This is a genomic window from Rhizobium sp. R711 (assembly GCF_002211365.1).
Classification (GTDB): Bacteria; Pseudomonadota; Alphaproteobacteria; order Rhizobiales; family Rhizobiaceae; genus Rhizobium.
Map to the genome: position 1 here is coordinate 54,925 of NZ_LOKZ01000035.1, position 198,610 is coordinate 253,534.

At 60.4% G+C, this 198,610-nt stretch carries 179 protein-coding genes, 2 tRNA genes and 3 pseudogenes; 74 read left to right on the plus strand and 110 right to left on the minus strand.

Annotated elements, in window-relative coordinates; genetic code table 11:
• Positions 1–235: 235 nt before the first annotated feature.
• From ATY80_RS22545 to ATY80_RS22555, 3 genes are all read left to right on the plus strand, one after another.
• Positions 236–1,405, plus strand: coding sequence for a DnaJ C-terminal domain-containing protein (locus ATY80_RS22545; RefSeq protein WP_088694541.1), 1,170 nt, complete (start codon positions 236–238; stop codon positions 1,403–1,405).
• A gap of 123 nt (positions 1,406–1,528) precedes the next feature.
• Positions 1,529–2,347 carry an enoyl-ACP reductase FabI gene (fabI, locus tag ATY80_RS22550; protein WP_007793163.1) on the plus strand — a complete coding sequence of 273 codons (819 nt, stop codon included), beginning with the start codon at positions 1,529–1,531 and terminating at the stop codon, positions 2,345–2,347.
• A gap of 84 nt (positions 2,348–2,431) precedes the next feature.
• The gene (locus ATY80_RS22555; RefSeq protein ID WP_088694542.1) at positions 2,432–3,022 is read left to right on the plus strand and encodes a histidine phosphatase family protein; all 591 of its coding nucleotides are present in this window, start codon (positions 2,432–2,434) and stop codon (positions 3,020–3,022) included.
• 24 nt (positions 3,023–3,046) lie between these two features.
• Here ATY80_RS22555 and ATY80_RS22560 read toward each other — a convergent pair whose 3' ends face one another.
• The gene (locus ATY80_RS22560) at positions 3,047–4,825 is read right to left on the minus strand and encodes an autotransporter outer membrane beta-barrel domain-containing protein (protein WP_189637241.1); all 1,779 of its coding nucleotides are present in this window, start codon (positions 4,823–4,825) and stop codon (positions 3,047–3,049) included.
• Between the two features lie 524 nt (positions 4,826–5,349).
• Positions 5,350–5,610, minus strand: coding sequence for a DUF1344 domain-containing protein (locus tag ATY80_RS22565; RefSeq protein ID WP_024314249.1), 261 nt, complete (start codon positions 5,608–5,610; stop codon positions 5,350–5,352).
• A gap of 246 nt (positions 5,611–5,856) precedes the next feature.
• On the opposite strand from ATY80_RS22565, the gene ATY80_RS22570 reads away from it, so the two are divergent.
• The 3 genes from ATY80_RS22570 to ribB all read left to right on the plus strand — a co-directional run bounded on the left by ATY80_RS22570 (position 5,857) and on the right by ribB (position 11,401).
• Positions 5,857–9,027 (plus strand): EAL domain-containing protein, encoded by a 3,171-nt coding sequence (locus ATY80_RS22570; protein ID WP_088694544.1) that lies wholly within the window; start codon positions 5,857–5,859, stop codon positions 9,025–9,027.
• 162 nt (positions 9,028–9,189) lie between these two features.
• Positions 9,190–10,287 carry a chorismate synthase gene (gene aroC / locus ATY80_RS22575; RefSeq protein ID WP_088694545.1) on the plus strand — a complete coding sequence of 366 codons (1,098 nt, stop codon included), beginning with the start codon at positions 9,190–9,192 and terminating at the stop codon, positions 10,285–10,287.
• Between the two features lie 10 nt (positions 10,288–10,297).
• Positions 10,298–11,401, plus strand: a complete 1,104-nt coding sequence (ribB, locus tag ATY80_RS22580) for a 3,4-dihydroxy-2-butanone-4-phosphate synthase (RefSeq protein WP_088694546.1) — start codon at positions 10,298–10,300, stop codon at positions 11,399–11,401.
• 7 nt (positions 11,402–11,408) lie between these two features.
• On the opposite strand, the gene ATY80_RS22585 is transcribed toward ribB, so the two are convergent.
• Positions 11,409–11,978: a hypothetical protein gene (locus ATY80_RS22585; RefSeq protein WP_088694547.1), complete on the minus strand. Its 570-nt coding sequence runs from the start codon at positions 11,976–11,978 to the stop codon at positions 11,409–11,411.
• 20 nt (positions 11,979–11,998) lie between these two features.
• Positions 11,999–13,195, minus strand: coding sequence for a winged helix-turn-helix domain-containing protein (locus ATY80_RS22590; RefSeq protein ID WP_088694548.1), 1,197 nt, complete (start codon positions 13,193–13,195; stop codon positions 11,999–12,001).
• Positions 13,196–13,344: 149 nt separating this feature from the next.
• On the opposite strand from ATY80_RS22590, the gene ATY80_RS22595 reads away from it, so the two are divergent.
• From ATY80_RS22595 to ATY80_RS22605, 3 genes are read left to right on the plus strand one after another with little or no spacing between them, the layout of a single operon-like run.
• Positions 13,345–14,022, plus strand: a complete 678-nt coding sequence (locus tag ATY80_RS22595; protein WP_088694549.1) for an ABC transporter ATP-binding protein — start codon at positions 13,345–13,347, stop codon at positions 14,020–14,022.
• Positions 14,019–14,627, plus strand: a complete 609-nt coding sequence (locus ATY80_RS22600; RefSeq protein ID WP_088694550.1) for a CbiQ family ECF transporter T component — start codon at positions 14,019–14,021, stop codon at positions 14,625–14,627. The genes ATY80_RS22595 and ATY80_RS22600 overlap by 4 nt, the downstream gene beginning before the upstream one ends.
• 23 nt (positions 14,628–14,650) lie before the next feature.
• Complete coding sequence (locus tag ATY80_RS22605) at positions 14,651–15,214, plus strand: biotin transporter BioY (protein WP_088694551.1); 564 nt, start codon at positions 14,651–14,653, stop codon at positions 15,212–15,214.
• Here the strand turns inward: ATY80_RS22605 and ATY80_RS22610 are convergent.
• On the minus strand, positions 15,211–15,606 hold the full coding sequence (locus ATY80_RS22610) for a hotdog domain-containing protein (RefSeq protein WP_088694552.1): 396 nt from the start codon (positions 15,604–15,606) through the stop codon (positions 15,211–15,213). The genes ATY80_RS22605 and ATY80_RS22610 overlap by 4 nt on opposite strands.
• A gap of 161 nt (positions 15,607–15,767) precedes the next feature.
• Here ATY80_RS22610 and ATY80_RS22615 point away from each other — a divergent pair, with 161 nt between their 5' ends.
• From ATY80_RS22615 to dxs, 4 genes are all read left to right on the plus strand, one after another.
• The gene (locus ATY80_RS22615; RefSeq protein ID WP_088694553.1) at positions 15,768–16,703 is read left to right on the plus strand and encodes a histone deacetylase family protein; all 936 of its coding nucleotides are present in this window, start codon (positions 15,768–15,770) and stop codon (positions 16,701–16,703) included.
• A 2-nt stretch (positions 16,704–16,705) separates the two neighbouring features.
• Entirely contained in the window at positions 16,706–16,957 is a 252-nt protein-coding gene (locus ATY80_RS22620) for an exodeoxyribonuclease VII small subunit (RefSeq protein ID WP_025582353.1), read from the plus strand.
• Positions 16,958–17,078: 121 nt separating this feature from the next.
• Entirely contained in the window at positions 17,079–18,002 is a 924-nt protein-coding gene (locus tag ATY80_RS22625; RefSeq protein WP_088694554.1) for a pirin family protein, read from the plus strand.
• A gap of 106 nt (positions 18,003–18,108) precedes the next feature.
• A complete protein-coding gene (gene dxs, locus ATY80_RS22630) occupies positions 18,109–20,031 on the plus strand; it encodes a 1-deoxy-D-xylulose-5-phosphate synthase (RefSeq protein ID WP_088694555.1) in 1,923 nt (640 codons plus the stop codon).
• Positions 20,032–20,094: 63 nt separating this feature from the next.
• Here dxs and ATY80_RS22635 read toward each other — a convergent pair whose 3' ends face one another.
• Together ATY80_RS22635 and ATY80_RS22640 are read right to left on the minus strand one after the other, a co-directional pair.
• A complete protein-coding gene (locus ATY80_RS22635) occupies positions 20,095–20,493 on the minus strand; it encodes a VOC family protein (RefSeq protein WP_088694556.1) in 399 nt (132 codons plus the stop codon).
• A gap of 208 nt (positions 20,494–20,701) precedes the next feature.
• A complete protein-coding gene (locus ATY80_RS22640; protein WP_088694557.1) occupies positions 20,702–22,642 on the minus strand; it encodes a methyl-accepting chemotaxis protein in 1,941 nt (646 codons plus the stop codon).
• 275 nt (positions 22,643–22,917) lie between these two features.
• Here ATY80_RS22640 and ATY80_RS22645 point away from each other — a divergent pair, with 275 nt between their 5' ends.
• From ATY80_RS22645 to ATY80_RS22655, 3 genes are read left to right on the plus strand one after another with little or no spacing between them, the layout of a single operon-like run.
• Positions 22,918–23,664, plus strand: a complete 747-nt coding sequence (locus ATY80_RS22645) for a TlyA family RNA methyltransferase (protein WP_088694704.1) — start codon at positions 22,918–22,920, stop codon at positions 23,662–23,664.
• A complete protein-coding gene (locus ATY80_RS22650) occupies positions 23,661–24,911 on the plus strand; it encodes a class I SAM-dependent RNA methyltransferase (RefSeq protein WP_088694558.1) in 1,251 nt (416 codons plus the stop codon). The genes ATY80_RS22645 and ATY80_RS22650 overlap by 4 nt, the downstream gene beginning before the upstream one ends.
• 56 nt (positions 24,912–24,967) lie before the next feature.
• On the plus strand, positions 24,968–25,369 hold the full coding sequence (locus tag ATY80_RS22655) for a VOC family protein (protein WP_088694559.1): 402 nt from the start codon (positions 24,968–24,970) through the stop codon (positions 25,367–25,369).
• Positions 25,370–25,502: 133 nt separating this feature from the next.
• On the opposite strand, the gene ATY80_RS22660 is transcribed toward ATY80_RS22655, so the two are convergent.
• From ATY80_RS22660 to ATY80_RS22670, 3 genes are all read right to left on the minus strand, one after another.
• The gene (locus ATY80_RS22660; protein WP_088694560.1) at positions 25,503–27,323 is read right to left on the minus strand and encodes a HAMP domain-containing methyl-accepting chemotaxis protein; all 1,821 of its coding nucleotides are present in this window, start codon (positions 27,321–27,323) and stop codon (positions 25,503–25,505) included.
• Between the two features lie 276 nt (positions 27,324–27,599).
• On the minus strand, positions 27,600–28,352 hold the full coding sequence (locus tag ATY80_RS22665; RefSeq protein WP_088694561.1) for a crotonase/enoyl-CoA hydratase family protein: 753 nt from the start codon (positions 28,350–28,352) through the stop codon (positions 27,600–27,602).
• 9 nt (positions 28,353–28,361) lie between these two features.
• Positions 28,362–30,140 (minus strand): acyl-CoA dehydrogenase, encoded by a 1,779-nt coding sequence (locus ATY80_RS22670; RefSeq protein ID WP_088694562.1) that lies wholly within the window; start codon positions 30,138–30,140, stop codon positions 28,362–28,364.
• Positions 30,141–30,360: 220 nt separating this feature from the next.
• Here ATY80_RS22670 and ATY80_RS22675 point away from each other — a divergent pair, with 220 nt between their 5' ends.
• Positions 30,361–31,356, plus strand: coding sequence for a transporter (locus ATY80_RS22675; RefSeq protein WP_088694563.1), 996 nt, complete (start codon positions 30,361–30,363; stop codon positions 31,354–31,356).
• Between the two features lie 53 nt (positions 31,357–31,409).
• Here ATY80_RS22675 and ATY80_RS22680 read toward each other — a convergent pair whose 3' ends face one another.
• The gene (locus ATY80_RS22680; RefSeq protein ID WP_088694564.1) at positions 31,410–31,931 is read right to left on the minus strand and encodes a BA14K family protein; all 522 of its coding nucleotides are present in this window, start codon (positions 31,929–31,931) and stop codon (positions 31,410–31,412) included.
• 155 nt (positions 31,932–32,086) lie between these two features.
• On the opposite strand from ATY80_RS22680, the gene ATY80_RS22685 reads away from it, so the two are divergent.
• Complete coding sequence (locus ATY80_RS22685; protein WP_088694565.1) at positions 32,087–33,082, plus strand: GH25 family lysozyme; 996 nt, start codon at positions 32,087–32,089, stop codon at positions 33,080–33,082.
• A 70-nt stretch (positions 33,083–33,152) separates the two neighbouring features.
• Here ATY80_RS22685 and ATY80_RS22690 read toward each other — a convergent pair whose 3' ends face one another.
• The gene (locus tag ATY80_RS22690; RefSeq protein WP_088694566.1) at positions 33,153–34,397 is read right to left on the minus strand and encodes an aromatic ring-hydroxylating dioxygenase subunit alpha; all 1,245 of its coding nucleotides are present in this window, start codon (positions 34,395–34,397) and stop codon (positions 33,153–33,155) included.
• A gap of 416 nt (positions 34,398–34,813) precedes the next feature.
• Between ATY80_RS22690 and ATY80_RS22695 the strand changes: the two genes are divergently transcribed.
• The 3 genes from ATY80_RS22695 to ATY80_RS22705 all read left to right on the plus strand — a co-directional run bounded on the left by ATY80_RS22695 (position 34,814) and on the right by ATY80_RS22705 (position 37,944).
• Positions 34,814–35,419 (plus strand): DUF6656 family protein, encoded by a 606-nt coding sequence (locus tag ATY80_RS22695; RefSeq protein WP_088694705.1) that lies wholly within the window; start codon positions 34,814–34,816, stop codon positions 35,417–35,419.
• A gap of 102 nt (positions 35,420–35,521) precedes the next feature.
• Positions 35,522–36,496 carry an L-threonylcarbamoyladenylate synthase gene (locus ATY80_RS22700; protein WP_088694567.1) on the plus strand — a complete coding sequence of 325 codons (975 nt, stop codon included), beginning with the start codon at positions 35,522–35,524 and terminating at the stop codon, positions 36,494–36,496.
• Positions 36,497–36,516: 20 nt separating this feature from the next.
• Positions 36,517–37,944 carry an FAD-binding oxidoreductase gene (locus ATY80_RS22705; RefSeq protein WP_088694568.1) on the plus strand — a complete coding sequence of 476 codons (1,428 nt, stop codon included), beginning with the start codon at positions 36,517–36,519 and terminating at the stop codon, positions 37,942–37,944.
• Positions 37,945–37,959: 15 nt separating this feature from the next.
• Here the strand turns inward: ATY80_RS22705 and ATY80_RS22710 are convergent, their stop codons facing one another.
• The gene (locus ATY80_RS22710) at positions 37,960–40,680 is read right to left on the minus strand and encodes a DUF1217 domain-containing protein (RefSeq protein WP_088694569.1); all 2,721 of its coding nucleotides are present in this window, start codon (positions 40,678–40,680) and stop codon (positions 37,960–37,962) included.
• A gap of 299 nt (positions 40,681–40,979) precedes the next feature.
• On the opposite strand from ATY80_RS22710, the gene ATY80_RS22715 reads away from it, so the two are divergent.
• A complete protein-coding gene (locus tag ATY80_RS22715) occupies positions 40,980–41,546 on the plus strand; it encodes a DUF6101 family protein (protein WP_088694706.1) in 567 nt (188 codons plus the stop codon).
• A 61-nt stretch (positions 41,547–41,607) separates the two neighbouring features.
• Here the strand turns inward: ATY80_RS22715 and ubiA are convergent, their stop codons facing one another.
• The 5 genes from ubiA to ATY80_RS22740 all read right to left on the minus strand — a co-directional run bounded on the left by ubiA (position 41,608) and on the right by ATY80_RS22740 (position 47,739).
• On the minus strand, positions 41,608–42,567 hold the full coding sequence (gene ubiA / locus ATY80_RS22720) for a 4-hydroxybenzoate octaprenyltransferase (protein WP_088694570.1): 960 nt from the start codon (positions 42,565–42,567) through the stop codon (positions 41,608–41,610).
• A 39-nt stretch (positions 42,568–42,606) separates the two neighbouring features.
• Positions 42,607–43,326: a hypothetical protein gene (locus ATY80_RS22725; RefSeq protein WP_088694571.1), complete on the minus strand. Its 720-nt coding sequence runs from the start codon at positions 43,324–43,326 to the stop codon at positions 42,607–42,609.
• A gap of 69 nt (positions 43,327–43,395) precedes the next feature.
• Positions 43,396–43,977, minus strand: coding sequence for a histidine phosphatase family protein (locus ATY80_RS22730; protein WP_088694572.1), 582 nt, complete (start codon positions 43,975–43,977; stop codon positions 43,396–43,398).
• Between the two features lie 57 nt (positions 43,978–44,034).
• On the minus strand, positions 44,035–45,294 hold the full coding sequence (locus ATY80_RS22735) for a cyclopropane-fatty-acyl-phospholipid synthase family protein (RefSeq protein ID WP_088694573.1): 1,260 nt from the start codon (positions 45,292–45,294) through the stop codon (positions 44,035–44,037).
• Between the two features lie 135 nt (positions 45,295–45,429).
• A complete protein-coding gene (locus ATY80_RS22740; protein WP_088694574.1) occupies positions 45,430–47,739 on the minus strand; it encodes a Tex family protein in 2,310 nt (769 codons plus the stop codon).
• Between the two features lie 204 nt (positions 47,740–47,943).
• Here ATY80_RS22740 and glyS point away from each other — a divergent pair, with 204 nt between their 5' ends.
• Entirely contained in the window at positions 47,944–50,172 is a 2,229-nt protein-coding gene (gene glyS / locus ATY80_RS22745) for a glycine--tRNA ligase subunit beta (protein WP_088694575.1), read from the plus strand.
• A gap of 114 nt (positions 50,173–50,286) precedes the next feature.
• Here glyS and ATY80_RS22750 read toward each other — a convergent pair whose 3' ends face one another.
• Positions 50,287–50,727, minus strand: coding sequence for a YqaA family protein (locus ATY80_RS22750; protein ID WP_088694576.1), 441 nt, complete (start codon positions 50,725–50,727; stop codon positions 50,287–50,289).
• 96 nt (positions 50,728–50,823) lie between these two features.
• Between ATY80_RS22750 and ATY80_RS22755 the strand changes: the two genes are divergently transcribed.
• On the plus strand, positions 50,824–51,330 hold the full coding sequence (locus ATY80_RS22755; protein ID WP_088694707.1) for a DUF523 domain-containing protein: 507 nt from the start codon (positions 50,824–50,826) through the stop codon (positions 51,328–51,330).
• Between the two features lie 76 nt (positions 51,331–51,406).
• Here ATY80_RS22755 and ATY80_RS22760 read toward each other — a convergent pair whose 3' ends face one another.
• Positions 51,407–53,224, minus strand: coding sequence for a methyl-accepting chemotaxis protein (locus ATY80_RS22760; protein ID WP_088694577.1), 1,818 nt, complete (start codon positions 53,222–53,224; stop codon positions 51,407–51,409).
• Positions 53,225–53,602: 378 nt separating this feature from the next.
• On the opposite strand from ATY80_RS22760, the gene ATY80_RS22765 reads away from it, so the two are divergent.
• Both ATY80_RS22765 and ATY80_RS22770 read left to right on the plus strand, forming a co-directional pair.
• The gene (locus ATY80_RS22765; RefSeq protein ID WP_088694708.1) at positions 53,603–55,138 is read left to right on the plus strand and encodes a winged helix-turn-helix domain-containing tetratricopeptide repeat protein; all 1,536 of its coding nucleotides are present in this window, start codon (positions 53,603–53,605) and stop codon (positions 55,136–55,138) included.
• Positions 55,139–55,239: 101 nt separating this feature from the next.
• Positions 55,240–55,473, plus strand: a complete 234-nt coding sequence (locus ATY80_RS22770) for a hypothetical protein (protein WP_088694578.1) — start codon at positions 55,240–55,242, stop codon at positions 55,471–55,473.
• A 105-nt stretch (positions 55,474–55,578) separates the two neighbouring features.
• On the opposite strand, the gene ATY80_RS22775 is transcribed toward ATY80_RS22770, so the two are convergent.
• The 8 genes from ATY80_RS22775 to ATY80_RS22810 form a co-directional block, all read right to left on the minus strand.
• The gene (locus tag ATY80_RS22775; RefSeq protein ID WP_088694579.1) at positions 55,579–56,043 is read right to left on the minus strand and encodes a plant virulence effector HPE1-like domain-containing protein; all 465 of its coding nucleotides are present in this window, start codon (positions 56,041–56,043) and stop codon (positions 55,579–55,581) included.
• Between the two features lie 103 nt (positions 56,044–56,146).
• A complete protein-coding gene (gene purD / locus ATY80_RS22780) occupies positions 56,147–57,418 on the minus strand; it encodes a phosphoribosylamine--glycine ligase (protein ID WP_088694580.1) in 1,272 nt (423 codons plus the stop codon).
• A gap of 79 nt (positions 57,419–57,497) precedes the next feature.
• Positions 57,498–59,438: a DUF2207 domain-containing protein gene (locus tag ATY80_RS22785; RefSeq protein WP_088694709.1), complete on the minus strand. Its 1,941-nt coding sequence runs from the start codon at positions 59,436–59,438 to the stop codon at positions 57,498–57,500.
• Between the two features lie 40 nt (positions 59,439–59,478).
• Positions 59,479–60,738 carry a 3-phosphoshikimate 1-carboxyvinyltransferase gene (aroA, locus tag ATY80_RS22790; protein WP_088694581.1) on the minus strand — a complete coding sequence of 420 codons (1,260 nt, stop codon included), beginning with the start codon at positions 60,736–60,738 and terminating at the stop codon, positions 59,479–59,481.
• 93 nt (positions 60,739–60,831) lie between these two features.
• Positions 60,832–61,383 carry a LemA family protein gene (locus ATY80_RS22795; RefSeq protein WP_088694582.1) on the minus strand — a complete coding sequence of 184 codons (552 nt, stop codon included), beginning with the start codon at positions 61,381–61,383 and terminating at the stop codon, positions 60,832–60,834.
• A 94-nt stretch (positions 61,384–61,477) separates the two neighbouring features.
• Positions 61,478–62,437 (minus strand): glycine--tRNA ligase subunit alpha, encoded by a 960-nt coding sequence (locus tag ATY80_RS22800; RefSeq protein WP_088694583.1) that lies wholly within the window; start codon positions 62,435–62,437, stop codon positions 61,478–61,480.
• Positions 62,438–62,515: 78 nt separating this feature from the next.
• Complete coding sequence (locus tag ATY80_RS22805; protein WP_088694584.1) at positions 62,516–62,710, minus strand: hypothetical protein; 195 nt, start codon at positions 62,708–62,710, stop codon at positions 62,516–62,518.
• A gap of 19 nt (positions 62,711–62,729) precedes the next feature.
• Positions 62,730–63,590 (minus strand): S49 family peptidase, encoded by an 861-nt coding sequence (locus tag ATY80_RS22810; RefSeq protein ID WP_088694585.1) that lies wholly within the window; start codon positions 63,588–63,590, stop codon positions 62,730–62,732.
• A gap of 167 nt (positions 63,591–63,757) precedes the next feature.
• Here ATY80_RS22810 and ATY80_RS22815 point away from each other — a divergent pair, with 167 nt between their 5' ends.
• Positions 63,758–65,098 (plus strand): Nramp family divalent metal transporter, encoded by a 1,341-nt coding sequence (locus ATY80_RS22815; RefSeq protein WP_088694586.1) that lies wholly within the window; start codon positions 63,758–63,760, stop codon positions 65,096–65,098.
• Here the strand turns inward: ATY80_RS22815 and ATY80_RS22820 are convergent.
• Together ATY80_RS22820 and ATY80_RS22825 are read right to left on the minus strand one after the other, a co-directional pair.
• Complete coding sequence (locus ATY80_RS22820; protein ID WP_088694587.1) at positions 65,095–65,871, minus strand: methyltransferase; 777 nt, start codon at positions 65,869–65,871, stop codon at positions 65,095–65,097. The genes ATY80_RS22815 and ATY80_RS22820 overlap by 4 nt on opposite strands.
• Before the next feature lie 7 nt (positions 65,872–65,878).
• A complete protein-coding gene (locus ATY80_RS22825) occupies positions 65,879–66,106 on the minus strand; it encodes a DUF2007 domain-containing protein (RefSeq protein ID WP_088694588.1) in 228 nt (75 codons plus the stop codon).
• A gap of 108 nt (positions 66,107–66,214) precedes the next feature.
• Between ATY80_RS22825 and ATY80_RS22830 the strand changes: the two genes are divergently transcribed.
• From ATY80_RS22830 to moaB, 4 genes are all read left to right on the plus strand, one after another.
• On the plus strand, positions 66,215–67,231 hold the full coding sequence (locus ATY80_RS22830; RefSeq protein ID WP_088694589.1) for a polyprenyl synthetase family protein: 1,017 nt from the start codon (positions 66,215–66,217) through the stop codon (positions 67,229–67,231).
• Positions 67,232–67,361: 130 nt separating this feature from the next.
• Positions 67,362–69,191 carry a tetratricopeptide repeat protein gene (locus ATY80_RS22835; RefSeq protein WP_088694590.1) on the plus strand — a complete coding sequence of 610 codons (1,830 nt, stop codon included), beginning with the start codon at positions 67,362–67,364 and terminating at the stop codon, positions 69,189–69,191.
• A 6-nt stretch (positions 69,192–69,197) separates the two neighbouring features.
• On the plus strand, positions 69,198–70,106 hold the full coding sequence (locus tag ATY80_RS22840) for a 4-(cytidine 5'-diphospho)-2-C-methyl-D-erythritol kinase (protein ID WP_088694591.1): 909 nt from the start codon (positions 69,198–69,200) through the stop codon (positions 70,104–70,106).
• Entirely contained in the window at positions 70,090–70,641 is a 552-nt protein-coding gene (gene moaB, locus ATY80_RS22845) for a molybdenum cofactor biosynthesis protein B (protein ID WP_088694592.1), read from the plus strand. The genes ATY80_RS22840 and moaB overlap by 17 nt, the downstream gene beginning before the upstream one ends.
• Before the next feature lie 29 nt (positions 70,642–70,670).
• Here the strand turns inward: moaB and ATY80_RS22850 are convergent, their stop codons facing one another.
• Entirely contained in the window at positions 70,671–70,988 is a 318-nt protein-coding gene (locus ATY80_RS22850; RefSeq protein WP_088694593.1) for a hypothetical protein, read from the minus strand.
• A gap of 185 nt (positions 70,989–71,173) precedes the next feature.
• Positions 71,174–71,692 carry a glycosyl transferase gene (locus tag ATY80_RS22855; RefSeq protein ID WP_088694594.1) on the minus strand — a complete coding sequence of 173 codons (519 nt, stop codon included), beginning with the start codon at positions 71,690–71,692 and terminating at the stop codon, positions 71,174–71,176.
• Between the two features lie 137 nt (positions 71,693–71,829).
• Here ATY80_RS22855 and ATY80_RS22860 point away from each other — a divergent pair, with 137 nt between their 5' ends.
• Together ATY80_RS22860 and ATY80_RS22865 are read left to right on the plus strand one after the other, a co-directional pair.
• Entirely contained in the window at positions 71,830–72,987 is a 1,158-nt protein-coding gene (locus ATY80_RS22860; RefSeq protein WP_088694595.1) for a PA0069 family radical SAM protein, read from the plus strand.
• 110 nt (positions 72,988–73,097) lie between these two features.
• Positions 73,098–73,772 (plus strand): ribonuclease HII, encoded by a 675-nt coding sequence (locus ATY80_RS22865; RefSeq protein ID WP_088694596.1) that lies wholly within the window; start codon positions 73,098–73,100, stop codon positions 73,770–73,772.
• Positions 73,773–73,851: 79 nt separating this feature from the next.
• On the opposite strand, the gene ATY80_RS22870 is transcribed toward ATY80_RS22865, so the two are convergent.
• From ATY80_RS22870 to ATY80_RS22905, 8 genes are all read right to left on the minus strand, one after another.
• Positions 73,852–74,343: a F0F1 ATP synthase subunit B gene (locus ATY80_RS22870; protein ID WP_088694597.1), complete on the minus strand. Its 492-nt coding sequence runs from the start codon at positions 74,341–74,343 to the stop codon at positions 73,852–73,854.
• Positions 74,344–74,346: 3 nt separating this feature from the next.
• Positions 74,347–74,985, minus strand: coding sequence for a F0F1 ATP synthase subunit B (locus ATY80_RS22875; RefSeq protein WP_088694598.1), 639 nt, complete (start codon positions 74,983–74,985; stop codon positions 74,347–74,349).
• A 78-nt stretch (positions 74,986–75,063) separates the two neighbouring features.
• Positions 75,064–75,291, minus strand: a complete 228-nt coding sequence (locus ATY80_RS22880; protein ID WP_003588243.1) for a F0F1 ATP synthase subunit C — start codon at positions 75,289–75,291, stop codon at positions 75,064–75,066.
• Positions 75,292–75,363: 72 nt separating this feature from the next.
• The gene (locus tag ATY80_RS22885; protein ID WP_088694599.1) at positions 75,364–76,116 is read right to left on the minus strand and encodes a F0F1 ATP synthase subunit A; all 753 of its coding nucleotides are present in this window, start codon (positions 76,114–76,116) and stop codon (positions 75,364–75,366) included.
• Positions 76,117–76,189: 73 nt separating this feature from the next.
• Positions 76,190–76,534, minus strand: a complete 345-nt coding sequence (locus ATY80_RS22890; RefSeq protein ID WP_007530461.1) for a F0F1 ATP synthase assembly protein — start codon at positions 76,532–76,534, stop codon at positions 76,190–76,192.
• A 282-nt stretch (positions 76,535–76,816) separates the two neighbouring features.
• Complete coding sequence (locus ATY80_RS22895; protein WP_088694600.1) at positions 76,817–77,995, minus strand: cell wall hydrolase; 1,179 nt, start codon at positions 77,993–77,995, stop codon at positions 76,817–76,819.
• Between the two features lie 158 nt (positions 77,996–78,153).
• Positions 78,154–80,052, minus strand: coding sequence for a potassium transporter Kup (locus ATY80_RS22900; protein WP_088694601.1), 1,899 nt, complete (start codon positions 80,050–80,052; stop codon positions 78,154–78,156).
• A gap of 18 nt (positions 80,053–80,070) precedes the next feature.
• Positions 80,071–81,045, minus strand: a complete 975-nt coding sequence (locus ATY80_RS22905) for a magnesium transporter CorA family protein (RefSeq protein ID WP_088694710.1) — start codon at positions 81,043–81,045, stop codon at positions 80,071–80,073.
• 135 nt (positions 81,046–81,180) lie between these two features.
• Between ATY80_RS22905 and ATY80_RS22910 the strand changes: the two genes are divergently transcribed.
• Positions 81,181–81,393: a hypothetical protein gene (locus tag ATY80_RS22910; protein ID WP_088694602.1), complete on the plus strand. Its 213-nt coding sequence runs from the start codon at positions 81,181–81,183 to the stop codon at positions 81,391–81,393.
• A 14-nt stretch (positions 81,394–81,407) separates the two neighbouring features.
• Here the strand turns inward: ATY80_RS22910 and apbC are convergent, their stop codons facing one another.
• The 3 genes from apbC to ATY80_RS22925 all read right to left on the minus strand — a co-directional run bounded on the left by apbC (position 81,408) and on the right by ATY80_RS22925 (position 84,797).
• Positions 81,408–82,562, minus strand: a complete 1,155-nt coding sequence (gene apbC, locus ATY80_RS22915; protein ID WP_088694603.1) for an iron-sulfur cluster carrier protein ApbC — start codon at positions 82,560–82,562, stop codon at positions 81,408–81,410.
• Positions 82,563–83,078: 516 nt separating this feature from the next.
• Entirely contained in the window at positions 83,079–83,810 is a 732-nt protein-coding gene (locus ATY80_RS22920; protein ID WP_088694604.1) for a LuxR family transcriptional regulator, read from the minus strand.
• A 192-nt stretch (positions 83,811–84,002) separates the two neighbouring features.
• Entirely contained in the window at positions 84,003–84,797 is a 795-nt protein-coding gene (locus ATY80_RS22925; protein WP_088694711.1) for an IclR family transcriptional regulator, read from the minus strand.
• A 104-nt stretch (positions 84,798–84,901) separates the two neighbouring features.
• Here ATY80_RS22925 and ATY80_RS22930 point away from each other — a divergent pair, with 104 nt between their 5' ends.
• The 5 genes from ATY80_RS22930 to ATY80_RS22950 all read left to right on the plus strand — a co-directional run bounded on the left by ATY80_RS22930 (position 84,902) and on the right by ATY80_RS22950 (position 88,998).
• The gene (locus ATY80_RS22930; protein ID WP_088694605.1) at positions 84,902–85,672 is read left to right on the plus strand and encodes an SDR family oxidoreductase; all 771 of its coding nucleotides are present in this window, start codon (positions 84,902–84,904) and stop codon (positions 85,670–85,672) included.
• Entirely contained in the window at positions 85,672–86,589 is a 918-nt protein-coding gene (locus tag ATY80_RS22935) for a 2-dehydro-3-deoxygalactonokinase (RefSeq protein ID WP_088694606.1), read from the plus strand. Before ATY80_RS22930 ends, ATY80_RS22935 begins: the two co-directional genes overlap by 1 nt.
• Before the next feature lie 15 nt (positions 86,590–86,604).
• A complete protein-coding gene (locus ATY80_RS22940; RefSeq protein ID WP_088694607.1) occupies positions 86,605–87,237 on the plus strand; it encodes a 2-dehydro-3-deoxy-6-phosphogalactonate aldolase in 633 nt (210 codons plus the stop codon).
• A 5-nt stretch (positions 87,238–87,242) separates the two neighbouring features.
• On the plus strand, positions 87,243–88,130 hold the full coding sequence (locus tag ATY80_RS22945; protein WP_088694608.1) for an SMP-30/gluconolactonase/LRE family protein: 888 nt from the start codon (positions 87,243–87,245) through the stop codon (positions 88,128–88,130).
• Positions 88,131–88,380: 250 nt separating this feature from the next.
• A complete protein-coding gene (locus tag ATY80_RS22950) occupies positions 88,381–88,998 on the plus strand; it encodes a PRC-barrel domain-containing protein (RefSeq protein WP_088694609.1) in 618 nt (205 codons plus the stop codon).
• Between the two features lie 59 nt (positions 88,999–89,057).
• Here the strand turns inward: ATY80_RS22950 and ATY80_RS22955 are convergent, their stop codons facing one another.
• Entirely contained in the window at positions 89,058–90,416 is a 1,359-nt protein-coding gene (locus ATY80_RS22955) for an EAL domain-containing protein (protein WP_088694610.1), read from the minus strand.
• Positions 90,417–90,539: 123 nt separating this feature from the next.
• Complete coding sequence (locus ATY80_RS22960) at positions 90,540–92,255, minus strand: response regulator (protein WP_088694611.1); 1,716 nt, start codon at positions 92,253–92,255, stop codon at positions 90,540–90,542.
• Positions 92,256–92,431: 176 nt separating this feature from the next.
• Here ATY80_RS22960 and mutL point away from each other — a divergent pair, with 176 nt between their 5' ends.
• Both mutL and ATY80_RS22970 read left to right on the plus strand, forming a co-directional pair.
• Positions 92,432–94,243, plus strand: a complete 1,812-nt coding sequence (gene mutL / locus ATY80_RS22965; RefSeq protein WP_088694612.1) for a DNA mismatch repair endonuclease MutL — start codon at positions 92,432–92,434, stop codon at positions 94,241–94,243.
• Between the two features lie 68 nt (positions 94,244–94,311).
• Positions 94,312–94,542 carry a DUF2093 domain-containing protein gene (locus ATY80_RS22970; protein WP_088694613.1) on the plus strand — a complete coding sequence of 77 codons (231 nt, stop codon included), beginning with the start codon at positions 94,312–94,314 and terminating at the stop codon, positions 94,540–94,542.
• A gap of 10 nt (positions 94,543–94,552) precedes the next feature.
• On the opposite strand, the gene lpxK is transcribed toward ATY80_RS22970, so the two are convergent.
• The 6 genes from lpxK to ATY80_RS23000 form a co-directional block, all read right to left on the minus strand.
• On the minus strand, positions 94,553–95,608 hold the full coding sequence (gene lpxK / locus ATY80_RS22975; RefSeq protein WP_088694614.1) for a tetraacyldisaccharide 4'-kinase: 1,056 nt from the start codon (positions 95,606–95,608) through the stop codon (positions 94,553–94,555).
• A 106-nt stretch (positions 95,609–95,714) separates the two neighbouring features.
• Positions 95,715–96,428, minus strand: a complete 714-nt coding sequence (locus ATY80_RS22980; RefSeq protein ID WP_088694615.1) for an HAD family hydrolase — start codon at positions 96,426–96,428, stop codon at positions 95,715–95,717.
• A gap of 14 nt (positions 96,429–96,442) precedes the next feature.
• Positions 96,443–97,762: a lipid IV(A) 3-deoxy-D-manno-octulosonic acid transferase gene (gene waaA / locus ATY80_RS22985; protein ID WP_088694616.1), complete on the minus strand. Its 1,320-nt coding sequence runs from the start codon at positions 97,760–97,762 to the stop codon at positions 96,443–96,445.
• A 148-nt stretch (positions 97,763–97,910) separates the two neighbouring features.
• A complete protein-coding gene (locus ATY80_RS22990) occupies positions 97,911–98,156 on the minus strand; it encodes a DUF4170 domain-containing protein (protein ID WP_088694617.1) in 246 nt (81 codons plus the stop codon).
• Between the two features lie 61 nt (positions 98,157–98,217).
• Positions 98,218–99,027, minus strand: coding sequence for a 3'(2'),5'-bisphosphate nucleotidase CysQ (locus ATY80_RS22995; RefSeq protein WP_088694618.1), 810 nt, complete (start codon positions 99,025–99,027; stop codon positions 98,218–98,220).
• 18 nt (positions 99,028–99,045) lie between these two features.
• Entirely contained in the window at positions 99,046–100,392 is a 1,347-nt protein-coding gene (locus tag ATY80_RS23000; RefSeq protein ID WP_088694619.1) for a TldD/PmbA family protein, read from the minus strand.
• A 118-nt stretch (positions 100,393–100,510) separates the two neighbouring features.
• Here ATY80_RS23000 and ATY80_RS23005 point away from each other — a divergent pair, with 118 nt between their 5' ends.
• Complete coding sequence (locus ATY80_RS23005; RefSeq protein ID WP_088694712.1) at positions 100,511–102,319, plus strand: monovalent cation:proton antiporter-2 (CPA2) family protein; 1,809 nt, start codon at positions 100,511–100,513, stop codon at positions 102,317–102,319.
• A 473-nt stretch (positions 102,320–102,792) separates the two neighbouring features.
• Here ATY80_RS23005 and ATY80_RS23015 read toward each other — a convergent pair whose 3' ends face one another.
• The 3 genes from ATY80_RS23015 to ATY80_RS23025 are packed head-to-tail and all read right to left on the minus strand — an operon-like array spanning position 102,793 to position 106,239.
• Positions 102,793–103,689: a patatin-like phospholipase family protein gene (locus tag ATY80_RS23015; protein ID WP_088694621.1), complete on the minus strand. Its 897-nt coding sequence runs from the start codon at positions 103,687–103,689 to the stop codon at positions 102,793–102,795.
• Positions 103,690–103,712: 23 nt separating this feature from the next.
• The gene (rsmD, locus tag ATY80_RS23020; protein ID WP_088694622.1) at positions 103,713–104,273 is read right to left on the minus strand and encodes a 16S rRNA (guanine(966)-N(2))-methyltransferase RsmD; all 561 of its coding nucleotides are present in this window, start codon (positions 104,271–104,273) and stop codon (positions 103,713–103,715) included.
• Positions 104,254–106,239: a pseudouridine synthase gene (locus tag ATY80_RS23025; RefSeq protein WP_088694623.1), complete on the minus strand. Its 1,986-nt coding sequence runs from the start codon at positions 106,237–106,239 to the stop codon at positions 104,254–104,256. The genes rsmD and ATY80_RS23025 overlap by 20 nt, the downstream gene beginning before the upstream one ends.
• A 72-nt stretch (positions 106,240–106,311) precedes the next feature.
• On the opposite strand from ATY80_RS23025, the gene ATY80_RS23030 reads away from it, so the two are divergent.
• The gene (locus tag ATY80_RS23030) at positions 106,312–106,767 is read left to right on the plus strand and encodes a nucleoside deaminase (protein WP_189637242.1); all 456 of its coding nucleotides are present in this window, start codon (positions 106,312–106,314) and stop codon (positions 106,765–106,767) included.
• Between the two features lie 109 nt (positions 106,768–106,876).
• Here ATY80_RS23030 and ATY80_RS23035 read toward each other — a convergent pair whose 3' ends face one another.
• The 5 genes from ATY80_RS23035 to chrA form a co-directional block, all read right to left on the minus strand.
• Positions 106,877–107,503 (minus strand): hypothetical protein, encoded by a 627-nt coding sequence (locus ATY80_RS23035; protein ID WP_088694624.1) that lies wholly within the window; start codon positions 107,501–107,503, stop codon positions 106,877–106,879.
• Positions 107,504–107,636: 133 nt separating this feature from the next.
• Entirely contained in the window at positions 107,637–110,543 is a 2,907-nt protein-coding gene (gene ileS, locus ATY80_RS23040; protein ID WP_088694625.1) for an isoleucine--tRNA ligase, read from the minus strand.
• A 271-nt stretch (positions 110,544–110,814) separates the two neighbouring features.
• Complete coding sequence (locus ATY80_RS23050) at positions 110,815–111,798, minus strand: bifunctional riboflavin kinase/FAD synthetase (RefSeq protein WP_088694627.1); 984 nt, start codon at positions 111,796–111,798, stop codon at positions 110,815–110,817.
• Positions 111,799–111,825: 27 nt separating this feature from the next.
• A complete protein-coding gene (locus ATY80_RS23055) occupies positions 111,826–112,674 on the minus strand; it encodes a TIGR01459 family HAD-type hydrolase (RefSeq protein ID WP_088694628.1) in 849 nt (282 codons plus the stop codon).
• A gap of 103 nt (positions 112,675–112,777) precedes the next feature.
• Positions 112,778–114,190 (minus strand): chromate efflux transporter, encoded by a 1,413-nt coding sequence (gene chrA / locus ATY80_RS23060; RefSeq protein WP_088694629.1) that lies wholly within the window; start codon positions 114,188–114,190, stop codon positions 112,778–112,780.
• 324 nt (positions 114,191–114,514) lie between these two features.
• On the opposite strand from chrA, the gene groES reads away from it, so the two are divergent.
• The 3 genes from groES (at position 114,515) to ATY80_RS23075 (ending at position 117,782) form a co-directional block, all read left to right on the plus strand.
• Positions 114,515–114,811 (plus strand): co-chaperone GroES, encoded by a 297-nt coding sequence (gene groES, locus ATY80_RS23065; RefSeq protein ID WP_007530391.1) that lies wholly within the window; start codon positions 114,515–114,517, stop codon positions 114,809–114,811.
• 73 nt (positions 114,812–114,884) lie between these two features.
• The gene (gene groL, locus ATY80_RS23070; RefSeq protein ID WP_088694630.1) at positions 114,885–116,525 is read left to right on the plus strand and encodes a chaperonin GroEL; all 1,641 of its coding nucleotides are present in this window, start codon (positions 114,885–114,887) and stop codon (positions 116,523–116,525) included.
• Between the two features lie 810 nt (positions 116,526–117,335).
• A complete protein-coding gene (locus ATY80_RS23075; RefSeq protein WP_189637243.1) occupies positions 117,336–117,782 on the plus strand; it encodes a hypothetical protein in 447 nt (148 codons plus the stop codon).
• A 64-nt stretch (positions 117,783–117,846) separates the two neighbouring features.
• Here the strand turns inward: ATY80_RS23075 and ATY80_RS23080 are convergent, their stop codons facing one another.
• On the minus strand, positions 117,847–118,557 hold the full coding sequence (locus ATY80_RS23080) for a glutathione binding-like protein (RefSeq protein ID WP_088694632.1): 711 nt from the start codon (positions 118,555–118,557) through the stop codon (positions 117,847–117,849).
• Between the two features lie 215 nt (positions 118,558–118,772).
• On the opposite strand from ATY80_RS23080, the gene ATY80_RS23085 reads away from it, so the two are divergent.
• A complete protein-coding gene (locus ATY80_RS23085) occupies positions 118,773–119,195 on the plus strand; it encodes a DoxX family protein (RefSeq protein ID WP_088694633.1) in 423 nt (140 codons plus the stop codon).
• 81 nt (positions 119,196–119,276) lie between these two features.
• On the opposite strand, the gene hisG is transcribed toward ATY80_RS23085, so the two are convergent.
• From hisG to hisS, 3 genes are read right to left on the minus strand one after another with little or no spacing between them, the layout of a single operon-like run.
• Positions 119,277–119,972: an ATP phosphoribosyltransferase gene (hisG, locus tag ATY80_RS23090; RefSeq protein WP_088694634.1), complete on the minus strand. Its 696-nt coding sequence runs from the start codon at positions 119,970–119,972 to the stop codon at positions 119,277–119,279.
• Complete coding sequence (locus ATY80_RS23095) at positions 119,972–121,090, minus strand: ATP phosphoribosyltransferase regulatory subunit (RefSeq protein ID WP_088694635.1); 1,119 nt, start codon at positions 121,088–121,090, stop codon at positions 119,972–119,974. Before ATY80_RS23095 ends, hisG begins: the two co-directional genes overlap by 1 nt.
• A gap of 1 nt (position 121,091) precedes the next feature.
• Positions 121,092–122,606: a histidine--tRNA ligase gene (gene hisS / locus ATY80_RS23100; protein ID WP_088694636.1), complete on the minus strand. Its 1,515-nt coding sequence runs from the start codon at positions 122,604–122,606 to the stop codon at positions 121,092–121,094.
• 138 nt (positions 122,607–122,744) lie between these two features.
• Between hisS and ATY80_RS23105 the strand changes: the two genes are divergently transcribed.
• On the plus strand, positions 122,745–123,503 hold the full coding sequence (locus tag ATY80_RS23105) for a hypothetical protein (RefSeq protein WP_088694637.1): 759 nt from the start codon (positions 122,745–122,747) through the stop codon (positions 123,501–123,503).
• A gap of 34 nt (positions 123,504–123,537) precedes the next feature.
• Here ATY80_RS23105 and ATY80_RS23110 read toward each other — a convergent pair whose 3' ends face one another.
• A complete protein-coding gene (locus ATY80_RS23110) occupies positions 123,538–125,529 on the minus strand; it encodes an ABC transporter ATP-binding protein/permease (protein ID WP_088694638.1) in 1,992 nt (663 codons plus the stop codon).
• A gap of 226 nt (positions 125,530–125,755) precedes the next feature.
• Between ATY80_RS23110 and ATY80_RS23115 the strand changes: the two genes are divergently transcribed.
• Together ATY80_RS23115 and ATY80_RS23120 are read left to right on the plus strand one after the other, a co-directional pair.
• A complete protein-coding gene (locus ATY80_RS23115) occupies positions 125,756–126,097 on the plus strand; it encodes a hypothetical protein (RefSeq protein ID WP_245306920.1) in 342 nt (113 codons plus the stop codon).
• A gap of 71 nt (positions 126,098–126,168) precedes the next feature.
• Entirely contained in the window at positions 126,169–126,528 is a 360-nt protein-coding gene (locus ATY80_RS23120; protein WP_088694639.1) for a DUF305 domain-containing protein, read from the plus strand.
• Between the two features lie 53 nt (positions 126,529–126,581).
• Here ATY80_RS23120 and ATY80_RS23125 read toward each other — a convergent pair whose 3' ends face one another.
• Positions 126,582–127,631: an aldo/keto reductase gene (locus ATY80_RS23125; RefSeq protein ID WP_088694640.1), complete on the minus strand. Its 1,050-nt coding sequence runs from the start codon at positions 127,629–127,631 to the stop codon at positions 126,582–126,584.
• Between the two features lie 238 nt (positions 127,632–127,869).
• Here ATY80_RS23125 and ATY80_RS23130 point away from each other — a divergent pair, with 238 nt between their 5' ends.
• Positions 127,870–128,574, plus strand: a complete 705-nt coding sequence (locus ATY80_RS23130; protein ID WP_088694641.1) for an HAD family hydrolase — start codon at positions 127,870–127,872, stop codon at positions 128,572–128,574.
• Positions 128,575–128,581: 7 nt separating this feature from the next.
• Here ATY80_RS23130 and ATY80_RS23135 read toward each other — a convergent pair whose 3' ends face one another.
• Positions 128,582–129,064, minus strand: coding sequence for a hypothetical protein (locus tag ATY80_RS23135; protein WP_088694642.1), 483 nt, complete (start codon positions 129,062–129,064; stop codon positions 128,582–128,584).
• Positions 129,061–129,690: a DNA-3-methyladenine glycosylase I gene (locus tag ATY80_RS23140; RefSeq protein WP_088694643.1), complete on the minus strand. Its 630-nt coding sequence runs from the start codon at positions 129,688–129,690 to the stop codon at positions 129,061–129,063. The genes ATY80_RS23135 and ATY80_RS23140 overlap by 4 nt, the downstream gene beginning before the upstream one ends.
• A 209-nt stretch (positions 129,691–129,899) precedes the next feature.
• Between ATY80_RS23140 and ATY80_RS23145 the strand changes: the two genes are divergently transcribed.
• The gene (locus ATY80_RS23145) at positions 129,900–130,640 is read left to right on the plus strand and encodes a L,D-transpeptidase (RefSeq protein ID WP_088694644.1); all 741 of its coding nucleotides are present in this window, start codon (positions 129,900–129,902) and stop codon (positions 130,638–130,640) included.
• A 134-nt stretch (positions 130,641–130,774) separates the two neighbouring features.
• Entirely contained in the window at positions 130,775–131,455 is a 681-nt protein-coding gene (locus ATY80_RS23150) for a L,D-transpeptidase (RefSeq protein WP_088694645.1), read from the plus strand.
• Positions 131,456–131,488: 33 nt separating this feature from the next.
• Here ATY80_RS23150 and ATY80_RS23155 read toward each other — a convergent pair whose 3' ends face one another.
• From ATY80_RS23155 to ATY80_RS23170, 4 genes are read right to left on the minus strand one after another with little or no spacing between them, the layout of a single operon-like run.
• Positions 131,489–131,929: a hypothetical protein gene (locus ATY80_RS23155; protein WP_088694646.1), complete on the minus strand. Its 441-nt coding sequence runs from the start codon at positions 131,927–131,929 to the stop codon at positions 131,489–131,491.
• 38 nt (positions 131,930–131,967) lie between these two features.
• Entirely contained in the window at positions 131,968–133,281 is a 1,314-nt protein-coding gene (glcF, locus tag ATY80_RS23160; protein ID WP_088694647.1) for a glycolate oxidase subunit GlcF, read from the minus strand.
• Between the two features lie 4 nt (positions 133,282–133,285).
• Entirely contained in the window at positions 133,286–134,491 is a 1,206-nt protein-coding gene (locus tag ATY80_RS23165; protein ID WP_088694648.1) for an FAD-binding protein, read from the minus strand.
• Positions 134,488–135,927 carry an FAD-linked oxidase C-terminal domain-containing protein gene (locus ATY80_RS23170; protein ID WP_088694649.1) on the minus strand — a complete coding sequence of 480 codons (1,440 nt, stop codon included), beginning with the start codon at positions 135,925–135,927 and terminating at the stop codon, positions 134,488–134,490. Before ATY80_RS23170 ends, ATY80_RS23165 begins: the two co-directional genes overlap by 4 nt.
• 135 nt (positions 135,928–136,062) lie before the next feature.
• Here ATY80_RS23170 and ATY80_RS23175 point away from each other — a divergent pair, with 135 nt between their 5' ends.
• Positions 136,063–136,959, plus strand: coding sequence for a LysR family transcriptional regulator (locus ATY80_RS23175; protein ID WP_088694650.1), 897 nt, complete (start codon positions 136,063–136,065; stop codon positions 136,957–136,959).
• Between the two features lie 19 nt (positions 136,960–136,978).
• On the opposite strand, the pseudogene ATY80_RS23180 reads toward ATY80_RS23175, so the two are convergent.
• A pseudogene (locus ATY80_RS23180) lies at positions 136,979–137,548 on the minus strand (substrate-binding domain-containing protein); the annotation flags it as partial.
• 41 nt (positions 137,549–137,589) lie between these two features.
• Between ATY80_RS23180 and ATY80_RS23185 the strand changes: the two are divergent.
• Positions 137,590–138,587 (plus strand): annotated as a pseudogene (locus tag ATY80_RS23185) (zinc-dependent alcohol dehydrogenase family protein).
• A 40-nt stretch (positions 138,588–138,627) separates the two neighbouring features.
• Here ATY80_RS23185 and ATY80_RS23190 read toward each other — a convergent pair.
• Both ATY80_RS23190 and ATY80_RS23195 read right to left on the minus strand, forming a co-directional pair.
• A complete protein-coding gene (locus tag ATY80_RS23190) occupies positions 138,628–139,785 on the minus strand; it encodes an adenosylhomocysteinase (RefSeq protein ID WP_088694651.1) in 1,158 nt (385 codons plus the stop codon).
• Positions 139,786–139,878: 93 nt separating this feature from the next.
• Positions 139,879–140,760, minus strand: coding sequence for a LysR substrate-binding domain-containing protein (locus tag ATY80_RS23195; RefSeq protein ID WP_189637244.1), 882 nt, complete (start codon positions 140,758–140,760; stop codon positions 139,879–139,881).
• 266 nt (positions 140,761–141,026) lie between these two features.
• Between ATY80_RS23195 and ATY80_RS23200 the strand changes: the two genes are divergently transcribed.
• The 5 genes from ATY80_RS23200 to ATY80_RS23220 all read left to right on the plus strand — a co-directional run bounded on the left by ATY80_RS23200 (position 141,027) and on the right by ATY80_RS23220 (position 146,325).
• Positions 141,027–141,539, plus strand: coding sequence for an NUDIX hydrolase (locus tag ATY80_RS23200; RefSeq protein ID WP_088694653.1), 513 nt, complete (start codon positions 141,027–141,029; stop codon positions 141,537–141,539).
• A gap of 62 nt (positions 141,540–141,601) precedes the next feature.
• Complete coding sequence (locus tag ATY80_RS23205; protein WP_088694654.1) at positions 141,602–143,101, plus strand: inorganic phosphate transporter; 1,500 nt, start codon at positions 141,602–141,604, stop codon at positions 143,099–143,101.
• A gap of 13 nt (positions 143,102–143,114) precedes the next feature.
• Entirely contained in the window at positions 143,115–143,852 is a 738-nt protein-coding gene (locus ATY80_RS23210) for a 16S rRNA (uracil(1498)-N(3))-methyltransferase (RefSeq protein ID WP_088694655.1), read from the plus strand.
• Between the two features lie 150 nt (positions 143,853–144,002).
• Positions 144,003–145,376 carry a glutamate--cysteine ligase gene (locus tag ATY80_RS23215; protein WP_088694656.1) on the plus strand — a complete coding sequence of 458 codons (1,374 nt, stop codon included), beginning with the start codon at positions 144,003–144,005 and terminating at the stop codon, positions 145,374–145,376.
• Between the two features lie 85 nt (positions 145,377–145,461).
• Positions 145,462–146,325, plus strand: coding sequence for a DUF937 domain-containing protein (locus ATY80_RS23220; RefSeq protein ID WP_088694657.1), 864 nt, complete (start codon positions 145,462–145,464; stop codon positions 146,323–146,325).
• 88 nt (positions 146,326–146,413) lie between these two features.
• On the opposite strand, the gene ATY80_RS23225 is transcribed toward ATY80_RS23220, so the two are convergent.
• The gene (locus tag ATY80_RS23225; protein WP_088694658.1) at positions 146,414–146,713 is read right to left on the minus strand and encodes a DUF1127 domain-containing protein; all 300 of its coding nucleotides are present in this window, start codon (positions 146,711–146,713) and stop codon (positions 146,414–146,416) included.
• Between the two features lie 201 nt (positions 146,714–146,914).
• On the opposite strand from ATY80_RS23225, the gene ATY80_RS23230 reads away from it, so the two are divergent.
• Complete coding sequence (locus ATY80_RS23230; protein WP_088694659.1) at positions 146,915–147,871, plus strand: LysR substrate-binding domain-containing protein; 957 nt, start codon at positions 146,915–146,917, stop codon at positions 147,869–147,871.
• A 3-nt stretch (positions 147,872–147,874) separates the two neighbouring features.
• On the opposite strand, the gene ATY80_RS23235 is transcribed toward ATY80_RS23230, so the two are convergent.
• Positions 147,875–148,507 carry a TetR family transcriptional regulator gene (locus ATY80_RS23235; RefSeq protein ID WP_088694660.1) on the minus strand — a complete coding sequence of 211 codons (633 nt, stop codon included), beginning with the start codon at positions 148,505–148,507 and terminating at the stop codon, positions 147,875–147,877.
• A gap of 408 nt (positions 148,508–148,915) precedes the next feature.
• Between ATY80_RS23235 and ATY80_RS23240 the strand changes: the two genes are divergently transcribed.
• Positions 148,916–149,821, plus strand: a complete 906-nt coding sequence (locus ATY80_RS23240; RefSeq protein ID WP_088694661.1) for a hydrogen peroxide-inducible genes activator — start codon at positions 148,916–148,918, stop codon at positions 149,819–149,821.
• Here the strand turns inward: ATY80_RS23240 and ATY80_RS23245 are convergent, their stop codons facing one another.
• The 5 genes and pseudogenes from ATY80_RS23245 to ATY80_RS23265 all read right to left on the minus strand — a co-directional run.
• Positions 149,822–150,697, minus strand: coding sequence for a dienelactone hydrolase family protein (locus ATY80_RS23245; RefSeq protein ID WP_088694662.1), 876 nt, complete (start codon positions 150,695–150,697; stop codon positions 149,822–149,824).
• A gap of 106 nt (positions 150,698–150,803) precedes the next feature.
• A complete protein-coding gene (locus ATY80_RS23250) occupies positions 150,804–151,226 on the minus strand; it encodes an MAPEG family protein (RefSeq protein WP_088694663.1) in 423 nt (140 codons plus the stop codon).
• A gap of 139 nt (positions 151,227–151,365) precedes the next feature.
• Positions 151,366–151,926 (minus strand): hypothetical protein, encoded by a 561-nt coding sequence (locus ATY80_RS23255; RefSeq protein WP_088694664.1) that lies wholly within the window; start codon positions 151,924–151,926, stop codon positions 151,366–151,368.
• A gap of 2 nt (positions 151,927–151,928) precedes the next feature.
• Entirely contained in the window at positions 151,929–153,413 is a 1,485-nt protein-coding gene (gene guaB, locus ATY80_RS23260) for an IMP dehydrogenase (protein WP_088694665.1), read from the minus strand.
• A 178-nt stretch (positions 153,414–153,591) separates the two neighbouring features.
• A pseudogene (locus tag ATY80_RS23265) lies at positions 153,592–153,782 on the minus strand (MBL fold metallo-hydrolase); the annotation flags it as partial.
• 275 nt (positions 153,783–154,057) lie between these two features.
• Between ATY80_RS23265 and ATY80_RS23270 the strand changes: the two are divergent.
• Positions 154,058–155,482: an MFS transporter gene (locus ATY80_RS23270; RefSeq protein WP_088694666.1), complete on the plus strand. Its 1,425-nt coding sequence runs from the start codon at positions 154,058–154,060 to the stop codon at positions 155,480–155,482.
• A gap of 3 nt (positions 155,483–155,485) precedes the next feature.
• Here ATY80_RS23270 and ATY80_RS23275 read toward each other — a convergent pair whose 3' ends face one another.
• Genes ATY80_RS23275 through ATY80_RS23285 form a run of 3 tightly spaced genes read right to left on the minus strand, consistent with a single transcriptional unit; the run spans position 155,486 to position 158,191 of the window.
• A complete protein-coding gene (locus ATY80_RS23275; protein ID WP_088694715.1) occupies positions 155,486–155,869 on the minus strand; it encodes a VOC family protein in 384 nt (127 codons plus the stop codon).
• A 57-nt stretch (positions 155,870–155,926) separates the two neighbouring features.
• Complete coding sequence (locus ATY80_RS23280) at positions 155,927–156,646, minus strand: RlmE family RNA methyltransferase (RefSeq protein WP_088694667.1); 720 nt, start codon at positions 156,644–156,646, stop codon at positions 155,927–155,929.
• Positions 156,647–156,655: 9 nt separating this feature from the next.
• Positions 156,656–158,191 carry a Ppx/GppA phosphatase family protein gene (locus tag ATY80_RS23285; protein ID WP_088694668.1) on the minus strand — a complete coding sequence of 512 codons (1,536 nt, stop codon included), beginning with the start codon at positions 158,189–158,191 and terminating at the stop codon, positions 156,656–156,658.
• Positions 158,192–158,444: 253 nt separating this feature from the next.
• Here ATY80_RS23285 and ATY80_RS23290 point away from each other — a divergent pair.
• Positions 158,445–158,518: transfer RNA gene (locus tag ATY80_RS23290), tRNA-Gln, on the plus strand.
• A gap of 84 nt (positions 158,519–158,602) precedes the next feature.
• Here the strand turns inward: ATY80_RS23290 and ATY80_RS23295 are convergent.
• From ATY80_RS23295 to ATY80_RS23315, 5 genes are all read right to left on the minus strand, one after another.
• Complete coding sequence (locus tag ATY80_RS23295; RefSeq protein WP_088694669.1) at positions 158,603–159,235, minus strand: hypothetical protein; 633 nt, start codon at positions 159,233–159,235, stop codon at positions 158,603–158,605.
• Positions 159,236–159,263: 28 nt separating this feature from the next.
• Positions 159,264–160,658 carry a selenium-binding family protein gene (locus tag ATY80_RS23300; RefSeq protein ID WP_088694670.1) on the minus strand — a complete coding sequence of 465 codons (1,395 nt, stop codon included), beginning with the start codon at positions 160,656–160,658 and terminating at the stop codon, positions 159,264–159,266.
• Between the two features lie 227 nt (positions 160,659–160,885).
• Entirely contained in the window at positions 160,886–161,677 is a 792-nt protein-coding gene (locus tag ATY80_RS23305) for a Fis family transcriptional regulator (RefSeq protein WP_088694671.1), read from the minus strand.
• The gene (locus ATY80_RS23310; protein ID WP_088694672.1) at positions 161,674–162,279 is read right to left on the minus strand and encodes a sigma-70 family RNA polymerase sigma factor; all 606 of its coding nucleotides are present in this window, start codon (positions 162,277–162,279) and stop codon (positions 161,674–161,676) included. Before ATY80_RS23310 ends, ATY80_RS23305 begins: the two co-directional genes overlap by 4 nt.
• A gap of 59 nt (positions 162,280–162,338) precedes the next feature.
• Positions 162,339–162,941: a tetratricopeptide repeat protein gene (locus ATY80_RS23315; RefSeq protein WP_088694673.1), complete on the minus strand. Its 603-nt coding sequence runs from the start codon at positions 162,939–162,941 to the stop codon at positions 162,339–162,341.
• A 165-nt stretch (positions 162,942–163,106) separates the two neighbouring features.
• On the opposite strand from ATY80_RS23315, the gene ATY80_RS23320 reads away from it, so the two are divergent.
• The 3 genes from ATY80_RS23320 to ATY80_RS23330 all read left to right on the plus strand — a co-directional run bounded on the left by ATY80_RS23320 (position 163,107) and on the right by ATY80_RS23330 (position 165,978).
• Positions 163,107–164,159, plus strand: a complete 1,053-nt coding sequence (locus ATY80_RS23320; RefSeq protein ID WP_088694674.1) for a type III polyketide synthase — start codon at positions 163,107–163,109, stop codon at positions 164,157–164,159.
• A complete protein-coding gene (locus tag ATY80_RS23325; RefSeq protein ID WP_088694675.1) occupies positions 164,156–164,659 on the plus strand; it encodes an isoprenylcysteine carboxylmethyltransferase family protein in 504 nt (167 codons plus the stop codon). The genes ATY80_RS23320 and ATY80_RS23325 overlap by 4 nt, the downstream gene beginning before the upstream one ends.
• Before the next feature lie 74 nt (positions 164,660–164,733).
• Complete coding sequence (locus tag ATY80_RS23330; protein ID WP_088694676.1) at positions 164,734–165,978, plus strand: FAD-binding oxidoreductase; 1,245 nt, start codon at positions 164,734–164,736, stop codon at positions 165,976–165,978.
• A gap of 1 nt (position 165,979) precedes the next feature.
• On the opposite strand, the gene ATY80_RS23335 is transcribed toward ATY80_RS23330, so the two are convergent.
• The 8 genes from ATY80_RS23335 to ATY80_RS23370 all read right to left on the minus strand — a co-directional run bounded on the left by ATY80_RS23335 (position 165,980) and on the right by ATY80_RS23370 (position 174,382).
• The gene (locus ATY80_RS23335) at positions 165,980–166,513 is read right to left on the minus strand and encodes a gluconokinase (RefSeq protein ID WP_088694677.1); all 534 of its coding nucleotides are present in this window, start codon (positions 166,511–166,513) and stop codon (positions 165,980–165,982) included.
• 51 nt (positions 166,514–166,564) lie between these two features.
• The gene (locus ATY80_RS23340; RefSeq protein WP_088694678.1) at positions 166,565–167,404 is read right to left on the minus strand and encodes a dipeptide ABC transporter ATP-binding protein; all 840 of its coding nucleotides are present in this window, start codon (positions 167,402–167,404) and stop codon (positions 166,565–166,567) included.
• On the minus strand, positions 167,401–168,237 hold the full coding sequence (locus tag ATY80_RS23345) for an ABC transporter ATP-binding protein (RefSeq protein WP_088694679.1): 837 nt from the start codon (positions 168,235–168,237) through the stop codon (positions 167,401–167,403). The genes ATY80_RS23340 and ATY80_RS23345 overlap by 4 nt, the downstream gene beginning before the upstream one ends.
• 1 nt (position 168,238) lies before the next feature.
• Complete coding sequence (locus ATY80_RS23350) at positions 168,239–169,129, minus strand: ABC transporter permease subunit (RefSeq protein ID WP_088694680.1); 891 nt, start codon at positions 169,127–169,129, stop codon at positions 168,239–168,241.
• Positions 169,130–169,138: 9 nt separating this feature from the next.
• On the minus strand, positions 169,139–170,143 hold the full coding sequence (locus tag ATY80_RS23355; RefSeq protein ID WP_088694681.1) for an ABC transporter permease subunit: 1,005 nt from the start codon (positions 170,141–170,143) through the stop codon (positions 169,139–169,141).
• 90 nt (positions 170,144–170,233) lie between these two features.
• Positions 170,234–171,829: an ABC transporter substrate-binding protein gene (locus ATY80_RS23360; RefSeq protein ID WP_088694716.1), complete on the minus strand. Its 1,596-nt coding sequence runs from the start codon at positions 171,827–171,829 to the stop codon at positions 170,234–170,236.
• A 334-nt stretch (positions 171,830–172,163) separates the two neighbouring features.
• Positions 172,164–172,646: an iron-responsive transcriptional regulator RirA gene (gene rirA, locus ATY80_RS23365; protein ID WP_088694682.1), complete on the minus strand. Its 483-nt coding sequence runs from the start codon at positions 172,644–172,646 to the stop codon at positions 172,164–172,166.
• Positions 172,647–172,885: 239 nt separating this feature from the next.
• A complete protein-coding gene (locus ATY80_RS23370) occupies positions 172,886–174,382 on the minus strand; it encodes a CoA-acylating methylmalonate-semialdehyde dehydrogenase (protein WP_088694683.1) in 1,497 nt (498 codons plus the stop codon).
• 188 nt (positions 174,383–174,570) lie between these two features.
• On the opposite strand from ATY80_RS23370, the gene ATY80_RS23375 reads away from it, so the two are divergent.
• Together ATY80_RS23375 and ATY80_RS23380 are read left to right on the plus strand one after the other, a co-directional pair.
• On the plus strand, positions 174,571–174,885 hold the full coding sequence (locus ATY80_RS23375) for a putative quinol monooxygenase (RefSeq protein ID WP_088694684.1): 315 nt from the start codon (positions 174,571–174,573) through the stop codon (positions 174,883–174,885).
• Positions 174,882–175,763: a LysR family transcriptional regulator gene (locus ATY80_RS23380; RefSeq protein ID WP_088694685.1), complete on the plus strand. Its 882-nt coding sequence runs from the start codon at positions 174,882–174,884 to the stop codon at positions 175,761–175,763. The genes ATY80_RS23375 and ATY80_RS23380 overlap by 4 nt, the downstream gene beginning before the upstream one ends.
• An 18-nt stretch (positions 175,764–175,781) precedes the next feature.
• On the opposite strand, the gene ATY80_RS23385 is transcribed toward ATY80_RS23380, so the two are convergent.
• The 3 genes from ATY80_RS23385 to ATY80_RS23395 form a co-directional block, all read right to left on the minus strand.
• The gene (locus ATY80_RS23385; protein ID WP_088694686.1) at positions 175,782–176,252 is read right to left on the minus strand and encodes a DUF4174 domain-containing protein; all 471 of its coding nucleotides are present in this window, start codon (positions 176,250–176,252) and stop codon (positions 175,782–175,784) included.
• A gap of 64 nt (positions 176,253–176,316) precedes the next feature.
• The gene (locus tag ATY80_RS23390) at positions 176,317–176,781 is read right to left on the minus strand and encodes a hypothetical protein (protein ID WP_088694687.1); all 465 of its coding nucleotides are present in this window, start codon (positions 176,779–176,781) and stop codon (positions 176,317–176,319) included.
• Between the two features lie 241 nt (positions 176,782–177,022).
• Complete coding sequence (locus tag ATY80_RS23395; RefSeq protein WP_007796787.1) at positions 177,023–177,268, minus strand: helix-turn-helix domain-containing protein; 246 nt, start codon at positions 177,266–177,268, stop codon at positions 177,023–177,025.
• Positions 177,269–178,112: 844 nt separating this feature from the next.
• On the opposite strand from ATY80_RS23395, the gene ppk2 reads away from it, so the two are divergent.
• A complete protein-coding gene (gene ppk2 / locus ATY80_RS23400) occupies positions 178,113–179,030 on the plus strand; it encodes a polyphosphate kinase 2 (RefSeq protein WP_088694688.1) in 918 nt (305 codons plus the stop codon).
• Between the two features lie 154 nt (positions 179,031–179,184).
• Here ppk2 and ATY80_RS23405 read toward each other — a convergent pair.
• Positions 179,185–179,261, minus strand: a tRNA-His gene (locus ATY80_RS23405).
• A gap of 126 nt (positions 179,262–179,387) precedes the next feature.
• Positions 179,388–179,837, minus strand: a complete 450-nt coding sequence (locus tag ATY80_RS23410) for a phasin (protein ID WP_088694689.1) — start codon at positions 179,835–179,837, stop codon at positions 179,388–179,390.
• A 215-nt stretch (positions 179,838–180,052) separates the two neighbouring features.
• Between ATY80_RS23410 and ATY80_RS23415 the strand changes: the two genes are divergently transcribed.
• A complete protein-coding gene (locus tag ATY80_RS23415) occupies positions 180,053–183,751 on the plus strand; it encodes an ATP-binding protein (RefSeq protein WP_088694717.1) in 3,699 nt (1,232 codons plus the stop codon).
• Positions 183,752–183,972: 221 nt separating this feature from the next.
• Here ATY80_RS23415 and ATY80_RS23420 read toward each other — a convergent pair whose 3' ends face one another.
• Complete coding sequence (locus ATY80_RS23420) at positions 183,973–185,925, minus strand: acetoacetate--CoA ligase (RefSeq protein ID WP_088694690.1); 1,953 nt, start codon at positions 185,923–185,925, stop codon at positions 183,973–183,975.
• A gap of 163 nt (positions 185,926–186,088) precedes the next feature.
• Between ATY80_RS23420 and ATY80_RS23425 the strand changes: the two genes are divergently transcribed.
• The gene (locus ATY80_RS23425) at positions 186,089–187,969 is read left to right on the plus strand and encodes an AsmA-like C-terminal region-containing protein (RefSeq protein WP_088694691.1); all 1,881 of its coding nucleotides are present in this window, start codon (positions 186,089–186,091) and stop codon (positions 187,967–187,969) included.
• Here ATY80_RS23425 and ATY80_RS23430 read toward each other — a convergent pair whose 3' ends face one another.
• From ATY80_RS23430 to ATY80_RS23450, 5 genes are all read right to left on the minus strand, one after another.
• A complete protein-coding gene (locus ATY80_RS23430) occupies positions 187,970–188,788 on the minus strand; it encodes an ABC transporter permease subunit (protein WP_088694692.1) in 819 nt (272 codons plus the stop codon).
• Between the two features lie 2 nt (positions 188,789–188,790).
• Entirely contained in the window at positions 188,791–189,702 is a 912-nt protein-coding gene (locus ATY80_RS23435) for an ABC transporter permease subunit (protein ID WP_088694693.1), read from the minus strand.
• A gap of 3 nt (positions 189,703–189,705) precedes the next feature.
• The gene (locus ATY80_RS23440) at positions 189,706–190,848 is read right to left on the minus strand and encodes an ABC transporter ATP-binding protein (RefSeq protein ID WP_088694718.1); all 1,143 of its coding nucleotides are present in this window, start codon (positions 190,846–190,848) and stop codon (positions 189,706–189,708) included.
• Between the two features lie 94 nt (positions 190,849–190,942).
• Positions 190,943–192,043, minus strand: a complete 1,101-nt coding sequence (locus ATY80_RS23445; protein WP_088694694.1) for a polyamine ABC transporter substrate-binding protein — start codon at positions 192,041–192,043, stop codon at positions 190,943–190,945.
• Between the two features lie 131 nt (positions 192,044–192,174).
• Positions 192,175–193,587: a short-chain fatty acyl-CoA regulator family protein gene (locus ATY80_RS23450; protein ID WP_088694695.1), complete on the minus strand. Its 1,413-nt coding sequence runs from the start codon at positions 193,585–193,587 to the stop codon at positions 192,175–192,177.
• A gap of 194 nt (positions 193,588–193,781) precedes the next feature.
• Between ATY80_RS23450 and aceA the strand changes: the two genes are divergently transcribed.
• Entirely contained in the window at positions 193,782–195,071 is a 1,290-nt protein-coding gene (aceA, locus tag ATY80_RS23455; RefSeq protein ID WP_088694696.1) for an isocitrate lyase, read from the plus strand.
• A 22-nt stretch (positions 195,072–195,093) separates the two neighbouring features.
• The gene (locus ATY80_RS23460; RefSeq protein WP_088694697.1) at positions 195,094–195,330 is read left to right on the plus strand and encodes a hypothetical protein; all 237 of its coding nucleotides are present in this window, start codon (positions 195,094–195,096) and stop codon (positions 195,328–195,330) included.
• Between the two features lie 13 nt (positions 195,331–195,343).
• Here ATY80_RS23460 and ATY80_RS23465 read toward each other — a convergent pair whose 3' ends face one another.
• Both ATY80_RS23465 and ATY80_RS23470 read right to left on the minus strand, forming a co-directional pair.
• Complete coding sequence (locus ATY80_RS23465; protein ID WP_088694698.1) at positions 195,344–196,213, minus strand: LysR family transcriptional regulator; 870 nt, start codon at positions 196,211–196,213, stop codon at positions 195,344–195,346.
• 290 nt (positions 196,214–196,503) lie between these two features.
• Entirely contained in the window at positions 196,504–198,345 is a 1,842-nt protein-coding gene (locus ATY80_RS23470) for a methyl-accepting chemotaxis protein (RefSeq protein ID WP_088694699.1), read from the minus strand.
• Positions 198,346–198,610 lie beyond the last annotated feature (265 nt).

Sequence of the window (198,610 nt, forward strand, 5' to 3'; positions counted from 1 at the left end):
GCACGCTTAACGCACACGCCGTTCTCTTTTGATGTTTAGCAAAAGGCTAACCATTCGGCACAAAAGCGAGACGTCTCCCACGTCGAATAAGAACTGATTAGCAACTTCTCCCCACAATCCGCCCTCAAATGCGCTCGGTTTCCTCCTTAAGATGAACTCGGGCGCCGAATGAGAGGCTTCGGGGTGCTAGGCAGAGGAACAAGCACACCGCATCGGAACACCGGCGGTTTGGGACATGCGCGATCCTTATAAGATTTTGGGCGTCAAGCGGGACGCGGGGCAGGACGAAATCAAGGCAGCTTGGCGCAACATGGCCAAGGCGGTTCACCCTGATCACAATCAGGGCGACCCGACGGCCAGCGCCCGCTTTGCGGAGATCGGCCGCGCCTATGAAACGTTGAAGGATCCGAAGAAACGGAGCCTCTTCGATAATGCCGCCCGCATGGCCGAAGCCAAGGCCAACGAAGGTACGATCATGCAGCAGCGCCAGGCGGCTCGCGAAGCCGCCGTGCGTGCCAAAGCAGCGCAAGCCAATGCAGAGCGCGTGATGGAAGAGCTTGCCCGCGCCGCCGCGCAAAAGGCTGCGGCCGATGCCGCCAAGCAGCAGAAGACCGGCGCGGCCGAGCCGCCGGAAGAAATGATCGAACGCATATTCGGCACGCAGGCGCGCACCGCGGCCGGCGGCGGACGCGCCCAGGGCTTTGCCGCCGGCGCTCCGAAGCGGCCGGAAGCGGAGGCTGCGACCGCGGACAAACAGCCGGATGCCGGCAAAGCCGAGGCTGAACAGCAGCAGGCCGCGGAGGAGGCCGCCGCGCAGGCTTCTGCGGTCATGCAACCACTTAGCTTGCTGACTTCGCTCGTTCGCCGCTTTACCGGCGGCAGCGCTGCCGTGCCTGAAAAGGCGCCGGATCAATTCGTGACAAAGACCGTCACCGTCGACGAGGTCATCAAGGGCGGATGGGTCACAGTCGACCTCGGTGAAGGTCGCGACATCGGATTCGCGCTGGCGACAGGCACGACGGAAGGCCATCAGGTGCGGCTCAAGGGCCAGGGACACAAGCTCACCGGCATGCAACGCGGCGACGCCGTCATCAACATCCACATTGCTCCCGATGAACGGTTTACGGTCAACGGTTTCGATCTGCATACGGTTTTGCCGGTGACGATCGAAAACGCCGTCCTGGGAAGCGAGGCACGCATCGATGGCCCCAATGGTTCGGTCACCGTCACGGTTCCCGCCTGGTCTGGCTCTGACAAGACAATCCGGATTCCGGGTCAGGGGCTGACAAACGCCGAGGGCGGCAAGGGCGATCTCGTCGTCGAGCTGCGCATTATGTTGTGGGAAAAACCCGACGACAAAGTCACCGATCTGATGCGAAGCATGAAGAACGGGCTGTTTCTGTGAAATTTTGGTGACAAGCGCACCCTTTGTTACGATCCCTAACAGTTGATGATTGCTGCCAATCTTGAACCGATTAGCAGCCTATGCCATAGGCAGGACCGATCAGAATTCCTTAGGGGGCGAAATATGGCTCAGGCAACAGGCCTCATGTCAGGCAAGCGCGGCGTCATCATGGGCGTTGCCAACAATCGTTCGATTGCGTGGGGTATTGCCAAGGCTATTCATGCACAGGGCGGCGAGATCGCATTTACCTACCAGGGCGATGCGCTGAAGAAGCGCGTGGAGCCGCTGGTTGCAGAGGTAAACGGCGTTCTTGCCGGACATTGCGACGTCAGCGACGAGTCGACCATCGATGCGGTCTTCGACCACGTCGAAAAGCTGTGGGGCAAGATCGACTTCATCGTTCATGCGATCGGCTTTTCGGACAAGGACGAACTGACGGGCCGCTATGTCGATACGTCGGCCGACAACTTCGCCAAGACGATGCAGATCTCCGTCTATTCCTTCACCTCGGTTGCGCGTCGCGCCGAGAAGCTGATGACGGACGGCGGCTCGATGCTGACGCTTACCTATTATGGCGCCGAAAAGGTCATGCCGAACTACAACGTCATGGGCGTTGCCAAGGCTGCACTCGAAGCCAGCGTCAAATACCTGGCAGTCGACCTCGGGCCGAAGAACATTCGTGTCAACGCCGTCTCCGCCGGCCCGATCAAGACGCTTGCAGCTTCCGGCATCGGCGACTTCCGCTACATCCTGAAGTGGAACGAATACAATGCGCCGCTGCGTCGAACGGTGACGATCGAAGAGGTCGGCGATGTCGGCCTGTACCTGCTCTCGGACCTCTCGCGTTCGGTTACGGGCGAAGTCCACCATGCTGATAGCGGTTACCACGTCATCGGCATGAAGGCGGTAGACGCGCCCGACATTTCCGTCATAAAGGACTGATCGCACTCTTTGCTGCGTCGCGCTCGCGACCCCTTTCCTCGCGACAGCGATTAAGGGGTTGCGTGCCCTAAACGGAGCCGATCATTGCTTATCTACGTCGTCAGACACGGCCAGACCGACTGGAACGCAGAACGTCGCCTGCAAGGCCAGAAGGACATCCCGCTTAATGCCATCGGCAGAGCGCAGGCCTGGCAGAACGGTATCGACCTCGCCGAGATCCTCAAGGTCGAGGCAATCCCCTTCGAATTCGTCGCAAGCCCGCTGGCGCGCACCCGTGCCACCATGGAGATCATGCGCGAAGCGATGGGTCTCCCATCAAAAGACTACCGAACGGACGAGCGCCTGGTCGAGGTTTCCTTCGGCGATTGGGAAGGCTTCACGATCAAGGAACTGAAGGCCACAGCCCGCGACCGCGTCACCGAACGCAATCTCAACAAATGGGATTTCATTCCGCCGGGAGACGACGCGGAAAGCTATGAAATCATGTCCTGGCGCGTGGCATCCTGGCTGAATTCTGTCGACAAACCAACGGTTTGCGTCACGCATGGCGGCGTCATCCGCGCCCTTTTCAGAACAATTGCCTCCTGGCCCAAGGAAGAGGCTGCCGAGGGCGAAATTCCGCAGGATCGCATCCTGAAGATCGATCGGGACAACGGACTGATCGGCTGGATCTAGTTCCGTTTGACGTGGCGGACGCCATCACCAGCGCATTTTCAGGCCGATCTCACCGCCGATCGATTGGCCGAGATCGTCAAATTCGATCTGATAGTCCACATTGGCATAAAGCGAGACATTTTCGCGGAGACTTGTGTCGAGACCAGCATTCAGTATCACAGAGGGACCGGAAAAATCGGATTTGAACGGTTGTGACTCCCCGTCCGCCGAGAATCCGATCGTCGGTGTCTCTAGAAACTGATAGGCAAAACTTGCGCGCAACCACGCGGTCAATGGCAGAGGATTTACCTCCTCCGGCTTGAGATCCCAGATCCTGACGAGGCGCCCGCCCGCCCGGCCGAGCAAGCTGTCTACGTCAGAGAAACTGACGGTCGCAGCAGAGTCGCTCGCATCATCGATGGAAATGTGTTGGTAGCTGACCTGAGCTTGCGGCTCGATAATCCATCCGTCCTCAAGATGAAGTGGATAGCCTACCTCGATAGAGGCGCCAAAGCCGAGACCATTTGGCGAAATCGAATACGGTCGATCAGAATCGGCGTTGATATCATACGATGTACCCTGCAGTAGGCCATCCAGATACCAGCCGTCCTTGCCGTAATGCGTCCAATAGCCGCCGAGCGTGTAGGCATTCAACCTGTTGGAACCAACCGATGCCCCGAACAGACTACTGTCGCCGTGGCCCTTGCCGACGACAGCATAAATGCCCGCCATCTCACTCGCACCATTTGCACCTTCAGCACTGTAGAGATCGATGCCGCCCTGAAAGGCGAACAGATTGTAATCCAGCTGCTTGCCGCGATTGACCGCGCAACGCTCATAGCCGTGCCTGCCGATTGTGCGGCCCCAGACATACGGTGGACCAGAGGCGTTCAACATGCCGCTGCCTGCCGCCTTGTCGTCGCCCTTGCGTTGGTGGAGCGTGTCAAGAAGCATCGAACCGTATCTCAGAGCGAGTTGCGGGCTGCTGGTATACAGTCCGACTTCGGGTCGAAACGCCCCCTCGTGACCGATTGTCTCGCCACTACCGCCACCGCCATTGCCACTACCGCCACCACCGCCGTCGCCGCCATTGCCGCCGCCGTCGCCGTCACTGTCACCGCTGCCGTCCTCCGGTTCACAGGGGGCCTCGCTTCCTCCCTCCGTACGCAGATACCAATTGTCGAGGCCGCTGCCGTCCTTGCTTGAGCGGAAAAGGTTGTATTCGAAAGCCCCCTTGGCGACAGGGCCATCAAGGACGAACGCCCCGCCAGCGGTGGTGCCGCCGTTAATTGCCTCCACGACCAATATACCGTTCCCGGTTGTCGCTTTGCCGCCGCCGCCGGCGTCCACGATGTGGAGCTTGGTGCTGCCCGAAGCGTTTCCGCCGTCGATCACGAGCTTGTCCGATGCTGCTCCGTCGCCTTTCAGTTCGGTATTAAGAGACAGGCTGCTGCCGACACCGCCAATGTAGTCGCCCTGAATGACAAAGACGTCCTTTGCGGAATTGTCGGTTCCGACCAAGCTGATGGTTCCGAAGTTGGTAACTGTGACCCCCGTGCCGTCAAACGACAGAACCGCCGCGTTTCGACCGCCAGCAAATACTGTGCTGCCCACACCGATGACGAGCTCGCCGGTCCCGGTACCCGCATCGCCGAGCGTCAGAATGCCATCGACTTGATTGTGGGGCGCCATGGTGAGCGTTGCGTTCTCCAGAACAATCCGTTCCCAGTTCACGAATCGGTTGGCGTCCAGCACTGCCACGCCCTGCAGCGTCAATGTGTCGTTACCAAGCTGACCGTTGACGGTAGAACTTGCAGTGGCCACCTGCGGGCTCTGCAATACAAGGACGTCATCTCCATTCGTGCAGATGACATTAATGCCGCTGACGGTGCAATCCGCTCTGGCTATCTCCGGAAACCACCAAATGGACCCCGCAAGAAACGTCAATGCGGTTGTGGTTGCTCGCATCCGGAACGAACGCCCGACGGTATAGCCTCTTGCCCCGCAGCGAAGATCGCTGCGATCGCCAGTGTCGCGATATGTTTTGCTTTCTTTATGATCGCGAGTCGTCGATCGCCGTGGGCCCATCCGTCGTCGTGATGGCCACTGCCTGCGGATAGCCTCGGTCCTCAACAAGACACGTAGCGCCTCCCCGTCACCGGTTCCCCAGCAACAATATTCCGAGCAGGCCGAGACTTGTCAACCAATGGTTAAGAGAGAGACGATTTCCGCTGCTTTACTATCTTTCAGGTTGTATGCGCGGGAGTTCGTGGCGAGGCGCTGGCGAAAAGCAGAGCAAGCGGAAATCGCGGCTACGGCGAGTGCGGCGCGATGATTCCCAGTTTGGCTTATTGGACGATATCGAGATCGTTGATGACACGTTTGCCATCGACCTCGGTGTAGAAGACGATAACCTTCACGCCCGCCTTCAGTCCCTCGAAATTGAATTCTTCCGGTGCCTGGTAGGTCTTTCCGTCATCCAGCGTGAGGCTGAGGTTAGTCATATCGACCTTCTTGATCGTCGCCTCGACGTCCGCGCTCTCCGCAAATCCGCTGATCGGCGACAAGAAACTGGCTGTGGCCAAAAGCGTAGCGACTACGAAGCGCATGACAGCATTCCCTCGAAAACACGACTCAATAATCCAACTGCGCACAGATAACCTCCCGAATATGGCGAAATTTGCCCTGAAGAATGACCTGCCGCGTCAAATTGGTGAAGAGTATTTTAACAATAACGGCATCGGTTCGTAAGTTGCATTTCCAGTACGTTTCCACATTCGGCAAAGGGTATTGGTCGGGCAATCGTAAATTAACTGCTTCTATCTACAGTCGTCCCGAACATGGGAGACTGGGTTTTGCTATTCCGCCTTAAAGACAGCAACACATTGCGGCGCGTCTTCAGGAATACCCGTCTCGCCCTCCTGGTTTCCGGCCTCGTTGCTATTGTTGTGGTCATCGTCGGCTTCGGGCTGGACCGTGCCAATACTGCCGCTCATCGGCGTGAAGTGACGATACGGACAGAAAACGAAGTAGGTTTGATCCGGGCGCGGATGACTGCGCAGATCAACATGGACATCACCGTCGTACGCGACCTGGCCAACATGGTGGCGGTCAGTTCGAGCGTGAATACCGAGGAGATGGAGCGGCAGATCAACTGGCTGCTCATCCAGAACCCCCACTTCCTGAATATTGCCGTCGCACCGGATTTCATCGTCGGCGCCGTCTATCCGCCACAGGCCGGGAAAGGACGAATCGGGAAAGACGTCCGCGACATTCTTGCCGCGCGTCAGTCGGTGATGCGCACGACCGGCGACCAGCAGGCGCGCTTCTATGGACCGATCGCCGCCGGCGATGGTGCGGAGGCCTTCGCGATCTTCTTTCCCGTTTTCATTAAAGAGAATGGGCAGCGGCGGGTCTGGGGAGCAGTCGAAGTCACGATCGATGCGGACATGTTCTATCAGAACACCGGCTTGCAGCCGGCGCGCAACAGCGAGAATCAGGAGAAGTATCCGCACCTCGATCACCTCTCGATCGCGGTGCGCGACCTCTCCATGGCAGACTCGGCCACGCCCTTTTTCGGCGCACAGGATCTGCGCGAAAAGCAACCGATAACGCGAAAGGTCGCTTTTGCCGGCGGGCGCTGGCAGATTGCGGCGGTCCCGAAGACGGGCTGGAACGCCGTTCCCGAGAACCAGTCAACGCTTCGCCTGATCATCGCGGCCGCCGCCTGTATCACGATCATCCCGGTCTTCTTTGCGACCTTGCTGCTCGGCGAGCGCAATCGCAATATTGCCCAGCTCAAGGTGCGCGAGGCGACGCTGCTGAAGCTGTCGCAGCGCCTCAATCTGGCATTGGAATCGTCGAATATCGGGATATGGGAGCTGCACGAGCACGGCCACACCCTGTTCTGGGACGCCCGGGCCTCAGCACTGCACGGCAAACCCGCGGAAGACGGCAGTCATTCGCTGGAAGACTGGCTTGCTGCGATCGTCGCCGAAGACCGGCACATCGCGGAAGTCCACTTTTTCAACTACAACGTCGCCGGCTCCGCCTACGAAACACAATACCGGGTCACAGCCGAGGGCGGCACTGTCCGGCACCTGCGCTCCATCGGCTCCTTCTACACGGACGCGGCAGGCGACGAAAAGACTATCGGCATCGTCTGGGACGTCACAGCCGACGCGGAAGCGGCCGAAATCCTACGCAAGGCAAAGGATGTCAGCGACATCAAGAATGCCGAGCTGGAGATGGCGCTGGACGAACTGTCACGACGCGAGGCCGAGCTTTCCGAGCTCTCCGGCAAGCTCGATCTGGCGCTCGACTCCTATCAATGCGGGATCTGGGAAGCGACGCTCGACGACGAGGGCTCCATCTGGGACGAGCGAATGCACGAGCTTTACGGGCTGACGCCAAGAGCCGGTTTCATGACCGAACCGGTCTGGCTTTCCTGCATTCTGCCTGAAGATCGCGACTTGGCCCTCGAAAGCGCCCGCCATTTCAAGCAGGTCGGTGACACTCATACCCTGATCTGTCGCGTTCCGACCGAGGACGGCTCGATCCGCTACGTTCGCTCGACGGGTAAAGTTCACCAAACCCCGAGCGGTCACCAGAAGATCATCGGCGTTGCATTCGATGTTACCGAGGATGCGCTGATGACAGCGCAGCTCAAGGCTGCCAAGGACGAGGCGATCGCCAAGAATATCGAGCTCGAGCTTGCCAAGAACCGCATCGAGCACAACTCGCTGCACGACCCGCTGACGGCGCTCGCCAACCGCCGCAAACTTGATATCGCACTTGAGAACCTGACGCTCGACGGCCGGAGCGAGCGGCAGAAATTCGCAATCCTCCACATCGACCTCGACAGGTTCAAGGAGATCAACGACACACTCGGTCATGCCGCCGGCGATGCGATGCTGATCCATGCGTCGCGCGTGCTGTCGAGGAACCTGCGCGGAGATGACCTCGTAGCGCGCATCGGTGGCGATGAGTTCGTGATCCTGGCACACAACGCCAGCGATGCGGTTATGTCTGCCCTTGCCGGCCGGATCATCGAGCAGATGCGCCAGCCGATCGACTTCGAGGGATTCGCCTGCCGTTGCGGCGTCTCCATCGGAATCGCGCTTGCGAATGGCGTGCACGTCGATGCTCGCAAGGTGCTGATCAATGCCGACATCGCCCTCTACCGCGCCAAGAGCCAGGGGCGGAACCGCTACGAATTCTTCAATCACAATCTCCAGGCCGACATCATCAACAACAAGCGCCTGGCCGACGAGATTCTTGCCGGCATCGAGAACGGCGAGTTCACCGCCTGGTATCAGCCGCAGTTCTCAGCACGCACGATGCAACTCACCGGCGTCGAAGCCCTGGTTCGTTGGCAGCATCCGTCCCGGGGACTGCTGACGCCGGACAAATTCCTGAAGATCGCCGACGAGATCAACGTCGTCCAAACGCTTGACCGTATCGTTCTCGACACCGCGCTGAAGGACAAGATGCGCTGGACGGCAAGGGGCATTTCCGTTCCGAAGATCTCGGTCAACGTTTCGGCACGACGGCTGCATGACGAAACCCTCGCAGAGTCACTGCGCGGCCTGCAGATCCGCCCCGGTGAGCTGTCCTTCGAGCTGGTCGAATCGATCTTTCTCGACGAGAGCGAGGATGTGGCCGCTCATAACCTCGATCAGATCAAGGCGCTTGGGATCGACATCGAGATTGATGATTTCGGGACCGGTCATACCTCGATCGTCAGCCTCCTCAAGCTCAAGCCGAAGCGGCTCAAGATCGACCGGCAGCTGGTTCAACCGGTGATGAATTCGCCGCAGGAGCGCGCGCTGGTCAGCTCGATCATCGACATCGCCCGCTCGCTTGGTGTCGAAACGGTGGCGGAAGGCGTCGAAACGGCGTCGCATGCCGCCCTCCTCAACGAGCTCGGCTGTGACCTGTTGCAGGGCTACGCATTCTCCCGCCCGCTTTCTTTCGAGGACTTCGCGCAAATGGCGGCCGGAAGTTCCTGGCGTATCGCCTCCTGACACCATCGTTTACAATCAGCGGAAACACCATTTCCTTTCGTTGACGGTTTCGAGCAAAGAAAGGCTTTTGCCGCTGCGTTTTTTTGGCCTATGAGTGTCGCGCATTTTTCAGATGAAGGACGCCGCCGGTGACGACCGGTTGGCGCGATCCGGTCGGGACACATGTCGCATAACACATTCGGTCATCTCTTCCGTGTAACCACCTGGGGCGAAAGCCACGGGCCGGCGCTTGGCTGCGTCGTCGACGGCTGCCCACCCGGTCTGCTCTTCAAGCTCGAGGACATTCAGATCTGGCTCGACAAGCGAAAGCCCGGCCAGTCGCGCTTTGTGACGCAGCGTCGCGAGGCTGATCTGGTCAAGGTGCTGTCCGGCGTCATGCTGGACGCCGACGGCGAGACGATGATCACGACTGGCACGCCGATCTCGATGATGATCGAGAACACCGACCAGCGCTCCAAGGATTACGGCGAGATCGCACGACAGTACCGGCCTGGCCATGCCGACTACACCTACGATGTAAAGTACGGCATTCGCGACTATCGCGGCGGCGGCCGCTCGTCGGCCCGCGAAACGGCGGCGCGCGTAGCAGCAGGCGGCATTGCTCGTCTTGTTGTGCCCGGGGTCAAGGTGCGCGGCGCTCTGGTGCAGATCGGCAAACACAAGATCAACCGCCAGAACTGGGATTGGGATCAGGTCGACCAGAATCCCTTCTTCGCGCCGGATGCCGCGATCGTTCCCGTGTGGGAAGAATATCTCGATGGCATCCGCAAGAACGGCTCTTCGATCGGCGCTGTCGTCGAGGTAGTGGCCGAAGGCGTGCCGGTAGGTCTCGGCGCCCCGATCTATGGCAAGCTCGACCAAGACATCGCCTCGCTGCTGATGTCGATCAACGCCGTCAAGGGCGTCGAAATCGGCAACGGCTTCGAAGCCGCTGAGATCACCGGCGAGGAAAACGCCGATGAGATGCGCATGGGCAATGACGGCAAGCCATTGTTCCTGTCGAACAAGGCCGGCGGCATCCTCGGCGGCATCTCGACCGGTCAGCCTCTTATCGCGCGTTTTGCCATCAAGCCGACGTCATCGATCCTGACCGAGCGCCGGTCGATCGATGCCGATGGGAACAATGTCGATATTCGCACCAAGGGGCGGCACGATCCGTGCGTCGGCATTCGCGCCGTGCCGATCGGCGAAGCGATGGTCGCCTGCGCCGTCGCCGACCATTACCTCCGTGACCGCGGCCAGACCGGCCGACTGAAATAGGAACACTGACATGCCTTATGATCAAAAGCGCGTCGTCGATGCCATCCGAGCCTTCGAGGCCGGCGAAATCGTCGTGGTGATGGATGACGACGACCGCGAGAACGAAGGCGACCTGATCGTTGCGGCTGTTCACTGCACCGCGGAGAAGATGGCTTTTATCGTGCGTCACACCTCCGGCATCGTCTGCACGCCGATGCCCAAGGAGGAGGCCCGCCGGCTCAACCTGAATGCGATGGTTGCCGAAAACGATTCGGCCCATACGACCGCCTTCACCGTTTCGGTCGATTTCAAGCATGGCACGACGACGGGCATTTCCGCCGACGACCGCACGCTGACGGTCCGCAATCTGGCGAACCCCAATGTCGGCCCGGCAGATTTCGTCCGTCCCGGCCACATCTTCCCGCTCGTCGCTCGCGAGGGCGGCGTGCTGATGCGCTCCGGCCATACGGAAGCCGCGGTTGATCTCTGCAAGCTTGCCGGGCTGCCGCCGGTCGGCGTGATCTGCGAGCTTGTCAATGACGACGGCACCGTCACGCGTGGCCCGCAGGTGGTCGACTTCGCCGCAAAACACGGGCTGAAGCTCGTCTCGGTCGCCGATCTCATTGCCTATCGCCAGCGCAAGGAAACCTTGATCGAACTCGGCGCCAGCTTCGACATCGAAACGCCTTTCGGCAAGGCCAAGGCCCATACCTACTCGCTCCCCTGGGATCCGATGCAGCACCTCGCCGTCGTCTTTGGCGACATTCGCGACGGCATCGATATTCCAGTCCGCCTGCACCCTGAAAATGTCGCGGAGGACCTCTTCGGCAAGCGCAGCCCGGTCGATCACTACATGCAGAAGATCGCCGAGGAAGGCCGCGGTATCATCGTCTATCTCCGCGAAGGTTCCGTCGGCGTCGGCCATTACGACAACGGGCGCAAGACGCGCAGCCAGGGCCGCGAATCCCACGCCGAAGCCAAGAGCCGCGAAAGCGAATGGCTGGAGATCGGTCTCGGTGCGCAAATCCTCAAGGACCTCGGCGTCAGCTCCATCAAGCTGCTCACCAGCCGCGAGCGTCACTACGTCGGCCTCGAGGGCTTCGGGATCAAAATCACCACAACGGAGATTTGCTGAGTTTCAGCTAGATAGTATTGGCAAAGATCTCAATATGGACAAGACGATCGTTGCGATAGGTTATCGAGAAGTCGTACGCATAAGGCTGCAGAATGTAATACCAGCGCTGCCACTGCGCTATAAGGCTGCTACAGCTCTCGGTATGTTCAGTGCATCCAAAGCTGAGCGTGCGATCGGAACCGTTTGGTAGAATGCGCGTGTTATCGTTGTACTTCAGATGCTGCGCGCTCAGCCAAGCGGCCCCTTGCTCCGGACCTCCCAAAGTATCCAGCATCCGGAATAGACAGATTTGCGCATCCCACTCCGTACGGAAACGGCTCCAATCGATCTCGAAGGAGTCCTGCTGCGCACAGCTTTCAGCATCCGGCCATCTTTCGAGGGCGCGCAGTAACCCAAGTGCGATATCGTAATGCGGATCGCGCAGCATCCGATAGTTTCCCAGAGAAACAATACCGTCGGGGCTGATCGAGGTGATGTGGCTCTTGAGATATGCGACGTAGGCCGCAGCGCATCCGGCCAGCGCGACGACCACTGAAAGAAATCGAAGAATACGGCGAACCTTGACGGAAGCGAGCATCGCTGTGTCCAGCCTTTCATCTAGCTCTTCGTGTACCACGCATCCAGCAGCACGACCTTCGCCAGTCCCGCAAACTTTGCCACGCGCTCCAGTTCGGCATGCAGCCTTTCCAGTCGCCCGACCGCAGCCTTTACGCCCGGCTCCAACCATAGCCGCTTGACGTCCAGCGTTCCGCCTTTGCGATCTGCCTTCATGTCGATGCGGCCGATCAGCTTGTCACCTTCCAGAAGCGGGAAAACGTAGTAGCCGTATTCGCGCTTCGGCTCTGGCACGAATACTTCAATGCGATAAAAGAAGCCGAAGAGGCGTTCAGTGCGATTACGGTCGCGGATCATCGGATCGAAGGGGCTGAGCACACGCACGCGCGGGGGCGCCTCGGGATAGTCCTGAAGGCTCGTGAGCAGATCCGGGAAGGCCCAGGATGGGCGCGACTTGCCACCAAGCGCCGGCTCGATCAGCACCTCGGTCAACTCGTCGCGATGCGCGTTGACCCAGGTTTTCGCTTCATCGGGCGACAGCAGATCCCAGAAAGCGGCAATCTCGCCATGCGTGGCAAAGCCCAACCGCGTCAGCGCACTGCGGCAGGCCCAGTCGACAAACTCCTCACGGCTGACCTGAGGCTCGCGATATTCCGCCGGGATGACGCGCTCGACCAGATCATAGATCTTCTGGAAATTTGAGCGGCCGGCGATCGCGAACTTACCTGTATGCCAGAAATACTCCAGCGCCGTCTTGTTCGGGTGCCAGTTCCACCAGCCGCCGGAAACATGCCCATCCGCCTTGATCTCACGCGCCATGATCGCGCCGTCGCGGACGACCCGCTCATAGGTTTCATCGAAGGCATGCTCGAAGCCCTCGCCGCGCCATTTGCGCCAGCGCTCGATGATGGCTTCTTCCTCGTGACGGAACTTGTGCTTCCAATATTTGAAGAATGCGCTCGGCAGGATGGAGGCGTCATGCGTCCAGTGCTCGAAGAGCGAGCCCTCTTTCTCCAGCAGTGCCGTCAGGTGCTCGCGCTTGTAGGTCTGGTTGCGGGAAAACAGGATCTGGTGATGCGCCCGCTCCACCGTCTGGATGCTGTCCACCTGCACGAAACCGAGTTCGTGGATAAGCTCCAGCAGGCCGGCTTTCGTCAGCGCCTTGTTCGGCGGCGCGCTCAGGCCCTGCTTGGCGAGGAATATGCGGCGGGCATCGGAATTCGAAACGAGATTCGTCATAGCGCATCATAGGCCGGAAAATGTTCCTAGCCACCCGATAAGTTTGAGGGGACCAGTCAGGAAGGAGCAACCAACATTCATTGCGAGATTTTGAGCTTTCAAAGTGCGAAATTCGTTATAGAACGGCCTCTCAATTCACGAGGAACCAGGTGGATATCCGTTTCGAAGGAGCAGGGGTCAGCTATGGTGCACGTGTCGCGCTGGCGCCCGTGACGCTGCAACTCAACGAAAAGCGCATCGGCATCATCGGCCTCAACGGCTCGGGCAAGACGACCTTTGCGCGCCTCATCAACGGCCTGACCAAGCCGAGTGTCGGACGCGTGATCGTCAACGGCCGCGATACGGCCGACGCCAAGGCCGTTCTCACCGATGTCGGCTTCATCTTCCAGTCTCCGCAAAACCAGATCATTCTGCCCATCGTGCGTGATGACATCGCCTTCGGGCTGAAGAGCCGCGGCTACAAGCCGGCGGAAATAGAGGCTAAGGTGGAGGCGGTCCTGCAGCGTTTCAGCGCCGCCCATCTAGCTGAGCGCCGGGCGCACGAGCTTTCGGGCGGAGAACTCCAACTTGCCGCCCTGTGTTCCGTGCTGGTCACCGGTCCAGACATTCTCATTTTGGACGAGCCGACCAACCAACTGGACCTCAAGAACCGCGGTCTCGTGCAGAGGCTGGTGGAAAGCCTTCCCGAGAACGCGATCGTCATCAGCCACGATCTGGAGTTGGTCGCCGACTACGAGCGGGTGCTGGTTTTCCATGAGGGCAATCTCGTTGCCGACGCGCCTGCTGGAGAAGCGATCCGTTGCTACAGGGAGATCGCCAGCCGATGAAGTCGCTTTTCGTCGAAGGCAACAGCGCCATGCATCGGGTTTCGGCTCGCGCCAAGCTGCTTGCGCTTGCCGCCCTCGGCGTCGTGCTCTTCCTTTCGACGAATCTCCTGCTGCTTGCCTTGGCGGTGGTCGCCACGGCCGCGATCTACTTCAGCATCGGCCTTCCGGGACGATCCGCGCTTGCGCGGCTGAAGCCGGTCTTCCTGACGATCGTCATTGTGGCGTTGTTCAGTCTGGCCTTCAATCCCTGGCATGTCGCAATCGTCGCCCTGCTGCGCCTGACCGCATTGATGCTGTTTGCTGCCGCCGTGACAGCAACGACCACAATTGCGCAATTCATTGATGAGATTACACTTCTGGCACGACCGCTGGAGCGCCTCGGACTTCTCCGGGCCAACGATGTCGGCCTTGCTGTCGGGCTCGTCGTCCGTTTTGTACCCGAAATCCTCGATCGTTACAGTGCCATCCGCGAGGCGCACGCGGCTCGTGGCATCAAGGTACGACCAACGACCGTGCTCGTGCCGCTGGTCATTCTGACGCTGAGGGATGCGGATAACATTGCGGCGGCAATTGACGCGCGCGGCGTTCGGCGGCATCTCAATTGAGAACTCGCTAACAGGAGCCCTGCATGAGCACTCGCGACCTCGTTCTCTCCGCCCTCTTCGCGGCCATCATCGTCGCGCTCGGCATTCTGCCGCCGATCACGCTCGGCTTCATTCCGGTGCCGATCACGGCGCAGTCGCTCGGCGTGATGATGGCGGGTGTCGTGCTCGGCGCGCGCCGCAGTACGATTGCCGTCCTCATCGTCCTCGTGCTTGTTGCAATCGGCCTTCCCGTGCTTTCCGGCGGTCGTGGCGGGCTGGCAGCCTTCGCCGCACCGACCACCGGCTTTCTGATCGGCTGGGTATTGGCGGCTTTCGTCACCGGTTATCTCAGCGAGCGGCTGGTCAAGTCAGAGCAATCGGCGCTGGTACAGACGGTCGGCTTCTTCCTTGCTGCGATGATCGGTGGCATCGTCGTTCTCTATGCCTGCGGCATCTTCTATCTGGCGTTCGCCGCCCAGCTTGGCCTCTCCAAGGCCTTCCTTGGCTCAATGGCGTTTATCCCCGGTGACGTCATCAAGGCGCTCGTTGCAGCGCTTGTCGGCCGTGCCGTCATGGTCGGCTATCCCTTGCTGCCGGTGCGCAGCTAATCGACGAAACCATAAAGCCAGTCGCGCGTGACTTCGGGAAGCGGGACTGGCGAACGATCTTCGCGTGAGCGCGCCTGCCAGATGATCTCGACCTCGGCAGAGCGCTCATCGCCAATGTCGGCTGCAATGATGAAGCCAACCGAACGCACACCGATCTTGTCCACCGACGCAGTGAACACGACCCGCTCATCGTAATGCAGCGGCCGATGGAGAATGCAGGTCACCTTGCTGGCGATGTAAAGCGGTTCGTCCTGCAACCGTGGCCTCGACGACCAGAAGGTCGCCAGCACGGACTCGGCATAGGAAATATAGGAGCCCAAAAATACCTGGCCGTTCATGTCGACATCGCGGAACGGCACATTCATCTCAACGGTGCGCGTGACCTCGTTCATTGATCTTTCTACCAATTTCCCCCTCCCCTCAGACTAGCCGCGAGGCCGACCGAAGTAAACGGGAGGACCGGTGCGAGGAGCAACGCGCGCGCTTGTTGAAATCGGCGCATCGAGCCCCATCTGCTGTGGATCATGACGGGAGGGAAAGATAGAGTGATCCCATGAGCACCCGCCTTTACGAGCACCCGATTTTCCTGGAACACGTAACGCCCGCCGGCCATCCCGAGCGGTCCGACCGCCTGCGGGCGATCAACGTGGCGCTGGAGCATCCGAACTTTGCGGGGCTTGATCGCAAGCGCGCTCCGCAGGCCGCCGAAGAAGCCGTGCTGCTTGCGCATCCCGAGGAGCACCTGCTTTCGGTGCTGCGCCAGGTGCCGGAAGAGGATGGCGAGATCAATCAGCTCGACGCCGATACCTATGCCAGCAGAAAGAGCTTCGAAGCGGCGCTGACAGGGATCGGCGGCGCGATGGCCGCTGTCGATGACGTCTTCACCGGCAAGGCGGACAACGTCTTCGTTGCGGCCCGGCCGCCCGGCCACCATGCCGAAAAAACAACGGCGATGGGGTTCTGCTTCTTCAACAATGCCGCCATTGCCGCCCGCCATGCGCAGAAGGTGCATGGCGCGGAGCGCGTGGCAATCGTCGACTGGGACGTGCACCACGGCAATGGCACCCAGGATATTTTCTGGGACGATCCTTCCGTGCTCTTCTGCTCAACGCACCAGATGCCGCTTTACCCCGGGACCGGCGCGAAAGAGGAGAGCGGCAAGCACGGCACCATCGTCAACGCGCCCTTATCGCCGAATGTCGGCAGCGATCAGTTCCGTGAGGCGTTCAAATCGCGGGTGTTGCCGGCACTCTTCGACTTCCGCCCGGACCTGATCATCATCTCCGCCGGTTTCGATGCGCATCACCGCGATCCGCTGGCGCAGATTAATCTGGTCGGCGAGGATTTCGACTGGGCGACCGGGCGATTGCTCGAGGTGGCCGACAAAAGTGCCGCAAACCGGGTCGTCAGCCTGCTGGAAGGCGGCTATGATCTCGAAGGCCTCGCCGAGTCGGCTGGCCTGCATATTCTCAGAATGATGAAGGGTTGAGTATGACTGACAGCGCCAAGCCGGAGGTTTCCGGTCTTTCCTTCGAGAAGGCCGTCGCCGAACTCGAAAGCATCGTGGCCCGCCTCGAACGCGGGGACGTGGCGCTGGACGAATCGATCGAGATCTACGAGCGCGGCGAAGCGCTGAAGAAGCATTGCGAAACACTGCTTTCGGCCGCCGAAAACCGCATCGAGAAGATCCGCCTCGACCGATCAGGCAAACCCCAGGGCGTCGAGCCGCTGGACGGCGCATAAGCAAACCTCCAGCGAAATCGTCATCATCCTGAACAGAGCGTCGCCGTTCGGGCGATAAGTTTTCCTAGTCCGCCATCATCAATCGGGCTAGCGTAGAACCCGTGCTCATCGGAGATCTGCGATGTCCTTCTTCCCCGGTAAAGACCCCCTGCCCGGCGACGCTTTCAGCTGCGACGCGATCGAAAATCTCATCATACCGCGCACCAGCGATCTCGGTGGCTTCCAGGTGCGGCGCGCGCTACCGACCCGGGAGCGGCGGCTCGTCGGACCGTTCATCTTCTTCGACCGCATGGGGCCGGCGATCCTGAAGCCGAACGAGGCGCTCGACGTGCGGCCGCACCCGCATATCGGGCTTTCGACGGTGACCTACCTCTTCGACGGCGAGATCCGGCACCTCGACAGCCTCGGCACCGAGAAGGTCATTCGCCCCGGCGACATCAACCTGATGACGGCTGGACGCGGCATCGTCCATTCCGAGCGCACGCCTGATAATCTGCGTGGACACCCGCTGTTGATGTCGGGCCTGCAGACCTGGCTGGCGCTGCCCGACGACAAGGAGGAGATCGATCCCTCTTTTGCGCATACCGAAAAGAGCGACATGCCAGTCATCGCCGAACGCGGGGTGCGCGGGCGCGTCGTCATCGGATCGTTCGAGGGAATGTCCTCGCCGGTGAAGGTGTTTTCGGATACGCTCTATGCCGATATCAGTCTGGAACCCGGTGTGAAGTTCCCCTTCGCCGCGGGACATGAAGAGCGGGCGGCCTACGTGCTATCAGGCGAAGTCGTTATATCCGGCGACAGATTTGCCGCCGATCAGCTGCTGGTCTTCCGCCCCGGCGACCAGATCACGCTCGAAGCCGGCAGAGAGGGCTGTCATCTGATGCTGTTCGGCGGAGCGGCGCTGAACTCGAAACGCTACATCTGGTGGAACTTCGTTTCCTCCTCGAAAGAGCGCATCGAAAAGGCAAAGGAAGAGTGGCGAACGGGCAAATTTGACATTGTTCCGGGGGACGAAGAAGAATTCATACCTTTGCCGGAAGGCTGATCTCCTTTAGAGAGGAGTTTCAGCCGTTCTTGAAATCGACTTTTTTCACCGCAATTTATGGCTTAAAGGCATCCTGCCCAAGAAAGACAAGAAAGAGTGCCCGCCCGTGACACAACCGCCGAAGACGCCGCTGCTGGACAAGGTTGCCTATCCAGCCGACCTCCGAAAGCTGGAGGATCGCGACCTGCCGCAGCTTGCGCGCGAGGTCCGCGACGAGATGATCGATGCGGTATCCAAGACCGGCGGGCATCTGGGCGCCGGCCTCGGCGTCGTGGAATTGACGATCGCCATCCACAACGTGTTCAACACGCCTGACGACCGACTGATCTTCGATGTCGGGCATCAGTGCTACCCGCACAAGATCCTCACCGGTCGTCGCGACCGTATCCGCACGCTGCGCCAGGAGGACGGCCTTTCCGGCTTCACGCGTCGCGCCGAAAGCGAATACGACCCCTTCGGCGCCGCTCACTCCTCGACGTCGATTTCCGCTGGCCTCGGCATGGCGGTGGCCTCCGATCTCGACAAGACCGACCGCCGCGTGATCGCCGTGATCGGCGACGGCGCGATGTCGGCCGGCATGGCTTATGAGGCGCTCAACAATGCCGGCGCACTCGACGCCCGGCTGATCGTCATCCTCAACGACAACGACATGTCGATTGCGCCGCCGACCGGCGCGATGAGCGCCTATCTTGCGCGCCTCGCGTCCGGGCGCACCTACATGGGCTTCCGCGATTTCGGCAAGAAGCTGACGGCATATCTCGGCAAGAACGTCGACCGCGCCATCACCCGCGCCGTCGAGCATGCGCGGGGCTACGTGACCGGCGGGACCATGTTCGAGGAGATGGGTTTTTACCACATCGGCCCGATCGACGGTCACTCCTTCGAACACCTGCTGCCCGTGCTGCGCAATGTCCGGGACAATGCGAACGGCCCGGTGCTGATCCATGTCGTGACGCAGAAGGGCAAGGGCTATGCGCCAGCCGAAGCAGCGGCCGACAAGTATCACGGCGTCAACAAGTTCGACGTCATCACCGGCGCGCAGGCGAAGGTGAAGCCGAACGCACCGAGCTACACGAGCGTATTCGCCGAAGCCCTGGTGCAGGAAGCCGAGCTCGATGACAAGATCGTCGGTATCACCGCCGCCATGCCGAACGGGACCGGCCTCGACAAGCTCGCAAGCGTCTTCCCGGCCCGCTGTTTCGATGTCGGCATCGCCGAGCAGCATGCGGTGACGTTTGCGGCCGGTCTCGCTGCCGAAGGTTTCAAGCCGTTTGCCGCGCTTTACTCAACCTTCCTGCAGCGCGCCTACGACCAGGTGGTGCACGACGTCGCGATCCAGGGCCTGCCGGTTCGCTTCCCGATCGATCGCGCCGGCTTCGTCGGCGCCGACGGACCGACCCATGCCGGCTCGTTCGATACGACGTTCCTGGCGACCCTGCCGGGCTTCGTGGTCATGGCAGCGGCCGATGAGGCCGAACTGAAACACATGGTGCGAACGGCGGCGGCCTATGACGCCGGTCCGATCTCGTTCCGCTATCCGCGTGGCGAAGGCGTCGGCATCGAGATGCCGGTGCGCGGCGAGATTCTGAAGATCGGCAAGGGCCGCATTGTCAAGGAAGGCGCGAAGGTGGCACTGCTCTCCTTCGGGACCCGCCTGGCCGACTGTCTGCTTGCGGCCGAGGACCTGGATGCGGCCGGCCTTTCAACGACGGTTGCCGATGCGCGCTTTGCCAAACCGCTGGATCACGATCTGATCCGCCAGCTCGCCCGCCACCACGAGATTCTGATCACTGTCGAGGAAGGCGCAATCGGCGGCTTCGGCAGCCAGGTCATGCAGTTCCTGGCGATGGACGGTCTCCTCGACAACGGCCTGAAGATCCGCTCGCTTGTCATGCCCGACCTGTGGATGGAACAGGCAAAGCCTGAGGTGATGAACGCCCATGCCGGTCTCGACCGCGCCGGGATCGTCTCGACCGTCTTCCGGGTGCTTGGACGCCCGGCAGCCTTCGGTGTCGGCGCCGCTGGCTAGTCCGGCGTCGTCATCAACCGGAGAAGCGCGAAGCTCCCACTGCCACGTTGACTTTTCTTGCGACTAGTCGGGAGAATTGAAAACGGCTTCAATATGGTGACCATCTGGGTCGACCACGAAGGCCGCGAAGTAATGTGGTCCGTAGTGAGCACGAAGACCAGGCGACCCGTTATCAATGCCTCCGTGTGCGATGGCCGCCTCATGAAAGTTGGCGACCGCTCGTCTACTCGTGGAGACGAAGGCTAGATGAAAGCCGGGACCCGGGGCGCGCTGGCCCTCTGGGCATAATTTGATCGCAAACTTATCGCCGCCACCAGCAATTCCGTAGCCGACAGCCTGATCAGCTTCTCCGGGCCTCAGATCCTCCCAAACACGAGTAAAACCGAGGGGAGCAAGAGCGGCGTCATAGAACGCCGCCGAGCGTTCGATGTTTGAGACGCCAAAAGAGATATGATGAAGCATGCGTTCACAATCTCCTATTTCCTATGATTCTCCGTCACACCCTAGAACAAGCTTCTGCTTAAACATAGGAAATATCTTCGGAAAACGAAACCGCTCGCAGCGGCTTGCTGCGAGCGTTTCTCGTTTCTCATAGGTACAGATTTTCACATTTAAGTAAGTGGCCGACCGAAAAACGGGGCTTTTCTTTTATGGTTACGTGCCTTTCAGCTCAGAATTCCGTCCAGTCCTCCTGAACGGCAGCAGCCGTTGCAGCCCTGCCGCCACCGAAGGCCTTGGCCACCGTGCGGGTCCGCGCGCGGGCCGGCGAAGCGACGGGGCGTGACGCGGGGCTGGCGACGGCCGCCCTCGGCGCGTCAGCATGGGCATGGCCGAGATTGAACTGACCGAGCAGATCGTCCAGAGCTGCTGCCTGTTGCGCGAGTGAGTGGCTGGCCGCCGTCTGCTCTTCGACCATGGCCGCATTCTGCTGCGTGCCCTGATCCATGTTGTTGACGGCCGTGTTGATCTCCTGCAGGCCAATCGACTGCTCGCGCGTTGCGGTGACAATCGCGCCGACGTGCTTGTTGATCTCCTGGACAGCGCCGACAATCTCTGCAAGCGCCTTGCCGGTTTCGTCGACGAGCGAGACGCCGGCATTGACCTGCGTGCCCGACGTGTTGATCAGCGCCTTGATCTCCTTGGCGGCGTTCGCGGAGCGCTGAGCCAGTTCGCGGACTTCCTGCGCTACGACAGCAAAACCCTTGCCCGCTTCACCCGCACGTGCCGCTTCGACACCTGCGTTTAGCGCCAATAGGTTGGTCTGGAAGGCGATGTCGTCGATCACACCGATGATGTTGCTGATCTCACCGGACGATTTCTCGATTTCCTGCATCGCAGAGACGGCCTTGCGGACGACGTCGCCGGACTTTTCGGCGCCGAGACGCGTGCGCTCGACGAGCTGACCGACATCCTCGGCGCGCTTGGCGGAGTCGCGAACGGTCGTGGTGACCTCTTCGAGCGCTGCCGCGGTTTCCTCGACGGCCGCAGCCTGCTGTTCGGTGCGGCGAGCAAGGTCGTCGGCAGCCGAGCGGATTTCACCGGCGCCGGCATTGATCGCGGATGCATTGCGGCCGACCGACTGAAGAGCGCCCTGCAGCTTCTCGACGGCGTTGTTGAAGTCGTTGCGCAGGCGATCGAATTGCGATGCGAACGGCGTCGTGATGCGAACGGCGACATTGCCGTTGGCGAGATCCGACAGACCGCCGGCAAGGCCTTCGATCGCGAAGCGAAGTTCCGCTTCCTCACGCGCCTTCTGTTCGTCGCTCACCTGGCGCTGACGCTCGGCATCGCTGCGCATGCGATCCGTTTCGCCGGAGAGGCGAAGCTTCTCGATGGCCGCATCCTTGAAGACCAGAACTGATTGAGCCATGCGGCCGACTTCGTCCTGCCGGTCCAGGGCCGGAACGTCGATATTGTTCTCGCCGCCCGCAAGGCGTCCCATCGCCGAGGTCATGCCAACGATCGGCCGGACGATGCTGCGCGACAGCATCCAGGCAAGCAGGACGGCAGCAAGGCCAGCGGCGACACCGCCGACAAGCAGCGTAGTGCTGAGATCGCTGCTGGCGTCGGCCTGAATGGCGGCAAGGGCGTCCGATTCTTCGCGGGCAGCAGCCTTGATCTTGGCCGATGCCTGACGGAAACCGTCGAGCTGGCCCTTGGTTTCGTTGACACCGATCTTGACGACCTGGTCGACCGGCATGTCGGTTTCCTTGCGAGCCTTGGATTGCGGCTCGGCAAGCTCATGGAAATAGAGATCGGCCGCCTTCTGCATGCCGTCGATCTGCTGGATGAAATCGCTCTTGCCTGCCGCCGTTTCGCGTGCCGCAGCGATCGCCTTCAGCATGCGCTCGCGGTTGGCAAAGATGTCGCCATAGGTGCTGTCGCTGCGGAAAAGCAGGAAGCCGCGCAGGTTTACCGCCTGTTCGAGCATGGCCTGCAGCGCGTCATCGATCTGGTTGACCAGACGCTCGGATTTCTTCTGCTGCTCGGAAGCGGCCGCAACGGCGCCTGCTTTCGAGTAGACAAAGGCGGAAACGGACAGAAAGATAAGGATCAGCATGGCGAATGTCGCGGCGAGCTTACCATTCAAGGACATGTTTCTAGCAAACATCAGTCAATCTCTCCTGACGGCCTGCGGCCATGGGGAAACGGCACGCCAAGGCATGCCCGAAAAATTCGGGGGATGGGAACATGATCGGCAAATTGGGAGGAAGCCATCATGGCGGGAGGCAGCTTCACGAGCCGCCGCAATCCACCCGACCCTATGACGGCAGACTTTAAATTTGCTTAAGTTTGTGCGACGCGGCAAACGTCGCGAGCGAGACACGGAAGCGTTTTCGGAACAAAAGGCTTGCAAGGCTTGACTTTGCCCTGCATGGACAGCGCATGTCAGATCAGAACACGCAACGCCTCGACCAGCTTCTTGTCAGCCTTGGCCTGTTCGCCAGTCGCTCTCGCGCGCGTGATGCCGTGCAGCGCGGCACCGTGAAGGTTGGCGGCAAGGTGGTGACGAAGGCCGGCGCGCTGTTTGGCGAAGACTCCACCATCGAAATCGATGATCCGGCGCAGGACTATGTCTCGCGCGCCGCGTTGAAGCTCACCGCTGCCCTGGATCATTTCAAGCTCAACCCATCAGGACAGCACTGTCTCGACGTCGGCGCATCAACAGGCGGCTTCACGGAAGTCTTGCTGGCGCACGGTGCCGCACATGTCACTGCGATTGATGTCGGGCATGGCCAGATGCATCCTCGTATATCGAACGATGCTCGCGTGACCAACATCGAAGGCCTGAACGCTCGCAACCTCACGGCCGAAGACGTCGGGCACCCGGTCACCTTCGTCGTGTCGGACGTCTCCTTCATCTCGCTGAAGCTGGCATTGGCCCCTGCCCTCAATCTTGCGGAAGCGGGAGCCGTCGCTGCTCTCCTCGTCAAGCCGCAGTTTGAAGCCGGGCGCGATGCGATCGGTAAAGGCGGGCTTCTCAAGGACCCGTCTTCGGCGTCTGATGTCGCAGCAGAACTCGAGCGTTGGTTCGTCGAGGACATGGGCTGGAACAGCCTTGGCCTCATCCCCTCCCCGATCGCCGGTGGCGACGGGAACCAGGAATTTCTACTCGCAGGAACGAAACCGTGAGCACGCAAACAGTTACGATCGAAAAGCTCGGCGCCCAAGGCGACGGGATCGTGCATGCAGACGGCGGGCCGATCTACGTGCCCTTCACCCTACCGGGTGAAACTGTCGCCATCGCACGCGTCAAAAACCACGGCACATTGATGTCCATCGCGACTCCATCGGACGATCGTCAGGACCCGCCGTGCCGCCATTTCGGCCCGGACGGCGTGAACGGCACCTGCGGCGGCTGCAGCCTGCAGCACATGAACGATGCGGCCTACCGCCGCTTCAAGCGGCAGCTCGTCGTCGATGCGTTGAAAACGAAGGGGCTGACGCCTGACGTCGCCGACCTAGTCGCCGCTCATCCCGGCGAGCGCCGCCGCGTCGTCTTCGCCGCGCGGCGGACCGAGAAGGACATGCTTGTTGGATTCAATCAGGCGGAAAGCCACCATATCGTCGCCATTGAGGAATGTCCCATCTCGTCGGCTGGCATCATGGCCAGGCTGCCGGCGATCAAGGCGATTGGGGCAGCACTTGCCAATAACGCCGAAGCGTTCCGCATTGCCGTATTGGAGACCCTGTCGGGCCTCGATCTTGCAGTCGACGGCATCAAGAAGCTCACGGACCAGCAGCGCCGCAAGGCAATCGAGACCGTGCTTTCCCTTCGGGGTATCGCCCGCGTCTCGCTCAACGACGAAATCCTCGTTGAACCGTCCAAGCCGATCGTCGATTTCGGCAGCGTCAACGTCGTTCCGCCGCCCGGCAGCTTCACGCAGGCAACCAAGCCGGCGGAGGATGCAATGGCAGAGCTGGTTCTGGCGCATGTCGGCAAGGCGAAACGCATCGCCGATCTCTTCGCCGGCGCCGGCACATTCTCGCTCCGCCTTGCCCGCGTCGGTCGCGTGCATGCGGTCGAGAGCGAGGACAAGCCGCTGGCAGCACTCGATCATGCCGCCCGCAACACGCAGGGCCTCAAGCCGGTCAGTGTCGAGAAACGGGACCTTTTCCGGCGACCGCTGATGACCTCGGAACTGAAGGTCTACGACGCCGTAGTCTTTGATCCGCCACGCGCCGGCGCCGAGTTTCAGTGCAAGGAGTTGGCGCGCTCGAACGTGAAGAAAGTCGTGGCGGTCAGCTGCAATCCGCTGACGCTCGCTCGCGATCTCGCTCTGCTCGTCGACGGAGGCTATCGTATCACCGGTGTAACGCCGATCGACCAGTTCCTGTGGACGCCGCATGTCGAGGTCGTGGCGACGCTGGAGAAGTAGAGAGCGCCCCGCGAGCAAGGCCGATCTCAGCGGTCTTGGATCACGAAAGGAATTCGATGCGTTTTATCAATCCCATCCCATTCGTTCGCGACATAGATCGCTCCAGGGAATTCTACCGCAAGACACTTGGCCTGCAGATTTTGGAGGACTTTGGAAACTTCGTCCTTTTCGAGACTGGCTTTGCAATTCACGACGGAACGTCCCTTGAACAAACGATCTGGCGGCAATCGTTTTTCGCTGAAGAACCCTATGGGCGAAGAAATCTGCTTTTGTATTTTGAACATGAGGATGTCGATGTGGCCTTCGAAAACATCGCACCGCATGTCGAGCTGATCCATCCCGTCGAACGGCAGGCATGGGGTCAGAGGGTGTTCCGTTTTTATGACCCTGACAGGCATGCGATCGAGATCGGGGAGCCTCAAAATCCTGGACCTCCGAGCCATTCGCAGAAGTCGTGATCTTCGCGACAAGATCGCCAGCTCTGGAAACTCCCGGCGATCCCTGTCGCGAGCCGCCTGATTGGGGATATTCCAGAATCCGTCAAAGGCCCGCATTTCGTACGGGCCTTTTTTGTTCTGAGCTCGATGCGCCTCAGGCAGCGCGATGGCTGTACGCGGCAGCCTGGGATGCGGCCTGCAGATTGAACTGGCTCAGCAACTGCATCAGCTTCGCCGCCTCCTGCGCCAACCCATGGCTCGCTGCAGTCTGTTCTTCAACCATGGCGGCATTCTGTTGCGTGCCCTGGTCCATCGTGTTGACGGCCGTGTTGATCTCGGCGAGTCCGGTCGATTGCTCGCGGGTCGCGGTGACGATCGCATCGACATGACGGCTGATCTCCTGGACCTGGCCGACGATCGCTTCCAACGCCTTTCCGGTGTCGCCAACGAGCGTGACGCCCGAGCGGACCTGATCGTTGGAGGCGCTGATCAGGCCCTCGATTTCCTTCGCGGCCTTAGCCGAACGCTGCGCCAATTCGCGTACTTCCTGAGCGACGACGGCAAAGCCCTTGCCGGCTTCACCGGCACGGGCAGCCTCCACGCCAGCGTTCAGCGCCAGCAGATTGGTCTGGAAGGCGATGTCGTCGATCACGCCGATAATATTGGCGATCTTCTGCGACGACTGCGCAATTTCGGTCATCGCGGAAACCGCCTTGCGAACGATGTTGCCGGACTCTTCCGCGCCGGAGCGTGTACGAGTGACCAGCGTGCCGGCTTCTTCCGCGCGACGCGCCGTGTCCTTGACGGTCGTCGTGATCTCTTCGAGTGCTGCAGCCGTTTCCTCGATGGAGGCGGCCTGCTGCTCGGTGCGGCGCGCAAGACCGTCCGCGGCCGTGCGGATTTCTCCGGCGCCTGCATCGATCGCATGAGCATTGTCACCGACCTCCTGAAGGACCGCCCGCAGCTTGGCGATGGAAGTATTGAAATCGCTGCGCAGCCTATCGAGGTGATCAGCGAAAGGTGTCTCGATCGTCCGCGTAAGATTGCCGTCGGAGAGCGCGCCCAGCGCCTCCGCGAGCGCACTGACGGCATGCTGGATTTCCGCGGCTTCACGAGCCTTCGAGGCTTCATTGCGCGAGCGCTCCTGCTGCGCCTGTTCGCGGGTATGCTCGGCGCTGCGTTCGAGGTCGAGGCGTGCGAAGGAGTTGTCGCGGAAGACTGCAACGGCGGCCGCCATGTCGCCGATCTCGTCCTTGCGCCCGACATAGGGAACGGCCGCGTCGAGATCGCCGTCTGCCAGACGGGCCATGCGGGTGGCGATCGTCGAGATCGGCTGTGAAATACGCTTCCAGGCGAGGAACGCGGCAGCCACAGCGACGGCCAGCGCGACGGCGAGGCCACCGACGATCGACAGGACGCCCGCGCTGTAGTTGCCGGCTGCGGCGGCGAGCGCCGCATCGGTCGACTGCCGATCCTTTGCCAGCATTCCGTCAACGAGGGTCTGAATGTTGTTGGCGGACATCGAGAGTTCGCCACGATAGAGAATGTTCGCCTGGCTGCGCTTATTATCAAGCGCGAGGGCAACGATCTTGTCGGCAAGTGCGGCATCGTTGGCGAGCGCCTTCTGCAACCGGCCGAAATTCTGGCTCATGTAGTCGCTCTTCGGCTGCTTTTCGAACGCGTCGATCGCGGTGGCGAGACGCTGGCGGCGGGCCTTCAGCGTCGTCTCGGCGTTGCGGAAGTCCGTCTTGCCGGTGGCCAGGAGATAGTCGGCGTAGCTGCGGCGAACGTCGTTCAGCGTCGTGACGATCGCATGAAGCCGCTCGCTGTTCGGAATGTTCTGTGCGCCGATCTGCCGGGTGTTGGCTTCCAGATTGGTCAGCGAGAAGGCCGCGATCGCACCCTGTACCAAGGCAATGAAAACAAGAGACAGGAAGAGAAGTGGAAGGAGCGTTTTTATCTTCAGTTTGGACATGGGGCGGTCTCATGCGGCCAAAGTGACAAGGCCCAACCGATCTGGATCGATCGCCTGGGCGCCACTCGCCTTGGTGATATCGGAAAACAATACGGACGATATCCGTCATGCGTCATGCATTGGATCTCACTAGAGACCAAGATCCGTAAGATTTGATTAAAAGTAATATGATTCGAGCGTGTTCGCCGCGTGGCGGAGTCGGTAGCCGCATGTAAACAGAAATGCCCGCGACAAGCGGGCATCCGATCAGGCTCTTGACGTTCAAACTTTCCGGCGTCAGCGGTGCATGAAAGCTTCGAACGCGGCCCTTGCTTCGGCGCTGTGGAGACGCTCGAAGAAATGGCGTGCCTCATCATCGATGCGGGCGATGATCTCCTCGCGGTCGCCGCGGATCAGGTTGCGAGCGATCTTGAGCGCTTCCGGCGGCTTGGCTGCGAGCTTGGCAGCGGTTGCGAGCGTCGTGGCTTCGACCGCATCGGGTGCTGAGACCTTCCAGACAAGTCCCGCTTCCCGTGCTTCCTCGCCCGAGAAACCCTCGCCAAGAGCCAGAAGCGCGAAGGCGCGCTGATGCCCCATGATACGCGGCGCAAGGAGGCTGGACGCCGCTTCCGGAACGAGGGCGAGATCGACGAACGGAGTGCGGAACTGGCTGCGTGCGGAGGCGATGGTCAGATCGCAATGCATGTGCATCGTGGTTCCGATACCGATTGCCAGCCCGTCGACGCCCGAGACGATCGGCTTCTCGGAGCGGACCATGGCATAGAGGAATTCGACGATCTCTCGAGGCATCGCGCCGCCCATCGCAGCAGCAAGGAAATCACCGAGATCGTTGCCGGCGGAGAAGCAGCCCTCGGTGCCGAGAACGGCCGTCGCCTTGATCGCCGCATCGGCATTGGCGGCAATCAAGGCGTCAGCCATTTTCCGATACATCGCGCGGGTGATGGCGTTCTTCTTTTCCGGCCTGTTGAACCGGATGATCTGGATGCCGGGGTGGGCGGCATTCTGCTCGACGATGACCTGCTCTGTCATGATGGTTCCTTAGGCGAGAACGACTTTTGCGGCCGCAAGGCTTGCAGCACCGTTGACGACGCAGTCTTTCAGCGCCGTTACTTCCGAAAGAAGATTTTCTGCAGCAAAGCGGCAGAGCGCGATGCGCCCTTCGGCCCCACCGTCCGGCGCCTGAGCGAACCCGCCCTTTGCCAGGTAGCAACCGGTCAGAACAAGGCCGAACATCCGTTGATAGGGCGTCGCGCCGGCCAGCGCCTCTGTCACCTTACCCTCACGAACCTGCGCCAGCAGCCAATCCGTCGCTTCACCAAGGTCCGTTATGGCGGCATCGAGCCGATTTGCCGTCGCGCCGAAGCCGTCCAGGTTGGAATGGCGAACCTCATCGGCGATCTGCTTCAAATCGGCGATGAAGGCGTGCACCTGCTCGCCGTTCGAGAGCGTCAATTTGCGGGTGACGAGATCGATTGCCTGAATGCCATTCGTGCCCTCGTAGATCGGCGCAATGCGCGCATCGCGCAGGTAGCGCGCGGCCCCCGTCTCCTCGATGAAGCCCATGCCGCCATGGACCTGAATGCCGAGCGAGGCAACGTCGACGCCGACATCGGTGGAAAAGGACTTGGCGATCGGAGTCAGCAGGGCAGCGCGCTCCTGCCAATGCTGTTTGCGGTCCGAAGCACGATGCGACATGTCGATGGCGTGGGCGCAGGCGTAGGAAATCGCGCGCGCCCCCTGAGTCAGCGCCTTCATCGTCAGGAGCATCCGAGTAACATCGGGGTGTTCGATGATCGGGCTCATGCCGCCGCCCGTCCAGCCCGGTGCCTTCCCCTGGGTACGCTCTTTCGCATAGGCGGTCGCCTTCTGCGTCGCCGCCTCGGCAACGGCAACGCCCTGCATACCGACGGCAAGGCGAGCATTGTTCATCATCGTGAACATGCAGGCGAGGCCCTTGTTCTCTTCGCCGACCAGCCAGCCGATCGCGCCCTTCTCGGAGCCGAACCTGCCGTCGCCATAGATCATCGTGCAGGTCGGCGAGCCGTGGATGCCGAGCTTGTGCTCCAGCGAATGCGCAAAGAGATCGTTGCGAGCGCCGAGCGATCCGTCGGGATTGACGAGAAACTTCGGCACGAGAAACAGGGAGATGCCGCGTGTTCCGGCCGGCGCATCCGGCAGACGGGCGAGAACCAGGTGAACGATGTTGTCTGCGGCGTCATGCTCGCCCCAGGTGATGAAGATCTTCTGGCCGAAGATGCGGTAGCTGCCGTCATCCCGGCGTTCGGCCCGCGTCTTGAGCACACCGAGGTCGGAGCCGGCGTGTGGCTCGGTCAGGTTCATCGTACCTGTCCATTCACCGGAGACAAGCTTCGAGAGGTAGGTATTCTTGAGGTGGTCGGAGGCGTGATTGTTGATGGCTTCGATTGCCCCCATGGTCAGCGTCGGGCAGAGCGCGAACGCCATCGATCCGGAGTTCCACATTTCGAGCGCCGCGACGTTCAGCATGTACGGCAGCCCCTGCCCGCCGAACTCCTCTGGTGCCGTCAGGCCGTTCCAGCCGCCAGCGATCCAGTTCTGATAGAGATCCCGCCAACCATCCGGCGTCACCACCTTACCATCAACGAGGCGCGAACCCTGACGGTCGCCAGTCTCGGCAAGCGGCGCCACTTCATCCGTGGCAAATCGCCCCGCTTCATGAAGGATGGCATCGACGAGATCCTCGCCGAGATCGCCCAACAAGCCGGCCTCTATTGCACTCCCCAAGCCGGCAACATGCTTCAGGGTGAACACAATCTCCTCGACGGGCGCCTTGTACATAGCTGATCTCCTCGCATCGCAGGCCGTCGAGCGATAACGCCCTCCGGCACCTCCACGGGCAGAGCTAATTGATTTTTACGTAAACGTCAATTTCAAACTTTCCGACGTAAAATGCACCGGACAGTAACGCATGCCTTGCATTATCGCGCACTTGCACAAACAACCGTCATAGAGAATCTCTATGGACACTGACCGCCATCGCAAGAGGACCGGCGCACCAATGGATACTTTGCCCGCCAACATTCCCGGACTCGTGTGGGCCTACCGCTTTCCGCCAGAGGGCGGCAAGGCAATACGCCTCCCAAACAGCGCGCCGCAGGCTGAGCTGACCAACGGTGGCGGCTTCTACTGGCTGCATCTGAACCTTGCCGATGCCCGCGTTCCCGGCCTGCTCGACAGCATCGAGGGCTTGAACGACGATGCCAAGGCAGCCTTGATCACCCGTGACACGCATGCGGTGATGACCGTCGACGAACAGATGCTCTACGGCACGCTTGTCGATTGCCAGCGGGAGTTCGATCACGAGACTGCCGATCTCGGCTGGCTGCACTTTGCGATATCGGATCGCTTCATCATCACGACGCGGCTACAGCCGCTCCGCAGCATCGAACGCGCTCGCGCACTTGTGGAGAAGAACCCGGCAAAATTCGAACGACCCGTCGACCTGTTCGAGATCCTGGTAATCGAATTCCAGCGCACGCTGATCTCTATCGTCATGGAAATGACGGATGAGCTCAACGTTATCGAGGATTTCGTTTACGACAACTCGCCACGCGACGAACGCCGGCGGCTGGCGCCGGTGCGACGCACGGTCGTCAGGCTGCACCGGCACCTGAGAACCGTGCTGGCCCTGATGCGTCGCGCTGCCGCCTCGCATGATGACGAAATGCCCTTCGGCTTCGATGATGTTGCGACGCGACTGACGAGCCGCCTCGAAACCGTCGATCACGATATTTATGCACTGCAGGATCGAGCGCGCTTGCTGCATGAAGAGATCGACTCGAAGCTGTCTTCCGAGACGAACCGCCACCTCTACATCCTGTCAATCATGACAGCCTTCCTGCTGCCGCCCACCTTGGTAACGGGTTTCTTCGGCATGAACACCACCAACCTGCCTTTTGCTGAAGGCAGCGGCGGCACGGAATATGCCGTGGCCCTCATCATCGCTTCTATCCTGCTGGCATGGTGGCTATTGAGGCGCGTTCGCATTCTCTGAATGCAGAAGACCCGGCATTGCTGCCGGGCCTGAAACGTAAGCGCCTGCGTCACTCAATAGTAGGGTGAAACGCACTGCTGACGTGGGCCATTGTACGGCTGAAAGGTATTGTCGTAGACCCGATAGGAGCGGTAACGAGCTTGGCACCATGCCACGTGACCCGACGCGAGCGGAGCCACGGGCGGTGCGACATAGGTCGGCTGCGAAGCGATTGCACCACCGATCACCGCACCGGCGCCAAACGCAGCAAGCGGGAACCAGTATCCGTTGTAGTAGCGGTAACCGTTGCGATAGTAGGGATAGCCGCGATAGCCACCGTACCAGCCGGGACGATAGGCTGGGCGATACCCTGGATAATAACCAGGCCGATTGCCGGGATAGTAACCCGACCGGTATCCAGGGCGATAACCGGGGCGGCAATACGGGCCACGGCAATACTGGACGTTCTCTACGGCACCAGACTTTTCGACCTGCGGCAAGGCTGGCATCTGCATCGCCTGCGAGGACGCATAGCCACTTGCCAGCGTGACGAAGGAAACGGCGGCAATCGCTATCTTCTTAAAAAATCCAGTCATGGAATCTCCATTCCCAGGTTGGAATATGCGCGCATAATAACGCCAAGGCTATGAAAACGTTCCAATGACCGGTTTTCATGCCGTTGTTGCAACTTTCCGTTTTTAAGCGATCGCGGATTAACTGGACATTAACCGCCTTTCACCACGCTCACTCCATGAAGCAATCCTGGAGAAATCTTCTGCTTCGCTTGCTGGTTCCGGCGTTTGTCGTCGGGACTCCGTTTCAGGCTGTGGCCGCTGACACCCTTCCCTGGAAGAACCCCGATAACGCCCTCGTCGTCGACGCGTACGAACTGAATACCATCGATTGGGGTTCATTGCTTTCCGACAAACGCATCGCCGCCTTCATCTCAAAGGCCTCCGACGGACTTCCCGAGAGCTTCTCATGCACCGGCGATCATGCCGGAGACACGGTCGCGCATTGCAAGACCATGTGGCGCAAATATGCGGTGAGCCGCGAGCTCTTTCAGACGCGGCGGCTCGTTGCTCGGGCCGCCGGTCTACTATGGGGCTCCTATCACCTTGCACGCCCCGGCAACCCGGTCGACCAGGCCAACCATTACCTCGATTACGCCGATCCCAAGAACGACGAGATGATGATCCTCGACCTCGAGGGCATCGATCCTCAGAAGTTCATGTCGCTGGAGGACGCGCAGATATTCGTGGGCCACATCAGGGCAAGAACCGGACGTTACCCGGTTCTCTACACCAACCATAACACCGCTCGCTACATCGCCGCCTACCACAACGACTATCCGGTACTGGCCCGGCTGCCGATCTGGTATGCGCGATACAAACCCGATGTGAAGGGCGTGTTCCCGATGGGAAACTGGGACAACTACCTGATGTGGCAGTTCTCGTCAGGACTGAATTGCAGCAAGCGCCACTGCCCTTACCGTGTTCCGGGCACCTTGACAGATATCGATGTCAATGTCGCGCCGATGAACCGAACCGAGCTTGCAAAGCTATGGGCCCGGGGCAACCTTCTGCCAGCGCGCGAGCCCGACCCGCCACTCATCCTTGCCAAGATCGAGATGGAGCCACGCGGAAAACCTGCCCAAGGCTTGGCCGCCGCACCGGTAGCATCGGACCCTATCGTCACCTCTTCGATACCCCCGGGCGAAGTCGCTCGTACCCGTCGCGACTTCTGAGGAGCTCTCTTCCAAAAAAAGACCCCGCCTCTCAGAGAGCGGGGTCACTTGGGAGGGAGCCTTTTTGGGATCAGGCGACGACGGATAGCTTCGCCTGATCACCCTGGAGCCGATTGACCATGAAGTTTGAGTACCATTCGAGGAACTGCATGACGCCGCCTTCGTGCAGCATCGAATAGGGGCCGGGCTCGTATGCCGGCGAGTGGATCCCGAACGCGTTCTCTTCAACGATGCGGCGATCCTGATCGTTGGTTTCGGTCCAGACGTGCGTGAGGTCGGCGAGATCGTAATCGACGCCCTCGACGGCATCCTTGTGCACCAGCCATTTCGTCGTGACCGCAGTTTCGTTGGCACTGAGCGGCAGCACGCGGAAGGAGATCGCATGGTCGCCGAGAATGTGATTCCAGGTCGTCGGATAGTGGAAGAGCAGCATCGTGCCGATGCGATCGATCGTCACGTCGTCAGACAACGGCCGCTTGACAGCACGCTTGCCAGACATGGTGTAGCTCTCGGCATCCTCGATCAGAGGCATGCGAGCCGCGCGGAACTGACCATCGGGAGAAATCTGGAATTTGCTCGGCAGTCCGGCCGCCTCGCAACGCGCCCAGTGACCTGATATCTCCGGATCATCGGCGCCGCCATCCGTGCCCGTAACGCTCGGTGCTTCGGGGTAAGTGCGGCAAAGTTCGGGGTGGTTGGCCGCGCAGTGATAGCACTCGCGGTTGTTTTCCCAGACGAGCTTCCAGTTGCCCTTCTCAATGATGGTGCTCTGGAAAGCCACCTTCGCATCGCTCAAGTGATGGGGCAGCATGTAGGGAGCCACCATGTCGCGTACCGGCTGGAAATCCGGCGCGTTCTGGGCGAGACAGATGAAGATATAGCCGCCGAAGCTCTCGCAATGCACCGGCTTCAGGCCGTAGCCGCTCTTGTCGAAATCGTCGCCCATGTGGCGGGCAAAAGCGAGTTTGCCGTCGAGGTCGTAGGCCCACTGGTGATAGGGGCAGACGAGGCGAACCGAGGCGCCGTGGTCCTTGGTGCAGACACGCGAACCGCGATGACGACAGCTGTTGTGGAAGGCGCGGACGACATTGTCGCGGCCGCGAACGATGACGACCGGATACTCGCCGATCTGAACGGTGAAATAGGCGCCCGGCTTCGGCAACTCGCAGTCATGGCCCATGAATAGCCAGTCGCGATAGTAGATCATTTCCATATCGAGCTTGAAGTAGTCCTCGTCGATATAGAAGGGCTGCTCGAGACTGAAGCCTTCCCGGCGAGTCTTGAGTTGCCGCAATGCGTTGCTGCGAATATCCATCTGCATATCCTCGTATAATGGGACCGCCGCTTGATAGAAGGCGAAACTCGCCGAAAGCTGCGCTCCCTTTCCGTCAGGAGACTTTCTTGAAAGACATTTAAGCACCGCTGGGGCGCGGCGTTTGGTTGTAAAGCGACATCGGCTTCGAAAATGACGACAGGCGACAAAGGAGTGCGGAATCGAACACGGCTCCAACCTCCAAATGCTTCGTTCTCGGCAAGTAAGGCCAATTACGACATCGACGCAACCCAATTCACGTTTGGACTTTCGGCACGACATCGCCGCGACTATCGTATTTGCGACATGCCGATCTTGAGTCAGGTCCCACCAAGGCCCTGACTCGCGGTCACGTTTAATCGACCATTAAGCATGATCGCCTATCCTTGCCGGCATCAGACATGCATGCGGATATCCACATGGCGAAGCTTCGCTATTTCGACACCAGCAACAGCAATGCGCGCAACGCGGCACCGGTCGCCTCGCATTCCGAATTTCTGCGCACCGGAAAGATCACTCGCACCCGGGCGCACTGGCTCGCCGAGGAACGGCGCTACCTCACGCATGACGAAGTGGCCGAGAGAACCGGCCACAAGCTGGAGACGGCCGGCGCCAAGACGCATCAGCATATCAACGGCTTTCACCGCTCGATCCAGTTTCCGAAGATGCTGTTTCATCGGACGTTGGAGGACAGCCCGCATCTTGGCTACTGCCATGTGACCGCGTCGCGGACAAAATTCGCCCGCTACGAGGAAGTCAGCTGGGCCTTCTACATTGCAAACTTCTACGCCGACATCGGCGACAACGACAATTTCTTCCAGAAGATCGATGTGAAGTATTCGCGCATGTACTTCGCGGTCGCCATCAAGCCGGGCGAGCATACGCCAGAGAAGATGACGATCGACCGCTCGGTGCGGGGCAACGGAGTGCTCTTCCGCACGGACGATCCACAAATCGCCATCAAGAATGTGCTGCTGCTTGGCGCACGCAACGAGCAGCTGCGCGAGATCATCCGCCAACTCTGATCGTGATCATTCGCGAACTCTGATCGGCATCATCGACCGCTCTGATATTGATCCGATCGCCCGGAAGGCATAAGGACTGCCGGACAGCAATCCGGGCAGCGCATGGCACGATCGATCGACATCACGAAGGACAGGCAGCAGGCTATCGAAGCCGGTTGCGCAGTGCTTGGCGAGGGCTTCCCGATCGCGATCCCGACGGAGACTGTCTACGGGCTCGCTGCCGATGCGACCAACCCGATTGCGATCGCCCGTATTTACGAAACCAAAGGCCGCCCCCGCTTTAATCCGCTGATCTGCCATATGGCTGATCTTGCTATGGCCGAGCGGCACGCCGCGTTCGACCCTATTTCGCGCGCACTGGCCGAAGCCTTCTGGCCCGGCCCGCTCACACTCGTCCTGCCGCTGAAGCCGGAGAGCGCCATTCATTCGCTGGCGACCGCAGGGCTTGATACTGTCGGCATCCGTGTTCCGAAGGGCTTTGCAGGTGAACTGATCCGCGCCTTCGGTCGACCGCTCGCCGCGCCCAGCGCCAATACGTCGGGCAAGATCAGTGCGACGAGCGCGGATCATGTCGACGCTGATCTCGGCGAGCGCATCAGGCTGATCCTCGATGCCGGCGCCAGCGCGGTCGGTGTCGAGTCCACCATCGTCAAGGTCGAGGACGGCAAAGTCAGGCTCCTCAGGCCAGGTGGGCTGCCCGCCTCCGAGATCGAACGCGTGACCGGTCAGAAGCTTCTGCGAGCCAGGAAGGCGTCTGCGGCCATCGAGGCTCCGGGAATGTTGGCGTCCCACTACGCACCTGGTGCCACTGTTCGATTGGACGCAACGCATGTCGATGCCGGCGAGGCGTTGATTGCCTTCGGCAGCACCTCCGTCGCCGGGGTCGATGATGCCAGGATCGTCCTCAATCTCAGCCAGGACGGCGATCTTGCCGAGGCGGCGGCCAACCTGTTCGACTATATGAAGAGAGCCGACGCCAGCGGTGCCTCGACGATCGCCTTTTCGGCCATTCCCGACGAGGGACTCGGCGAGGCAATCAACGATCGGCTCCGCCGGGCCGCTGCACCACGCGAATAAGCAAGAAGGACCAAGGTTCGATGAGCGCAGTTTCCACCGAACTTCTAGACCGTTTCGCCACCATCGTCGGTGAGAAACATGCGCTCCGCAGCGAAGCGGATCTCGCGCCGCATCTGATCGAAAACCGCGGCCTTTACCATGGCTCCTCGCCTCTCCTTCTGAAGCCCGGCTCCGTCGAAGAAGTGTCGGCGATCCTGAAGCTCGCGACTGAGACCGGAACTGCCGTCGTGCCGCAAACAGGCAATACGGGTCTCGTCGGCGGCCAGACGCCGCGCGAGGGCAAGTCCGACATCATCATTTCGCTCGAACGCATGAACAAGGTTCGCGACGTCGATCCGATTGCCAATGTCTTGGTTGCCGACGGCGGCGCGATCCTCGCGGACGTGCAGAAGGCGGCCGAGACACACGGCAGGCTGTTTCCGCTGTCCCTTGGCTCGGAGGGCTCCTGCCGGATCGGCGGCAATCTCTCGACGAACGCCGGCGGTACCGCCGTGCTTGCCTATGGCAACATGCGCCAGCTCTGCCTCGGTCTTGAGGTCGTGCTACCCACCGGTGAAATCTTGAACGGGCTGCGTCGTTTGAAGAAGGACAATACCGGATACGACCTGCGAGACCTCTTCATCGGCGCAGAGGGCACACTCGGCATTATCACCGGCGCGGTGCTGAAGCTCTTTCCGCAGCCGCTTGGAAAGCAGGTTGCGTTCGCGGGCCTTAACTCGGTCGAGGATGCGCTTGCGTTCTTCAATCTCGCGTCCAGCCTTTGCGGCACGTCGCTGACCGGCTTCGAGCTCATGCCGCGCTTCGGCGTCGAAATTACCGCCCGCAATATCGAGGGCGTACGCGATCCGCTGGAATCGGTACATCCCTGGTACGTCCTGGTCGATATCTCCACATCCGATTCCGCCGAAACCGCCGAGCGCATGATGACGGCGCTGCTTGAGCAGGGCTTCGAGGCAGGGCTGGTTCAGGACGCGGCGATCGCCTCCTCAGTCGCGCAGCAGAAGGCGCTCTGGCACATGCGCGAGAGCATGTCGGACGCTCAGAAGCCGGAAGGCGGATCGATCAAGCACGACGTTTCCGTGCCGGTTTCGGCTATCCCGGCCTTTATGCACGAAGCCGGCGAAGCGGTCATGGCCGCGATGCCCGGCGCCCGCATATGCGCCTTCGGTCACATGGGCGACGGCAATATTCACTACAACATTTCCCAGCCGGTCGGCGCCGACAAACAGGCCTTCCTGGCGTGCTGGCGCGAAATGAACCACATCGTTCATGGCTTCGTACTGGCACACGGCGGATCGATTTCCGCCGAGCACGGGATCGGCCAGCTGAAGCGCGATGAACTGGCCTCGATCCGTCCGGAGATCGAAATGGACCTGATGCGCAGGATCAAGCGCGCTTTCGACCCTGCCGGCATCATGAACCCCGGCAAAGTCGTCAGCGTCGACTAGAAATATTCGAGATCGTCAGCTTGACTTGCCGCCGGTCAAAATCGTCAATGCGGGCGAGTTGCTGGAGCTGTTCTTCAGATCGTACATGGCGGTGAACCGCTTCAATAGCTTGTCGACCTTCTTCGAATCTTGGAGATCGTCGAGATTGACGAACTTTTTCAAAACATCGACCTGCTTGTCGACGTCCATGCTCGAGATGCCGCTTGGCAGGCTGTAGGTTGTCGTGATGACCTGGAACAAGGCCTTGTCGCCGAGGATCGTGTAGAGCGAGGTGATGTCGGGCGCTTTGCGGGCAAAGTACAATGCAAGACGTACGCCGTCATTGCTTTCACCCTGCTGCGTTTCGAGCGTCTGCTGAAGATAGTTCTGCTGCGTGCGATCCTCGGCGCCGGTATTCTGGACGGCCCCGATCTTGGCGCGCGTCAGGTCGCCCTCGGTGTCGAAGTTGAAGTCGGTGACGATTTCCTTGAATTTCGAATCCGCCTTCGTGTTCAGATAGCTCTTCGGATCAGAAGGATCGGACGTGAAGATCTTTCTCAAGGTCTCCTCGTTGTATTTCTTGGGATCGAGGCCATTCGCCTTCAGCACGAAGCTGGTCAGCTTGTCGTTCTTCAGGAAATCGTCGAGCGATTTCACCTCGGCCATGCCCTTGGCGAACTCGTTGACCGCCGTGGTTGCATCCTTGGCGGCTTTGTCCTTGATAGGGCCATCGTTCATTCCCATGGTGGCGCGCGATTTGTAGTTTGTCGCATATTTGGCCATAACGGCCGATGGCAACGCTTGGAGCTCCGACGCGATCTTGCCGTTGCTGCCAAAATTGAAGGCACGGACAAGGTTCGTGATACGCTCGTCCTTGAATGAGGCGACGTAGCCCTTGGGATCGTAGGGATCGCTTTTCAACAACTTGCGCATCGTCGACCGCGGTACCTCCTGCTCCGTCAAACCGTAAGCACGGAGCGCCATCTCGTAGGGGTCTGGCAGGCTGTCATTCTTCTTGCTCAGATCCGCTGCCGCATTGGAGCGAAGGAAATCGTCCACGCTCTTAACGTTGTCGTCGCTCATTCGCTCCTTGTAGTTGGCGACCGCCGCGTCGATCTCATCCTGCTGAGCGTCATCATAGCGAGCGTTGTAATTTCTGGTGGTATATTGCAGCTGCACGCTGCTTTGCGGACCGGACGCAGCTGCTGCCGAACCGTCCGAGGCAAAGTTGAACGCCGCGTTGACGTTGCTGAAGCCCTGGGCGGAGGCAAAACTCGAATCGGTGAGAATGCTCTTCAGGTCCGCATCGCTGGTATCGGTAGGCATCCGATAGACCGACTTAATAAGACTTGTGAGCTTCTGATCCGCGATCAGCTGATCCACGTTGGAGATGGAGCCTATCTTGCTTTGGAAATAGCTGAGATTGGCGTTGGCACTGGAACTTGTGGAGCGCGCCTGTGCAGTCGTCTGCGCAACGCCTTTGTCCGACGACACAGTGCCATCGGTGAGAAAGTTAAAGGCCGCATGGACGTTGTCGTAGCCGAGCGTCGAGGCATAGGTCGAGTCCGTGAGCACGCTCTTCAGATCGGCATCGCTCAGGGTTTGCGGCATGCCGTAGGCATCCTTGATGAAGCGCGTCAACCTTGGATCGGCTACCAGATCGTCGACGTTCGTAATTGTGACGATCTTGGACTGGTAGTAGCTTGACGCTGCTGACGCCATGTTGGCCATGGCATCGATCTGATCGGAGGTTTGCGCCGCATAGGAGGCAGCGCTGGAATCGATCGTACCGTCCAGGTTAAAATTGAAAGCGCTGTTGGCTTCGCCATAGCCCAAGGTATTCGCATAGTTGGCATCGGTCAGCACCAGTTTCAGGGCGGCATTACTGATGTCCCCCATGCTGAATGCTGTCTTGATGTAGGACGCCAGCCGGCTGTCGCCGACCAGGTCACTGACATTCGTGATCGTTCCGATCTTGGACAGGTAGTAAGCCTTGTTATAGTCGGCTGCCGCTTGCGTCACTGTCGACGGGACCATCAGGTTGTACTGTTCCATGACGGTGCTTTTCTGCGTAGCCGTTTGCGCCGCGCCGTTCACCGTGCCATCCGCGTTGAAACTGAACTGTGCAGCGAGCGCTTTGTACTTGTCGTTGCCGTTGACGTTCACAAAGCTGTTCGGGTCGTTGACGTCGCTCGTCAGGACCTGCGTCAGGAAATCTTTCGACACGTAGGTTGGGTCAATGCCGTAGGCTTTCAGCACATAGGTACGGGCGCGGCTATTGCCGACCAGATCCGAGACGTTTTGCACGTTGTCGATGACGTTGCTGTAATAGTTCGTCTCGCTGGCCGCCGTCTTGCTCTCATCCGCAAAGGACTGCGTGTAGAGACCGATCAGATCGTCTTCCTGTGCATCGCTCTGCGCGTCCGCAGCGGGCGACTTGAAATTGAACGCCGCCGCGAACTCCTTGTATCGAGTGTCAGTGAGCTTGTTGGCGAAGCTGTTCGGGTCCGTCAGATCGCTTTCCAGGACCTTCTTCATGAAGGCCTTGGCGTAGGTCATATCATCCAGACCATAAGCCGTCATCGCGTAGCTGTAGAGTCGATAGTTGCCGAGGAAATCGTCGACGTCTTTGATCTTGTTGATATTGTCCTTGTAATACTCGGCGTCGCGCTTGACCGTTCCCTGGGCGGCAACGCGATCCAGGCTCTGCTTCATGTTTCCCGACAATATGTTGTAGGCCATCGAAGCAGAGATCATAACGCGCCCTTTTCCGGCAAAGTCTTCAAAGTATGACAGATTGGTTCTGGGTCATTTTGCTATAAAAAGCTTACCCGAGACTTACCCCTGCCGCGTTGCAATATGGCACACCGCCCGTTCACCCTCCGGAAACCTTGCCGGCTTCGGTTTTGATAACCATCCAGGGAGGCAAAGTTTTCTTAACCGCGATTTTTAAGCTGTCCGGAACAGGCGGCGCCTATTGTCGAGCCATAGAGGGCGAAAAGCCCCAAGGAGAAGACCGGAAACCGGCTCTCAGGTAAGACAAGGGTAGAATGAATATGAACAACACCGTTATGAAGCCCGTATGGGCTGGAACGACACTGCGTCTCGATCCGTCTCGCTTTCCCCAGCAGGTCAGCTACGCCATCCACGACTCCTCAAGTGACGTCAGCATAACGATCGACGAACGTGGCGCCATCCTGCGCAAGGTTCTCCCCTCAAGCGGCCTGCCGCTTTCGATCGCCCTTCCCAAGCGCGCCTTCAAGGGCGTTGCCGCCCGCGCCATCGACCATGGCGACGGCGAAGTCACCGTAACCCTGGAGCTTCATCACGAAGATCCCGAACTTTGCGTGCCGCTGCTGGTCGCTCACGACCTGGCGGATATTGCTGCCGATTGGCGCAACTGGTCAGAAGCCTTCCGCATTCCGATGCTGATGGTCGAGGCCGATGGCGTTGCACGACCGCTGGAAGAGCATCTCGGCGACCTGCGTACCAGCGCATTGAAGCCGCGTCGCCGTCATTCCTACTTCGCCAATCGCCGCCCGCGTTTCCTCGTGCGCCGCACGACCGGCAAACTCGGCGTCGCCATGAAGATCGAAGGCAAGGAAATCATCGCCCGCAGCTAATCGGTGCGGCGTTTCAGACCATCAATGCCCGGCCCTTGTGCCGGGCATTGTCGTTTCCGCTTCAGGGCAGGGTGAAGAGAAGCGACAGAAAGAGGCCGAGGAAGATGATTAGGCCGACGCGATTGTTCGACTTGAACAGAGCAAGGCACTGATCACCATCGGTGATATCCAGCGTCACGATCTGCCACGCGAACATGCCGGCCGCAATGAGCAGACCGAGATAGGCGAACAGACCGACGCCTGCGACCAGGAAGGCGCAGAAGGCGAGCACGAGGGTCAGGCCATAGAGGCTGACGAGCCACTGTTTCGTCTTGTCGCCGAACAACCGCGCGGTCGAACGAACGCCGATCAGCTCATCGTCTTCCTTGTCCTGGTGGGCGTAGATCGTGTCGTAGCCGATCGTCCAGACAACAGAGGCGACGTAGAGGAGAACCGGGGCAAGCGAAAGGCTGCCAAAGATCGCTGCCCATCCCATCAAGGCGCCCCAGGAGAAGGCAAGGCCAAGGAAGAATTGCGGCCAGTCCGTGAAGCGTTTGGCAAAAGGATAAAGCGCCACGATGGCAAGTGAAACGATACCGAGGATAACCGAGAACCAGTTCAGCTGCAGAAGGACCAGCAGCCCGACCAGCGCCTGGAGGACAATGAACACCTTGGCCTGCGTTCGCGTCACCCGACCGGATGGCAACGGGCGCGAGCGGGTGCGCGCCACTTCCATATCAATCTTGTGGTCGACGAGATCGTTGTATGTGCACCCTGCCCCCCGCATCGCGACAGAGCCGATGAAATAGAGCACGAGATGGAACATCAGCTGGCCGCCGGAAAACTGGCCGAGATAGGCAGCCACATTGGCAGCCATCGTAGCCGACCAGAAGCAGGGCCACATCAGCAGCTGCCAGCCGATCGGCCGATCCCAGCGCGCAAGCTGCGCATAGGGCCAGAGCCACGGAGGCAGCATCCGGTAAACCCAGTTGTTCGAGGGCGCATCCGCAACGCGCCCGTTTATTCCGCCGATCTGTTGCATGTCGCCATCTAGCGATCGGCCAAGGCGCGGGTCAAGCTGTCATGCGGCCGCAGCACCAAACTTCGCAGAACCTTGCTCCCCGGCAAGATAAACGCGGGCAAGGACAACCGCGGCATAGCTCACGCCCAGCGACTGAAGAAACGCGGCAATCGCCAAGACCGCAAGCATGAGAATATTCGGCCTTCCATCAACCAACAGCAAGGGCGAGCTTGCGACCTGGGACGCCATGACGAAAATCAGCATCGACACGACCAAGGGCAGAATGATCCCCGCGATGAGGCGGGCGAACGTTGGAAAAAATCGCGCAACGCCGCGCCGGAATGCATCAAAGAGCGATGTCCCACGACCAGTGACGCTCGATACGGGCCAAGTTCCCACAAGCGACAGTAGTAGCACGTAAACGATCATTGCGGCGGAGGTGAAGACCAGCACGGTTGCCGACACACCTAGCTCCGAGGGCAGTAACGTGAAGATCGGTAACGAGATCACAAGCGCAGCGATGAAAAGCGCTGCCGTCTTGAGGAAGTAAGGGAAGGTTTTTCCGAAGCCCGCGCACTTTCCAACCTGGGTAAAGGATCCAGAGTAGATCACCGCACCCTGAACGCACATCGCAAGATAGCCCCACATGAAGCTCGTCGCTCCACTGGACGTCGTTTTGCCCGAGAGTTCGTCAAATATCGAAAGCGCCATCGTACCAACGACGACAACTGCGTACATGGACCAGTTTCTGCCGATAATGCTGAAAGTCTCGCGTAGCATCCCGCCCTCCCCTCGTGCGTCTATGCACGCACTCAATCTGAGTCGGGACTGCTCGTCAAAGTCGTATTTCTAAGTTCCATTCCATCTCCGGATGACCGGTTCTGTCACATCGTGCTCGTAGCCAAGAACGCTGATGCTTGTTGTGTCCAGGATGAAGCGCGCGCCGTCCGTCGGCGGCAGGCCAACCCAGCGGGCGCCGAGAACGCGCAGGAAATGCGAACTGGAGAAGATCAGGATCGGGGCATTGGCCCGGCGCAACTCCGATATGATCCGGTCTGCCCGAGCACCGACATCGCCCGCCGCCTCTCCGTTCGGGCAGCCGTCGCGAAACAGCTGCCAGCCGGGTCGGCTCGTATGGATTTCCTTGGTGGTGATGCCCTCGTAGGCGCCGTAGTCCCACTCCGCTAAGTCGTCCTTGACGATCGCGCCGGTGCCGAAACCCGAGAGTTCGCAGGTGTTTCGGGCACGCTGCGACGGGCTGGACCACACGGCAGCGAAGCTCCTGCCCGCAAGGCGCGGACCGATCTGGCGCGCCGCCGCTTCACCATTTTCGGTCAAAGGAAGATCGCTGCGGCCGGTGTGCCGGCCGGACAGGCTCCACTCGGTTTCGCCGTGGCGCACGAGGCAGATCTCGGGAAGGGTGCTTGCCATTGCAATCAAGCTCCGAATTTGAAAGGACGCGGTCCTTGCCGCGCCCTGTGATCTGGGTCAGAGAATGACTTTTTCGAGCGGTGCCCGCGTCGCCTCGAACTCTGTCAGCTTCGTCTCCGCCGCAGAAATGTAGTCGCGGTTGTCAGGTGTCGAATACTGGTTCTTCGAAATCTGAACCTGCATGATGAAGAGCTCGTCCCAGCGGAAGCCCATTTCCGAGCCGGCCAAATAGAATTCCCACATACGGAAGAAGCGTTCGTCATAGAGCGCAACGGCCGCGGCCTTGTTCGCCACGAAACGCTCGCGCCAGTGACGGAGCGTATACGCGTAGTGCAGCGGCAGGACTTCGACATCCCGGACCAGCAGGCCCGCCTTCTCGATCGGCGGCAGCGTCTCTCCGATCGAAGGAATGTAGCCCTGGGGGAAGATGTACTTTTCGATGAAGGCATTGGTCGCAAAACTCGGCTTCGGTCGGGCAATGGAATGCAGAACCATGACGCCGTCATCGGCAAGCAGTTCGTGCACCTTCTTGAAGTACTTGTCGAAGTTGCCGATGCCGACGTGCTCGAACATGCCCACGGAGACGATGCGATCGAACTTCTGACCGGTCATCGTCCGGTAGTCCTGCAGCTCGAAGCGGACACGATCGGCCAATCCCCGCTGTTTCGCGCGCTCGCGCGAGATCTTCAGCTGCTCCTCGCTGAGCGTAATGCCCGTGAGATCGAGGCCGGGTGTCGCTTCAGCAAGGTACATGCCCATACCACCCCAGCCGGAGCCGATTTCAAGAACGCGCTGGTTCGGCTGCAAAAGTAACTTAGCGGCGATGTGCCGCTTCTTGGCAACCTGTGCCTCCTCAAGGCTGATGCCCGGCGGATTGTAGTAGGCACAGGAATATTGCCAGTCCTCGTCGAGGAACAGCTCGAACAGACGTTCCGACAAATCGTAGTGGTGGGCGACGTTGCGCTTGTTGCGATTGACCGGAAGGCGGCTCTTCAGCTGCTGAAGGGCAATACGGCCGATCAGAAGAGCGGCCATTGGGATATCGAAGATCTCATTGGTGGTGTTTTGCTTCACCATCGCCAGGAAATCATAGATGTTGCCGTGTTCGAGAATGAACCGGCCGTCCATGTACATTTCGCCGAGCTTGAGGGTCGGGTCGCGGCGGATCAGCCTTTCCGCTTCCTCGTCGGCAACGCGGACGACAACCAGTTCACCGCTGCCGTCCCCAACCATATGCGTCTCGCCATTGGCGAGAGTGAGTTTCAGATTACCCGTACGGACGATTTTTTTGACAATCGATAAGAAAGCCGACGCCATAAGTTAGGCCTCGCAATGTGACAGGATAGTCCGATCAACTTAGTATCTCTCATCCGCCTTACAAGCGCCATAATTCGCACGCCGGCGACATGGCCGCCGAAGTGTGACATTTTTGCAAATGCGATTGCTAAGCGCTTATTTTCGCTTCATGGCCTCTGCCAATGCAGCTCCAAAGGCACCCTGGCTCTCCGGTTTTGAAGACGCCGAACGGCGGTCGTTCTGACCGCGAACCGGCTGGTTTCCGCGCGACTCGCCACGCGGCGCGGACGGCTGCGAACCGTCGTCCTTTCGCATCGACAGACCGATGCGTTTACGCTTCGCATCGACCTCCACAACCCGAACCTTGACGACGTCACCGGCTTTCACAACTTCATGAGGATCTTTGACGAAGCGATCGGCGAGCTGGGAAACGTGAACCAATCCGTCCTGATGGACGCCTATGTCGACAAAAGCCCCAAAGGCGGCAACGTTGGTGACCGTGCCCTCCAGCACCATGCCTGGCTTGAGATCCGAGATCTCATGGACGCCCTCGGCGAAGGTCGCGGTCTTGAAGCTGGGGCGCGGGTCGCGGCCGGGCTTTTCCAACTCGGCCAGAATGTCCTTCACCGTCGGCAAGCCGAATTTCTCATCGATGAACTGACGCGGATCGACGGCCTTCAACACCGCGCTGTCGCCCATGAGCGAACGCAGGTCGCGACCGCAGGCGGCCACAATCTTCTTGGCGACGCCATAGGCTTCGGGATGAACCGAGGAAGCGTCGAGCGGCTCCTTGCCATCGCGAATGCGCAGGAAGCCGGCGCACTGCTCGAAGGTCCGCTGGCCGAGGCGGGCAACCTTCAACAGGTCACGGCGAGTCTCGAAGCGGCCTTCGCTGTCACGATGCTTGACAATCGCGTCGGCGATCGAGGCGCCCAGACCGGAGACGCGCGAGAGCAGCGGCGCGGAGGCGGTGTTGAGATCGACACCAACGGCGTTCACAGCGTCTTCGACAACGGCGTCGAGCGAACGTGACAGCTTCTGCTGGTCGACATCGTGCTGGTACTGGCCAACGCCGATCGACTTCGGCTCGATCTTGACGAGCTCTGCAAGCGGATCCTGCAGGCGGCGCGCGATGGAGACGGCGCCGCGCAGAGAGACGTCGAGGTTGGGGAACTCAAGGGCGGCGGTCTCCGAGGCGGAATAAACCGACGCCCCGGCTTCCGAGACGATGACCTTGGTCGGCTTCGGCGCAGGCAAGTCGGCGAGCATGTCGGCGACCAGCTTTTCGGTCTCGCGGCTGCCGGTTCCGTTGCCGATCGAGATCAGTTCGACATTGTGCTTGCGAATCAGTGAAGCAAGCTCGAGCTGTGCGCCGCGCACGTCGTTTCGCGGCTGGAAGGGATAAACAGTGGAGGTCGCGACCACCTTGCCGGTCGCATCGGTGACGGCGACCTTGACGCCAGTGCGGATGCCCGGATCAAGCCCCATCGTCGGGCGCGAACCGGCCGGCGCTGCAAGCAACAAATCCTTGAGGTTGCGGGCGAACACTTGGATCGCCTCCTCTTCGGCGCGTTCGCGAAGCTCGCGCATCAGGTCGAGCGACAGCGACATGGAGAGCTTGACGCGCCAGGTCCAGCTTGCGACCTCCATCAGCCACCGGTCGCCGGGACGGCTCGCGCCGATCTCGTAGGCGGCGGCGATCATGCGCTCGACCGGCTTGTTCGGAGAGGCGGTCTCGGCATCGGCCTCGATGGTCAGTGTCAGCACTTCTTCGTTCCAGCCGCGCAGCATCGCCAGCGCGCGATGGCCCGGCGCGGTTGCCCAGCGCTCGGAATGATCGAAATAGTCGGAGAACTTCTCGCCCGCTGCCTGCTTGCCGTCGACCACCTTGGCCTTCAGCAGAGCTGCGCTGCGCATATGGGCGCGCAGCTTGCCGAGGAGGTCGGCATTTTCCGAGATGCCTTCGGCGACGATGTCGCGTGCACCTTCAAGCGCCGTCTTCACGTCGGGCACATCGACGGTGATGTAGCTTTCCGCCAGGGCCGCCGGCTCCTTCGAGCGATCGGCAAGGACGGCCTCTGCCAGCGGCCCAAGGCCACGCTCGCGGGCGATCTCGGCGCGGGTACGGCGCTTCGGCTTGTAGGGGAGATAGAGATCCTCAAGCTCGGCCTTGGTGGCGGCACCGGCGATCTTGCCAAGCAGTTCGTCGGTCATCTTGCCCTGGCCGTTGATGGACTCGACGATCGTATCGCGGCGGGCTTCCAGTTCACGCAGATAGACCAGCCGCTCCGCGAGATTGCGCAGCTGCGTATCGTCCAAGCCGCCGGTCACTTCCTTGCGGTAGCGGGCGATGAAGGGCACGGTCGCCCCCTCGTCCAACAGCTCGATCGCGGCCTTGGCCTGATCCGGCCGGGCGTTGATTTCGGAGGAGATGACAGCGGCGAGCGAGCGGAGGTCAGCGGCCATGAGAATTCCTGCGTTTCACAAAAGTCGCGGGACAATAGCGGCGGAAAACGGCAAGGCAATGCCTGCCGTGCCTATCCACAGCAACATAGCACGGCTGGCAGCCGTTTTTGCGGTTGTGCAGATGCGGCATTCTTTGCTAGCAGAGGCGACCGTTTTTAGCCCCGCCGTTGTGGCGCCTTCCCCAGCGAAGGCAAGGAAAGTGACATGCCAGATCTGCTCCTAGAACTCCGCTCCGAAGAGATCCCGGCCCGCCTGCAGCGCAAGGCTGCCGGCGACCTGAAGAAGTTCGTGACCGATGCGCTTGTCGAGGCAGGACTTTCCTATGAGGGTGCGCGCGAATACTGGACGCCGCGCCGATTGACGCTCGACATCCGCGGCTTGACTGCGCGCTCCGCCGATGTGCGCGAAGAGAAGAAGGGCCCCCGCACCGACGCCAACGAAAAGGCGATCGAAGGCTTCCTGCGCGGTGCCGGCCTGTCCTCCATTTCCGAGGCGCAGATCCAGAGCGACCCGAAGAAGGGCGATTTCTACATCGCCATCATCTCCAGACCGGGCCGCGCGGCCGAAGAGATCATCAGCGATGTGATACCCGGCATCATCCGCGATTTCCCCTGGCCGAAGCCGATGCGCTGGGGTGCGGCCTCCGCCCAGCCCGGCTCGTTGCGCTGGGTCCGCCCGCTGCAGTCGATCGTCTGCACGTTCGGCACCGAGCATGAAGAGACTGTCGTCATTCCATTCTCGATCGACGGCATCATCGCCTCCAACGTGACCTACGGCCATCGTTTCCACGCGCCCGGCGCCATCACCGTCAAGCGCTTCGACGACTACGTCGCGAACCTCGAAAAGGCCAAGGTGATCCTCGAAGGCGAACGCCGCAAGGACATCATCCTCCACGATGCCCGTGACATCGCCTTTGCAAACGGCCTGGAGCTGATCGAGGACGAAGGCCTGCTCGAAGAAGTCTCCGGCCTCGTCGAATGGCCGCAGGTGCTGATGGGCAGCTTCGAGGAGGATTACCTCTCTATTCCGGCTGAGATCATCCGCCTGACGATCAAGACGAACCAGAAGTGTTTCGTGACGCGCCCGGTTGGCGGCGACACGCTATCCAACAAGTTCATCCTCGTCTCGAACATCCAGGCCAGCGATGGCGGCAAGGAAATCATCCACGGCAACGGCAAGGTCGTGCGTGCGCGCCTGTCCGACGCGCTGCACTTCTGGAAGCGCGACCAGGGCGATCTTCCGGATCTGGAGACGCTGCAGGCTTCGGCCGCAAAGTTCAACCTCGACCTCAAGAAGCCGCTCGACCAGCGTATGGCGAAGCTTGATGCGCTTGATGTGACGTTCCATGCCAAGCTCGGCACACAGGGCGCGCGCGTAGAACGCATTCGCGCACTGGCGGCCAAGCTCGTGATGCAGATCGGCGCTGACTACAAGCTGGTCGACCGGGCGGCGGTGCTTGCCAAGGCAGATCTTCGTACTGAGGCCGTCGGCGAGTTTCCGGAACTTCAGGGCCTGATGGGCCGTCGCTATGCGGCGCTCCAGGGCGAGGATCCGTCGGTCGCCGCAGCGATTGAGGACCACTGGAAGCCGATGGGTCCGACCGACCGCGTTCCGGAGGACAAGGTTGCGATCACTGTCGCACTCGCCGACAAGCTCGACACGCTGACCGGTTTCTGGGCCATCGACGAGAAGCCGACCGGCTCGAAGGATCCCTTCGCGCTTCGCCGCGCAGCACTAGGCGTTATCCGTATCTTGCTCGAGTGCAAGGTCCGCATCCCGCTGCTGACGCCAATTGCGTCGCATATTGCGCGGATTGATAGCGACCTCGGCGTGAAGAAAGCCTCGAACGCAGAGCTCCAGAATGGGGACGATCTCATCTCGCTCGGTGCTGTTGAAAGCAAGTCGTCACGCGAACTCGACCTCCTTTCCTTCTTCCATGACCGCCTGAAGGTCTATCTGCGTGATCAGGGCGCGCGTTACGATCTGATCGACGCCGTAGTTACACCCGAAGCCGACGACCTCCTGATGATTACCCGTCGCGTCGAGGCGCTGACCGCCTTCATCACCTCGGAAGACGGCAAGAATCTGCTGGTCGGCACCAAGCGCGCCACGCAGATCCTGGCTGCCGAGGAGAAAAAGGGCACCGTCATCGCTGATGGCGTTTCGGAGAATCTATTCCGGCTCTCCGCCGAAAAAGAGCTCTTCGCCGCGATCAACAAGGCCTCAGCCGAGGCTTCGGCGGCCGTCGACAAGGAAGACTTCCGCTCAGCGATGGAAGCGCTCTCCAGGCTGCGCGCGCCCGTTGACCGCTTCTTCGACGACGTGCTGGTCAACGACGAGGACGCCGCCATTCGCGCCAACCGACTGGCGCTCCTGCGTCTGATCCGCGAGGCAACCGGTACGGTCGCCGACTTCTCGAAGATCTCCGGCTAAAGTTAGAGTGCCCCGCCGCGGATTTGATGTGCAGACGGCGCCTTAACATCTGAGATTCTCTACAGAATTCCATTCTTGTTCAGATCTTGATTCAAGGATGGAGTTTTGCCTCCGTCAACTGATCACGCCGAGGGTTGCGGCGGCAAGGACCGCGTAACGCGTGGTCTTGGCGATCGTCACCAGCAGCAGGAACATCGGAAACGGTTCACGCAGCACGCCAGCGACGATGGTGATGGGGTCGCCAATGACCGGCATCCAACTCAGAAGCAGCGACCACTTGCCATAGCGGCGATACCAGCGCTGCGCCTTGTCGAGTGAAGGCTGGCTGACGGGAAACCAGCGCTTGTCGCGAAATCGTTCGATGCCGACGCCGAGCAGCCAGTTGACGGTCGAGCCGAGGACGTTGCCTGTGGTCGCCACCGCGACCAGCGCGAGGACCGGATACTGCTTCGTCACGATGAGCGCCACGAGGCCGGCTTCCGACTGCATCGGGAAGATCGTCGCTGCCGCAAACGCGACCAGGAAAAGGCCGGCATAGACCGCAAGATCAGTCATGGTCTATCCGCGCCAATGCTTCGCCGCACCCTGCTCCCCTTCATCACGCCTGATGACGGACTGGAACTATCACGTCCTTGCCGCTATGCCAAAGCGATGAACAAGATTATCGTCAGCGCCTGCCTCATGGGCCATGCCGTCCGCTATGACGGCCAGTCGAAGCCACTCGCTCATCCTGCGATCGCCCGCTGGATCGAGGAAGGGCGTCTGGTGACGATCTGCCCCGAGATGTCTGCCGGAATGCCGGTGCCGCGCCCGCCCGCGGAGATCGAAGGCGGGGCAACGGGTGAGGATGTGCTGGATGGCACCGCCCGCGTCGTCGAGATCACCGGCGGCGATGTGACGGCAGAGTTCATGCAGGCAGCCAAGAACGCCCTGGCGCTCGCCACCGAAGCCGGCTGTCGCTATGCGCTGCTGATCGACGGGAGCCCGTCCTGCGGCACGAGCTTTGTTTATGACGGTGCGTTCTCCGGGCAGAAACACGCAGGGAACGGCGTGACGGCGGCACTTCTGAAGCAGGCCGGCATTGCCGTCTACTCCGATCGCGATATCGAGACGCTTATCGCGCGGCTTGCAGCCGATGAGCAAGAGACGGTCGGCTGACAGAGCCACCACATCCCTCAATGCAAAACGGCCGCCGGATCGCTCCGACGGCCGTTTCCTCGTTTGATGCCTGATCTCAGGCAGCGCGGCGAACCTGCGCGGTGAAGTCCTGGCCGCCGCCAACGCGGAAGCCGCGAATGAGGTTGAGGAGCTCATCCGTATCGTTGGCGAGCGACTCGGCCGAAGCGGTGGTTTCCTCGGCCATAGCAGCATTCTGCTGGGTCGCGGCGTCGAGCTGGTTCATCGAGGACGAGATCGAGCGCAGCGTGGTGTCTTGTTCGGAGGCGCCGTGGGCGATCTTGGCAACGATCTCATTGGCGGCCTTGATCTGGTCGGAGATGCGCTTCAGCGCCTCACCGGCTTCGCCCACCAGACGAACACCCTGATCGACCTGACCGGACGAGCGGGCGATCTGATCCTTGATCTCCTTGGCAGCGGCAGCCGAACGCTGTGCCAGTTCGCGAACTTCCTGGGCAACGACCGCGAAGCCCTTGCCGGATTCACCGGCACGTGCTGCTTCGACGCCGGCGTTCAGCGCCAGCAGGTTCGTCTGGAACGCGATCTCGTCGATGACGCCGATGATCTTGCCGATCTCGGCAGACGACTTTTCGATACCGCTCATCGCTTCAATCGCTTCTGAGACAACCGCGTCGCTGCGGCTCGCCTCACCGCTGACGGCATGAACGCGCTTGCTGGCTTCATGGGCGCCTTCGGCGGTCTGGCGGACAGCGACGGTCAGCTCGTCCAGTGCTGCGGAGGTTTCTTCCAGGCTTGCGGCCTGACGCTCGGTGCGCTGCGACAGATCGTTGGAGGCGCGACGGATCTCGTCCTTGCTGACGGCGATGTCACCACCCTTGGCGCTGACCTTGGCCATGGCAGCCTCGAGATGCGACAGGGCATCGTTGAAGTTGTCGCGGAGGGCAGCGTATTTCTGACCGAGATCGGCGCAACGGACCGTCAGGTCGCCGCGTGCGATCTGCTCGAGCGCCTGGCCGATGGTCGAGACGACGTGGTTCTGGGCGATCGCTTCCTCGTGCTGCAGGCGCTGGCTGTTTTCGCGCTCGCCGTCGAGGGCCATCTGCTGGGCAGCCTCACGCTCGGACATGGCGTGGCGCTCCTTGACGTGCTGCTGCAGAGACTGCGTCGCCTTGGCCATCATGCCCACTTCGTTGTTCAAGTCGGTGTGCGGGATGGCGACCGTGACGTCTTCATTGGCCACGGACCGCAATGCATCGTGAATGCGGGTCAGTGGCGTGGAGATGCTGCGAACGACGTAGACGGCGGCGACGGTGCCAAGCAGCAGCACGACGATACCGGCCGAAATCGCCCTCCAGATCGTCGCCTGGACCTGTGCATCGAGATCATCCATATAGACGCCAGTGACGACGACGATCTTCCAGGGGTCGAAGGCCAATGCGTATGCCGTCTTGCGATAATCTCCGGCCGGCTGGCCGGGCTTTGCTGTGGAGTAGTATTCGACGAGACCGCCGCCCTGTTGCCCAAGCTTGACCAGTTCTTCGCGATAGAGCTTGCCTTTGCTGTCCGGCTGCCCCTTGTTGAACTGCCCAACCTTCGAGGGGTCGTAGTGGAACATCATCTGGATGTCGTAGCTATAGCCGAAGAAGTAGCCATCGGGGTCGTATTTCATGCCGTTGAGCGTAGCGTAGGCCTGCTTCTGGGCCTCTTCCTGAGTCATTGCGCCGGCGGTCACCTTCGCCTGGTACTGCTTGAGAACGGAGACTGCGGACTGAACCTCAGAACGCAGCATATCGTAGCGTTCCTTATAGATCGCATTGACCGAGGAGCGAACCTGGATGGTGGTTCCGATCGCAAACGCCACCATCAGGCCAACGACCAGCAAAATAAGCTGTCTGGAAATCTTCAAATTCCTCATTATGCCTCGCAACAGAGCTCGGTTGGGGTATCCGGCGCGGTTTCCTACCGCGTATACGAGGGCTGATTGGCTCCCCCTTTGCTGCGAAATTGACATGCGGCTACCGGTCTGCGCTAAAAATGGTCAGTTTATTCTAAGGAATGCTTAACCCGTCTCTACATGTTCCTGTGATGATGAAATCGGAAAGTTTTGAACAAATACAAACAGAAAAATGCCCCCTCATCATTGGAGTTGGAGTGAAGGAACTAAAAATTGCCAAGCCAGTGCATTCTTGCAGCTAGCGGAAAGTTTGATTCGTCCACGCGTCCCTAAGTTGAAGTGCTCTCGCAAGGCACGCCGTACGTTTTCCGACTTTCGCGCTTGCGCTATACTTGCTGCATGGTTGAGGCGTCGCATGCCTTCGGTGAATTTGTTCTCGATCCCGGCTGCGGCCTGCTGCGGAACGGGCGGGCCGTTGCGCTCGGCCAGCGCGGCATCGCTCTTCTTGAAGCGTTACTTGAAGACCGTGGAAGCATTGTTTCCAAGGATGCGCTGATGGCGCGCGTCTGGCCCGGAATTGCCGTTGAGGAGAGCAATCTGACCGTTCAAGTGGCGGCGCTACGCAAGGCGCTTGGCCCGGCGCCCGACGGGCAGGAATGGATCGCGACGGTGCCGCGCGTCGGCTATCGTTTCATCCGCACAAATGTGGAGACGAAAGCCGCTGCGCCCGTCCAAGAGTTGCGGCCGGCGCTCGCGGTCCTCCCGTTTAGTAATCTCAGCGGTGATCCGAAGCAGGACTATTTTGCCGATGGGATCGTCGACGACATTATAGCGGCCCTTAGCCGGTTCCGAAGCTTTGCCGTCGTCGCCCGGGACTGCTCCTTTGCCTACAAAGGCAGTGGGATGGATGTGCGCAAGATCGCGGCGAAACTCGGCGTCAGCTACGTGCTCGAGGGCAGCATCCGGCAGTCGGGCAGCCGGCTGCGCATCGTGGCCGAACTCGTCGAAGGTCAAGGCGGCACGCATATGTGGGCGCAAACCTTCGACGGCGCGCTGGACGAGATATTCGACTTTCAGGATCGTATCACCGAGCGCGTCGCGACACTGATCGAACCGCTGATTCAGACAGCCGAGATCGAGCGGTCACGGCGGGAACGGCCCGGGAGTGTCGCCACCTACGACATCTACCTGCAGGCCTTGGCCAAGATCTCGACCGAAATCGAAAGCGACAACGCGGCCGCCTATGCGCTTCTCATGCAGGGGCTGGCCGCCGAACCTGACAATGCGCAGTTGCTTGCCCATGCCGCATGGGCGCTCGAGCATCGCTACACCATGGGTTGGCCGGCACTCACCGACGACGATGTGCAGGCATGTGCCGCGCTGGCGCGGCGGGCGCTGGAGCATGGCGCCGGCGACGCCATGGTCATGGCGCATTGTGGCGTAGCCTTGATGCAGACAGTGAAGGACTACGATTGGGGTCTCGCGGTTCTGCAAGCGGCGGCCGAATCCAATCCCAACAATCCGATGGCCGTCGTCAGGGCGGGCGTCGGGCATCTTCATTGCGGCAATGTCAGCGACGCGCTCAGCCACTTCCACAGAGCCAACCGACTGACACCCGGTGACCGCGGCGCACATTTCTCGCATTGCGGCATCGCGCATGCCCACGTGATCCTCGGAGAATACGAGCAGGCGGTGGCCTGGGCTTCGAGAGCGCTGGCCAGCAATCCGAATTTCGAGCCAACGCTGTGGGTGCTCATTGCTGCGAGCGCACATCTCGGGCGCATGGAGGAAGCCCATCGCCACCTTGCTGCGTTGAGACGACTGACGCCTGATATAACGGTCGAGCGCATCCGCGCCGGTCAAGCCGGCAAGTACCCGGATCGGATCGCCGGTGTCCTCGAAGGATTGAGACTGGCGGGTGTTCCCGAGCGCTAGTTTCGGATCGTTTTGGAACTTTTCCTTGGGCGTTTCAGGACCGGAAGGCCTCAACCGGCAGAGACTGCTTCCCACAGCAAAACCGCAAGTGGGAGACGGCCATGATTACGACGCTGACCATCCTTTCCTTCGATCAGGGACGCATCTACTCCCCTCCGCCGGAGCCGGTTCCCGAGCTGACGGCTGTCGAAAGCGAAGCAGAGGCAGCCGCCGTTGCTGATACGCAGGACACCAGATACCATCTGCGTTGGTTGGATGTTTCAACTGGATTGCACGCACTTGCGCGTCTGCTTACGCCGACTTTCGGAAGCACACCTTTCGGCAAGGCGCACTAGAAACGAAAAATGCGTCCCTGCTTCTCTCAGGGACGCATTTTATCCACCGCAGGGTGGACCCCGGACGACCGAAACTTTGGTCGGGCTGGGGCAGGGAACTGGAAATCAGGGCCGAAGCTCAAACTTGGAAACGTCGAGCGGCGCCGTTTGTTCCATCGGCACGCCCGCCATGCCCGCGGCAACCGGCTTGACGTCACCGCCGATGACCGCAGCCGTCGTCGAGGCGCGGTCGATGTTATCGGCCGGCTGCGTGGCGGCCGTCATCGGTTCGGCGGGCGCCTTGGTAACGAAAACGACGGGCGAGCCACCCATCCAGCCTTCGGTGCGATAGAGCTTCTTCTCACCGTTGACGTCGCGAATTTCCGAAGACTGCAGCGAGCCAGGCGCCAGCGTCGGTACGGTGTAGTCCTTCTTGCGCTCGACGGTTTCAAGCGGCGGGCAGCTTTGGCAGCTTTCCTTGCTGATGCTCCCGCCATCGGTGCGCGCGTCCTTGCCGACCACCTCGATCGAGGAGGCAAAGGCAGACCCTGCCGCAAACACAGCTATCGCACCCAAGATGACCTGACGCATGGAACACTCCGTCTCACATTGAGAGGAGATTAGCGCGGCTTTGTTTCCATCCCGTCAGGGGAAAGGGTAAAAATTTAGAGAACTGACCCGATTTCGGGTTTGCTCACGCTTTTTCGCGTTCGATCGCGCGCCAGCCGATATCGCGGCGGCAGAAACCGTTGTCCCAATCGACCTTGTCGAGCAGCGCGTAGGCACGCGCCTGCGCCTCGCCGACTGTCTTGCCTGTGGCGGTGACGTTCAGCACGCGGCCACCGGTTGCGACCAGGGCTCCGTCCTTGAGCGCTGTGCCGGCATGAAATACCTTGGCGCCCTCGCCTGCTTCTGGGATATGGCGGATCGGCGTGTTCTTGTCGTAGGAGCCCGGATAGCCCTTCGATGCCATGACGACCGTCAGGGCCGGATCGTCCGTCCAGTCCGCGGACACCTGGTCGAGCGTGCCATTGGCGGTGGCAAAGAGGAGCGGCAGGAGATCGCTCTTCAGTCGCATCATCAGCACCTGGCACTCCGGATCGCCGAAGCGGACGTTGTATTCGATGAGCTCGGGGCCTTTGGCGGTGATCATCAGGCCGGCAAAGAAGACGCCGGAAAAGGGATAGCCGCTTTCGGCCATGCCGCGCATCGTCGGCTCGATGATTTCCTTCATCGTGCGCTCGACCATTTCGGCGGTCATGACAGGCGCCGGGGAATAGGCACCCATGCCGCCGGTGTTCGGACCGGTATCGCCCTCGCCCACCCGCTTGTGATCCTGTGCGGTTGCGAGCGGCAGGACATGTTTGCCGTCGCAAAGGCAGAAGAAGCTTGCTTCCTCGCCGTCGAGATAGGCTTCGACCACGACTTCTGCACCGGCAGCACCGAAGGCGCCCTCGAAGCAATCGTCGACGGCGGCAAGCGCCTCATCGACGGTCATGGCGACGGTCACGCCCTTGCCGGCAGCAAGACCATCGGCCTTGACGACAATCGGCGCGCCCTGCTGGCGGATATAGGCCTTGGCCTTCGGCGCGTTGTTGAAGCGCTGATAAGCGCCGGTCGGAATGTCGTAGCGGGCGCAGATATCCTTGGTGAAGCCCTTCGAGCCCTCGAGCTGGGCCGCGGCCGCCGACGGGCCGAAGACCGCAAAGCCTGCCGCGCGCAGCTTGTCAGCAATGCCGGCGACGAGCGGTGCTTCTGGGCCGACGACGACGAAATCGATCGCCTTATCCTTACAGAGGGCAATGACGGCATCATGGTCGTCGACATTGAGGGCAACCAGGGTCGCGTGCTCGGCAATGCCCGGATTACCGGGCGCGGCATAGAATTCCGTCATGAGAGGCGATTGCGCCAGCTTCCAGGCCAATGCGTGCTCGCGTCCGCCCGATCCGATCAACAGAACCTTCATGCCCGTCCCTTTCACGTTTCCGTCTGGCGGTTAAGGGGAGAGCGCCGAAAGGTCAAGCGCGAATGCTTGCCTCGAGGCTTTACCAGCCGCCACCGCCGCCGCCACCACCCCCGCCACCGGAGAAACCGCCCGACGAGCCGCCGCCGGAAAAGCCGGAGGACGAACTGGACGGCGGTGGCGGAATGGTGGACGCGATCGTCGAGGCCATCGACGAAGAGAAGCCGCCAATGCGATCGGAGAAGTTGCCGCTGCCGAAATTGCCGGAATACCACGAGGGAGCGTAGGCAGCTGCTGCCCCCGCCGCCGCCGCGGCAAGCCATGTCTCGAAGGCGCGCGACCAAGGCTTTTCGACGCCGAGCGCCACCGCATAAGGCAACAGCTTCTCGAAATGCTGGGGCGACATCTGCGGTGCGCCCGCCATGTTCATGCGGTCCTTCTCGGCCAGCGTCATGTACTGACGCAGGCCGTCGATGCCATCCATCAGCTTGGCTCCAAGGGGCGTCGGCGCTCCCATGATGAAGACGTAGAGCAGGTTCAAGAGAATGATGCCGCCGATGGCGAAGAGCATCGGCGTCTCGTGCAGTTCCACCAGAGAGGAGAACAGCGCCAAGGCCAGCGACGACACGATGCTGAAGCCGATGAAGACGGCAAAGGCGATCGCGACCACCGACATGATCTTCGTGCCGAGCGACCGGCCGGGGCGGAACGACTTGGCGAAACCGGCAACGAAGACCGAGATGAACACCACGACGACAACAGGAATGATCATCAGGGCGATGGCATCCGGTTCCAGCGTTCCGAAGACGAAGAGCGCCACCAATGACGCGGCACTGAGCGCGATGCCACCGGTCGTATAGCCGGTATTCGCGTTGTAGTATTGTCCGCGGTGCTCACGCTCTATCGCTGTGCGAAAACTGTCGCCGACCGATTTCACCTTCGTTCCATTAGCCTCATCGATCGTCAGTGAGCCCTTGTTTCCCACAGCGTTGAGCAGGCTGGTTTCCCCCGCTTCCAGCTTTTCCTTGCCAACCGGCTTGTCGGTGCGGCGGATGATGATCGAGTTCTTCAGGTCCTCCAGAACGACATAGCCGCGCACCGCGAGATTGAGGGCCGTTGCCGACAGCGCCGTCCAGCCCTGCCCGGAGAAGCCGCGATTGTCGATGTAGTTCACCAGCGCCGGCGAGATCCCATCAGGCGGATCCCAGCGCGGCACCAGCACACCACGCGCAGGATCGCGGCCAACCTTCAGCCAGGAGCGCGTGTAATAGAGGAAGACCAGAATAAGTCCGCCAAAGCCGAGGAAGTAGTCGCGGTTGTCGCTGAGCCACCAGCGCCGCTCATCGTCAGCGCTCGGCGGATTGATCGAGCCCTTCGGCATCTTGACGGCGATCGTCAGCCCTTCGCCGGCATCGAGCGGCCGGGTCGTCGAGAACAGCAGTCGACCGCCGTCGACGGAAACCTTTGCGTTCCTGTCCGTGGCGCCCTGCGGGCCGGTGAAGAAGGCAGTATCGATCGCGCTGACGCCATCCGGAAGGTTCACCGTCGCCGTCGCCATCAGAATCGGGAAGATCCAGCCATTACCGGTGACGTTCCAGTAGAGTTCGTCGTGATCGTCGAAGCAGCGGATCTGGCGATTGGTGCGGTAGGTGAAGACATACTCGTGCCGGCCATAGCTCACGGTAACGTCTTCCGAGCCGGCATAGATGCGGATGCCGCCGCTGATGGATTCGGTGTGCCAGGGCTCGTCGCGGCCATCGCGCTTGACCGAGATGACGTCGAAATCGACCCGGCGTAGGCGGCCCTTTTCATCCTGATAGGTCAGCGGAAAATCGCGGAAGATGCCGCGCCGGATGCGATTGCCTTCGGCATTGACCGAGATCGTCTCCGTCACCGTCATCGCACCGCTCTTCTCCAGCTCGATGTCTGACGCGAAGGCGTTGATCACCTCGGTAGCGATGGCGCCATGCGCCGCAAGCATTAGAAACAGAGCGAAGCAAAGGCCGGAAAGCCGTCGGATCATCATACCCCTCGCCTGCGGCGCCTGGCCGCTTCAGATAATGTCAGCCCTCGTCGGCATAGGTCACGCCAAGCCCTGCCAGCGTCCGCCAATAGGCCGGGAAGGTTTTGCCGACGCAGTCCGGATCGAGGATCGTGACGCCTGCGATCTTCAGGCCGGCGAGCGCAAAGCTCATGGCGATGCGGTGGTCGGCGAAGGTATCGATGTTGGCAGGCAGGCGCTGTCCGGCAAGCGATGGATCGGACTGGACGATCAGGTCGTCGCCCTCCTCGTGAGCGAGACCGGGGCGGATCTGTGTCAGGCCGGTCGAGACGGCGCGGATGCGATCGCATTCCTTGACACGCAGATTTGCGATGCCGACGAAGCGGACCGGCGCCTCGTTGAACGCGGCAAGCACAGCAAGGGTCGGAACCGCGTCCTGCATCTGTGAGCCGTCGATAACGGCCGGAAGATGCGGGAACTGGGCGATCAGATCATAGGCCTTCGCGTCCGGCTGCGTGAACGCGCCGTTTGCAACGCCAAGGTCGATCTTGCCGGATGTCAGCACTTCGGCCGCCCAAAGGTAGGTCGCGGCTGAAGCGTCGGGCTCGACCACGAAGTCGGCCGCCGTGTAGCCCGTCGGCTCGACCCGCCACGTCACCGGGCTCGTCTTCTCGACCTTGGCGCCGAAGGCACGCATGGCCGCTGTTGTCAGATCGATATAACCGAGCGCGCCGATATCCTCGCCGAGCAGTTCGATCGTCACCGGCTTGTCGCCGCCGGCGGCCATCATCAGCAGCGCCGAGACATATTGGCTGGACAGGCCGCCATCGATCTGGATGCGGCTCGCCTCGAAGCGACCGGTACCCTTGACGGTGACGGGCGGGCAGCCGGTTTCGGTCGACGCGTCAATGCCAAGCGAACGCAGCGCCTCGACAAGCGGGCCGATCGGGCGCTTGCGCATATGCTGGTCGCCATCGACGATGACGGTGCCATCCACCAGGGCGGCGGCGGCGGTCAGGAAGCGCGTCGCGGTTCCTGCGTTGCCGAGGAAAAGCGGCACCTGCGGCGGCAGCAGCTTGCCGCTGCCCGTGACGACAAAGCTCGTATCATTCGGCTCTTCGATGATGACGCCCATGGCGCGGAGAGCGTCGGCCATATAGCGGGTGTCGTCGCTCTTCAAAGCGCCGGTCAGGCGGCTGGTGCCCTTGGCGAGACCTGCCAGGAGCAGCGCACGGTTGGTAATCGATTTCGAGCCGGGCGGGACGGCGCGGCCCGTCAGTGGCTTGCCCGGCGGGATGATTGTGAGCTTGTCTTTACTCATTATCTTGTCTTTTCCGTCTTTGCGCGAAGGCCATGTCAGGCCACGATCATGCCCTGCTCATAGCAGTTTTTACGCAAAGGCAAATGGCGGATGTCAGAACTTTACCGTCGGGACGGCGCGATCCGCCTCGTTGGTGATTTCGAAATACTCACGCTTCTGGAAGCCGAACTGGCCAGCAACGAGATTGGACGGGAAGCTCTCGACCTTGACGTTCAGATCACGCGCGGCGCCGTTATAGTAGCGGCGGGCCATCTGGATTTCGCTTTCCATGGTCTCGAGTGAGGTCTGCAGCTCGCGGAAATTCTCGTTCGCCTTCAGGTCGGGATAGGCTTCGGCGAGCGCCAGCACACGCCCCAGTGCCTGCCCGAGCAGGCCTTCCGCCTGGGCGCGGCTCGCAACATCGCCCGTCGGAACGGATTGCGCCTTGTTTCGGAGGGCAACGACCTCTTCGAGCGTCGTCTTCTCGTGCGCGGCATAACCTTTGACCGTCTCGATCAGGTTGGGGATCAGGTCGGCGCGGCGCTTCAGCTGCACGTCAATGCCGGACCAGGCTTCCTCGGCCATCTGCCGCGCGCGAACGAGGCCGTTGTAGATAAAGACGGCATAGAGCGCGATGAGGACGATAAGGCCAAGAATAACATACATTCGCGAATCCCCCGCAACGACCGAAAATATGTCGGGAGACTATGCGGGTTACCGCAGATTGTCATCCCGCATTATCGTGGCGGACTGCCGCTCCTCAAGCGGCAGTTTTTGCTAGGTTCACCCCACCGGCATCCGTCAACAGGAAGGCCTCGCCGCAGGCCTTGGCTAGCGTCCGCACCCGCAGAATGTAGCTCTGACGTTCGGTGACCGAGATGACGCCGCGAGCATCCAACAGATTGAAGACGTGGCTCGCCTTGATGCACTGGTCGTAGGCCGGGAAGACGCACTTGTGCAGCAGCTGATTGGCATTGTCGCCCGGCGCGCCGGCAGCGAGAAGCGCCTGGCACTCCCTTTCGGCATCGATGAAGTGCCGATGCAGCATTTCCGTGTTGGCGTATTCGAAGTTGTGGCGTGAATATTCCTGCTCAGCCTGCAGGAAGACGTCGCCGTAGCTGATCTTTTCGTCGCCTTCGCGGCCGTTGAAGTTCAGGTCGTAGACGTTGTCGACGCCCTGCACGTACATCGCCAGGCGCTCCAGACCATAGGTCAACTCGCCTGAAACAGGCGAGCATTCGATGCCGCAGACCTGCTGGAAATAGGTGAACTGCGAGACTTCCATGCCGTCGCACCAGCACTCCCAGCCGAGACCCCAGGCGCCGAGCGTCGGGCTTTCCCAGTCGTCTTCGACGAAACGGATGTCATGCAGCAACGGATCCAGGCCGATCGCGGCCAGAGAGCCGAGATAGAGCTCCTGCAGGTTCGACGGGTTCGGCTTCAGGATGACCTGGTACTGATAATAGTGCTGCAGACGGTTCGGGTTCTCACCATAGCGGCCGTCCGACGGGCGGCGCGACGGCTGGACGTAGGCGGCCTTCCACGGCTTGGGACCGAGCGCGCGAAGCGTCGTTGCCGGGTGGAACGTACCGGCACCGACTTCCATGTCGTAAGGCTGCAGCACCGCACAACCCTTGTCCGCCCAATAGTTATGGAGCGTGAGGATGAGCGCCTGGAACGAGCGCTTCGGGTTCATGTGGTCGGGAATTGCTGCAGACATGGAACGGCTTCCGAATTCGTACAAAAAGTGCGCGGACAGGTGCCACGCCGCGCCAGACGGGTCAAGGCTTTTGCGGCCCTACTCGTCCTCGTCCTTCTTCAGATGATATTCGCCGGTGACCGGATCCTTGACCAGGGTGCCGATGGCGCCCGTCTGGCGCTCCTTCTCGGCACGGCGGGATCGTTCGGCCAGCCGCTGCGCATCGGCAATGAAGCGACGGTAGAGAAGCCAGGCTCCGACCAACAGCACGATGATGATTATCAGTTGCGGCATGATGCCAGCCTTCGCTCCCTCAGAGCCCGTACCGGCTCCACAATGCCTTCTCCTCGGCGGCCTCGACAAGTCCGGTCGCAAGACCGGCGCCGGCACCCTCCAGGTTGGCTGACGATATACCCGGAATACGCCTTCCGAAAAGACCGCGGGCGGGCATTACCAGGTCGAGCTTGGTTTTTGCCCCATAGCGGCGCTTCAATTCCTGCCGCATGTCGCCGAGGCCGTCGATCAGGCCCAACTCAAGGCCACGCGTGCCGGTCCAGAAAAGGCCGGAGAAGACGACATCGTCGCTCTTCAGCTTGCCCGCGCGCCGCTCGCGAACCATGGAGATAAAGACCTGATGAATCTCGAGCTGCAGGGTCTTCAGATATTCGATGTCCTTTTCCTTCTCGGGCTGGAACGGATCAAGGATCACCTTGTTCTCCCCAGCCGTGTAGACGCGGCGTTCCACGCCGATCTTCTTCAGCAGTTCCGGAAAGCCGAAGCCACCGGAGACGACGCCGATCGAGCCGACGATGGAGGTGGGATCGGCAATGATCTCGTCGCCGGCAAGCGCGATCATGTAACCGCCGGAGGCCGCAACATCCTCGACGAAGACGAGAACTTTCTTCTGCTTTTCGCGCGCGAGTTCGCGGATGCGGGTGAAGACAAGCCGCGACTGGACGGGGGAGCCGCCGGGAGAATTGAGCGAGATGGCAACCGCCGGCGCATCCTTGAAGCTAAAGGCCTTTTCGAGGACCTGCGCCGCGGAGGCAAGATTGAGGGTCGGCCGGAATTGGCTTCCGCCGCTCATGATCGGGCCGTGCAGCCGGACGACGGGGATCACCACGCCTTCCTTGCGGAAACGCTTCGGCAGCAACCTCTTCAGAAATCCGGCCATTTTCCATCCTTTGCGACAAGATCAGCGGAACGTCTTCCATGTATGCAACGCAGAGACAAACGCAATGCCTGCCGCAGAAAACATCGGGTTACAATTCTTGTTGCGAATGACTTGCATTATCATTCTAATCAGACATACTGGTCGCACTGATAATAGGTGGACACTGCATGGACATCGTAAATCCGAACACAAAGACCGGCTGGCGACATGAGCGCGAAGAGGCATCGCTTTCAGATGTCTACCGTTCCGTCCAGACGCACAAACAGGGGACGCGCTGGCGCCGCATCGCCGCGTTCCTCGGGCCCGGCTATATGGTGGCCGTCGGTTATATGGACCCCGGCAACTGGGCGACCTCGCTCGCCGGCGGTTCGAAGTTCGGCTATGCGCTGTTGACCGTCGCCCTGCTGTCCAACCTGATGGCAATCGTTCTGCAATCGCTCTGTGCGCGGCTTGCGATCGCCTCCGGCCGCGACCTTGCCCAGGCTTGCCGTGACGCCTATCCGAAATACGTCTCCGTTCCGCTGTGGGCCTTTGCCGAAATAGCCATCATCGCGACCGATATTGCCGAAGTGATTGGCACAGCCATCGGCCTCAATCTGCTGTTCGGCATTCCCCTTGAACTCGGCGTCCTCATCACGTCGCTGGACGTGTTCCTCATCCTCTACCTGCAGAAGATCGGCTTCCGGTGGGTGGAAGCCTTCGTGATCGCCCTGCTCGGCATCATTGCGGTGTGCTTTGGCGTGCAGATCTTCCTTGCCGATCCGGAATGGGGCGCTGTTATCCGGGGCTTCTTCCCGACAACCGAGATCGTTTCCAACCCCGAGATGCTCTATCTCGCGCTCGGCATTCTCGGCGCCACCGTGATGCCGCACAATCTCTATCTGCATTCCGGCATCGTCCAGACCCGCGCCTACGGCCATTCGGTGCCGGAGAAGCGCGAGGCGCTGACCTATGCGACAATCGACTCGACCATTGCGCTCTGCTTCGCGCTCCTGATCAACGCGTCGATCCTGATCCTGGCGGCGGCGGCCTTCCACGCCAACGGCAAGACGGATGTCGTGGAATTGGGCGAAGCATCCTCGCTTCTCTCTCCCTTGCTCGGCCTTGCAATCGCCCCGACGCTTTTTGGCATCGCACTCCTCTGCTGCGGCCTGAATTCGACGGTGACTGCGACGCTTGCGGGCCAGATCGTCATGGAAGGCTTCCTGAAGATCAGGCTCCAGCCGTGGGTGCGTCGCCTGATCACCCGTGCGATCGCCATCATTCCGGCCGCCTTCGTCACCATCTGGTATGGTGACCAGGGGACGGCGGAACTGCTGATCCTGACGCAGGTCGTACTCAGCCTCCAGCTCTCCTTCGCCGTCTTCCCGCTCGTGATGTTTACGGCGAGCAAGGCGAAGATGGGCGCGCTGGTCGCCCCGCGCTGGCTGAGCGCAATCGCCTACGTGATCGCGGTCCTGATTGCCGGCCTGAACGTTAAGCTGCTGTTCGATTTTGTTACTGGCTAGCGCCTGGTATAAGCCGCCCGGCCATTGTTGAGATCGTCAACGAAGGGGGAGAATTTATGCGTCCCCTCCTCGTGCATGATGAGTGGCGCGCGCAGCGAAAGCCGCGCGCGCGACCCTTTTATGGCCGTGACGAGGATGCGGACTGCGTTCTCGCCCTCACGCGGATGGATCGCGGTGACTTCGATGCCGCCGAAACGGCGTCCGCAGGCATCGATGATTTCGGCAATCGATTCCGGCCGAGCGATCAGGGATAGTTGCCCGCCGGGGATCATGATTGACCCGGCAGTGCGCACCCAGCGTTCGAACAGCCCATCCGTCATAGCGTGTGCTTCGGCCTTCAAGGCGTCAGGCGTCCGGCGATCGCCGGCATCGTTGAAGGGCGGGTTCATGATCACATGATGGAAGCTCTCATCGACGAGACCGGCTTCGTTTCGCGCCTTCGCCTTCAGCGTCACGTCCGCCTCGATGACTGAAACGCGGCCCGCCACATGCGCATTTTCAGGCAGGACTATGCTGCGGCGCGCATAGTCGGCCATTTCGCCGGAGCGCTCGAAGAGCACAACCTCGGCAGTCGGCAGCCGCGACGCGACGGCAAGGCCTGCCGCACCGGCGCCGGCACCGAGATCCGCCACCTTGATCGGACGATCGTCGGCAACGAGCGCCGCAAGCAACATTGCATCCATGCCCGAGCGATGCCCCCTGCCCTTCGGCTGCACCACATGGAACAGTCCCCGGTGAAAGGCGTCGATCGTCTCGGCAACATGTCCCGTCATCTCAGGCTCACTTTTGAGCGCGCAGTTCGTCGCCGAGGCCGGCATCCACGAGAATGCGCCGCGCCTGGTCCGCTGCTTCATCATCGACGAGGAGCCGGCGCGGCAGCATGCCGAGCGACCCTTCAAGAATGCTCATGCCCTGATCGGCGATGAAGCAGTGGATCCCCGCATCCTTGAGCAGACTCTCCGCATAAGAGAGCAACACGGGATCATTGGCGCGAATAAGTTCATGCATTTGCCGGAAAATCCCTTTCAAATTTGCGCGACGCGACAATTCACCCCTTGCCGCGCCAATCGCCCCTTTCTATTGTCGAACTCAATAATTTAACAGGAGTCCGGGTCGTTGGGCGTGGTCATACCGCTTGAAGAAAGCAAAAACAAACTGGCATCCGTCAAGCCACTGGTCGATTTGACCAAAGCGGACATGCAACGGGTGAACCAGCTTATTCTCTCCAAGGCCGGTTCCGACGTCCAGATGATCCCCGAGGTGGCCAACCATCTCATCTCGTCCGGCGGCAAGCGTCTCCGTCCGATGCTGACTTTGGCGTCGGCCGCACTGTTCGGCTACAAGGGCGAGAACCATATCAAGCTCGCGACATCGGTCGAGTTCATGCACACCGCGACGCTGCTGCATGACGATGTGGTCGATGAGAGCGACCTTCGCCGCGGCAAGTCCACCGCCCGCATGATCTGGGGCAACCAGGCAAGCGTGCTTGTCGGCGACTTCCTGCTCGGCCAGGCGTTCCGCATGATGGTCGATGTCGGCTCGCTCGATGCGCTTGACGTTCTCTCGTCGGCGGCTTGCGTGATCGCCGAAGGCGAAGTGCTGCAGCTCTCTGTCGCCAAGAACATGGAAACGACGGAAGACGACTACCTCGCCGTTATCCGCGCGAAGACGGCGGCTCTGTTTGCCGCGGCTGCCGAAGTCGGCCCGATCGTCGCCGATGCGGGCAAATCCGGCCGCAACGCGCTGAAGTCCTATGGCATGAACCTCGGCCTTGCCTTCCAGCTCGTCGACGACGCGCTTGATTACGGCGGCAAAGCAGCCGATCTCGGCAAGAATGTCGGCGACGACTTCCGCGAGGGGAAGATCACGCTTCCGGTCATCTTGGCCTATCGCCGCGGGACCGAGGAAGAACGCGCCTTCTGGCGGCAGGCCATCGAAGGCGGCGAAAGCAGCGACCAGCATCTCGAAAAGGCACTTGGCCTGATTACCAAGTACGGCACGCTGAACGATACCATTGCCCGCGCGGTTCACTACGGCACGATCGCACGCGATGCGCTCGCGCCCCTTCCCGACACGGCATGGAAATCGGCTCTGATGGAAGTCATCGACTTCTGCATCGAGCGCGTCAATTAATCGACGGTCACTGATCGCGGACTGATTTTATTGCAGGACCGCTTCAAAAAAGCCATCCTGTTGTGAGTCAGTCATTTCAACTGATTTGCAGTCGGACGAGGCCGACTGCCCCGACTAGAGAGGTTTTCTAATGCGGCAAAAACTTGCCATCCGTCTTCTTTCGAGCGCAGCCATGGCAGCGGTCATCTCGCTGGCAGCGCTCGGCGGCGTGAATGCCGAAGAGACGGCCAAGAAGGACGATGCCGCCACAGTAATCTTCGATCCGGATAGCGTCACGAGCTTCTCCGGCGCATTTTTGGCTGCCCGGACTGCCGACGTCGATCACGATTACGAGACGGCGATTGAACTCTACAAGAAGGCGTTACAGATCGAGCCGGGCAATCCGGAAATCCGTCAGCGCCTGATGATCTCGCTGCTTCTGAATGGCGACATTAAGGACGGCGTGAAATACGCCAACGACTTGAAGGGTGATCCGACGGTCGAGCGCATTACCACGATCGTGCGGAGCATGGATGCCATTCGTCGCGGCGAATTCAAGACGGCCGAGTCGCTCCTGAAATATACCGGACCGAACGATCTCGACCGGATGATGAACGATCTGCTCGCCGCTTGGGCTCGCGTCGGCGCCGGGCGCGGTAAGGATGCGCTGGCCATGGTCCAGAAGATGAAGGGACCGGATTGGGTCGGCATCTTCAAGTCCTATAACGCCGGCGCAATCGCCATCGTGAACGGTGACATCAGGGCCGCTCGGCAGAACCTCAACGACGCTGTGCTCGACAAGGATGGCGGTGCGACCGCTCCTGATACCTTCATGCGCGCCGTCATGGCTCTCGCCCGACTGGAAGCCTCGCAGGGCAACAAGCAGAAGGCACTCGACGCGATTTCCGTCGGCGATAACCTACTGCCGAATTACGCGCCGCTGAACGCACTGCGACAGAGCATCGAAAAAGGCGAAAAGCAGGAACAGCAGATCCAGACCGCCAAGCAGGGCGCTGCTGGCGTGCTCTTCTCCATCGGTGGCGCGCTGAACCGCGATGGCGCCGAAGATATCGTTTCGCTTTACCTGCAGACCGCCAAGACGCTGGATCCGGATAGCGCCGATACGCTCGTCATGCTCGGCGGCATTGCTGAGAAGCAGGAGCAGATGGACCGCGCGATCGCGCTCTACAAGCAAGTGCCCGAGAACTCGCCGATGCGCCGCATCTCCGAGCTGCAGTTGGGCCTCGCTCTTGCACAGGGCGGCAAGGTTGAAGAGGCGCGCAAGCACCTTCAGAGCCTGATCGCCTCCGATCCGAAGGACATTCGCAGCTACCTCGCCTATGGCAGCGTGCTGTCGGATGCGAAGGACTATGTCGCCATGGCCGACAACTACGACAAGGCCGTCGAAGTCCTCGGTCCGCTGCCGGGCAAGGGCGCATGGACCGTCTTCTTCCAGCGCGGCATTGCCTATGAACGCCTGAAGAAATGGGACCAGGCCGAGCCGAATTTCCGCAAGGCGCTGGAGCTCAACCCCGACCAGCCACAGGTTCTCAACTACCTCGGCTACTCCTGGATCGACATGAACCGGAACCTCGACGAGGGGCTGGCGATGATCAAGAAGGCAGTGGATCTGCGCCCGGACGATGGCTACATCATCGATTCTCTCGGCTGGGCCTATTTCCGGCTGAACCGCTTCGACGATGCGGTCGAGGAATTGGAGAAGGCCGCACAGATCAAGGCCGGAGACGCGACGATCAACGACCATCTCGGCGACGCCTACTGGCGTGTCGGACGCAAGCTTGAGGCCGTCTACCAATGGAACCGTGCGCTCGGCTCCGACCCCGAGGCATCCGAGATCCCGAAGATCAAGGAGAAGATCGCCAACGGCTTGCCGCAGGATACCGACATCTCCAAAGCCGCTGACAAGAAGCAGCCCGATCCGGCGCCGGTCGAACCGAAGCCCACGGACAAGAAGTCCTGATAGGCGATGCCCGCAGCGAGTATGCGCGATGACTTGATCGTCATCGAGGAGGCTCCGGCAAAAATCAATCTGGCCCTGCATGTGACGGGCCAGAAATCCGACGGCTACCATCTGCTCGATATGCTGGTGACCTTCACCCGGCATGGCGATCGGCTGGAATTTACGCCGGCAGATAAGGACGAGTTTGTGATGTCGGGTCGTTTCGCCGAGGCGCTTGGCGACAGCAGCGACAACAATCTTGTCCTCAAGACCCGGGACGCGCTCCGCGAGGCCATCGCTCGCGAGAGTGGCTCTGCTCCCGCTGTTCGCATCCATCTCCGGAAGAACCTGCCGATTGCGTCCGGAATCGGCGGCGGCTCCGCGGACGCGGCAGCGACGCTTCGCGGCTTGATGCGGCTCTGGAACGCTTCTTTTCCCCGCGCGACGATCGAGGCGATCGCGCTTCGGCTTGGCGCCGACGTGCCAATGTGCCTGGCGAGCAGACCGCTGATCGCCCGTGGCGTTGGCGAGCAAATCACGCCGGTCGACGACATGCCGGCCTTTGCAATGGTGCTGGCAAACCCGTTGAGAGGCGTATCGACGCCCGAGATTTTTCGAGGCCTGACGAATAAGACCAATCCGCGGCTCGACATGACGCCGCGTTCGACCTGGCTCGAGACGCTAGGCTCGATGCGCAATGACCTTGAGCCAGTCGCCCGGGGTCTGCTGCCCGAAATTGCCGAGATCTCGGCGATGCTCAAGAAGCAGGGCGCCTCCTTCGTCCGCATGTCTGGTTCCGGCGCGACCTGCTACGGCATCTTCGATACGCTCACAGCGGCTGAAGACGCGGCCACCGCGCTTCACAGCGAACGGCCGGACTGGTATTTCGAAGCAACGGAAACGATCGCTGGAGGGCATGATGCCAGGACTGAATGAAACGCGCCCCTTCATTCCCGTCGGCATTGCGGTGCTGACGGTCTCGGATACGCGGACGCTTGCCGATGACCGTTCTGGCGATACGTTGGTTTCCAGGATCACGGAGGCCGGTCACCGGTTGATTGACCGCGCGATCGTCCCCGATGACCGGCAGGCTATCGCTTCGCGCGTCAAGGCCTGGACCGAACGCGACGATATCGACGTCGTCATCACCACCGGGGGAACCGGCTTTACCGGCCGCGACGTTACGCCAGAAGCTCTGGAGCCGCTTTTCGAGAAGAAGATGGATGGCTTTTCAGCTGTCTTCCACCGCATCTCCTACGAGAAGATCGGCACCTCGACGATCCAGTCCCGAGCCACGGCGGGCGTTGCCAACGCAACCTTTATTTTCGCGCTGCCAGGCTCCCCCGGCGCCTGCAAGGATGCCTGGGACAGCATACTAAAATCACAGCTCGACTACCGCCATATGCCCTGCAATTTCGTGGAGATCATGTCACGCCTCGATGAGCATTTGAAGCGCGGTGCCAGCAAGTAACGGATTGCTCCGGCATACAGCTTACAGTTCTATGTACCGATGCCCGGCAGGACAGGCATCGACTCCCAGCTATCACCCGACAGCAGGATGCAGCTCACGCCATGAACATCCGTGATAAGCAGGGTCCACGTGCCACTCTGCGCGGCATAGACCTCAAGCATGGCGTTCTGGTTGATCAACCCGACTGCCATCAGCCTCTCGGCAAAGTTCTTGTCGAGGAAATTGACGACTTCGGATCGGCCTGCGCAACTGCGCATCATCTGCGATGCTGCCGAATGCGGATGCGCGATCATCGATGTCGTCAATATGACGGCCAAGAAAAGGCCGCGGATCATATTGCGTTTCATGACGCACCTCCTTTGCCGGAAACCGGCAGAAGAGGAGACTTCCGCTGACCTGCTCTGCCGTCTGCCGGCATTCCATGGTCGACCGTCACGAAGCGAGGCGCTCGGGCGGCGCCATGCGCGAATTATAGCGCAAAATTGTATCGGGCGCCATCATTTGCGGGGAAATGAGGGAGCATGACGCGCCGCTATCGTGCGGCGCGCGCGACCCAGGATGGAATCAGTTCGCTGGAAAGCTTCCGCAGCTTTTGCCCTTTCGCGAATTCTGAGAGGCGCATTCCGCTTCTTGCCGCGGCCAATGCCTGCTTCTTGGGGAGGAGAAGGCCAAGCTCCAGCGGCGACGAGGCCCGACCGATGCGCTGCAGGAAAGGACGTCGATATCCTCGCGAAGCCGTGAAGCGCGCCGGCAGTTTGTTCAGAGCCATGTACTCGGCAATCTCGTCGATCCAGCCGGTCTGCGGTCGCGCTCCCGGCTCGACGAAAAGCAGCCACTCGCCCCGCACCGACCGAACGATGTCCTTGATATCCCATTGCGAATGGAAGCGGCAGCCGGCGGCGTCGGCCACCCTCGACGTCCCATCCCGCGAGCCGTGGTCCAGCACCACGACGTCACTAACAAGCCCCTCCACTGCGCCTGCAACCAACACCGATAACGTCTGCGCCAGCTCAGGCTCCTGATCCTGGCATTCAAGTACAACAGTCAACATCGCCTATTCATAAAGCGCCGCACAAAAATTTGCCAGCGGCACTTTCCTTATTTTGTTCTTGCATTGTTCTCATTTTGCCGATAGGAATTTAATCATCAAAACGGCGGGAAGCAAAGCTTCCGTCAGCGGAGAATCCGATGAAAGAGCAGTCCCTTGCAGGGCAGGCCGCATTTGCGCCTGCCAACACGGCAGATATTGCCGATGCGATGATCGTATCTGCCGGTCTGCGGATCGATGTGGACCGTCGCCGCGGACGTGCGGCCGGACTCAATCCGAGTGGACGTTTCGAGCCTCTGCGTCGGGAGACCTTCGATGATGGTTGGCAGAACCTTGAGGAACTGCCGCCGTTCAAGACCGAGGTGCAGATCGAAAAGCCGCGAACGGCCATCACCCGCAACGAGTCGCCCGACATTCCCTTTGACCGCTCGATCAACCCCTACCGCGGCTGCGAGCATGGCTGCATCTACTGCTTTGCGCGACCGACGCATGCCTATATGGGCCTTTCCGCCGGTCTGGACTTCGAGGCCAAGCTCTTCGCCAAACCGGATGCTGCGAAGCTCCTGGAGCGCGAATTGGCGAAGCCGGGCTATAAGCCACGCGTCATCGCGATCGGAACCAATACCGATCCCTATCAGCCGATCGAGAAGGAATGGCGCATCATGCGGCAGATTCTTGAGGTGCTGGAAAAGGCAAACCATCCGGTTTCGATCGTAACCAAGTCGGCAATGATCATGCGCGACCTCGACATTCTCTCGGCGATGGCGGAGAAGAACCTTGTCCGTGTTTCGCTGTCGGTGACGACGCTCGACCGAAAGCTGGCGCGGACCATGGAACCCCGCGCCTCGACGCCGACGCGTCGGCTGGAGGCCATTCGCGCGCTTTCCGAGGCAGGAATCCAGACATCGGTGATGGCTGCCCCAATGATTCCGGCACTCAACGACCACGAGCTTGAGCGCATTCTGGATTCGGCGCACGCGGCGGGTGCGACAGAGGCGAGTTATGTGATCCTGCGCCTGCCCCTCGAAGTGTCGCCGCTGTTTCGCGACTGGCTGCTGCAAAATTATCCCGACCGCTACCGCCACGTCATGGCGCTGGTCCGCTCGATGCGCGGTGGCAAGGACTACGATGCGGAGTTCGGCAAGCGAATGAAAGGTGCCGGACCCTATGCCTGGCAGATTGCACGCCGTTTCGAGATGGCGACGAATCGACTCGGCATGACCCGCCGCAGCATGCCGTTGCGGGATGATCTCTTCGTTCCGCCCGATGGTAGCGGGGTGCAGCTTTCGCTGCTTTGATATTTGAGCTTCGCGGATGGTCGCCCTGCCCTTCCGCGCTCGAGTCCCCGGCCCGCCGCCCTGATCCGGGGACTTGCAGGAAATCGGGTTGGCGTGCGAGGTTCAGCCGCATGAAACGTCGCACGTCACCCGATTCTCCTATGCTTTTCGAAGATGTCCCCCTCGTGCCGGATTTCCGGCTGGAGCTGAAGGCGCGCAAGGCCGGCCATTGGCCAGTTGCCGGCGCCGATGAAGCTGGGAGGGGGCCGCTGGCCGGCCCCGTGGTGGCAGCCGCCGTCATTCTCGACCCCAAGCGTATTCCCGACGGCCTGAACGACTCGAAGCAGCTTTCGGCGCAGAAGCGCGAGGAGCTTTTCGTTCAGATTCTTGCAACGGCAACGGTGTCTATCGCCTCCTCGAGTTCGACCCGCATCGACGAGACCGATATCCGCAAGGCCAGCCTCGACGCCATGCGCCGCGCCATCTGTGGTTTATCTGTCCCTGCAAGCTATGTCCTGACGGATGGGCTCGACGTTCCGCCCGGGCTCGACTGCCCGGGGCAGGCGGTGGTCAAGGGTGATGCGCGTTCGGTCTCCATCGCCGCCGCCTCCATTGTCGCCAAGGTGACGCGGGACCGGATGATGGCACGAGCTGACAGCACCTTCCCCGTCTATGGCTTTGCCGCGCATGCCGGCTATGGCACAGCACAGCACCGGGCTGGCATCGAGAAGAATGGCCCCTGTTCGCTGCACCGCATGACTTTCAGCCCGCTGAAAAAGCTGCCTGGCGACATAGGTAGCGACTGACCCGTCCGCAACCGATCAGCATCGGCCCAAAACAAAAAGCCCCGCATTGCGGGGCTTCTTCGAAAGCGAGATGCTTACCTTAGTTGAGGCGGCTCTTGACCTGGCCGAGGGCGTCGCTGAAGAGCTCGGACTGAACCTTCGTATCGGCCTTCTTCGCCAGAACATTTCCGGCGGCGGCAATTGCCAGATCGACGGCGGCGGAACGGACCGCCTTCATCGCATCGGCTTCCGCCTGCTTGATCTTCTGTTCCGAAACCGCGGTGCGGTTCGCGACGAATTCTTCCGTCTTCTTCTTGGCTTCAGCGGTCAGCATTTCGGCTTCGCGCTCGGCCGCAGCAACGATGTGCGCGGCTTCGGCTTCAGCTTCCTTACGCTTGCGCTGATACTCAGCCAGCAAATGCTGCGCCTCTTCGCGCAGGCGCTTGGCTTCCGACAGTTCGTTGCGGATCTGATCGGCACGGTCGTCGAGCGACTTCGCCATCATGCCAGGAACCTTGAGGTAGACAACCAGCGCCAGGAAGATGAACAGGCCGATCATCGCGAAGAATGTTGCGTCCAATGCAAATTCCATCGATCAAGCCCCCTTCTTGATGTCGGCAACAGCAGCGGCAATATCTGCCTTTGCCGAGGTGCCGATCAGCTGTTCCACAACAGCCGTTGCGGTTTCTTCCGCAATGGTTCCGACGTCAGCGAAAGCCTTCGCCTTGATGTCGGCGATGCGCCCTTCCGCAGCCTTGAGCTTTTCAGCCAAGCCTGCTTCAACAGCCTTGCGGTCGGCTTCCGCCTTCAGCTTGGCAGCGTCGCGAGCGGCAGTACCGATCGCGTTCGACTTGGCACGAGCCGCAGCCAATTCGGCTTCGTAAGCGGCAACGTCGGCGTCGGCTTCCGCCTTCAGGCGGCTTGCCTCATCGAGATCCTGCGAGATGCGGCTGTGACGCTGCTCGAGGATATTGCCGATGCGCGGCGCGATGACCTTTTGCATGAGCACGAAGAAGACAACAAACGTGATCGCCAGCCATAGCAGCTGCGAGGCGTAAGTCGTCGAATCGAAAGGCGGGAATACGCCGCCACCATGATGCTCGGCTGGTACGCCGGTCTCGGTGTGGACATCGCCTGCTGCCGGGGCGGCATGCGTGTCTGTACCGGTTGCTGCACCAGTTTCTGCGGTTCCAGCCGGGGCCTCTTCGGCGTAAGCCGGGGTCACAAAAAACATGCTCACCTCCAGGTGTACTGCAAATGCAAAGGATCACGGCATGCGGGCTGCAGGCCGTGATCCTTCAATGCGCCTGTATTAAACGGCGAAGAGCAGGAGGAGAGCGACGAGCAGCGAGAAGATGCCCAGAGCTTCCGTAACGGCGAAGCCGAAAACCAGACGGCCGAACTGGCTGTCAGCTGCAGACGGGTTGCGCAGAGCGCCGGACAGGTAGCTGCCGAAGATGTTGCCGAGGCCGAGAGCCGTACCGGCCATACCAAAGCAAGCCAGACCTGCACCGATGAACTTTGCTGCTTCCGCTTCCATGTTGAACTCCTTTGAAATGGTTGTGTTGCGGCGAAATTGACTGACGCCCTTGGACGTCAATGTCGGTATCCCTTAGTGGCCACCCGGATGGATCGCGTCGTTGAGGTACATGCAAGTCAGGACCGCAAAGACGTAAGCCTGGAGGAAGGCGACGAGGAACTCGAGACCCGTCAGGGCGACGGTCATGAGGAGAGGAAGGACAGCGCCACCGATACCGACTGCACCCAGCGCTCCAAGCGAGGCGACGAAGCCTGCGAACACCTTCAGGGTGATGTGACCAGCCAGCATGTTGGCGAAAAGACGAACGGAGAGCGAAATCGGACGGGACAGGAAGGAAATGATTTCGATCGTCACAACGAGGGGCAAAAGAATGCCAGGAACGCCCGACGGGACAAAGACATTCAGGAAGTGGAAGCCATGCTTGTAGAAGCCGTAGACGAGAACCGTGCCGATGACGAGCAGCGCCAGCGCGAAGGTGACGATGATCTGGCTGGTGACCGTAAAGAAGTACGGGAACATGCCGAGCAGGTTTGCCGTCAATACGAACATGAAGAGCGAGAAGACCAATGGGAAGAATTTCATCCCCTTGGATCCGGCGCCTTCCTTCAGCATGTTGGCGATGAACTCGTAGGACATCTCCGCAACCGACTGGGAGCGACCCGGCACGATCGCCCGGTTCGACGTCGAGAAATAGAGGAAGCCAGCGGCAACGGCAGCGGACGCCACCATGAAGAGCGATGCATTCGTAAACGAAAAATCAATTCCGCCGACTTCGATCGGCACAATCTTCTGGATCAGGAACTGATGGGTCGGATCGTTAGACACCGCTTGTTCTCTCTATCTTTAGCCCGCGCAAGACGGGATTATTGCACTGGATCGAACGCCGGAGCGCCCTGCCCTATTTTCCACCATTCTGACGCTCGCCGGGATCAGGCTTTGCAACCTTGCCCGCAGCACGCAGAACGTTCAATACGCCGGCACAAAATCCAAGAAGAAGAAGAACAATCATCCCCCAAGGCGCCGTGCCGACAAAACGGTCGAGGAGATAGCCGAGAACGGCGCCGACGACGATTGCGGAGATGAACTCGCTCGAAAGCTTCATCGCCTCCGCGTAACCTTTGCGGCTCGCTTCGGCGCTTGCTTCGACAGCCTCTTCCTTCCCCGCCTCTACGCGCTTGGTTGCGAGCTCCGCTCCCAATTGCGCCCGGCGCTTCTCAAGACCTTCCTCGCGGTCGTCCGTCATGGTGCTCTCCTCCACTAGCCGCTGTCCGCGATCCCGCTACCCCGGTTTTCCGGACAACAACCCCAAGGTTTGAGAACCTTTCGGCCCGTTCTGAAGTCGCGCGCAACATAGTTTTAGCAAAAAGCATAGTCAAGGCGTGAGCGGTCGATGTCCAGCCATAAAATAAGCATGAGAAAACATGTGCTTAGGTCAATCTCAGCGCACTTTTCCAAAATCGACCGAAAGAATCCGCTTTTGTGTGCGGCGAAGAGACACGAAATCGCGTCAGGATCGGCTTTTCCGTTAGCTCCAGCCGCCGCCATAGGTGCGATAGAAGACGTGCAGGCCGATGCGGCCGACCTTCTCCATGGTCTTGGCCCATTTCGGACGAACGTAGACAGCGTGATAATGGGTGGCGGAGCCGACCTGCGGCAGCCAGATCTTGCCGGCGGTCACCGCCATCGCGACTTCGCGGGCGATTCTCCAGTGATATTGCGAGTTCACCCGATCCTTGATGTTGTCGCAGGCAAAGGAGAACTGGCATCGGTTACGCCAATCCTCATTCTGATAGACGACGCCGCAGATCGTCTTCGGGTAGGCCGGATTGCGGACGCGATTGAGAATGACCTGGGCAACGGCAGCCTGACCCTTCACCGTTTCGCCGCGTGCCTCGAAGTAGATGCCGGATGCCAGGCACTGCTGCTCGGCCGCCGAAAATACCGACGGCGCCAGGATGCTTGCGGCCCAGGCGTGGTCACGCGGGCCGATCTGCGGGACGAAGCGGCCGTCGTCCGCCTTGTCGGTGAGAATCGAATCAAACGGCGACAGACGGGAGTAATCAGGCGCGGCTGGCGCGTAGGCCGTCGCCAGCACGTCGGCCTTTGGGTTGGTCACGAGGCCAGCCAGCATCGGCGAAACGCCGCGATCCGGCTTGAGCGGTTCCCTCTTATAGAAGTTGGTCGCGATCTCGATTTCCTTGCCCTTGATCTTCGGCTTCACGAAGGCTGACTTATCCTTGAGATCGAAGGCGGGCTGAAAAAGTAGGCGCGTTCTCTGGAGGATAGAGCCGGCGGAAAAATCCTTTGGTGGCTGCACCTTCTCGACAGCAACTACACGGCTCTTCTTGGCCGGACGATTGACGCGGTCTTCATCCGGTGTTGCCTCATGGCCCTTGTCGTTCGCCACGAAGGCGACCTTGCGGCCGTCGGGCAGAACCATACCGGCCCCGGCTGCGATTGTGCCCGTGACAACAGGGTCGGCAAAGGTCAGTTCGGCCTGATGAATCGACCCTGCCGGCGAATTCGTCAAAACCATGCGCCAGTTTTCCCGTCCCTGGTCGAGGCCGGCAAGTAGAGCAGCGAGGTCAGCATGGGACGCCATCGTCGGCGACATCAGCCACCCACAAACGCCGAAGAGCGCGGGGGAACTCCAATTTTGAAGCAAGAGGCGCAGCTTGCCACGGGAAGGGCTATTTCGACGCAACGCGGGACTCCGGCATGAGACGCATGAACATGCCGTTGAAAATGTCTCATTAACCTTGATGCTTGGTTAATGCGGTGGCTCTCGGGGGTGAAAGAATTAGAGCAAGGAAAAATAAAGCCCGGCAGATCGCCGGGCTTTTATTGGGCAGTATGTGCTGTCTAGATAATGACGTGCGAGCCGAGTTCCACCACGCGGTTTGCCGGCAGTCGGAAGTAGTCCGACGGATTGGCTGCTGCATTGGCAAGTGCGATGTAAAGGCGATCCTGCCAATAGGGCATGCCGGACTTCGCATCGGGAACCAGCTTGCGGCGGCCGAGGTAGAAAGAGGTCGACATGATGTCGAACTTCAGGCCGGTCTTGCGCAGCGTCGCCAAGGCTTGCGAGACGTTCTGCGACTCCATGAAGCCAAACTGCAGCTCTACACGCGAGAACCGCTCCGAAATCGGCTCGACCTTGTAGCGATCGGCGCTCGGAACGCGCGGCTTGTTGATCGTGCGGATCGTCAGGATCACATTCTTGTCGTGCAGAACGTGGTTGTGCTTCAGATTGTGCAGCAGGGCAGCAGGCGCCGATTCCGGATCGCTTGTCAGGAAGATCGCGGTACCGGGCACCTGGGCGGGCGAATGGTCGCTCTTGCGCTCAATCGAGCTAACGAAAGACGCCAACGGAATATCGGTGTGGCGCGTCTTCTCAGTCAGAAGAGCGGTACCGCGACGCCACGTCCACATGATGATCGTAAAGACGCTCGCGATCAGCACCGGAATGTAACCGCCATCATGGATCTTCAGCAGGTTCGCTCCCAGGAAGATCATTTCCAAGCATACCAGCGGCGCAAGCGCCAGCGTGGCAACGGCTGTGGACCAATGCCAGCGTACGCGCACAAACTCGAAGGCCATGATCGATGTGACGACCATCGCGCCCGTTACCGAGATACCGTAGGCGATTGCCAGAGCGTCTGACGTCTTGAAGCTGATGACGAGGAAGATGACGCCGAAGAAGAGTACGGCGTTAACGGACGGCACGAAGATCTGTCCGGTATTCGTCTCCGAGGTGAAAAGAATCTCCATGCGCGGCAGGAAGCCGAGGTTGATGCCCTGGCGGACGAGCGAAAAGGCACCCGTGATGACTGCCTGGCTGGCGATGATGGTCGCCGCAGTCGCGAGGATGACGACAGGCAGCAACGCCCATTGCGGATACATCAGATAGAAGGGGTCGGACATCGCCTTCGGATTTCCAAGCACCAGAGCACCCTGCCCCAGATAGTTCAGCGTCAATGATGGGAAAACCAGCGCGAACCACGCCCATTGGATCGGCCGACGACCGAAATGGCCAAGATCGGCATAGAGCGCTTCGGCACCTGTCACGGTCAAGAAGACCGCGCCAAGCACGACGACGCCGTAGAACCCCTCGTGCAGCAGGAAGCTGACCGCATAGTACGGGTTGAAAGCGGCAAGGATCCCGAAGTCATCGGAGATGTGCGAAATGCCGGCAGCCGCCATAACGAGGAACCAGAGTGCCGTGATCGGCCCAAAAAAGCGGGCGACGGCGCCAGTGCCACGCGATTGCACAGCAAACAACAGGGCCAGGATAAAGACCGAAATCGGCACGATATAGCTCGTCATGCTGGGCGCGACGAGCTTCAGGCCTTCGACGGCCGACAGAACCGAGAGCGCCGGCGTGATCATCGCGTCACCGAGGAACAGCGCCGCACCGACCAGGCCGAGCAGCATCAACAGTGCGGTATGCCCATTGGCGGTCTTCATCAGCAACGCCAACAGGGAAAGCGTGCCGCCTTCGCCTTCGTTGTCGGCACGCAACAGAAAGAGCACGTATTTGATGGTGACGATAATGGTCAGAGCCCAGATCATCAGCGAGATGAGGCTGATCACCTCGAAGCGGGTGAGGCCGTCGATTGCGACAGGCTTCAATGCTTCACGGAACGCGTAAAGCGGGCTGGTACCGATATCACCGTAGACGACGCCGATGGAGCCAAGCGCAAGGTAGAACAGCTTGCGCGGCTTCATTGTGCGTTCGTGTGAATGGCTACCTTCGTGCATGAAATGAAAACAGGCTCTTCAGAGCCAGCCTTTCCATCGGAAAAAGAAGAAGGGAATGATGGCGGACAGCACCATCAGCCCAAGCGAATAGGGATATCCCTGAGCGAAGTGCAGTTCCGGCATGAATTCGAAATTCATACCGTAGATGGAGGCGACCAGCGTCGGCGGCAAGAACACCACGGACGCGATCGAAAAAATCTTGATGATCGAGTTCTGCTCGATGTTGATCAGGCCGAGCGAAGCGTCGAGCAGGAAGGTGATATTGCCTGCAATAAAAGAAGCATGCTCGTTGAGCGACTGGATGTCGCGTGAAACCGTCTTGCACAATTCTTTGGTATCGTGATCCTGCTGGACGGCCGGAACATTATAGAAGAACGTCATCAGCCGGGACAAAGACGCCAGGCTGTCCCGAACCTTACTGACGAGGCGATGATGGCCCGCAATGTCCCTGAGTTTTTCTTCCAGATAGTTCGACGGTTTGCGCACCTTCCGGGCGCGATCGCCAAACACATGCGTCGACAGAATGTCGATACGGGCGACCGAGAGCTCCAGGATCTCCGCGGTCCGATCGATCACGGTTTCAAAGAGCTTCGTCAGCAGGGCCGCGCCGCTGCGCCACTGCTGCGGCACGCGGTGCAGCGCGGCAATGAACAGTGCAAACGATTTCGGCTGCGCATAGCGGATCGTCACCATCCGCTTGCCGGCCAGGATGAACGCAACATCGGTCAGCGTCGGCGCGTCCGTTTCCGCCTTCCAAACGAGGGACGCGGTCATGAATACGGCGTCATTTTCCGTATAGAGGCGGGCTGACGGCTCGATATCCTTGAGGTCGTCGCGCGTCGGCACTTCGATGCCGAGCGTTCTTTCGACGAAGAGCTCCTCCTCGCGCGTTGGCTCGATCATGTCGATCCATATGACGTCGTCGCGCAACGAGCCTTGCGACAAATCGCCGATCTCGACCGACTTGCAGTTGGAACAGTAAGCCGTGATCACCGGATCGGCCTCCGGCAATCCGAGCACTGTGCGCACGGCACACCGCCTGTGACGCAAGTTCCCGATCTTAGCGAAAACGTTTGAGGAAAGTTCATACGATCCCTGCCATATCCGGCAACCGCCGAGATATGCAACGTGCTCAACCGCATCGCAGTCACCAATCCTTCGGCCAAGACAACTCCGAACATGCAGGTGACCGGCCCCGGCAGGGTGGCCATCATCGAGCATTCGCAAAACAGCCGCCCTCATGGCGACGGCGCGCCATATGACGGAAAGCTGCGAAAGAATCAAGACATCTTACGTCCACTGCGCCGTTTGACCACATTTTCTCCGCAATTGGGAGCCTAACGGCGGCGAAGCATTCACTCGAAAACAATGGCTGGCGCGGCCCGCTGCGGCTGCCCGCCGAGTTGCTGCCAGACCTTGGCGGCGATCTCGCGATAGATGCCGGCCACGATGCCGTTCGGCTCGGTGGCGACAAGCGGCGTTCCGGCGTCCGACGTCTCGCGGATGTTCATCGTCAGCGGCACTTCGCCGAGGAAAGGAACGCCGATGCGTTCGGCTTCCTTGCGAGCGCCGCCATGCCCGAAAATATCATAGCGGCTGCCGGTATCGGGCGCGATGAAATAGCTCATGTTCTCGACGATGCCGAGCACGGGAACCTCGACTTTCTTGAACATGTTCAATCCCTTGCGGGCATCGACCAGAGCGAGGTCCTGCGGCGTCGAGACAATGACGGCGCCGGCCAGCGGCACCTGTTGCGCCATCGTCAGCTGCGCATCGCCGGTTCCGGGCGGCATATCGACGACAAGCACGTCGAGCTCGCCCCAGGCAACCTCGCGCAGCATCTGCATCAGCGCCGATTGCACCATGGGACCACGCCAGATCATGGCTGTCTCCTCGTCAACGAGGAAACCCATCGACATGACCTTGAGTCCGTAATTCTCCATCGGATTGATGATGCGCCCATCGATCTGAGTGGGACGACCGGAGATCTTCAGCAGTCGCGGCATCGACGGGCCGTAGATATCGGCATCGAGAATGCCGACACGCAGGCCGTTTGCCTGAAGACCGAGTGCAAGATTGACGGCGGTCGTGGATTTGCCGACGCCTCCCTTGCCCGAGGCGACGGCGATGATCGCGCCGATGCCGGGAACGCCGAGCTTGCCCGCGCGCGGCTGCTGTTGCGGCGCGTGTGCATGGCCGTGATGGTCATGTCCCGCCTGCGGCTGCGGGCGCGACACTGGCGCCGATCCCGGGCCGGCCTTCTTGTCCGCCGTCAGCGCGACCAGCGCTCCCTTGACGCCCGGCATCTCCTTGATGACCCGTTCCGCCGCGAGGCGAAGGGGCTCCAGCTCCTTGGCGCTCTCCGCCGGAACGGTGATGGAGAAATAGACCTTGCCATCGGAAATGAAGACATCGGACACCATCCCGAGCTCGACGATATCGTGTTCGAGATCCGGCCCGCGCACTGTCTTCAGCGTTTCGAGAACCTGTTCCTTGGTGACGCCGGTCATTCCATCCTCACTGCCTGTGTTGGCATTCTAGATAGAGGAGTGCCGCGTCTTCGCCAAACAAAATCGGTGATCGATGTGGCGATTGAGGAGCGAGGTCAACCGGAAGGCGGCTGCGTCCACCAAGTCCGCCGGGCTTTCGCCCTGATAGCCGCAACAGCCTTCCAGGAGACCGAGGTAAGCCTTGCGAACTAGAGCAAGCGTGCCAAAAGGCCAGCACAAAAGTCCATCCGACAAGAAAGCGAGGGGGAATGCCGGCGGCGGCGTGTCCCAAACGCAACAACCGCCGCCGACGTCCAAGCCCGAAATTGGGCACCGTCACGTCGGCGGGCAGTATGCGGGTCGCGCCGTTTATCCGGCGTCGTTACCAGGTCCCCTCTGGACCGCTGGAGACAAGGAAGCAGAAAACGTGCCAACTGGCAAACAGTTGGCAAAGCCAATGTTATCGAGCGACATGCTGATAGGCCGTGGCGAAGATTTAGGCGCGAATGCCTGCGAAGCCCACAATTTGCGCACCTGTCACTTTATGAGACCAATCCGCAAAGCTCTGGCAACCGCCTGAGTCCGGTTGACGGTACCGAGTTTCTTCGTCGCACGGTTGAGGTAGTGATTTACCGTATGCTCGGACAGATTAAGGATCTCGGCGATCTCAACACTGGTCTTACCGGCTGCAGTCCAGTTCAAACAGTCGAGTTCGCGGTCGGTCAAGGTATCCATGACCCGCGTGTCATAACTGCGAACCTCCGCCAACCGATCGAAGACGTGGGTGGAGATATAGTGGAGTTCGCGCATTTCCTCGGCGGTGAACGCCTCGCGATCGCCCGAGAATGACACGGCGCCGCGACCGCCAGAGGCCTCGTGGGCGGGGAAATAGGCACAACGCATCATGCGAAAGCGCTCGAAAAGGGCGGCAACAAAGCCGGCCTTTCCATCGGTTCGCTCCAATTTCACCTGTGATACGTCGTTGAAAAACGGCGTGGTCGATGCCCTCAACCGCTTCATGACCGGGCTATTGGTTACAAGCCCCTCTTGGTCATAAGCTGCCAACAGTTCCACTGGCCAGCTTGAGATCACAGTGCTGCTCTGCAGATCGATCGCCGTTGTCGAAGGAAGATTGAAAACCATAAAGGCCCGCGCTCGATAGGCTTCCGTCACCTTTTTCATGAAGCGGAAAATATCAAACTGCGTTTTCAATCCGGCGATCTCGCTAACGTGTACGTCTACGGAAGATGCTGGCTGCGATGGGTTCATTTACGTGTTCAACTCAAAAAAGATGGAAGCCTGATGGACAGCGTCTCGTCCGCGCCGTCGCAATTTGTATCGCCGGTGACGATTTACCAGCACATACACCCCAGGACGGGGGATTGACGAGCGTCAATTGTGATGATTCGTCAGAAAATCTCAATACTATGCTTTAGGAGGAGGCCCACCGGTCGCGGCAGGTCAGCGACGCGGACCTAGGCCGATGCGCATGGCCTCCATGATCCGTCCAGATGTTTCGCGGATCGGAGCAGCCCATTCTGACAGGTTTTCCATGCCGAGCCGATAGGCAGGACCAGTGATGGAAACGCCTCCGACAAGCGACAGGTTTTCCGACCAGATCGGGGCCGCAATACAGCAGATTCCGACCTCGTGCTCCTCACGGTCGAAGGCATGGCCCTGCTTTCTTATCTCCTCGATCTCCGCAAGAAGCGACTCGGCCGTATGCGTGTTGGCCGTGAAGCGGTGGAAGGCGATTTCCGCGACCAAAGCCTCAACGCGCTCCCGGGGCAGAACGGACAGGGCGGCCTTACCTACACCGGTGCAATAGACCGGCGACGCATTGCCGATCTGTGAGTACATTCTGACAGGCTGTTGCCCCTCGAACTTGTCGAGGTAGATGATCGAGGTGCCGCGGAGCACGCCGAGATGGACCGTCTCACCGGTTAGATCCTGGAGAGCCTTGAGGTGCGGCTCGGCAACGAGCCGGAATTCGTTGCGTCCCCAACTGCGGGAGGCAAAGTCCAGCAGCCGCAAGCCCGGCAGATAACGGCCGTCCTCATCGATTTCGAGCAGCCCCTCTTCCACGAGATGACTGAGCTGGCGGTGAACCGTCCCGCGGGGTTGATCGGCGACCGCCAGTATGTCGGTGAAGCGCATGGGGCCGTCGGCATGACTCACAAGGTCGAGAAGGACCATCAGCTTGCCTAGGGTGCCCGTGTCGCGCTTCCCGTGCGCACTCTCTTTTGCCGCACTCATCATTGCCCCAAATGCCTTGACAGGAGCACCAACGTAATCGGATAATTCCATATAGTCAAATTGAGTTCCAAATAATAGAACAGTTGCAAAACCGGGAGGAAAAGGTGACGGGTATTGTTGCGCAGTTTCCGGAATTCAGGGATCGAAGCGTACTGATCACCGGAGGCGGGTCCGGCATTGGGGCGGCGATCGTCGAAGGTTTTGCCCGTCAGGGCGCCAAGGTTTCCTTCATCGATGTCGCGGAAACGGAAAGCCACGAGCTTGTGGAGAGGCTTTCGCGCGACACGCTGCATCCCGTTCGCTTCCACAAGGCGGATTTGCGCAATGTTGCAGAAATCCGCCGGACGGTCGATGAAGTCGTCGCTCACTCGGGCCCGATCAGCGTGCTTGTCAATAACGCCGCGCGCGACGACCGGCACGATTTCGAGGCTGTGACCGAGGAGTATTGGGACAATAACCAGGCGACAAATCTACGTCACGTCTTCTTCGCCACGCAGGCCGTCGCGCCCTCGATGCGCACCGCCGGCGGCGGCGCGGTGATCAACATGTCGTCGATCGCCATTCTCCTCAACATGCCGGAATTCCCTGCCTATTCGGCGGCAAAAGCCGGTGTGATCGGGCTGACAAAAAGTCTGGCCGGCAAGCTCGGACCTGATAACATCCGTGTCAATTGTATTCTGCCAGGCATGATCGTAACGGATCGTCAGATGAAACTCTGGCTCACTGAGGACGGCATTGCTCGGACCGTGCAGCGTCAGTGTATAAAGAAGGTCCTGCACGCCGATGCGATCGTTGGTCCGTGCCTGTTTCTGGCGTCGAGCTGCGCGGCAGCGATCAGCGCACAATCTCTTATTGTCGATGGAGGCATTTTCTGATGGCGGATCCCGCTTACGTCGCGGTGGATTGGGGAACGAGCAGTTTCCGGCTTTGGCTGATCGGCAAGGATGACAGCATCCTTGGCGAAAGCCGCAGCAACGAAGGCATGACGACGGCTGCGAAGACCGGTTTTGCTGAGGTTTTGGCCTCGCACCTGGCCAAGATGGACGCGCCAGGAAATCTTCCGGTCATCATCTGCGGCATGGCTGGTGCAAAGCAGGGATGGGTCGAGGCCGGCTATGTCGACGTGCCGACATCGCTATCTTCTATCCTCACCGGCGCGGCATCCGTTCCCGGCCAGAGCCGCGACGTCCGCATCCTTCCGGGGCTCGCGCAGAGGGATCAGGCAAGGCCCGACGTCATGCGCGGTGAGGAAACACAGCTTCTCGGCGCGCTTGGCCCGGCAAGCAGCGGATCACAGGCCGTGTGCATGCCTGGCACGCACTCCAAGTGGGTGCATGTCACGAATGGATGGGTCACCGGCTTCTCCAGCTTCATGACCGGCGAACTCTTCGATGCGATATCCAAGCATACGATTCTGTCGCATGCCGTCGCCGGCGCGGAACAGACGCCGACAGATGTGGCGGCCTTCGAAAGCGCGATCAAGGCAGCTTACGAACAGCCGGCAATGGCGACCAACCTCTTCTTTACGGCGCGCTCCGGACAGCTGCTGCATGGGCTCACGGCCGCAGCGGCACAGGCCAGGATCTCCGGCACATTGATCGGCCTGGAAATCGCCGGCGCCATGGCGACGGCGGGTACGGGCGTTAACATTACCCTTGTGGCCGCCGGCCGACTGCAGGGTCTTTATGAAGCGGCCTTCAAGGCACTATCATTATCCTTCAACACGATTGACGCCGACACTGCTGTCCGTGGCGGGCTTGCTTCCGCCGCCAAAGCCATTTGGCCGAATTAAGAAAGCACCAAAGCGATGAACCGTATCCCCTTCCCCACGATGAAGCGCCCGCTGATTGCCATTCTTCGGGGCATTAAGCCCGAAGAGACCGAAAGCGTGGTCGGTGCGCTGATCGAAAGCGGATTGACCGCCATTGAAATCCCGCTGAACTCACCCGACCCGTTCAAGTCGATCGAGATCGCCGCGAAGATGGCGCCTGCCGATTGCCTGATCGGCGCCGGAACCGTACTGACGACAGAGGCCGTCGCCAGCCTGAATTCGGCGGGCGGCAAGCTGCTGGTTACGCCCAACGTCGAGCCTGAAGTCATCGTGCTTGCCCGCAACTACGGCATGGTCACGATGCCTGGCGTGTTCACCCCGACGGAAGCGCTGGCCGCCGCCCGCGCAGGCGCAACGGGGCTGAAATTCTTCCCCGCCAGTGTTCTCGGACCGTCCGGTATCACCGCAATCCGCGCAATATTGCCGCCAGAGCTCGTGATTGCTGCCGTCGGCGGCGTTTCAGACAAGAATTTCGCTGATTACACCAAAGCCGGCATTCATGCCTTCGGTCTTGGCACCAGCCTCTACAAGCCGGGAATGACCGCAGCAGAGGTTGCCGAGCGTGCCAAGGCGACCATTTACGCCTATGACGCAGCGGTAGGAGCTTAAGGCGTATGACGGAAGTTCATGAATTCGCGGGAAGGACACTCTGCAATACCAGCTCCGTGCTGGGTGAAGGGCCGACCTACGACCCCGATACCAACACGGTGTGGTGGTTCAATATTCTCGGCAAGGAACTGCACGAGCTTAATCTTTCGACGAACGAAAAGAAGGTGCACGCCCTGCCGATGATGGCGAGCGTGCTGGCGCGCATCGATGCCGGGCGTCAACTGCTTGCGACCGAACAGGGCCTCTTCGTCCGCGACACGAAGAGCGGCAATCTGACGTTCTATGTGGCGCTCGAAAGCGACAACCCGGACAACCGTTCGAACGACGGCCGGACGCATCCTTCCGGCGCACTGTGGATCGGCACGATGAGCAAGCGGGCGGAAAACCGCGCGGGCGCCATCTACCATGTGGCCGGCGGTCGCGTGACCAAGATCTTCGACGGCATCAGCATTCCGAATTCGATCTGCTTCTCGCCGGATGGAACGATCGGCTACTTCACCGACACTCGCCTCAGTCGCCTGATGCGGGTGATGGTCGACGCACAGACCGGCCTGCCGACCGGTGAACCGATTGTGCTGGTTGACACCATGGACGAGCCGGGCGGCATCGATGGCTCGGTCGTCGACGCCGACGGGTACATCTGGAATGCGCGGTGGGGTGCCGGCACGGTCGATCGCTACAGCCCGGATGGGCTACGCATTTCGCGTTACAAGGTCCCGGCGGCACAACCCTCCTGTCCTGCCTTCATCGGAACGAATGGCGACCGCCTTGCAGTCACCACGGCATGGGAAGGGCTGGATGACGATGCGCGGTCCATGCAACCGCAGGCCGGGTCCCTGCTCGAACTTGACGTCACCGTAAAGGGAATTTTTGACCCCGTTTATGTGATCTGACGCAAAGTCAGGCACAAAGGAAAGGGCGCCCGGGGCGCCCTTCTTGCTTTCATCGGTGGGGTTGATTGGCGAGGGTCACCGCAGCGTTTGCGATAGAAGCTCCACGAAATTAGCAATTTTTGCGCGATTTTTTTCGGGAACCAATAGAAATCCCATTCATTTCAATAGTGAACCGGCCAAACGGACGCCCGACTGCGAAGGAAGGCAAAATGGCTAGAGATCACTATTGAACTGAAAAGGTAGGTTCGAGATGACACGCAAACTTCTCACAACCGTTGCCGCTGGTGCCTTGTTTGCCACGGCTTTCGCACCGACGGCGTTCTCGCAGAGCGCAACCCAGCCGGCTGATCCGAATGCGCCGGCCACGCAGGCAGCGCCAAGCGATCCGACAGCTCCGCCGAAGGTTCCGGATGCAACGGCTCCGGTCCCGGCAGGTGACGCGGCTCAGGCTCCGGCACCGGCTGCGACGACCAACACCGCACAGAAAGGCGGCTCATATTTGACCGAGCAGGCTGCGGACCAGATCAGTGCCAATACCTATATTGGTCAGTCGGTCTACAACGGTCAGAACGAGAGCATCGGTAACGTCAACGACCTGATCATGAAGAAGGACGGCGGTTTGGTCGCAGCGATCATTGGCGTTGGCGGCTTCCTCGGAATCGGCGAAAAGAATGTGGCCGTTCCAATGGATAAGATCACGGTCGCCCAGAACACGCAGGACGGTAGCGTCAAGCTAACCACGTCCGAGACCGCTGAGACATTGAAGGCGGCTCCGGAATTCAAGACGCTTCAGATGCTCGCAGCCGAGAAGGCCCCTGCGCCCGGCACAATGGATACCACCGCTACCGGCTCTACAACGAACAAGTAAGACAGTGCGCAGCGAGTTATCGCGGAACCGGTGGCGTCCGAAGGGGCGCCATCGGCGTTTCAGGCGCTAACGCGATCCGAGGTATCGTAGTAGTTCTCATGCAGAAACCGCAGCGTCGCGATACCATCCGCGGGCTTGCCGAAGTGATAGCCCTGCCCCATGCCGCAGCCGAGCGAGCGCAGCTTCACCGCTTCCGAATAATCCTCGATCCCCTCCGCGACCACTTCCAGGTCCAGCCCCTCGCACATAGTGAGGATGGCCTTGATAATGTGCTCGGACGCACGGTCGGAATTGATCCGCGACACGAAGGCGCGATCGATCTTGATCTTGTCGAACATGAAATCGCGGAGGCGCCCGAGGCTCGACTGGCCCGTCCCGAAGTCATCCAGCGAGATGCGAACGCCGGCCTGACGAAGATCGGCGATGATCCGGTTTGCCGTATCGGCCGAGCCCATCACCGCCGTCTCGGTGATCTCTAGTTCGAGCCGGTGCGGGTCAAAGCCGACGCGACCGAGGATCGAGAGGATGCTGCTGCTCGTCCCCGGGTCCATCAACTGCGCCGAGGAGAGATTGAACGAGAGAAAGAGTTCGCGCGGCCAGGAAAGTGCCGCTTCGGCCGCCTTGCGCAACAGCGCCTCGGACAGGGCGTCAATAAAGCCGCGTTCTTCCGCGAGCGGAACGAAGACCCCCGGCGAAACGAAACCCAGATCCGGATCGTTCCAGCGCGCCAGGGCTTCGAAACCGACGACCTGATTGTTGGAAAGAGCAACGATCGGCTGAAAATGCACGTCAATGGCATCGGAGATAATGGCATTGCGCAGCGCCTGTTCCAATTGCGTCGCGCGTTTCATTTCCTGGGCGATTTCGCGGGAATAGACGGTGATCTGGCCGCGACCGCGGCGCTTTGAGCGGTAGAGCGCGGTCTCAGCGCTTTTCAGCAGTTCCTCGAACTCCTCGCCCGCAAATGGATAGATCGAAAAGCCGAAGGAAGCCGACAGCCTCACATTGCGATCGCCGAGATCATATGGAGCCGACAGGACTTCGCGGATCATCTGGCCGAACTTCTCGGCGCTCGCCCGCTCGAATACCAGCGGCAGGACAAAGGCAAATTCGTCACCGTCATGACGCGTGACCAAGGCGCCATCGGGAATACAGGCCTTCAGGCGATGGGCGACCTGGCAGAGAATCTCATCGCCCGCCGAAGAGCCGAAAAGATCGTTGATCGGTTTGAAGGAATCGAGATTGGCAATGCCGATCGTGAAGGGTGCGGGATCGCTCGCGCGCTCCGCGGCGATCTGGGCAATGCGGTCACGCATGCGGTAGCGATTGCCGAGCCCGGTCAGTGGGTCGGTATAGGCCATTGTCTGAAGTTCATTCTGACTTACGGGCACCAAAGGCATTTCAGCCGACATCATCATTCAGACCCAGACTGCACCAATGCCAGGAAGGATGGCGGGCAAGTCTTAAGAATTCGATAGTGGATCGGCCACGTTGAAACCGTATGCTGCCCCTAGATCTAGGGGCTTGACGAGCTTTGTTCGTCACATGCCGACCTGTCTGATATCCCCGGCAAGGTATTTCTGAAAGATCCCCTGAAGAATATCAGGGCTCACCGGCTTCATGATCACGTCGTCCATTCCGGCTTTTGCGCACTCAACTCGATCACGCTCGAAGGCCTGAGTAAGAACGCCGATAATCGGCGTCCTTGAACTGCCGCCTTCCTCGGTCTGGCGGATCAGCCGCGCCGCCTCAAAACCGTTGAAGCCCGGCAGCGATATATCCATCAGGATGATTTTAGGCTGGTGCTCGGTCCACAGCCGGATCGCTTCGTCGCCGCTTGGAGCGATCAGGTAGCGGTAGCCGAGACCCTCGAGGATCTGCGAGAAAACGATCTGATTAATGTCGTTGTCTTCGGCGACAAGCACGTCGAGCACGCTCACGTCTTCGACTGTAGTGATCTCCCAATCGATGCTTTCGGCGATCTCGCCTCGATTGCTGCGGTTGAAATGTCGGGCGATCTGGAAAGTAAGCTCATTGGCGAGCTGGAAGCCATCCATCACCAGCGCCGGGATGCCGTACTGCTCGGCGAGCTCCAGGCAACGCATGCCAAGCTGATTGTCGATCACGAGCAGGTCGAGCGAGATGCCGGAAGAGCTCGCAATCTCCAGGAAGTGCTCTTCCTCGTCCTCACCGCGGACCGAGCAGGCCTCGAAGCCGTATTTGGCGAGGGTCCGCAGGGCCGCTGCTTCAGCCACCACATCCGACGTCACCACCAGGACTTTCCGACCCGAGAAGTTCTCCGGGACGATGGCCTCCATCGCGGCCGGTTCGCGGCGCTCGCCGCTGCCGCCCATGGGAACGTAGGCGCGCCGATAGGAATTCTTGCTCGATGTTGTGACCGCCGACGCAAGCCGGAACTCATCGAGATCGGCGCCGTCGCGCGGCAGGTCCTGCATGGTCGAAACGAGGAAATAGCGCCCGGGCTTGCCGATGCGGTGCTTGCGCGCGACTATGTCGCGTTCGACGCCGTCGCGGGAGACCTGTCGCTGGCGGGAGATCGACATTTCGCCGGTCTCCAGTACATGACGGTCACTTTCCTCGAAGCGTTGGGCAACCTCCTTGGAGAACAGGTCACCGCTCTTGCGGCCGAGCACTTCGTCAACCGTCGTCTGGTACTTTTCGCAAAAGGCGATGTTGACGGCGACGTAATTGAGATTGCGGTCCTTGACGAAGAGCGGGAAAGGCAGGTTATCGAGGATATCCTCGGTGAGTTGCACACGCTCCAGATCGGAGCGCCACTGTTCCTCGCGTTTCTTGTCCTCGGAGATATCCTGGATGACCGAGACGCCATAGCCGCTGGCGAGGCGACGCTTGCCGAAGCGAATCCAGCGATCCGTACCGTGCCGTTCGACGGCTTCGAAGCGTTCGCGCCAATGCGAGGCAATCTTCTGGGACAGCCAATCCTCACGGCTCATCGCCGCCTGATTGCTGGGTGACTGCGTGCGGATGCCAGTGTCGTGGATCGCGCCGAGGAAGTCTCGCAACCGCGTACCCGGCTTCAGCATGGTCTCCGATATGGGAAAGAAATTGAGAACCTGGCGGCTCGCAAAGATCATGTGGTCGGTCTTGTCGTAGACAATGAATGCGGCGCCGAGGCTCTCGCATACCGCGTCAAACAGCGCCGTCTGCAGGCTGATATCAGCCGACATTTCGCTGCTTACAGATGATGTGTCCGCTTTTTCGAAGCCGGCACTCATTCCTACGCGTCCCACATCTGTCCGATTTAAACCCAATCCTCGGAAGTAAGTCGCAAAATGGCATCTTTGTCTTAAGGCGCGCTTAACGCTAAGCGGCCGGAATTGGAGCGTGCAGAACAAGGGAACGGCTGCGCTTTCGCACTTCCCTCGGCCCCGCGAATCCAAGAGAATGGCGCATGGCCATCAGACAACTTTCAGAAACCCTCATCAACCAGATTGCCGCCGGTGAAGTCATCGAGCGACCGGCAAGTGCCGCCAAGGAACTGATCGAGAACGCCCTCGACGCAGGGGCGACGCGCATCGAGGTTGCGACATCCGGCGGCGGCAAGAGCCTGCTGCGAGTTTCGGATAACGGCTCCGGCATGGACGTTGCGGATCTGGAGCTTGCCGTACGCCGCCACTGCACCTCGAAGATCTCAGACACGCTGGATGACATCCGGACACTGGGCTTTCGCGGCGAAGCGCTGCCATCGATCGGCTCGGTAGCACGACTCAGCATTTCCAGCCGCCGCCGGGACAGCACCGGTGGCAATGAAATCGCTGTCGAGGGTGGCAGAATTACGCATCTTCGCCCCTCACCCGGCAATCCGGGCACGATCGTCGAGGTTCGCGATCTCTTCTTCGCCACGCCTGCCCGCCTGAAATTTCTCAAGACGGAGAAGGCCGAGGCTGCGGCGATCACCGAGGTCGTCAAGCGGATGGCGATCGCGTTCCCCGGCGTGCGCTTCGTGCTGTCAGGGACTGACCGCACGACGCTGGAATTGCCGGCGACGGGCGACGATCATCTGGCGCGCATGGCGCAGATCCTCGGCAAGGACTTCCGCGACAACGCCATCGAGATCGATGCCGAGCGCGAAGGCATATCGCTGACCGGCTTTACCGGCATCCCGACCTTCAATCGCGGCAACTCGGCCCACCAGTACGCTTTCGTCAACGGCCGTCCGGTGCAGGACAAGCTGATCCTGTCGGCGATCCGTGGCGCTTATGCCGAGACTATCCCGGCCGGACGCTATCCGGTTGCCGTTCTGTCGATCACGCTCGACCCGGCCCTTGTCGATGTCAACGTGCACCCGGCCAAATCGGACGTGCGCTTCCGCGACCCGCAACTGGTGCGTGGCCTGATCGTCGGGGCTGTGCGCGAGGCGCTGGTGCGTGACGGCAGCCGGGCAGCGACAACGGGCGCCGACGGAATGCTGCGCTCCTTCCGACCGGGTTTCCAGCCGAGTGCCCAGCGGCCGCAACAACCCTGGTCGGCGGCAACATCCCCCTCGCGCCCATTTTACGAGGCTGCGAATAGTAGCTTCGGGGAGCGTCCTCAGGCTTCCTTCGACGGACTTGCGACGCCGACAGCCCGCAGCGACGCCGTGCCTCCAAGCATGCCGGTCACGCCGGAAGAGCCGCCGCAACGCTATCCGCTGGGTGCCGCCCGAGCGCAGATCCACGAAAATTATATCGTCGCACAGACGGATGATGGCCTGGTGATCGTCGATCAACACGCCGCGCACGAGCGCCTGGTATTTGAGGCGATGCGCAAGGCCCTGCATTCGAAGCGGCTTGCGTCGCAAGTGCTCCTCATTCCCGAAATCGTCGACCTGCCGGAAGAGGATTGCGATCGGCTGATGCAGTTTGCCACCGAGCTTGGCGATCTGGGACTTGCGATCGAACGCTTCGGTCCGGGCGCGATCGCGGTGCGTGAGACACCTGCCATGCTTGGGGAGGTGGACGCCACGGGGCTTGTCCGGCAGTTGGCGGACGAAATTGCCGAATGGGATACGGCGTCCGGCCTGTCGGCTAAGCTCGAATACGTGGCAGCGACCATGGCCTGCCACGGATCCGTGCGCTCCGGACGGCGGCTGCGGCCTGAAGAGATGAACGCGCTTCTGCGCCAGATGGAGGTCACCCCGGGTTCCGGTCAGTGCAATCACGGACGTCCGACCTACATTGAGCTTAAGCTTTCGGACATCGAACGGCTGTTTGGCCGGAGCTGAAAAAGCTGGAAAAGCCAGCGGAGCCGCGTTATGGCAGGCGAATAACAAGCCGCAAGGAAACGGAGCGCATGAATTTGTTCGAGGGAAATGGAAACCGCCAGGCGCAGATACGGTATCTCGATGCGGATTTTCAGATCCTGTCGCCAGGCTCCTACGTCGTGTGCGCAATCACTGGCAAGCAGATCCCGCTCGACGAGCTGCGCTATTGGAGCGTCGCGCGCCAGGAACCTTATGCCGATGCCGTTGCCTCATTTGAGGCCGACAAGCGCGCGGGCGTCCTGCCCAATCAGAAACGTTGAGCGCCAGCGCCTAAAGATCTCCGCTTAGGGCCTTCCGCCCTTCCTTCAAACGCCGCTCGCGGCAAGCATTGATCGCGCGGTCGATGATCAACCCTGGCGCCATTGCGTCCGCAAAGGCCATCTCCACCTCGATCACCCGGCATTTCGCTGCAAGTTCCTCGGCCTTGCCATGATGGCCGGCGAGGCGGACGAAATCCTTGGACGTCGTGACAATCTGAAGGCCGTCGCGCTCTGCGGTTGAGAGGATGTCGTCGATCTCGTCATCGGTCAGATGCTCGTGATCACCAAACGAACGGCGAGCAGCGATTTGCGCGCCGACGGATTCGACCGTGCGAAAGAATTTCGACGGATCGGCAATGCCCGCAAAGGCCAGCACGTTGCGGCCAGAAAGTTCGGCGCTGTCGCACACTTTCAGCGAGGCTGTGAAATAGGGCTTGGCCGCGCGCGCGGCGATCCGAACGATGTTGTCGGCGGACTCGCCCCCACCAACCTTCAGGAGCGCCGTGGCGTAGCGCAGCTGCTGGCGAATGGGCGCGCGCACGGGGCCGCCCGGAACGATATGGCCGTTGCCCAAGCCGCGCGTGGCATCGATGACCAGCAATGCATAGTCAATCGCCAGCCGCGCGCTCTGAAATCCGTCGTCCATGATAATGAGATCCGCGCCTTCCTTCACGAGACGCTGAGCCCCTTCAACACGGCGGCGCGAGATCACGGTCAGCGCTTCTCGGGCGAGAAGCAAAGGCTCGTCGCCGACAGCAAGGGCACGGTGATGAGCCGGATCGACAACCGTTGTGACGTCGAGGGAGCCGCCATAGCCGCGGCTCAGGAAGCCCGGCTTCAGCCCCTTCGCCTTTGCCGCGCGAGCGATGGTCAGCGCCGTCGGCGTCTTGCCGGCACCCCCGACCGTGAAATTGCCGACACAGATAACAGGCACGGGCACCGAGGCGCGCTTGGCGTTGGCCATACGGTAGCCGGCGACACGTCCGTAAAGGAAGGAAATCGGATAGAGCGCCCAGGCACGCCAATCGGCTTTCGACCACCAGAAGGGTGGCGCTTCGGATACCATTTTCCCCGTCCCGCCTTTCGGACCCCGAGCATCATGCTGACGGGCTTTGTCCTCGACCGGGCGAAAAGAAAGGGTAATTTTCACGAAAACGCAAGCCCTTGGTCAATCAGGCAAGCTGGAGGTGGGGCAACAGTCCCTCGAGCTCTGTAATGTCGTTCAGGCAGTAGTCCGATGCGGCGGCGAGCGATTCCCGCGATCCCGTGCCGGTGAGAACGGCCACGGTGACGCCGACCTTAGCATTGCGGCCCATATGCAGATCGTGGTTGTTATCGCCGACCACAGCGACTTCGGAGGGGTCAAGGCCCGTCGCCGCACAGAAGCCAAGCACCATTCCGGGTTCCGGCTTCGTGCCGAAGCCGCTGTCGTAACCGGCCACGTAGTCGATGAAGGGCGCAAAGCCAAAACGCTGGGCCGTCTGCTTGATCGAGCGCTCGTTGTCGCTCGAGGCAACGCCGAGACGAAAGCCGCGGCCATGCAGGCGACCAAAAAAAGCGGAAAGATCGGTGACCGCAACGGAAAACTCGGCGGCGTGCGAAAAGAGATCGTCCAGCTTGGTCGCCAGCTCGATCACGTCAAGCTTCGAGCCGGCCGCGATCAGCCCTTCCGAAATCTGGCGGGTGTTGCCGGCCGCAAGCAAACTGTCGGGAACGATATGGCCGGTGACCGGATCCATGCCGCAAGCCAGAAGCAGCCGGTTCGCAAGTTCGGGATCACCTGCCGACGCGATGCGCGCCAGTTCGCGGTTCACCGGCAGCCAGCTCTCGTCATAGTCGAGAAGCGTCCCGTCCTTGTCGAAGAGTATCCCCTTGATCGCCTTCATATCCGCCCTGCTCCTCAGCGCTGCACCGCCGCCTTCGGCAGCAGCCTGGCCTTCACCGTCAGCGGATTGATGTAGGGCTCCAAACCCTTCACCGTCGCCGTCAACGCGCCACGCATTTCTTGCACGGCGCTGATCCCGGCCTCGATCATGGTGCGGCGTGCGCTGTCGTTGGTGAGCAAATAGTGGACGCCCTTGGCGAGCATCTCAGTATCGCGGACCATGCGCGCGCTGCCTCGCCGTGCCAGCTTCTGATAGGCTTCCCGGAAATTCTGCACATTGCTGCCCGACAGGACCGCGCAACCCAGCATCGCCGGCTCCAGCGGATTTTGCCCGCCTTCGGCAAACAGCGAGCGACCCACAAAGGCGACCTCGGTCAGGCGCAGGTAGAGGCCCATCTCGCCGATCGTATCTCCAAGGAAGACATCGACATCGGGGGTGAGCGCATCGCCACGCGTGCGGCGGGCCACTTTGAGCCCCTGATTGACAAGCTCGGCTTCAATTTCGTCGGAGCGTTCGGGATGGCGGGGCACGATGATCGTCAACTGCCCGTTTCGTTCCTTCAGCGCCCGATGGACGATGCCCGCGGCCTTCTCCTCGCCGTCGAAGGTGGAGATTGCCGCCCAGGTCTTGCGGCCACCGAGTTGCTGCTTGTATTCGGCGAATACCGCGGCGTCATAGGGCGGAGCGTCGGTATCGACCTTGAGGTTGCCCGACATCATGACGTGGCGTGCGCCGAGATCGCGGAAACGCTCTGCGTCGACATCCGACTGCGCGATGACGAGCGCAAGGTTTTCAAACAGAGCCTCGGCAAGTGCCGGACGCCGGCTCCATCGCTCGAAGGAGCGGTCCGACATACGTGCGTTGACAAGGATCTGCGGGATGCGGCGGCGACCGAGTTCCATCAGCGTCGCAGGCCAGATTTCGGATTCGGCAATCAGCGCGCAGTCCGGCTGCCAGTATTCGAGGAAGCGGCTGACGGCTGGCTTCAGGTCGAGCGGCACATACTGGTGGATCGCCTCGTTGCCGATACGCTCAGCAGCCAGTTTGGCGGACGTGATCGTTCCTGTTGTCAGAATGACATGGACGTCGCGCCGGCGAATTTCGCGGATCAGCGGAATGACGGCGTTCGTTTCGCCGACGCTTGCGGCGTGAAACCAGACCAGTGGTCCGGCCGGGCGATCAGCGCTGGCATAGCCTGAGCGCTCCAAACGGCGCGCGCGGTCTTCCTTGCCCTTGGCCGCCCGATAGGCGAGATAGCCGCCGACAAAAGGGGTCAGCAACGTTCCCGTTGCCTGGTAGGCGCCCAGCGCAAACCGCGCCATGCGACCACTCATCTGCCAATTCTCCGATCACAAACGATCGACATCAACCCGTTCCCAATTCCCAATTATTGTTGCGGCCTGCAATGACCGATCAGTTTGTCCAGAATGCGTCCGGCAGTCGGTCGGTTCGCGGCTCCGATGAACCGCGACCGCGGGAGGGTTACTGCGCGGACTTGCTTTCCGGGTCCAGCAGACGGTGCATGTGGACGATGAAATAGCGCATATGCGCATTATCCACAGTCGACTGCGCCTTTGCCTTCCAAGCCGTCAGTGCAGTGGCATAATCCGGAAAAATGCCGACGATATCGAGGTCCTTGAGGTCCCTGAACTGAACATCGTCCAAGCTTTCCAGTTCGCCGCCAAATACGAGATGCAAGAGCTGCTTTTTGTCGCTGGATTCCGTCATTTTCTTCTCTTTCTGCTCTGTTCTCCTCCGCCGCTTCATCTGAGGGATTTTGACGAAAACGTCAACTGCCTCGTCGTTCGCCAATCCCGGTTAGTAGATCGGAGAGTCGCGGCGCGGCGGCTGCGCAAAGTTCGTCGTGGCTGACCTTAATGCGGTTATAGAGCGGCGTGTCACCCTGGAGATCGACAAGCCGCCCGCCGGCGCGCTCCAGTATCAAATCGGCGGCGGCGAGATCCCAATCGTGCGAATTGTGCTTGATGAAGGTGCCGTCGATCTGCCCGTCGGCAACCATCGCAATGCGGTAGGCAAGGGACGGCACGTGCCTGACGCGCTCAATGCGATGCTTGAGCGCTTCCGGAAATGCCTTGAGCACGTCCTCGGCGATCGCAAAGCGTCCCGGTGCATCAAGCGGTGTCGTCGATACGGTTATCGGTTGGCCGTTCTTCAAGGCCACGCCGCCTTCGACAGCCTCGTAAAGTTCCTCCAAGGCAGGAGCGTAGAGAACCCCGGCGACAGGCCGCCCATGGCGGACGACCGCAACACTGACGCACCACAATTCCAGCCCCGCCAGGAATGCTCGCGTGCCATCGATCGGGTCGATGATGAACAGCGTGTCTCGTGAAAGCCGATCGCCGTCGTCTTCGGTCTCTTCGGAGAGCCAGCCATAATCCGGCCGGGCGGCACGCAGGATAGATTCAAGCTTCTGGTTGGCTGCGAAATCGGCGGCGCTGACGGGCGATCGTCCCTCGTTCTTCCACCAGACCTCAGGCGACTGGTTGAAATAACCGAGTGCAACATCGCCGGCTTGCCTGGCAGCATCCGCGATCAGTTCCAGATCGCTCCGCCAGAGGGCTGTGTCCACGTCGGTCATTTTCGGCAATCCAATCTATCAGCGCCCGGCGAGCGTCATTCCTTCGATCGCAAGCGTCGGAGCGGCGACACCGAACTTGCGGTCGATGTCGTTTGCAGGCGTGACCCGCATGAACATGTCCTTGAGGTTCGAAGCGATCGTCACTTCGGAGACGGCAAACGTCAGTTCGCCATTCTCGATCCAGAAGCCGGTCGCACCGCGGCTGTATTCGCCGGTGATCATGTTGACACCCTGGCCTATCAGCTCGGTCACGTAGAAACCGTTGCCGACGCTGCGGATCAGATCCTCCGGCGAGATATCGCCCGGCTCCAGCGCGAGGTTCGTCGCGGCCGGCGTCACCGAATTGCCGCCGCGCACGCCGCGGCCGTTGGTTTCCATGCCGATCTCGCGGGCCGTCGAGGTGGAGAGGAACCAATGCTTGAGGATACCGTCCTCGATCATCAGCAATCGCTCACCGGATATGCCCTCGCCATCGAAGGGGCGCGACGACGGACCGCGGACGATCAGCGGATCGTCCGAGATCGAAAGCCCCGATTTCAAGACCTGCTGACCCATCTTGTCGCGCAGAAAGCTCGTCTTGCGCGCAACCGAGGCGCCGTTGATGGCCCCGGCAATGTGGCCGACGAAGCCGCGAGCAACGCGAGGATCAAAAACAACGGTGATGTCCTTGCCCGTATCCACCTGACGCGGATTGATGCGCTTGACCGTGCGTTCGCCTGCCCTGCGGCCGATCTCCGCGGCATCATCAAGCTCGCCGAAATAGAGGCGGCTGTCGAAGTCGTAGTCGCGCTCCATGGCCGTGCCTTCGCCGGCGATGACGCTGACGGATCGGCCGAAGCGCGAGGCCATGTAGCTGCCTTCGAAACCGTGTGAGGTCACAAGCACAAGGCCACCCCTGCCGGCCGAAGCCCCGGCACCCGACGAATTGCTCACGCCCTTGACCGCAAGGGCCGCGGCTTCCGCCTCTAGTGCGGCTTCGCGAAGCTGGTCGGAGGTAACCTCGGTCGTATCGAGAAGCTCAAGGTCCGGATAGGACTTCGCAAGCCGGTCCTCGTCCGCCAGGCAGGCGAACGGATCTTCCGGCGACACCCTTGCCATCGCCACAGCCCGCTCGGCCAGAGCCGAAAGATCGAAGCCTGGATTTGCGGAGACGCTGGCAACGCGCTTGCCGATGAAGACGCGCAGCGAGAAATCATCGCTTTCCGAGGATTCCGTGCCCTCGACCTTGCCGAGGCGCACGCTGACCGATTGCGAGCGCGAGCGCACGACCACAGCGTCCGCGGCGTCGGCACCAGCCTTCTTTGCCAGGTCGATCAGTTGGCTTGCGCGGGAAAGAAGCGTCGAGGAGTCGATTTCTGAGGACATGATTTGGCCTTTCCTTCGCGTTCCATTTATTGTGCGCTACGAAAAGCATCAAGGCCGCGTGCGCCGATTCTTTTGCCGGCCGCTTGCATGCCTCCGCGCATTGAAAGAAACTCGCCTGATGTCAGAGCCCAACACTCTTTTCACCGAGACGATCCTGCTGCTCGGTGGCGCCGTGGTTTCGGCGCCGATTTTCAAGCGCCTTGGGCTCGGAACGGTGCTCGGCTATCTGGCCGCCGGCGTCGTCATCGGCCCGATCTTTCACGGATTGACGGATGGCGAGCAGATCCTGGACGTTGCCGAACTCGGCGTCGTCTTCCTCCTCTTCATCATCGGTCTTGAGCTGAAGCCTTCGCGTCTCTGGCAGATGCGGCGCGACATTTTCGGGCTCGGAACCGCGCAGGTGGTGGCGACCGGTCTTGTGCTCACACTACTGACCTATCTTTCCGGGGTTCTGGACTGGCGCGGCAGCATCGTCGCGGGTTTCGGGCTTTCCCTCTCCTCCACCGCATTTGCGATGCAGATCCTCGAGGACGAAGGCGATGTGAACACTCGCTACGGACAGCGCTCCTTCTCGATGCTGCTGTTCCAGGATCTTGCGATCGTACCGCTGCTGGCCCTCATCAGCATTCTCGACGGCGGCAAAGGCAGCGGCACGCCGCTGCTGGACTTCGCGGTCGCCATTGCGGCTGTCGCCGCGATGATCGTCATGGGGCGCTATCTGCTCACGCCGCTCTTTCAGATCATCGCCCGCACCGGGGCCCGCGAGGCGATGATTGCCGCCGCCCTCTTCGTGGTAATGGGGTCGGCGAGCCTCATGCAGCTTGCCGGACTGTCGATGGCGATGGGTGCCTTCCTTTCCGGCGTGATGCTTGCCGAGTCTTCCTATCGCCACGAACTGGAAGCCGATATCGAGCCCTTCCGTGGCGTCCTGCTAGCTATCTTCTTCATCGCGGTCGGCCTTTCGATCGAGCTGGAAGTGCTCAGAGACAACGCTCTTTTCATCATCGTTGCCGTGCCCGTCATCATGGCCGCGAAGGCACTGGTGATCTACGCTCTCTGCCGCGCAACGGGATCGCCGCATGACGACGCTATCAGGATCGCTTTCCTGCTGCCGCAGGGCGGCGAGTTCGGCTTCGTCCTGTTTACCGCCGCCGGCATTGCCGGACTGATGCCGACAAGCACCGCCTCGCTGCTGATCGCGATCGTCACCCTGTCGATGGCGCTGACCCCGATCGGAACGATGCTGGCCAAGCGTCTTCTCTCCGGCAAAGAGGAGGAACAGCTGGACGAAGATTTCGAAGGCGCCGGCGCGGATGTGCTGATGGTCGGCTTCTCGCGTTTCGGGCAGATTGCCGCCCAGATCCTGCTCGCCGGCGGGCGTGCCGTGACCGTCATCGACTTTTCGGCCGATCGCATCCGGCAGGCTTCCTCCTTCGGTTTCCGAATCTACTTCGGCGACGGCACCCGCAAGGACGTGCTCAGGGCCGCCGGCATCGACCGCGCCAAGATCGTCGTCGTCTGCACCCAGAAGCGCGAGATTACCGACAAGATCGTCGAGCTGGTGCAGGCGGACTATCCGGATGCCAAGCTCTTCGTGCGCTCCTACGACCGCATTCACTCAATCACGCTCCGCAATCTCAACGTCGACTATGAACTGCGCGAGACGCTGGAATCCGGTCTGCTGTTCGGCCGGCGAACGCTGGAGGCATTGGGTGTCGGCGAGGCGGAGGCCTACGAAATCGGCGAGGATATCCGCAAGCGTGATGAAGCGCGCCTGGTGCTGCAGGTCACGGAAGGACTGCAGGCCGGCCGCGACATGCTGTTCTCCCAGCCGGTGAAACCGGAGCCACTCATGAAGCCAAAGCGCGCCGCGAGCTTCGACGAGGACCCGCTGGCTGGCACGGCAGAAGTGACGGCCGACGCTTAGCCGATCGCGGAGGCACTAATTAGGTCCCCCAAAACACCGGTCGCCGTCGGAGGCCTGCTCGGATTAGGAGAACATCTCTTGAAGCAACAAAGAGGCGAGATAACGAGCGATCCCGATGAAGACGTAAGCGAGTAACTCCGCTCTGGCTGAGGCCATCGCGTCGAGCATCCTACTGGTGATAGTCGCCGCCTCTTTCTCCGCAGGTATTGATCCGCGGCCCGCGATACCCGTTGCGATTGCCATTGATTTGAGGGACTATCCGCTCTGGCCCCTGAGGCCCGCGCAGTCTTCGATGTTAGGACAATGCTATGCCTCTATGCTGTCTTCTGGCCGTCGCGGCCATTGCCCTCGTTACCCTTTCCGGATGTGCAACCACCGGCTCTGGCGCAGGGAATACCACCTACGCAACCCCCGCAGGGATTGGCCCGGTTCGTGGCAGCGGTATTAACGGCTACTAGTCTTGGGCAAAGCCTCTAAGAGGCGATCCGCGCTTCGATCTCCCGATCGAGCGCGTATTTCAGTTCGTCCTTGATGCCGACCGACATGGACAGGACCTGGCGAGCCTTCAGGAAGTCCATCACGCCGATGCGCCCAACTGGGGGGCGCAGGAAGATGTGCGGTGCCTGCAGGCGCAGCTTCAGGGAAATGGCGGTCTGCATCATCAGCTGCCCGGAGCCGAAGATGCTCTCCATCCGGTTCGGAATATGGGTGCCGTCGCCTTCCGGCGCGCCGACGACATCGATGCCGATGACGATATCGGCGCGGTCCATCAGGCATTCGTAAGGCACGGGATTGCTGATGCCGCCATCGATCATCACCCGTCCGTGCAGCCGCACCGGCATGAAGACCGCGGGGATTGCCGAGGAAGCGGCCAGCGCCGGGAACAACGCACCGTGGCTCGTCAACACTTCGCACTGGCCGTAATAATCGGTGGCCGTCACCGTCGTTGGCACCAGCAGATCCTCGAAGCGATCCGGAAGATCGGCGGGAAGGAAAGCTTTCAGGATACGCTCGAGATTGAACTGTCCGATGCGCACGCCGTTGGCAACCGCATCGCGCACCGTCTGCGGGCGCAGGCCCCAGAGGCGACTGACAACGGCAGCCTTGTTGCCGACCGTCATCATGACATGCTCGCGGATGGCTTCGCCGGTCATTCCAGCCGCCATGCCCGCGCCCATGATGGAGCCGATCGAGGAGCCTGCGATTGCCACGGGACGAATGCCGAGTTCATCCAGCGTTTCTATGACGTGGATGTGAGACAGGCCACGCGCGCCGCCACCGCCGAAGGCAACCGCAACTGTGGGTGTCGAACGGCCGGAGGCGCCGGTCGAGGCAGGCAACTCGGTTTCGATCTTCTCTGCCTGCTGCACCGCTGCCCCCGATTTCCGCCGCCCTATTCAGGCTGATAGCGGAAAAAATGAACCTTGGTATCGCCGAATATCCGGCTTTCGAGGAAAAGATAGGAAGGGTCGACCGAAACGGCAACGTCCGCGCGTTCTTCCAGGACTGCAATCGCGCCCGGTTGCAGCCAGCCACCCTTGGCTGCGGCGGCCATTGCCTTTTCGCCAAGCCCCTTGCCGTAGGGCGGGTCGGCAAACAGCATCTGGAACGGCTCGAGATTGCCGACGCTGCCGAGATCGGTCGCATCGCGCCTCAGGATGCGCGTCCTGCCATGCAGGCCGAGCGCATCGATGTTTTCCCAGAGCAGGCCCCTGCCCTCGACGCTGTTTTCGACGAACAGCGCATGGCGGCAGCCGCGCGAGACGGCTTCGAGGCCAACGGCGCCGGTGCCGGCAAAGAGATCCAGTATCCGGGTGCCATCGACGCATTCCGGATAGGCATGCCTCAGAATGTTGAACAGGCTCTCACGCGTCCGGTCGGCAGTCGGCCGGATGTCGTTTGACTTTGGTACGGCAAGCGGCCGTCCGCGAAACTCACCGCCGACGATCCGCACCGCGTCCTATTCCCTTTCCTTTTGGTCCACCCCGCGACGGCCCGCCCGAAGGCTTGCCACTGCCCCCCGGCCTGTCGCCCTTCGGCTTGCCGGAGAAAGACTTGCCGCCACCGGGCTTACCGCCGCCGAAGCTCTTGCCGCGCGGCTTGTCGCCGAAGGGACGTCCCCCACTAGGCTTGTCACCGAAGGAGCGCTCGCCGGCCGGACGCTCGGAGCGAGCCTCGCCGGAGAAGCGCTTGGCGCGGGGACGCTCATCGCCCTCTTCGCGCGGACGGCGCGGCTTGTCGCCGAACGGCCGGTCGCCACGCGGCGGCCGATCACCGAAGGAACGGGGACGCTCATCACCGTCCTCGCGCGGCCTGCGGTCGCCACGCGGCTTGCCGCCGAATGGACGGTCACCGGCTGGCCGGTCTCCCCGCGCCGGGCGGTCGCCGAAGGAACGGGGACGGTCGCCGTCCTCGCGCGGCTTGCGCTCACCACGGGGCTTGTCGCCGAATGGCCGATCGCCGCGCGGTGGGCGGTCGCCATAGGGTCTCTCACCGCGCGCGGTGCGGTCGCCGCCGGAACGGTCGCCACGATCGCCGAAGGACCTGTCGCCACGCGACGGGCGGTCGCCGCGCAGGCCGCGATCACCACGATCACCAGAACGCTTGCGATCGCCGTCGTCGCGGCTCACATCGCTGGAGCGGATCCATTCGCCCTCTTCATCGGTGGCTCGGTTGATCTGGACGCGGTGGCGGTCATCCCCGAAGCTTGCCGCCTGCGGCCTATCGCGGCCGGGCTTTTCGCCACGGCGCTGCGCCGTTTTGGCATTCTTCTCGGCCCTAGCGGCTGCCTTCTCGCCGAGCGGGCGGGCGCCGGGAGCCATCCAGACATTGGCATTGCGGCGGCTGCCGAGCGCGGGGCGCTTCGGACGATCATCGTCATTGCGGCCACCATCGCGACGGTCACCGCGGCGATCGTCGCGCTTGGTGTCGAGGCGGCTCAGCGCACGCTCGCGCTTGTCTTCCGGCTTGCGGGGGCGCTCGCGGCGCTCCGGCTTCGCTTCGGGTTCTTCCTCAGCAGCGACAGCCGGCGAGTTGTAGATCGGCGCGTCGAAATTGGCCTTCGCGTCCTCGATCAGGCGCGGGCCGAGCTGGTCGCGCAAGGTGCGGCCGCGCACTTCGACCACATCCCGCTCCGGCAGATCGCCGAGCTGGAACGGGCCGTAGGAGATGCGGATCAGACGATTGACTTCGAGACCGAGCGCACCCAGCACGTTCTTGATTTCGCGGTTCTTGCCTTCGCGCAGGCCCATGGTGAGCCAGACGTTCGAGCCCTGTGTACGGTCAAGGGTCGCTTCGATCGCGCCATAAAGGACACCATCGACGGCGATGCCATCCTTGAGCTTGTCGAGCGCCTCCTGATCGATCTCGCCGTGGGCGCGCACGCGGTAGCGGCGCAGCCAGCCGGTCGTCGGCAGTTCGAGGGCGCGAGCTAGGCCGCCGTCATTGGTCAAAAGCAGCAGGCCCTCGGTGTTGATGTCGAGGCGGCCAATCGACATGACGCGCGGCAGGTCGTCCGGCAGGTTGTCGAAAACCGTGGGGCGTCCTTCCGGATCCACGTTCGTCGTCACAAGGCCGGCGGGCTTGTGGTAAAGCCAGAGCCTGGTGCGTTCGATACCGCGGATCGGAACGCCGTCCACTTCGATCTTGTCCGTCAGCGTCACGTTGACGACAGGGGTCTCGAGGAGCTTGCCGTTCAGCTTGACGCGGCCGTCCATGATCATGCGCTCGATATCGCGACGCGATGCGACACCGGCGCGCGCCATCACTTTCGAGATGCGCTCGGCCTTGGCGTCACCTTCGGCAACGCTGCTCGCCTCGGTCTTGACGAGCGCCTTGGCCGGCTTCCCACCGGATTTCGGGCCGGCATCGCGCGGAGATGGCTTGCCGCCTGGCCGTTTTGGCTTGTCTTTGAATGTCATTTGTTGTTTGCCTGCCTTTTGCGGCCTTCCTATCAGGTCGCGCCCCTGCGGTTAAGTGGAAATTGTCGGATCGTGAAGACAAATCAATTTATCGAGCTGGCGCTCGACCAGGCCCGCGCCGCCGGAGAGCGCGGCGAGGTGCCGATCGGAGCGGTTCTGGTGATTGACGGGGCCGTGGTCGCGGCATCCGGCAACCGCACCCGCGAGCTCAACGATGTCACAGCTCACGCTGAAGTCGCCGTCATTCGGATGGCCTGCGAGGCACTTGGTCAGGAGCGGCTGACCGGCGCCGACCTCTATGTGACGCTGGAACCCTGTACCATGTGCGCGGCCGCCATTTCCTTTGCGCGCATTCGCCGGCTCTACTACGGTGCCGAAGACCCGAAAGGTGGCGCCGTCGACAATGGCGTGCGTTTCTACAGGCAGCCTACCTGCCATCACGCCCCGGAGGTGTATTCCGGTTTGCAGGAGACGACATCCGCCGACATCCTTCGAACGTTCTTCGCGCAGAAACGGGATATGCCGTAACATTACTGGTACCGGCGCGATCTTCGCGCCGTCGGCACTAGCCTTGCCGGCAGGATGTTGGTTGACAAGTGGTCAAAAGCAAAGCGGGGCTGATGCCCAGCTTGAAACCTTACTGGAGGAGGTTCCACCACTGATTGCCCGTACCGGCAATCGCAGCTTCCTTCTTCTTCTTCTTCGCCTTCTTCAGCTCCGGCTCGCCGAGATCGTCCAGCTTGGCCGGATCGTCGACCTGGCGGTATTCGGTTGGCGGATCCGAGATGTAGCGGCGGTCGGTATAGGAGCCCTTCTGGGTGGCGCGAGCCTCGCGATAGGCCTTGGTCTGGGCTTCGGTCGTTTGCCGGCCACCTTCAACCTTGTCGCTTGCGAGCGGCGAGCGGTAGTTCGGGTTGTCGCTGTTTTCGTCAGCTTCCTTGACTAGGCGTGCGCGGGTCTCTTCCGGGGATTCGATCCACTGCGGATTTTCCTTGCTGGCTATGCTCTGCTGCGGCTCGACGAGGTTCTCCTTGTCAGCTGCCTGCGGCAGCACGAGGGCCGGGCGGGCGCTGTACTTGACGCCCTTGTTCTTCGGCCCGTCGCCGGTCAATGAAACGGACTGACCAAGGTCGTCGGTCAACTGTTCCATCGCGGTCTTGTCCGTACCGTAGCGCGGGCTCCCCATGCAGCCGGTGATCATCGCGCCGCCTGCCATAGCAACAGTCAGGCAGACGCCCACACGGATCCAACGTGTTGATAACATGAAAACCCTTCCAGCCATGCCGGTGCAATCATCGCCCTACCGGACACTCGTCCCCCTGACGCAAAAATCCGGCCATTTTCAGGCAGCTTTTACCGGATGAACCGCGATTGTGCAATTCACCCGGTAATATTCTTCAGTTTTGCACCGCTAGTTCGCGCAACGCAGCCGCATCGCGGGCCGAGACGTCGGGATACTCGGTGTCAGAACCGACATCCGTCGTGATCCGCCATGAGCGGGCGCATTTGGTGCCTTCGGCCAGTTTCGGCTCGACGCTGACACCTGACACCTCCGGCAGGCGGAACGCATCGGCCGGCCCTTCCGTGCCGTCGATGACGATGCCAGAGGTGATGCAGATCTCCTCGAAGTCCTGGCCCTCCAGCGCCTTCAGAAGCTCCGCATCGGCGACGTGAACGACGGGGGCAGCCTCTAGCGAGGAGCCGATACGCTTGTCCTTGCGCTCGATTTCCAGTGCGCCCGTGACGACCGTGCGGACCACGCGGATCTTCTTCCACTTCTCGGCCAGTGCCTCGTTCTTCCAGTCCGCCGGAATGGTCGGGAACTGCTCGAGGTGAACCGAAACCGCCGAAGGATTGCGCGACAGCCATGCCTCTTCCGTCGTGAACGGCAGCATCGGCGCCAGCCATGTAACCATGCATTCGAAGATGTTGCGGATGACATGAAGGGCCGAGCGACGGCGGAGACTCGACGGCGCATCGCAGTAAAGCGCATCCTTGCGGACGTCGAAGTAGAAGGCCGAGAGCTCGACGTTGGCGAAATCGATCAGTGCGCGAGCGATCTTCTTGAAGTCGAAGGCGTCGTAGCTTTCGCGGACAAGTTGTTCGAGTTCGGCGAGGCGATGCAGCATCAGTTGCTCGAGCTCCGGCAGATCGGCAAGCGCGATGACTTCGCCCTTGTCGTGCGCCAGCGTGCCGAGCATCCAGCGGATCGTGTTGCGCAGCTTGCGATAGGCATCGATGTTCGTCTGGATGATCGTCTTGCCGACACGCAGATCCTCGGCGTAGTCGGACGTCATCACCCAAAGGCGCAGGATATCTGCGCCTGCGTCCTTCATGATTTCCTGCGGAGATGTCACGTTGCCTTTCGACTTCGACATCTTCTCGCCTTTCTCGTCCATGGTGAAGCCATGGGTGAGAACAGCATCATAGGGCGCCCGGCCACGGGTTGCGGCAGATTCCAGCAGCGACGAATGGAACCAGCCGCGGTGCTGGTCGGACCCTTCAAGGTAAAGGTCGGCCGGCCACTTCAGATCCGGGCGATCTTCGAGCGTGAAGGTGTGCGTCGAGCCCGAGTCGAACCAGACGTCGAGGATGTCCATGACCTGCGTCCAGGGCTCATTTGCCTTCTCGCCCAGGAAGCGCTCACGTGCACCATCGGCGAACCAGGCATCGGCGCCCTCGTTCTCAAAGGCTTCCAGGATGCGCGCGTTCACGGCATCGTCCTGCAGGATACCGCCGTCATCATCGACGAAGAGGCAGATCGGCACGCCCCAGGCGCGCTGACGCGACAGGACCCAATCCGGGCGCTGTTCGATCATGGCGCGCAGGCGGTTCTGACCGGCCGCGGGTACGAAGCGGGTTGCGTCGATTGCGTTCAGGGCGCGCGAGCGCAGTGTCGTGCCATCGCCGAGTTCCTTGTCCATGTAGACGAACCACTGCGGCGTATTGCGGAAGATGACCGGCTTCTTCGAACGCCAGGAGTGCGGATAGGAGTGCTTGAGGCGGCCGCGTGCAAACAGCGCATGGCGACCGATCAACGCCTTGATGACACGCTCGTTGGCATCACCCTTCTTGCCCTTGTCGTCGATGACGCGAGCAGCACCGCCCTCGGCATCCGGGCCGAAGCCGGGAGCGTCAGCCGTGAAGAAACCAGCGTCGTCGACCGGGAACGGGATCGCCGACGAGATGCGGCGCTCTTCCAGCAAACGGACGTTGGCCATCCAGGCATCAAAGTCTTCCCGGCCGTGGCTCGGCGCGGTGTGAACGAAACCGGTGCCCGTCTCGTCGGTGACATGGTCGCCGTCGAGGAGCGGCACATGGAAATCGTAGCCGCCACCGAGTCCGTGCAAGGGGTGAGTGCAGGTGATCGCCGCGAATTCCGCCGCTGCGACATCACGGACGAACTTGAGGGTCACCTTCGCCTTGGCAGCCGACTCCTCGGCGAGGCGTTTGGCGAAGATCAGCCGTTCGCCCGGCTGCGGTCCGAAGTCGTTCTCAGCGGTCTCGATCTCGTAGAGGCCGTAGCCGTAGCGCGAGGAATAGGCGATGGCGCGGTTGCCCGGGATCGTCCACGGCGTCGTCGTCCAGATCACGACGAAGGCGCCCTTGAGTTCGCTGGGGCCATCAGCCACTGGGAACTTCACCCAGATCATATCGCTTTCGACATCGGCGTATTCGACTTCAGCTTCGGCGAGCGCCGTGCGCTCGACGACCGACCACATGATCGGCTTCGAACCGCGATAGAGCTGGCCTGACTTGGCGATCTTCAGCAGTTCGCCGGCGATGCGCGATTCCGCGTGGAAGTTCATCGTCGTGTACGGGTTGTCGAAGTCGCCTTCGATGCCGAGGCGCTTGAACTCCTCCGACTGGACCTTGATCCAGCCAGCAGCAAAGTCGCGGCATTCCTGGCGGAATTCGTTGACCGGAACTTCGTCCTTGTTCTTGCCCTTCTCACGGTACTTCTCCTCGATCTTCCATTCGATCGGAAGGCCGTGGCAGTCCCAGCCGGGGACGTAGTTGGCGTCGTAGCCGCGCATCTGGAACGAGCGATTGATGACATCCTTGAGGATCTTGTTCAGCGCGTGGCCGATATGGATGTTGCCGTTCGCGTAGGGAGGGCCGTCGTGAAGCACGAATTTCTCACGGCCAGCGGCGGAAGCGCGCAGCTTCTTGTAGAGACCCATCTGCTGCCAGCGGGCAACGGTTTCCGGCTCCTTCTGCGGCAGGCCGGCGCGCATCGGGAAGTCCGTTTCCGGCAGATAGAGGGTCTTCGAGTAGTCGAGTTTTTCGGCTGTGTCGGTCATGTCTAGCAATCGTCTCTAGGCGCCACGGAAGCGGGCGCAACGGGCTTGAAAATTGGTGACGGAGGCGCTCGTCGTCCAAGCGCCGAAAACCCGGACCTTCCGGCCGCTTAGCGCGCGCGGAAGGCCGGGCCGATAATTCGTATCGTGATCGCCAGCCGGAACTTGTTCATCGCGCCGGTTCATAGGCGCTTTTGCAGGGAAAAGGAAGAGGGATTTCATGGTGTCGCGTGCGAACGCCGATGAGCGCGTAGCAAGCGCCGCCGTCCCAAATTCAGTGGAAGCAGATCTTGAGGTCGAGTTCACCGAGCGGCCGCACGCCGGCAAGCAGTGCCCTTGCCTCTTCCTTGTCGCGGTTCATCTGTTCCACAAGCGGATCGAGGCCATCGAACTTCAGTTCGGGTCGCAGATAGCCGAAGAAGGAAACGGAACAGATCTGCCCGTAAAGGTCGCCGCTGAAATCGAAAACGTTGGTCTCGAGCAACGGCGCACCATTGTCCGTGACCGTCGGACGGCGACCGTAGCTGGCGACGCCATCATGCAGTGTGCCATCGGCAAGACGAAAGCGAACGGCATAGATGCCGGCCTTCAGATCGGCTTCAGCAGGCAATTGCATGTTTGCGGTCGGGAAGCCGAGCTGGCGACCAAGCTTCTCGCCGCCAATGACTTCCGCTTCCACTGTAAAGTGATAGCCGAGCATTGCGGCCGCCTCGCTAACGTTGCCGTCCTTCAGCAGTTCGCGAATATGGCTCGAAGAGACAACATCGGTATTCTCGTCGCGAAATGCGTCGATCAGCGTAACGCCGAACCCGTATTTTTGACCGGCATCCATCAGGAAGGCCGGACCGCCTTCCCGGCCACGCCCAAAATGAAAGTTGAACCCCGTCACGACCTCGGATGCGCTGAGCCAATCCTTGAGGATCGAATGGATGAAATCATCGGCGGAACGCTGCGAAAACTCCCTGTCGAAGGGATATTCGATGACCGCATTGAAGCCGATCGCCTCGAGGATACGCGCCTTGAGCGGTGCGGGCGTCAAACGAAAGACCGGCTGATCGGGACGGAAGACAGTGCGCGGATGTGGCTCGAAGGTCAGGACCAGTGCCGGAATGCCACGCTGCTGCGATATCTCCAGGGCCCGGTTCAGCACGGACTGATGCCCGCGATGCACGCCGTCGAAGTTGCCAATGGCAATCACACCACCACGCAGGTGGTCCGGCAAGGGTTCGCGAGTTTCGTTGCGGTGAAAAACGGTCATCGGCTGGCTTTTCTTGTGCGGGGCTCTTTATGCGAGACGGGGCATCCACCACTTCGGGGTCGCTTTTTCGCGCTCTAGGTAGGCCGTGAGGATCGCCTCATCGGTCTCTCCATTCAGCGTGTATTCCTTCGCATGGATGCCGCCGCTGATATATAGGAGGTCGAGGCCATAATCGAGAGCGCCGCGCACATCGGTCGGCATCCCGTCCCCGATCGCGAGGACGCGGCTCTTCGGAAACTCGCCATGCGCCTCGCGGGCGACCGACAATACGGCATCATAGATCGGCTTGTGCGGCTTGCCCGCGATGCGCGTTTGTCCACCGAGCTGATTGTAGTAAGCCGCCATCGCACCGGCGCAGGGAATGATCTTGTGGCCGCGCTCGACAACCAGATCAGGGTTGGCGCAGATCATCGGCACACCGCGCGCCTGGAACGCCTTCAGCATCTCGGTGTAGTCTTCCGGAGTCTCAGTTTCGTCGTCGAAAAAGCCGGTGCAGACGACGGAGTCCGCATCCCTGGCATCGACGCGTTCCACGCCAAGCCCCTCGATGATTGCCAGGTCGCGATCCGGTCCGAGCAGAAACACCTTCTTCGGCCCCTCGGCAATCAGGCCGCGCGTCACGTCGCCCGATGTGACGATCCGGTCGTAGGCGCCGTCCTGGATACCGATCTGGCGAAGCTGCGCCACAACTTGCGGAGCGATGCGTGGCGAATTGGTGATGAGAACGACGGTCAGTCCTTCCGCACGCGCTGCCTCCAGTGCAGCCGCCGCCTTCGGGAAGGGATCGACGCCGTTGTGCAGGACACCCCAGACATCGCAGAACACCGCATCATACTGGCTGGTGATTTCCGCAAAGTTCTCGATCCGCTTGGCCATTCCGATTTCCCGATCTCGTTAACTCACGGCTGACATCGCAAAGGCATGCCGCGATGGCAAGGCATTTTGCAGTGAGCAACTGCAAAAAACCGGAACCCATCGACTAGAGGACGGCGATGGCAGCCTTGACCAACAGACCCGCAGCGGTGGACACGCCGATGACTGCCAGGATGCCGACCTTGAAGCGAAAGCGCACGACGGACGCCAGCACGAATATCCCGAGCGCCGCGAGATCGAGCGTCCACCACTGTGGCCAGGCGACGCTGACGATCGGCAGCCCGGTCTTGCCGGAAAGGAGCGCCACGCGACCGACCTCGGCAAAAAGCACATGCAGGCCGAACCATACGGCAAGATTGAGAATGACGCCGACCACGGCCGCTGCAATCGCCGAAAGGGCGGCCGAGAGGTTCTCATTGTTCCGCAGCCTGTCAATGTAGGCAGCCCCGGCGAAGATCCAGACGAAGCTCGGCACGAACGTTGCCCATGCGGCGAGGAAGGCGCCGAGAACACCACCGGCCAGCGGCGCCATGGCAACGGGGTTGCGGTAGCCAGCGAGAAAACCGACAAAGCAGAGGACAAGGACGAGCGGCCCGGGCGTCGTCTCAGCAAGTGCCAGTCCGTCGAGCATCTCACCGGGCTGAAGCCAGGCGTAATGACCGACGGCGACTTGCGCGACATAGGTCAGAACGGCGTAAGCGCCTCCGAAGGTAATGACGGCCATCTTGGAGAAGAAGACGAAGATCGCACCGAAGACGTTGGTTTCGCCGCTCAGCGTTTCGGCGATCAGATCCGTAGGCGCGTCGAGGCCACGAATGAAAAAGAGCGGTGACTGCCAGACGAGGATCCAGAGCACGAGCACTACAAGTGGCTTTGCGATCGCATGCGTCGCTACCGCCGGAAAACGCCTGTGCGGAGAGGTTCGCGGAAAGGCTGGCGCTGCCAGTCGACGCTGGCGATGCCTCGTCCATAGCAGTCCTGCTGCTCCGGCCAGGATGATAACCAGGGGAAACGACAGGTTCAGAAGGAAGAGAGCCAGGAACGATGCTCCGGCCACATAATAATGAAAGCGTTCCTTCAACGCTCGGCGTCCCATCCGGAGCAATGCCTCGATGACGATTGCCAGGACCGCCGCCTTCACACCGAAGAAGAGCGCAGGAAGCCAGGTCGCTTCCTGAAAGACGGCGTAGAGGCTCGACAGCGCCAGGATGACAAGGAAGCCAGGCAATATGAACAGCAGGCCAGCAATAAGGCCACCGCGTATGCCGTGCATCAGCCAGCCCATGTAGGTGGCTAGTTGCTGGGCCTCGGGCCCTGGCAGCAGCATGCAGAAATTCAGCGCAAGCAGAAAGCGCTCTTCAGAGATCCAGCGCTTCTCGTCGACGATGGTCCTATGCATGAGAGCGATTTGGCCGGTCGGGTCGCCGAAGCTCAGACAGCCAATCCGCGCCCAGACGCGCGCTGCCTGTCGCAGCGTCGGTACCGCCACGCTTTCCTCTGCCGCGATCGCCTCGTTCACGGTTGTCGCCCCTCTCGCCCCAAGGCGCTCGATATCATCGGCACGCCTTTACGACAATCCTGGCGCCAAAGGGCTGCACTTAGCTTTTTCAGAGATAGAAGCTCACGAAAAGCTCGATCACCGCGCAGCCTGTCGCACTTCCGACAAGGATGTGCTGTTAAGGCTGTTTGCGAGGACGGCAAAGAAAAATTGCGGCCGTTCTTGACTCCCCGATAGGCCACTCCTAAATGCTGCCTCGCTAGCACTCACCAATGAGGAGTGCTAACACCCATCCGTGCGGGCCGCTCTCGGCCCGCGAGTGTCATTTGATCGAGGGATTAGACAATGGCAACCACCAATTTCCGCCCCCTTCACGATCGCGTCGTCGTTCGCCGCGTTGAGTCCGAAGAAAAGACCAAGGGCGGCATCATCATTCCAGACACCGCCAAGGAAAAGCCGCAGGAAGGCGAAATCGTCGCCGTCGGTTCCGGCGCTCGTGACGAGTCCGGCAAGGTCGTCGCGCTCGACGTCAAGGCTGGCGATCGCGTTCTGTTCGGCAAGTGGTCCGGCACCGAAGTCAAGATCAACGGCGAAGACCTTCTGATCATGAAGGAAGCCGACATCATGGGCATCATCGGCTAATCAGCCGTTTTCCCCTTTCCGATTTTAGCTACGGGCCCAAAGCCCGGACAACTCGAATTCAGGAGTTTCAATCATGGCAGCTAAAGAAATCAAGTTTGGCCGCACCGCGCGCGAAAAGATGCTGCGTGGCGTCGACATTCTCGCTGACGCAGTGAAGGTAACGCTCGGCCCGAAGGGTCGTAACGTCATCATCGACAAGTCCTTCGGCGCTCCGCGCATCACCAAGGACGGTGTTTCGGTCGCCAAGGAAATCGAACTGGAAGACAAGTTCGAAAACATGGGCGCCCAGATGGTCCGCGAAGTTGCTTCGAAGACCAACGACATCGCCGGCGACGGCACGACGACCGCAACGGTTCTCGCTCAGGCAATCGTCCGCGAAGGCGCCAAGGCAGTTGCTGCCGGCATGAACCCGATGGACCTGAAGCGCGGTATCGACCTCGCTGTTAGCGAAGTCGTCAAGGATCTCCAGGCCAAGGCCAAGAAGATCAACACGTCGGAAGAAGTTGCCCAGGTCGGCACGATCTCCGCAAACGGCGAAAAGCAGATCGGTCTCGACATTGCTGAAGCAATGCAGAAGGTCGGCAATGAAGGCGTTATCACCGTCGAAGAAGCCAAGACCGCTGAAACCGAACTCGAAGTCGTCGAAGGCATGCAGTTCGACCGCGGCTACCTCAGCCCGTACTTCGTCACCAACCCGGAAAAGATGATTGCTGACCTCGAAGACGCCTTCATCCTCCTGCACGAGAAGAAGCTCTCGAACCTCCAGGCTATGCTGCCGGTTCTCGAAGCTGTCGTTCAGACCGGCAAGCCGCTCCTCATCATCGCTGAAGACGTCGAAGGCGAAGCTCTTGCTACGCTCGTCGTCAACAAGCTGCGCGGCGGCTTGAAGATTGCTGCTGTCAAGGCTCCGGGCTTCGGCGATCGCCGCAAGGCCATGCTTGAAGACATCGCGATCCTCACGGGGGGGACGGTCATCTCCGAAGACCTCGGCATCAAGCTTGAAAATGTCACGCTCAACATGCTTGGTCGCGCCAAGAAGGTTTCGGTCGAGAAGGAGAACACGACGATCGTCGACGGTTCGGGCGCCAAGTCCGACATCGAAGGCCGCGTTGCCCAGATCAAGGCCCAGATCGAAGAAACCACCTCCGACTACGACCGCGAAAAGCTGCAGGAGCGTCTTGCCAAGCTCGCTGGTGGCGTTGCCGTCATCCGCGTCGGTGGCTCGACGGAAGTCGAAGTGAAGGAAAAGAAGGACCGCATCGACGACGCGCTCAACGCGACGCGCGCTGCTGTTCAGGAAGGTATCGTACCGGGCGGCGGCGTTGCCCTGTTGCGTTCCTCCGCCAAGATCTCGGTCAAGGGCGAGAACGACGACCAGGAAGCCGGCATCAACATCGTTCGCCGCGCTCTGCAGGCTCCGGCCCGTCAGATCGCCGAGAACGCTGGTGACGAAGCTTCGATCGTTGTCGGCAAGATCCTCGAAAAGGGCCAGGACAACTTCGGTTACAACGCTCAGACCGGCGAATATGGCGACATGATCGCCATGGGTATCGTCGACCCGGTCAAGGTTGTTCGCACGGCTCTGCAGGACGCAGCTTCGGTTGCTTCGCTGCTGATCACCACCGAAGCCATGATTGCCGAGCTGCCGAAGAAGGACGCTCCGGCTGGCATGCCAGGCGGCATGGGCGGCATGGGCGGCATGGACATGATGTGATAGGCAAAGCCTATCGCAGGATGTCCGTAAAGCTTCGCCCATGCACTTAAAGTGGTTCAGTGCGACAAGCGCGCTGAACAGGCGGCATGGACATAATGTGATAGGCGAAAGCCTATCGCTGACGTCGTCCATAAAGCTTCATCGATCTATCTCCGGTTTTCCCGGAACAGGAAGGGCGGTCTTCGGACCGCCCTTTTTCGTTTCGACTCTGATTCGCTGGATTGCGGTCGAGCGTGTTTTTCAATTGTTAGCTGAAACGTTTAAGCAGATATCTGAGCGTAGCTCGCGTTTGGCGAGGCTTTCGCAAAGCTTGCGGGTTTGCATTTTTTCGTCCGGAGGCTGTTTTCCATTTCGATGCAATTTCATGCAGATTTGACTGCATCGACGGCAACTGAAACCGTTTACACCCTCAAAAATTGCAGTCTTTTGGCTTTCTTTTAAATCTCCACACCACGTCAAGCTCCCTTTCCACTCACAGTAGAGACCAGCGGCATGCAAAAAGCCGGTTGCCGTTTGCATAAAAGTGCCTATAAATCCGCGCTGCATTCGGCGCGCGTTCATCGGCCGACGGTCGCGACCGACAACGATCCCGACCACGAGAGCGCGAGACCGAGCTCGGGAAGAACCCCTCCCGACGATACATCATAAGTTGTGTAAGCTTTCGGCGAAATTGGAAACGGTTCCGTTAGAAGAACCGGCAGTCCAGACCCCATTTCGCAGGTGCCCGTGCATGAAGCGCGGTGCAGCTTGAACCTGCTCATTTTTGCCGGACGTGCAGCGGGGGAAGCTGTACCTAAGCTGGGGAAAAACTTGTTCAAAATCGCGAAAACCAACGCCGCGGCACCGCTCATGCCGGGCTCACTGGATATCAGCAATCACGATCCTGAAATGCTGGCGCAGTTTTCCATTTCGGAAACCTGGGTCGCAGACTTTTCCAGCGGCGTGATCCACCTCAAGGAATCGAGCGCCCTGCTGCACGGGCTACCGGCCCGGGAATGCGGGCTTCTCAGCCTCATGCGCTGTTATGACCCCAAGGATCACGCACACATCCTGGAACTCTTCGAGCAGGCCGCTACGCTTTCGTCGTCCTTCTGCTTCTCGACGACGATCATAATGTCGAATGGCTTCCGTCAGCCGTTGTTCTGCATGGGCGAGTCGAACGGGCATGACGATGCCTACCACGGCAGCATGCTTGGCGTTTTCGTCTTTCCGCGTTTCAAGACCAATGTCGGCAACGAGTTTGCGCGCCGCCAATAGCAGCGTCCACGAGACAAGAGCCGGCCCCTGTGGGACCGGCTCTTGTCGCTATCTTGCTTCGGCTTTACTCAGGTCGCGCAGGTATACTCAGGCCTTTTCCGGATGCCGGCCGGAGGATGCAACGCTCGAGCCAGTCCATGACAGCCGGGAAGCTCTTATAGTCCAGCACCTCCCGGCCGCCGTAGAAGATATCGGCGCCCCGGAGCCACGGGAATGTGGCGATATCGGCGATGGTGTAGAGATCACCCATGATCCACTGCCGGCCCTGCAGCCGTGCTTCCAGCACACTGAGCAGCCGCTTGGATTCGTCGCGGTAGCGCTCCATCGGGTAGGAGTTGTTCGTGACCTTGTCGGCCGCGAACTTGTAGAAATGCCCGAACTGCCCGAACATCGGCCCGATTCCGGCCATCTGGAAGAAGACCCACTGGATCGTCTCGTAGCGCCCGGCCGCGTCTGACGGAATGAGCTTGCCGGTCTTCTCGGCGAGATAGAGCAGGATGGCACCGGATTCGAAAAGGCCGATCGGCTTTCCGTCCGGACCATTGGGATCGATGATCGCTGGAATACGCCCGTTCGGATTGAGCGACACGAATTCCGGAGATTTCTGGTCATTGGTGCTGAACGAAATCAGATGCGGCTCATAGGGCAAGCCGAGTTCCTCGAGCGCGATCGATATCTTCACGCCGTTCGGCGTCGGCAACGAGTAAAGCTGGATAATGTCCGGGTTTGCTGCTGGCCAGCGCGTCGTGATTGGAAAAGCGGAAAGATCTGCCATTGGGGTCTCCATCTTGGGTGGCCGAACATAGAAGAGGGCCAACGCCGATGGCAAGGCTGCCTACTCACTATCTGTCGTTCAATATTAGAGAACAAAGTGTCCCCTTCCGTCTATCTTTCCACTACGGCAAAAAAAGGCGACAAAGTGGCATCGAGGTTGATAGCGTGCCGGGGGCACAACGACCTCAGACGTCATTCAAACGGAGACAACGTCCCATGTCGAATACCAACAACCTCATCATTCTTGGCGCCCGCATCCTACTCTCTTTCATGTTCATCCTGGCAGGCTTCGGCAAGCTCGCCGATGCGGCTGGCACTGCCGGCATGATCGCCGGGGCTGGCCTTCCGGCAGCGACCGCCCTCGCCTATCTCGCAGGCGCCTTCGAACTGCTGACCGGCCTTGCCGTTCTCGTTGGCTTCCAGACGAAGATCGTCGGCTGGCTGCTGGCTGGCTTCTGTGTGTTCACGGCCGTTCTCTTCCACCTGCCCTACGCCAGCGGCACGGAACTGGTTAACATCCTGAACCAGATCATGGTCATGAAGAACATCACGCTGGCCGGCGCCTACATCCTGCTCGCCACCTACGGCCCGGGCGTCTACTCGCTCGACGCACGTCGCGGCGCCTACGCAGCCGCCTAAGCGATCAGGCATCCTCCCAGGCATGAAAAACCCGCCGTTCACGAGACGGCGGGTTTTTTCATGCGATTATTCGAAGATGCGTCAGAGCGCCGAACGAACGGCGTCGATCAACCGCTGAACTGTCGCGTCATTCGCGTGGCTTTCCTTCCGTGCCCTGACGAAGCAAGCCTCGGAGCGAAGGACGACACCGTCTGACAGGACTTTCAGGTTGTTCGCCCGAAGGGTCGAGCCGGTCGAGGTGATGTCGACGATGATATCGGCCGAGCCCGAGGCTGGCGCCCCTTCCGTTGCCCCAAGGCTTTCGACGATGCGATAAAGCTGGATGCCATGCTGGCTGGAGAAGAACTGCTGCGTCAGCCGCCAGTATTTGGTGGCGATCGCCAGGCGGCGGCCGTGGCGGGCACGAAAATCGGAGGCGACATCGCCAAGATCGGCCATAGTGTCGACGTCGAGCCAGATTTCAGGAACGGCAACCACGACATCGGCATGGCCGAAACCGAGACGTGCGCACAACTCCACACGCTTGTCGGCCTCCGCCAGGCCCTCGCGAACGAGGTCTTCGCCGGTGACGCCGAAATCGACGGTGCCGTTGCCGAGCTCGCGAGAAATCTCGGAGGCGGAGAGAAAGGCGACTTCGACGTCGTCCCAGCCTTCGACGCGTCCGCGGTAGGAACGATCGTTACCGACAGCGGTGATCCTGATGCCGGCGCGTTCGAAGATCGCCGAGGCATCGTCTTTCATGCGGCCCTTGGAGGGCAGTGCGATAGTAATCGTCATCAGGCAGCCCTCTCGGCTTCGATGCGATCCAGCCAGAGCGAGAAGCCGACGGCAGGAATGCGTTCCTTGGCGCCAAGGAAGGTCATCAGGCGATCGAAACGGCCCCCACCGGCGAGAACCGCCGACGTGCCCTGGACGCCAATCTCGAAAACCAGACCGGTGTAGTAATCCAGCGGACGGCCGAAAGCTGCTCGGTAGTCGATCAGCGCCAAATCGACGCCGGCATTCGCCAGAGCCGCCACGCGGCCGTCGAAACGCGCCAGCGCGTTGCCGAGCTTGAGGCCCGCGGCATCGGCAAAGCCAGCGAGCGCCGCCGAGGCATTGATCAGCGGCACGTTCAGCGACAGGAATTCCTCAAGCACGCGGAAGGCCGCGTCATCGAGGCGCGTTTCGGAGAGGATCAGCTTTTCCTTCAAGCGACGCGCGATTTCCAGTGGCGAGCGGCTGGCGTTCGTCGAATAGCCCGTCGCCTGCATGGTCGCATCGATATGCGCGACCAGTGCGGCTTCGTCGTCGGCGGCAATCAGCTGCGCGATCTCGTCACTCAGCCCGGTCACGAACTGAGGGCTGACAAGGCTCGCCAGCAGAGCCTCGAGCTGGCTCATATTGCCGAACGCGTGGATCAGCCGCTTCTGCCAGCCGAGCGGCAGGCCAAGCGCCTGCACGACCGCCTCGAAGACCGCTTGATCGCCGAGCGTCACTGCAAGACGCTTGCCGGGAACGACACGCTCCAGCACGCCGATCGCATCACCGATCGCCCGCGCATCGGCCGCGGCAATGTTGATGTCGCCAAGATCCTCGATCCCGGCCTGATAGAACTCGTTGCCGCCTTCGCGTCGCTGGCGGAAGACCTCGCCGAGATAGGAATAGCGCTTCGGCGTGCCGGTCGCGCTCTCGATGTGGCGCAGACAGACGGGGATCGTGAACTCCGGGCGCAGGCAGAGGCTGGCGCCCGTCTCGCTTTCAGTCATGAAGATGCGCCGACGAAGATCCTCACCAGCGATATCGAGAAACGGTTCGGCCGGCTGAATGACGGGCGTGTCCACCCGCTCCGTCTTTCGCGCCGCAAACTCTGCAAGGAGCTCGCCGGAGAAGTCCGGCAGGTTGATAAGGGCCATCTCAGCCCGCCCTCTTCCGGTCTTCGGCCTGCGCCGCCAGAATTTCCTTTACCTTGGCGACAAGATCGCCTTCGGCAACAGTTTCCTGTGCGACGCGCGCCTCACGCCAGCTGGCGTTGTCCTCGATCTCACCCGACAGGCGTTTGCCCTCGATCAGGTCCTTGATCTGCACGACGCCTTGCGCCCGCTCGTCGCCGCCCTGAATGATGGCAACGGGGCAGCCGCGGCGATCGGCGTATTTGAGCTGGTTGCCGAACTTCTTCCAGTTGCCCTGGAACATCTCGGCGCGGATACCGGCCTTGCGCAGTTCCTGCGTCATGCGCTGGTAGCGGCCCATGGCGTCGACGTCGCCATCCATGACCGTCACGAGAACCGGCTCGACGACCTTGGCTTGGCCGAGCTTGCCGAGATTCTTGAGCGCCGTCATCAGGCGCGAGACGCCAATAGAGAAGCCGGTGGCCGGAACCGGCTGACCCATGAAGCGGGATACGAGGCCGTCATAGCGACCGCCGCCGCCGACGGAACCGAAGACAACCTTCTCGCCCTTCTCGTTGGTGACGTCGAAGGTGAGCTCCGCCTCGTAGACCGGGCCAGTGTAGTATTCGAGGCCGCGGACGACGGAGGGGTCGATCTTGATGCGGTCGGACTGGTAGCCGGCGCTTCGTACCAATGCGCCGATGAAATTCAGTTCCTCGACACCCTCGCCGCCCTTGGACGTCCCGGCAACCAGCTCGGCAAGCTGCGCGGCGCTTTCGGCGTAGTCCTTGATGCCGACGAAGAAGAGAACCTTGTCGATCTGGGTCCGATCAAGGCCGGCACCCTTGGTGAAGTCGCCGGACTCGTCCTTGCGGCCGGGGCCGAGCAAGAGCGTGACGCCTTCCGGACCGAACTTGTCGAGCTTGTCGATCGCGCGCAGCACGTTGAGACGCTGGCCGGCCTTGTCATCACCGCCAAGACCGATCGCTTCGAGAACGCCGTCGAGAACCTTGCGGTTGTTGACGCGGATGACGTAATCGCCGCGCTTGATGCCGAGGGCTTCCAGCGTATCGGCCATCATCATGCACATTTCCGCATCGGCCTGCACGCCAGGCGCACCGACGGTGTCAGCGTCGAACTGCATGAACTGGCGGAAGCGACCGGGGCCGGGCTTCTCGTTGCGGAAGACCCAACCGGCGCGATAAGTGCGGTAGGGCAGCTGGATCTCGTTGAAATTCTCGGCGACGTGACGGGCAAGCGGCGCCGTCAGGTCGTAGCGGAGCGACATCCACTGCTCGTCATCGTCCTGCAGCGAGAAGACGCCTTCGTTCGGCCGGTCGGCATCGGGTAGGAACTTGCCCAGCGCATCGGTGTATTCGAAGAGCGGCGTTTCGACAGGATCGAAACCATAATGCTCGTAGACTTCCCGGATCTTCGCGGTCATTTCGTTGACGGCGCGAATGTCGGCTGCCGAACGATCGACGAAGCCGCGTGGAAGTCTGGCCTTGAGCTTTTGTGGTTTCTTCTGCTTGTCGTTCATTTCCAAGGTATTCCGCTAGCTGTGACAGTGGCGGTTTCCTAGCGGAAAGGGCCGGGTGCGGCAAGGGCGAAGGCCCTTGATCCGGAACACAGAATCGATTGAACGAGGGAGAATGGATCGAATGGCAGGAGCTCTATCATGATCGCAGAGGCGCTTCTCTATGCCGCGACCGTTCCGGTGACGCGGAAGGCGCATCGCCGCTTCATCCGATACTCCGTCAATCTCTGGTCCCGCGCCGGCCGCTGCAGCCGGCAATGGGCGGTGCACGAGGAGCAAAGCAAGAACGCGGTGAGGAGTGCCCTGGTGGGCCTGCGACAGAGGAGAACGGCGGTCGTCCTCGGCTCAGGTCTGCTGCGCGACGTGCCGATCGAGGAACTGGCACGGACCTTTGATACCGTTGTGCTTGTCGACCTCGTGCATCTCGCCTCGGTGCGCCTCTGGCTCCGGCTCAAAGGGTACAGCAATGTTCGGCTGATCGAGCGCGATCTCTCGGGCTATGATGAGCTTGCGGTCGGTAAGCAACCGGAGCCGCTCGCCTTCCTGAGAACCGTTCCGTATCTCGATTTCGTAGTCTCGGCCAATCTCCTTTCCCAGATCGGTCGCGGCGCAAAACGCCGCTACGAGGCGGAAGAGAAAGGCGCCATGCCCGCCGATACCGTGACGCAACTGATCGAGGCGCACCGGTCAGCCTTGGAGGCGGCGCCCTGCAAGACCTGCCTGGTTACCGATGTCTCCTATGCCGTCATCGACCGCCACGGAAAGGTTCATGAGGAGACGGACCTATTGCATGGCGTGGCGCTGTCATCTGTTCAGGCCACCTGGAAATGGGCCGTGGCGCCACTCGGAGAAGAGAGCGCCGACTATCAGATCGTCCATGAGGTCGTCGCCGCCTATTGAGGCTTCTTCCACACGTCGACCGAACTAGGCGAGTTCAATTTTTATTCTGGGGAAGCGCCGCTTTGTTCGAGGTCGTGCTGCCTTTCGGCAAGGAACGCCGGTTATCAACAAGGCGCAAAAGCAAATTCCGCTTTCTCTTGCGCTGGACAAGGTCAACATCGCTGACAAGCTTTGCACCACCCTCGCGCCGTTCTAACGTGATCTTGCGGCTATGGAAGGCTTCCAGCTCGGCTCGATGCGCTACGCTTATGATGGTGACCTTCGGCAATTCCTGGATCACCATCTCCATCATCTTGTCCTGGCTCTTCTCGTCGAGGGCTGACGTCGCTTCGTCCAGCACGATGATATCGGGATTGTGCAGCAGCAGACGCGCAAACGCGAGCCGCTGCTTTTCGCCACCCGACAATGTCTGGTCCCAGGGCGCGTCTTCCTCGATCTTATCGGTCAGATAATCCAGCCCTACCTTGTCGAGGGCCGCCTTGATCTCATCCAAGGTCCAGCGATCGGCGGCACCGGGATAAGCGACGGCACGGCGGAGCGTGCCGGCAGGGATGTAAGGTCGTTGCGGCAGCATGAATAGTTGCCTGTCGGCGTGGAAATTGACGCTGCCATCACCCCACGGCCAGAGACCTGCGATCGCCCGCACCAGCGTACTCTTGCCCGAACCGGATTCACCCGCCACGAGCACCCGCTCACTTGGTTCGATCTCGACCTGGGTTTCCTTGACCACGGCGGTACCGTCGTCAAGCGATACGGAGAGATCGCTTAGACTGAGCATCACATCGCCTTCCGTTTCACCGCGCTTGATGCGTCCCAAGGCGTCACTCTGTTCCGCGCGCTCGAGCCCGTCGAGCGACATCATCAGCGACGCGATGCGCCGTGCACAGGCATTCCAATCGGCGAGACGAGGATAGTTGTCGACCAGCCATCCGAATGCGCTCTGAACGATCGCAAAGGCGGAGGCTGCCTGCATGACCTGCCCAAGGGTCATACTGCCTTCGAGAAACTTTGGCGCGCAAAGCAAGACAGGCACGACTGGCGCGAACAAGCTCGATCCCTGCGAAACAAGCGTCGTGCGCATGTGCTGGCGTGCAAGGAGCGCCCATTGCCTGAGCACATTGGTAAAGGTCTTGTCGAGGTCGCTACGCTCCTCCTCTTCACCGCCCAGCAGTGCGATACTCTCGCCGTTTTCCCGCACATGCGTCAGCGTATAGCGAAATTCGGCTTCCGCCTGATTTTTAACCTCCGAGACGTGGACGAAATTACGGCCGATGACCGCCATCGAACTGGACGTGATCGCTGCGTAGAGTACCGCAGTGATGACGAGGAAGCCGGGAATGGTGACGATCGACCCTGCAATTGTCAGATGCAGGGCGCCGCCGATCGTCCAGAGTACCACAATGAAGGTCGAGGCCGACAGGAATGCTGAGATGACGCCGGCGATGAAATCGACGGGTGATTCCGTGGCAATCCGCAAATCCTCCGAGATGCGCGCTTCGGGATTCTTGTGGTCGCCGCCGATCAGGTTCAACTGATAATAACGGCCGTTTGCAAGCCAGCGCGCGATCATCGCGGTCGTAAGCCAGGAACGCCAGCGGCGCTGGATCGTCATACGAAGGGCGACCTGTGTAGTGACGAGGATTATGCTTCCGAGTACGAGTGGCAGGAATACGGCGCTCAGAAAATATACAGTACGGGCATTGTGCTGCTCGAGGGCGTCGAAGATTGCGCGATTCCAGAGATTGATTCCATACTGGAAGCCGACATTGACGACGATCAGTGTCAATAGCCCGAGTGAGCAGGGCCACGCGAAGCTGTCGCCGCCGCGACCCCAATAACCGCGCGCGCTGATCCAGAAACGCGTCAGCAAGTATCTCTTGCGCGCCTGCTCGGCCTCCTCAGCCGTCAATTCCGGATCGGGCTCAACGACATTTGGCGGCGGCGCAACTTCGACAGTCGATGCCTTCCCGGCATGGTCTGATTTGGCACCGCCGACCGACTTCGGATTGAATTTAGCGTCCGTCATAACCGCGACAACGGCTTAAAAATCGAAAGGTTTCACGGTGCCAATGTCGAACTTGGTTGAAGGCCTGTCGAGAAATGGAGCCAATCGCGGCTCGAATTCAATTTCAGCCAGTCGGCCCGAATCTGGCTACCACGCCCGTAGCGTCTGCCAAATCAACAAAAAGCGGCTTGGCATCTTCGCTTCCTGTTCCTATTTTGACAGCATGCGCTTTCTTGCAATCATAGCGATGGTATTCGCTTGGCTTGCTTATGGCACCATGTCCGCTTGGGCTGGCTGCCCGACATGCCTGTCCATGCAGGCCGCCGCTTCGAAAGCCAGCGTCGAGCATCAGCATATGAGCGGGATGGATATGGGCGAGAAAGCCAAGTCGCCCGCCCCGCAACAGGATCCCTGCTCGGCAGCCGGGATGGTGCACATGCCATTCTGCTCGACCTGTCTTGTCGTGCCGCCACCGATGGCTTTCGGCGAAGCCGGCAAACAAGCATTTTCCTATCCTGCGCCCGGAGCGGCTCATGCCATGCGGGATGCACGCCCTGCGCCACTGGCGCCTCCTCCCCGGCTTGCCTGACGGGTTTTCATGAACTGCTGCGGCCCCGGCCGTGCATTGAATTCCAATATCAGACAGAGGAAGGAAATCCCATGTCTCTGAAAGTTCTCGCCATCGCTGCAACGCTTGCACTCTCGACTGCATCTGTCTTCGCCGAAGACATGAAGATGGACATGAGCAAGCCGATGGGCGACCACAACGCGTCCAGCCATGCCTTTGCTAAGGCCAATGCCAAGATGCACAAGGACATGATGCTCAAGTATAGCGGCGACGCCGATGTCGACTTCGTCCGCGGCATGATCCCGCACCATCAGGGTGCGATCGACATGGCGAAGATTGAGCTGCAATACGGCAAGGATCCAGAAATTCGCAAACTCGCCGAAGCGGTGATCAAGGCCCAGGAAGCCGAGATTGCCGATATGCAGGCCTGGCTCAAGGCACACGGCAAGTAATCGCGACGGACGCCGGAGCAGCAGGCTCCGGCGTCCGCCTCAGAAGACCTCGATCAGGCCTTCGGCTGGAATGGCTCGGGTCGGCGGCCAGATCCCTGCCGCGCAAGCATCCAGCCGGGATACTCAGGCGCGAGCTCGCTGACCTCGTCCAGCTTCTTCAGGTCGTCTGCATCGAGTTTCAAGTTGACGGCCGCAAGGTTCTGGTCGAGCTGCTCGACGCGCTTGGCCCCGATGATGACCGTCGTCACGAAAGGCTTCGCGAGAATGTAGGCAAGCGCCACGGTCGCGACGCTCGTGCCGTGCTTCCCAGCGATCTCGCGCATGACGGCAACGCAGGCCCAGGCGCGATCCTTGTCGACCGGCGGGAAGTCGAATGAGGCGCGGCGCCCTTCCCCATTGTCGGGTGCTCCCGGCCCATACTTGCCGGATAGAAGCCCGCCAGCCAGCGGCGACCAGACCATCAGGCCAAGCTTTTCTTCCTGCATCATCGGCACGATATCGCGTTCGAGATCGCGGCCGGCGATCGAATAATAGGCTTGCACGGTTTCGAAGCGCGCAAAGCCGCGTCGTTCCGAGATGCCAAGCGCCTTGGCGATGCGCCACGCCTGCCAGTTGGAGACACCGATATAACGCACCAGACCGCGTGACACGAGATCGTCGAAGGCCCTCAGCGTCTCGTCGATCGGCGTGACAGTATCGGTGGCGTGTATCTGATAGAGGTCGATATGATCGGTCTGTAGCCGCTTCAGGCTCGCCTCGACCGAATCCATGATGTGGCCACGCGAGGCGCCGCGGTCGTTCGGCTTGTCGCCCATGACGCCGTAGACCTTTGTGGCGATGACAACGTCCTTGCGGGGAACGCTCAGGTTCCTCAGGGCCTGGCCCAGCAGCTTTTCGGATTCGCCGAAGGAATAGACGTCGGCCGTATCGATGAAGTTCACGCCTGATGCAAGCGACCTCTCGACGATCTGGTCGGCAGCCTTCTGGTCGACGTCGGCGATGGAACCCCAGATATTGCCTTCGCCGGCAGCCCCAAAGGTCATGGTGCCGAGGCAGATTTCGGAGACGAATAGCCCCGTATTTCCAAGTTGATTGTAACGCATGGTCGAAGATTTCCTCGTGACGACCGTAGGCAGTGCCCACGGACAGATGAATTCATTTTTGGTTATTGGCCTGCGCATGACAGGAACAGCCGGAATACGGCTGCGCGGGAGGCAGTAACGATGTAAGGCGAGACGGCAGCATTTCAACATGCCGTGTGCTCACGTTACGCCCCTCGTGATCCCCTTGTTTCGCGTCCATCTTTCAATAGATTCCAATCAGATCACTCGGAGATGGGCGATGACGACTCGCACGCTGACAACCATCGGCTTCGATGCCGACGACACGCTCTGGCAGAATGAGCAATATTACCGGCTGACCGAGGCGCATTTCACCGAATTGCTGGCCGATTATGCAGATGGCCCTAGGGTCTCGGAGCGCTTGCTGGAAGCAGAGAAGCGCAATCTCCGCCACTATGGCTTTGGCATCAAGGGATTTACCCTATCGATGATCGAGACGGCAATCGAGGTCACCGACGGCAAGGTGCCTGCCAGCGTCATTGCCGGCATCCTCGACACCGGCCGCGATCTGCTTTCCCACCCGGTCGAGACGTTGCCGCATGTGCAGGAGACGCTGGCGGCGCTCTCGGAACACTACCTGCTGGTGATGATAACCAAGGGTGACCTTTTCGATCAGGAGCGCAAGCTGGCGCAGTCCGGGCTCGGCGACTTCTTTCACGCCATCGAGATTGTCTCCGACAAGACCGCTGTGACGTACCGGCGAATCTTCTCCAAGGTCGGCGGCGGTCCGGAACGGGCGATGATGGTCGGCAACTCGCTCAAATCAGACATTGTCCCCGCAATCGCCGCCGGCAGCTACGGTGTCTTCGTGCCGCACGAGTTGACCTGGGTCGTCGAGCATGTCGAGGAACCGAAGGACGCACCGCGCTTTCGCAAGATCGAACATCTCGGAGAACTGCGCGGACTGATCGAAGGCCTGGGCTGACCCGTCGTCACTGCCTTGGGGGAAAGAGAGGCGACGGCGATTCCTTTTCAGCGGGAGCAACCTGTTGCGGCGCCGCCGCTGCCCGAGGCTCAACCAGAATACTGTAGGGTGCGCCCAGCCCGCGGCGCGGCGATACTTTTGAATAATAAGGCCTCAGCAGCCAGGTGGTGCTGTCCTTCACGGTTATGTTGTAGCTGCTGCCATCCTCGTCGGTACCGAAGATCGCCTCCTCATCAGGCGTCGCGAGATCGAATATCGAGAGGAAGGCAAACTTGCTCTTGGTCGAGAAACTGACCTTCACATGCTGGCCCGCCTTGACGGGAAGCGTGTAGACGCGCCCGTTTCCGAACTTCGTCCAACCCTTGAGCTCCATGGTAGCGGCCGGAAACTGCAGCTTCTCGAGTCGCTCGCCGGGCTGCAGTTCCGGTGACTGGGCGAATGCCATCGACGCCACCAGGCAGAAGGCGACGGTTGCCGCGAGCGCCCTCATGGGCGCACCAATGCATCGCGCATCGCCTCTACCTCAACGCGGCAGAAGCAACCTTCGACATGATCGTTGACGAGACCCATTGCCTGCATGAAGGCATAAACTGTGGTCGGACCGACAAACGTCCAGCCGCGCTTCTTCAAATTCTTGGAAATGACGACCGATGTCGGCGTTGTCGGGTTGGCCATGACGGCGGCTCGATCAACCACCTTCGGCCGCTCGTTGTGACCGGGCTCAAAGCTCCAGAAATAGCGCGCGAGTGACCCGAACTCCTGCCGCAGTTCGATCGCATGGCGGGCGTTATTGATCGTCGAGACGATCTTGCCGCGATGGCGCACGATACCGGAATCGGCAAGGCAGCGCTCGATATCGCTATCGTCGAAGAGCGCGACCTTTTCGAAATCGAAGCCGGCAAAGGCAGCGCGGAAGTTCTCGCGCTTGCGCAAAATGGTGAGCCAGGAGAGGCCCGACTGGAACCCTTCCAGGCAGATCTTCTCGAAAAGGCGGATGTCATCCGTTACCGGACGTCCCCATTCCTCATCATGATACTTGAGATAATCCGGGAGGTTGGCGTGCCAGTGGCAGCGGCTCTTGCCATCCTCACCGATAATGATGCCCGTATCGCTCATGATCCTACTTCGCTTTCGTGCTGCGAATCCGGCTTTACCATTTGCAAACTCTGTTTCCAAACCGAACGATAACCCTGACGAAAAGTTTATCCGGTGCTTCAGGTTTGAATGAATTCAAATTTACCATTCGCTGGCGGGAAAGATGGCAGCGTGAAAGCAGACGGCCGGTGCCGTCCGCGCATTTCGGCCATTTGTAGAGAGTCCGTCCGATGATGAAATCCCTTCTGCTCGCCGCAGCGATGCTCGGCGCCTTTTCCACGGCCGCGCTCGGCGACGATCGTTATGCGACGCGCCCACCGGTTGTTCTGAGCCCCGATCTCGCGGAGCCCTGGATCATGCAGTTCGGCGGCAAGGTTCGCCCCGTCGTCTACAAGCAACCGGTATTTCCGCAACGCGGTCTGTTCACGTCCGGCGCCTTCGGCCGCGCTCCCGCCGCCGCGGCGCAACCGACGTCCGCCATCAATCCCGGCGTTCCTGTCGTCCGCCGCCAGCTGGACCCACAGTATCTGCCGCAGATCGTCAACTACGACACCACGGAGCAGCCCGGCACGATCGTCATCGATACCAACAGCCGCTTCCTTTATCTGGTTATGGACGGCGGTAAGGCACGACGTTACGGCGTCGGCGTAGGCAAGCCGGGCTTCGAATGGGCCGGCGCGCACAAGATCACCCGCAAGTCCGAATGGCCAGACTGGACGCCGCCGGCGGAAATGATCGGCCGCGAAGCCGCCAAGGGCCATTACCTCCCGGCGCGCATGGACGGCGGGCCAGAGAACCCGCTTGGCGCACGTGCCATGTATCTTGGCTCGACCCTCTATCGCATCCACGGCACCAACGCCCCCTGGACGATCGGCAACGCGGTCTCCTCCGGCTGCATTCGGTTGCGCAACGAAGACGTCGTTGACCTTTACGAACGCGTAAAGATTGGAACTCGCGTCATCGTCATGTAAAGGCTCATCAATACGGCATGCCGCCAAGAACAGTTGCAATTTAACATCGCACCTGCTTCATTCCGCGCCCGACATCTTGAACTGGATCGAAGTTCGGATAGCTTCGCTCCAGTTTTGCTTTGAGGGAATCAACCATGCTGAAATTCGCGACGGCCCTTGCGGCCGCCGGCCTTCTGGTCTCTTCCATGTCCGCATCGGTGTCGGCGCAGCCGATTACGCCTGCTCATGATGGCGCGCCTGTCGTCCGGGTCGCCGTGCCGCCGAAATCGGTCAAGCCACAGTTCAAGCGCCAGCGCGTGCACCTCGTCACCAACGAAGCGCCCGGAACGATCATCATCGATACGAACCACAAGTTCCTGTACCTCGTCGAAACGGAGAACCGCGCGACGCGCTATGGCATCGGCGTGGGCCGCGAGGGCTTCGGCTGGTCGGGCGTCGTCAAGATCGGCCGCAAGGCAGAGTGGCCAGGCTGGACGCCACCGCCTGAAATGCGCGTTCGCGAGGCGGCAAAGGGTCACATCCTCCCGACCTTCCAAGAAGGCGGCGAAGACAATCCGCTCGGCGCCCGCGCCATGTATCTCTACAAGGGCGGCAACGATACTTCCTTCCGTATCCACGGCACCAATCAGCCGTGGTCGATCGGCCTCAACATGTCGTCCGGTTGCATCCGGATGATGAACAAGGATGTGATCGATCTTTATGATCGCGCGCCCGTCGGCACAAAGGTCATCGTCGTTGGTCCCGGCAACAAGCAGGGCGAAGTCAGCTTCGACGATCGCGGCATCGACGTGCTGCGGACGCTGTTCGGCGGCTGAGACAAGCAATCAGGCGGCCGGGCAACCGGTCGCCTATTTCGATCCGCAGGTGACCTTGCCGGTGGCGGTGAGCGGTTTTGCGCCACCGTCGAGAGCGAATTCATAGGTCCCTGAGAACGTGTTCATCGATTTTCCGCGCTGACCAGCCATCACGATCAGGCTGATCCCCTGGCCATTCGCATCGTCACCACCCTCATAGAAGATCTCCAGCCGCAGTTCACCGTCATGCGACCAGTGATGCGTCAGGTTTTCTGAACTGACGGCAATCTTCTTGAGTGCCTGCGGAACGTCATCGTTCTTCGCCACCAGAGCGCCGCGAAGATGATTGAGCTTGTGGCCGCCGCCAGCCTCGAAGCCGCTTTCGACCGTAAAGCGCACGTCCTTGTCATCCGCCGAGCAGAAATAGCGAGTGTCTGCGTGGGCGGCAGTTGCCGCGCCGCAGAAAACCGTTAGCGCGACGATAGTGCGATACATGAGCGGCTCCTGAAATCGCCGGATAATCCGACGCGCCGCTAAGCTAAAGGCAAATCCTTTAATTTTTCCGGTACATCCCCGCCATAGGCCCAATCCAGCAATTGCACCGTATGAACGATCGGAAGGGCTGTCCCGGTCGCAATCTGCATGATGCAGCCGATATTGCCGGTTGCGATCACCTGCGGCTTCGTCGCTTCGATATTCTTGACCTTGCGGGTCTTGAGTACCTCGGAAATATCCGACTGCATGATGTTGTAGGTACCGGCCGAGCCGCAACAGAGGTGGCCTTCTGCGGGATCGCGGACATTGAAGCCGGCCGCCTTCAGCAGTCGCTTGGGCGCTATCGTGATCTTCTGCCCGTGCTGCATCGAGCAGGCAGAGTGATAGGCGACGATGATGCCCTTCGGCATCTGTGTCGGAAGCTCGAGCGATACGAGATATTCCGTGATGTCCTTCGCCAGGCCCGATACGCGCGCCGCCTTTTCGGCATAGGCGGGATCGAGCCGCAACATATGACCATAGTCCTTGATCGTCGTGCCACAGCCGGAGGCAGTGATGATGATTGCGTCGAGCCCACCCCTCTCGATTTCACGCGTCCACACATCGACATTGGCGCGTGCGCTCGCCAAAGCCTGCTCTTCGCGCCCCATGTGATGGACGAGTGAGCCACAGCAGCTCTCCCCCTCGGGAACGACGACTTCGACGCCAAGCCGCGTGAGCAGCCTGATGGTTGCCTCGTTGATCCCGGGGTCGAGGACCGGTTGTGCGCAGCCAGTCAAGATCGCGACGCGACCGCGCTTCTCACCAACAGGAGGGTGGCTTGCCGGCGCGGCATAGCTCGAGGCGGGAGGAATACGTCGCGGCGCCAGCGCCAGCATCGCGGCAAATGGTTTCAATGCGGGCGAACGCCTGAGAAGGCCTGCGAACGGCCGCCCCGCCGACGACAGCTTGATCGCGAGGCGAAACCGATCGGGATAGGGCAAAACAGCGGCAAGGATGGCCCGCACGAGCCCGTTCATGAAAGGACGCTTGTAGGTCTTTTCGATATGCGCCCGTGCGTGGTCGACCAAGTGCATATAGTCGACGCCGGAGGGGCAGGTCGTCACGCAGGCGAGACACGAGAGACAGCGGTCGATATGGGTAACGACTTCAGCGTCTGCCGGGCGCCCGTTTTCCAGCATGTCCTTGATCAGATAGATGCGGCCACGCGGGCTGTCGAGCTCATTGCCGAGCGTCACATAGGTCGGACAGGTCGCGGTGCAGAAGCCGCAATGGACGCATTTGCGCAGGATCTTCTCGGATTCAGCAACATTGGGGTCGGCAAGCTGGGCGGGCGTGAAATTAGTCTGCATTGCCCTATGCTCCTGCCATCTTCCCGGGATTGAAGATGCCGGCGGGATCGAATTTCAGCTTCAGACGCTGCGAGAGCAAGGCCACTGCCTCCTGCTGCGGCTGAAAGGCCGCCGTCATCGCCCGGATCTTCTCCGGGGCGCGGATCAGCGTGGCGTGGCCGCCGCCCAGCGCCTTGATGAAGCGGCGCAAGAGGTCCGCGTCGGCATCTGCCTCCATTCGCATCCAGATCAGCCCGCCCTGCCAGTCGTAGAATGCATCGACGCCGGCTTCCAGGCGAAGGGCTGCGACGAGTTGGTGGCCGACGGTTGGCGCGACAGAAACCCGCCAAACGGGCCGCATCGTGCCGTCAGCATAAGGCGCGACATCCCGGATATCTTTCCAAAGACGGGCGCTCTCACTTTGTTCCAGCCGCGTGACCGATCCTAACACTTGCATGGCCGCAACGAGCTTGGCTGCCCGAGCATCGACGGAGCCCGGCAGGCCCTCGATGCGCAGACACGTCGCCTCCCCTCCGGAAAGCGTGCTGTCGAGAAACTTCCAGGACACGGTCATCGGCAAATGCGCGGCGCCGGAGACCTCGACCGGCAATGCCATCGCCGCGGCCATGGCGTTGGCAGCTTCGGCATCGTTCAATCCCGAGACGACGACGGTCGCTTCGGTTCGCGGTCGCGGCGGCACCCGGAAGGTCACTTCGGTCAGGAACCCCAGCGTGCCGTGCGAACCGGCCATCAGCTTGACGAGGTCCAACCCGGTCACGTTTTTCATGACGCGACCGCCAGCCTTGATCACCTCACCCTTGCCATTGATGAAGCTGACGCCAAGCAAACTGTCGCGCGCGGCTCCCGCCACGAAACGACGCGGGCCCGAGACGTTTGCAGCAAAGACGCCGCCGATCGTCGGCTCGCCTGACGTTCCCATAATCAGCCGATGGTCCATCGGCTCGAAGGCCATCATCTGACCGTTCTCGGCCAGTGCGGCTTCGATCTCGGACATTGGTGTTCCCGAGCGTGCGGTCAAGACCATCTCGCCCGGATTATAGGCCGCGATGCCGCTCAGATTGGACGACCGTAGGCGGCTTTCCGCCACCACGGTATTTCCGAAACCAGAGCGCGTGTTGCCGCCGCAGAGTGCGAGCGGCTTGCCTGCCTGCGCATGGCTGCGGACGACTGCCGCAGCTTCTTCGTCCGTCATAGGCGATAGGTCGATCATGCGGCTGGACGTCCCTCGAGCGGGAAGACCTTGGACGGATTCAGGAGCCAGTCGGGATCGAACGCAGCGCGTGCGGCCATCTGCTGTGCCAAGTCCGCTTCGGAATACTGATGGCGCATCAGGTCTCGCTTTTCGATGCCGACGCCGTGTTCGCCCGTCAGACAGCCACCGGCATCGACGCAGAGCTTCAGGATCTCCATGCCCGCTGCCTCGGCGCGCGCGGCATCTTCCGGATCATTGGCATTGAAAAGGATCAGAGGATGCATGTTGCCATCGCCGGCATGGAACACATTGGCGACGCGAAGCCCATGGCGATCGATGATTTCAGAGGTTTTCTTCAGCACGTGGGAAAGCTGGCTGAGCGGCACGGTGCCGTCCATGCAGATATAGTCGGCAATGCGCCCGGTGGCGCCGAAGGCCGACTTCCGGCCTTTCCAGATCAGCGCAGCCTCGGTTGCCGACTGGCATTCGCGGACGGTTTTCACGCCATGCCTGCGCGCGATTTCGACGATGCTCTTCAGCATGTCGTCCATTTCCGCTTCCGATCCCTCGACCTCCACGATCAACAGCGCACCGACATCCAAGGGATAGCCGGCCTTGGCAAAGGCTTCGCAGATTTCGATCGCAGGCTTGTCCATGAATTCGATGGCAACGGGAATGATACCCGCAGCGATAATATCGGCGACGCAGAACCCTGCCTCCTCGGAGGTATCGAAGCCGAACAGGACCGGCCGCGCGCCCTCTGGCTTGGCGATCAGCCGGACGGTCGCTTCCGTGACAATCCCAAGCTGGCCTTCGTGTCCGCAAACCAACCCAAGCAGGTCATAGCCTCCGGCATCCAACGCCTTGCCCCCGAGATCTATGACGGTGCCATCCGTCAGGACCATCTTTACACCGAGCAAGTTATTGGTCGTCACGCCATACTTCAGACAGTGCGCGCCGCCGGAATTCATTCCGATATTGCCGCCGATCGTGCAGGCCAGCTGCGAGCTCGGATCGGGCGCATAGAAGAAGCCGTCCGCGGCGACGGATTCCGAGATATTCAGATTGGTCACGCCCGCTTCGACGACCGCCACGCGGTTGGGCAGATCGATGTCGAGAATGCGGTTCATCTTGGAAACGCAGACGACGACCGCATCCTCCTGCGGAATCGCGCCGCCCGAGAGTGACGTTCCGGCGCCGCGCGGCACCACCGGGACCCCATAGCGATGACAGTATTTCATGACAGCGGCCACTTCCGCGGTCGTTCGCGGCAGGGCAACCGCCAGCGGCATCCGGCGATAGGAAACGAAGGCATCGGTCTCGAACGGCATCAGTTCGCGCGCCTCATGCACCAGGCATTCCGGCGGCAGCAGGTCGACAAGATCGGCGACGATCTGCCGGCGGCGGGCAAGTACGTCGGCACGCGGGGCGAGAAACGAAATGGTGTCGGACATAGCTCTCTCCCTTCGCCGGCGGCAGCGAAAAACCGGACGCATCCTCCGCGGTGCCGGCTCAATCGGGCTTAGCACTTTCCCCATTATGGCGCAAATGCTAAGCACTTATTCCAAAAGGACAAACAATCAAAGCGCATGACCAATCTGGGTGACCTCGAAATTTTCGCAAAAGTCGTTTCGACAGGGAGCATGTCGCTTGCCGGTAGGGCGCTCGGCTTTTCGCCGGCCGTGGTCTCCAAACGCATCAAGCGGCTAGAAGATCGGCTGGGCACGCGACTCCTGCAACGCACGACGCGGCAGATCTCGCTGACAGAGGCGGGCCAGGGCTTCTACGATCGCGTGCTCGGCATTCTCGCCGGTATCGAGGAGGCGGAATACTACATTTCCGGGCGCTCCGCACAGATGCAGGGAACTCTGAAAGTGACGGCGCCGACCTCGTTCGGACGCACGCATGTCGCCCCTCATCTGAAGTCCTTCATGGACATGCATTCGGGGCTTGCGATCAATCTGGTGCTCAGCGACGAATTCACTGACATCGTGGGCGAAGGCTTCGACCTTGCCGTCCGGATTGCGGAACTGACCGACTCGAGTCTTGTCGCGCGGCGACTTGCACCGGTCAGACGCCTGCTTTGCGCCTCCCCGGATTATCTCGCCGCCAACGGTACGCCGCAGACGATCGAAGATCTTAAGCAACATCGCTGCCTGCCCGCGCACAACAACGATGCCTGGCGGCTGGAAGGACCCGAGGGCCCGCTTTCTCTGCGGCCGGAAGGGATGCTCGTCACCAATTCCAGCGAAGTGGTGCGGGAGGCTGTCATATCCGGGCTCGGGATCGCGCTGCGCTCCACCTGGGACATCAGCGGCGAGTTGAAGGATGGCCGATTGATTCACATCCTTCCCGCCTACGAGGGATCGCGCAACGTGACGCTTTCTGCGGTCTATCCGAGCCGCCAATTCCTGCCGGCCAAGGTGCGGCTGTTCATCGACTATCTCGCCGAAGTCTACGGCCCGGTCCCCTATTGGGAACGCTAGGGGCTTTCACCAGCCAGTTCGCCAGCCTCTCGATGACGAGATCAAGCAGTGCCCGCAAGCGCGCCTGCCGTTTCATGTCCCGGTGATAGCCGATCCACGTGTCGCGCCCGGGCGGCGCTTCACCGAGATCGACAGGCTCGATGTCAGCGATCAAATCGCCAATGGGGCGCGGCAGAACGGCAAGGCCGGCCCCATTCCTGCATAGCGCCGCCTGCACATCTCGGTTGTTGCTGCGCATGGCAAGGCCTTCGGCAAAAGACGCGTCACCCGCGCCACGTCGGGCACGCCGCCAAAGGCCTCGTCCATCGTGACCAGACGGGCACCCGCGCCATCCCCTGCCCTCGGGTGCTCGGCGCCGCGGCGGATATAAAGCCGGTAGTCGTATGCAGCAGCTTGCGCGATATCACGTCCGGCTCGGTGAAGGGCGCGATCCGCACAACGACATCAGCCTCCCGGCGGGAGAGGTTGAGCAGGCGGCTATCGGTCAGCAATTCGACGACGATCTTCGGATGACGCAGCGAGAATTCCGCAAGCACCGGCGCAAGCCATGTGCTCCGAACCACTCCGAAGAAGACAAGCGCAGGAAGCCGCCGCGCATTCTCCGCGCGACAGAGACGAAAGGAGAGTTGCATGTCCCAGTTCACAACGATGAAGGCGCTCCTGATTGACGCGCCGAAGGCCGATTTCCGTCTCGCCGAGGTCGCCAAGCCGACGCCGCGAGAGGGTGAGATTTCGGTCCGCATCAAGGCAAGCGGCGTCAATCCGCTGGACACCAAGATCCGCGCCGGCAATGCCGCCCATGCGGGGCATCCGTTTCCGGCCGTTCTTGGCATTGATCTGGCTGGCGTCGTCGAGCAGGTCGGCCCCGGCGTCACCGAGTTCCACCGCGGCGACGAAGTCTATGGCATGACCGGTGGCGTCGGCGGCATCCAGGGCTCGCTGGCTGAATTCGCCGCGGTCGACGCCAGGCTGATTGCGCCGAAGCCCCAAAATCTCTCGATGCGGGAAGCAGCAGCCCTGCCGCTGATCGCAATCACCGCCTGGGAAGGGCTGGTCGATCGCGCCAATGTCCGCAAGGGCCAGCAGGTTCTCGTCCTCGGCGTCGGCGGCGGCGTTGGGCACATTACGGTACAGATCGCGAAAGCCGCAGGCGCTGATGTGTTTGCGGTCGACGGCGCCGCCAGGGCGGATTACCTCGCAAGCCTCGGAGCAACGCCGATCGACTACAGAGTAGAGACTGTGACGGATTATGTCGGCGGTCACACCGGCGGCAAAGGCTTCGACATCGTCTACGATACCGTCGGCGGTCCCGGCCTCGATGGGGCCTTCCAGGCGGTCGGACGATTCGGTCACGTCGTCAGCGCGCTCGGATGGGGAACGCATGCGCTTGCCCCGCTGTCGTTCAAGGCGGCGAGCTATTCGGGCGTCTTTACGCTGCTGCCGCTTCTGACCGGCGAAGGGCGCAGCCACCATGGCGAGATCCTGAGGGAGGTCGGCAAACTCGTCGAGGCCGAAAGGTGATGCCGAGGCTGGACGCGCGCCGCTTCGGACTTTCGGATGTCGCCGAAGCCCATGCGTTGATCGAAAGCCGCCAGGCAAACGGCAAGCTGGTGGTGGAGATTGCCTGAAATTTGGAGGTGCGCGGCGGATTCTCGCCGTGCCCGTCACTTATCGCGCCAGATCGAGATAGGCGCTTGCCACCCTGGCATCGATATCTGCAGGCACCGGGACGATACAGCTCTCGGCGCCGACATCGCGCCTGGCGACACGCTCAAGGCAGCGCGCCTGCAGCGTGAAACCAAGATCCATCGATTCGACGGAATTGCCGAGCGGCCGGGGGCCGGCGAGGTTTGCCATATGCCCGCCGCCGAGAATATGGAAAGAGCGACCGTCGCGGAGGTGCAAGGTCTCGATATGATCCGCCTCGTAGCGATCGATCCGCACGACATCTGGATGCTGCCGGAATGCCGCAACATCGATCTCATGCGGGAAATGTCCGCCATTCATTAAGATCGCACCGTCCTTGATCAGCGGAAGGTCGGCGGCGGTGACGATCGCGGGAGAGCCCGTGACCGTGACAAGCACATCGGCTGTGGCAATCGCCTCGTTGCGCAGCGGCGTGGAGAAGCCGTCGAGGTGCGCCTCCAGCGCTGTCACCGGATCGATATCAACGACGCTGACGGTTGAAAACGCATTGCGGAAGCAGGCCGCTGTCCCCTTCCCGCAGGCGCCGTAGCCGAAAACCGTGACACGCTTACCGTTGGTCGAGCGGTTGGTGAAGCGCATGTAGCTTTCGAAAAGGCTCTGGCCGACGGCATGTCTGTTTTCGGCGAACTGCTTGATCGGGCTGTCATTGATGACCAGGATCGGCATGTTCAATTTTGCCCGCATCGGCAGCAGGCGTGTGCGGCCTGATGTCGTTTCCTCGGTGCCGCCGAGAAGGCCGACGTAAAAAGCCCCAGCCGCGATCGCAAAGAGGTCGCCGCCATTGTCGAGCAGCAGATCCGGCTTTTCAGCGACGACCGCCTCCAAGCTCTTATGATGCGCGACGGGGTCCGTCGTCTGGGTCGCGAACACGGTGATCCCCTGCGAGCGGAGAAACTCCACGGTCGAAGGCTGCGTGCTGTTCACGTTTCCGGTGCAGACGAGCCGTGCGCCGCCGGCCTTGAGTGTCATCAGCAGCGCCACGGTCTTCGGCTCCAGATGGATGCCGGTGCCGATGGTCAGACCGGCGAACGGTTGCGTCTTCTCGAACTCCGCCGCCGTTGCCTTGAGCAATCGGCAGTTGTTGCCGATCCATTCGATGCGCGTTGCGTCTCTTTGCATGTCCGATGTCCTTCCGCTGTCAATGCAGTGTTAGACCCGGGCACGCTTTTCGACCATGGAGATAATTCTTCGCAATAGGGCAGAAAATCTGCCCTATTGCTTCGACACGTCGGAGCGACGCAGCCAGTCCCGGAGAGCGGTGAACGCCGGCCTCTTGGCATCGGCATCGCCGCAAGACAGGCTATAGCCCGCGGGTCGGCGAACGAAGCCATAGGGTGCCGCAAGCACATTGCGCTGCAAATCATCCTCGATGGCGGCGCGCGGCGCGAGCACGACTCCCACGCCCGATCGCGCCGCTCCGAGTGCGAGCAGCAAATCTTCAAACTCCTGCTTGCGCCGGAAGATGACGGCCTGGGTACCGCTTTCGGCAAACCACTCCTGCCAGAGGGTTGGCGCGCTGCGGCTAACAAGAGCGGTGCTCTCCACCATTCTCGCGGGATTGTCGGCGATCCTTGCCGCAAGATCCGGCGTGGCAACGGGTCCGAACTCATCCTCCATGAATTTGACCGCGGTCACTCCTGCGGCCGGCCGGTATTCACCGCCCATAATGACCGCATCGAGCTCCGGATGCAGCGACAAGGGTTCGACAATCGACATCGGCACGATATCGACATCCACGCCATCAAGCGCTGACTGCATATTTGCAAGTCGCGGCATAAGCCACCATATAGCAAAGGCCGATGGCACGCCGAGGCGGACGCGGCGCTGCTCACGTCCAACAAAGTCTGCCGCGGCGCGCTCGAGCAGAACAAGGGCTGCATTGGAGGCTTCCGCAAACTCGGTTGCCTTCGCGGTTGCAGCCAATTTTCTGCCATCGCGCTCGAACAGTTTCTCGCCGAAATAGTTTTCAAGGATCGAGATCTGCTGACGCACGGCGCCGCGCACGACACCGAGTTCTGCGGCAGCGCCTAGAATGCTGCCATGCCGGTAAACGGCTTCGAAGGCACGGATCGCTTTTAGGGGAGGAAGACGCATGGTTACCACACTGCGGACATAACAGTGCACTACATTATGCACTCGTTGATTGAAATACAGGACAGGCGCATATTGAACGCCTGTGCATTGGCGGAATCAGGATAGTATCTGGCGGATTTTTTGTTACCCGGCGAAACAAAAAGTTCCTATTGATGGCAATCAAATCCGTGCAAAACGCATGAAGTGCTTATGGATCGCGAAAGCTTTCCAGCGGATACTAATATAGACGACTCACTCCAATAAAAAATGCAAAGGTGACCCGACCGTTGACTCTTCTTGCCCGCCTCGCTTCAGACGTTCAGCTCATGTTTCGGCGCCCCCCGCGTCAACAATATGCTGCGCTCTGCTACCGGGTCAAAAAGAAGACCAACGATGTTGAAGTACTTTTGCTAACCAGCCGCGATACCGGCCGCTGGGTTATCCCCAAAGGATGGCCGATGGACGGACGCTGCTCCTATGAGGTCGCAGCCCGCGAGGCATTCGAGGAAGCCGGCGTTCGTGGGACCATCGAGCACCAAACGCTTGGCGCCTACTGCTATCCCAAGATGCTGAAGAACGGCTTGAAGGTCACCTGCAAGGTTCAAGTCTATGCGCTTGAGGTCTCGGAGATGTCCAAGAACTTCAAGGAAAAGGGCGAACGCAAGACGGAGTGGGTCTCCTGCAACGAGGCAGTGAAGCGCGTCCACGAGCCCGAACTTCGCAGTCTCTTTCTGCAGTTTAAACGCCGTATGACGGAACAGCTCGCCGCAAGGTCGCCAAGGCAAATTCCAGCGGAATGAATACTGCCATCTTGCGCTGCTAAACTTGGCGGCGCTAAAGCAGGATTCAACGAAGGAATAGAATGCCCGACCGACCAGCCGTCCTCACCAAACGAACGCTCGACAAGGACCTCGACAAGCTTATGCATGTCGAGGATGCGGCGAAATTCGTGTCACGAAAGCTGGTGGCGCCGGGTCTCGGACTGATCTTCCTCGGACTGGCCATGCTTTTTGCGGGCGTCTACGTCTTCGACCGGCCAAGTGCGGTGCTGGTGATCGCCGCCGCAGCGCTCGCTGCCTACATGGCCATGAACATCGGCGCGAACGACGTCACCAACAACGTCGGCGCGGCGGTGGGCGCCCGCGCGATAACGATGGGACAGGCGCTGGTCATCGCCGCAATCTTCGAAATTCTCGGCGCGACGGTTGCGGGCGGCGCGGTCGTCAAGACGATCTCCTCAAGCATCGTGGACGCGGTGCAGGTGCCGCCAGCGACGCTCGGTTGGATCATGATGGCGGCATTGATGGCCGCCGCCCTGTGGATCAACCTCGCAACCTGGATGAACGCGCCGGTATCGACGACGCACGCCATCGTCGGCGCGGTGATCGGCGCGGGTATCGGCGCGGTCGGTCCCGAGCCGGTGAACTGGCGGGTGATGATCGAGATCACATCGGCTTGGGTGACCTCCCCGCTGCTCGGCGGCGTGATTGCCGCCGGTCTGCTTTTCATGGTGAAGACCCTGATCATCTACCGCACCGACAAGATCGCCGCGGCGCGGCGTTGGGTGCCCATCCTGATCGCCATGATGGTTGGCGGCTTTTCGTCCTACATGATGCTGCAGCTCGAAACGCCCGGCGAATTCGCGACGCTAACCATACACCTCTTCGGGGTCGCGGCCGGCTTCATCGGATGGATCGCGGCGCGGTCGTTCGTTCTGCGGCAGGCTGTCGGGCTCGAAAACCGCAACAGTTCGCTGCGCGTCCTGTTTCAGATCCCGTTGATTGGCTCGGCAGCCCTGCTCTCCTTTGCCCATGGTGCCAATGACGTGTCCAACGCCGTCGGACCGCTTTCGGCCATCGTGCGCGCCGTTGGTGAACCCTCTGAGGGGGTGCACGGCCAGCCTCCGATATGGGTGCTGCTGATCGGCGCCTTCGGCATCTCGGTCGGCTTGCTGCTGTTCGGGCCTCGCCTAATCCGCTTGGTCGGTGAGCAAATTACCAAGCTCAACCCCATGCGGGCCTATTGCGTGGCGCTGTCCACGGCCTTCACCGTTATCGTCGCTTCATGGCTCGGCATGCCCGTCAGTACGACGCACATCGCGGTCGGCTCGGTGTTCGGCGTCGGCTTCTTCCGCGAGTGGTACACGCGACATTCGAAGCGCCGTATCGAATACATGCGCCGCAGGGCGGAAAGCTGGGCGATCGACGAACCGGAAGACCCGAACACGCATGAGGTTCGCCGCCGCTATCTCGTCCGTCGTTCGCATTTCATGACGATCATTGCTGCCTGGGTCATCACCGTGCCGGCCTCGGCAGCGCTTGCAGCCATCCTCTATTGGGTTATGTTCGCGCTCTTTGTTTGAGCAGGACTATTCAATGCGCGCCAATTTTCGGATGCAACGGCTGTTTGTGGACGCCCCGCTCGCTGCCGGAACAACGGTGGAGACGACGGCAGATCACTTCAACTATCTCGCCAACGTGCTGCGTATGGCCGAGGGCGCCGAGCTGCTCGTCTTCAACGGCCGCGACGGCGAGTGGAAGGCACGCCTCACCCTCCCAACGCGAAAACGTATTGTGCTGATTGCGGAGGAGCAGACGCGGTCGCAGCCCGCCCCTTCCGACCTGCACTATCTCTTCGCGCCGCTGAAAGTCGGGCGGTTGGATTATCTGGTGCAGAAGGCCGTCGAGATGGGGGCCGGCACACTGCGCCCCGTGATGACACAACACGTGCAGGGCAAGATCACCAATCTCGACAAGCTGAGGGCAAATGTCATCGAAGCGGCGGAGCAATGCGGGATACTGGACATCCCCGATGTTGCCGAGCCGATAAAGCTTTCCGACCTACTGGATACCTGGCCGAGCGACCGCCGCATCGTCTACTGCGACGAGGGCGACGCGGGGCAAAACCCGCTGCCGTTGCTGTCCAAAATCAGCGAGCGAAAGCTGGCCCTTCTGGTCGGACCAGAGGGCGGTTTTTCCGAGGAGGAGCGTGCGCGGCTGCGCAGCCTCGATTTCGTCACCGCAATCCCGCTCGGGCCGCGGATACTTAGAGCCGATACGGCTGCAGTTGCTGCCATGGCCGTCATTCAGGCGTCGATCGGCGACTGGAATTAACCTTAGGATCGGTGACGGCCAAAATATCCCGCTATTTTTTTGATGAGCCGTTGAAACAATTTCACTTGCAACATACGTGGGAGCGGTCCTAATCACCCTTCCAATTGCCCGGGTTTTTTCCAGGCGCTCTCCCATTGCAGGTAGACTTGAATGGCTCGCGATACCACCGACCAGACGCCACTCTCATCGGTTCAGGAGCTGACCGATTATCTTGCTGCGGGAAGCAAGCCGAAGGAGAAATTCCGCATCGGCACCGAGCATGAGAAGTTCGCCTTCTTCCGGGCCGATAACAGCCCGGTGCCGTACTTCGGCGAGGCCAGCATTTCGGCGCTGCTGAAAGGTCTGCAGCAGAAATCCGGCTGGGATCCGATCATGGACGGAGACAATATCATCGGCCTTGGCGAGCCGAAGGGAATGGGCGCCATTTCAATCGAGCCCGGCGGCCAGTTCGAATTGTCCGGGGCGCCGCTGGAAACGATCCACGAGACCTGCAAGGAATCGAACGCGCATCTTGCGACATTGCGTGAGATCGCCGAGCCCATGGGCATCCGCTTCCTCGGCATTGGCGGCAGCCCCAAATGGACGTTGGCCGAAACGCCGGTGATGCCGAAATCCCGCTACGAGATCATGACCCGCTACATGCCGAAGGTCGGATCCAAGGGTCTCGACATGATGTATCGCACCTGCACGATCCAGGTGAACCTCGATTTTTCCTCGGAAGCCGACATGCGCAAGAAGATGCGCGTTTCGATGAAGCTCCAGTCTCTGGCAACCGCCCTTTTTGCCTCCTCGCCCTTTACCGAAAGCAAGCTCAACGGCCTGCTCTCATGGCGCGGCGACATCTGGCGCGACACCGACAACAATCGCTCCGGTCTGCTGGACTTCACCTTCCGCGACGACTTCGGTTTTCATGATTATGTCGAATGGGCCCTCGACGTGCCGATGTATTTCGTCGTGCGTGACGGGCACTATCATGACTGTACCCACATCACCTTCCGGCAGTTCATGAACGGCGCGCTGAAGGGCGAAGTCGCTGAGTGGGAGCCGACGATGGGAGACTGGACGAACCATCTCTCGACGCTCTTCCCGGATGTGCGCCTGAAGCGCTTCCTCGAAATGCGTGGCGCGGACGGTGGCCCCTGGCGACGGATTTGTGGGTTACCGGCCTTCTGGGTCGGGCTTCTCTATGACGAGGCGGCGCTTGAAGATGCCGATATGCTGACCAAGGACTGGGCGTTCGACGAGGTCAACGCCTTGCGCGACGCCGTGCCGTCTCAAGGCTTGAGGGCAAAGTTTCGTGGGCATGAGCTCTATGAAACCGCACGCGAAGTGATAGCCGTTTCGAAGGCGGGTCTCAGGGCGCGTAACAAGCTCAACCGGGAAGGCCAGGACGAAACCATCTTCCTTGCGCCGCTCGACGAAGTCATGGCCAAGAAGGCGACGTTGGCCGAAGACCTGCTGGCGCTCTACCATGGCCGCTGGAACGGTTCCGTTGCGCCGGTCTTCGAAGAATATCAATACTAAATCCTTCTGCAAAAAGCGGTTTGCGCATTCCTTTTTCCGGCTATAGTGACTCAATTAAGCGTTGCGAACCGGGAAGGGGATTTCCATGCTGCCACTCTTCGACATGATGATGCAGGCCCAGAACGGCGCGGCAATGGATGCCGTATCCAAGCAGTTCAATCTTGCTCAGGAGCAGGCCGCCAAGGCGATGGCGGCGCTCGTGCCGGCCTTTTCCGCCGGCCTCAAGCGGAGCGGTAGCAACCCCTACGATTTCATGGGGCTGATGCAGGCAGTCGGCTCCGGCAACTACGCCAAATATTTCGAGGACATGAGCAAGGCTTTCACGCCGCAGGGAATATCGGACGGCAACGACATCCTTGCGCAGCTGTTCGGCTCAAAGGAAGTTTCGCGTGCTGTGGCAGCCCAGGCGGCCCAGATGACCGGAATCGGGCAGGAAATCTACAAGCAGATGCTGCCTGTCATGGCCGACACGTTGATGGGCGGGCTGTTCAAGCAGTCGATGGGGCAGATGAATGCACCGGTCAATCCATTCGTCAACACGGCGATGGGCGAAACTATTCAGAAATGGCTCGAAAGCACCGGTTTCGCGCCGAAGCAAAAGCCCACTCCTGAGCCGAGCATCTTCGACAATCCTTTCACCCAGGCGATGCAGCTGATGTTCGGTATGCAGAAGCCGGAGGTAGAGAAGACGGTCACCAACCCGTTTTTCGACAACCCTTTCGCCAAGGCTTTTCAGGAAATGATGGGTTCGCTTGGAAAGCCAGTTGAGCCGAAGCCGACCGAAACTCCGAAGGAGCAGGCAAAGGCGGAAACGGAAAGCTACATGGACATGCTGAGCAACATGTTCGACAGCGGGCTCGAGGTGCAGAAGAGCTACCAGAAAAGCATGGAAGCGATCTTCGAGACCTATATGCCGAAGGCGCCTCCCTCCTCGCCCCCGAAGGCATAAAAAAACCCGGAGACGGCTGGGAGGCCAGTCACCGGGCAAGAGGCAGGGCTATTGGCTATCACCCTGCGGGGAAAAAGTTGGGCCGCCCTTAATCCTTTCGGGACCTGAAGAGCGACTTCGGTCCGCGATTGCGCGCGGAACGCGTCAGATGTTCCGACGGATCTTCAAAGAAGGTCGACGCCAGGAAGGCCGAGGTGAGATCGGCCCTGCTAAGGCCAATATCCCTCAATTGATTGTCATCGAGATCGTGCAGCCGGTTGATCTCCATACGGTTGCGGAACACGCGCAGTACGGATGACAACGTTGCAAAGCCATTTGCGAGACGCTGGGAGAACGTCAGGGTGGTCTGGCTGCAGTCGAGTTCGAGTATCCGGTCTGTCGTGCGCATGGCTGATCCTTTCATTGGCGCGCAACAACCCACCCCTCCCGCGAGGTCGAGCGGGAAGGCATCGGGTTGAAATCCGAGCGAACAGGCAGGGTGTCTGTCCTTCACTTTGCTTGATTTGCATCCCGAAGATGCCAAACACCTATTGATCAGTCCAACGAATGTTTCTAATGATTAGCATCAGAGATTGTTATAGGTGAACTCATGTCCGCGCCTCTTGATATTGATCAGTTGCAGACCTTCATCGCGATCGTCGATTCCGGCAGCTTCACCAAGGCTGCGGATAGGGTCTACAAGACGCAGTCGGCCGTTTCCATGCAGATGCGGAGGCTGGAAGAGCGCATCGGCAAGCAGCTTTTCATCAAGGACGGGCGTGGCAACCGCCTGACCGTCGAAGGCGAGAAGCTCTTGAACTATGCGCGACGCATCATTCGCCTCAACAACGAGGCGATCGCAGCCTTCGACGACAATCGTCTCGAGGGCACGCTGCGTATCGGCACGCCCGATGACTACGCCGACCGCTATATGCCGGAGATCATCGGCCGCTTCGCCAAGACGCACCCGAACGTCGAGCTCTACATTGTCTGCGAGCCCTCGGTGGGTCTCGCGGAGCGCATGAACCGCGGCGAGCTCGACATCGCGCTGGTGACGCACAATCCGCGCGAGCGCATGTCGGACGTCGTGCGAACGGAACCGCTCTGCTGGGTCGGCTCGGCGAACCATCCGATCCGTGACGATGCGCCGGTACCACTGGCCGTCGGCCGTCGCGACTGCCAGTGGCGCCAACTCGCCTGCTCGGCGCTCGACGCGGTCGGCCGCGAACACCAGATCCTCTTCACCAGCTGGTCGTGCACGGTCGTCGCGGCCGCGGTTCTTGCCGGCATGGCCGTGTCCGTCATGCCGGAATCGGCACTGCGCACAGGAATGAAGGTGCTGAGCCAGGCGGACGGTTTCCCTGCGCTGCCCCCGGTCCAGATCGGCATCATGAAGCGGCCTGGCGTGTCGATCTCGCTGATGAACGCGATCACCGCACACATCACCGCCTGCCTCGACAACATCACGCCCGCTGTCGTCGACGACAATCTGGAGCCTGATGTGAAGAACGCCTACGGGCGGGTCCAACCCCGCCTCAAGATCGCCAACGTCCTGCCGAGCTGGTAGGCGTCACGCAGCAGCCGACGAGAGGAAAGCCGTGCGGATCACGCGCTTCCACTCGTCGAGAATGCGTCTGGCGAGCGAGTCCTCGCTGACGACCGCAAGGCGGATGGAAGCCCCAAGCAGGTGACTGAACAAATAGGTTCTGGCCTGCATGTCGGCCGCGGACAGTTCGGGTGCAACGCGGCGGATGGCATCCTGAAAGATGTCAGCAATCCGCTTGCTATGCTCGATGTTGAGCCGCAGCAGATCGTGGTCGGTTTCCGTGCCCATCCAGATGCCGAGATAGGCAGCATCGCTGCGGTAGTCGTCATAGTGCCAGTCGATGGTCGCGGCGAGCACGTCAAGTGCATGATCGACCGAGTGCACGGAGGCAAAGGCTTCTGCAATTCGCGCCTGAATTGCCGAAGCATGGCGGTCGAAAAGCGCCTTGACGATCGCGGCCTTCTCGGGAAAATACTGATAAACGGAGCCAATCGGAACCTTGGCGGCAACGGCCAATTCCGTCATCCGCATGGCGCTTACGCCCTTTTCTGCAATGATTGCTGCGGCGGCCGACAAGATGATGTCGAGCCTTTGAATACTGCGTTCCTGCTTTGGCTTCCGGCGGAGGCCAATACGATCCAAACTTCCGACCTTCATGTCGTTCCCATTTGTTCTATGTGGAGCGACGGAGGAGGTTCATGCCGGCGCCTTTTCGCCGATATGACATGCAGGTCTTCACGACTCGTAAACGAGATAGATCGGATTGTACGGATCCCGAAAAGCACAGCAAAATCGGGGTGATACACCCGGATTTGGTTGGCTTTCGACCGGGAACTTATTCGACTTGGTGCAACTGACTACTCATTTCATATCCCTTTCAATCGCCCTGCACGGAGCTGTGATTCGTGGCCTTTTCAACCGCGCTTGCGATGTGCCTGCCAGCGCCCAGTGAGCTTGCATCTCGTTCTCGCTGCAAGTGCCGGAAAGCGGCAGTCCCCTTGTGACTATTGACCTTCAATAACCTCAAGCCGTATTTGTTGAGGAATTCGATTGAAAGAAGTTATCATGCTGACACTACGACAGATGCGCTATTTCGATGCGCTGGCGACGACGCGCCATTTTGGCAGAGCCGCCGAAATGGTCCATATCAGCCAGCCGGCACTGTCGACCCAAATCATGGAGATGGAAGAGTATCTCGGCGCCAAGCTGGTCGAGCGCACACGGCAGAACACCTTTCTGACGCCGAAGGGCGAGGAGGTGCTGCACTACGTCCGCGCCATCCTGCATCAGGTCGACCTGCTCGAGCAGACAGCCCGAAAGGGCGGCGGTACGCTCGAGGGTCTGATCCGCATCGGAATTATCCCGACGGTTGCCCCCTACCTCGTTCCGCAGTTCGTTCCGCATCTGCGCAAAACCTACCCTAGTGTTGAGGTGGAGTTGCGGGAGGCCGTGACCGATCGATTGATGGCGGATCTTTTGACGGGGAAACTCGACGCCGTGATCGCGGCGTTGCCGCTGGACATCGAAGGTATCCAGACGCGGCCGCTCTTCACCGACCGCTTCTTCATGGCGGTGGCAGACAATGGAGAGGCCGTACTGACATCACCGCTGACCGAGCATGAGGTGAATGTCGATCGGCTCCTGCTGCTCGAGGAGGGACATTGTCTCCGCGATCAGGCGCTTGCCGTCTGCAGCGCCGGCAAGCGCAGCCTCGTCAACTTCGGTGCGACGTCGATGGCAACCCTGCTGCAGATGGTGTCGCACGATATGGGGATGACACTCATTCCCGAGATCGCCATTCCGACCGAGACCAGCCGCAACTCGATCCGCATACTCCCGTTTGCCGATCCGCAGCCGTCGCGCGAGATCGGTCTCGCCTGGCGGCGTAGCAATCATCGCGGCAAGGAGATGGAGGCGCTGGCAGAAGCGATCATTGCTGTCGCCCCAGCCCCGCGTGAACTGGCAGCCTGATCAGGAGAGGTTCTTCTTCAGGAATTCAATGGTCCTGCTCCAGGCAAGATCAGCGGCCTTCTTATCGTAGCGGGCCGACGACGTATCGTTGTTGAAGGCGTGATTGACGCCGTCATAGACGAAGATCTGGAAGTCCTTTCCGTTCTCCTCCAGCGCCTTTTTGTAGGCGTCGATGCCGGCATTGATGCGATCGTCGAGACCCGCATAATGCAGCATCAGGGCCGCCTTGATATTCGGCACATCGGCGGCCTGTGGCTGGGCGCCGTAATAGGCGACGCCGGCCTTTAGCTCCGGCGACTTGGTCGCGAAGTCGTTCACCAGCCCACCACCCCAGCAAAATCCGATCACACCGACCTTGCCATTGGAGTTGTCGAGCTTGGTCAGGTAGGTGAGCGTTGCCTCGGCGTTCGCTACCGTGGCGGCGCGATCCAGCGTGCTGAACATATCACGGGCCTTGTCTTCATTCTCCGGCGTGCCGCCATTCGGCGAAAGGAAATCAGGCGCCAGCGCGATGAACCCTTCAAGCGTCATGCGGCGCGCGACATCCCGGATGTGCGGGTTGAGACCGCGGTTCTCGTGAATGATAATCACGGCGCCGAGTTTTCCCGAAGCGTCCTTCGGCTCTACCAGGTAACCCTTCATCTCACCGGCTCCGCCGGGATAGGTCACGTCCTTTGCGACCAGCCGTTTGTCATCGGCGGCGATCATTTCCGCGCTCGCCTTGTTGGCGGCGAGCATCGGCGCAATAACTGCTGCTGCACCGGCGGAACCGGCCAGTTTCGTCAGCTTGTCCATGAAGCTGCGGCGGTCGAGCGTCAGATGCGTGTATTCGTCATAGGCGTTGATCATCGCCTGCGTGATTTCCGGCTTGTTCATTTGAGGCCTCCTGTTCCCTACCTGTCGGCTTTCGCCTGCCGGGGAACATAGGTCAGTGGGCAGTAACGAGGGAACAAAACTGCGTTACTTCAGGTTGATCGGCCGATCAGCCGTTGGGAAAAATCATCCAGACGGCGACCCACAGCCACATGCCACCGAGCACCACGTAGCCAGCACCAAAAAGCGGGCTTCGATATCGGAGGTTGTTGCTGGTTACATGGATGAAGGCATGCAGATAGCGCAGTGCGACGAAGATCCACGCAAGAACGACAGCCACGAGGTTGTCTGCTTCCGTGATGTAAAGAAGGACGCAGCAGGCGTAGAAAAGCACGGGAAGCTCGAACTGATTGGCCAGGCAATGCTTGACCACCAGGCCCTCCGGCGGCTCATCGCGATTTTCCCGGTAGTTCGAGCGCTGGACCTTTCCGGCCTGAACCAGCTGTCGGCGGCGGTAACCGAGAAGCATGTAGAGACTATAGACTAGGGCTACGTGGGCGATTACGGGCCAGAACATTTCGTAGCCGGTCATTCTGTCTCTTCCTTGCTGCCTTCCGTTTGATTTCCGTGCTGTAGAGGAAAAGCATCAGCGCCGCAAATGCCCGGCGCGGTTCGGAGATGGGCACCACTTTCTCAGAACTTGGGTAATGGTGCCCTCGGCCGTGGTGAGATCACTGTTCGCTGTCATCGCGATGCATCACGCGCACAAGGGCGAAACGGGCAATGACGATCAGACAAATGGCCAGACTCGCGAACTTCAGCCGTGTCATCCACGGCAATAGTTGAGCGGCCGGATCCGTCCAGGCGCTATCTCCGAAGGCAATCAGGCTGGCGACATTCTCGCCGTAGTCGGCAAGGCCATAAATGAAGGGAAGAACATAGACGAGCTTGACGAGAACGGGACTGATCGGACGCGCGAAATAGGATCCGCCTGGCCGCAACCTCATCAATACCAGCAGCAAGAGCGCCGTCAGGAGTGCTGGAAAAATCAGCTCGGGACCAACGTACATGGCCCGCAGCAAATTGTTGGCGATCTCGTTCTGGCCGAGGAGTTGCTGCATCCGGCCGACGGTCAATTGGTCGTAACCGGCGAAATAAACATCGAGGACCGCCTGCCCAGTCTCATGCTTGAAGGGGACGACAAAGCCGAATGTCGTCCACGCAAGCACGCCAAGGCAGATGGCCGCGAGCAGCGCGATAATCCAGAGTGGAATACGGCTGCCCGCTTTCATTTTCAGCCGCCGGCGCTCGGATAGTTGGGGCTCTCGCGGGTGATCGTCACATCGTGCGGATGGCTTTCGCGAAGGCCAGCGCCAGAGATGCGGACGAAGGTCGCGCGCTCCTGGAACTCCTTGATATCCTTGCCGCCGACATAACCCATGGCTGCCTTGAGACCACCGGCAAGCTGGTGGAGGACGCCGGAGACCGGGCCTTTGTAGGGAACCTGGCCTTCGATGCCCTCAGGCACGAGCTTCAGCGTGTCGCGCACTTCCGCCTGGAAGTAGCGGTCTGCAGAGCCGCGCGCCATGGCGCCGACGGAGCCCATGCCGCGATAGGCTTTGAAGGAGCGGCCCTGGTAGAGATAGACTTCGCCCGGGCTTTCATCAGTGCCAGCGAGCAGCGAACCGATCATGACAGCCGAGGCACCCGATGCGATCGCCTTAGCCACGTCACCCGAGAACTTGATGCCGCCGTCCGCGATGACGGGGATATCCTTCGCCTGCGCAGCCTCGACGGCCGACATGATGGCCGCCAACTGAGGAACGCCAACACCGGCGACGATACGCGTCGTGCAGATTGAGCCGGGACCGATACCGACCTTGACGGCGTCCGCGCCAGCATCGATCAACGCCCTCGTGCCTTCCGATGTTGCCACGTTGCCGGCCATGACGCGCACCGAGTTGGAGAGCTTCTTCACGCGTGCCACGGCATTCAGAACGCCTTGCGAATGGCCGTGCGCAGTATCGACGACGAGAAGATCGACACCAGCTTCGATCAGGCGTTCGGCGCGCTCGAAACCATCGTCGCCGACGCCGACGGCGGCAGCGGCGCGCAGGCGACCCTGCGCATCCTTGGAGGCATTCGGGTTCAGCTGCGACTTTTCAATATCCTTGACGGTGATGAGACCGACGCAACGACCTTCACCGTCGATTACGAGCAGCTTCTCGATGCGGTGCGCATGAAGCAGGCGCTTGGCTTCCTGCTGGTCGACGTTTTCCTTGACGGTGACGAGGTTCTCGCGCGTCATCAGCTCATAGATCTTCTGCTTCGGATCCGACGCGAAACGGACGTCGCGGTTGGTCAGGATACCAACGAGACGACCGGATTTTTCGACAACAGGAATACCCGAGATGCTGTAGGTCTTCATGAGACCGAGCGCATCGGCGAGCGTCGCGTCGGGGCCGATCGTCACCGGATTCACGACCATGCCGCTTTCAAACTTCTTGACCTGGCGGACTTGCTCGGCCTGCTCGGCCAGCGTCAGGTTCTTGTGGATGACGCCAAGCCCGCCGGCCTGCGCCATCGCGATAGCTAGGCGGCTTTCCGTGACGGTGTCCATGGCCGAAGAGATGATCGGGATGTTCAACTCGAAATCAGTGGCGATGCGTGTTGCAACGCTCGTCTGACCGGGCAGAACCTCGGAATGACCGGGCTGCAGAAGCACGTCATCAAAGGTGAGTGCGTCCAAACCGGTTGGCGTTTCTATGATGCGAGCCATGGCCAATTTCCTTCAATTAAGAAAAATGCAACGCCTCCCGGAACGAATCGTCCGCACCGGCGGTGTGCAAGGGTTGCTTTGGAAGTTGGCGAGGGCTGGTAACACGTCTATGACAGGAAGGGAATAGCAAAAAGCCCGACATGTCCGCCGGGCTTGGTATGGCTGCCATGCAGCGACCTCACAGGTCGAACTGATAGGTCTTCGGAACGAAGCGATAGCCGTCCCATATGTCTCGACAAAGCCAACGGCCGCGAACGGCATATGGTAACCGAGGAAGGCAATCTTGTCGGCCGCGATCATGCCGAACACCTTGCGGCGCGTTGCCGCCGCCTGCGCCTTGTCCATGTCAAACCGAACCTCCCAGTCGGGCTTCCGACGGTACCGCCATATCCAATTCTTCCAATAACGTGCGACTTCCTTGCGGCACACCCCCAAATGACCAGCCGACCGCTGCGTTTCTTGCGCCCGGCCGAAGCAAACATATGCCAATCTTGACCATTGAAATTACTGAACAAGCGGTCTCACGCAGACGTGATGCAAACGTGCCTCAGAAGCTGAAAGAAGGGTTGGCAGAGCCTTTCGCGAGGACTACAGAGCACTGGCTTTCCCGAGCCGCCTTCGCAAGACCTTCAAGGCATTCGTGTATGAATCGCATCGTTCCGCTGATCCTCGCCGTCGCTCTTTTCATGGAGCAGATGGACTCCACCGTCATATCGACCGCCCTTCCCGCCATCGCCAACGATCTCCATGTCGGGCCAATCACGCTGAAGCTGGCGCTGACTTCCTATATGGTGTCGCTCGCGGTCTTCATCCCGATCAGCGGATGGATGGCGGACCGGTTCGGCGCCAAGCGCATTTTCCGCCTTGCCATCTGCGTCTTTGTCGTCGGCTCAATCTTCTGCGCGATCTCTTCGGGCCTGATCGAATTCGTTTTCGCCCGCTTCCTGCAGGGCATGGGCGGCGCGATGATGACCCCGGTGGGTCGTCTTGTGCTTCTGAGAACGACGAAGCGAAGCGAGCTTGTCTCGGCCATGGCGCTGTTGACCATTCCGGCACTCGTCGGACCACTTGCCGGACCGCCGCTCGGTGGCTTCATCACCACCTATTTCACCTGGCACTGGATCTTCCTGATCAATGTGCCGGTCGGCATCATCGGTGTCTGGCTCGCAACGATCTTCCTGCCTGAGGTGGAGGCGACGGCGCCGCCGAGGCTGGATGTCATCGGCTTCCTGCTCACGTCGTTTGCGGCAGCTGGGGTGGTCTTCGGCCTCTCCGTCGTCAGCCTACCGGCGCTTCCGCCCATTATCGGCATCACGGCGACAGCAATCGGCCTTGTCTGCGGCTTTCTCTACGTACGCCACACAAAACGGCATCCGGCACCGATCCTCAACCTGAACCTCTTCCGAAACCCGACCTTCCGCGCATCGACAACCGGCGGCACGCTGTTTCGCATCTGCATCGGTGCCATGCCCTTCCTGACGCCGCTGATGCTGCAGCTCGGCTTCGGTCTGACGCCTTTCCAATCCGGCCTTATCACCTTTGCCGGCGCAATCGGCGCCATCACCACCAAGTTCATGGCCCGTCGCGTGTTCGCCGCGGCCGGCTTCCGAACGACCTTGCTTTCGGCAGCAGGCGTCACGACCTTGGTAACTGTCACGACCGGCTTCTTCACGCCTCAAACATCGCACCTCGTTATTATCACCGTGCTGCTGATCGGTGGTTTTTCCCGCTCGTTCTTCTTCACCGGGGTCAATGCCTTGGCGTTTGCCGATATTGACGACGCGCAGGCGAGCCAGGCAACGTCGATGAGTTCGGTGATGCAGCAGATCAGCCTGGCTCTCGGTGTTGCCGTTGCCGCCGCGATCCTGGAGACGTCGATCTATTTCCGCGGCGAGGCGCTGCAGGTGGCCGACTTCCACATCGCCTTCTACGTGATCGCGATCCTGACGGTCGTGGCGACCATCCCCATCATCCGGATGGACAAGAGCGCCGGCGCGCTCGTCTCCGGCCACCGCGCAAAACGCATCGCCCCGGCGGCGATCGAGGTAGAACAGCACGCAGTGAAGTAAGGCTTATGCCGGGGTCTCGCAGACGGCGCTGAGCTTGTTGCCGTCCGGATCCCGCACGTAAGCCGCGTAAAAATTAGCGTGAAACGGCCGCAATCCCGGCGCGCCTTCATCAATGCCGCCTGCCGCAATTGCGGCGGCATGGAATGCATCCACATCAGCACGACGTTCGGCATGAAGCGCGACCATCGAACCATTTCCGTTCGACGCGCGCCTGCGATTGAATGGGGTGACGATCCAGAGCCGGCAGCGGGTATCCCCGTCGGCGGAGTAACCGATTTCCTCCTCTGAATGGCGCTGACGCCGGTAGCCGAGAAGCGGCAGGACGATATCGTAAAACCGCCTGGCCTGGTCGATGTCGTTGGTTCCGAGGGTGACGTATAGGAGCATGGTGCCGGGCATTCCAAGTCTTGGGAGATCGATCATCACCCAAGACCAGCCCAAAGATCAAGCTTCCGCGGCGTCGGGTTCCGCTTGGCGCCCCTTGAAGCCTTTCGCCAGCAGGAACATTTCCACGGATTCGGCGCGCGAGGATGCCGGCTTGACATGGACGACCTGCTTGAAGTGTCGCTTCAGCATGTTGAGAAGATCGCGCTCGGTGCCGCCCTGGAAGGTTTTTGCCAGAAAGTGTCCGCCTTCGCCCAGCACTTCAACAGCAAAGTGGGCAGCCACCTCACAAAGGTGCATGGTGCGCAAATGGTCGGTGCGGTGGTGGCCGGTGGTAGGGGCAGCCATATCCGAGATCACCAGATCCGGTGTACCGCCGACCGCTTCGATCAGCTGCGCCGGCGCTGAAGGATCGAGGAAGTCCAGCTGCAGGATCTTCACGCCCGGTAGCTGATCCATCTCCAGAAAGTCGATCGCCGCGACGCGGATATCCTCATCCGTCGACCCGGTGACCTTGGCAGCGATCTGCGACCAGCTTCCCGGTGCAGCGCCAAGATCGATGATGCGGCGAGCGCCCTTCAGGATATTGTGCTTCTCGTCGATCTCCAGCAGCTTGAAGGCGGCGCGCGCGCGATAGCCCTCGAGCTGGGCGCGCTGCACGTAGGGATCGTTGATGTGGCGCTGCAGCCATTGCCGCGACGACGCCTTCATCTTCTTGTTCTTGACGCGCTGGCCGAGTTTGCGGCCGGTGCGGTTACCCGCAATCGTTGGCTTCGCCATGCTTGTCCCCTATTTGCCGCGCTGGCCGCGGCGGTGGCGGTGGCGCCGCCAGACACCATCGTCCGCCATCATGTCTGTCAGCAGGCCTTCCCTCAAGCCGCGATCGGCAACGCGCATGCGCGGACTCGGCCAGCGGCGGCGGATCGCTTCAAGAATCGCGCAACCGGCGAGCACCAGATCGGCGCGATCCGGCCCAATGCAGGGATTGGCGGCGCGGCTTGCGAAATCCCACGACAGCAGCTTCGCCTGCATCGCCGAAACTTCGTCGTCTGAAAGCCAGATGCCGTCGACTTTGCGTCGGTCGTAGCGCGGCAGATCGAGATGGACGCCGGCGAGCGTCGTCACTGTTCCCGAGGTGCCGATGAGATGGAAGTCACCCGCATGACCGATATCGATCGCGGGGCAATCGAAGGCGGCAAGCATGCCTTGCACTTCGATCACCATGCCTTCGAAGACATCCGGGGTAACATCGCGTCCGCCGTGGCGCTCCGACAACGTTACGACGCCGACCGGAAGCGAGGTCCAGTGGGTGATGTGATTGGCGAGGCGATTGAAGCGGTTGTCGCCGATGCGGATGACCGCGATTTCAGAAGAGCCGCCGCCGATATCGAAAAGGACGACGGAGCGCGTCTCCCGCCCGACAAGGGACGAGCAGCCGGAAACAGCAAGCCGCGCTTCGGTTTCCCGATCGATGATCTCGAGCTCGAGGCCGGTCTCGACAACAACGCGCTCGAGGAACTGCGCCCCATTGCTCGCCTGTCGGCAGGCCTCGGTCGCGATCAGCCGCATGCGGCGAATCTCACGGTTCTTTAGTTTGGAGGCGCAGACGCGCAGTGCATCGACGGCACGGTCCATGGCGTCGTCGGAGAGGCGGCCGCTCGCCGCAAGCCCTTCGCCAAGCCGCACGATCCGCGAGAAGGCATCGACGACACGAAACTGACCCGGTCGCGTCGGCTGCGCAATCAGCAGACGGCAATTGTTGGTGCCGAGATCGAGAGCGGCATAAAGCTCATCCGGCCACGGGTGCTCATTATGGCTCCGCTGCCCGCCGTCGGACTGGCGTGCTGCACGATTGTCGTTGTGACCGGGTCGCGATTCGGCAGCCCCATTCCGTCCAGCGGGCGCTGGCTGCGGCTGGGCGGGATGGCCTACCGGCTTTTCGTGCACCAGCGGACGCCCCTGCAAGCCGCGCTTGCCACGATGCTTGCGGCGATTGCGACGGCTCGGCACCGATTCGCTGTCGCTGCGAACGCCCTGCCCTGCGACTGCGGAGATTTCGTTGCTTGTCCGATGCGGTTGCCCGGCCTCATCAGAGGCCCCGGCGCCACGACGACGACGCTTTCGCTTGCGCGCCGCGCTGCCGGCTTCAATTGGGCGTGCCGCCTCTCCGGTATCGCCGGAGAGGACATGCTGAGCGGACTGGTTCGCATTGCGGGATTGCCCGCCACGCTTGCCCTTGCGGCGCCTGGACTTCTTGCCGTCCTTGCGCCCTGCCGCCAACGCCCCGTTACCTTGCGACCTCTGGCCGCTTTCGGGGTCTTCCACGTTCTTTTTCCATCGCGCCGCGCAAGTCCAAAGGTATGCAGCAGGCGCTCATTCGATTTTGCGTTGCCGCGAAGATACCAGCGCATGGCGAAAACGCCAAATTCTTTTTGGCGCTAGAGAAACCGGCATTTTCGGGGGCATCAAAGACCTTCTCAAAGCCACGTGATTTTTTTCGAAACAGGTATTTGCAATCCGCCAGCTTTTGTTTATAAGCGCCGCACACCAGCGGAGCCGCTTCGCGCGCCGCACCTGCTGGGGAATAGTTCAATGGTAGAACAGCGGACTCTGACTCCGTCGATCTTGGTTCGAATCCAGGTTCCCCAGCCAATTTCCTCTAATTTCCCAAGATGCGTGCTCTCTCCAACGAGACAGATCCTTTTTAGGTATCGACAGCAGCGAGCGGTGTCGCCCTCACGCGACGATCAGCAGCCCGACACCGGTGGCAAGCAACACCAAGGTCCACAGCAGATCCACGTTGATCCAAGCGCTGCGCAATATCTCGAGCCCGACCCAGTGGTACACTGTCAGGGCAACGAGGCTTGTAACCGCCAACATCGCAAGCGTGTGGACGCCGACCGCTGCGATCGTCATCGCCGCCGACCCAATGCCGCCGATTTCGGGCAATGGCGGCTGGGCGAGACAGAGAGGTATCAGGGCAGGCAGGATCATGAGCCCCGCACCATGAGCCGTCGCCATCAGGAACGACCATAACGCAAGGCCGGCGAGCCCTGTGCGCAAGCCGATGCGAACGCGGCGACTGTGCCCAAAGATATGATGCCAGATTGCCCATGCAACAAGCGCTCCGCCGGTGGCCGTGCGCACAACATCCTGGTTCACGAAAAGGCCGGCGGCGACCACGGCTCCCGCCACCAGCGCGATGGAGAGAGCATGTCCGAGGGCGATGGCGGGCACTGCTTGAACCACCGCGATAAAACTCTGCCGATGAATGCCAAGCGCGACGGCGAACAGCCATCCCATGGCCGGATTGAGACCGTGAAAGGCACCTAGTCCCGCCAGCAGCATCCATGGCCAGAGCTCGTTCATCGGCGCCTCACTGCCAGACGTCGTTTCCCTAGGGATAACAGTAGGAATCCGACGAGCAATCTCCACCTTGCAGACGGACCTGATGCGGACGATGCGACTTCGGCCATTCCACGAAGAATTTCTCGTCGAAGGCAATGCCGCCGTCCGGCTGCGCGTCAAGCTTCACCATCCAGCCCGAGATGCCGTCGGGATAGAACTGCTCGTCGATCGCGCCATAGAGCGAGTTGGTGAAGTAGATACGGCGACCGTCGCGGCTGATCTCGACCATCTGTGGGCCTCCGTTGAGCGCGCCATTCTTCGCGCCCGGGTGTGACGCACGCGAAACGATGCCGCCGATCCGGACCTTGCCTGTCAGCTTCGGTTTCAAGGGATCGGAGACATCGTACTGAAGCAGATCGCCGGTTCCCCAGCAGGACACGTAGAGAAATCTGTCATCCATTGAGAGGTCAATGTCGGTGACGAGCGGTGGCACGGCGTTGAAGCCCTTGAGCATCGGCGGCAATTGGTCGGCATTGGCAGGCTCGGCCGGAATGTCGATTACCTTTGTTACCCCCCATTTTTCGCCATCACGATGCCAGACCCAGATTGACGAGGAGAGGTCCTCGAGGCTGAGCACGCAGTTGACAAAGCCATAGGCTTTGGTCGGATCGTGGGCGGGCCTAAGCTCGAACACGAGTTGATACTTGTCACCGAAATCGATCGTCTGCAGGTGCTTGCGCTTGTGCAGATCCCAGAAATGCAGACGGCGTCCGTATTTCGCGCCGAGCAGGATGTCCGGGATGAGGCCGTTTTCGAACGTATCCGGCGTACCCCACTCGCTGGTAACGAGCGTATCGTGGCCAAGGTGCCACCAGACGTCATAGGACAGCTGTTGCGGCCCCCGATCCATCTCCCACTGACCGCGGACGTCAAAGCTCTCGTGATCCATCAGGAAAATGCCGCCTGGTGCCTTGCCTTCGGCATTGCCGAGTGCGGCTACATAGATGCCCTCAGGGCCGCAGTGGATTGTGTGCGGCCGGGAATAGCCGGCCCGTTCAGCCACTTCACCGGGCTCGATCACCTTGACAATCGATGGACTCCGCCCATCCGGCTTGGTGTCGATGATATGGATGCGGGAGGATTTCAGTCCCGGTACCACCAGATAGCGGCGTTCAGCGTGCGGGTGCGGTGCGTTCGGACAGAGGCAGGACGAGCATGCGTTCCAGCCGAAATGATGCAATTCATCGCCGACGTTGGGCATCGCAAGCGCATTTAGGATCTGCCCGTAAGTGGCCGATGCCGGGTCGACATCGACGACCGCCAGCTCGTCGGGAACAGCTCGCGTCGGATCGAAGGCGACGACGTAGGCAATTGCCTCCGGCGCTGCCTTCATGGCCATGCGCGGTGACGGATAGAAGCTTGGATCAGGTTTCCACGTTACCATGTGAAGTGCTCCTGGCTAGCGTGTGCTGAACAATGAGAATGTTCGCTAGATGCTTGCCGACAGCCGACTCACGCTGCGGACGGGGCAGGATCCAAGAGTGTTTCGATGGGATAGGTTCGAAACCGGCTACACGAGCCACAGGGGCAATCCTCCCCATCCAATTGTCTCAAAAAATGGCGAAGTTGGGCAGTCCTTTTTTCGCAGCGGCTCTCGCCGCCGCTTCCACTTCACGCCGAAGTCCTTTTCCTGACATCCTCCGCCAGCTCCTGCATACGGTCGATCGGAATACGGCCGATCAGCATGAAGGCGTGCGTGGGGTTTGACCAATAGACAACGTTCATGCCGTGTCGGCCTTCGACGTCAGGTTCCTTCGTGCCGACATCCGAGCGGACAATGCACAACGCCAGCGGCCCCGTCTCGGGATCCAGATAGGCGATCTGCGCCAGTGGCTTGTCGTCATACTGCAACAGCTGGGCACGCTTGAACTCGATACCTGGCAGCGACACCGTCTGGGGTGACAGGGAAAGGCCAAGCTTATCGTCGAGGCGGGCCAATTGAGCGGCCTTCGCGTCATCGGACGGCGATGGGCCAGCCAGAGTATCCACTGTATAGAGGGCAATATATTCGGCAACGACAGTGCGCCATTCACTGCTTTCGTCAGGTGCATGCATGCGATTGCGAATGCCGATGAAGGCCCGGTCGCCGACAACACCCGCGACGAGGCAGGCAGCAATCGCACCAAGGAAGCCTCGGCGACCAGCGCGCGCGGCAGCCGGCTTTGCGTCGCGCGGCGCAACGCCGAGCATGGCATCAAGTTCGGTCTTCGGTGCTGCGGCAAGCAGCGGCTCGAAGGCTTGCCTGAACGGAAGGCCGCTACGCGACAGGAACTCCAGCCTTGCCGCCACACGCTCGTTCGAGTGGAGAATTGCCTCGATGCGCGATACTTCAGCATCCGACAGTTCACCGTCGATATAGGCCGTCAACTCTTCATCGGAAAGAATCAGGTGCTTGTCGTTCATGTCGCCCCCTCGCCCGAGACATTGGCTGCGATCTTGGCGCGCGCGGCGGCAAGGCGGCTCATCACGGTTCCGATCGGGATATCCAATACGCTTGCTACCTCCTTGTAGGAAAGGCCTTCCACATAGGCGAGGAAGACCGCGGCCCGCTGCGCATCCGGCAGCGCATTGACCAGTCGTAGAACCTGGTTCGCCATGACATGCGTTTCCGTGACATGGGCGCCATCGATGACCAAGGCCTCGTCGGCATCGACAAAGCCCTGACCGAGGCGCACGCGCCGCGACCGGATTTCATTCAACCAGATGGAATGCAGAATGGAGAACAACCAACGGTCCAGCCGCGTTCCGGCCTCGAACTGCTCGACGCGCTCGAGGGCGCGCAGGCAGGTCTGTTGCACGAGATCGTCGGCAATATCGCGGCGATGCGAGAGCACGAGGCCATAGCGCCACAACCGCACAAGATTATCCGCCAGGCCGCTCCTGATGTCGGCTTCGCTTATAATGAGAGCCTCCGCCACGGGTTTTTCTTCCAAAGCCGCCGGTTTCGCCGACGGCTTTGGTTTCGCGCGACTATAGGCAGGAAATGTGGTGTACGCGACCGGCATTTGGTAGTTCCCGTTCAACCGAAATTGCGCATTCCCGCTTTTCGTCAGTGTCATAGTTCCTACGGCTTGAGGATCGCTTCGTTGAGATCGCGATACGCCTCGCATTCGGTGCCGCAGATCGTCTTGATCGTTTCGAGCTGCTCCTTGGCGAGATCGAGGCGCCCCTTGATGACGTAGGCTTCGCCGAGATATTCGCGAACCTGCGCGTACTTGGGATCAAGCTCGACGGACTTCAGATAGTAAGAAATTCCTTCATCCGTACGCCCAAGTTTCCGGGTGGCGTAGCCCCGATAGTTCAGGGCTTCAGCGGTATTCGGGTTCTTCAGCGTGTCGAGCATGGCAAGCGCTTCGTCGTAGCGGCCGGCCTTTGCCAGCGAATAGGCGTAGTCCGTGCGGTTTTCTTCCGTCACATTGGCGCCGCTCTGCTTGACGCACTTCTTCGTTCTCCTGTCATACATCTGGCCCTTCTTGCAGGTCGGCATGGTGCTTTCGCTGCTGCTGCCTCCAGAGCCGCCGCTGGAGCCGCTGCTGCTACTGCTACTGCTACCGCCACCGCTGCCGCTGCCACCGCCACCCATCGCGAAGGCAGGGGCGGAAAGCGCGAAAGCGGCAATGCAGCCGCCGACCAGGATGGAAGCAATACGAACAGTCGCGATCGTCATGGGATATCTCCTAGGGAAATGACGTTGGCGGCGAGTGAACACTGCTGGCTGGCACTTTATTCGATTGCGTGTTCTTCTTTTTTCGGGTGTCGCAATCCCGACGCCGACGAATAAATGCAGGGCTGAGGTGTTAGCCGCTCACGCGCCGGCCACAAGGAGCATTCCGTGAGTGATACCGTAAAATTACTGAGTCTTGCCGTAGCAACGCCGGAACATGTCATCACACAGAAGGAGGCGGCGGCGACTTCCGCCCGTCTGTTTTCATCACGCTTCAAGGACTTCTCCCACCTCGCCGGCGTCTTTGACAATGCCGGCATCCGCAAGCGCTATGCCGCTCGCCCATTGGAATGGTTCATCGAGCCGCATGGCTGGCAGGACCGGATGGAAGCCTATGGCGAAGTGGCGCGCAGCCTGTTTTTCGAGACGGCCACCAATGCGCTGAAGAAGGCGGGCCTGCGAGGAAGCGACGTCGACTGCATCGTCACCATCTCGTCCACCGGCATTGCCACGCCGAGCCTTGATGCACAGCTCGCACAGAAAATGGGTTTTCGCTCGGATATCGAACGTGTTCCGGTTTTCGGGCTCGGTTGCGCGGCCGGTGTTTCCGGCTTCGCCATCGCCTCGCGGTTTGCCAGGGATCGGCCAGGCACAACAGTGCTTTTCGTGACAATCGAACTTTGCACGCTGGCGTTCCGGCTGGATGAGTTGACGCGCGCGAACATTATCGCCACGGCGCTTTTCGGCGACGGCGCGGCGGCCTGCATTCTCCGGGCAGGGCCGGAGGGAAAGGTGGAGGTCGAGTCGACCGGTGAGCATCTTTTCCCCGATACGCTTGGCATCATGGGGTGGAAGATTGACGACACCGGCTTCGGTGTGGTTCTCGCTCCATCGCTACCACCCTTTGCCGAGACCGAGCTCGGTCCGGCGGTTGACGGGATACTGAGCCGCAACGGTCTCTCTCGGGCCGACATCGATCGCTTCATCTGCCACCCCGGCGGCACAAGGGTGCTGGCTGCCTTGGAAAGTGCTTTGTCGCTTAAATCGGGAACGCTAGACCATGAGCGCGCGGTGCTTGCCGAATATGGCAATATGTCCTCGCCTACGATCCTTTTCGTGCTTGAGCGTGCCTTGAGGACGGGGCTACCGAAGCGCAGTGCCATGGTCGCCATGGGACCGGGCTTTACGGCAAGCTGCGTGACTTTAAAGAGGGTTGCATGATGTGGCCCTCAGTTGCACTCCTCGCCTTCGTGACGGTGCAGCGCCTCGGGGAACTCGCCCTTGCGCGCCACAATACACAGGTACTTTTGAGCAGTGGTGCGAAGGAGGCTGCGCCGCAGCACTACCCTTATATGGTGGCCCTGCATAGCTGCTGGATCGCCGGATTGTGGCTGCTGGCGATCGGCCGTCCGATCGAACCGCTATGGTTTGCCGTTTTCATGGCTCTACAGGCGGGCCGGCTCTGGGTCATCGGCACGCTCAAAGGACGATGGACGACACGCATCATCGTGCTGCCAGGAGCTCCGCTCGTCAGCAGTGGACCCTACCGGTTCTTCGCGCATCCGAACTATGTCGTCGTGGTAGGCGAGATCGCCGTCCTTCCTCGGGCTTTCGGCATGCCCGTCTACGCAGCGGTATTCTCGGTGCTCAACGCCGCAGTGCTGTACGTCCGCATCAAAGCCGAAAACAAGGCATTGAAAACGACAATGTTTTTGAAATGAAACGAAATTATTCGTTTGCCTGCCGCTTGGCGGAGCGGCATTTTCATTGCTTGCAATAGGTGGAATGCAAGGCAATGACAAAGAATGCAATCGTACTTGGCGCCGGTATCGTCGGCGTATCGACGGCCATTCACCTGCAGCGCCGAGGCCTGCAGGTGACGTTGATCGACCGCAAGCCGCCGGGCACTGAAACCTCGTTCGGCAACGCCGGTCTCATTCAGCGCGAAGGCGTTGTGCCATACGGCTTTCCGCAGCAGATCGGCGTTCTGATCCGCTACGCCTTCAACAACCGGATCGATGCCCACTATCACCTCCGGGCGCTGCCCGGACAGCTGGCGTTCCTTGGCCGCTACTGGTGGAATTCCAACGCCAAACGTCACGAGATGATTTCCCGCGCTTATGCACCGCTAATCGCGCACTCGATTTCGGAGCACAATGATCTGATTGAAGCGTCGAATGCGCAGCATCTGATCCGGAAGAATGGTTGGATGGAGATATTTCGCACGGCCGCCCGGCGCAATGCCGAATTCGCCGAGGCCGAGCGGCTACGCGCCGAGTTCGGCGTCATGCACGAGCAGTTGGATGCCGCTGACGTAACGCGGCTCGAACCCCACATCAAGGGCGATTTCGTTGGCGGTCTGCGGTGGCGTGATCCGTGGTCAGTGCTCGACCCGCTTGGCCTGACAATGGCCTATCGCACCCATTTCGAGAGCTTGGGTGGAAAGTACGTCACCGGTGACGCCAACTCCCTGGGTCGTTCCGGCGCGAGCTGGAGGGTGGTGACCAGCCAAGGCTCTCTGGATGCGGAGCACGCGGTCCTGGCGCTCGGCCCCTGGGCCACCGTGGCCACACGTCGGCTCGGTTATGCTTTTCCGCTCGGCGTCAAGCGCGGCTATCACATGCACTATGCCGCGGCAAACAATGCTACCCTCCACAACTGGACGCTGGACGCTGAGCGCGGTTACTTGCTTGCACCGATGAGCCGCGGCATCCGGCTGACGACGGGTGCTGAATTCGCCGCGCTGGATGCACCAAAGACACCCGTGCAGCTCGATCGAGCCGAGAAGGTGGCGCGCACGGTCTTTCCGCTCGGCGAGAGGCTTGATCCGGAGCCATGGATGGGCGCCCGCCCCTGCACGCCTGATATGATGCCCATTATTGGAAAGGCGCCTCGACACGACGGGCTATGGTTCGCATTCGGCCACGCTCATCACGGATTGACGCTGGGACCGGTCACCGGCCGCGCTTTGGCGGAGGTAATCACCGGCGAGAGGCCGTTCATCGATATTTCCGCCTATTCGCCGCAGCGTTTCATCTGAGCTAAGCGACGCCCAAAGACTTGAGATCACGGAGCGCCGTTGCCGCGATTCCTTCGACCGTATCGTCGATATCGACCGTCACGACGCCCGGCTCACCGGTCGGCACTTCGAGTGTCGTGAGTTGGCTTGCCAGCAATGATGGGGGCATGAAATGACCCTTGCGCTCACCCATGCGCTTCGTCAGCAGCTCCTTCGAGCCTGACAGGTAGACGAAGGACAGATTACCATTTACGGCGTTGCGTAACCGCTCGCGATAGGTGCGCTTCAGCGCCGAGCAGGAAACGGTGACGCCCTGCCCGCGATCAAGCGATGCTTTCATCGTTTGACCGATGAGATCGAGCCAAGGCATACGGTCGTCGTCCGTCAGCGGGATGCCCTTCGACATCTTCTCGACATTCGATGCCGGATGCAGCTGGTCACCCTCGACGAATTTTATGCCGAGGGTGTCCGAAATCTTCAGGCCGATCGAGGATTTACCGCAGCCACTGACCCCCATGACGATGATGGCGTAAGGGGTTTCGTTGGTCTCTGGCATTGCTTATCACTCCCATCGTTCCGGGACTCCCGGAGACGGGAGAACTCGACCCTAAGACACAGCGAGCGCCGTGCTCTTGCGCGCAAGGCGAGCCTTGATGGTGTCGACATCGGCGCGCGGCGTGGCAGCGAACAAGGTCTTCGTATAGCTGTGCTGCGGATCATTGAAAACCTGATCCCGCGTGCCGTACTCAACAGCCTCTCCGAAATACATCACCATGACATCGTCGGCCATGTAGCGGACGACCGACAGGTCGTGGCTGATGAAGACATAGGTGAGATTCAGTTCGTCCTGCAGATCGGCGAGCAGATTCAGCACCTGGGCCTGGACCGAAAGATCGAGCGCCGACACCGGCTCGTCGAGAACCAGGAGCCTCGGCTTCAACATCAGAGCACGAGCAATCGCGATGCGCTGACGCTGGCCGCCAGAGAACATATGCGGATAGCGGTTGAAATGGATCTCCTGCAGGCCGACCTTCTTCAACATCGCCATCGCCAATTCGCGCCGCTCGGCGGCGGGCGTATCGGTGTTGATGATCAGGGGCTCCATCAGGATGTCGCCGATCTTCTTGCGCGGGTTCAGCGAACCGTAGGGGTTCTGGAAGACGATCTGTACCTTGCGGCGAATTTCCGGTGTCAGATCGCCGGCAGCGATATCGACCTTCTTGCCATCGATAAACAGCTCGCCGCCGCTTGCCGGATCGATCATCGTGACGATGCGGGCGAGAGTCGACTTGCCGCAACCGCTTTCGCCAACGATGGCCAGCGTCTTGCCCTGCTCCACCTTGAAGCTCACACCCTTGACGGCATGTACGGTCCTCTCCTTCTTGAAGAGGCCGCCCGGCAGATAATAGTTGCGGACAATGTTCTTTGCTTCGAGGACTGGCGTCATTGGGCCGCTCCCTTGAAAATCTCGCCGATGGTCGGCAGTCGGTCGCCCGTGGCATTCTCCGGCAAGGCGGCAAGCAGCGCGCGGGTGTAATCGCTCTTCGGGGACTCGAAGAGCGACAGGACGTCGGCCTCTTCCATCTTGCGTCCCTTGTACTGCACGATCACGCGATCGGCCGTCTCGGCGACAACGCCCATGTTATGCGTAATCATGATGAGACCCATCCGATGCTCTGTCTGCAGCCGCATCAGGAGATCGAGGATCTGCTTCTGAATGGTGACGTCGAGTGCAGTCGTCGGTTCATCGGCGATCAGCAGCTTCGGATTGCAGGCAATTGCCATGGCGATCATGACGCGCTGGCACTGGCCACCCGACATCTGGTGTGGGAAATGGCCAAGGCGCTCGGCAGGATTGGGAATGCCAACGGCCTCGAACAGCTCGATAGCGCGCTTGCGCCGCGCAGCCTTGTCCAGCCCGAGATGGATCCGCAGAACCTCTTCGATCTGAAAGCCGACCGTGAAGCATGGATTGAGGCTGGCGATCGGCTCCTGGAAGATCATCGACATATCCTTGCCGATGATCTTGCGTCGTTCGCTTGCCGACATGCCGAGCAGATTGCGGCCGTCAAAGACCATCTTGTCGGCCGTCACCTTTGCCGTCCACGGCAGAAGCCCCATCGCCGCGAGCATGGACACCGACTTGCCGGACCCCGACTCTCCGACGATTGCCAGAACTTCACCCGCATCTACCTTGAGCGACACGCCATCGACGGCACGAAACGGACCCGTCGACGTCTGGAATTCAACGGCGAGATTTTCAATTTCAAGAAGTGCCATCTCAGGACCTCTTCAGTTTGGGGTCGAGCGCATCGCGCAGTCCGTCGCCCATCAGGTTGATGGCGAGAACGGTGATCAGGATGCACAGACCCGGGAAAGTGACGAGCCACGGCGAGCTCTGGAAGAATTCGCGCGCATCGGCGAGCATCGTGCCCCACTCAGATGTCGGAGGCTGGGCGCCCATGCCGAGGAAGCCGAGGGCTGCGGCATCGAGGATCGCAGCGGAAAACGCAAGCGTCGCCTGAACGATCAGCGGCGCCAGGCAGTTCGGCAGGATCGTCTTGAACATAAGACGGAAGGTGCCGGCGCCGGCTACGCGCGACGCTACGACATATTCCTTCTCGCGTTCGCTGATCACGGCAGCGCGCGTCAGTCGTACGAAATGCGGCTGGTTGACGATCGAGATGGCGATCATGGCATTGAGCAGACCCGGACCCAAAACGGCAACCAGCACCAGAGCGAGCAGCAGCGACGGGAAAGCCAGGATAATGTCCATGACGCGCATGATGAAGGTATCAACGCGGCCACGGAAATAGCCGGCGATCAGACCGAGCAGCACGCCGGCGACAGCCGACAGCGACGCGACGACGAGGCCGATGAACAGCGAGAAGCGCGTGCCATAGATCAGACGCGAAAGCATATCGCGACCGACGGCATCCGTTCCAAGCAGGAACATTGGATTGCCCTTTTCCGCCCAGACCGGGGGCACGCGTTGCATACCGTCGAAAGGAACGTTTGGATCATGCGGCGCAATCAACGGCGCAAAGATCGCCATCAAAAGGACCAGCAGGAAGATGCCGAAGCCGATGACCGCGCCCTTGTTGCGTGAGAAGTAGTACCAGAACTCAGAGAGCCCTGACGGCTGGGTCGACTTGGTGGTTATCACACTCATAAGCCGCTCCTAGTGACGAATACGTGGATTGATGAGACCGTACATGAGGTCGACGATCAGATTGACGATCATGATGATACCGGCGATCATCAACAGGCCGCCCTGAACGACGGTGTAGTCGCGCTTGAAGACGGCATCGACCATCCATTTGCCAATACCCGGCCAGGAGAAGATCGTTTCCGTCAGAATTGCGCCGCCGAGCAGCACGCCTACCTGCAGACCGATTGAGGTCACGACCGGGATCATCGCGTTGCGCAGCGCGTGCAGGCCAACGACGCGGATGGGGGCAAGGCCCTTCGAGCGCGAGGTCCGAACATAATCCTCGCCCAGCACTTCAAGCATTGCCGAGCGCGTCTGACGCGCGATGACCGCAAGCGGAATCGTACCGAGGACGATGGTCGGCAGGATCAACGAGACGAACGCCGACTTGAACGCACCGGCCTGACCGGACAGCAGACTGTCGATCAACATGAAGCCGGTGACCGGCTTGAAGAAATACATCAGCGAAATGCGGCCGGACACAGGTGTCCAATGCAGCGTGTTCGAGAAGAGAACGATGAGCAGCAGGCCCCACCAGAAGATCGGCATCGAATAGCCGACGAGGGCAACACCCATCACGCTCTGGTCGAACCAGGTTCCTCGTTTGACCGCCGCAAAGACGCCGGCGGGAATGCCAAGCACGATGGCAAAAATGATCGCGCAAAGCGAAAGCTCAAGCGTCGCCGGAAAGAGCGACCCGAACTCCTGCAGAACCGGGCGCTTGGTAACGATCGACGAGCCCAGATCGCCCTGCACCACGTTGCCGAGGTAATCCAGGTACTGAACGTAGACTGGTCTGTCGAGGCCGAGATCATGCATGACCTGGGCATGGCGTTCCGGCGCCATTACACGCTCGCCCGACATCAGCATGACCGGGTCACCGGGCAGCAGGCGGATGAACGAGAAGGCGATGAGTGAAACGCCGATGAAGGTTGGGATCAGGATCGCGAGGCGTCCGATGAGAAATCGCAACATTGGCAAGTGTCCATAGTGTTCCGGCGGTCAGGTATCAAACCTGACCGCCGGCCAAGCCCGGGGTTGCCGGGCATCTTTGCATAATTTTGATTACTCGGCGATATCAACGCCGTCGAAACGGTGAACACCGACTGGGTCCTGCACGAAGCCGGAAACCTTGGCGCTCATCGGTACGAATTCCGTGGAGTGATCGATCGTCGCCCACGGAGCTTCCTTCTTGAAGACGACCTGCGCCTGTTCGTAAAGCTTGGTGCGCTCTGCGACGTCGGCGGTCTTCTTGGCCTTCTTTACGAGATCGTCGAATTCCTTGTTGCACCACTGCGCGCGATTGTTGCCGCCGACGGCTTCGCAGCCGAGCAGAGTGTCAAGGAAGTTGTCCGGGTCGCCGTTGTCGCCGGTCCAGCCGAGGATCGCAGCACCGTCGCGGGCCTTGTCCTTGGAGAGCTTCAGGTATTCAGCCCATTCGTGGGTGACGATGTCGACCTTGACGCCGACCTTGGCAAGGTCAGCCTGCATCAGTTCAGCGGCGCGACGTGCGTTCAGCATGTACGGACGTGAAACCGGCATTGCCCAGATCTTCATGCTGAGATCCTTGACGCCAGCCTTTTCGAGCATCTTCTTGGCTTCGTCCGGATTGTAGGCGTCGTCCTGGATGGAGTCATTATACGACCACATTGTCGGCGGGATCGGGTTCTTGGCAACCTGGCCGGCGCCTTGGAAGACGGCCTGTACGATCGCCTGCTTGTTGATCGCCATGTTCAGCGCCTTGCGCACTTCGGCCTTGTCGAACGGAGCCTGGAGCGTGTTGTAGGCGAGATAGGAGACGTTCAGGCCCGGCTGTTCCAGAACCTTCAGGTTCGAGTCCGTCTGCAGGTCCTTGATGTCAGCCGCATTCGGATACGGCATGATGTGGCATTCGCCGGCCTTCAACTTCTGAGCGCGGACAGAAGCGTCCGGGGTGATCGCGAATACGAGATCGTCGATCTTTTCCTTGCCCTTGAAGTAGGCTTCGTTGGCCTTGTAGCGGATGACGGCATCCGGCTGGTAAGCAACGAACGTGTACGGACCGGTGCCGAGCGGCATCTGGTTCATCTGTTCCATCTTGCCGTCAGCCTGCAGCTTGTCGGCATATTCCTTCGACAGCACGGACGCGAAGTCCATTGCCAGGTCGGCAACGAAGGGGGCTTCCGGATGGTTGAGCGTGAACTTGACGGTCAGGTCGTCGACCTTCTCCACGGACTTGATCAGTTCGGGAAAACCCATACCGGCAGCGTATTCGTAGGAAACGCCTGCAACATACTTGGCCCACGGGCTGTCAGCCTTCAGCTGGCGCTCGAACGAGAAGACGACGTCGTCAGCGTTCAGATCGCGGCTCGGCGTGAAAAACTCGGTGGTCTGGAACTTGACACCCGGACGCAGCTTGAAGGTGTAGACCATGCCATCGTCGGAAACCGTCCAGCTTTCGGCCAGGCCGGGCTCGACTTCGGTCTTGCCATGCTTGAACTCGACAAGGCGGCTGTAGACCGTACGAGAAGAAGCGTCGAAGGTGGTGCCTGCAGTGTAAATGCCGGGATCGAAGCCTTCCGGCGAGCCCTCGGAGCAGTAAACGAGAGTTTTGGACCAGGCTGCGGATGCCATGGCCGAAGCCAGGACCGTCGCGGCCAACAAGACAGACATCTTTTTCATGATATCGTTTCCCAGGTTTGTTCTTTTCTTTGAGATCCCGGAAACCCTCCGGAATGACGGCAGATGGAACGACATTTATTTGCTGAAATCAACGACCGAAGTGGAAAATTTTTCCAGATGGACAACTTTAGTAATTTTCCGCCAAAAATGAGCCGCATTTAGAAATAAACGGATTGGATAAACACGATTCCTGTCGCATTTGGTATAATTTCGCGTCGGGGACAGCATCATTGCGCACGTCGCGCGCGAATTTTTCGCTTCAAACTCGCCTAAAGCAAAACGGCCGCGGCACACAAAAGTTGCCACGGCCGTATCAAAATCTTGTCATCGCAGTTCAGGCTGCCGGAGCGGCAACCGTCGGCTTGCGGTGCGGCTGTTCGCCCGTCAGCCCCAGCAGGAAGTTGATCTGCGGCCGCGCCTTGACGAGATCATCGATCGAATATTGCGCCAGCACGTCGAAGAAGGCGTTGAGCGCCTTGCGCAAGGCGGAGTTCAAACCGCAGCTGTCGACCAGCGGGCATTCGACCATACCGTCATCCTCGAAGCACTCTGCCATCGCAAAGCTGTCTTCCGTCACGCGAACCACGTCGAAGAGGCTGATGTCCTTCGCCGGCTTGCCAAGCCGCACACCGCCGTTGCGACCGCGAACCGTCTCGACCAGGCCGGCCTTGTTGAGCGGCTGCAGGATCTTGAACAGAAAGAGTTCAGAAACGCCGTATGCCTTGGCAATCTCCGGAATCCGGCTCAAATGCCCATCATTGGCGGCACAATACATCAACATGCGAACCGCATAGTTGGTCTGCTTGGTCAAACGCATGCCGATCTCCAGAATCGTCGTCTACAAGCAGTCTATATAGTGGCTTTGGTAGTTTTGAACAATTCCAAAATATGAAATTCATATTCAGCTTATGTGAGACGGATTGCCGCGACAATTTTTCAAGCGGTCCGTTCGGAGTCGGCAACTACCGGGACAGCACCCGAAGCATGCCCTTCGACCTCCTCAACGCAAATTGGGGGCCGCAGCCCCCAATTCGATAACATCATCGTTCTTTCGCCTTACTTCATCGTCGGCATGACGAATTCGGCGCCGTCCTTGATGCCCGAGGGCCAGCGAGCGGTGACCGTCTTAGTCTTGGTCCAGAACTTGATCGAGTCCGAACCGTGCTGGTTGAGGTCACCGAAGCTCGATGCCTTCCAGCCGCCGAAGGAATGGTAGGCGAGCGGAACCGGGATCGGGACGTTGATGCCGATCATGCCGATGTTGATGCGCGAGGCAAAGTCACGGGCGGCATCGCCGTCGCGGGTATAGATCGCGACGCCATTGCCGTATTCGTGCTTCATCGGCAGGTCGAGGGCTTCCTCGTAGTTCTTGGCGCGAACTACGGAAAGAACCGGCCCGAAGATCTCGGTCTTGTAGATGTCCATGTCGGGCGTGACATGGTCGAAGAGCGTGCCGCCGACGAAGTAGCCGTTTTCATAACCCTGCAGCTTGAAGCCGCGACCGTCGACGACGAGCTTGGCACCTTCCTCGACGCCGCGATCGATCAGGCCGCTGACGCGGGTATAGGCTTCCTTGGTGACCAGCGGGCCCATATCAGCCTTCTCGTCCGTGTATGGACCGATACGGAGCGACTCGATCTTCGGGGTGAGCTTCTCGACGAGGCGATTGGCGGTTTCCTCACCGACCGGGACGGCCACGGAGATCGCCATGCAGCGCTCGCCGGCGGAGCCGTAACCTGCACCCATAAGGGCGTTGACGGCCTGGTCCATGTCGGCGTCAGGCATGATGATCATATGGTTCTTCGCGCCGCCGAAGCACTGTGCACGCTTGCCGTTCATGGCAGCCGTTCCATAGACGTACCGGGCAATTGGCGTGGAACCGACAAAGGACACCGCGCCGATGTCAGGATCGGTCAGGATGGCGTCGACCGCAGCCTTGTCGCCGTTAACGACATTGAGGATGCCTGCCGGGAGGCCGGCTTCAATCATGAGCTCTGCCAGACGGATCGGAACGGACGGATCGCGCTCGGACGGCTTCAGGATGAAAGCGTTGCCGCAGGCAATTGCCGGAGCAAACATCCACATCGGGATCATGGCGGGGAAGTTGAACGGGGTGATGCCCGCACCGATGCCGACCGCCTGGCGCATCGAGTACATGTCGATTGCCGGGCCGGCGCCTTCCGTGAACTCGCCCTTCTGCAGATGCGGAATACCGCAGACGAATTCGCAGACTTCCAGACCACGAACGATGTCGCCCTTGGAATCTTCGACTGTCTTGCCGTGCTCGCTCGACAGCAGGGTGGCGAGTTCATCCATGTGCTTGTTCAGCAGTTCGACGAACTTGAAGAAGACGCGGGCGCGGCGCTGCGGGTTCGTTGCTGCCCACTTCGGCTGAGCGGCCTTGGCGTTCTCGACAGCGGCGCGCATGTCCTCGACGCTTGCGAGCGCCACCGTTGCCTGAACTTCACCGGTTGCCGGATTATAGACGTTGCTGGTGCGGCCGCTGGTGCCGGCGACATGCTTACCGCCGATGAAATGACCAATCTCACGCATGAGTGCTCCTCCTGTTTTTTGGATGGCGAACAATCGCACTACAATTTGCACAAATCAATGATCTGATATAAGCAACCGTTGTGCATAAATTGAAGCCAGCTAGATCAGGCTGACGCTTCCTGATCGTCTACGCAGGACTTGGTTAGACTACCACGGTCGACCCAAACTGAAGAGGAGATAGTGCTTCAATGGGCGGGAAACTGATTGTCAGAATTGCGGAGCTCGAGATCGAGCCCGACCAGCTTGAAACCTATCGCCTCCTATTGACTGAGGAGATCGAGGCCGCCGTCGCACTCGAGACTGGCGTTCTGTCGCTAAGCGCGGTTTCCATCAAGGGCAGTCCCCATAAGATCCGAATCCTGGAGGTGTACGCCAACCAGACGGCCTACGAAGCGCATCTGCAGACACCGCATTTCCTCAAATACAAGAACGCAACCGCCGGGATGGTGACGTCCCTGACGCTTATCGACGTCGACCCCATCACAATGCGTGGCAAATTATGAACTGGGACGACGTCCGCATCTTTCTGGCTGTCGCCCGTACCGGTCAAATCCTTGCCGCGTCAAAGCGACTGGGTCTCAACCACGCCACGCTCTCGCGGCGGCTTACCTCGCTGGAAGAGGCGCTGCAGAGCCGCCTTTTCGTTCGCCGCACAAACGGCTGCGAACTGACGGCAGAAGGCGAAGTTTTCCTTGCGTCGGCGGAGCGGATGGAAACCGAGATGCTCTCCGTGCAGGCCAATCTCGGTCGCACCGATACGGCGATCGCGGGGTCCGTGCGTGTAGGGGCACCTGACGGTTTCGGCGTTTCCTTTCTCGCGCCAAGGATGGGGCGCCTTATCGAGCGCCATCCAGAACTGAAGATCCAGCTTGTACCCGTACCACGCTCGTTCTCGCTCTCGCAGCGTGAGGCTGATATTGCGATCACTCTGGAACGGCCTGAACAGGGTCGCCTCGTCTCAGCCAAGCTCACCGACTACACGCTCGGTCTCTACGCCTCTCGAAGCTATGCCGACCTCAACGGCCTGCCTTCCGATGCAGAGGGCCTGAAGCAGCACCGACGGATAGGCTATGTCGAGGATCTGATCTTCTCCCAGTCGCTGAACTTCACCGGCGAGGTGATGCGCAACTGGAACGCCGCCTTCGAGATTTCTTCGGCGACTGGCCAAACAGAAGCCGTGCTTTCGGGTGCAGGGATCGGCATCCTGCATGACTACATTGCCCGGCAGCATCCCGAATTGGTGCGCATTCTGCCGGATATTTCGATCCGGCGATCCTATTGGACGACATTTCACGAGAGCGCGCGCGAACTCGTGCGGGTACGCACGGTTTCCGATTTCCTTCAGGAACTCGTCGCCGCCGAGCGCCACATATTTCTATGACATCGGTTCAACATCAGGTCAGTCGTCGCGCTTCTCGGACTCGTCGCTTGTCTGCTGCTTGTCCGAGGCAATCTCGGCCGCGCGCACAGGCATGCTGTCGACAATGGCAAGCAGTTCACCCCTCGAGATCGGCTCGCTGACTTTCAGCTTAACCGTCCCGTCCTTGCCGACGAGAAAGGCCGCAAACTCTCCGGCCGCTGGATCCCCCAACTCGCTCGCGATCGCTGTAGCATCCAGACTTTCACCAGCCCCAAATAGCACCCTGACACTGCCGCCGGCAATCTTGAGAATGACCATATCGCGGTTCTGCAAGGCATCGCGGTCGGCAAGCAATTGGTTTTCCTGGCGAGCAGCCCGCGCGTTTCTCCTGTCGGGGAAGATGACTAGGACGCGGTTGCGCCACTGGAACTGCTCAAGGCTCGCAAGCGCGGAATAAGCCTCGTTGCCTTCGTCCACCTTGGTTGCACCGTAAAGAAGCGTTTTCGACATGCACATTTCTCCTGTAGACCGAACGTCCAAGGAGACATGACGGTTCCATGCGCCAACGCATCGCTCAGCTGCGCCATGATTTCCGCAACTGCCACAAGGCACCAAAGAGGACGAGCAACAGCGGGATGGTGCCGTAGGACAAGGAAACCTGTGCCAATTGATCCAGCCTCTGTGCAGGTGCATCAACCGCCGCAGCGTCCTGTCTAAGGCTTGAGCCGAGGCTATAAGCGGCACGCGAGACCGCTGCGAAAACGATGATCAATCCGGCGATGTCAACGAAGCGGGCGTGGACGCGCATGCCATCGAAGACGACGGTCGCAAGACCGCATAGAAATGCAGCAGGCAGAAGATAGGCGGCCCCACCCAGCAGCTGGAAATCCCCCAGAACGACGTCGTCTGTCTCGCTCGTGAAGCTGATCTTCAGGATCGGCAGCAGGACTGCGAGAACGGAAAGGACGGCAAGTGCGCCGCGCTTCATAATTTCGTTCAAATCAAGTCGCGTGGCGCCAATGCGACGAACCCGGCTCATTCCCCTCTCCCCGATACAGCAAACCGCCGCAGCGCGCAGGCGCTCGGCTCATTCGAGGGACATTTGCTATGAAGTTGCTAACGCACCGCACAACCAGCGACGGTAAAACTACCCTTTGCGGGTAAAAGCGTTCAGCCGGGTCGGAGAGGAAAGTTAAAAAGAAATGAAGGAAGGTCGTTTCAGGCGGTTTGACGGGGGCAAGGCCAGGCGGGCAGTTGCCTGCCCGGCCCTGAGATTATCTTCACATCGGAACAAATGATGAGACCGGCACCTGCAATGCAGAGGCGATCCGCTTGAGCTTGGCGGGATCCGCATCCTCACCGCTCTCGATTTCCTCAATCTCATTGACAACCAGACCGCAGGTTACTGCGAGGTCATCGACGCTATAGCCGACGGCCTCTCGAGCGGCACGTACAGCAGCGGCTACATTCATGGCCGAAACGGCGGTAGCCTTGGATGCATCCAGATTGCTGAGCGAAATGGACATTTACGTCTCCTTCTGAAATCACTCTGAATTAGCCCCCGGCGAGAAAATGGCACTCTCGATCACGATTTGCAATGCAGTATGGTTAATCCGTGATCGACGAGAGCCCAACGACGGGAGTTCGAACAAGTTGGCAAAATCTGATTGCCCTTTGTAAGCAAAGCAGTTTTGCCGGCCCACCTGATGGCGCCGACAGAGGCGTCCACACGCCAAAAAAACGTCTCGCACGCGGCGATTTGTCACCTATTTTCCGGCATTCGCACCGGTTTCGAGACGAATCACCGTGACCTAAATCGGGCGAATGAAACCGCCATGCAGACAGCTGAGCCTCGGGTCAGGACACGGGAAATCGCAGCTAGCGCCGGAACCAATCGGCCTCCACAAATGACCGTACTAAACGTTCCGGCAGTCCGCGATCCCTTTTGGTGGCCCGTTCCCCGCGGATCGATTTATTAGCAAAGAATGAACAAGGGGTGGCAGGAACATGGCCAAACCTCGTCGATATCGCGATATTGTCTTCTATCTATGTCTAATTCTTTGATGGCGCACGTACAGAGCGAGCAATTCTTCAAATTCAACGCACGAGGCGCGCGTCCAATGTCACAGGAGCTTCATTCTAAGGGAATAGACCCGACTAAGGATTAGCCCCAAGAGGAGCCGGCGATGACAATAGTTCAGGTTGAAGAACATCGTCGTGATCGCGCCAACACTCCACTTGAGGCAACAAGATCAGGAAAGTGATTGCTCTACCTGTGTTCTCGGTACCGCTGTGGCGCATATGCACTCAAGCGAGACCTGAGCAGACCGTCTTTTTAAATCGTGCCACAAACGTTGAGGGTGAACGTCCATGAACAGTATAACCGACAACAACTATTCCGACTGGCTCGAAGCCGAACTGGCCGACACCATTGACGAGGACTACGAGCTGGAGCTTTCCGAGCCGGCGCTTTCCGACGCGATCCGCAAGATCTACCGCAACGCCCATCCGGCGTCGGTTCCCCGGCTTGACTATTTTCGCGCGCTACTTTCGCTGCAGGCGGAACTGATCAAGCTGCAGGATTGGGTGGTTTACAACAAAGAAAAGGTTGTCGTGATCTTCGAGGGCCGCGACTCTGCCGGAAAAGGCGGCGTGATAAAACGCATCACGCAGCGCCTCAATCCGCGCGTCGTCCGCACCGTCGCCCTGCCAGCGCCGTCAGACCGCGAGAAGTCGCAATGGTACTTCCAGCGCTACGTGCCCCACCTGCCTGCCGGTGGCGAAATCGTGCTCTTCGACCGCTCCTGGTACAATCGCTCGGGTGTTGAGCGGGTCATGGGATTTGCGACTGAGGACCAGGTCGAGCAGTTCTTCAACGACGTGCCGGAATTTGAGCGCATGCTCGTTCGCTCGGGCATCCGGCTCGTCAAATACTGGTTCTCGATCACGGACGAAGAGCAGCAGATGCGCTTCCTCGTGCGCATTCACGATCCCTTGAAGCAGTGGAAGCTCTCACCGATGGACCTGCAATCGCGAGTCCGCTGGGAAGGCTACACAAAGGCGAAGGAAGAAACCTTCGCGCGCACCAACATTCCGGAAGCTCCGTGGCATATCGTGGAAGGCAACGACAAGAAGCGGGCACGGCTGAACTGCATCGATCACCTACTGCATCAAATTCCTTACACGGACGTCCCGCACGAGGAGATCACGCTGCCGAATCGTGTCTTCAATCCGGATTATGAGCGCAAGGTGCTGCCGCCGGAGCTTTACGTGCCTTCGAAGTATTGATTGGGAAACCGGTCCCGTGGGCACGTGCAGGCCGCCGTGCTCGCTTCATCGACCCGCATTGTTCCGAAGCAGCATTACTTGGGTAAGGTGAGAGCATGACCGTTTTCGCGCGAGCTGACGACTACGGTGAAATGACATCTGCTGTAGGAAGAAATGGTACGGTTGGGTGGAGTTGAACCACCGACCTCAGGTGCCACAAACCTGCGCTCTAACCAACTGAGCTACAACCGCACAAATCGCGTCTGCCGCGACGGGGGTCACATACGAGGACTTGAAAATTAATTCAAGCCCTATCTCTCCCCAATATACAAAAAGGCCGGACAAATGGTCCAGCCTCTTCGTGTGTCCTGTCGAAAATCAGGCCGCCTTGAAGGAGGCCATGACCTTTTCAGCAGCTTCCTTGGAAGGCTTGGCAAGTTTTTCGGCAACCTGCTTGGAGGTTTCCTGCATGGTCTTGGCCTGCTCGATCGTCAACTCGACCTGCTTACGCAGGAAGGTCGTCTGGAGCTCGACGAGTTCGGCGACCGACTTGACTGCAAGCAGCGCTTCCATGTGGGTCAGCGAGTTTTCAGCGTTCGTGCGCAGAGCGTCGATCGCCTTGTGGCCGATTTCGACAGCGCCGGCCTGGGCGGTCTGAACCGTTGCCTCGAGCGTCTTGCTTGCTTCTTCGCCGGCGGTCTTCATCTTCGTGTAGGCTTCACGCGACTGCTGTGCGCCCTTTTCCGCGAAGTCGCGGAAGGATTCGGTGAACTTGGAAGGATCAAATGACGACATTGAAAAAACGTCGTCCATCTTTATGTTAGCCATTGGTTTGCGCTCCTTTTGCCTCGGCATGCGTGATGGCCTCGTAGGTTAGATGTCCATCATATAGCGCAGATTCTTGTGCATTGCAATATGTTTGTGCGACGCACAACGCGTTAACCTTTCCAGCCGAAAGCCGGGCTCTGTTCTGGACCCCGTTCCGGGCTATCGTTATTAATAGACTATTAATTTTCACGATGACCGAAGCCGAAGGTTCGATCATGCCCGCAGTGCAGTATCCGTTCATCGACATCGCCGTGCATCCCCGGGTGCGGGAACGCTTTTCGCGTGGCGAAGCGATGGTCCTGCTGTCGGCGGATCTCGGCCACGCGCTCTGGGCAAACGGCGCCGGCGCCGAACTCTTCGGGCAATCGGCCGTCTACGACCTGCTGGACCAGGGGATAGACCGAGCCGACATCACCTTCCGCCAGTTGGAGGTAACAGCGCGGCAGCTCGTGAATGTCGGCGACAGCCGCAACTTCATGATCCGCATTGCTCGTGGCTTCCAGCGCGTTCCGGTTCAGGCAACGGTGGAACTGATCCGCCTTGCATCCGGGGAGCGCGCCGTTCTTCTGTCGCTGCCAGTTGCGACCAACGCCCTGTCGATAACGGCATCCGCCGAACAGATGCTCCGGGGCCTCGACGATCCAGATACGCATATGGCAGTTATCGGCGCCGACGGGGAGATCATTGCCGCCTCGCCCGGCTTTGCCTCGCTGGGTGTCACGCAGCAAACCGCCAAGACAATGACCGCGCTTGCAGGCAATCATGCCGACCGCTTGGCGAAGCGCCCCGTTGCGACCGGCAAAGGCTACCTTCCGGCGGCTGTCGGGCGACTTAGCGACGAGCCGGCGCTCCATCTCCTTTTCGCCGTCGAGACCGTCATCGGTCACCTCGATCCGATCGACCCGCCGGCGCCTGAAGAAGACTTATCCACAGCCGCCGTTAACCATATTGCGCCTCCGCAGGCCGCGAACTTCGTCGACGCGATCGATGCCATTGCCGGCATTGAAGACATGGAAGAGCCTCCTGAAGAGGAAACGCATGAGCGCGATGCGGCAGAAGCGGTGACCGCCGAAGCCGCAGCAATCGCGGAAGAGGCGTTGGACGCCGAGCCAGCCCCCGAAGAGATCAACCACGAAGACCAAGCGCTACTCGCCGCAGCGGAAGAGGCCGGACAGCCCTCGCTCGTCGAAGCGCCAACCGCGATCGAGACCGCGCCGGAAAGCCTGGCGGACGAACCGGCTGTGGCTGCTCCGGACGAGGAAGCAGCGTCCGCCGCGGTCGAAGATGGCCTGGCGAAAGCACCAGCGCCCGAAACCGTCGATGCCGACGTCGTCAACGAAACGGAGCAGTCGGAGCCAGACCCGGGGATGGCCTCCAGGAAAGGTGCCTTCGTTTTCAATCCGAACAGTCGTGCCACGCGTTTTGTCTGGAAGATCGACGCAGCGGGACGGTTCAGCGAAGTGTCGAACGAATTTGCCGAAGCCGTCGGGCCGCATGCCGCTGATATCATCGGCACGCCGTTCAGCGATATTTCCGCGCTGTTCAACCTCGATCCGGACGGCAAGATCAGCGAAGCCCTGGCGCGGCGTGACACCTGGTCCGGCAAGACGATCAACTGGCCGATCGAGGGAACAAGCCTGGCTGTGCCGGTCGATCTCGCGGCCCTGCCCACTTATACCCGAAGCCGGGAATTCGACGGTTTTCGCGGCTTCGGGGTCGTGCGCCTGTCCGATGCCGCCGAAGATCCTTTGGCGCTCGGCCTGACGCTTGGCCCGAACGGCATCATCAATGACGTGGCCGCACTCGATCAGCGGGCCGAAGCCTCTGAAGACACGGTGTTGTCGGCGCTCGCCGATGACGTGGCGACCGGCGAACCGACGGTGGCAGAAACGGTCGCCCCGGCTTCCGAGCCGACTGCTGACGAGGCTGCGACCACACAAGCAGGCATTCAGACGACGTCCGAACCGACCGAGCCGCAGCCAGCTACCGAGCCGCCGGCCTTGCGGATCGTCGAAAATCCGAGCCGCCGGCTAACTGACAAGATCGTGCAATTGCACGGCGTCGGCCCGCAGCTGACCTCCGCCGAACAGGCAAATTTCCGCGAGATCGCCAAGCGTCTCGAAGCCTTCGGCGTCCGCGAGCCGGAGCCGCGCGACGATGAGCCTGTGGCGAACGAAACCGAGGAACGCGACATCGCGACAGCGGAAGCCCCGACCGCGCACCCCGATGAGACAGTCGCTCTCGGGGATGATGCGGTCGATGTGCCGCCGGAAATTGAAGGCGCTGAGGAGGCACGGGCTGCAGCCGACGGAACCGAGGCGGCGGACGACGTGACCGAAGGGCTGGAGGAAACCGTCAGCCAAATGGACATGCTGGCGAGCTTCATTCCGCCACGCGCGAAAATGGGCGTGGGCCTATCCGCCGTTACCATCGACCAGTTGCCTGTCGCCGTCCTCGTGCATGCGGGCGACCAGTTGATCCACGCCAATCCGGAATTCATGCGACTAACCGGCTACCAGACGCTGGAAGCGCTGAGCGAGGTCGGTGGCATTGATGCGCTGTTACAGCGCTCGGAGCTAGAGGGGAGCGCCGGCCGCGCCGGCACGATGATGCTGGTAACGGTCGATGATAGTCTTGTTCCGGTCACGGCGCGGCTGCAATCCATTCGCTGGGAAGAAAGCAGTGCCTTAATGCTCGCACTGATGCCCGCAGCGAGTGACGCCGCAGTTCCTGCGCGCCCCGTTGCTCCGGCGGAACCTCGTTCCTTCGAAAGGATGCTGGAGAAGGTCGCCAAGCTGCAGGTGGAAGTCGAGGAACTGCGTTCGATCCTGGAGACGGCAACGGACGGTGTCGTAGTGATCGGCGCCGAGGGCGACATCCGCTCGATGAACCGTTCGGCAAGCGCACTGTTCAACTACGACGAAGACGAGACCCGCGGAAAGCCCTTCGTCATGCTCTTTGCGCATGAGAGCCAAAAGGCCGTGCTTGATTACCTTGGCGGCCTGTCGGGTCATGGGGTCGCAAGCGTGCTCAATGACGGCAGGGAGGTCATTGGCCGTGAAGCCGCTGGCGGTTTCGTGCCGCTCTTCATGACAATGGGACGGCTCACCTCCTCCAGCGGCTACTGCGCGGTGATCCGTGACATCACCCAGTGGAAGCGCACTGAGGACGAACTGCGTAGCGCCAAGAGCGCAGCGGAGACCGCCAGCGAGCACAAGACGGACTTCCTGGCACGTGTCAGCCATGAGATCCGCACGCCGCTCAACGCGATCATCGGCTTCTCCGACATGATGGCGACCGAGCGCTTCGGGCCGATCGGACACCCCCGCTATGTCGAGTATGCCAACGACATCGGCCGGTCCGGACGCCATGTCCTCGATATCGTCAACGATCTGCTGGATATCTCGAAGATCGAGGCCGGCGAAATGGACCTGGATTTCGGCGCGATCGATTTGAACGAGGCGGTTGCTGAGGCAGTCTCGCTCCTTCAGCCACAGGCCAACAGCCAGCGTGTCATCATCCGCACGGCCCTGTCCCAGGCCGTGCCTGATGTCGTCGCCGACCTTCGTTCGATAAAGCAGATTGCCCTCAACATCCTGTCAAACTCGATACGGTTTACGCCGGCCGGTGGACAGATTGTCGTCTCCACGTCCTATGAGGCAAACGGCAGCGTCGTCTTGCGGGTTCGCGATACCGGCGTCGGCATGACCCGGAGCGAGCTGGATCAAGCCATGAAGCCGTTCCGGCAGGTCTCCGCACAGTCGCGTCACCGGGGCGACGGCACAGGGCTCGGCCTGCCGCTGACGAAGGCGATGGTCGACGCCAACCGAGCAATTTTCGCGATCAGCTCCGCGCCCAATGAAGGCACGCTGGTCGAGATCGCCTTCCCGTCGCAGCGCGTCCTGGCAGGCTGAACGAAAAAAGGCAGCCGAGAGGCTGCCTGAGAGTTCGGGTGCTGTTCAACAAGGGCTTAGTCAAGCTAACATCATGTTTTGGGAGCCGAAGGCTCCGGCTGCCTCGTTCATATGCAGCCCCAAGTTGGATTTACTTTTGACCAACGTTTCTTAACGAAAGGTTGCCGCAGCCCTCAATCTCTCAAAGGTAAAAGCTTGTAATCAGTGGTGCCGTCCGTCGGTCAGACGCGCAGCTCCGCAAGCTCCGCGAAGAGATCGAGCGCCTCCGGATTGGCGAGCGCCTCCTTGTTCTTTACCGCCCGACCGTGAACGACCTCGCGAACCGCCAGCTCGACAATTTTCCCGGACTTGGTGCGGGGAATATCGCTGACGGCGATGATCTTTGCGGGCACGTGGCGTGGTGAAGCGCCTGAGCGAATGCGGTTCTTGATCGCCTTCGCCAAGTCGTCGGTGAGAACGACACCGGGAGCCAAGCGCACAAAAAGAACCACGCGGACATCGTCATCCCATTCCTGGCCGATGCAGAGCGCCTCCGCAACTTCGTTCATCTGTTCGACCTGGTTGTAGATCTCAGCCGTGCCGATGCGGACGCCGCCTGGATTGAGCGTGGCGTCAGACCGCCCATGAATGATGATGCCCTCGTGCTCGGTCCATTCTGCGAAGTCGCCGTGGCACCACACATTGTCGAAGCGTTCGAAGTAGGCTGCCCTGTATTTGGCGCCATCAGGATCGTTCCAGAACATCACAGGCATCGACGGAAAGGCTTTTGTACAGACGAGCTCACCTTTTTCTTGGCGAACCGGCTGGCCCTCGTCGTCCCACACATCCATGGCAAGGCCGAGGCCCGGCCCCTGGATTTCGCCGCGCCAGACGGGCAGCAACGGATTGCCGAGGACGAAGCAGGAGACAATGTCCGTGCCACCGGAAATGGATGCGAGCTGCACGTCTTCCTTGATGCCTTCGTAGACGAAGGAGAAGCCTTCGGGCGAGAGCGGCGATCCGGTCGATGTCATCAACCGAAGGCTGGAGAGGTCGTGACTGGTGCGCGGTGTCAGCCCGCTCTTGCGCACAGCGTCGATATATTTCGCCGACGTCCCGAAAACAGCAAATTTCTCGGCAGCCGCAAAATCAAAAAGGACGTTGCCGTCGGGCGCGAATGGCGAGCCGTCGAAAAGGCAAAGCGTGGCGCCGGCCGCCAGGCCGCTCACCAGCCAGTTCCACATCATCCAGCCGCATGTGGTGAAATAGAAAAGCTTCTCCCCTGGCTGAACTCCGCAATGCAGTCGGTGCTCCTTGAGATGCTGCAACAATGTGCCGCCAGCGGAATGCACGATGCACTTCGGAACGCCGGTCGTTCCCGACGAGAAAAGGATATAAAGGGGGTGCAAGAATGGCAGGCGGGTGAACTCGACTGCACGCGCTTCGAACGGCGCGATGAAGTCTTCCAGCGTCTCGGCGGCAGATGTCTCGTTGACGACCGCAGCGGCATCGCCGGCATAGTGGACGACGAGGCATGGTGTGCCGAGCTGCTTTGTTACGGTCGCCACCTTGGCCTTCACGTCCTGCAGCTTGCCGCCATACCAATAGGCGTCGCAGGCGATGAAAAGCTTCGGTCCGATCTGACCAAAACGATCAAGGACGCCCTGCTCCCCAAAGTCAGGCGAACATGACGACCAGATCGCGCCGATCGACGCGGCCGCCAGCATGCATGCCACCGTCTCCGGCATGTTGGGCATCATTGCGGCAATCCGATCTCCGGATCCTATACCCATTGCCTTGAATGCCTGTTGCAGCCTGGAAACGAGGCCACGCAACCGGTCCCAGCTCCAGCGATCGGCAGCTTTGTCTTCCCCCCGAAAGATCAGTGCGTCACCCGCGCCTTCCGCGGAAAGCAGGTTCTCGGCAAAATTCAGGGTCGCATCGGGGAAGAAACGCGCATCGAGCATGATGTCGCCATTGAGCAGCGCGCGAGTTCCGGGCTCGCCCTTGACGCCACAGAATTCCCAGACCGACGTCCAGAACCGCTCCCTCTCGGCGACCGAAAAAGCGTGCAAATCTTGGTAGCTTGCCAGGGACAGATCGAAGTCGCGATTGCACTGCTGCATGAAGGCGTACATCGGGCTCGCTTCAACCGATGCTCGCGAAGGCACCCAGAGTGGCTTATCGTCGCGCATTCGACACTTCTCCTATTTGCTTGCCTGTATACCATGCAATATCAGCTTATAAAGGTACTAACGAACCGCGCCGGCAGCTCGCGTTTGCAAGCAGCCGGCATTTGATATATCCGGCATTTCAGAGCATTAAGGGCCGGCGACGGCCGAAATACTGGCGGAATTCATGGGTACGTCAAGACGACCGCGATGGCAGAGGAAAATCAGGCCCGTGTCGCGCTGGCTGCCGGGCTTCGCGCGGCTTGCCACGATTATCCTGCTCGTTTTCCTGTCGATCTTCGTCGCGCTTCGCGTCGCCGGCCCTTATCTGATTTCCACCGGCCTCGTGCGCTCCGGCATCGAGGATGCACTCTCCAAATGGGCCGGCTATCGCGCAGAGATTGCCGGCAAGCCGGTGATCGAGTTCTGGCCGACGCCTCGCATCACCCTCAACAAGATCTCGGTTCACCAGCAGGGCGATGGGAACAGGCTTTTGGGAACCATCGAAAGCCTTTCCGCCGAGTTCAGCCTGATCGATGCGATCAGGGGGCGCGCAAGCTTCCACGAGTTCCATCTTCTCCGCCCCACTTTGCAACTCACCCGTGAGAGCAACGGCGTGATCGACTGGACCAATGAGGGACTTCTGGCAAGGGCGATTGCTGGTGCACGCGAGGAGGGCGGACGAGAAGTTCTCGACAAGAAACTGGATGCCGCTGTCGGTGCCATCACCGTTGAGGATGGGACGGTCAATGTTGCCGATGTCGCAAGCGGAAGGACTTTTCGCTTCGACGGTGTGACCGCCGATGTCAGCTGGCGCAAGCTATCGAGTCCGATTACCGCCGTGCTGATCGCGCGGACGAGCGGACAGGACCTCAAGCTCGATTTCTCATCCCCCAGCCCGCTGCTTATCTTCGGTGGCAACAAGGCCGAAATGAGCGGATCGCTCACCTCGAGCCTGCTCACGGCACGGTTCCAGGGTTTGGCGAACATTTCGCACTTCTTCGATCTTTCCGGCAACATGTCCCTCAGCATCGGCGATCTGCCGGCACTTTTGACCTGGGCTGATCGTTCATTGCCTGTTCTCGCGACCCTGAAGAGCTTTTCGATCGAGACCGATGTCGCTTCGGTTTCGAACGGGTTTCGCTTCGACAATGTCAGCATGAGCATGAATGGATCGAATGCGAAGGGCGTAATGGACGTTGCCTTTCCGCCAGGCAGACGCGCCAAGCTTGGCGGCACGCTGGCTTTCGACCAGATGAATTTCCGGTCGCTCTTCGACGCGTTCATCCTTCGCCTGGCCGCAGGTGAAGCCAACGGGCCGCCGGATGGCGGCGCCTTGCAGAAGCTGGATCTCGACCTCCGGCTTTCCGCGAAACAAGCGCTGATCGAACCTTTCATGCTGTCGGATGTCGGGGCCAGCATCATCGTTTCGAGCAACGAGGCAAAGTTCGACATCGGCGACGGTCAGTTCGAAGGCGGGGCGCTATCCGCTCATCTAGAGGCGATGCGCGGTGACTTTGACGGCGGCGGCAAGCTGCAGCTGTCGATCCGGGGAGCCGACTTCGCCGGCCTGATCGAGCGGCTTCAGCTCAAGGGACCGCTTCCCCTTACGACCGGCTCCCTCGACATGTCGCTCAAGACATCCGTACCGCTCTGGAAGGTCGGCGCTGGCGACGTCACTGGCAGGATCGCTTTCCACGCGCGCTCGGGCTCGCTTCCGGGCTTCGATGCTGAAGCAGTACGCGAAGAGGCCACACGGGCCGACTTCTTCCCCTTGAACGCGGTATCGCACCGAGCCTTCGCCTTCGACAGTTTCGACATCGTCGCCGATCTCGCAGATGGCGCGGCGACGATCCATGGTGGACGGATCGAGGGACCGCAGCAGACGATCATCCTTTCCGGTGTCATCCCATACCGATCGAATGGATTGGCGTTGTCGGGCACGATCGAAGCGACAGATCCGACTGCGTCGACGAGCCTCCCGCCGCTGCCGTTCTTCGTTGGCGGCGCCTGGCCGGAGCCTGTGATCTCGCCTGCGCCCGTCACACAGCAGGGATCGACCAAGTAATCACAGCGCGTTTGCCGCCGCCCGCTCGTCGCGCTCACGCTGCAATTCGCGGCGCTTCGTGATGGTGGAGGCGCAGATCACACCAATCGCCACGATGCCGATCAGAATAGTGCAGACCGCGTTGATTTCGGGCGTCACCCCGAGACGGACCTGGCTATAGATTTTCATCGGCAGCGTCGTCGCCCCGGGACCCGAGGTGAAGCTCGCAATGACGAGGTCATCGAGTGACAATGTAAACGCGAGAATCCAGCCGGAGAGCACCGCAGGCGCAATGATCGGCAGCGTGACTTCGAAGAAAGTCCTAACCGGCGGCGCGCCGAGATCCTGTGCCGCTTCCTCGATCGACCGGTCGAAGCTCAACAGTCGCGACTGCACGACGACGGCAACGAAACACATGGTCAGCGTCGTGTGCGCCAGCGTGATCGTCCAGAAGCCGCGATCAAGGCCGATTGCCACGAAGAGCAGCAGAAGCGACAGGCCCGTGATCACCTCAGGCATGACAAGCGGCGCATACACCATGCCGGAAAACAGCATGCGCCCGCGAAAGCGGGTGTACCGCACCAAGGCGATCGCCGCGAGCGTTCCGAGAATCGTTGCCGCGGTGGCTGAGAGGATACCGACGCGGATCGTCACCCAGGCGGCATCGAGCAAAGCCTGATTGTGCAGGAGGGAAACGTACCATTTGGTCGAGAAGCCTCCCCAGACGGTCACGAGCTTCGACTCGTTGAAGGAAAACACCACCAGAAGAACGATCGGCAGGTAGAGAAACGCAAAGCCGAGCGCGACGGAGGCGACGTTGAAACGGGTCCATCTCAGCATGTCTATCTCCCCTGCTCGTCGGCCTTGGCCTGCGCGTTCTGGAAGAACACGATCGGGATCACCAGAATCAGCAGCAGGATCGTCGCCACGGCCGAGGACACCGGCCAATCGCGATTGGCGTTGAACTCGTTCCACAACGTTTTGCCGATCATCAGCGTCTGCGATCCGCCAAGGAGATCCGGGATAACGAACTCGCCGACCGCGGGGATGAACACCAGCATGCAGCCGGCGACGACGCCCGGCAGTGACAGCGGGAAAGTCACCCGCCAGAATGCGCTGATCGGCGTGCAGCCAAGATCCTGCGCAGCCTCGATCAAGGTGCCATCCATCTTTTCCAGCGAGGAATAGAGCGGCAGGACCATGAACGGCAGATAGGAATAGACGATGCCGATATAGACCGCGACATTCGTGTTAAGGATGATCAACGGCGTATCGATGACGTGCAGCGATAACAGCAGCTGATTGAACAACCCCTCCGGCTTCAGGATCGCGATCCAGGCGTAGACACGGATCAGGAAGCTCGTCCAGAACGGCAGGATGACGAGCATCAGAAGCGTCGGACGGATGCTGCGTGGCGCCTGGGCCATGCCGTAAGCGATCGGGTAGGCGATCAACAGCGTCAGGAACGTCGATACTCCGGCAATCACGAGGCTCGATATGTAGGCGTTCACATAGAGCGGATCATCGATGAGATAGCTGTAGTTGTCGAAGGAGAAGGTGCCGACCTTCTCCCAGAACCCTGCCCAGCCGTCACCAAGGGAAAAGACCGGCTCGTAGGGAGGCATGGCGATCGCCGTCGTCGATAGCGATATGCGGAAGACGATGAAGAACGGCGCCAGGAAGAACAGCAGCAGCCAGACATAGGGGACGATGATGACCAGGCGATTGTAGACTGCGGAACCGAGCTTGCCCATGGTTCAATCCTTGAGGAGGACGCCGGCATCCTCGGCGAAGGTGATCCAGACTTCCTGGTCATAGGTGAAAGGATCGTCAACCGCGCGCTGGGCATTGAGAAGCGAGGCCTTGACCACCTTGCCGCTCTTGAGCTTCACGTGGAAGACCGTCATGTCGCCGAGATAGCCGATATCCCACAGCTCCCCGGAGGCTGCGTTCACCTTTGGATTGGCTGGCGGCTTGCGTGAGACCTTCAGCTTTTCCGGACGGATCGCAAAACCGACCGAAGACCCCATGGCCGGCTTTTCGGGGGTGATGACACTGATCGAGAAATGCTCGTCGACGGCGATCTCGACGGTGCTGTCGTTGGCGCTCGCGACCTTGCCGTCGAAGATGTTCACGTCGCCGATGAAATCAGCGACGAAGCGGGAGTTCGGCGCTTCGTAGATCTCGGCCGGCGTCGCGACCTGGATGACCTTTCCGTGGCTCATGACCGCAATGCGGTCGGCCATGGTCATTGCTTCCTCCTGGTCGTGCGTGACCACGACGAAGGTTAGACCGAGGTTTTGCTGCAGATCCATGAGCTCGAACTGCGTTTCCTCGCGCAGCTTCTTGTCCAGCGCGCCGAGCGGCTCGTCGAGCAGCAGCACCTTCGGCCGCTTGGCAAGGGAACGCGCCAGAGCCACGCGCTGACGCTGGCCGCCTGACAGCTGGTTCGGCTTTCGCGTGGCGAACTTCTCGAGCTTCACCATCTTCAGCATCTGCAGAACGCGCTCGGCGATCTCCTCCTTCGGCATGCCATCCTGACGCAGACCGAAGGCGATATTCTTTTCCACTGTCATATGCGGAAAGAGCGCATAGGACTGGAACATCATGTTGACGGGCCGCTTGTACGGCGGCGTTCCGGCGAGGTTGGTGTCGTCGAGGACGATTTCACCCGAGCTTGGCTGTTCGAAGCCCGCAAGCATGCGCAGCAGCGTGGATTTTCCGCAGCCGGAAGCCCCCAGCAGGGCAAAGAACTCGCGGTGATAGATGTTCAGCGACAGGTCATCAACGGCTGTGAAGTCGCCAAACCGCTTCGTGACATTGTTGAACGATATGAACGGCTTCGATGCAGGGTCTGCCCACGGCGCAAAGGAACGGCGGATATTGCCAAGTGACTTCATATTGTGCCCCGAAAAGTCATTTTTGAAAGCCGGCTTCCCCGAGACCGGCATAGAAAGAAAAGGCCCGGGCGTTGCCGACCGGGCCTGATTTAAATTACTGGCCGGTGACGACTTTCGTCCAGATCCGGGTCGCTGTGCGTTGCGTTTTCGGATCCCATGGGGTGACGCTATAGAGCTTCTTCATCACGTCCTCGCTCGGATAGACCGACGGGTCTTCGAGGACTGCCTTGTCGATGAACTGCTGCGACGCCTTGTTGCCGTTGGCATAAAACACGTAGTTGCTGGCCTTGGCGATGACTTCGGGCTTCATCATGTAGTTGAGGAATTCGTGCGCCTCAGCAACATGCTTGGCATCCGCCGGGATCGCCATCATGTCGAACCACATCTGCGCACCCTGTGACGGAATGGAGTAACCGATCTCCACGCCGTTCTTGGCTTCGGTCGCGCGGTTGGCAGCCTGGAAGATGTCGCCGGAGTAACCGAACGCGATGCAGATGTCGCCGTTAGCCAAGGCGTTGATATATTCCGAGGAATGGAACTTGCGAACGAAGGGCCGTACCTTTTCCAGCAGTTCGCCGGCCTTCTGCAGATCGGCCGGCTTGCTCGAATTGGGTTCAAGTCCGAGATAGGTCAAGGCCGACGGCATGACGTCCTTCGGTGCATCGAGGACATAGATGCCGCAATCCTTGAACTTTTCAGCAACTTTTGGATCGAAGATTGCTTCAAGGCCCGGTGCCTTTGCGTCGGGTCCGAGGACTTCAGCAAGCTTCTTCTTGTTGTATCCTATCCCGTTGGTGCCCCACATGTAGTCCACCGCGTATTCGTTACCGGGGTCATACATCGCGGTGCGCTGCTGGATCATATCCCACATGTTGGAGAGATTCGGCAGCTTGGATTTGTCGAGCTTCTGGAAGACACCGGCCTGAATCTGGCGCTGCAGGAAGTCGCCGCTCGGCACGACCACGTCGTAGCCCGTGCCGCCGGCCAGCAGCTTGGTTTCAACCGTCTCATTGGAATCGAAGGTGTCGTAGACGACCTTGATGCCGGTTTCCTTGGTGAAGTCTTCGAGGATGGAGCTGTCGATATAATCCGACCAGTTGTAGACGTTGACCACCCGCTCCTGCGCAAAGGACGGCGCAGCGGCGAACGCGAGCACAACGGCGCTCGCTGCAAGTCTTGCGATTGTTGACCTCATGATATCTCCTGTCTTCTTCTTCGCTTTGCGGCGCCGTTTCACGGACGCCCACCCTCTGGTTTTGCAACCAGACTAGAAAGCTTTTCAGAAGCCGACAAGCGCAAAAACCTGCAGTCTCAATCATTTCACAGTCATTGGAAATCGAAGCTGCTGAGGCCTGCAACCATCTCATCGAGGCCCAGCGGCCGTGTGACAGGCGGCTCGGCGCGCGCAAGGCAGCCGCGCCGTTCGCAAAGGCGGCAAGCCGGTCCGATCGCAACCGGCTGCTGCGTCGTTGCAACCTGGCCGTAGACCGACGCTTCGCCGGCAGCAGTTTCGCAGCCGATCAGCAAGGCGGTGCGCCTGATGCGCTCTCCGAACGCGGTGTTTGGCCCCTCAAGTGTCCGAGAGACCGTAAGGTAACTGCCGCCATCCGGCATTTCGACCGTTTCGGCAAGGATCTGGCCGGGCTGCAGGAAGGCGGCATGAATGTTCAGCTTGGGACAGCCGCCGCCGAAACGCGAATGCGGGAAGCCGTGCGCTCCAGCCCGCCGCAGCCGGTGACCAGCCGCATCGATCTCGATCATGAAAAAGGGAATGCCGGAGGCACCCGGCCGCTGCAGCATGACCAACCGGGCTGCCGCCAGCGCATAGGAAACGCCGAAGCGGGAACGAAGGATATCCACGTCATACCGGCTGCCCTGGGCCGCAGCAAGAAAGGGTGCATAGGGCATCGCGAGCGCCAATGCGCCGTAACGACAGAGTTCGAAGCGCGCTATCCGCTTCGCCTCTGGCGTCGACAATGCCAGGCCATCGAGTTCCGCAAGGATCGCATCGCGCAATGCCAGCGTCGCGACCTCAATCGCGATCTCATGCGCCTGGTCGGCCGGCGACAGGCGTTCGGAAACGAAGAGCCGCATCGAGTGCCGATCGAAGCGACGCCGAAGATCCGGCATGACGTGAACCGGAAGGACACGGACGCTGATGCCGCGCTCCGCCCGCAGCCACTCCCTGAACGCGACCGGGAGATCGCGGGTTTCCGAAAAACGCGCCGAGAACGTCTCGGCGGCCTCTTCGAGTTCGGGGAAATATGCCGAGCGCCGCTCCAGAACATCGCGGACCTCGTCGGCCGGAAGTCGCGCACCGGCAAGCGGCATCTGCCCCGCACCTGCCGTCAGCGACGTCAGGTCAGAGAGGCGGCTGGCCTGCTCACTATAGGCGCGGTAGAGTTTGATTATGCCACTTGCCGCATTGGGTGCAGCTTCCGCGACCTCCACGAGTTCCTGATCGCCGGGAAGTTCGCCGGCCAGCAGCGGATCCGCAAAAATCTCGCGCAGTTGGTTGAGGCTGCCGCCGCTCTCATCCTTCAGCTCCTCCAAATCAACCTTATAGACCGACGACAGCTTCAGCAGCAATTGCACGGTGAGAGGCCGCTGGTTGCGCTCGATGAGGTTGAGATAGGACGGAGAGATGCCAAGCTCTTCGGCCATCGCAGACTGCGTCAAGCCGAGGCCGTTGCGAATGCGCCGAACCTTCGGTCCCGCAAAAATCTTGCGCTCCGCCATGTGACAATCCTTTACAAGATACCGACCAACCGGAATTTACAATACTTTACAAATTTACAGAGCGCCTATGTCAAAGACTTTGCATCCTAACTTGTTTCTGATGGCTATTCCATAGATATCTCTGGCTTTTCACGGAAACTTGTAAATTCTGTTAATCATCCAAACCGACCACATAATCTGCAAGGGAGCATGAGATGACAGAATTTGACAAGCTGCACCGGGACCTTCCGGCAGGACGCTTCAACGGGGTCGAGCGTCCCTACTCGATCGACGACGTCAAGCGTCTGCGCGGCTCCGTGGAACTGCGCTATACACTCGCGGAAATGGGCGCCAAGCGACTATGGCAGCTTCTGCATCAGGATGATTTCGTCAATGCGCTCGGCGCGCTTTCGGGCAATCAGGCGATGCAGATGGTCCGGGCCGGTTTGAAGGCAATCTACCTCTCCGGCTGGCAGGTCGCTGCAGACAGCAATACCGCTTCGGCCATGTATCCGGACCAGTCGCTTTATCCGGCAAACGCCGGGCCAGAGCTTGCCAAGCGGATCAACCGGACCCTGCAGCGCGCCGACCAGATCGAAACATCAGAGCAGAACGGCCTCTCCGTCGAGACCTGGTTTGCGCCTATCGTCGCTGACGCAGAGGCAGGCTTCGGAGGCCCGTTGAATGCCTTCGAGATCATGAAGGCCTACATCGAGGCAGGTGCGGCCGGTGTCCACTTCGAGGACCAGCTGGCGTCGGAGAAGAAGTGTGGCCATCTGGGCGGCAAGGTCCTGATCCCGACCGCGGCGCATATCCGCAACCTCGATGCGGCTCGCCTCGCCGCCGATGTCATGGGCGTTCCGACGCTCGTCATCGCCCGCACGGATGCGGAAGCCGCCAAGCTGCTCACATCCGATATCGACGAGCGCGACCAGCCCTTTGTCGATTATGATGCGGGTCGCACGGTCGAAGGCTTCTATAAGGTTCGTAACGGGCTCGAGCCGTGCATCGCCCGCGCCGTCGCCTACGCGCCGCACTGCGATCTCATCTGGTGCGAAACCTCGAAGCCGGATCTCGAGCAGGCCCGCCGCTTTGCCGAAGGCGTCCACAAGGTGCATCCCGGCAAGCTGCTCGCCTACAACTGCTCGCCGTCGTTCAACTGGAAGAAAAACCTCGATGACGCGACGATCGCCAAGTTCCAGCGCGAGCTCGGTGCGATGGGCTACAAGTTCCAGTTCATCACGCTGGCCGGCTTCCATCAGCTGAACTTCGGCATGTACGAGCTCGCTCGAGGCTACAAGGACCGGCAGATGGCTGCCTATTCCGAACTGCAGCAGGCGGAGTTCGCGGCCGAGGTCAACGGCTACACCGCGACCAAGCATCAGCGCGAAGTCGGCACCGGCTATTTCGATGCCGTTTCGATGGCCATCACCGGCGGACGTTCGTCGACCACGGCAATGAAGGAATCCACCGAACACGCACAGTTCAAACCAGCAGCAGAATGATCGCACCAAGGAGGAGAATGCCATGCCTACGCTTGCACGCGTCAAGGAACGCGCTGAAGAACAATCCACCTGCATGACCCCGGACCAGCAGACGATGATCCGCATGTTGGCCAACGACCTGCACCGACTGAACCAGTCGGTCATGAAAGCGGTCGATGCCGGGGTTTCCGTCGAGTTGGTTCGCTCGGCAAGGCATCATGGCGGCGACGGGAACTGGGGAGACCTCTTGATCCCCGTCATCGTCGCGGGCCGCAACTGAGACCACGGGCGCCCTAGCTTCGGCTGGGGCGCTTACCCGCAAAGAGATCGACGTAGCTCTTCAGCAATTTCGTCATGCGATCGGCAACGGTCCGGATTTCCGGCCGGTGCCGATCCTCGTTGTTCATGACGATCCATTGCCGGTGGCGCAGTTCCGGCAGCTCGCCACCGAGACGCTGCAGTTCGGGATCGAGATCGCCGACGAAGCACGGCAGAACCGCCTTGCCCGTCCCTGCTCTCAGCAATTCCAGAAGCGAGCGCGGCCGGTTGACGGTCGCAACGATCGAGCCGGCAGCGTTGCGATGCGGCCAACGCAGATAATTCGAGATCGCATCCTCTTCGGCGACGGCGACCCATCGCTCATCGGTGCCTTCGGCATTGCGTCTCGTATAAACAGCATAGGCAACCTCGCCGAGCAGGCGGGCGGCAAGGTTGCTTTCTTCCGGTTCGAAGGCGCGGATACCGATGTCGCTTTCCCTGTAGTTGAGGTTGGCGCGCGCTTCGCCAATGGTCAGCGAGACTGCGAAGGCATCGCCAGGCTTGCGGACCGCCGCAAAATTCTCCGTCAGAAGCCACGCGATCCAAGTGCCGGCCGCGATCCTCACCGTTGCGCCGACGCTGCCCGCCTGCCGCCAGGCATCGACCTTGCGCGCTGCCGCCTCCATGTCCTGTAGATGGTCCAGCAGTACTTGGCCGTCCATAGTGAGGCTGTAGCCCGTCTGACTGCGGACAAAGAGAGCCTTGCCGATCTCATGTTCCAGATCGAGCATGCGACGGCCGATCGTCGCGGGGCTAAGGCCGCTCGATGCGCTGGCACCGGTCAGCCCACCAAACCGGGCGACCTGAAGAAAGAGCTGAAAAGAGTCCCACTGCGTGTTTTTCATAGACGAAAAACATAGTGAGATAACTCGCGTTTATAAAGCAGATTTTGAGGGATAGTTAAGGCGATGCCCCACACGGAAGGACATCGTCATGATTACCCCAATCGCCATTGCGGAAATTGCAGACATGCTCAACGACAGCCGCGACAAGTATTCGGCACGAGCCGAAAACGAATTCTATGAAAGCTTTGGCAGCTCCCGCATGGTCCGGGTCGCGGCCTTCGTCACATCCTTCGGAATCTCGGTCAAAACACTTCTCGCCAGGGCACCCGGTGTCAGTCTGAACGGGAAGATCAGGCCGCCTGCCTTGCGCGGCCGTAATCCGAAGTGGCTTCGAAGCGGAACTGCTGAACCAACGCCATCAGCGCATCCGCCTCATTGGCAAGCTGGCGGCTTGCCTCGGTCGTTTCCTCGACCATTGCGGCGTTCTGCTGTGTCATCTGGTCCATCGCATTAACGGCACCGTTGACTTCCTGCAGAGCAGCCGATTGGTCCTGGCTTGCTGTCGCGATCGTTTCAACGTGACCGCTGATCGCAATGATCTCCTGACTGATCGCGGCGAGCACCGAGCCTGTCTTCTGCACAAGGCCGGACCCGGTCATGACTTCCCGCGTCGACTTCTCAATCAGGCCCTTGATTTCGCGCGCTGCGTCTGCGGAACGCTGCGCAAGCTCACGCACTTCCTGTGCAACGACCGCGAAGCCCTTGCCGGCCTCACCGGCGCGTGCCGCCTCGATGCCAGCGTTCAACGCCAGAAGATTCGTCTGGAACGCGATGTCGTCGATGACTTCGATGATCTGCTCGATCTGTTTCGAGGCCTCCTCGATGCGATCCATCGCCGCGACTGTGTCGCTGACCACGGCGCCTGAGCTATCGGCGTTCTTCTTCGTCACGGATACGGCGTCGTTCGCCTCGCGCGCTCTCACCGCGGAGGATTTGACTGTTGCGGTGATTTCCTCAACGGCAGCTGCGGTTTCTTCGAGATTGGCGGCCTGCGCTTCTGTGCGCTTCGAAAGCTCGTCGGCGGAAGCCAGCATGGCTCCTGAATTGGTCTGGATCGAAGCCGTGTTGTCACGAATGCGCGCCAGCGTTTCCTGCAAGCGAACAAGCGACGCATTGAAATCGACGCGAAGCTGCTCCAGGCGACCGACGAACGGCGTCTGGATCGTCTGAGAGACATCGCCCTGCGCCAGGCGTCCCAAGCCGGCCGCGAGTTGATTGACGGCGAAGTCGATCTGCCCATCGAGCGCACGCTTCTCGGCATCGTTGCGGGCGCGCTCGTCATCGCTGAGCTGCCGCTGTTCGGCGGCCTGCATTTCCAATGTCTGGCGGGCACGGGCGTTGTCCCGGAAGAGAGCCAGAGCGCGTCCAATCGCGCCGAACTCGTTCTGTTTCTCCACACAGGGAACTGGTCCGTCGAGATTTCCTGCAGAGATCGTGTGGATGGTCGCGGTCAATGCCTCCAGTGGCTTGACGGACGCGCGGATGGCGAAGTAGGCGACCACGCCGACCAGCAACAACACCGCTACACCAGCGCCTGCCACCAGCATCAGCAATTGCTGCAGGCTGTTGTAATAGACTTCCATCGGGATGCCGATGAAAAGAATGCCGACGTTTGAACCGGTTGCGTTTTTGATCGGGAAATAGCCCGTCATGAACTTCCGACCGAACAGCTCTGCCGGGCCGTAATAGGCTTGGCCCTTGGCCAATGCTGCCTGCGCAGGATGATCCGCGGCGAGCTTCGTGCCGACGGCGCGGTCGCCGTTTTCCTTTTTCACGTTCGTAGAGACGCGGACGTAGTCGCTGTCCTGGTGTTCAAAGACCGTGGCAACACCTGCAATCGACTGCGCGGTGCGATCGACCAGAACATGATCGCTGAGCGAGGGAAGTTTATCTTCAGTCACCCCGGCAAGCTGGTTGTTGCTGACGTCAATCTTCACGGTGGCGTCGCTTGCGCCGTAGAGGACCGCCATGGTCCGGCTTGCGTCCTTTGCGTCGGAGACGGCGCTCGCCATCACGTAGGCGCTCAGATTGTAATAGGTGACACAGACGATCGCCGCGGCGCTACAGACGAGTAATACAAGCGTGATGGCAACAATCTGACGTACGATGGAAGCCGAGAACAAACGCAGCATGGATATCCCCAGAGACATGAGCCTCGCAGGGTAATTCGAAAAATTTAAAGAAAATCTTCAAAAAATTGGCAATCGTCAAAAAATTTGAAATTACCTCGCCCCAAAATTAAGGGCTTCCGCGCAGGCGCGATAGGTCGAAATCGGCATAGGGGGCGATCTTATTTGATCGCTCCCCTGCCACACCACCCGGCATGCGGGTCCGCACCGGGCGGTTCGAGGGATTGAGGTTATGCGAGCCTGGGCATTCCGAGTTGGTCGGCCCATT

Bases quoted from the DNA above. Each gene is read 5' to 3' on its own strand.
- ATY80_RS22545 (WP_088694541.1), top strand. From the start codon at position 236: ATGCGCGATCCTTATAAGATTTTGGGCGTCAAGCGGGACGCGGGGCAG.
- fabI (WP_007793163.1), top strand. From the start codon at position 1,529: ATGGCTCAGGCAACAGGCCTCATGTCAGGCAAGCGCGGCGTCATCATG.
- ATY80_RS22565 (WP_024314249.1), bottom strand. From the start codon at position 5,610: ATGCGCTTCGTAGTCGCTACGCTTTTGGCCACAGCCAGTTTCTTGTCG.
- aroC (WP_088694545.1), top strand. From the start codon at position 9,190: ATGTCGCATAACACATTCGGTCATCTCTTCCGTGTAACCACCTGGGGC.
- ribB (WP_088694546.1), top strand. From the start codon at position 10,298: ATGCCTTATGATCAAAAGCGCGTCGTCGATGCCATCCGAGCCTTCGAG.
- ATY80_RS22585 (WP_088694547.1), bottom strand. From the start codon at position 11,978: ATGCTCGCTTCCGTCAAGGTTCGCCGTATTCTTCGATTTCTTTCAGTG.
- ATY80_RS22590 (WP_088694548.1), bottom strand. From the start codon at position 13,195: ATGACGAATCTCGTTTCGAATTCCGATGCCCGCCGCATATTCCTCGCC.
- ATY80_RS22600 (WP_088694550.1), top strand. From the start codon at position 14,019: ATGAAGTCGCTTTTCGTCGAAGGCAACAGCGCCATGCATCGGGTTTCG.
- ATY80_RS22605 (WP_088694551.1), top strand. From the start codon at position 14,651: ATGAGCACTCGCGACCTCGTTCTCTCCGCCCTCTTCGCGGCCATCATC.
- ATY80_RS22610 (WP_088694552.1), bottom strand. From the start codon at position 15,606: ATGAACGAGGTCACGCGCACCGTTGAGATGAATGTGCCGTTCCGCGAT.
- ATY80_RS22615 (WP_088694553.1), top strand. From the start codon at position 15,768: ATGAGCACCCGCCTTTACGAGCACCCGATTTTCCTGGAACACGTAACG.
- ATY80_RS22620 (WP_025582353.1), top strand. From the start codon at position 16,706: ATGACTGACAGCGCCAAGCCGGAGGTTTCCGGTCTTTCCTTCGAGAAG.
- ATY80_RS22625 (WP_088694554.1), top strand. From the start codon at position 17,079: ATGTCCTTCTTCCCCGGTAAAGACCCCCTGCCCGGCGACGCTTTCAGC.
- ATY80_RS22635 (WP_088694556.1), bottom strand. From the start codon at position 20,493: ATGCTTCATCATATCTCTTTTGGCGTCTCAAACATCGAACGCTCGGCG.
- ATY80_RS22640 (WP_088694557.1), bottom strand. From the start codon at position 22,642: ATGTTTGCTAGAAACATGTCCTTGAATGGTAAGCTCGCCGCGACATTC.
- ATY80_RS22645 (WP_088694704.1), top strand. From the start codon at position 22,918: ATGTCAGATCAGAACACGCAACGCCTCGACCAGCTTCTTGTCAGCCTT.
- ATY80_RS22655 (WP_088694559.1), top strand. From the start codon at position 24,968: ATGCGTTTTATCAATCCCATCCCATTCGTTCGCGACATAGATCGCTCC.
- ATY80_RS22660 (WP_088694560.1), bottom strand. From the start codon at position 27,323: ATGTCCAAACTGAAGATAAAAACGCTCCTTCCACTTCTCTTCCTGTCT.
- ATY80_RS22665 (WP_088694561.1), bottom strand. From the start codon at position 28,352: ATGACAGAGCAGGTCATCGTCGAGCAGAATGCCGCCCACCCCGGCATC.
- ATY80_RS22670 (WP_088694562.1), bottom strand. From the start codon at position 30,140: ATGTACAAGGCGCCCGTCGAGGAGATTGTGTTCACCCTGAAGCATGTT.
- ATY80_RS22675 (WP_088694563.1), top strand. From the start codon at position 30,361: ATGGATACTTTGCCCGCCAACATTCCCGGACTCGTGTGGGCCTACCGC.
- ATY80_RS22680 (WP_088694564.1), bottom strand. From the start codon at position 31,931: ATGACTGGATTTTTTAAGAAGATAGCGATTGCCGCCGTTTCCTTCGTC.
- ATY80_RS22685 (WP_088694565.1), top strand. From the start codon at position 32,087: ATGAAGCAATCCTGGAGAAATCTTCTGCTTCGCTTGCTGGTTCCGGCG.
- ATY80_RS22690 (WP_088694566.1), bottom strand. From the start codon at position 34,397: ATGGATATTCGCAGCAACGCATTGCGGCAACTCAAGACTCGCCGGGAA.
- ATY80_RS22695 (WP_088694705.1), top strand. From the start codon at position 34,814: ATGGCGAAGCTTCGCTATTTCGACACCAGCAACAGCAATGCGCGCAAC.
- ATY80_RS22700 (WP_088694567.1), top strand. From the start codon at position 35,522: ATGGCACGATCGATCGACATCACGAAGGACAGGCAGCAGGCTATCGAA.
- ATY80_RS22705 (WP_088694568.1), top strand. From the start codon at position 36,517: ATGAGCGCAGTTTCCACCGAACTTCTAGACCGTTTCGCCACCATCGTC.
- ATY80_RS22710 (WP_088694569.1), bottom strand. From the start codon at position 40,680: ATGATCTCTGCTTCGATGGCCTACAACATATTGTCGGGAAACATGAAG.
- ATY80_RS22715 (WP_088694706.1), top strand. From the start codon at position 40,980: ATGAACAACACCGTTATGAAGCCCGTATGGGCTGGAACGACACTGCGT.
- ubiA (WP_088694570.1), bottom strand. From the start codon at position 42,567: ATGCAACAGATCGGCGGAATAAACGGGCGCGTTGCGGATGCGCCCTCG.
- ATY80_RS22725 (WP_088694571.1), bottom strand. From the start codon at position 43,326: ATGCTACGCGAGACTTTCAGCATTATCGGCAGAAACTGGTCCATGTAC.
- ATY80_RS22730 (WP_088694572.1), bottom strand. From the start codon at position 43,977: ATGGCAAGCACCCTTCCCGAGATCTGCCTCGTGCGCCACGGCGAAACC.
- ATY80_RS22735 (WP_088694573.1), bottom strand. From the start codon at position 45,294: ATGGCGTCGGCTTTCTTATCGATTGTCAAAAAAATCGTCCGTACGGGT.
- ATY80_RS22740 (WP_088694574.1), bottom strand. From the start codon at position 47,739: ATGGCCGCTGACCTCCGCTCGCTCGCCGCTGTCATCTCCTCCGAAATC.
- glyS (WP_088694575.1), top strand. From the start codon at position 47,944: ATGCCAGATCTGCTCCTAGAACTCCGCTCCGAAGAGATCCCGGCCCGC.
- ATY80_RS22750 (WP_088694576.1), bottom strand. From the start codon at position 50,727: ATGACTGATCTTGCGGTCTATGCCGGCCTTTTCCTGGTCGCGTTTGCG.
- ATY80_RS22755 (WP_088694707.1), top strand. From the start codon at position 50,824: ATGAACAAGATTATCGTCAGCGCCTGCCTCATGGGCCATGCCGTCCGC.
- ATY80_RS22760 (WP_088694577.1), bottom strand. From the start codon at position 53,224: ATGAGGAATTTGAAGATTTCCAGACAGCTTATTTTGCTGGTCGTTGGC.
- ATY80_RS22765 (WP_088694708.1), top strand. From the start codon at position 53,603: ATGGTTGAGGCGTCGCATGCCTTCGGTGAATTTGTTCTCGATCCCGGC.
- ATY80_RS22770 (WP_088694578.1), top strand. From the start codon at position 55,240: ATGATTACGACGCTGACCATCCTTTCCTTCGATCAGGGACGCATCTAC.
- ATY80_RS22775 (WP_088694579.1), bottom strand. From the start codon at position 56,043: ATGCGTCAGGTCATCTTGGGTGCGATAGCTGTGTTTGCGGCAGGGTCT.
- purD (WP_088694580.1), bottom strand. From the start codon at position 57,418: ATGAAGGTTCTGTTGATCGGATCGGGCGGACGCGAGCACGCATTGGCC.
- ATY80_RS22785 (WP_088694709.1), bottom strand. From the start codon at position 59,438: ATGATCCGACGGCTTTCCGGCCTTTGCTTCGCTCTGTTTCTAATGCTT.
- aroA (WP_088694581.1), bottom strand. From the start codon at position 60,738: ATGAGTAAAGACAAGCTCACAATCATCCCGCCGGGCAAGCCACTGACG.
- ATY80_RS22795 (WP_088694582.1), bottom strand. From the start codon at position 61,383: ATGTATGTTATTCTTGGCCTTATCGTCCTCATCGCGCTCTATGCCGTC.
- ATY80_RS22800 (WP_088694583.1), bottom strand. From the start codon at position 62,437: ATGTCTGCAGCAATTCCCGACCACATGAACCCGAAGCGCTCGTTCCAG.
- ATY80_RS22805 (WP_088694584.1), bottom strand. From the start codon at position 62,710: ATGCCGCAACTGATAATCATCATCGTGCTGTTGGTCGGAGCCTGGCTT.
- ATY80_RS22810 (WP_088694585.1), bottom strand. From the start codon at position 63,590: ATGGCCGGATTTCTGAAGAGGTTGCTGCCGAAGCGTTTCCGCAAGGAA.
- ATY80_RS22815 (WP_088694586.1), top strand. From the start codon at position 63,758: ATGGACATCGTAAATCCGAACACAAAGACCGGCTGGCGACATGAGCGC.
- ATY80_RS22820 (WP_088694587.1), bottom strand. From the start codon at position 65,871: ATGACGGGACATGTTGCCGAGACGATCGACGCCTTTCACCGGGGACTG.
- ATY80_RS22825 (WP_088694588.1), bottom strand. From the start codon at position 66,106: ATGCATGAACTTATTCGCGCCAATGATCCCGTGTTGCTCTCTTATGCG.
- ATY80_RS22835 (WP_088694590.1), top strand. From the start codon at position 67,362: ATGCGGCAAAAACTTGCCATCCGTCTTCTTTCGAGCGCAGCCATGGCA.
- ATY80_RS22840 (WP_088694591.1), top strand. From the start codon at position 69,198: ATGCCCGCAGCGAGTATGCGCGATGACTTGATCGTCATCGAGGAGGCT.
- moaB (WP_088694592.1), top strand. From the start codon at position 70,090: ATGCCAGGACTGAATGAAACGCGCCCCTTCATTCCCGTCGGCATTGCG.
- ATY80_RS22850 (WP_088694593.1), bottom strand. From the start codon at position 70,988: ATGAAACGCAATATGATCCGCGGCCTTTTCTTGGCCGTCATATTGACG.
- ATY80_RS22855 (WP_088694594.1), bottom strand. From the start codon at position 71,692: ATGTTGACTGTTGTACTTGAATGCCAGGATCAGGAGCCTGAGCTGGCG.
- ATY80_RS22860 (WP_088694595.1), top strand. From the start codon at position 71,830: ATGAAAGAGCAGTCCCTTGCAGGGCAGGCCGCATTTGCGCCTGCCAAC.
- ATY80_RS22865 (WP_088694596.1), top strand. From the start codon at position 73,098: ATGAAACGTCGCACGTCACCCGATTCTCCTATGCTTTTCGAAGATGTC.
- ATY80_RS22870 (WP_088694597.1), bottom strand. From the start codon at position 74,343: ATGGAATTTGCATTGGACGCAACATTCTTCGCGATGATCGGCCTGTTC.
- ATY80_RS22875 (WP_088694598.1), bottom strand. From the start codon at position 74,985: ATGTTTTTTGTGACCCCGGCTTACGCCGAAGAGGCCCCGGCTGGAACC.
- ATY80_RS22880 (WP_003588243.1), bottom strand. From the start codon at position 75,291: ATGGAAGCGGAAGCAGCAAAGTTCATCGGTGCAGGTCTGGCTTGCTTT.
- ATY80_RS22890 (WP_007530461.1), bottom strand. From the start codon at position 76,534: ATGACGGACGACCGCGAGGAAGGTCTTGAGAAGCGCCGGGCGCAATTG.
- ATY80_RS22900 (WP_088694601.1), bottom strand. From the start codon at position 80,052: ATGCACGAAGGTAGCCATTCACACGAACGCACAATGAAGCCGCGCAAG.
- apbC (WP_088694603.1), bottom strand. From the start codon at position 82,562: ATGACCGGCGTCACCAAGGAACAGGTTCTCGAAACGCTGAAGACAGTG.
- ATY80_RS22920 (WP_088694604.1), bottom strand. From the start codon at position 83,810: ATGAACCCATCGCAGCCAGCATCTTCCGTAGACGTACACGTTAGCGAG.
- ATY80_RS22925 (WP_088694711.1), bottom strand. From the start codon at position 84,797: ATGAGTGCGGCAAAAGAGAGTGCGCACGGGAAGCGCGACACGGGCACC.
- ATY80_RS22935 (WP_088694606.1), top strand. From the start codon at position 85,672: ATGGCGGATCCCGCTTACGTCGCGGTGGATTGGGGAACGAGCAGTTTC.
- ATY80_RS22940 (WP_088694607.1), top strand. From the start codon at position 86,605: ATGAACCGTATCCCCTTCCCCACGATGAAGCGCCCGCTGATTGCCATT.
- ATY80_RS22945 (WP_088694608.1), top strand. From the start codon at position 87,243: ATGACGGAAGTTCATGAATTCGCGGGAAGGACACTCTGCAATACCAGC.
- ATY80_RS22950 (WP_088694609.1), top strand. From the start codon at position 88,381: ATGACACGCAAACTTCTCACAACCGTTGCCGCTGGTGCCTTGTTTGCC.
- ATY80_RS22955 (WP_088694610.1), bottom strand. From the start codon at position 90,416: ATGATGATGTCGGCTGAAATGCCTTTGGTGCCCGTAAGTCAGAATGAA.
- ATY80_RS22960 (WP_088694611.1), bottom strand. From the start codon at position 92,255: ATGAGTGCCGGCTTCGAAAAAGCGGACACATCATCTGTAAGCAGCGAA.
- mutL (WP_088694612.1), top strand. From the start codon at position 92,432: ATGGCCATCAGACAACTTTCAGAAACCCTCATCAACCAGATTGCCGCC.
- ATY80_RS22970 (WP_088694613.1), top strand. From the start codon at position 94,312: ATGAATTTGTTCGAGGGAAATGGAAACCGCCAGGCGCAGATACGGTAT.
- lpxK (WP_088694614.1), bottom strand. From the start codon at position 95,608: ATGGTATCCGAAGCGCCACCCTTCTGGTGGTCGAAAGCCGATTGGCGT.
- ATY80_RS22980 (WP_088694615.1), bottom strand. From the start codon at position 96,428: ATGAAGGCGATCAAGGGGATACTCTTCGACAAGGACGGGACGCTTCTC.
- waaA (WP_088694616.1), bottom strand. From the start codon at position 97,762: ATGAGTGGTCGCATGGCGCGGTTTGCGCTGGGCGCCTACCAGGCAACG.
- ATY80_RS22990 (WP_088694617.1), bottom strand. From the start codon at position 98,156: ATGACGGAATCCAGCGACAAAAAGCAGCTCTTGCATCTCGTATTTGGC.
- ATY80_RS22995 (WP_088694618.1), bottom strand. From the start codon at position 99,027: ATGACCGACGTGGACACAGCCCTCTGGCGGAGCGATCTGGAACTGATC.
- ATY80_RS23000 (WP_088694619.1), bottom strand. From the start codon at position 100,392: ATGTCCTCAGAAATCGACTCCTCGACGCTTCTTTCCCGCGCAAGCCAA.
- ATY80_RS23005 (WP_088694712.1), top strand. From the start codon at position 100,511: ATGTCAGAGCCCAACACTCTTTTCACCGAGACGATCCTGCTGCTCGGT.
- ATY80_RS23025 (WP_088694623.1), bottom strand. From the start codon at position 106,239: ATGACATTCAAAGACAAGCCAAAACGGCCAGGCGGCAAGCCATCTCCG.
- ATY80_RS23035 (WP_088694624.1), bottom strand. From the start codon at position 107,503: ATGTTATCAACACGTTGGATCCGTGTGGGCGTCTGCCTGACTGTTGCT.
- ileS (WP_088694625.1), bottom strand. From the start codon at position 110,543: ATGACCGACACAGCCGAAAAACTCGACTACTCGAAGACCCTCTATCTG.
- ATY80_RS23050 (WP_088694627.1), bottom strand. From the start codon at position 111,798: ATGACCGTTTTTCACCGCAACGAAACTCGCGAACCCTTGCCGGACCAC.
- ATY80_RS23055 (WP_088694628.1), bottom strand. From the start codon at position 112,674: ATGGCCAAGCGGATCGAGAACTTTGCGGAAATCACCAGCCAGTATGAT.
- groES (WP_007530391.1), top strand. From the start codon at position 114,515: ATGGCAACCACCAATTTCCGCCCCCTTCACGATCGCGTCGTCGTTCGC.
- groL (WP_088694630.1), top strand. From the start codon at position 114,885: ATGGCAGCTAAAGAAATCAAGTTTGGCCGCACCGCGCGCGAAAAGATG.
- ATY80_RS23080 (WP_088694632.1), bottom strand. From the start codon at position 118,557: ATGGCAGATCTTTCCGCTTTTCCAATCACGACGCGCTGGCCAGCAGCA.
- ATY80_RS23085 (WP_088694633.1), top strand. From the start codon at position 118,773: ATGTCGAATACCAACAACCTCATCATTCTTGGCGCCCGCATCCTACTC.
- hisG (WP_088694634.1), bottom strand. From the start codon at position 119,972: ATGACGATTACTATCGCACTGCCCTCCAAGGGCCGCATGAAAGACGAT.
- ATY80_RS23095 (WP_088694635.1), bottom strand. From the start codon at position 121,090: ATGGCCCTTATCAACCTGCCGGACTTCTCCGGCGAGCTCCTTGCAGAG.
- hisS (WP_088694636.1), bottom strand. From the start codon at position 122,606: ATGAACGACAAGCAGAAGAAACCACAAAAGCTCAAGGCCAGACTTCCA.
- ATY80_RS23105 (WP_088694637.1), top strand. From the start codon at position 122,745: ATGATCGCAGAGGCGCTTCTCTATGCCGCGACCGTTCCGGTGACGCGG.
- ATY80_RS23110 (WP_088694638.1), bottom strand. From the start codon at position 125,529: ATGACGGACGCTAAATTCAATCCGAAGTCGGTCGGCGGTGCCAAATCA.
- ATY80_RS23115 (WP_245306920.1), top strand. From the start codon at position 125,756: ATGGTATTCGCTTGGCTTGCTTATGGCACCATGTCCGCTTGGGCTGGC.
- ATY80_RS23120 (WP_088694639.1), top strand. From the start codon at position 126,169: ATGTCTCTGAAAGTTCTCGCCATCGCTGCAACGCTTGCACTCTCGACT.
- ATY80_RS23125 (WP_088694640.1), bottom strand. From the start codon at position 127,631: ATGCGTTACAATCAACTTGGAAATACGGGGCTATTCGTCTCCGAAATC.
- ATY80_RS23130 (WP_088694641.1), top strand. From the start codon at position 127,870: ATGACGACTCGCACGCTGACAACCATCGGCTTCGATGCCGACGACACG.
- ATY80_RS23135 (WP_088694642.1), bottom strand. From the start codon at position 129,064: ATGAGGGCGCTCGCGGCAACCGTCGCCTTCTGCCTGGTGGCGTCGATG.
- ATY80_RS23140 (WP_088694643.1), bottom strand. From the start codon at position 129,690: ATGAGCGATACGGGCATCATTATCGGTGAGGATGGCAAGAGCCGCTGC.
- ATY80_RS23145 (WP_088694644.1), top strand. From the start codon at position 129,900: ATGATGAAATCCCTTCTGCTCGCCGCAGCGATGCTCGGCGCCTTTTCC.
- ATY80_RS23150 (WP_088694645.1), top strand. From the start codon at position 130,775: ATGCTGAAATTCGCGACGGCCCTTGCGGCCGCCGGCCTTCTGGTCTCT.
- ATY80_RS23155 (WP_088694646.1), bottom strand. From the start codon at position 131,929: ATGTATCGCACTATCGTCGCGCTAACGGTTTTCTGCGGCGCGGCAACT.
- glcF (WP_088694647.1), bottom strand. From the start codon at position 133,281: ATGCAGACTAATTTCACGCCCGCCCAGCTTGCCGACCCCAATGTTGCT.
- ATY80_RS23165 (WP_088694648.1), bottom strand. From the start codon at position 134,491: ATGATCGACCTATCGCCTATGACGGACGAAGAAGCTGCGGCAGTCGTC.
- ATY80_RS23170 (WP_088694649.1), bottom strand. From the start codon at position 135,927: ATGTCCGACACCATTTCGTTTCTCGCCCCGCGTGCCGACGTACTTGCC.
- ATY80_RS23175 (WP_088694650.1), top strand. From the start codon at position 136,063: ATGACCAATCTGGGTGACCTCGAAATTTTCGCAAAAGTCGTTTCGACA.
- ATY80_RS23190 (WP_088694651.1), bottom strand. From the start codon at position 139,785: ATGCAAAGAGACGCAACGCGCATCGAATGGATCGGCAACAACTGCCGA.
- ATY80_RS23195 (WP_189637244.1), bottom strand. From the start codon at position 140,760: ATGCGTCTTCCTCCCCTAAAAGCGATCCGTGCCTTCGAAGCCGTTTAC.
- ATY80_RS23205 (WP_088694654.1), top strand. From the start codon at position 141,602: ATGCCCGACCGACCAGCCGTCCTCACCAAACGAACGCTCGACAAGGAC.
- ATY80_RS23210 (WP_088694655.1), top strand. From the start codon at position 143,115: ATGCGCGCCAATTTTCGGATGCAACGGCTGTTTGTGGACGCCCCGCTC.
- ATY80_RS23215 (WP_088694656.1), top strand. From the start codon at position 144,003: ATGGCTCGCGATACCACCGACCAGACGCCACTCTCATCGGTTCAGGAG.
- ATY80_RS23220 (WP_088694657.1), top strand. From the start codon at position 145,462: ATGCTGCCACTCTTCGACATGATGATGCAGGCCCAGAACGGCGCGGCA.
- ATY80_RS23225 (WP_088694658.1), bottom strand. From the start codon at position 146,713: ATGCGCACGACAGACCGGATACTCGAACTCGACTGCAGCCAGACCACC.
- ATY80_RS23230 (WP_088694659.1), top strand. From the start codon at position 146,915: ATGTCCGCGCCTCTTGATATTGATCAGTTGCAGACCTTCATCGCGATC.
- ATY80_RS23235 (WP_088694660.1), bottom strand. From the start codon at position 148,507: ATGAAGGTCGGAAGTTTGGATCGTATTGGCCTCCGCCGGAAGCCAAAG.
- ATY80_RS23240 (WP_088694661.1), top strand. From the start codon at position 148,916: ATGCTGACACTACGACAGATGCGCTATTTCGATGCGCTGGCGACGACG.
- ATY80_RS23245 (WP_088694662.1), bottom strand. From the start codon at position 150,697: ATGAACAAGCCGGAAATCACGCAGGCGATGATCAACGCCTATGACGAA.
- ATY80_RS23250 (WP_088694663.1), bottom strand. From the start codon at position 151,226: ATGACCGGCTACGAAATGTTCTGGCCCGTAATCGCCCACGTAGCCCTA.
- ATY80_RS23255 (WP_088694664.1), bottom strand. From the start codon at position 151,926: ATGAAAGCGGGCAGCCGTATTCCACTCTGGATTATCGCGCTGCTCGCG.
- guaB (WP_088694665.1), bottom strand. From the start codon at position 153,413: ATGGCTCGCATCATAGAAACGCCAACCGGTTTGGACGCACTCACCTTT.
- ATY80_RS23270 (WP_088694666.1), top strand. From the start codon at position 154,058: ATGAATCGCATCGTTCCGCTGATCCTCGCCGTCGCTCTTTTCATGGAG.
- ATY80_RS23275 (WP_088694715.1), bottom strand. From the start codon at position 155,869: ATGCTCCTATACGTCACCCTCGGAACCAACGACATCGACCAGGCCAGG.
- ATY80_RS23280 (WP_088694667.1), bottom strand. From the start codon at position 156,646: ATGGCGAAGCCAACGATTGCGGGTAACCGCACCGGCCGCAAACTCGGC.
- ATY80_RS23295 (WP_088694669.1), bottom strand. From the start codon at position 159,235: ATGAACGAGCTCTGGCCATGGATGCTGCTGGCGGGACTAGGTGCCTTT.
- ATY80_RS23300 (WP_088694670.1), bottom strand. From the start codon at position 160,658: ATGGTAACGTGGAAACCTGATCCAAGCTTCTATCCGTCACCGCGCATG.
- ATY80_RS23305 (WP_088694671.1), bottom strand. From the start codon at position 161,677: ATGAACGACAAGCACCTGATTCTTTCCGATGAAGAGTTGACGGCCTAT.
- ATY80_RS23310 (WP_088694672.1), bottom strand. From the start codon at position 162,279: ATGCCGGTCGCGTACACCACATTTCCTGCCTATAGTCGCGCGAAACCA.
- ATY80_RS23315 (WP_088694673.1), bottom strand. From the start codon at position 162,941: ATGACGATCGCGACTGTTCGTATTGCTTCCATCCTGGTCGGCGGCTGC.
- ATY80_RS23325 (WP_088694675.1), top strand. From the start codon at position 164,156: ATGATGTGGCCCTCAGTTGCACTCCTCGCCTTCGTGACGGTGCAGCGC.
- ATY80_RS23330 (WP_088694676.1), top strand. From the start codon at position 164,734: ATGACAAAGAATGCAATCGTACTTGGCGCCGGTATCGTCGGCGTATCG.
- ATY80_RS23335 (WP_088694677.1), bottom strand. From the start codon at position 166,513: ATGCCAGAGACCAACGAAACCCCTTACGCCATCATCGTCATGGGGGTC.
- ATY80_RS23340 (WP_088694678.1), bottom strand. From the start codon at position 167,404: ATGACGCCAGTCCTCGAAGCAAAGAACATTGTCCGCAACTATTATCTG.
- ATY80_RS23345 (WP_088694679.1), bottom strand. From the start codon at position 168,237: ATGGCACTTCTTGAAATTGAAAATCTCGCCGTTGAATTCCAGACGTCG.
- ATY80_RS23350 (WP_088694680.1), bottom strand. From the start codon at position 169,129: ATGAGTGTGATAACCACCAAGTCGACCCAGCCGTCAGGGCTCTCTGAG.
- ATY80_RS23355 (WP_088694681.1), bottom strand. From the start codon at position 170,143: ATGTTGCGATTTCTCATCGGACGCCTCGCGATCCTGATCCCAACCTTC.
- ATY80_RS23360 (WP_088694716.1), bottom strand. From the start codon at position 171,829: ATGAAAAAGATGTCTGTCTTGTTGGCCGCGACGGTCCTGGCTTCGGCC.
- rirA (WP_088694682.1), bottom strand. From the start codon at position 172,646: ATGCGTTTGACCAAGCAGACCAACTATGCGGTTCGCATGTTGATGTAT.
- ATY80_RS23370 (WP_088694683.1), bottom strand. From the start codon at position 174,382: ATGCGTGAGATTGGTCATTTCATCGGCGGTAAGCATGTCGCCGGCACC.
- ATY80_RS23375 (WP_088694684.1), top strand. From the start codon at position 174,571: ATGGGCGGGAAACTGATTGTCAGAATTGCGGAGCTCGAGATCGAGCCC.
- ATY80_RS23380 (WP_088694685.1), top strand. From the start codon at position 174,882: ATGAACTGGGACGACGTCCGCATCTTTCTGGCTGTCGCCCGTACCGGT.
- ATY80_RS23385 (WP_088694686.1), bottom strand. From the start codon at position 176,252: ATGTCGAAAACGCTTCTTTACGGTGCAACCAAGGTGGACGAAGGCAAC.
- ATY80_RS23390 (WP_088694687.1), bottom strand. From the start codon at position 176,781: ATGAGCCGGGTTCGTCGCATTGGCGCCACGCGACTTGATTTGAACGAA.
- ATY80_RS23395 (WP_007796787.1), bottom strand. From the start codon at position 177,268: ATGTCCATTTCGCTCAGCAATCTGGATGCATCCAAGGCTACCGCCGTT.
- ppk2 (WP_088694688.1), top strand. From the start codon at position 178,113: ATGAACAGTATAACCGACAACAACTATTCCGACTGGCTCGAAGCCGAA.
- ATY80_RS23410 (WP_088694689.1), bottom strand. From the start codon at position 179,837: ATGGCTAACATAAAGATGGACGACGTTTTTTCAATGTCGTCATTTGAT.
- ATY80_RS23415 (WP_088694717.1), top strand. From the start codon at position 180,053: ATGCCCGCAGTGCAGTATCCGTTCATCGACATCGCCGTGCATCCCCGG.
- ATY80_RS23420 (WP_088694690.1), bottom strand. From the start codon at position 185,925: ATGCGCGACGATAAGCCACTCTGGGTGCCTTCGCGAGCATCGGTTGAA.
- ATY80_RS23425 (WP_088694691.1), top strand. From the start codon at position 186,089: ATGGGTACGTCAAGACGACCGCGATGGCAGAGGAAAATCAGGCCCGTG.
- ATY80_RS23430 (WP_088694692.1), bottom strand. From the start codon at position 188,788: ATGCTGAGATGGACCCGTTTCAACGTCGCCTCCGTCGCGCTCGGCTTT.
- ATY80_RS23435 (WP_088694693.1), bottom strand. From the start codon at position 189,702: ATGGGCAAGCTCGGTTCCGCAGTCTACAATCGCCTGGTCATCATCGTC.
- ATY80_RS23440 (WP_088694718.1), bottom strand. From the start codon at position 190,848: ATGAAGTCACTTGGCAATATCCGCCGTTCCTTTGCGCCGTGGGCAGAC.
- ATY80_RS23445 (WP_088694694.1), bottom strand. From the start codon at position 192,043: ATGAGGTCAACAATCGCAAGACTTGCAGCGAGCGCCGTTGTGCTCGCG.
- ATY80_RS23450 (WP_088694695.1), bottom strand. From the start codon at position 193,587: ATGGCGGAGCGCAAGATTTTTGCGGGACCGAAGGTTCGGCGCATTCGC.
- aceA (WP_088694696.1), top strand. From the start codon at position 193,782: ATGACAGAATTTGACAAGCTGCACCGGGACCTTCCGGCAGGACGCTTC.
- ATY80_RS23460 (WP_088694697.1), top strand. From the start codon at position 195,094: ATGCCTACGCTTGCACGCGTCAAGGAACGCGCTGAAGAACAATCCACC.
- ATY80_RS23465 (WP_088694698.1), bottom strand. From the start codon at position 196,213: ATGAAAAACACGCAGTGGGACTCTTTTCAGCTCTTTCTTCAGGTCGCC.
- ATY80_RS23470 (WP_088694699.1), bottom strand. From the start codon at position 198,345: ATGCTGCGTTTGTTCTCGGCTTCCATCGTACGTCAGATTGTTGCCATC.